Genomic DNA, 173,643 nt, shown 5'->3' with positions numbered 1-173,643 from the left:
GTTTCGCTTTCCAGTTCTTCGCTTTCGCGTTTCCCTTTCCGGCGAGTCCGACTTTACCAGACTCTTTTCCGTTCCGTTTCCGGTCCGAATCTGAAATCCAGCAGCCTGCGGAGGGCCTTTGCCTTTCGGCTGACTCGACTTTATCAGAAGCAATTCGGCCGAAGCGAATCCGGCTTGACTGCGTGAAAGAGAAGAATCGATCGGCTCTGCGGAGATCACGTCCCCTGCACGAGCAAGATGAACTTTAGTTGGTCCCGACGAAGCCTGTCCAGCTCGTCGCAACCGTTAAAATCTACCTCCCCACGCGGACCGTGTCAACGGTTTTTGTGGGCGAAGAGGAGACTAGCAGGTCAGCGGAGCCGAACGCACATCGGCTCTCACGCCGCGGAGGGCAGCTCCGCACTCCGCTCCGCCCTTTCGAGGTCTCCCGTCTCCCCGGCACGCGCGGCTCGGCCTCCCAGGACATAGACGTAGAGGAGAAAGGCCAGCTCAGCGGCGATGCCGATGGTGATGCGGGCCCAGGTGGGAAGGCCCGAGGGAGTGACGAAGCCTTCGATCAGACCGGAGACGAAGAGGACCAGCGCCAACCCGATGGCCATGCCGATAGCGGCTCGGCCCTGCTGGGCCAGGGCAGAGCGTCGGGAGCGCGGGCCCGGCTCGATGACCGTCCAGCCGAGGCGCAGGCCTGTGCCCGCCGCGACGAAGACGGCCGTGAGCTCCAGAAGGCCGTGCGGCAGGACGAGTCCGAGGAAGGTGTCCAGACGGCCTGCGGAGGACATGAGGCCGATGCCTACGGCGAGGTTGAGCACGTTGACGAACAGGATCCAGATCACCGGGATGCCGAGGAAGGCACCCAGCACCAGGCACATGGCCGCCGCCTGAGCGTTGTTCGTCCACACCTGGGCCGCGAAGGAGGCAGCCGGGTGGCTGGAGTAGTAGGTCTCGTACTCGCCCCCCGGACGTGTCAGCGCGCGCAGGTCGTCCGGGGCGGCGATCGACGCCTGGACCTCCGGGTGCGTGCCGATCCACCAGCCGATCACGGCGGCCAGGAGTACGGAGAGCACGGCCGTGGGTATCCACCAGTGCCGGGAGCGGTAGACGGCCGCGGGAAAGCCGGCGGTCAGGAATCGCGCGGCATCGCGCCACGAGGCGCGGCGGGTCCCCGTCACCGTCGAACGCGCGCGGGCCACGAGCTGGGTGAGGCGGGCGGTCAGCAGCGGGTCCGGCGCGCTGGACTGGATCAGCGACAGATGGGTGGCGGTGCGCTGGTACAAGGAGACGAGTTCGTCCGCCTCCTCCCCTGTCAGGCTGCGTCCTCGGTGCAGAAGATGGTCCAGGCGGTCCCACTCGATGCGGTGGGTGGTCACGAAGACGTCGAGATCCATGGTCGGCTGCTGCTCCAGGCAAGGTGCGTACGGGTCCGTACTACGGCGGTGCGCTGCGGGCCAGCTTGGCAGACTGTGAACCCGAGGGGCAGACATGGGCGGCGAGGGGTGGGGTGGCGATGAATGAGCTCGTGACGGGGGACGCGGTCGTACTGGGGTTGCGGCCGGCGAGGCTGCCGAGCCGCGCGTTGGCGATCGCCATCGATCTCGCGGTTCTCCTGACCGTCTTCGTGCTGGTGTCCGTCGGCCTGGCCGTGGCGACGGTGACCCTCGACGACGCGGCCGTCGCCGCGATCGCCGTGGCCACGTTCCTTCTCGTACTGGTCGGCGGACCTGTGGCGGTCGAGACGCTGAGCCATGGTCGTTCGCTCGGGAAGCTCGCCTGCGGGCTCCGGGTCGTGCGGGACGACGGCGGTCCGATCCGGTTCCGGCACGCGCTCGTGCGTGGGGCGATGGGCGTGGTCGAGATTCTTGGGACCTTCGGCGTGGTGGGCTGCATCGCCTCGCTGGTGTCCGCCCGTGGCCGCCGGCTCGGCGACGTGTTCGCCGGGACCCTGGTCGTGCGTGAGCGGGTGCCGGCCGGACGGGGCCGCTCCGTGCCGCCGCCACCGCCCTGGCTCGTGGGCCGCTTCACGCAGCTGGATCTCTCGGGCGTCCCGGACGGCCTCTGGCTGGCGATACGTCAGTACCTGACACGGATGAACCAGCTCGACGCCACGGTGGGCGGGGCGCTGGCCGAACGGCTCTCCTCCGACCTCGCCGTGCGTACGGGAGTGCCCGTACCTCAGGGAGTCCCGGCTGCCGCCTATCTCGCGGCAGTGGTGAACGAGCGGCAGGCACGCGACGTGCGGCGGGTGGCAGCGGCTGCCGGCCGGGAAGCCGGCCGTCCACCGACGGCCGCAGCGATACCCGTATCCATGCCCATGCCCATGCACATGCCCATGCCCATGCACATGCCCATGTCCATGCCCGCACCTGCGCCGGTGCCCGCGGACGGAGGGGGCTTCGGCTCCCTCCCCACGCGTGCCCGTTCGGATGACGGCGGCCGGCCCCTCGATGCTCCCGCGGACGGGAACGGCGCCGAGGGGCCCGCCCCGACGGGATTCGCCCCTCCGGCCTGACCTCTGCCTGCCTGCCCCGGCCTCCCCAGGTCGGGAACGGCCTCTCCGGCGGCTCCGTCCTCAGCCCTTGCCCACCCGCGGCTCCGACGTCACCTCTCGCCCACCCCGGCGGCTCCGCCCTCAGCCCTCGCCCGCCCGGCGGGGCATGGGCGAGGGCGGGGATTCGAGGTGTTCGAGCTCGATCCCCGGTGCCGCCAGCACCACGTCCCCCGCGATGTGGACGGTGTGCTGATCACCGGTGTCCAGTGCATTGACCTGGTACGCGTCCACGATCAGAGGCCCGTTGTCAGTGGCGTGCGCTTCACTGTTCAGCAGCGACCAGGACTGGTCGACGGTACGAGGGGCGAGAACCGGGTCCGTGAAGGTGACCAGACGGACGCGGGTCGCGGGGGAATCGGGGGTGAGGCGCAGGAGCCGGGCCGTGGCGACGAGGAACGCGGGGGAGGTGCCGGAGAAGCAGTGGGCACGGACGTTGCCTTCGGTGGCGTGGGAACCGGTGGGGTCGGTCCGTACCCAGGTGACTCCGTCGAGGGCGGCGCCGCGGATCTGCCAGCTCGCGGCATGCAGTTCGAGGCGGATGGGGCGGCCGAGTTCGTCCAGCGCCAGATCGACGGAGCCCAGATGGGCGCCTGAGGGGGCCGTGGTCTGGGAGACGTAGCGCCAGCCGGAAGGACCGGGCGCGCAGTGGAAGTGTTCTTCGCCGAGGGGGGTGTGGTCGTGCGGATCGTGGAGCGAATAACGGCCGCGGGGCATGGGGTCCTTCGGGTTCCTCGGGCTGTGCGGGTGCGGTACGGGGCAGGCCCCCGACACGGGGGTGCGGGGGCCTGCACTCGGACCTGCTGCTAGAGCTGAGCCGGCCGTCGGCCGACGGCCGGCTCAGTAGCGGTAGAGGTCGGACTTGAACGGTCCTTCGACCGGGACGCCGATGTAGTCGGCCTGCTCCTGGCGCAGGGTCGTGAGCTTCACGCCCAGCGCGTCGAGGTGGAGACGGGCGACCTTCTCGTCCAGGTGCTTCGGCAGCACGTAGACATCGGTGGGGTACGCCTCGGGCTTGGTGAACAGCTCGATCTGGGCCAGGGTCTGGTCCGCGAACGAGTTGGACATGACGAACGAGGGGTGACCGGTCGCGTTGCCGAGGTTCAGCAGGCGGCCCTCGGACAGCACGATCAGGACCTTGCCGTCGGCGAACGTCCAGGTGTGGACCTGCGGCTTGACCTCGTCCTTGACGACACCGTCGATCTTGGCCAGGCCGGCCATGTCGATCTCGTTGTCGAAATGGCCGATGTTGCCGACGATGGCCTGGTGCTTCATCCGGGCCATGTCCGAGGCCATGATGATGTCCTTGTTGCCCGTGGTCGTGACGAAGATGTCCGCGGTCTCCACCACGTCGTCCAGCGTCGTGACCTGGTAACCGTCCATCGCCGCCTGCAGCGCGCAGATCGGGTCGATCTCCGTGATGATCACCCGGGCACCCTGGCCGCGCAGCGACTCCGCGCAGCCCTTGCCCACGTCGCCGTAGCCGCAGACGACGGCGGTCTTGCCGCCGATCAGGACGTCGGTGGCGCGGTTGATGCCATCAATCAGCGAGTGACGGCAGCCGTACTTGTTGTCGAACTTGGACTTGGTGACCGCGTCGTTGACGTTGATCGCCGGGAACAGGAGGGTGCCGTCACGGTGCATCTCGTAGAGACGGTGCACACCGGTCGTGGTCTCCTCGGTCACGCCGCGGATCTCCGACGCCAGCTGCGTCCACTTCTGGGGGGACTCACCCAGGGTGCGGTTCAGCAGCGTGAGGATGTACGCGTACTCCTCGCTGTCCGCGGTCGACGGGTCCGGGGCTTCGCCCGCCTTCTCGAACTCGACACCCTTGTGGACCAGGAGGGTGGCGTCACCACCGTCGTCCAGGATCATGTTCGGGCCGCCGGTGGGGGTGTTGGGCCACGTCAGGGCCTGCTCCGTGCACCACCAGTACTCCTCCAGGCTCTCGCCCTTCCAGGCGAAGACCGGGACGCCGGCGGGGGCCTCCGGGGTGCCGTTCGGGCCGACCGCGATGGCGGCGGCGGCGTGGTCCTGGGTGGAGAAGATGTTGCAGGAGGCCCAGCGGACCTCGGCGCCCAGGGCGACGAGGGTCTCGATGAGCACCGCGGTCTGCACGGTCATGTGCAGCGAGCCGGTGATCCGGGCGCCGGCCAGCGGCTGCGCGGCGGCGTACTCCTTGCGGATCGACATCAGGCCGGGCATCTCGTGCTCGGCGAGGGTGATCTCCTTGCGCCCGAAGGCGGCGAGGGAGAGGTCGGCGACCTTGAAGTCCTGGCGGTTTGCGGCCGTCGTCATAACGGGCTGCTCCTCGTAGTGGGTCGAGGGTGGACTGGCTGGCTCTGCGGCAGTCACGGGCACACGAATGCCCGGGCGATCCGCAGTGCAGTCCGTCGGAGGCCCTCTCTCCCTCGGCCGGTCCGCCGGGGCGGACCGATCGACCGCCATCAGCAGCGACGTCTGGTACTCCCCCGAATCTACACCGAACGGCCCAGTGAGCCCCAGTCCGCCCGGGGGGCGAATCGGGTCACCGGGCCGTTCGGGGCCGGTACAGGGCAGGTCAGTGGCCGGATTCCGTCGGCGCGTCGTCGGAGGGCGTGGGGCCGCCCGGGGCCTTGCCGGGGTTGATGCCTGCCGCGGCGGCCGACTCGTCGTAGATGTCGGGCTCGAGGTAGATGACCCGGGCGATCGGCACGGCTTCGCGGATCCGGTGCTCCGCGGCGTTGATCGCCTCCGCGACCTCGGCGGCGGTCTCCTCCGCCCGTACGGCGATCTTGGCGGCCACCAGCAGTTCCTCCGGACCCAGGTGGAGCGTGCGCATGTGGATGACGCGGGTGACGGTGTCGCCGTCGACCACGGAGGCGTGGATCTTCTCGACGTCCTCGACACCGGCCGCCTCACCGAGCAGCAGCGACTTCGTCTCGGCGGCGAGGACGATCGCGATGGCGATCAGCAGGATGCCGATGCAGAGGGTGCCGATGCCGTCCCAGACGCCGTCACCGGTGGCCAGCGCCAGGCCGACACCGCCGAGGGCCAGGACGAGGCCGACGAGCGCGCCGAAGTCCTCGAGGAGGACGACCGGAAGCTCGGGCGCCTTGGCCCGGCGGACGAACTGCGTCCACGAGAGCTTGCCGCGGGTCTGGTTGGACTCCGCGATGGCCGTACGGAAGGAGAAGCCCTCGGCGATGATCGCGAAGACCAGCACACCGACCGGCCAGTACCAGGCCTCGATCTCGTGGGGGTGCTTGATCTTCTCGTAGCCCTCGTAGATCGCGAACATGCCACCGACCGAGAACAGCACGATCGACACGAGGAAGGCGTAGATGTAGCGCTCGCGCCCGTAGCCGAAGGGGTGTTGGGGAGTCGCCTCGCGCTGGGCCTTCTTGCCGCCGAGCAGCAGGAGTCCCTGGTTGCCCGAGTCCGCGAGCGAGTGGACGCTCTCCGCCAGCATCGACGACGAGCCACTGAAGAGGAACGCCACGAATTTGGCCACTGCGATCGCGAGGTTGGCGGCGAGTGCCGCCACGATCGCCTTGGTTCCGCCTGACGCGCTCATGGGTGCGTGGTGTCCCTTCCTCGGTGCTGCGGCACGGGCGCCGCGGTACGGCCGGACATTGTTGCAGCCGCTCGTGCGGACGGTACGTCAGACCATCACGGTCGCGCGGAAGAGTGTTCCCGTACCGGTCGCTTCGACCGTTTCGTCCGCCGGGACGAACACGGATTCGCCGGGTGCGAGGGTGATGTCGCCGGCCGTCGGGGCGCCCGCGGTGCAGAGCAGGATCTGCGGGGTGGGGGCCGTGAGGTCGACGGGGGCACCGCCGGAGGACAGGACGTAGCGCGAGAGCCGGAACTCGTCGACGGGTGTCTGGTACAGCTCCTCGCCGGTGGGCGACGCCTCAGGGCGCAGGATGCCGGGCTCGGTGGCTTCGAAGCGGACGATGCGCAGGAGTTCGGGGACGTCGACGTGCTTGGGGGTCAGACCGCAGCGCAGCACGTTGTCGGAGTTGGCCATGATCTCGACGCCGAGGCCGCCGAGGTAGGCGTGCGGCACGCCCGCACCGAGGAACATGGCCTCGCCGGGCTGGAGTTGTACGTAGTTCAGCAGCATCGCCGCGATGACGCCCGGGTCGCCGGGGTAGTGGTGGGCGATCTGGGCGTACGGGGCGTGGGCGCCGCCGAGCCGTTCCGCGGCCTCGGCCGCCTCGGCGACCGTGTGCGCCATCTCTGCGGGGTCGGCCGTGAGGATCGCCGTGAGGACCTCGCGCAGGGCCCCGTCCTCCGGGTGGGCGAGGAGCAGGTCCGCATAGGGCTTGAGGGAGTCGACGCCGAGGGCCGCTATCAGTTCGGCGGCCTCGGCGGGCCTGCGGAAGCCGCACAGCCCGTCGAAGGGCGTGAGCGCGCAGATCAGTTCGGGCTTGTGGTTGGCGTCCTTGTACGTGCGGTGGGGGGCGTCGACGGGGACGCCCCGGCGCTCCTCGTCCGCGTACCCCTGCTGTGCCTGTGCGAGGTCGGGGTGGACCTGGAGCGACAGCGGGGCGCCTGCCGCGAGCAGCTTGAGCAGGAAGGGGAGGCGGGGGCCGAAGGCACGTACGGCGGCGGCACCGAGTTCGCGTGCGGGGTCCTCGGCGATCACGTCCGTGAGGGACCGCTCGCCCGTTCCGGAGCCGGCGCCGTCCGGTCCCGGGGAACGGCGGAGGCGCGACGGGGCTCCCGGGTGGGCGCCCATCCACATCTCGGCCTGGGGTTCGCCGGTCGGGGCTGTGCCCAGCAGCTCGGGGATGGCCGTGGTGGACCCCCAGGCGTAGGGGCGCACGGTGTTGGAGAGCCGGTCCATGGAGATTCGTCCTCGTGGATGCGCGGGGGCGTGGGTGCCCGGGGAGTGAGGGCCGTCAGGCCCGGTTGTCGGAGGCCAGGGAGGCGTAGACGGCGGCGAAGTCGGTGACCGCGAGGAGCTCGGCGAGGGCTTCGAGTTCGCTGCCCTCCTCCGGTTCCAGTTCGCTGATGGCCGTGTCGTGGCTCAGGGCCAGCTCGCGGGCGGCCGGGCTCGCGGTCAGACCGCCGGCGGGCCGGTCGCGGAGGAGTACGACCCGGGCCCGCATCGCCTCGGGCTCGTCGACCCGGTCGCGGAAGAAGTCGTCGGGGTCGCCCCCCGCGGCGAAGGCTCCGGCGAGCAGGCCCCCGTGGGAGGGCAGCGCCTGCGGCAGCTCGGCGACGAGCGCCGGGCGTCCGGCGAGCTCGGCCAGGACGGCGGCGAAGCGGCGCCCGACCGGGCCGGCGGCCTCGCCCTCCGTCCAGACGAGGGGGAGGCTGTCGGCGAGCTCCGAGGCGAGGGTCTTGGCCGGGTTGCTGTACGTGGCGATGGCCGGACCGCAGCGCTCGGCTGTGCGGTCGAGGCGGTCGGCGACCTTCTGGAGGGTCTCCGGGGGCGCGTCGATCAGTCCGACCCGGTCCAGCAGGGCGAGCAGCGGGGTGAGGAGGGCCCAGAGCGTGCCGGGGCCCGCCGCCGAGGTCTCGGCGTCGTACTCCCCGTGCGGGGCGGCCGCCATCGGCACGACGAGCCCGTGGACCCCGTCGACCGCTTCGCGCAGCGGGGACCGGACGGGGGCGACGGCGACGACCGTGCAGCCGCGGCGGTACGCCTGCTCGGCGAGCAGGGCGAGGCCGGGTTCCGATCCGTCGGCCGTGGCGATGAGCAGCAGGTCGACCGACCCGGCCCAGCCCGGCAGGGTCCAGCGCAGCGCACCGGCGGCTGCCGCGACCCCGGTGGGCCGGATCGCCGTGACGGGCGCCGAGGCTCCGGCGAGGGCGCCGATCAGGTCGGCGACTCCTGTGGCGGCGGTGCCGGGGCCCGCGACGAGGACGGCGCGGGGCCGGCCCTCGGGCGCCAGTGTGCCGATGCCCGCCTCGGCGGCGTGCCGGGCGGCGGTGCGGACGCGGGCTCCGGCCTCGGCGGCACCGCGGAGCAGACCTCGCCGGTCGGCTCGTGCCAGGGCTTCCGGTGCGTCGAGCAGCGACTCGTCGAGCATGTGGTGTGGCCTCCGAATCACCGTGCTGATCAGGGTGCGGGTTACGCGGGGCGGCGGGCCTCGTCGACGAGGAGCACGGGGATGTCGTCGCGGACCGGATAGGCGAGACCGCAGTCCGTGCCGGTGCAGACCAGCTCGGGGCTCTCGGCCGCGGAGCGGTCGTCGAGCCCGGCGTGGCAGGCCGGGCAGGCGAGGATCTCCAGGAGGCCGGCTTCGAGCGGCATGGGGTGGGTCCCTTCAGACATGCGGTGCGGAACCGGTCGGCCCGGGTCGGGGCCGGCGGAGCTTCGGGCGTGGTCAGCCTACCGCCGGGCCGGGAGCGTCGCGGCCCGGCGGGCCTCCCCCGTCAGGGCATGCGTCGGCGGCGTGCCCGGGAGGAGCGGTCGGGGGCCCATCGGCACCCCATGGACCGCGGCCGGCACGGGCGCACGGCCCACGGTCGACACGCGGAACGGGTACCCCACGGACCACGGTCGGTTCAGGAGTCACGGTCGGCATCGTCACCTCACGGCTCTCTCGGCCGGCGCCTCACGGCTCGTGCGGCGCCTCCCGGCTCATGGGCACCCCGTGTCCGGCGTGCCCACGGTGCGTCTGCCCCGATGCCTACCGGTCACGCCCGGACGAGGGCGAGGACCTCGTCGCGTACGGCTGCCATCGTCCGCCCGTCGCGTGCCTCGACGTTCAGGCGCAGCAGCGGCTCGGTGTTGGAGGCGCGGAGGTTGAACCACCAGTCGGCACCGGTCACCGTGAGCCCGTCGAGCTCGTCGAACCCGACGCCCTCGCGGCCTTCGTACGCCGCCCTGATCGCCTTCAGCCGGCCCGCCTGGTCGTCGACGGTGGAGTTGATCTCGCCGGAGCCGGTGTAGCGGTCGTAGCTGTCGAGGAGGCCGGAGAGCGGGCCCTCCTGGCTTCCGAGTGCTGCCAGGACGTGCAGGGCGGCGAGCATGCCCGTGTCGGCGTTCCAGAAGTCACGGAAGTAGTAGTGCGCGGAGTGCTCGCCACCGAAGATCGCGCCGTGCTCGGCCATCTCGGCCTTGATGAAGGAGTGGCCGACGCGGGTACGGACGGGGGTCCCGCCGTTCTCCCGGACGACCTCGGGGACCGACCACGAGGTGATCAGGTTGTGGATGACGGTGCCCTCGCCGCCGTTGCGGGCCAGCTCGCGGGCGGCGACCAGGGCCGTGATCGCGGACGGGGAGACGCCTTCGCCGCGCTCGTCGACGACGAAGCAGCGGTCGGCGTCGCCGTCGAAGGCCAGACCGAGGTCGGCGCCCTCCGCGAGGACGCGGGCGCGGAGGTCGAGGATGTTCTTCGGGTCGAGGGGGTTGGCCTCGTGGTTGGGGAACGTACCGTCGAGCTCGAAGTACATGGGTACGAGGTCGAGGGGGAGCCCCGCGAAGACGGTCGGGACGGTGTGGCCGCCCATGCCGTTGCCGGCGTCCACGACGACCTTGAGCGGCCGGATTCCCTCCAGGGCGACGAGGCCCAGCAGGTGCGCGGCGTAGTCGGAGAGGGTGTCGCGCTCGGTGACCGTGCCCGGGGTGACGGCGGCCGCGGCGGGCATGCCGCTCTCCGACCACTGCTCGACCAGCGTGCGGATCTCGGTCAGTCCGGTGTCCTGGCCCACCGGCGCGGCCCCGGCACGGCACAGCTTGATGCCGTTGTACCGCGCCGGGTTGTGCGAGGCCGTGAACATCGCTCCGGGCAGGTCCAGCGCCCCGGACGCGTAGTAGAGCTGGTCCGTCGAGCAGAGCCCGATGAGGGTCACGTCGGCGCCGAGGGCAGTGGCGCCGCGGGCGAAGGCGGCGGCCAGCCCGGGGGAGGACGGCCTCATGTCGTGGCCGATCACGATCGCGTCCGCGTCGGTGACCCGGACGAAGGCGGCGCCGAACAGTTCGGCGAGGCCCTCGTCCCACTGGTCGGGCACGACTCCGCGCACGTCGTACGCCTTCACGAGCTGCGACAGGTCAGCAACCACGGCCGGTCCTCCTGGGGGGTCTCTGCGGACCGCCCAAACTACCCGGCGGCCCCGGGCCCCGGTTCAGGGGAGCATCCAGCCCAGCACCGCCGTGCTCTGCGCCATCACGATCAGGCACATCACCAGCAGCAGGCCGAGGCTCCAGGGCAGGACCTTGCGCAGCAGGTCGCCCTCCCGTCCGGCGAGGCCGACGGCCGCGCAGGCGATGGTCAGGTTCTGCGGGGAGATCATCTTGCCGAGCACTCCCCCGGAGCTGTTGGCGGCGGCGAGGAGCTCCGGCGAGAGACCCGACTCCCGTGCGGCGGACACCTGGAGCGCGCCGAAGAGGGCGTTGGCCGAGGTGTCGGAGCCGGAGACGGCGACGCCGAACCAGCCGAGCACCGGAGAGAGGAAGGCGAGTCCGGCACCGGCCGCGGCGACGGACTGACCGATGGTGGCCGCCTGTCCGGAGAGGTTCATGACGTAGGCGAGGGCGAGCACGGACGTCACCGTGAGGATCGCGTACCGCAGTTCGTGCACGGTGGCCGCCCACTCCCGCGCCGCGGCGCCGGCCCGTACGCCGAGCACGGCGGCGGTGACCAGTCCGGCGAGCAGGACGAGGGTGCCGCCCGTGCCGAGGAGCGGGAGGGTGAACACGTTGGCGCCCACCGGTTCGCCGTCGGGTCCCGCGACGTCGAGGAACGGCCAGTCGAAGACACGCGTCGCCTCGGCCAGCAGCTCCTTGACCGGAGGGATCTGGGCGAGGGAGAACACCGCGACGATCAGTGCGTACGGGGCGTAGGCCCGCAGCACCTCCCGGCGCGGGTCCTCCTGGTCCAGGTCCTCGCTGCGCGCGCCCGTCAGCACGGCGGCGCGTACGGGTTCGTCGGCGGGCCTGCGCGCTCCGGGTACGGCGATCAGCGCGGCCGCGCCCACCAGAGCCGCCGCGATGTCGGCGAGTTGGGCCGACACGAAGTTGGACGCGGCGAACTGCGCGACGGCGAAGGCCACTCCGCAGACGAACGCCGGCACCCAGGTCTCGCGCAGTCCGCGCCTTCCGTCGACCAGGAAGACCAGGATCAGCGGGACGACGAGCGCGAGCAGGGGTGTCTGCCGCCCGACGACCGTCGCGACGTCGTCCAGCGGAAGGCCGGTGACCTGGGCCAGCGTCACCACGGGTGTCCCCATGGCACCGAAGGCGACGGGGGCGGTGTTGGCGACCAGGGACACGACGGCGGCCTTCACCGGGTCGAAGCCGAGCGCGACGAGCATGACCGAGCAGATCGCGACGGGCGCGCCGAACCCGGCCAGCGCCTCCAGGAGCGCGCCGAAGCAGAAGGCGATGACGAGGGCCTGGATGCGGGGGTCGTCGGAGACCCTGCCGAAGGAGCGCCGCAGGATGTCGAAGTGCTGGGTGCGGACGGTCATCCGGTACACCCAGAGGGCGTTGACGACGATCCACATGATGGGGAAGAGCCCGAAGAGGACGCCCTGCGCCCCTGCGGACAGGGTCTGCCCCACGGGCATGCCGAACGCCAGCCATCCGACGAGCACGGCGACGGCGAGACCGATGAGCCCGGCGCGGTGGGCCTTCATGCGTACGGCACCGAGCAGGACCAGGACGGTCACCAGCGGCAAGGAAGCGACAAGAGCGGACAGACCGAGCGAATCGGCTACGGGTTCGAGTTGCTGGACAAACACACAGACCTCCCCGGATTCCGTGATGCGGAAGCGATCTCTCACGGGTGGGGGAATGGTCGTGTCCGCGCCAAGTCGGCGTCAATGCTCCGTACCGGAAAACTTCGTGCGGCCTCAGACGTGACGGACGGGACTCATGGGGCGGGAGGTGTACCAGGGGTCCGGAAACGGGGCCGGGGGAACCGGAGAGCGTGCCGGAAGGCCCGGACCCGAAGGAGCCCGAAGGAGCCCGAACGAATCGGGAGAAGCCGGAAGGGGCGGGAATCGAGCCGGAGAGGAGCCGGAGAGGCGTCAGGAGTCCGGGGAGCGCAGCACCCGGAGATGCCCCCGGCGCGCGACCTCGACCGGGTCGGCCGCTCGCGGCCCCCTGCCGCCCTGCTGCCTGTCCTGGGGCCGGGCCGCCTCGCGGACGGCGTTGGCGAGCGCTTCGAGGTCGTCACCACTGGGGCGGGTGGGGGCCGATGGGTCGGAGAGCCGGACCACTTCCCAGCCGCGCGGCGCGGTGAGCCGCTCGCCGTGCTCGGCACAGAGGTCGTAGCAGTGGGGCTCGGCATAGGTGGCGAGCGGGCCGAGGACCGCGGTCGAGTCGGCATAGACGTACGTCAGTGTCGCGACGGCGGGACGGCCGCACGCGGTTCGCGAACAGCGACGTACAGGGCTCACGATGTTGGACGGTACCGCACTCTTGAGCGGGCTGCGACGACTCTCCCTCAGCTCACCCCCTCGTGTCGCCCTGTGGACAGGGCCGCGCGCGGCTCCGGAGCAACCTGTCCCACCTGCGCGGCAACTGCTGCGCGCGGGACCGGTCCGGTTCGCCGGGGGAACAGGAGCGGTCGTACGACGGAGGGGCCGCGATCGGAGCAAGGACCAGAACCGCACGCAACCGTGGCCGGAATGTTCATCTCGGGACATCCACCGGGCCCGCCCGGGAAGGAGTGATCGCGCCCCGCCCGGGGAGGGTTACGCTGCGTCGGTGATGGACAGTTCCGTACCGCCCCAGCCGTCCGAGCCGCGGCCCCGCCGCCGCGACCGCCACGGCCGTGGCATGCGCGGACCGGTCGCGCCGCCCCAGGTACCGCTCTCCGTCAGCAGGGCCGAGAGTTTCCGGGACCTGGTGCAGGATTCGGTGGAGCGGCTGGAGCGGCGTTGGCCGCAGCTGACCGATGTCGACTTCCAGGTCCTCGACGTGCCCGGTTCGCTCGAGGACACCGTGCCGCTGGGGCGCGCGGTGTCCGCCGCGAAGGGCCGGCCCGCGCAGATCGTCGTCTACCGCCGCCCCGTGGAGATCCGCACCAAGAGCCGCGACGAGCGCGCCCTGCTGGTGCACGAGGTCGTCGTGGAGCAGGTCGCCGAACTGCTGGGCCTCTCGCCCGAATCGGTCGACCCGCGCTACGGGCAGGACTGAAGCCCGCCCGCAGCACACGCCTCAGTCGTCCAGGACCGACAGGTCCTGCTCCGCCGCGGGCACCTCGACCGTGCCCCCGTCGTCCGGCAGCGTCTGCACGGTGAACATGTCGACGCCGCCCTCCGGGATCGTGAGCGTGCGGGCCGCGTGGACCGGGCCGCCGGACTCCGTCTCCACGGTCAGGGCGTAGCCGCCCTTGAGGCCGGCCGGTGCTTCGGGGGTCACCTCCAGCGTCGTACCGCCCTTGACCGTGTACGTCTTGACGGTCGCCTCACCGCCCTCGCTGCCCGCGGAGGCCGTGACCTTGACCTTGGCCGTGGCTCCCGGGGCCGTCAGGGAGAGCACCGAGCCCTTCGCACGGTTGTCGGCGACGCTCGCCCGCTCGCCCACCGCCCCGGTCGCCGGGATGAAGGCGATCTCCTGCTTGGCGCCGGTGCCGCGCACCACGCGCAGCGCGGCGACCACCGGGGTCGTGCTGCCGTCGGCCGGGGACAGCCGGAGCGAGCCGGGCTCCCCCCGCGTGACGTCCTTGAGGTCGACGCTCGCGGTCATCCGCGACTTGATGTGCAGGGTGGCGTTCCCCGCCGGTGAGAACGCCGCGTTCTTGCCGAGGAGCTGGATCTTCACATCGGCGTCGTCCTCCCCCGGCGCGAAGGCCACCAGGCGCACGGAGGTGGCGTCGGCGGGGATGCCCGGCAGGACCTGGGTGCCCGCGGGGTCGGCGGAGGCGGTCAGCCAGTCGCTGCCCACCTCGTCCTCGGCCGCGCTCACGACCGCGCCGACACGTCCGGTCCTGGTGGTGACGTGGACGGTCACGTTCTCGGCGGCCTCGCTCGTGAGGGTCGAGATCAGCATCGGGACGCTCGACCTCGCCGGGACGGTGATGCCCTCCCCCACGTCGGACTTGAGGGGCCCGTCCGCTCCGTACAGCTCGATGTCGGCGACGGCGGCGGTGTCGTCGGGGTTCGTCAGGTGGACGTAGTCCTGGCGGCTCGCCCCGGTGCTCGCTCCCGGGAACCAGAAGTCCGTGTCCGGGGCGGTGCAGCTGACGCCCAGCAGGCCGCGGGCGCCGCCCGCGGCGGTCGTGGTGGTCTGCTGCGCGGTCCAGCCGGGGGCGAACTTCCCGGTCGCGGTGCCGACCAGGGCGGGGGCGTCGGACTTGGCGGTCTCGGCGGTGCCCGGCTTGCCGAGGTCCTTCAGGGAGATGACGGGCTTGCTCGCGGCGGCCTTCTTCTTGTCCGCGTCCTTGTCGGCCGCGTCCTTGTCGGCCGGGGCGTCCTCGTCCGCCGGAAGGGGATCGGCCGGCTCCAGCTCGGCGGCACCGGCCTCACCGCCGTCCTCCCCTGCCGGGGTGAAGGAGGAGTACGTCGTCTCCGCCAGGTCGGACATGCTCGGCGCCGGGCACAGCAGGCTGGAGCGCTCGACGGGCAGCCGGGCGGCGGACCCGGCCTCCGCCGTGCCCTCGTCGCCCGGCGCGGTGAGCGCGGCGAAACCGGTGACGGCGGCGAGGGCGACGACGCCCGCGATCAGGGACAGGGAGGTGGACTTCACTCGGACTCGCCTCGCGATGCGTTGCCGTTGCCGGTCTGCCAGGGGCCGTGGCCCGGGGCTGTGTTCTGGTCGTGCCGGTCGTGCCGGTCGTGCCGGTCGTGCCCGTCGTGCCCGTCGTGCCCCTCAGACCCGTCAGGCCCGTCGTACGGGACGGACTCACCCGTCCCCGGGGCGTACGGCTGCTGCTGGGCGTAGCCGTACGGGTCGTAGGCACCCTGCTGCTGGTACGGATCCTGCTGGTAGGGGTCGGCCTGGTAGTACTGGCCGGCGTCCTGCCCGCCCTGGTACTGGCTGTAGTCGGCGCCCTGGTACTGCTGGGCGTCCCACTCCCCGTACCCCTGCTGCGGCACGGCCGCGTACGTGCCGGTCCCGTCCTGGTCCGCGGGTACAGCCGCGTACGTGCCCGTGCCGTCCTGGTCCGCGGGTACCGCCGCGTACGTGCCCGTGCCGTCCTGGTCCGGAACCGCCGCGTACGTGCCCGTGCCGTCCTGGTCCGGAACCGCCGCGTACGGATCGGCGTTCTGCTGCGCCGGGATGTACTCGTCCGGGACCTGCTCCGGCATGCCCGGAGCGGACTCGCCGTATCCGGGCTCCCCACCGTCCTCCGTGTACGCCGCCGCACCGACGGCGTCGTCGCCCGCCGCCGCTTCCGCCTGGGCGGCCGCGCGCAGCCTGCGGGCCCGGCGTCCCTCCCCGGCGACCGGCTCGGCGGGGACGGTCTCGGTCTCCTCGGGCAGGTCGTCGTCGACCTCCCGGCGGCGGCCCGGCAGAGCCATGACCACCAGGACGACGCCGAGCGCCACCTGCGTCCAGACCCAGACGGTGTGCGTGAAGGGGGCGTCGTACGTGAGGTCGAGCCTGCCGCCCTCGGTGGGCAGCTCGAAGCCCTGGGCCCAGCCGTCCACGGTCTTCGGGGTGAGGGCCCGGCCGTTCAGGGTGGCCTGCCAGCCCGGATCGGCCGCGTCGGCGATCCGCAGCACACGGCCGGAGTCACCTTCGGGAATCGTGGAGTGCGCCTCGACGGACAGCGAACCGACGGGCACGGGCTCGCTGTCCGCGCCGGCGGGGACGATCGCGAGCCTGGAGACCTGGCGGTCGACGCGCCACAGGGCACTGCCGTCCAGCTGGCTGAGCCGGCTCAGGCCGGGCGTCGAGTCCAGCACCCGGCTCATCTGCCGCGGCGCCCCGTCCCGTACGAGGACGTAGCGGACGGCGAAGCCGCTGAGCTGGCTCCCCTGGTCCGCTCCGGAGCCCGCGACCAGGTTGGCGACGACCTTGTCGAGGTGGGTGTTGCTGCCGCCCGCCTCGGTGAGCTCGCCGTCGCCGAGCCGGGCACCCGAACCGCGGACCAGGCTGTAGGAGACGGTGTCCGTCGACGAGCCCCCGAGCACCAGGGTGCGTGCCTGGTCGCGCGTGGTGCTCTCCTCCGCGACGAAGGCGGGCACCTGCACGGGGTCGCGGCGTTCCACCGGACCGGCCGCGCCTCCGATCATCCAGCCCACCGCGGCGAGGACCGGGGCGAGCCCGGCCGCCAGGGCGATCAGTGCGGCGGCCGGCTGGCGCCAGCCGAAGCTCAGCGCGGCGACGCGGACCCGGGCGCCGTCCGCGCCGAGCAGGGCGGCGGCGAGCAGGGCGATGCCGTAGACGAGGGTGGCCGGACCGGCCCAGGTGGAGCCGTTCGAGAGAGCGGCGAAGACCAGGGCGACGAGCACGACGGCCCAGGCGGTGCGGATCGCGAACTGCCGCTCCCCGCGCATCAGGGCGGCCAGCGCGGCAAGCACGATGCCCAGCAGCAGGACGCCGCCCGCGGCCTTGGGGCCGCCGGGGCTGATGCCGAGCAGGTCGAGGGCGGACGCGGTGCCCGTACCGATGTCGAGCCCGGCCTCCTTCAGGAATCCGGACGGGCCGGCCAGCAGCGAGAGCGACCAGGGCGCGAGGACCAGCATCGGGGTGCCGGCCATGGCCAGGAAGCGCAGGCCGTACGCCACGATGTCGTTCCGCCGCAGCACCAGCACCCCGATGCCGAGGACCACCGCGAGCGGCCAGACGATCGGGGTGAACGCCGTCGTGAAGGTGAGCAGCAGGGTGTACGCCCAGGTGGCGCGCCAGCTGCCGCGGGTGGTGGAACCGTCGCCGCGCAGCCCGTGCGCGGCGACGGCCGCCCGTGCGATCAGCGGGAGGAGGACCGCCAGTACGGCGGTACCGAGCCGGCCGGTGGCCAGCGCCCCGGTCGCGGCGGGCAGGAAGGCGTACGCGACGCTCGCCCAGGCACGCAGGAGCCGGGACTCGATCAGCGGCCGGGAGGCGAAGTACGCGGTGAGCCCGGCGAGCGGGACCGAGCAGACGAGCAGCAGGGTGAGGGCGAATCCCGTGGAGCCGAGGAAGAGCGCCGACAGGGCCGCGATCAGAGCGAGGTAGGGCGGTGCGGACTGCGTTCCGCCGGTGCCGACCGGATGCCAGCCGTCGGCGTAGCGCGCCCAGAGGTCGGAGACGTCGGCCGGGGCGGGCAGCAGTGCGCCACCCGCGAGGGCGCCGCTGCCGAGCAGGCCCCGGCAGGCCACGAGCGAGACCAGGAGGAGGATCAGGAAGAGCACGGGGCCGGGCTTGCGGCCGACCTTCTTGAGCCGGGCGAACTGCTCGATCTCCAGGAAGTCGGCGTCGTCGCCGCCGGGGCCGGACTCGACCACACCGTGCCGTGAGCCGCCGGAGTCGGAGTCGGTGCGGTTGCCGAAGTTGCCCGCGATCTGTTCGACGGTGGCACGGACCGTGGCGCCGGGCGGCGGGAACAGGGACCGCAGTTCGGCCGCGTCCACCGCTCCCCGTCCGCGGGCGCGCCGCGCGGCGAGGATGCGCCCGGGGCGCAGGAGGGTGCCGAAGAGCCCGGCGACCTCGTCGAGAGCCTGTCCCGGCACCTTGCCGACGAGGTAGGCGAGGGTACGGAGCAGGGTGCCGACGACGAGGCGGAGCAGGGCCCACGGCAGCTGCTTGCCGCGGGCGTTGACCAGCATCGTGTAGACGGCGCCCGCCTTGTCGACGCGGTGCGGGCTGGAGACGGAGCGCCCGGCGCAGTCGATGGGGCGGCGTTCCCTGGCCGAGGCCTCGGCGTGCCGCAGTACGGCGTCGGGGGCCACGAGGACCCGGTGGCCGGCCATGTGGGCGCGCCAGCAGAGGTCGACGTCGTCGCGCATCAGCGGGAGCCTGCGGTCGAAGCCGCCGAGCTCCTCCCAGACGTCGCGGCGCACGAGCATGCCGGCGGAGGAGACGGAGAGCACCGTACGGACCTGGTCGTGCTGGCCCTGGTCCTGCTCGCGGCGGTCCAGCCCGGTCCAGCGGCGTCCGCTGTTGGCGATGGAGACGCCGACCTCGAGGAGCTGCTTGCGGTCGTACCAGCCACGGAGCTTCGGTCCGACGATCGCGGCGTGCGGGTCGTTGTCGACGACGCGGAGCATCTCGGCGAGCGCGTCCGGCTCGGGCGCGCTGTCGTCGTGCAGGAGCCAGAGCCACTGGACGGGTTCGCCGTGCGGGAGCTCCGGGAGGTCGTAGGCGTCGTCGCGCCAGCTCCGGGTGACCGGGTCCCAGCCGCTGGGGCGCTTCAGGTAGGGCAGGTCGTCGGGGGTGAGGACGCCGGCCGTGCGGGTCGCCTCGTCGACGGCGGTGCCAAAGCTCGTACGCCGCGCCAGGTGGAGCACGCGCTCGCCGCCGAGCGCCTCGGTGACCAGGCGGGCGGAGTCGTCGGCGCTGCCGGTGTCGGCGGCGACGACGTTCTGTACGGGGCGTTCCTGCCCGAGCAGTCCGCCGAGCACGCGGGGCAGCCAGCGCTCACCGTCGTGCGAGACGAGCACGGCGGTGACGACGTGGCGGGGGAACTCTGGGGCGGCGGCGGCCGCGTTCGGCGCCGCCGAGTGGCTGTGCACGGACATCGGGGTACGGGCCCTCCGGCCGGGTCCGGAGGGGGTCCCCCCCGGGGGCTGCATCGGTGTACACGCGCGCCCCGGCGGGGCGTTGGCGCGTCTCTCGGACGGGGCCCCACACTAACGGTACGGCCGTGCGCCCCGCGCCGAGCGGTTGACCGGCGGGAACGCGGGACGGCCGGAGATGCCGGAGATGGCCGGACATGGCGATGGCCTGGGGGCCGCACCCGCGTGCGGGGTGCGGCCCCCAGGCCACCGGCGTTCCTGCGGCTGTGCGCGCCGTGTCAGATGGCGGCCTTCTTCAGGCGCCGGCGCTCACGCTCCGAGAGGCCGCCCCAGATACCGAACCGTTCGTCGTTGTTGAGGGCGTACTCAAGGCATTCGGAACGGACTTCACAGGCGAGGCAGACCTTCTTGGCCTCGCGGGTGGATCCGCCCTTCTCGGGAAAGAAGGACTCGGGGTCGGTCTGGGCGCACAGTGCGCGCTCCTGCCAGCCGAGTTCCTCGTCCGCGTCCTCGACCAGCAGTTGCTGGAACAGCTCGGTCATGTGCGCCCCTCGTCTGTCTCTTGCGTCCCCGTGATGCGGCCGTTATCGATGCGGCCGAACGACACGAGTGAAATTACAAGTGTGTAGCTTCGGGCCAGTCAAGCGAGGATCTGCTATTGGCCTCGGTATTCACTCTGCGGAACCAAGCGTATGCGGAAAGTGTTCAAATCACCAAAAACCTGACATATGCCACCAGCGCCGATCCGCTGCGCTTCTCACCGGGTGAGACGAGCGGGGTCGCCCTGATGTTTCGATTTGATCACCGAAGCGACCAGGATCACAGGAGGGTCACGGCGCATCAGCCGTGTTCGAGGACACGGCTGTTGCGCCACCTTGCCTCTCCGGCGGGTGCCAAAACCTTTCTCCATCCCTCACAACCGGATGGGGTGAAACATTGCCGCCAAATCGGTCATTGAGTTGACAGAAGACAGACCCAGCCGGTCTCCTTGACTGCATGCCAGCGACCGCAGCGATGTACACGACCCACGTCCGTGGGTTCCGTACCGCTGTCCAGGCCCGCTGTTGCTGTTCCAGCTGTCACAGCTGTTGAAGCCGTAGCGCTCCAGCTCTGATCCAGCTTCACCTCACCGCATTCCGGTCTCCGCGACACCCCCCGCACGCGCCTCCCCATGCCGAGGAACCACCGCACCCATGAACAGCGACAGCGACCTTTCGATCGCCGGCGACATCCTCGAGGTCCAGCACCTCCTCCGCCCGGCCGGCCCCCACCCCTCCACCGTGGCCGGGTTCGCCGGCCTGGCCCGGTCCATCGCGGCCGACCGTGACCGGTGGGCCCCGCTCGTCCGGTACGACACGGCCACCCGCTGGTACCACCGGCTGCAGCAGGGCCCCGGTTACGAGGTGTGGCTGCTGAGCTGGGTCCCCGGCCAGGGCAGCGGCCGCCACGACCACGGTCCCTCCTCCGGCGTACTCACCGTCCTGGAAGGGGAGTTGACCGAGCACACGGCGCGCGGGGCACACTCCCTGGGCTCCGGCGCGCAGCGCGTCTTCGCCCCCGGCTACGTCCACGAGGTCGTCAACGACGCCCTGGAGCCGGCCGTCAGCCTCCACGTGTACTTCCCGGGCCTGACCGAGATGCCGATGCACGCGGCTCGCTGCGCCGCCGCGTCCGAGGACACCGTCCCCGCCTGACGGGCCGCCCGGTGTCCCGCAGGGCGGGCGGCCGGCACCTGCCCGCCCGTCTCCCACCACCCCCACATCGATCAGGCTCCGCCTGACAGTCCCACCCGCCGCCCGCCACCACCCCCACAACGATCAGGCTCCGCCTGACAGACTGCTCTTCATGCGCATTGTGGTTCTGGCCGGCGGTATCGGTGGTGCTCGTTTCCTGCGTGGCCTCAGACAGGCCGCGCCCGACGCGGACATCACGGTGATCGGCAACACCGGCGACGACATCCATCTGTTCGGGCTGAAGGTCTGCCCCGACCTCGACACCGTGATGTACACCCTGGGCGGTGGCATCGACGAGGAGCAGGGCTGGGGGCGTACCGACGAGAGTTTCCGCGTCAAGGACGAGCTCGCGGCGTACGGGGTGGGACCCGAGTGGTTCGGCCTCGGCGACCGCGACTTCGCGACCCACATCGTCCGTACGCAGATGCTCGGCGCGGGCTACCCCCTGAGCGCGGTCACCGAGGCGCTCTGCGCACGGTGGAAGCCGGGCGTGCGGCTCATCCCGATGACCGACGACCGCGTCGAGACGCACGTGGCGGTGGACGTCGACGGCGAGAGCCGGGCCGTCCACTTCCAGGAGTACTGGGTGAAGATGCGCGCCTCCGTACCCGCGCAGGCCGTCGTGCCCGTCGGCGCGGACCAGGCGAAGCCCGCGCCGGGCGTCCTGGAGGCCGTCGCCGAGGCCGACGTCATCCTGTTCCCCCCGTCGAACCCGGTCGTGTCGGTGGGCACCATCCTCGCCGTGCCCGGGATCCGGGAGGCGATCGCCGAGGCCGGGGTCCCCGTCGTGGGGCTCTCCCCGATCGTCGGTGACGCACCCGTGCGCGGCATGGCCGACAAGGTGCTGGCCGCCGTGGGCGTCGAGTCCACCGCCGCGGCCGTCGCCCAGCACTACGGCTCGGGGCTGCTCGACGGCTGGCTCGTCGACAGCGTGGACGCCGGAGCCGTCGGCGAGGTCGAGGCGGCCGGGATCCGCTGCCGCGCCGTCCCGCTGATGATGACGGACGTGGACGCCACCGCCGAGATGGCCCGGCAGGCCCTGGCGCTGGCCGAGGAGGTACGGGCATGAGCGGCGCAGCTGCGGACGGTACGCCCTCGTACCGGGTGTGGGCGCTGCCCGGGATGCCCGAGGTGCGGGAGGGGGACGACCTCGCGAAGCTGATCGCCACGACGGAGCCCGGCCTGGTGGACGGCGACGTCCTGCTCGTCACCTCGAAGATCGTCTCCAAGGCCGAGGGCAGGATCGTGGAGGCGACGGACCGGGAGGCGGCGATCGACGCCGAGACGGTCCGGGTGGTCGCCAGGCGCGGGACGCTCAGGATCGTGGAGAACCGGCAGGGCCTCGTCATGGCCGCCGCAGGGGTCGACGCCTCGAACACCCCGGCCGGGACGGTACTGCTGCTGCCCGAGGACCCGGACGCCTCGGCCCGGCTGATCCGGGACGGCCTGCGGGACGCGCTCGGTGTCGAGGTCGGGGTCGTCGTCACGGACACCTTCGGCCGGCCCTGGCGGAACGGCCTGACGGACGTGGCGATCGGGGCGGCGGGCGTCAGGGTGCTCGACGATCTCAGGGGCGGCACCGACGGACACGGCAACCCGCTGAGCGCCACCGTCGTGGCCACGGCCGACGAACTGGCCTCGGCGGGCGATCTGGTGAAGGGCAAGGCGTCCGGGCTGCCGGTGGCGGTGGTGCGCGGGCTGCCCCACGTCGTCGCGGGCCCGGACGCACCCGACGAGGGTGCCCGTGCGATGGTGCGGGTCGCGGCCGACGACATGTTCCGGCTGGGGACGTCCGAGGCGGTGCGGGAGGCGCTGAACCTGCGGCGCACGGTGCGTGAGTTCACCGACGAGCCGGTCGACCCCGGGGCCGTACGACGCGCGGTGGCGGCGGCGGTGACGGCTCCGGCGCCCCACCACACGACGCCCTGGCGGTTCGTCCTGCTGGAGTCGGAGGAATCGCGTCACCGGCTGCTGGACGCCATGCGGGACGCGTGGATCGCGGACCTGCGGCGTGACGGGCGCAGCGAGGAGTCGGTCGCGAAGCGGGTGCGCCGGGGCGATGTCCTGCGCAACGCGCCGTATCTGGCGGTGCCGTGCCTCGTTGCGGACGGGTCGCACCACTACGGGGACGAGCGCCGGGACACCGCGGAACGCGAGATGTTCGTGGTCGCCGCCGGCGCGGGCGTGCAGAACTTCCTGGTGGCGCTCGCCGGTGAGCGGCTCGGTTCTGCGTGGGTGTCCTCGACGATGTTCTGCCGGGACGTGGTGCGTGAGGTTCTGGACCTGCCGGACTCGTGGGACCCGCTGGGCGCGGTGGCCGTGGGTCACGCGAAGGGGACACCGCCCGTGCGGGCGGCCCGGGACGTGGAGGCGTTCGTCACGGTGCGCTGAGGCGCCGGTGTGCCAGGGCGTTCCCGGGGCTGCGTTCGTCGCGGTGCGCCGGGCGCCGCGCCGCCGATGCGGGGCCGGCTAGAGCCGGGCGATGTCGCGCGGCGTCATCTTGGGAGCCCGTCGGGCCGGGGTGCGGCCGGAGAGCATGATCAGCCGCGTCGCGCGGTGGCGCTGCCCCTCGTACGGGGCGAGGAGGGCCAGCATCTCCTCGTCGTCGGCGTCCCTGTGGTCCGCGAGCGCGTGGCCGACGATGCCCGGCAGATGGAGATCACCGACCGTCACCGCGTCGGCCGCGCCGTTCGAGCGCTGCAGGGTCTCCGCCGCGGTCCAGGGGCCGATGCCCGGGATCAGCTGCAGCCGGGCCATGGCCTCGGGGAGGTCCATCGCGGCCGCCTCCTCCATCCGCCGCGCCACCCGGACGGCGCGCAGGATCGTGGCGGAGCGTTTGGCGTCCACGCCCGCGCGGTGCCACTCCCAGGACGGGATCAGCGACCAGGTCCGCGCGTCCGGCATGACGTACAGGCCGTGGGTGCCGAACGTCGTGCCGGCCGGGCCGGGGGCCGGGGTGCCGTAGGTGCGGAGCAGCAGCCGCCAGGCGCGGTAGGCCTCGTCGGTGGTGACCTTCTGTTCCAGGACCGACGGGATCAGGGACTCCATGACCAGCCCGGTGCGCAGCAGGCGCAGGCCCGGCCGGCGGTGCTGCGTCAGCGCGAGCAGCCGGTGGCGCGGGCGGAAGTCCTCCGGGGTGTCGTGCGCGCCGAGCAGGGCCGGGAGCCCGTCCAGGAGCCACTGCGCGCCCGGTCCCCAGGCCGCCGCGGCGATCCGGCCGTCGTGGGAGGCCGAGACGCGCAGGGTGCCGGGACCGGCCGGGGTGCGCGTCGCACGCCAGAAGGTCCCGTCGGGCAGGGCCCGGTAGGCGGGGTCCGCCGGGCCGCGCCGCAGCGGGCTCAGGACCAGCCGCAGGTCGAGCGGGCCAGCCGGCGTCCAGCTCCTGGTCAGCGGCGGGGCGGACGCGTCACCGGGCCCTGGCTCCGGCTCCTGCCGGGGCACGGCGGTGGTGCGGGGTACGAAGCGTCCTGCCACGGGTGAGGTCCTAGGTCGTCGGGGGTACCTGTCGAGGGTACGGCCGACGGGGAGTGTTCACTGGTCGGACGAGAAGCGGAGCGAGGCGTCCGGGAGGACCGCGCCGCACCAGACGCGGACCCCGTCACGCAGTTCGTTGTCGGCGCCGACCTGGGCGCCGTCACCGATCACCGCCCCCGTGAGGACCGTACGGCTGCCGATCCGGGCGCCGGCCCCGACCAGCGAGTCGGTCACCACCGCGCCGGGTTCGACGACGGCGCCGTCCAGCACGGTGGAGCCGGTGATCCTGGCGCCCGCGCCGATCAGGGCGCCCTCCCCGATGACCGTGCCGCCGGTGAGCTTGGCGTCGGGGGCCACGGAGGCGGTGGGCAGGACGAGCCGGTCGCCGCAGCGGCCGGGGACCGCCGGGGAGGGGGCGCGGCCCATGACCAGGTCGGCCGAGCCGCGTACGAACGCCTGCGGGGTGCCGAGGTCCAGCCAGTAGGTGGAGTCGACCATGCCCTGGAGGTGGGCGCCGGAGTCCAGCAGCCCGGGGAAGGTCTCGCGCTCCACGGAGACCGGCCGGCCCACCGGGATCGTGTCGATGACCGACCGGCGGAAGACGTACGCCCCCGCGTTGATCTGGTCGGTGACTATCTCCTCGGGGGTCTGCGGCTTCTCCAGGAAGGCCGTCACCCTGCCGGTGGGGTCCGTCGGCACGAGGCCGAAGGCGCGCGGGTCCTCCACCCTGGTCAGGTGCAGGGAGACGTCCGCCCCGGAGGTGGAGTGCGCGGCGACGAGGGCCCGGATGTCGAGGCCGGTGAGGATGTCCCCGTTGAACACGATGACGGGCTCGTCCGGGCCCCCGGTCAGCCGCGACGCCACGTTCCGGATGGCTCCGCCGGTGCCGAGGGGTTCGTCCTCGGTGACGTACTCGATCGAGAGGCCGAGCGACGAACCGTCACCGAAGTACGGCTCGAACACCTCCGCCAGGTAGGACGTCGCGAGCACGATGTGCTCCACGCCGGCCGCCCTGGCACGCGCCAGCTGGTGCGTGAGGAAGGGCACACCCGCCGCCGGGACCATCGGCTTCGGGGTGTGCACCGTGAGCGGACGCAGCCGGGTGCCCTTGCCACCGACCAGGAGGATCGCTTCTCTTGCCTCTGTCACAGCACCGTCTCTGCTTCCTGCTGGGGCCGGGCCTCGTTTCGGCTGGCCAGTGTATGCAGACTGTCCGGAGCCTTCCGGTCAGCGGCCCTGCAGCTTCGCGGAACTGGTCCGTGCCGTGCCGAGCTTCTTGTAGAGACGGATTCCGGGGCATTCGGTTGCGAAGCCGTCGCGGTGCCCGGAGATGACGTTGAGTGTGGCCTTGGCACCCTTCTTGTACTTGCCGCTTCCGCCGGAGACGAGTGTCACCTTGCCCTTGGGGTTGCGGCCGAACAGACCGAGCTTCCAGGCCGTGAGCTTGGCGATCGCGGTGACGGCGGCGGCGGGCGGGTTCTTCGAGCTGTACGTCCCGAGTACCGCGATGCCCATGCTGTTCGTGTTGAAACCGAGGGTGTGGGCGCCGAGGACCGCCTTGGTCACGCCGCCGGCGCGTCCCTCGTAGATGTTCCCGCACTTGTCGACGGCGAAGTTGTAGCCGATGTCGCGCCAGCCGCTGCTCTTGACGTGGTACCGGTAGATGCCGCGCAGGACGGACGGCGCCTGGGCGCAGGTGTAGTTGTTGCCGGTGGCGCTGTGGTGGATGAAGGCGGCCTTCACGGTCGAGGTGTACGCGAAGGTGCGCTCCCGCAGGCTCTCGTCGGCGCCCCAGCCCTTACGGGTGACGATGCGCGGGCGCGGCCCGACGAACGGCTTGGCGCCCGCCCCGACGACCGCCTGCTCCTCCGACTGGGCCTTGCTCAGGGCGGAGATCTCGGTGGCCCCCAGCGGGGCGAGGTCGGCGTTGACCGCGGAACTCTCCGCCGCGGCCATGGAGAGGGCCACCGACGCGGGGAGCACGCCGGGCTGGGCAGCCGTGGCCGGCTGACCCGCAGTGGCCGGCTGACCCGCAGTGGCAGGCTGGGCGGCCGTGGCGGGCGTCGCGGTGCCCGCCGAGGGGGTGCCTGCTGACGGGGTGCCTGCCGACGGGGTGACGGTGTCGTCGGCGCGCGGCTCCTCCGTGTCGTCGCCGGGGTCGACGAGTTCGACCCGCAGGCCGGCGGGGAGGGGTGCGGCGTCAGCGGCGCCGCTCCGCGGTCCGGCGCTCTCGGAACGGACGCGCACCTCGACCCCGTCCGAGTCGCCGACCCAGAGGGGGGCGGTCGAGCCCCGCACCGTGCCCGATTCGCGTTCGGGGCTGCCCGAGTCGGCGGCGTGGTCGGTGTTGTGGGTCTCCAGGGACTGCCAGCCGGACCACCTGGTGGTGCCGGTCGCGCGGGTACGGACCTGGACGTTGCCGTGCAGCTCGGCGTCGGCGTCGTCCCAGACCACTCCGACGAGCGAGAAGCGGTGGGCGTCGCGCCGGAGCAGTCCCCGCGCGGCCTCCGGGTTGAGGGATTCGGTGGGTTCACCGGTGGTCCGCGGGACCGCGCCGGTGAGCGGTCGCAGCGGCAGTGACTGGGTCGAGCCCGCGGGTTCGGCGGGGGCGGCGGGCGCCTGTGCGACCGGGGTCCGGACAGGGGCGGCGGGTGCCGGCGCGGCGAGCGGAAGGGTGAGTGCCGTCGCGCAGGTGACGCCGATCGAGGTTGCAAGAAGTGCACGCATACAGGAAATTCTTGACGGAATCCGTCATTTCCGGCTACTGGAGTGCCGTCGCGCTCACTTGACACACCGTCTGCCGAACCGGTGTACGGGGCACCCGTCACGCACGGTCGGGCCCGCGCCCGCCGCGTACCCTTGCGCGGATGAACGCCAGTGATCGCACCCCCGCCGACCTGCTGCGATCCGCGCTCGCCGCGGACCCGGCCCGCCCCCTCGTCACCTTCTACGACGACGCAACCGGAGAGCGCGTCGAACTGTCGGTGGCCACCTTCGCCAATTGGGTGGCCAAGACCGCCAACCTGCTCCAGGGCGACCTGGCCGCCGAGCCTGGCGACCGGCTCGCCCTGCTGCTCCCCGCGCACTGGCAGTCGGCCGTCTGGCTGCTCGCCTGCTCGTCGGTGGGCGTGGTCGCCGAGGTCCAGGGCGACCCGGCCTCCGCCGACCTGGTCGTCAGCGGACCCGACTCACTCGACCGGGCCCGCGCCTGCCGGGGCGAGCGCGTCGCGCTGGCCCTGCGCCCGCTGGGCGGCCGGTTCCCGCAGACGCCCGAGGGGTTCGCCGACTACGCGGTGGAGGTGCCGGGCCAGGGCGACCGCTTCGCCCCGTTCGCCCCGGTGGACCCGGCAGCCCCCGCACTGACCGTGGGCGGCGTGGGCCTGACGGCGGACCAGCTGGTGGCCCGGGCCCGTGAGGACGCGGCGGAGCTGGGGCTCGGCCCGGGTGCGAGGCTCCTGACGGGGCGCTCGTACGACACGTGGGAGGGACTCTCCGCCGGACTCTTCGCACCGTTGGCCGCGGGGGGCTCCGTGGTCCTGTGCCGCCACCTCGGGCAGCTGGACGCCGGTGCGCTGGCCCAGCGCACCGAAAGCGAGCGGATCACCAACACTGCGGTATGACAAGCGCCCTGAAGGCCACTCGTCCGGCCCAGGGCGGGCCGAGCCCCCGGGACTGAGCACCGACGGCAGTACATGATCAGGCGGTACGTGGCACCGCCAGGGAACGCCCCCTGCATGCACAACCAAGCGTGAGGTTCAGCCGTCTACTTCTGCGACCGGCGGCTCATCGCGCCGCCGAACATGAAGGATGGACGCAGACGTGAGCGACAGCCCCGGTACCCCGGCCGAACCGGACCGCCCGGACGACCCGGCCGGGGGCGGGCCGGCCGGCGAGTCGCCGGACGCGTCCGGGGCCGCCCCCCAGAAGGACGCCCCCGCCGAGGACAAGCAGGGGCGGACCCCCGGCGGGGACGGACCGGCGGAGGACACCGGAGACGCCGGCGGGCCCGGGGACACCGCGGGCGCGGACGGCACCTGGTCCGAGCGCCCCGCGCGGGAAGGCAGGAGCCACTGGCTCCGCTGGACCGCTCTCGCCGCCTCCTTCCTCGTCCTGGTCGCCGCCGGGGTCGGCTGGTGGCTGTACCGGAAGCTCGACGGCAACATCACGACCGACACCAGCGCGGCCGCCGAGCTCAAGGCGTACGAGAAGGACCGCCCGCTGCCCATCGCGCGGAACGCCCAGAACATCCTGCTCATCGGCTCGGACACCCGCTCCGGCGAGAACAGCGCCTACGGACGGGACGACGGCGGCAGTCAGCGCTCGGACACGACGATCCTGCTGCACCTCGCGGCCGACCGCAGGAGCGCGACCGCGGTGTCGATCCCTCGTGACCTGATGACCGAGATCCCCAGCTGCCACACGACGGGCGGCAAGGCCACGAAGGCGCAGTTCGCCCAGTTCAACTGGGCCTTCGAGCTGGGTGGCACGGCTTGCACGATCCGCACGGTCGAGAAGATGACGGGCATTCGCGTCGACCACCACATGGTCATCGACTTCAACGGCTTCAAGGACATGGTCGACGCGGTCGACGGTGTCGAGGTCTGCCTCAAGGAGCCCGTCGACGACGACGACGCCCATCTCAAGCTCCCCGCGGGGCGCCAGGAACTCGACGGCGAGGCGGCCCTGGGATACGTACGGGCCCGCAAGTCCATCGGCAACGGCAGCGACACCGAGCGCATGGACCGTCAGCAGAAGTTCCTGGGTGCCCTCGTCAACAAGATGCAGAGCAACGGCGTCCTGCTGAACCCGACGCGGCTCTACCCGGTGCTGGACGCGGCGACCAAGTCACTCACCACGGACCCCGGCCTCGACTCCCTGAGGGACCTGTACGACCTGGTGCGCGGGATGCGGAACGTGCCGACGGAGAAGGTGCAGTTCCTGACCGTGCCCCGGCGGGAGTACCGGGCCGACCGGAATCGCGACGAGCTCGTACAGCCGGACGCGGACCGGCTGTTCACCCAGCTGCGCAAGGACGAACCCGTGGCCGTGGTCCCCGCCGAAAAGGCCGATTCCGGGGATTCACAGGCGGATCACAGCTCCGAGAACGACCCGTCCGGAGAAAAGCCCGCCGATACGGACGGGAGCCCGACGCCTGCTCCCACCTATTCGGGGTCGAATGCGGCGGACGACCCATGCGGCGCGTAAAGCAATTCTCAAACGATGGGCGCCAATCGGAGGGGAATAGGCGGAATGCCCGGTTATAAGGAGCGTGGAATGTGTCACGCGCGTCCCCTGTGGCTGATTCCGCCGGATAGTGTGACGCGATCCGGTACTCGTGGTCATCAGACCGCGCACGGCCGGAGCGAGCGACCGGGCGCCCTGTCGGGGGAAGCGTCCCGCGTGGCACCGACGGAGGATTCAGGCAACCGTGGATGCGCATAGCCGTGGGCGGGCGGAGGATGTCGACCCCGCAGACCAGTGGGTGCTCGACCCGCACACCGGCACTTACGAACTGCGACCGGACAACTCCGGAAGAGAGCCGTCCGGCCCCCACGGCCGTTCCCGTACGCCGGACCGGTCCGGCGTACGGCGTGAACCGACGGCTTCCCGCGGCGAGGTGCCCTCCCAGCGGAGCCGGCGTGCGGCGGAGGGCGCCCGTGGCCGGGAGACCGGCCGCGGCACCCGCAGGCCTCCGAAGTCGCGGCGGAGGAAGGCCCTGTTGTGGACCGGCGGGGTCATGGCCTTCGTCGTCGTCGCCGGATCGGCCGGGGCGTACGCCCTCTACCAGAAGTTCAACGGCAACCTCGACACCGTCGACATCGGTGACGCGGGCAGCAAGAACGTCGCCGGCGACGGGCCGCTCGACATCCTGGTCATCGGCACGGACAAGCGGACCGGCAAGGGGAACGAGGGGTACGGCGACAAGGGCAGCGAGGGCCACGCCGACACGAACATCCTCTTCCATGTCTCCGCGGACCGCACCAACGCGACGGCGATGAGCATCCCCCGGGACCTGATCACGGACGTCCCCGACTGCACCACCAAGCAGGCGGACGGTTCGGAGAAGGTCATACCCGGCTCGCAGGGCGTGCGCTTCAACGTCAGCCTCGGCCAGGACGGGCGCGATCCCGGCTGCACGATGCGCACCGTCAAGGAGATCACGGGCCTGTCGGTCGACCACTTCATGATGGTCGACTTCAACGCGGTCAAGACGCTCTCCACCGCGGTCGGCGGGGTGAAGGTCTGCGTCGCCCAAGCCGTCAAGGACCCCGACTCGCACCTCGACCTCCCGAAGGGCGAGTCCACGATCGAGGGCGAGGACGCCCTGGCCTTCGTCCGCACCCGGCACGCCTTCCAGAACCAGAGCGACCTCGACAGGATCAAGGCCCAGCAGCAGTTCATCGGCTCCATGATCCGGCAGATGAAGTCCGACGACACCCTCACCGACCCGGGCAAGCTCTACACGCTCGCGGACGCGGCGACCAAGGCGCTCACCGTCGACTCCGGGATCGGATCGATCAAGAAGCTGACCTCGCTCGCCCGGGAGCTCGGCGCGATCGACACGAAGAACATCACCTTCGTCACGATGCCGGTGAAGGACAACCCGGCCGAGCCGAAGCCCGTCACCGTGGTCGTGGAGCCGGAGAAGACCGAGCAGCTCTTCGCGATGTTGCGCTCCGACACCTCCCTGACCGAGGTGAAGAAGAAGGAGAAGGCGGCCAGGACCAAGCAGGAAGCGGTCCTCCAGGGCAGCAGGGCCGAGCCGGCCGACATCCGGGTCGACGTCCTCAACGGCGGCCACATCCCCGGCGCGGCGGGGGCGACCGTCACCTGGCTCCAGAACGAACAGGGCGTACCGAAGTCCACGAACAAGGCGAACGCCCCGGCGAAGATCGCCAGGACGACGCTGGCGTACGCGCCGAACCAGGCGGACCAGGCCCGCGCGCTCGCGGACATGATGGGCCTGCCCGCCACCGCGCTCAAGCAGGGCACGGCGGACGCCGAGGGTCTCCAGGCAATGGTGCTGACCCTCGGGGCCGACTTCAAGGGCGCGGGCATCCCCGTCGCCGGTCCGGCAAAGGCGCCGGAAGACATCCAGCGGGCCAGTGCCGACACGGCGGAATGCGCGAAGTGACGGGAGTCGTCGCGCATCAGCGGAATTCTGAGGAGCAGGGGGGTCCTGGTGGGACGGAGCAGCGTACGCGGGGAGGGGACACGGCCGCGCGGCCGGCACGACGGGCAGGCCGCGTCCGGCGGTCCGGACGCCCCTGCCGGACGGAGCGGTCGCGGGCGGCGGAGCCGGTCCGGCCCGCCGCAGCAGGGCCGGACCGACCGCCGGGCCCCCAAGGGGGGTAAGCGGCGCATACTCCGCTGGGTGGCCGCCGTTCTCTCACTGCTGATACTCGGCACCGGCGGTGCCGGTTACCTGTACTACAAGCACCTCAACGGGAACATCCGCAAAGAGGACCTGACGCTCGGTGACAAGGAGATGGCCGACCACAAGGCCAACTCGGCCGGACAGACGCCCCTGAACGTCCTGCTCATCGGATCGGACGCCCGGGACTCCAAGGCCAACCAGAAGCTGGGCGGCGCGAAGGAGACCTTCGGCGGCACGCCGCTCGCCGACGTGCAGATGCTGCTCCACCTCTCCGCGGACCGGAGCAACATCTCCGTGCTCAGCATGCCGCGCGACACCATGCTGAAGATGCCCAAGTGCACCGATCCCGAATCGGGCAAGGTGTACGCGGCCGGCACGGTCGACGTACAGACCAACGAGAGCCTGGGCCGCGGTGGCCCCGGGTGCACCGTGGCCGCCTGGTACGAGCTCACCGGCATCACCATCGACCACTTCATGATGATCGACTTCGCGGGTGTGGTCTCCATGGCCGACGCGGTCGGCGGCGTCCCGGTCTGCGTCGACGCCAACATCCTGTCGAGGAGCGGCGGGAAGGGGTCGGGGCTGAAGCTGAAGGAGGGCACGACCTCCGTCCAGGGCGAGCAGGCGCTCCAGTGGCTGCGCACGCGGTACGGCTTCGAGGACAACACGGACCTCGGCCGGACCAAGGCGCAGCACCAGTACCTGAACTCGATGGTCCGTGAGCTGCGCAAGGGCACCAAGCTCACCGACCCCGGAAAGCTGATGAACCTCGCCGAGGCTGCCACCAGCGCGCTGACGGTCGACAAGGGGCTCGACACGGTCAAGAAGCTGTACGACCTGGCGGAGGAGCTCAAGAAGGCCCCGACGGACCGGATCACGATGACGACCATGCCCAACGTCTACGGCACGGGGGTCAACTCCGGTCGCGTGTACCCGAAGGCGGAAGAGGCCGAGCAGGTGTTCCGGATGATCCGTGAGGACATCCCGCTGGACGGAAAGGCGTCCAAGCGCAAGACGCCGGTCACCAAGGACGCCGCGGCCCCCGCCGACGAGATCGCCGTCAGTGTGCGCAACGCCTCCGCCACGGACGTCCTCGGCCCCGCCCAGGGCCGTGCGACCACGGTCAAGGACCTGCTCACGGAAGCGGGCTTCGCCAAGGCGTCCGTCGACTCCTCGAACGTCGAGCCGGCCGCCACGACCGGCATCCTCTACCCCAGCGCGGACATGGAGGGTGACGCCCAGGCGGTCGCCAAGGCGCTCGGCATCCCGGTGTCCCAGGTGAAGAAGTCGACCGACGTCTCGGGCGTCGTGCTGGCGGTGGGAGCGGACTGGCGCGAGGACGAGGCCTACCCGGCGAAGGCGGCCGAGGAGAAGACCCCGGAGTCGGCGAACCCGCTCAACGGCGCGGACGAGAAGGCGTGCATGCACGTCAACCCGAACTACACCTGGTAGCGGCGCCGCGGACGCGTGAAGGGCCCCGCCGGCGCCGGCGGGGCCCTTCGCCGCTGTCTCCCGCGGTCAGACCGTCTGCTCGCGTACGGCCGGACGACGGCTGGCGATGACCTTCTTCGCCAGCGAGCGGGGGCTGGTCAGGAAGCCGTATCCCCAGGACATGTGCATGGTGGCCAGCGCCACGGGGATCTGTGCCCGCGCCTTCAGCGGCAGGCCCTTCCCGGCGGGCAGCGACCCGGCGACGATCGCCGCGACGTACCCGGCCGGCACGACGAACGCCCACGGGGTGACGGCGGCGCCCACGACGACACCCGCCGCGATGGCGCAGACGGCGGCCGGCGGGGCCAGGTAGCGCAGGTTGATCGAACCGGAGTGGTAGCGGGCCACGACGTGGCGCCAGCGGCCGTAGTCCTTGTACTGCTTGGCGAGCGCACGCACGCTGGGCCTCGGGCGGTACTGCACCTTCAGCTCGGGCGAAAACCAGATCAGGCCGCCCGCCTCGCGGATGCGGAAGTTCAGCTCCCAGTCCTGGGCGCGGATGAACTCCACGTTGTAGCCGTCGGCCCGCTCCAGCGCCTCCCGGCGGAAGACCCCGAGGAACACGGTCTCGGCCGGGCCGGCCTCGCCGCCGGTGTGGAACGCCGCGTTGCCGACGCCGATCCTCGACGTCATCGCTGCGGCGACGGCGTCCTCCCAGGCGTTCTCGCCCTCGGCGTTCATGATGCCGCCGACGTTCTGCGCGCCGGTCTCCTCCAGGAGCCGGACCGCCGTCGCGATGTAGTTCGGCGAGAGCATGCCGTGGCCGTCCACCCGTACCACGATCGGGTGACGCGACGCCTTGATCGCGGCATTGAGCGCGGCCGGGGTGCGGCCGGTCGGATTGAGGACGGTGTGGACCCGGGAGTCCTCCCGGACCAGCTCGGCGGCGATCTCGTCCGTCCGGTCGGTCGAGGGGCCGAGTGCGATCACCACCTCCATCTCACCGGCGTACTCCTGCTCCAGGATGTGCCGGACCGAGTTCCTGAGATGGCGTTCCTCGTTGAGCACCGGCATGATCACGGAGACGGCGGGGTACTGCGCGGCAGACATGTGGTCCTCGGGGGGTCCTCGGGGGTGCCAGGGTTCCGGGGGTTTCGCACCCCAGGAGGCGGCGTGATTCGGCCGCCACGTTACCGCGAACGGGGGACAGCGGCGCGCGCCGCCGGGTCTCCTCCCGGTCTGCAGATCGTATGGGCCTACCGTGCGAAAGTCCCACTCGCACCGCGGAGGTGTCCCTCGTGCCCACGCCGCACCGATCGCCCCGTCCACCGCACCCCCGCACCGCTCCCCCGCACCGCAGGGCCCCAGGGCAGCCGGGCGCCGGCACCGGCGGCCGCTCGGCGACCCGGAACCGGGCGGGCGGCCGGAAGCCGCCACCCCGGTGGGGGATGCGGGTCGCCACCGGGCTGTCCGTGCTGGTGCTGGGCGCCGGCGGGATCGGCCACGCCGTGGTGAGCGGTCTGGAGACGGGGATCGACCGGGTCGACCCGTTCAAGGACATGAAGAACCGCCCCCAGGGGGGCCACGGCATGAACTTCCTGCTCGTCGGCACGGACGGCCGCGACAAGATCACCGCGGCGGAGAAGAAGAAGTACAAGCTGGGCGGTGCGCCCTGTCACTGCACCGACACCCTCATGCTCGTCCACGTCTCGGCCGACAAGCAGCGCGCCAGCGTCGTCAGCCTTCCGCGCGACAGCTACGCCGAGCTCCCGGCGCACACCGACGGCACCACGGGCAAGGAGCACTCCCCCCATCCGGTGAAGCTGAACGCCGCCTACGCCGAGGGCGGACCGCACCTCACGGTGCGGACCGTCGAGCAGATGACGGGTGTCAAGATCGACCACTACCTGGAGGTCGACTTCACCAGCTTCATGAAGACGGTCGACACCCTGGGCGGGGTGGAGATCTGCACCGCCAAGCCGCTCAAGGACCCCTACACCGGCCTGGACCTGACGGCGGGCACCCACGAGCTCGACGGCGGGCAGGCGCTCCAGTACGTGCGCTCCCGCCATCTCGACGGGGCGGCCGACCTGGGCCGGATGCAGCGCCAGCAGAAGTTCATGGCCGCGCTGATCAAGCGGACGACGAGCAGCGGTGTGCTGATGAACCCGGTGAAGTTCCAGCAGGTCGCCGGCTCGATGCTCGAATCGGTCCGCGCCGACAAGGGCTTCGGTACGGAGCAGATGCTGGAGCTCGGCAAGGCCATGCGGAGCTTCACCCCGGCCTCGTCGGAATTCGCCTCCGTCCCCCTGGAGGAGAAGGGCTTCCCGGTCAAGGGGATCGGCTCCACGGTGAAGTGGGACGCCGCGAAGTCGAAGAAGATGTTCCAGGCCCTGCGTGAGGACCGGCCGCTCGCCCCGCACCTGCCGAAGCAGCCCAGGGCGACGCTCGTCGACGTCGCCCCGGAACAGATCCGGGTGCAGGTCTACAACGGGACCCCCAAGGACGGGCTCGGCCAGGAGGTCGACGCAGGGCTGCGCGCCACCGGCTTCAACACCACCCGTGCCCCGCTGAACGGCGGCCCGAGCAATCTGACCCGCACCCAGGTCACCTACGACCCGAGGTGGGACCGGTCGGCGAAGTCCCTGGCCACGGCGCTGCCCGGCTGCGAGCTGAGGGCGGTGAAGGGGCAGGGCGCGACGATGGAGGTCACGGCGGGCTCGGACTTCACCAAGGTAAAGCGGGTGAAGGCGGAGGACCCGGGGCGCGGTGAGTTCGGCACGGTCACGGGCGACCAGGTGGTCTGCCCCTGACCGTGCCGGGCCCTCGGGGCACGGACACCGACCGCAGCACCGTACGAACCCGGACACCCACCGGGGCGCAGTACCGACCCGGACCGCCACGGGAGCACCGTACGAACCCGGACACCCTCGGGGGCGCCGTACGCGTCGGGTCAGCCCTCGCGGCGCCGAGCGAACGCGGTCGCCGCGAGGGCGACGACCGCTGCGGCGGAGGCGGCCAGCCAGAGAACCGTGTAGCCGCCCTCGCCCGGTTCGCCGGTGGAGTCCGAGTGGAACGCTCCGAGCAGGGTGGCGAAGACACCGCCCGCCACGGCTCCGCCCAGCGTCTTCACGTTGTTGTAGAGCGCGGCGGCGATGCCTGTCCTGGCCGGGTCGGACGCCTCGACGATCACCGTCGGCATCGCTCCGAGGGCCAGTCCGATGCCCAGACCGGTGAACGCCGACCCTGCCGCCATCTGCCAGATCTCCTCGTGCACGAAGGCGAACTGCAGGAAGGTCAGGGCCACCAGCCCGAACGCCGCCATCAGCGTGGGCCGGTAGCCGATCCGCCGGGCGAGGGCCGCCGTGCCCAGCGAGCCGACGACGCTGCCCACGGCACCTGGCAGCAGGACGAGCGAGATGGAGAGCGCGCTCAGCCCGAACCCGTACCCGGTGGTCTCCGGGTCCGCCGCGTAGAAGGTCGAGTTGGGCGCCTGACTCCCGAAGTAGAAGACACCGAACAGGAAGGCCGCGCAGTAGAACGGGGCCGTGGTCCTGTCCGCCAGCGCCCGTACGTCGACCAGGGGATCCGGGCAGCGCAGTTCCACCAGCACCCAGACGGCCAGCAGGCCGAGACCGAGCGCCACGGGCCCCAGGACCCGCAGGGAGACCCAGGAGCCGCCCTCCGCCCCGGACACCCCGCCGAGCAGGGCCACCATGGCGCCGCCGAGAAGCACCACCCCGGCCCGGTCCACCCGGCCGCCCGCCCTGTTCCGCGACTCCGGCACCGCGACGAAGGAGACGGGCACACAGATCACGGCGAGCGCGGCCGGTACCAGCAGGGTCAGCCGCAGACTGCCGAAGGCGGAGTCCACGAGGCCCATCACGACACCGCCGGCCATCGCACCCACCGTCAGCGCACCCACCAGCCGGGCGATCGCCCGCCGCGCGTCGGCGACCGGGAGCCGGTCGCGCACGAGGGCGATCTCCAGGGGCAGCAGGGCGGCGATCGGCCCCTGGAGCACACGGCCGGCGAGGAGCGTCGCGTAGTCCGGGGCGAGCGCGACCACGACGGTGCCCACCGCGATCAGGGCCAGGGCGATACGGAGCATCCGCCGGTGACCGTGCAGGTCGCCGAGCCGGCCGAAGAGCGGGACGCACACGGCCGCCGCCAGCAGCTGCACGGAGACGACCCAGTTCAGGGCGGCCGAGCCGATGCCGAGGTGGCCGGCCAGGTCCGGCAGCAGCGGGGCGAGGCCGACCTGCAGGAATCCGCTGGTCACCTCGAAGAGGACGAGGAGCCCGACGACGGCGGTGACGGACGCGGGCAGTGGCTGCTCGGCAGGAGCTTCCGGCGGCGGGGTGGCGGTGGCGGTCATGCGGCTACTCCTGCGGGGAGGCGGGGGCGGACGCGGTCCCGGTGGAGACCCCGCTCACCCGCGCGAGCGGGGTGCCGAGCCGGCGCAGCGCCAGACCGGCGAGGAGGGCGGCGGCGTGCGGCAGCGCGTCGTCGTCGTAGACGGCCTGCGGCGAGTGGTTCATGGGGGCGGTGGCCGGGTCGGTGCCGGGCGGGCAGGCGCCGAGGCCGACGAAGGCGCCGGGCACGTTCCGCAGGACGAAGGAGAAGTCCTCCGCTCCCGCCATCGGCTTGGGCGCCTCGAAGACGTGTCCCTCGCCCAGGACCTGCCGGGCGGTCTCCAGGGCGAAGGCCGCCTCGTCCGCGTCGTTGACGGTCGGCGGGTACTGCTCGACGTAGTCGATGTCGGCGGTCACACCGTGGGCGGCGGCCACGCCCCGCACGGTCCTCTCGAAGGCGGCGCGGACCCGGGCGTGGGAGGCGTCGGAGAAGGTCCGCACCGTGGCGGCGAAGCGTGCGGTCTCCGGGATGACGTTGGCGGCGGTGCCCGCCTCGATCCTCCCGACGGTGACGACGGCCGGGTCGAAGACGTCGATCTCCCGCGTGACGGCCGTCTGGAGTGCCGTCACCATCGCGCACAGCGCGGGCACCGGGTCGGCCGCGGAGTGCGGCGAGGAGCCGTGGCCGCCCCGGCCGCGCACCGTGACCTCGACGGCGTCGGAGGCGGCGAGCATGGGCCCCGGGCGGGTCGCCGCGAAGCCGGTGGGCGCGCCGGTGGAGATGACGTGGAGCGCGTAGGCGGCGACGACCCGGTCCCCGGCGGCGTCGAGGACACCCTCGTCGATCATGATCTGCGCGCCGCCCTGGCCCTCCTCGCCGGGCTGGAACATGAGGACGACGTCCCCGGCGAGCTCCTCGCGCCGGGCGGCCAGCAGCCGGGCGGCACCGACGAGCCCGGTGACGTGCAGGTCGTGGCCGCAGGCGTGCATCCGGCCGTCGAGGACCGAGGCGTACGGAAGCCCCGTGTCCTCCTGGACGGGGAGGGCGTCCATGTCACCGCGGAGCAGCACGGCGGGGCCCGGCCGGCCGCCGCGCAGCACGGCGGTGACCGAGCTCAGCGCCGTGCCGGTACGTATCTCCAGGCCCAGGCCGTCCAGCGCGGCGAGGATCTTCGCCTGGGTCAGCGGCAGGTCGAGGCCGAGTTCCGGTTCGCGGTGCAGGGCGTGACGCAGGGCGGTCAGGGCGGGGGCGAGGTCACGGGCCTCGTGGAGCAAGGACATGCGCGTATCGTGCGGAACGGAACCCCTTGTCCATGATCATCCGCAGGAAAGCGCTGTTCATGAGCCGACCGACGCATGAATCCACCGGCCTCGCAGCCACCGCGTTCCCCGAGCGCCTGCTGCGCACGGAGCAGCCGGAGCCGCTGGACGAGCTGGACTACCTCCTCATCACCGCGCTCCAGACCTCCCCGCGGGCCGAGTGGGCGCAGATCGGGAAGGTGCTCGGGGTGGACGCCTCGACAGCGGCGCGCCGCTGGAACCGGCTCACGGAGGCCGGACACGCCTGGCTCAGCTGTTACACGGTGGCGGTCGGGCCGACGGTGCCGATCATCGCGTTCATCGAGGTCGACTGCGCCGCCGGAGCCCTGCACGACGTGGCGGCCGAGATCGCCGACGACCCGCACCTGATCACCATCGAGCACGTCACCGGGGCCCGGGACCTGGTGCTCACCGCGGCCTTCCCGGACCTGGCGGTGCTCGCCCGGTACGTCGGCTTCCGGCTCGGCCGGCTGCCCGGGGTGTCGGCCACCCGGTCCCAGACGGCGACGGCCGTCCACACCGAGGGCAGCCGATGGCGGCTGGACCGGCTGGACCCCGACAGCCAGGACCTGCTGGCGAAGGACCGGGGACCGGCCATGCCCCGGCGCGGGCTGCCCGCCCCCGACGCGCTGGACACCAGGCTCTACCTGCTGCTGAGCGAGGACTTCCGGCAGCCCGCCGCCCGCCTCGCCGAACGCCTGGGCGTCAGCCCCTCCACCGTGCGCCGCAGGCTGGACCGCATGCACCGGCAGGACGCGCTCGTCTACCGCTGCGAGGTGGCCCGCTACCTCTCCGGCTGGCCGATCTCCGTCACCCTCTGGGGCATCGCCCCGGCCGGCGAGACCGCACGCATCGCCTCCCAGCTCATCCGGATGCGTGAGACCCGGCTCTGCGCCTCCCTGACGGGCCCGCACAACCTGATGCTCACGGTGTGGCTGCGTTCCGCCGAGGACATCGGGGCCTTCGAGGCCCGGCTGGCGGACCGCTTTCCCGAGCTCGACGTCGTGGACCGGGCGGTGGCCCTGTGGCAGCTCAAGATCGCCGGCCACCTCCTGGACCCCCGGGGCCGGCACATCCGGGGCGTGCCCGTCACGTTCTGGGAGGAGCCCGGGGCGGAGCAGGCCGAGGACGCCCTGCTGGAACGGCTGCGCGTGCCCCGCTGAGAGCGCGGTGGCACCGGTCCACCGCACCCGGGCGGGCGTCGCCCGCACCTCGTCCGCACCCTCGTCCGGGGCAGGTCGCAGCCCGCGAGGACGCGAGGACCGCGACCGGCTCGTCAGTCGTCGATGCCCTCGGCGGCCCGCTGCTCCCGCAGCTCCTTGATCGCGCGGCGGCGGGCGAGGCGGTGCGTGCGCCTGATCTGCGCCTCCTGGTAGCGCCGCTTGTCGCGCTCCGTCTCGGGGGCCACCTGCGGTACGCGGCGCGGCTTGCCCTCCTCGTCCACCGCGGCGAACACCAGGTAGGCGCTGCCGACCTGCTGGGCGGGGGTCGACTCGTTCCACCGCTCGGCCATGACGCGGACGCCGACCTCCATCGAGGAGCGGCCGGTCCAGTTCACCTGGGCACGGACGTGGACGAGGTCACCCACGCGCACCGGCTCCAGGAAGACCATCTCGTCCATCGAGGCCGTCACCGCCGGACCACCGGAGTGCCGGCCCGCGACCGCCCCGGCCGCGTCGTCGACCAGCTTCATGATCACCCCGCCGTGCACCGTACCCAGGAGGTTGGTGTCGTTGCCGGTCATGATGTGGCTGAGGGTGGTCCGGGAGGCCGAGGTCGGCTTGACCGGAATATCGCCCTCCGGTGGCTGGGACTGATCTGTCATGCCCTCCACCTTATGCGGGGGCTTGCGTCCGGTTGCATTGCATCAGCTTCGCAACAGCCGTGACCCGATCCTCCGTACACCCTGTAAGAGGCACAGGGCGAGGCGGCACACTGGTCCGCATGAGCGATTGGCCCGAAGGACGGAACGGCGGACCCGGCGAGCGCTACGGGCGGGGCAGCGGAAGCCCGCAGCCCGAGGGTGCCCGTGCCATGCCGCACGTCCGGCGGCGCCCCGCACCCCCGCAGTCCCCGCCCCGGATCCCCCCGCAGCAGGGACAGGGGTACGACGGCTACGGCGAGACCCCCGGTTACGACAGCGGCTACAACACGGGCCAGGTCTACGGCGGCGGCCAGGGCGGCGGCGGCCGCGGCGGGGACGCCGGCTACGTCCGGACCCGCCCCGCCCCGGACTGGGGCCGGCGCATCAAGGTGGGCGTGCTCACCCTGGTGGTCGTCGTGCTCGCCGTCTCCGTCGGCACGTACTTCTGGGCCGACGGCAAGCTCAAGCGCGAGGTCGATCTCTCCAAGGTCATCGAACGCCCCTCCGAGGGCGACGGCACGAACTACCTCATCGTCGGCTCCGACAGCCGTGAGGGCATGACGGACGAGGACAAGAAGAAGCTGCACACCGGTTCAGCCGAGGGCAAGCGGACCGACTCGATGATGATCCTGCACGACGGCTCCAACGGCCCGACGCTGGTCTCGCTCCCGCGCGACTCGAACGTCGAGATCCCCTCGTTCATCGGCTCCGAGTCCGGCAAGAAGTTCGCGGGCACGGGCCGCACGACGAAGCTGAACGCCGCATACGCCGAGGACGGCCCGGAGCTCCTCGTCCGCACGGTCGAGTTCAACACCGGCCTGCACATCGACCACTACGTCGAGATCGGCTTCGGCGGCTTCGCCAACATCGTGGACGCCATCGGCGGCGTCGAGATGGACATCCCCAAGGCCTTCAAGGACAAGAAGTCCGGCGCCGACTTCCAGGCCGGCAAGCAGACGCTGAACGGCGAGCAGTCCCTCGCCTTCGTCCGCACCCGGTACGCCTTCGCGGGCAGCGACCTGGACCGCACGAAGAACCAGCAGAAGTTCCTCGCGGCGCTGGCCTCCCAGACGGCGACCCCGTCGACGATCCTCAACCCGTTCAAGCTCTACCCGACGATGGGCGCGGGCCTGGACACCCTGGTCGTGGACAAGGACATGTCGCTCTGGTCGCTCGGCAACATGTTCTTCGCGATGAAGGGCGTCACGGGCGGCGAGGGCACGTCGATGAACATCCCGCTCACGGGCCAGAGCGTGAACGGCAACCTGGTCTGGGACAAGGACAAGGTCAAGCAGCTCGTGGAGCAGCTGAAGAACGACGAGAAGGTCACGGTCAAGGGCAGCTGACCGCCGGCGTCACAGGGCGAAGGGCGGGCCGGGTATCTCCCCGGCCCGCCCTTCGCCCTGTGGTGCCGGAGGCCGCACGACCGGCGCCGGCCCGGCACACCCGCTGAACCTCGAACTCCGCTTGAACATGAGGTGTTCTCGGCCGCCGTCCCCGGCGGACGCCGATCCTCCACCCCCTCGCGGGTGGCGGGCAGGGGCTCGATCCGGTCGGACCGCGCACCCCCTCCCCGCCGGTACATGCAGACCACAAGGATCACGCCCCGGAGGTTGCACCGACTTTGCGCCGCGTTCAGCTCCCGGTAACCCGGTGACTGATATGCACCTGTCACAGCATCCACTCCAGCCCCTAGCGTCACGTCCTGTCCGAAACCGGAGGCCGCAAACAGGCGGCCGATCCATGAACGGGGAACACGATGAGACGCAAGATGTGGACCGCCCTCGCCCTGCCCCTCCTGGCCGCCTCGGCCACCCTCGTCTCCGCTCCGACCGCGGGCGCCGCGGTCGCCGGCGCCGACGCGTGCACGCACCCGTCGTGGTCCAACAACGACGCCGGCTCCGGCTACGTGTCGGGCAGCTCCGCGCCGCTGCGCACCGGCCCGAACGAGGGCTGCCCCACGACGGCCACCGTCTACAGCGCGAAGCTCTGGTACCACTGCTACGTGGTCAACTCCTCGGGCAACACGTGGACCCACGCGCGCATCGACGGCACCCAGATCAACGGCTGGATCTACGACGGCAACCTGAGCGACAACGGGGCGACCAAGCCCTGCTGACCCTCGCTTCCGACGGGCCGCACCATCGCGCGGGGACGCCCGCGCGATGACGCCGCACCGCACCGAGGCCCCCCGGCATGACGCCGGGGGGCCTCGGTACGCCGCGTGGACGCCGTTACGGCAGGTTGCGGGCCATGACGATCCGCTGGACCTGGTTGGTGCCCTCGTAGATCTGCGTGATCTTGGCGTCGCGCATCATGCGCTCGACCGGGTAGTCACGGGTGTAGCCGTAGCCGCCGAGGAGCTGCACGGCGTCCGTGGTGACCTCCATGGCGACGTCGGAGGCGAAGCACTTGGCCGCGGCACCGAAGAAGGTCAGGTCGCCGTCGAGGCGCTCGGACTTGGCGGCGGCGCTGTAGGTGAGCTGGCGGGCCGCCTCCAGCTTCATGGCCATGTCGGCGAGCATGAACTGGATGCCCTGGAAGTCGGCGATCGGCTTGCCGAACTGCTTGCGCTCCTGGACGTAGCCCTTGGCGTAGTCGAGGGCGCCCTGGGCGATGCCGAGCGCCTGGGCCGCGATCGTGATGCGGGTGTGGTCCAGGGTCTTCATCGCGGTGGCGAAGCCGGTGCCCTCCTCGCCGATCATGCGGTCGGCGGGGATGCGGACGTTGTCGAGGTAGACCTCGCGCGTCGGGGAGCCCTTGATGCCGAGCTTCTTCTCCGGGGCGCCGAAGGAGACGCCCTCGTCGGACTTCTCGACGACGAACGCCGAGATGCCCTTGGAGCGCTTCGTCGGGTCGGTGACGGCCATCACCGTGTAGTACTCGGACTCGCCCGCGTTGGTGATCCAGCGCTTCACGCCGTTGAGGACCCAGAAGTCCCCGTCGCGCACGGCCTTGGTCTTCATGCCCGCCGCGTCGGAGCCGGCGTCCGGCTCCGAGAGGGCGTACGAGAACATCGCGTCGCCCTTGGCGAGCGGGCCCAGGTACTTCTTCTTGAGGTCCTCGGAGCCGGAGAGGATCACCGGGAGCGAACCCAGCTTGTTCACGGCCGGGATCAGGGAGGACGACGCGCAGACGCGGGCCACCTCCTCGATCACGATGACCGTGGCGAGCGCGTCGGCGCCCGCGCCGCCGTACTCCTCCGGGACGTGGACCGCGTGCAGGTCCGAGGCGACCAGCGCGTCCAGCGCCTCACGCGGGAAGCGCCCCTCCTCGTCCACCGCGGCGGCGTGCGGGGCGATCTTCGCCTCGGCGAGCGAACGGATCGTCTCGCGGAGCATGTCGTGCTCCTCGGCCGGACGGTACAGGTCGAAATCGGTCGAACCCGCCAAGATGTTCACTCCCCAAGGATGCTAACTACCGTTAAGTAACCCAATTTTAGTGGCCCGGCCGAGCGGAGGCATACGGGCGGGGCACGTGAGCTATCCGACAGACCGGCGACGGTCGGGAAGACGGCCGGAAAACAGCGTTCCGCACGCACGGTTATGCTCGGCTCCGCACGTCTGTCCGCATCGTTCAGGAGCACCCATGGCCCTCAGGATCACCGTGATCGGCACCGGCTACCTCGGCGCCACCCATGCCGCGGCCATGGCGGAGCTGGGCTTCGAAGTCCTCGGGCTCGACGTCGTGCCCGAGAAGATCGAGATGCTCTCGGCGGGCAGGGTGCCCATGTACGAGCCGGGGCTCGAGGAGATCCTGCGGAAGCACGTGGCGGGCATCGAGGGATCCACCGGGCGGCTGCGGTTCACCACCTCCTGGGAGGAGATCGGCGCGTTCGGCGATGTGCACTTCGTCTGCGTGAACACTCCCCAGAAGCACGGCGAGTACGCCTGCGACATGAGCTACGTGGACAGCGCCTTCGAATCGCTGGCCCCCCAGCTGACCCGGCCCGCCCTGGTCGTCGGCAAGTCCACCGTCCCGGTGGGCTCCGCGGCCCGGCTGGCGGCACGGCTGGCCGAGCTGGCGCCGGCGGGCACGGGCGCGGAGCTGGCCTGGAACCCGGAGTTCCTGCGCGAGGGCTTCGCGGTGAAGGACACGCTGCACCCGGACCGCGTCGTGATCGGGGTCGAGAGCGAGCGGGCCGAGAAGCTGCTGCGCGAGGTGTACGCGGGACCGATCGCCGAGGGCTCCCCCTTCGTGGTGACGGACTTCCCGACCGCCGAGCTCGTGAAGACCTCCGCCAACTCCTTCCTCGCCACCAAGATCTCCTTCATCAACGCGATGGCCGAGGTCTGCGAGGCCGCCGACGGCGACGTGGTGAAGCTCGCCGAGGCGATCGGCCACGACGAGCGCATCGGAAGCAAGTTCCTGCGGGCCGGGATCGGCTTCGGCGGGGGCTGCCTGCCCAAGGACATCCGGGCCTTCATGGCACGCGCCGGTGAGCTGGGCGCCGACCAGGCGCTGACCTTCCTGCGGGAGGTCGACTCCATCAACATGCGCCGGCGCGGCCACATGGTGGAGCTGGCCCGAGAGGCGGTGGGCGGGGGCTCGTTCCTCGGCACGCGCGTCGCGGTGCTGGGCGCCACCTTCAAGCCGGACTCCGACGACGTACGCGACTCGCCCGCGCTGAACGTGGCCGGGCAGATCCACCTGCAGGGCGGTCAGGTCACCGTCTTCGACCCGAAGGGCATGGACAACGCCCGCAGGCTCTTCCCGACCCTCGGCTACGCGGACACGGCACTGGACGCGGTGCGGGGCGCGGACGTCGTGCTCCACCTGACGGAGTGGCGTGAGTTCCGGGAGCTGGACGTGGCGGCGCTGGGCGAGGTGGCCGGGCGGCGGATCATCCTGGACGGCCGCAACGCGCTGGACCCCGCGGTGTGGCGCGAGGCCGGCTGGACGTACCGGGCGATGGGCCGCCCGAAGGCCTGACCCGGAGCCTGAAGCACGGAGGAGGCGGCGGCCCGGTGGGCCGCCGCCTCCTCGCATCGGTCGCACGCCGTCAGCGGGCGGGACCGTCCAGCTCGTCGATCGTCGCGTGCGACGGGCCGGTCCGGGCGCTCAGGTCACGGGAGACCGCCTCCGCGTCGCGCAGGACCCGGACCGCGTTCTGCCACGTCAGCTTGGCGATGTCGCGCTCCGACCAGCCGCGCGTGAGCAGCTCGGCGATCAGGTACGGATAGCCGGAGACGTCCTCCAGGTCCAGCGGGAGGAAGGCCGTGCCGTCGTAGTCGCCGCCGATGCCGATGTGGTCGACCCCGGCGATCTCGCGCATGTGGTCGAGGTGGTCGGCGATCGTGCCCGGAGTGGCCATCGGGCGGGGGTTCTGCGCCTCGAAGTCGGCGTGGATCCGCATGGCGGCCTGCGTGGTGTCCAGGTGGTGCAGACCGTGTTCCCGCATGTTTCGGTCGGCGGCCAGCGTCCACTCCACGGCCGCCGGCAGGACGAACTTCGGTACGAAGGTCGCCATCGCCACCCCGCCGTTGGCCGCGAGCATCCGCAGCACGTCGTCGGGGATGTTGCGCGGGTGGTCGCAGACCGCCCGCGCGGAGGAGTGCGAGAAGATCACCGGTGCCACCGAGGTGGCGAGCGCGTCCCGCATCGTGGTGGCCGCCACGTGGGAGAGGTCGACCAGCATCCCGACGCGGTTCATCTCGCGTACGACCTCACGCCCGAACTCCGACAGGCCGCCGACGCGCGGGGAGTCGGTCGCCGAGTCCGCCCAGTCGGTGTTGTCGTTGTGCGTGAGCGTCATGTAGCGGACGCCGAGGGTGTGCAGGGCGCGCAGGGTGCCCAGCGAGTTGTTGATGGAGTGGCCGCCCTCGGCCCCCATCAGGGAGGCGATACGGCCCTCGGCGCGGGCCTTCTCCATGTCGTCGGCGGTCAGGGCGCGCCGCAGGTCGTCCGGGTAGCGCGCGAGCATCTCGGCGACCACGTCGATCTGCTCCAGCGTGGCGCTGACCGCGTCGTCCCCGGCCCGGCTCGGCGGGACGTAGACGGACCAGAACTGCGCGCCGACGCCGCCGGCCCGCAGCCGGGGGATGTCGGTGTGCAGGATGCCGGTCTGGTCGCGGGAGATGTCCCGGGCGTCGAGGTCGTAGCCGGCCTGCTCGCGCAGGGCCCAGGGGAGGTCGTTGTGGCCGTCGACGACGGGGTTGCCGTCGAGCAGGGCACGGGCCCGGGCCAGGTTGTCGGAGGTGCTCATACGGGCCTACTTCCCGAAGCCGAAGGAGTCCGCGCCCTGGGTCTTGGCCCGCAGCCGCTTGCCCTTCTCCGTCGCCTGGTCCTTGAGCTCCTGCTGGAAGTCCTTCATCCGTGCCAGCAACTCGCCGTCATGGGCGGCGAGGATGCGGGCCGCGAGCAGACCCGCGTTGCGGGCGCCGCCGACGGAGACGGTGGCGACGGGGACGCCGGCCGGCATCTGGACGATGGAGAGCAGGCTGTCCATGCCGTCGAGGTACTTCAGCGGGACCGGGACGCCGATCACCGGCAGCGGGGTGACGGAGGCCAGCATGCCGGGCAGGTGGGCCGCGCCGCCCGCCCCCGCGATGATCGCCTTGAGGCCGCGGTCCGCGGCCTTCTCGCCGTACGCGATCATCTCGTGCGGCATCCGGTGGGCGGAGACGACGTCGACCTCGTAGGGGATCTCGAACTCGTCGAGGGCCTTGGCGGCCGCCTCCATCACGGGCCAGTCGGAGTCCGATCCCATGACGATGCCGACGACGGGTGCGGAGCCTGGTGCGGTCATTCGGTGATCGTTCCTCGCAGGTAGTCGGCCGCGTGCCGGGCGCGCTCCCGCACGTCCGCCAGATCGTCGCCGTAGGTGTTGACGTGCCCCACCTTGCGGCCGGGCTTCACGTCCTTGCCGTACATGTGGATCTTGAGCCCCGGGTCGCGGGCCATGCAGTGCAGGTACGCCTGGTACATGTCCGGGTAGTCGCCGCCGAGGACGTTGCACATGACCGTCCAGGTGGCACGGGGCCTGGGGTCGCCCAGCGGGAGGTCGAGGACGGCCCGCACGTGGTTGGCGAACTGCGAGGTGACCGCACCGTCCTGGGTCCAGTGCCCCGAGTTGTGCGGACGCATCGCGAGCTCGTTCACCAGGATGCCGGGCTTCCCGTCGGGTCCGCGGGTCTCGAAGAGCTCCACCGCGAGGTGTCCCACCACGCCGAGCTCGGCGGCGATCCGCAGCGCGAGCTGCTGGGCCTCGCCGGCCAGCCGCTCGTCCAGGTCGGGCGCCGGGGCGATGACCGTGTCGCAGACGCCGTCCACCTGGACGGACTCCACGACGGGGTAGGCGACGGCCTGGCCGTGCGGCGAGCGGACGATGTTGGCCGCCAGCTCCCGCGTGAAGTCGACCTTCTCCTCGGCGAGGACGGGGACACCGGCCCGGAAGGGCTCGGCGGCGTCCGCCTCGGAGCGGACCACCCACACGCCCTTGCCGTCGTAGCCGCCGCGGACCGTCTTGAGGATGACGGGGAAGCCGCCCACCTCGTCCGCGAAAGCCGCGGCGTCCGCCGGGTCCGCCACGATCCGGTTGCGGGGGCACGGCGCTCCGATCTCCGCGAGTCTGGCGCGCATCACCCCCTTGTCCTGAGCGTGCACCAGGGCGTCGGGGCCGGGGCGCACGGGGATGCCGTCCGCCTCCAGGGCCCGCAGGTGCTCGGTCGGCACATGCTCGTGATCGAAGGTGATCACGTCGCAGCCGCGCGCGAAGGCCCGCAGTGTCTCCAGGTCGCGGTAGTCGCCTACGACGACTTCGCCGACCACCTGGGCGGCCGAATCCTGGGGGGTGTCACTCAGGAGCTTGAATTTCAGGCCGAGGGGGATGCCCGCCTCGTGGGTCATTCGGGCGAGCTGGCCGCCGCCGACCATGCCGACTACAGGGAACGTCACCTCTCCAGGGTATCGGGCGCGCGGGAGCGCCCCTGACCCTCTCCGTCCGGGCCCCCGCCCCCGTGGACCGGAGGGCCCCGTCGCACGGGCCCGGCGGCTCACCGGCACCGCGCAGGAGGGCTGGTTAGCATGGCCGGGTCGACGAAACCGAACGGACGGGGCTGAACGATCACCATGAGCGAACGGGGCGCACTGCGGGCCCGGCTTGAGCTGCTGGCCCGGGAGGTCGCCAAGTTCGGCGCGGTCGGCGCACTCGGGCTGGTCGTCAACATCGCCGTCTCCAACCTGATCTGGCGCACGACGGACATTCCGGTGGTGCGGGCCGGGCTGATGGGGACGGTCGTCGCCATCCTCTTCAACTACGTCGGCTTCCGCTACTGGACCTACCGGGACCGCGACAAGACCGGCCGGACCCGCGAGCTCATGCTCTTCCTGCTGTTCAGCGCCGTGGGCGCGGTGATCGAGACGGGCGTGCTCTACGCGGCGACGTACGGCTTCGGGTGGAACAGCCCGGTCCAGAGCAACGTCTTCAAGATCCTCGGCATCGGGATCGCCACGCTGTTCCGCTTCTGGTCCTACCGCACCTGGGTGTTCAGGGCGCTGCCCGCCGAGGAGGCCGTGCTCGACACGGAGCGATTTCTGGAACAGCGACGGCCCTCCGACGAGGTAGCGCCCGGCCCGGTGCCCCACTGAGACCGTCCGTGCCGCTCAGCGCACCGGGCGGACCGATTCCTTGCGGCTCGGCGCGACCCTGCTGAGGAAGAGCGCGAAGACCGGCGGCTGCTGCTGGAGCAGTTCGAGCCGGCCGCCGTCGGCCTCGGCGAGGTCCCGGGCCACGGCGAGACCGATTCCGGTGGAGTTGCGGCCGCTGATGGTGCGCTCGAAGATCCGCGCCCCGAGGTCGGCGGGGACACCGGGCCCCTCGTCCGTGACCTCGACGACGACCTGGTTCCCGGTGACGCGGGTCCGCAGGGCGACGGTGCCGCCCCCGTGCATCAGTGAGTTCTCGATCAGCGCGGCGAGGACCTGGGCGACGGCGCCGGGGGTGCCGACGGCCTCCAGTCCGTGCTTGCCCGAGCAGACGACGGCACGGCCGGCACTGCGGTAGGCCGGGCGCCACTCCTCGATCTGCTGCTTGACGATCTCGTCGAGGTCGAAGACGACGGCGGAGCCGGTCCGCGGGTCACGCGCGTTGGTCAGCAGCCGCTGCACCACGTCGGTGAGCCGCTCGACCTGGGTGAGCGCGATGTTCGCCTCCTCCTTCACCGTGTCCGGGTCGTCGGTGACGGAGATCTCCTCGATCCTCATGGAGAGGGCCGTCAGCGGGGTACGGAGCTGGTGGGAGGCGTCCGCGGCGAGGCGCCGCTCGGCCGTCAGCATCCGGGCGATGCGTTCGGCGGAGGAGTCCAGGACGTCGGCGACCCGGTCGAGCTCCGTCACCCCGTACCGCTTGTGCCGCGGGCGCGGGTCGCCCGACCCGAGGCGCTCGGCGGTCTCCGCGAGGTCGGTGAGGGGGGAGGTCAGCCGGTCGGCCTGGCGTACGGCGAGGAGCACGGCGGAGATGATCGCGAGCAGTGCCACCGCCCCGATGATCAGCAGGGTCCGCCCCACCTCGCGGGTCACGGCGGAGCGGGACTCCTCGACGGTGACCTTCTCGCCCTGCTCCCCCGTCTCCGTGGAGCGGATGACACCGCCGTCCGTGGAGCGCTCGCCGACCTCGATCGGCGCCCTCCCGGGGATCTCGACGCGGGCGTAGCGGCTGGGGTCCACCTGCTCGGCGAGGACGCCGGGGGTGATCCGTTCGGCTCCGAGCAGTCTGCTCTCGACCACGCTGATCAGGCGGAACGCCTCGGAGTCGACGCTCTCCTGGGCACTGTTGCTGATCGTCCGGGTCTCGACGATGACGAGGGACACGCCGAAGACGGCGATCACGACGAGCACCACGGCGAGCGTGGAGTTGATCAGTCGGCGGCGCATGACTGTTCTGTACGTCAGCTCTTCTCGAACCGGAAGCCGACGCCCCGGACGGTGGCGATGTAGCGCGGATTGGCCGCGTCGTCGCCGAGCTTCTTGCGGAGCCAGGAGATGTGCATGTCGAGGGTCTTGGTGGAGGACCACCAGGTGGTGTCCCAGACCTCGCGCATCAGCTGGTCGCGGGTGACGACCCGGCCGGCGTCCCGCACGAGCACCCGGAGGAGGTCGAACTCCTTGGCGGTGAGCTGGAGTTCCTCGTCACCCATCCAGGCCCGGTGCGACTCGACGTCGATCCTGACGCCGTGCGTGGCGGGCTGCGGGGCGGGCTCGGTGGCACCGCGGCGCAGCAGGGCGCGGACGCGGGCGAGGAGCTCGGCGAGGCGGAAGGGCTTGGTGACGTAGTCGTCGGCGCCGGCGTCGAGGCCGACGACGGTGTCCACCTCGTCCGCCCGGGCGGTCAGCACCAGGATCGGCACGGCGTGACCGTCCGCCCGCAGCCGCCTGGCGACCTCGAGCCCGTCCATCCCGGGGAGCCCGAGGTCGAGCACGACCAGGTCGACGCCTCCCTGGAGTCCGGCGTCGAGCGCGGTCGGACCGTCCTCGCGGACCTCGACCTCGTAACCCTCACGACGCAGGGCGCGGGCCAGTGGCTCCGAGATGGATGCGTCGTCCTCGGCGAGCAGTACACGGGTCATGCAGTGATGGTAGTCCGCAGGAGGCCGCTGAGGTGAGGCGCTCCGCAGGCCCTGCGGGTCAGGGCCACGAATCGGTCATCCACCTTTGAATATGGGACCGTGGTTCCATCGAAACCTGTGATCCATGTCTCAAGTCCTTCCATATCGCCGTGTGTCGTGTCGTATGGTGGCTCGACGCCTGTTGCACCACCGATGACCTTTGGGCAGCGTTTCGCGCCAAAGGTCGTTTTTGTGTACGGGCCGGTTCTCACCGGCCCCGACCAGTGAATGACCTGTGGGCCGGGCCCGGAGCGCGAGGAAGCGTGCCGGGCGTGGATCCCGGAGCGGTCGGTCCCACGGTCCCGCCCCCGCACTCCTCCTGGAGAGGGTGGCCGGACCGAATCCCCTCGAGGCGTCGGGGGTGGGCACATCCGTCCCGGTGCCGGCTACCCCCCACCGGGCGCGTACCGCTCACGAGGCGACGCGTCCCGACCAGCAAGGATCGACCATGGCGTCCAGCCTGACGAAGGACTCCGCCGGCACCGCCGGCTCGGAGAAGACCTTCTTCGGCCACCCCCGCGGCCTGGCCACTCTCTTCATGACGGAGATGTGGGAGCGCTTCAGCTATTACGGCATGCGCGCCCTCCTCCCGCTGTACCTGATCGCCCCCAACGGGCTTCACATGAACCCCGCCACGGCCACCGCGATCTACTCGGTCTACCTGTCGCTGGTGTACCTGCTCGCCATGCCCGGCGGCTGGTTCGGCGACCGTGTCTGGGGACCGCGCAAGACCGTCGCCATCGCGGGCGGCGTCATCATGCTCGGCCACCTGACCCTGGCCCTGCCCTCCGAGGGCACCTTCTTCGCAGGGCTCGGCCTGGTCGCCATCGGTTCCGGCCTGCTGAAGTCCAACATCTCCACGATGGTCGGCCACCTCTACGACGGCCCGGACGACCCGCGCCGTGACGGTGGCTTCACGATCTTCTACATCGGCATCAACCTGGGCTCCTTCGCCGCCCCGCTCGTGATCGGCACGGTCGGCGAGAACGTCAACTGGCACCTGGGCTTCGCCCTGGCCGCGGTCGGCATGGGCCTCGGCGTCGGCCAGTTCCTGCTGGGCACCCGCCACCTGGACGCGCGCAGCCACATCGTGCCGAAGCCGCTCTCCGCCGACGAGCGCGCCTCTACCCTGCGCAAGTCGATGATCTGGCTGGGCGTCGCCGCCGTCTTCTACATCGGCACGGTCGTCACCGGCGTCTACACGCTGAACTGGCTGCTGGTCCCGATCACGATCGCCGGTCTGGTCATCCCCGTGATGGTCCTGGCCCGCATCAAGCGGGACAAGGAGCTGAGCCAGGCCGAGCAGGGCAAGGTGTCCGGCTACATCTGGTTCTTCGTGGCCGCCGCCATCTTCTGGATGATCTATGACCAGGGTGGCTCCACCATGGCCATCTTCGCCGACTCCTCGGCGGAGAACTCCGTCCTCGGATGGGCCTTCCCGGTCTCCTGGTACCAGTCGGTCAACCCGGTCCTGATCATGGCCCTGGCCCCGGTCTTCGCGGCCTTCTGGCTGGCGCTGAACCGGCGGGGCAAGGAGCCCAGCACGATCGTGAAGTTCAGCTCCGGCCTGGTGCTGATCGGCGCGTCGTTCTTCCTCTTCCTGGCTCCCCTGGCCATCGCCGGCGACGGCCACAAGGCCGCGGCGATGTGGCTGGTCGCGATCTACTTCGTGCAGACCGTCGCGGAGCTGACCCTCTCCCCGGTGGGCCTCTCCGTCACCACCAAGATGGCTCCGGCGAAGTACGCCAGCCAGATGATGGGTGTCTGGTTCCTGGCCGTGACCGCCGGTGACTGCGTCACGGGTCTGCTGTCCATCGCGGGCGTCGACCTCAACGGCAACGGCGTGGTCGCGCTCCAGGCCGCGCTCGCGGTGGCCGCCGGTGTCGCGATCTTCATGTACCGCGGCAAGGTCAAGGCGCAGATGGGCGACGTCCGCTGACACGGACCCGCCGTACGACGCAGGCCCCGCACCGATATCGGTGCGGGGCCTGCGTCGTCAGGGCGCCGTCGCGGAAGCGGCGGGGCGGATCACGCCGGAGCGGCGAGCTCCGCCCATACGGTCTTGCCCGGCTGGTCCGGTGTACGCGTCACGCCCCAGTCGAGGCAGAGCCGCTGCACGATGAACATGCCGTGTCCGCCGGGACGCCCCGCGCGGTGCGGGGTGCGGGGCGCGGGCTGCCCCGCGCCGCCGTCGGCGACCTCGACGCGCAGGCTCTTGGCCGAGCAGCCGATCCGGAGCTCGTCAGGGCCCTCTGCGTGCAGGCACGCGTTCGTGACGAGCTCGGAGACGACCAGCAGGACGTCCTCGGCGGCCGCCCGCCGGTCGGCGCTCGACGCGGGCAGCCAGCCCCAGTCGTGGAGCGCCTGCCGGGCGAAGTCGCGTGCCATCGGCACGATGCCGGTGGCGTCTCTCAGCGAGAGCGCGCGCCACTGCCGGTCAGCGGGCACGGCAGGGGGCGTGCCCGTGCCGTCCGGCTCGCGGCCGAGGCCGCCCGGCGGATGCTGCCGGGTGGTGCTCATCAGCGCTTCACCTCACCGATTCACCGTGTGTTGCCATCGAACAGATACTGATCAGGTACAGAGTGTGCGGGCTTCATGACCCCGACGGGATGTCTCCTGCCCGGCCGAATGGTGACGACACCCACTTCGCCTACGCCATGAGCGTGACTCGCGCGATAGTCGGGACTCCCGGGGCCGGGGATACGCATGGAGGGCGCCGCTGTCAGCTGCTCAGAGCGTCTTCGAGCGAGGCGTGGACGGTGAAGACCGCCTCCGCCCCCGTGATCTCGAAGACGCGAGCCACCACGGGCTGCATTCCGGCCAGGTGAACCCCTCCCCCGGCCGCTTCGGCCTTCAGGCGCGCGCCGAGCAGCACGTTGAGCCCGGTGGAGTCACAGAAGTCGAGGCGTGAGCAGTCGACCACCAGACGTGTCCGCCCTTCCTCGACCGCGCTCTCCAGAGGCTCCCGCAGCAGGTCGGCGGTGTGGTGATCCAGCTCACCCACCGGCGTCACGACTTCACTGCGGCCCTCGGTCCGGACGTCGACCTCAAGCCGACCCCGGTTCGCGCTGCCGACCGTCCCGCGGTCCATGCCCGTCCCTCTTCGCCGTCCGTCACTACCCGTGCCCCTGTGGACGCGGCTTCATCGTGGCTGCCCCCGACGTGCGTGAAACATTACGCGTTTCCCTCGCCACACGGTAGTCGAAGAACTCCACAAACCGGACATACAGGCGTATTTGGCGCTTGTAACTCACAGCTGGAAGCGGGTAAGGGTAGGAGGGACATCTGCACGAGCAATCTCGATCGGCTTCGGAGGCGCCGCTTCACCGCAGGAAGACGTATGGGCATCGGCAGCCATATGCCGAGAACGATGGAGGAGAACCATGTCACCCCGGCTCGACGTACCGCGTACCCACATCGCGGCGTCGGCATGTCCTCAGGGACCGACCGATTCCGACTCCGCTGCCGCGAACGCCGTACCCGGCCCGCGCGTCAGCACCGGCACCACCGACCCGAACGCCGACGACCACCTTCCGGTCGAGGGGTTCGAAGGACTCGAGGGACTCCCCGAGATCCCGCCGTACGCCGAAGTGGGCGCGCTGGACGCCAGGGCACTCTCGAAGACGCTCTTCGCGCGGCTCGAAGCCCTCGAGGAGGGCACCCACGAGTACGCGTACGTCCGCAACACACTCGTCGAACTCAATCTGGCCCTGGTCAAGTTCGCCGCCTCGCGGTTCCGCTCCCGCAGCGAACCCATGGAGGACATCGTCCAGGTCGGCACGATCGGCCTGATCAAGGCGATCGACCGGTTCGAGCTCAGCCGCGGCGTCGAGTTCCCGACGTTCGCGATGCCGACCATCGTCGGCGAGATCAAGCGCTTCTTCCGTGACACCAGCTGGTCCGTGCGCGTCCCGCGCCGACTGCAGGAGCTGCGGCTGGACCTGGCCAAGGCGGGCGACGAGCTGGCCCAGAAGCTGGACCGCGCGCCCACCGTCGTCGAGCTGGCGGAACGCCTCGGCCTCAGCAGGGACGAGGTCGTCGAGGGCATGGCCGCGAGCAACGCGTACACCGCGAGCTCGCTCGACGCCAAGCCCGACGACGGCGGCGACGGCAACGAGGCCGCACTCGCGGACCGCCTGGGCTACGAGGACCACGGCATCGAGGGCATCGAGTACGTCGAGTCCCTCAAGCCGCTCATCGCCTCGCTGCCGCTGCGCGACCGCACCATCCTCTCCATGCGGTTCGTCTCCAACATGACGCAGTCCGAGATCGGCGAGGAGCTCGGCATCTCGCAGATGCACGTCTCGCGGCTGCTCTCCCGGACCCTGGTCAAGCTCAGGAAGGGCCTGACCGTCGAGGAGTGAGCCGCCCGCCCGACCGGCATGACATGAACGGCCTTGCGGAAGGACCCGCCCCCAGGGGCGGGTCCTTCCGTATGAGGCGCCCCGCCCGTCGGGCGGGACGGTCCGTGCGCGGGGCGTCACACGACCCTCTCGCCGCCCTTCCACACCGCTCCGGCCAGCGGGACTCCCGGCCGGTAGGCGAGGTGGACATGGCTCGGCGCGTCGAGGATCACGAGGTCGGCGCGGGCGCCGGGGGTGATGCGGCCGATGTCGGTCCGGCGCAGTGCGGCGGCTCCGCCGGCGGTGGCGGACCAGACCGCCTCGTCAGGGGTCATGCCCATGTCCCGTACGGCGAGGGCGATGCAGAAGGGCATGGACGAGGTGAAGGAGGAGCCCGGGTTGCAGTCCGTGGACAGCGCGACGGTGGCGCCCGCGCCGAGGATGCGGCGGGCGTCGGGCCAGGCCGCCCGGGTGGAGAACTCGGCGCCGGGGAGCAGCGTGGCGACGGTGTCGCCCTGGCCGAGCGCGTCGAGGTCGGCGTCGTCGAGGTGGGTGCAGTGGTCGGCGGAGGCGGCGCCCAGCTCGACGGCGAGGCGGACCCCGGGGCCGTGGCCGAGTTGGTTGGCGTGGACGCGGGGGTGCAGGCCCGCGGCCGTGCCCGCGGTGAGGACGGCGCGCGCCTGGTCCTCGTCGAAGGCGCCGCGCTCGCAGAAGACGTCGATCCAGCGGGCGTACGGGGCACAGGCCTCCAGCATCGGCCCGGTGACGAGGTCCACGTAGCCGGCGGGGTCGTCGGCGAAGTCGGGCGACACGATGTGGGCGCCGAGGAAGGTGACCTCGTCGGTGTGACGCGCGGCGATGCGCAGGGACCGTGCCTCGTCCTCGACGGTCAGGCCGTAGCCGGACTTGGTCTCGAAGGTGGTGGTGCCCTGCCGGAGGGCCTCGGCCACGTAGCGCCCGACGTTGGCGGACAGTTCGTCGTCGGAGGCGGCGCGGGTGGCGGCCACGGTCGTGCGGATGCCGCCGGCGGAGTAGGCCCGGCCGGACATGCGGGCGTTGAACTCGGCGGTGCGGTCCCCGCCGAACACGAGGTGCGAGTGGGAGTCCACGAAGCCGGGGATCACCGCCCGGCCGCCGGCGTCGACGGCGGTGTCGGCGGCGGGTGCCGCGCCGGACTCGCCGGCCCAGACGACGCGGTCGCCGTCGATGACGACTGCCGCGTCGCGGATCAGGCCCAGCGGGGTGCCGTCGCCGAGGGAGGGGTCGTTGGTGACCAGGTTCGCGATGTGGGTGAGGGCGGTCGTCGTCATCCGCGCACAGCTTTCGTCGGGTCGGTCGGGCCGGGGGTGCGGGTGCTCACCCGTGCAGGGCGGCGACGGCCGAGGCGAGCGCTCCGGGCACGTCCTCGATCCGGGTGTGCCGGCCGTCCTTGACGATGTGCCGCCCCGCCACCACGGTGTGCCGCACATCGGCGGCGGTGGCGGCGAACACGGCGGTCTCGGCGGCCAGTCGGGGCACCGGTCCCGCCGTTCTGACGGAGTCCAGGGCCACGGTGGTGAGATCGGCGGGCGCGCCCGGTTCGAGCGTGCCCGCGTCCGGTCGGCCGAGCGCGGCGTGCCCGTCGGCCGAGGCGGCCCTCAGCAGCGCGGCCGCCGTCCAGTGCCCCCGCACATGCGTGCGCAGGCGTTCGTCGAGCTCCATCGCCCGCGCCTCCTCGAAGAGGTCGATCACGGCGTGGCTGTCGCTGCCCAGCGAGAGGGGGGAACCCGCGCGCTGGAGGGCCGTGGCGGGGCCGATGCCGTCCGCGAGGTCGCGTTCGGTGGTGGGGCACATGCAGGTGCCCGTCCGGGAGGTGCCCAGCAGCTCGATGTCCTCGGCGGTGAGGTGGGTGTTGTGGATGCCGGTGGTGTGCGGCCCGAGGACCCCGTGGTCGGCGAGGAGCCGCGCGGGGGTGCGGCCGTGGGCGGCGAGGCAGGCGTCGTTCTCGGCGGTCTGCTCGGAGAGGTGGACGTGCAGCGGGGCGGACCGCTCCCGGGCCCACTCGGCGACGGTGGACAGCTGGCCCGCCGGCACGGCCCGTACGGAGTGGATCGCGGCCCCGATCACCACCAGGTCGTCGTCGCCCTTGAGGAGGGAGGCGCGCTCGGCCCAGGCGTCGGCGGTGGTGTCGGAGAAGCGCAGCTGGTGCCGGCTGGGCTTCTCGCCGAATCCGGCGGCGAGGTAGGCGGTGTCGAGCAGGGTGATGCGGATGCCCGCCTCGGCCGCCGCGGCGATGAGCGCCTCGCCCATGGCGTTCGGGTCGTCGTACGGGGTGCCGCCGGGCGCGTGGTGCAGGTAGTGGAACTCCCCCACGGCCGTGATCCCGGCCAGCGCCATCTCCGCGTACGTGGCGCGGGCCAGGTCGTAGTAGGTGTCGGGGGTGAGCCGGGCGGCCGTCCGGTACATCGTCTCGCGCCAGGTCCAGAAGGTGCCGGAGCCCACCTGGACGGTGGAGCGCAGGGCTCGGTGGAAGGCGTGCGAGTGGGTGTTGGCCAGCCCCGGGAGGGTCAGGCCGTCCAGCACGGTGGCCCCGGGCGGTGGTGTGCCGATGCCCGTCCGGACACCGGCGATGCGCCCTCCGGCCACGTCCAGCACGACGCCCGGCTCGACGTGGGTGCCGAGCCAGGCGTGCGCCGTCCAGTACGTCGCGGTGACCGGTGTGCCCGTCGGTTGCGTTGTCAGCTGCACGCGAGACCTTCCAGTACGTCGGCGAGTGCTTCCACCCCGGCCACGCAGTCGTCCTCCGAGGCGTGTTCGGCGGGCGAGTGCGAGATCCCGGTGGGGTTCCGTACGAACAGCATGGCGGTCGGCACGGAAGCGGACAAAATACCCGCGTCGTGTCCCGCTCCCGTGCCGAGCACGGGCACGGGGCGCCCTCCGCCCCCGGCGCCGCCCGCCTCCCGCTTCTCCAGCACCCGGCGCATCTCGTCGCGCAGCGCGTGCTGGAACTCCACGACCGGCGTGAACGACTCGCGTACGACGGCGAGATCGATCCCCGCGCGCTCGGCGTGCTCCCGCGCGGCCCGCTCGACACCGGCGACGACGGCGTCGAGGGTGGCCTGGTCGGCGGCCCGCGAGTCGAGCCAGCCCCGGACGAGGGAGGGGATCGCGTTGACCCCGTTCGGCTCCACCGCGACCTTGCCGAAGGTCGCGAGGCCGCCGGCGAGCTCCGCCTCGCGGCGTGCCGCGAGCACGGTCTCCGCGTACGTGAGCATCGGGTCGCGCCGGTCGGCGAGCCGTGTGGTGCCCGCGTGGTTGGCCTCCCCGCGGAAGTCGAACCGCCAGCGGCCGTGCGGCCAGATGGCCGAGGCGACCCCGACCGGGTCTCCGGTCAGGTCGAGGGCGCGCCCCTGCTCCACGTGGAGTTCGACGAACGCGCCGATCCGGGCGAGGCGTTCGGGGTCGGCCCCGAGGGTGTCGGGGTCCTGGCCCGCGGCCTCCATGGCCTGCGGCAGCGAGACGCCGTCCCCGTCGCGCAGCCGGTGCGCGTCCTCGACGCTCAGCTGCCCTGCCGCGAGCCGGGAGCCGACGCAGGCGAGGCCGAAGCGCGCACCCTCCTCGTCACCGAAGTTGGTGATGGCGAAGGGCTTGGCGAACACCGCTCCCCTGCGGCGGAGTTCGTCCAGGGCGGCGAAGGCGGACACCACGCCGAGCGGGCCGTCGAAGGCGCCGCCGTCGGGTACGGAGTCGAGGTGGGACCCGGTGACCACGGCGTCGCCGGCGAGCGGATCACCGAGCCAGGCCCACTGGTTGCCATTGCGGTCGGTCTCGGTGACGAGGCCGCGCGCCTCGGCCTGCGCCCGGAACCACAGGCGGCACTCGGCGTCCGCCCCGGTCCAGGCGTAGCGGCGGTAGCCGCCGGAGGCGTCGCTGCGGCCGATGGGCAGCAGCGAACGCCACATGGCGTGGAAGGTGTCGCTCACGCGGTGCCTTCCTCCCGCATCGGGATGCGCACGCCGCGCTCGTCCGCCACCGTCTCCGCGATGTCGTAGCCGGCGTCCACGTGCCGGATCACGCCCATGCCGGGGTCGTTGGTGAGAACGCGGCGGATCTTCTCGCCGGCCAGCTTCGTGCCGTCGGCGACCGAGACCTGGCCGGCGTGGAGGGAGCGGCCCATGCCGACGCCTCCGCCGTGGTGGATGGAGACCCAGGAGGCGCCCGAGGCGACGTTCACCATGGCGTTCAGCAGCGGCCAGTCGGCGATCGCGTCGGAGCCGTCGAGCATGGCCTCCGTCTCGCGGTACGGGGAGGCCACCGAACCGCAGTCCAGGTGGTCGCGGCCGATCGCGAGCGGGGCGGCGAGGGTGCCGTCGCCGACCATGTCGTTGAACATGTCGCCCGCCTTGTCGCGCTCGCCCTGGCCGAGCCAGCAGATCCGGGCCGGCAGCCCCTGGAAGTGGACGCGCTCCCCGGCCATCCTGATCCAGCGGTGCAGCGACTCGTTCTCCGGGAAGAGGTCGAGCAGCGCCTTGTCCGTCTTGTGGATGTCCGACGCCTCGCCCGACAGGGCCGCCCACCGGAAGGGGCCCTTGCCCTCGCAGAAGAGCGGCCGGATGTACGCGGGCACGAAGCCGGGGAAGTCGAACGCCCGGGCGTATCCGGCGAGCTGGGCCTCCCCCCTGATCGAGTTGCCGTAGTCGAAGACCTCGGCCCCCGCGTCCATGAAGCCGACCATGGCCTCGACGTGGGCGGCCATCGACTCCCGGGCGCGCTGGGTGAAGTCGGCGGGCTTCTCGGCGGCGTAGGAGGCCATGTCGTCGAAGTCGACGCCGACGGGCAGGTAGGCGAGCGGGTCGTGCGCGCTGGTCTGGTCGGTGACGATGTCCACCGGCGCTCCCTCGGCAAGCATCCGGGGCAGCAGCTCCGCCGCGTTGCCGAGCAGGCCGATGGAGAGCGGACGCCGCGCGTCGCGGGCCTCGACGGCCAGCTGGAGCGCGTGCTCCAGGGAGTCGGCCCGTACGTCCAGGAAGCGGTGCTCGATGCGGCGCTCGATGGCGCGCGGGTCGACGTCGATGCAGATCGCGACGCCGTCGTTCATCGTGACGGCCAGCGGCTGGGCCCCGCCCATGCCGCCGAGTCCGGCCGTCAGCGTGATCGTCCCGGCGAGCGTCCCGCCGAACCGCTTGGCGGCGACGGCGGCGAAGGTCTCGTACGTGCCCTGGAGGATGCCCTGCGTCCCGATGTAGATCCAGGAACCGGCGGTCATCTGCCCGTACATGGTGAGTCCGAGGGACTCCAGCCGGCGGAACTCCTCCCAGTTGGCCCAGTCGCCCACCAGGTTGGAGTTGGCGATGAGGACACGCGGCGCCCACTCGTGGGTCTGCATGACACCGACCGGCCGCCCGGACTGGACGAGCATCGTCTCGTCCTGCTTGAGCGTCCGCAGCGTCCGGACCATGGCGTCGAAGGACCGCCAGTCGCGGGCCGCCTTGCCGGTGCCGCCGTAGACGACGAGCTTGTCCGGGTGTTCGGCGACCTCGGGGTCGAGGTTGTTCTGCAGCATGCGCAGAGCGGCTTCCTGCTGCCATCCCAGGGCGCTCAGTTCCGTACCGCGCGGTGCCCGTACGGGGCGGGGTCCTGACATGGCGATGCCTCCTCGCGAATGTGATTCTTCTATTCACATCCTGACTTCCTGAATACTCCTAGTCAACAGGTGGGGTTCCCCGTCCTTCACGGCAAGTCCCCGGACGGGCTTCACGTGACGTGACCGGAGATCCTGAAGGGTCGCGAACAGGACAGCAGCGATCAGTCTCGGCCAAGGAAGCGACAGCCCGACGGACACGTTCCGACAGCCGCCCACCCGCCCACCTGGTGCCCTTTACACGGCCCGGCGCATGTACCTGTGGAAAATGCCAGAACTCCCACCAGCCGTGCACACGTTGCGTAGCCTCTCCATTACATCCGTACACCACGTCGGGAGGGGAGTTCGCGTTGCCCGGAATCGACGAGTGCCTGATCGAGGTCATGAGGCTGCCCGGTGCCCGTGGTGCCGCCGTGGTCGACTGGACCAGTGGTCTGGCGCTCGGCACCATCGGCGAGTCGCCCAACGGCGACCACGAGGCCACGGCCGCCGAGACGGCGGAGGTGGCGAGAATGGCCGCCGAACAACCGGTCTTCGCAGGGACGGACGTGCCCTCCGGGCAGTCGGCCCCGGCCGTCGAGGACGTCATCGTCACCACGGCACCCGGCTACCACATACTCCGTTTCGTCGAGACCGCCTTCGACAGCAGCGTCTTCCTCCACCTCTGGCTGGACCGCGCGGAAGGCAATCTCGCCCTCGCCCGCATGCGGCTCGGCGAGATAGCACAGCGGCTGGTCCTGGCATGAGCCCCACCGTCACCGACCGTCCCGACGTCCCCGAACGCGCCTCGCCCTCCCCGATGCTGCAGCGGCTCGCGGCGGAGCGCGCAACCGGCGCACTGATGCGCGACCGGGGAACCCTGTATCTCGCCGACGGCGAGGTCGTCCACGCCGAGAGCCCCGCGACGCCCGGGATCGACGTCCTGCTCACCACGGGCGGGGCCCTGCGCTCCGAGGGCTGGTGGGACGCGGTCGCCCAGGCCGGCGCCGGACAGCGGGTCGGGCGCTACCTCGTGGACAGCGGCCGGGTGCCCGGCGGAGCGCTGGAGCTCTGCCACCTGGGGGCGCTGTACGACGCCGCCTTCTTCGCCCTGGCCCCCACGAACACCCCGGCCCGCTTCCGTTACGGGGTCTCCCACTGGATCGGTCCCGTCCGGCCCGTGCCCGTGCACGCCGTGCAGCGCGAGACGCTCCGGCGCCGGGAACTCCTGGACAGGATCTGGCCGGACGCGCTGACCGACAGCGCCCCGCTCACCCCCTCGCCCCACCCGGTCGACGCCCCGGTGCCCCCGCGCCAGCGCCGCGTCCTGGCCCTGGTGAACGGCGAACGCACGGCCACGGACATCGCCCAGGAGCTGGGCCGCTCCGCCTTCCACGTCCTGGTCGACCTGCGCCGCCTCGCCGCCGCCGGACTGGTGGAGGCGGTCCGCCCTGCCGCACCCGGGTCCGCAGCGCCGTCCGGACCCAGCCGCATCTCACTGCCCGAGGTCACGACCGACCCCGACGTCGCCCTGTTGCGCCGGCTCAGAGACGCATTGGAGGCCCTGTGATTCGCGCGCTCAGACAGCGTGCCGGGAGGAGACAGCTGATGGTGCCCGAGGCCGAAGTGAAGGATGTCCTCGACGAGCTCCAGCGGTTACGCGCCCGGGTCCCGCTCCTGACCGGCGCACTGGCCGCCAGCACCGACGGCCTGATCGTCGCCCAGGACACCCCCGGCATCGAGGCCGAGGGCGTCGCCGCGCTGACCGCCGCCGCGCTCGGCGTCTCGATCCGGATGACCGACGCCACCGGGCGCGGCGGCTTCCGCGAGCTCCTGATCCGCGGCGAGAACGGCTACATCGCCACCTACGCGGCGGGGGCCTCCGCCGTACTGACCCTGCTGGCCGAGGACCGCATCAACGTCGGCCGGCTCCACCTGGAAGGCCGCCGCGCCGGTGCGCGCATCGGTGAGGTCGTCGACGCCGCACAGGACCGCGTGGACCGCCCGCTGCCGCCCCCGCGCCCGCCGCAGTCCAGGGCGCTCCCCCGGCGCGGTACCGCGCCGGACTCCCCGTGACACCCGCATCAGTCGGAAACCGGACCGGCCAACGGGCCGGCCAGGGAAAGGAAACGAGCACTATGGCCAACACCGAAACGGCACTGAAGGACGCGATGGCGTCGATCGAGGGGGCCACCGGTGTCGCTCTCGTCGACTACACCAGCGGCATGGCCCTGGGCACCCTGGGCGGTGGCAAGGACTTCAACCTCGACGTCGCCGCCGCCGGCAACACGGACGTCGTCCGGGCGAAGCTCAGGACCATGGAACACCTGGGCATCAAGGACGAGATCGAGGACATCCTGATCACCCTCGGCACCCAGTACCACCTGATCCGGCTGCTCAAGGCCCGTGGGGGGAACGGCCTGTTCCTCTACCTGGTCCTGGACGGGGCCCGGGCCAACCTGGCGATGGCCCGTCACCAGCTGAAGAAGATCGAAGCCGAACTGGAGGTCTGACCCGGCGTCCTCACCGGCGGCGACGCCGCGCCCCACCGGGCGCGGCGTCCCCCGCCACCGGACCGGTCGTGCGATAGGCCCCCACCTGCTTGCCCGCGGGCCGTCCGCGCGTCACCCAGTCGGTACGCACCCAGTACAGGACGTCGTCCCGCCGTTCCCGCCGCCCGAACCGGGCGGCCTTCAGCCAGAGCCCTGCGCCCGCTCCGGCCAGCGCCATCCCGCCGGCTCCCGGCAGCAGGTACGCGCTCGCGACCGCCACCAGGAACGCTCCGGCCAGCCACCAGCGGTGGGCGCGCCGCCAGGTCCGTACGGTCACGTCCCGGTCCTGGAGGAAGTCGCTCCGCCCCGCGCGTGAGGCAGCCCTCGCGAGCTCCGCGTAGCGGCCCGTGCGGGTGAACGCCACGGCGGCCATGACCACCAGGAAGAGTGCCGCTCCTGCCAGCAGCCCGATCCGGCGGCCGGTGAGCCCCGGGACGAACGCCCCGACGGCCGCAGCCAGCAGCCCGGGCCACCACAACGGCGCGGCCCCGGCCCGAACGATCACGGCCACCCTCGCCAACGACTGCGCTCCGCGCCCCACGTCCGTCTCCCTCTCCCACGGTTCCCTGTGGACCCTCTGGGCGCGGAGATTAACGGGCACACATGAGCGACGTCTGAGAATCGGCGGAAGTCGGCCGGACGGACGGCCCCGCAGCGTCGGCTACTCGACGAAGAGCCCCCGGGAGGCGGCCCTCGCGTCGAACTCCTCCAGCCGCGCCTGGGCCTCGGGCAGCCCGTCGCACATGGCCTCCAGCAGTACCCGTCCCAACAGCATGGGCGCGCAGGCGGTGTCGAACGCCAGCCCCGTGCCCACGGCGCCCGGAATCAGCAGGTCGCTGTGGGCGGCCACCGGCGCGAACGCCGAATCGGCCACGGTGACGACGGTCAGCCCCTGCTCCCGGGCGTACGCCAGCGCGTCCACGACCTCCCTCGGGTGCCGCGGCAGCGCGAAGCACATCAGCGCGCTCGCACCCGCCCGCCGGGCGGCGTCGACGCGGTCGTGGAGCATGCTTCCGCCCTCGTCGAGCACCCGGACGTCCGGGTGCACCTTGGAGGCGAAGTAACCGAACCCCCGCGCCTGGGAGGAGGCGGCCCGCAGCCCGAGCACGAGCAGCGGCCTCGATCCGGCGAGCAGCCGCCCCGCCCGTTCGACCGGAGCAGGATCGGCGAGCAGGGCGGAGAGCTGCCGCAGATTCTCGATCTCGGCGAGCACCGCCTGCTGGTACTCGTTGAAGCGCTCCTCCACGCCCCCCTCGCCGGCCGGACCGTCGGGCGTGACGTCCCTCAGGTGCTTGCGCAGCGCGGGGTACCCGTCGAACCCGAGCGCCACGGCGAAGCGGGTGACGGACGGCTGGCTGACCCCGGCCAGTTCGGCCAGCTCCACGCTCGACAGGAAGGGGGCGTCGGCGGCCCGCCGCACCATGGAGTGCGCGATCCGCCGCTGGGTGGGGGTGAGCCGCTGCCCCTCGAAGAGCCGCTGCAACCGCGCAGCCGGGCTGCTCCCGCTCATGCTGTCCCCTCCAGGGTTCCGTCGCACCGCTCAGGCGCCGAGGAATCCATTCAGCCAGCAAGCGCTCTGCATGTCCATATACAGCCCGGGTCCGGGCGCTCGCATTGCGGGACGGCCCTGCCCTGCCGACCCTGGGATCATGATTCCAGCCAATACGAGAGGGCCCGGCGGCCACGTCGTGCGCTACGGCGACGCCGACGCCGCACACGTGCTGAGCGTCTACGCCGATCTCCGCTGCCCCTACTGCAAGCGCATGGAGCTGGACCTCGGGGCGGTGATGGAGCGGGCCGCGGACGAGGGCAGATTCGCGATCGACCACCATTTCGCCACGTTCATCGACGACTCGGCGGGTGGCAGCGGGTCCCTCGAAGCGCTGGCCGCACTGGGAGCCGCGGCGGACGAGGGCCAGAAGCCGTTCATGCAGTACCTGCGGGCGCTGTACGCCGATCAGCCCAGCGAGGAGGTGGACGCCTTCTCCGACCGGGCGACCCTGTTGCGGCTGGCCGACGAGGTGCAGGCGCTGCACAGCGACGCCTTCCGGCAGAAGGTCATGGAGCGCACCTATCTGCCCTGGGCGGCACAGGTCTCGGCGGCCTTCGAGACGAGCGGTGTCCGGTCGACCCCCACGGTCCTGATCGACCGCACCCCCGTCCCCGTCATCAACTCCCAGGGGTACGCCGTCACGCCCGAGGCCTTCCTCGCCGAGGTCACGCCCCCGTGACGCCCGCCCCGCGACACCCGCACGCCCCGTGACGCCGGCGACGTGACGCCCGCCCGGTGGCGCCCGCCCCGGGCCGACGACGTGACACCGTCCCCGTACCCCTGAGCCGTGCACGCCCGCGGCCCGGAGCATGCGTGGGCACCGGGCCTCAGAACACGACGCGGGCCGCCCTCAGAGCCGCCCGCGCCCCGGGGGCGCCCTCGACCTCCAGCCGGCCCCGCAGCGGGCGCCCCGACACGTGCCGGGCGAAGTCGAGCGCTTCCGCGGCAAGCGTGGCCGCCGGGACGCCGATGCCCAGCAGGTGACTGCCTCCGGCGGGGCCGCGGAGGTCGATCTGCACGGCGGGGCCCGTCCAGGCCAGAGCCAGGTCCAGCACGACCTGGTCCACGATCTCCCGGTCGTGCCCGTCGAGGACCGGCTCGGCCCCGACGGCGTCGGCGAGGTCCACCCGGTGCATCCAGGTGTCGCGGGCGATCAGCACGTTGCCCAGGTAGTCCATCGAGTCGTCGGGCAGGGCCTTCGCCTCCGGGTAGAGCAGACTCGGGCGGATCCGTCGGCGCACGGGCACCGGGACGCGGCGCAGGGCGATGAGCGCCTGGGGGGCGAAGTGGGCGAGGGCGCCGATCAGCTCGCGCCCCGGCACGGCCCGCCGGTCCTCGATCTGGACCTCGTTGTGCCCGTCCAGCCGGCCGAGGTGGGGATGGGTCCGGGCCGCCTGCCGGATCCGGCGCACCGCCACCCAGGGGCGCGGCAGCTCCTCGTACTGGCCGACGGTGTGGGAGAGCATGTCCCGGACCGTCCAGCCCTCACAGACCGTGGGGCGCCGCCAGTCCTCGTCGGAGAGCTCACGGAACGTGGAGAGCGTCGCCCGCAGCTCGGCCTCGTTGACCAGGCGGGCCCGCGTCCCTGAGGTACGGGGGATGGCACGTGCGGACGATGTGTTGGTGGCCATGGGCGCGCCTCCCGTCTCGCTGGGTCACACGCTACGCCGACGCGGCACCCCCCGCCCTGTGCGGACGGCGCCGAAACAGGGGGGCTAACCCCACTGACCGGGGCGGCCCGGCTCCGTACCGTGAGGCGCATGGAAGCCCGTGACCCTGAGCTCAGGCGAGAGCTCGATGCCACCCTGCAGGCCCGCGGCGAGCTGGGGCCGGAGTACGAGTCCGTGCTGATCGACTCGTTCCTGGAGAAAGTGGAGCAGCGGTTCGGCGGCGCGCACGACCAGCAGGCACGGCGGCAGCTCGCCGAGCAGCGGATGGCCGCGGCCCGGAGCGTCACGCATCCCGCCAGGCCGCTCGGGACCTTCGGCGAGCGGTTCGGCCTCGGGGTCGTCTCGCTGGTCCTGGCCGTGCCGCTCTCCGCGATCGGCGTCGCCAACGCGGGGATCAAGGGGCTGATCGTGGCCTGGCTGGGGATCTTCGGCGTGAACGCCGTCCATGCCGCCCGCGCGTGGCCGTGGACCAGGGAGAAGCGGCGGACCGCTTCCGAGTGGGACGTCTGAGGCCTCGGGCTCCGCGCGGGGTCCACGCGCGTGGATAGTCGCGGGGACCGCCGCACCCCCGTTGCCGGGGGGCGGGACGACGGCGGTCCCCGCGAGGGACGCGGTCCCGGGTCAGGGCCGGGTGCCGCGTCCTGGCGACGGTGGAGGTCCGGGAGCCGCTCCGTAGTCCGTGTCGCCGTAGGTGGGCCGGCGGGTTTCCCTGCCGACACCCCTTACTGTGCAGGAGCCGTGTTAAGCCGGTGCTGCGCGGACGTGTCGCGCTCGTACCGATTTCGCGAACCCCGGAAACCTGCCCGCTACGGCTTGGGCGCGGCGTCCTTCGCGAGGAAGGCCAGCAGGTCCTGCCTGCTCACGACCCCTGTGGGCTTGCCCTCGACGAGGACGATCGCCGCATCCGCACCGTCCGCCCCACCGAGCACGGCCATCAGGTCCTCGACCGGTTCCCCGGAACCGACCTGCGGCAGCGGGGCCGACATGTGCTTCTCCAGCGGGTCCGACAGCGTCGCCCGCTGGGTGAACAGCGCGTCCAGGAGCTGGCGCTCCACGACGGAGCCGATGACCTCGGCGGCCATCACGTCCGGGTGTCCCGCGCCCGGCTTCACGATCGGCATCTGCGAGACGCCGTACTCGCGGAGGACGTCGATGGCCTCGCCGACCGTCTCCTCGGGGTGCATGTGCACGAGCGAGGGGAGCGGGCCGTCCTTGAAGTCGAGCACCGCGCCGACCCTGGCCGAGGGACCGGTGTCCTCCAGGAAGCCGTAGTCGGCCATCCACTCGTCGTTGAAGATCTTGCTCATGTAGCCGCGGCCGCTGTCGGGCAGCAGGACGACCACCACGTCCTCGGGACCGAGACGCTTGGCCACCTCCAGGGCCGCGACGACCGCCATGCCGCAGGAGCCGCCGACGAGCAGCCCCTCCTCCTTGGCGAGGCGACGGGTCATCTGGAAGGAGTCCTTGTCCGAGACCGCGACGATCTCGTCCGTGACCGTACGGTCGTAGGCGCTCGGCCAGAAGTCCTCACCGACCCCCTCCACCAGGTAGGGGCGCCCGGAACCGCCGGAGTAGACGGAGCCCTCCGGGTCCGCGCCGACGACCTGCACCCGGTTCTCGCTGATCTCCTTGAGATAGCGGCCCGTGCCGGTGATCGTGCCGCCTGTGCCGACTCCCGCGACGAAGTGGGTGATCCTCCCCTCCGTCTGCTCCCAGAGCTCGGGGCCCGTCGTCTCGTAGTGCGAGCGCGGGTTGTTGGGGTTGGAGTACTGGTCGGGCTTCCAGGCTCCGGGCGTCTCACGGACCAGGCGGTCGGAGACGTTGTAGTAGGAGTCCGGGTGCTCGGGGTCGACGGCCGTCGGGCAGACGACGACCTCGGCGCCGTACGCGCGCAGGACGTTGATCTTGTCCGTGGACACCTTGTCCGGGCAGACGAAGATGCACTTGTAGCCCTTCTGCTGGGCGACGATGGCCAGGCCGACACCCGTGTTGCCACTGGTCGGCTCGACGATCGTGCCGCCGGGCTTCAGCTCACCGCTCGCCTCGGCCGCCTCGATCATGCGCAGCGCGATGCGGTCCTTCACCGACCCGCCGGGGTTGAAGTACTCGACCTTGGCCAGGACCGTCGCCTGCATGCCTGCCGACACATTGCGCAGTCTGACGAGCGGGGTGTTGCCGACAAGACTGATCATCGAATCGTGGAATTGCACCGTGTACTCCGGGATCTCCGTGATGGTCCGCCAAGAGTATGCGTACGGGCAGGAGATTGGACGAAGCGATTGAGCAACGCCCTCCACGGGGCAGGTAGTGCTGTGTACGGCTGTACGGCACGGAGGAGGTGGACCGGACTGTGTCGAGAGCGAGGGTGGCACGGCGGATCGCAGCGGGTGCGGCCTACGGGGGCGGCAGCGTCGGGCTGATCGGTGCGGCGACGGTGGGCCTGGTACTGGCCGAGGTGCAGCTGGCGAAGAGGGCCGTGGGCGGGGGCAAGGCACCGGTCCCGCCGAGTGCGGACGGGCGGTACGGGGTGGCGTTCGCCGGACCCACCGACCCGTTGCGTTTCGTCATGCTGGGCGACTCGACGGCGGCGGGGCAGGGCGTGCGCAGGGCGGGGCAGACCCCGGGGGCACTGCTGGCGTCCGGGCTCGCGGCCGTGGCCGAACGACCGGTGGACCTTCGGAACGTGGCCCTGCCGGGGGCCCGGTCGGACGACCTGGAGCGCCAGGTCTCGCTGGTGCTGGCGGACCCCTCGGGGGTGCCGGACGTCTGCGCGATCATGATCGGTGCGAACGACGTGACCCACCGGATGCCCGCGACGCAGTCGGTGCGCTGCCTCGGCACGGCGGTGCGGAGGCTGCGGACGGCCGGCGCGGAGGTGGTCGTGGGCACCTGCCCGGACCTGGGCACGATCGAGCCGGTCTACCAGCCGCTGCGCTGGCTGGCCCGGCGGGTGAGCCGGCAGCTGGCGGCGGCCCAGACGATCGGCGCGGTGGAGCAGGGCGGCCGCACGGTCTCGCTGGGCGACCTGCTCGGGCCGGAGTTCGAGGCGAACCCCCGGGAGCTCTTCGGCCCCGACAACTACCACCCCTCGGCCGAGGGGTACGCGACCGCCGCGATGGCGATGCTGCCGACCCTCTGTGCCGTCCTGGGACTGTGGCCGGAATCCGACCATCTGGACGGCTCGCGCCGCGAGGGCATGCTGCCGGTCGCCAAGGCCGCCTCCCGCGCCGCACGGGAGGCGGGCACGGAGGTGACGGGGGCCAGGGCGCCCTGGGCCCTGCTCAAGCACCGCAGGCGCCGGCGTCTGCCCGCCCACACGGAGCCGGTGCGCCACGACGAGGCCGCCGAGGGCACGGGCGCGGGCACGGACGGCGGGCGGATGCCCGGACACGGGTCGGGAGCGACGTGGCGGCGGGCCTGAGCGCGGCGCCCCCGCCCGTGGGGAACATTGCGGGCGACTGAGCGGTTGCTTAGAAAAGAGGTCCGCATCACATCGCCTGCCGGGTGACCTCAGCTATACGTCCGGGTAACTTCCAAGGCAGCCCAGCCTTCCTGCCTTCCAGCCCTCATGGAGCCGCGTGATGCCCGAAGCCGTGATCGTCTCTGCTGCCCGTTCCCCGATCGGCCGGGCCTTCAAGGGGTCCCTCAAGGATCTGCGCGCCGACGACCTGACCGCGACCATCATCCGGACCGCGCTGGCCAAGGTCCCCGAGCTGGACCCGAGGGACATCGACGACCTGATGCTCGGCTGCGGCCTCCCCGGCGGCGAGCAGGGCAACAACCTGGGCCGCATCATCGCCGTGCAGATGGGGATGGACCACCTCCCCGGCTGCACGGTCACCCGTTACTGCTCGTCGTCCCTCCAGACCAGCCGGATGGCGCTGCACGCCATCAAGGCCGGCGAGGGCGACGTCTTCATCTCCGCCGGCGTCGAGATGGTGTCCCGCTTCGCGAAGGGCAACTCCGACAGCCTTCCGGACACGCGCAACCCGTTCTTCGCCGAGGCCGAGGCCCGCACCGCCGCCCGTGCCGAGCAGGAGGGCACGAGCTGGAGCGACCCGCGCGAGGAGGGTCTCGTCCCGGACGCGTACATCGCCATGGGGCAGACCGCGGAGAACCTGGCCCGGATCAAGGGCGTCACCCGCCAGGACATGGACGAGTTCGGCGTCCGCTCGCAGAACCTCGCCGAGGAAGCCATCAAGAACGGCTTCTGGGAGCGCGAGATCACCCCCGTGACCACCCCGGACGGCACGGTCGTCTCGAAGGACGACGGCCCCCGCGCCGGCGTCACCCTGGAGGGCGTGCAGGGGCTCAAGCCCGTGTTCCGCCCCGACGGACTCGTCACCGCGGCCAACTGCTGCCCGCTCAACGACGGCGCCGCCGCGCTCGTGATCATGTCCGACACCAAGGCGCGCGAGCTGGGCCTGACCCCGCTGGCCCGCATCGTGTCGACCGGCGTCTCCGGCCTCTCCCCCGAGATCATGGGCTACGGCCCGGTCGAGGCCAGCAAGCAGGCGCTCAAGCGCGCCGGGCTCACCATCGACGACATCGACCTCGCCGAGATCAACGAGGCGTTCGCCGCCCAGGTCATCCCCTCCTACCGTGACCTCGGCCTGCCGCTGGACAAGGTCAACGTCAACGGTGGCGCGATCGCCGTCGGCCACCCCTTCGGCATGACCGGCGCGCGCATCACCGGCACGCTGATCAACAGCCTGCAGTTCCACGACAAGCAGTTCGGCCTGGAGACGATGTGCGTGGGCGGCGGCCAGGGCATGGCGATGGTCATCGAGCGGCTGAGCTGAGTCGCAGCGGAGGCGCAGCCCAGCGCGACCACGAACACGGAGCGGCTGAGCTGAGTCGCAGCGGAGGGTCGGGGTCGTCCCCGGCGGGCGCCGGAGGGCCGTCGATCCGGGCATTCGGGCCCCGGCCCCTCCCGCGCGGGGGCCGGTCCGAATCGGGCCGAGCCCCGATCGTGACCGAATCTCCCCCAGGATGTGATCTGCGTCCCGGGGGAGAGTCGTTTCCCCAGGTCACACCAGCCACAGGGTTAAACACCGGGCACAAAGACCTGTCCAATTCGTGACGTAATGCACTGACAGCAGGCACCAGTACAGGACAAGCTGATGTAGGAAGTCGGGGGTGTCGATTGAAACCGGGAGTATGTCAGTGAGCGCCATGCCGTTTGCCCTGTTGCTGACCACCGCCGCTGCCACGGCTGTCGGCGCCGCCGCTCTGCACGCTGCTCACGGGCTGCGCAAGCAGGTCACAGCCCTGCGCACGGAGCTGGCGGAGGGGCGGCGCGCCCACGCGTCCGTGCCCGAGCAGCAGAACCGGAGCACCAGCACCCCCGTCGAGGAGATACGCGCGGCGGTCGCCGACGCCCTCGCCGAGGAGCGCGAGCGCGAACTCGCCGAGGCCCGTGCCTTCTGGGCCGCCCAGGAGGCACGAGACGCCGCCGACGCCCCGTCCCTGCTGGGCGGATTCGGCGACGACGCCCCGTTCTTCATGCCGCGGCAGAGCGACTTCGTGGGCCTGGAGGCCATGGACCTCGAGGCCGGAGACGCCATGGACGAGCTGGTGGGGCTGGCGGAGCTCACCGACCTGCCCGAGGCCGCCGAGTACGCGGAGTTCCCCGAGGACTCCCCCGAGCTGGCGGCGGCCCGCCGCCGTCACCCGTCGCACCCGGACTTCGTCCCGGTGCAGACACCGGTGGTCACGGATCACGAGCGCACCGTGAACAGGCTGGAGCGGCTCGCGGACATGGCCACGGAGCTCACCGACGTGCGCCCCGGGCCTCTGGGGACGCTCGACGTGTACGTCTTCGCCGACGGCACCACGCTCTGTATGACCCCGGGCCACCGGGAGACCGCGGAGCGGCTCGCCGCCTCGCTGCGCTCCGGTGAGCAGCCGGTGCTGCTGGGTGGTTCCGGTGTCTCCGGCGCCTACGCGCTGACGTTCTCGTGCGGCAAGGAGAACGTCTACATCCTCGCCGACCGCGTCATCGCCTCGTTCTAGCGCGGGCCGGGCGCGAAGGCTCGCGCCGCCGCCTCCTCGACACCCCGCACGGCCTCGTCCAGCTCCTGGGACGAGGCCGTTTCCAGTGCCACGGCCAGGTCCCGGCCCGCGACCGCGAGCTGGTCGCCGACGGCGAATATCCCGGCGTCCGGCATCGTCCGCGGCTCCCGGCCCGGCGCCTCGGCCCGCTGGGCCCGCGCGGACAGCTCCCTGGCCGTCGCCAGGGCCTCCGCGGCCACGCCCTGCTGGAGCCGGCTCTGCGGAGCGCTCCGCAGCCGGTCGGCGAATCGGTCCACGGCAGTGATCAAAGGGGTCGTATCGAGCACGCCGTGACCCTACGCGCCCCCGCAGGATGGTTGCCAACGCGCCGGCGCTCGGGCACGGTGTCGGGAAGGAACAGCACCGCGTACTGCGTCGGAGGCGCCGATGTCCCAAGTCTTCTCCGAAGAAACCCATCGCAACCTGCTCTCCCGGATCCCGCACTGCACCGGTCGCGACATCGCCGACTGGCTCCGCACCGTCGACGAGGGCCCCTCCCTCTTCCGCTTCGAGGAGAAGGTCAGCTGGCTGCGGAGCGAGCACGACCTCACCTACGGCCACGCCAAGGCGATCATCCACGAGTACGACCTGCGCAGAGCCGCGCGCAAGCTCCGCTGACGCACCCGCGACTCCCCGCGGACGACGGAACGGCCCGCAGGCGGTGCCTGCGGGCCGTTCCGTCGTCGTCGCGCCTACGGGGTCAGTCGTCCCCGTTGAGGATGGAGAGCAGACGCAGCATCTCCAGGTAGATCCACACCAGGGTCAGGGTGAGGCCGAAGGCCGCCAGCCAGGACTCCTCACGCGGTGCGCCGTAGTTGATGCCGTCCTCGACCTGCTTGAAGTCCAGGGCGAGGAAGCACGCACCGAGGATGATGCCGATGACTCCGAAGAGGATGCCCAGGCCACCGCTGCGGAAGCCGAGGCCGTCACCGCCGCCGAAGACGCTGAACAGCAGGTTGACCATCATCAGGAGCACGAAGCCCATGGCCGCGGCCATCACGAAGCCGTAGAAACGGCGGGTGACGCGGATCCAGCGCATCTTGTACGCGATGAGGACACCGGCGAAGACACACATGGTGCCCATCACCGCCTGCATCACCGTGCCGGGGCTGATGTAGGTGCTGACCGCGCTGGAGATCACCCCGAGGAAGACACCCTCGAAGGCCGCGTAGGCCAGGATCAGCGCGGGCGAGGCCTTGCGCTTGAAGGACTGGACCATCGCAAGGACGAACGCCACCAGGGCCGCGCCGATGGCGATGCCGTACGACTTGCCGAGGTTGGCCTCGTCGACGGGGAGCAGGGCCCAGGAGAGCGCGGCGGTGAGCACCACGGTGCCCAGCGTCATGGCCGTACGCGTGACGACGTCGTCGATCGTCATCGCGCCGGAGCGCGCCGGCGCCTGCGGGGCGCCGTACTGGGTGTCCTGCTGGGCGTAGGGGTTCGTGGCGTACGGGTTGGCGGCGGTGCCCTGCGCGTACGGGTTGGCACCCGCTGCGGGGGCCCCGGCCTGCGGCGCCGCGTTGAAGCCCGCGTAGCCGTTGTCGCGGCTGAACCCCCGTCGCGAGAAGACCGGGTTGCTGCTCCTCATTTCACTCCTCCATGGCCACCGTGCGCAGCCTTGCGTCAAGAGTAATGGGTAGGCAAAACAATCACCCTAGTGCCAGAGGAGGATCTTTGAGAGAAGTCGCACCGGGGGCACGGCTCCGGTGTGCGCATGACCTGCCGGGATCCGGGCACCAGTGGCGAGAGTGTGTCCGCGCGGCCCCGCGCCGGGCCGGCCTCCGGCAATCACACACGCAGGGTGACCGGGTGCCTTCGTAGCGCGCCCTCCGCACGGAAGGCGGTCCGTCGCGCCGTACGGCCGGTCCGCCGGCACCCACGCCTCGGCGAGCGAGTGCCCGGAGCCGGACTCGAACCGGCACGCCCCCGAGGAGGCAGCGAGGTTTAAGCTCGCCGTGTCTGCATTCCACCACCCGGGCGTGGGCGCGCGACTCCGCGTTTGGCAAAGACCCTATCCGGGGGCATCCCTCGAACAGCGGAACATGCGCTCGATGTTGTCTTATTTTATTGATCGTGTGAGGGCCCGTCAGACACCCCGCACGGCATCAGCACACGCCCGGACCGGCCGATGGGGACGAACCCCGGCAAACGGGAATGACGGAAACTCGCCGCACCCGTACGGCCCATACGCCATGGGCCGCGCCACCGTTCGCCAGGGCCCCGCCACGTCAGCCGTCGACCGTGTCGTTGACGCACCGGAGGACCGGCCTCGCCCCCAGGGCCGCGGGGTCCTTCAGCACGGCGCCCGTGACGTGGAAGACGGCGCTCTCGCCGGGCAGCAGGGTGACCAGCATGGTGTCGACCTCGGCCGCCGGATCCAGCCGGTCGGGGAAGAGCGCGAGGTCCCGCAGCAGCGTCCTGGCCGTCACCGTGACCCGGTGGCCGATGCCTGATTCGTCACCCTGGGTGACGTCGACGTCGTAGCGGGCCGGCGGCAGTGCGACACGGGTGTCCTCCTCGTAGAACTCGACCGTCCGCATCCCGCCCAGCTCGGCCACCAGCAGCTCGCGGGCGGCGTCGCACGGTACGGCGACCGAGTCCGGAAGGTGCACCCGGGTGACGCCGCGGGCCGCCGTGCCCACCACGACCGTCTCCTCGGCCAGGACGGTGCCGTCCAGGGAGCGACGGGTCAGCCGCAGCGTGCCCTCCCAGAGGCGGGCGGAGTCGTTGACGAGGTGCAGGGCCCCGTCGCGTACGGCCATGAGCCGGTCCGCGTACACCTCGCGCAGGGCGTACCAGAGGGGCTTGCGGCGGCCGTCGCCGTCCACAGCGGCCCAGGACACGACCGGCCAGCAGTCGTTGAGCTGCCACACGATCGAGCCCATGCAGTACGGGCTGTGCGAGCGGAAGTGCCGGATGCCGAAGGCCACCGCGCGGGCCTGGTTCAGCTGGGTCAGCCAGTGCCAGTCGTCGAAGGAGGCGGGCTGCGGGAGGTGGTCACCCAGGCCGCGCAGCAGCTTGGCCCGGCCGTCCTCCGCCTTCTGGTGGTGGGCGACGAGCGGGGCGTCCGTCGCGAGGGGGCCGCCGACCGCGCGGCGCAGGGTGGCGTACGCGGGCGGCCCCTGGAAGCCGAACTCCGCGACGAAGCGGTGGGCCGTGTCGGCGTAGTGGCGGTAGTCGACGCGGTTCCAGACGTCCCAGAGGTGGACCGTGCCCCGGGCGGGGTCCTGCGGGGGCAGCTCCGGGGCACCGGAATAGGGCGAGCCCGGCCAGTACGGGCGGGAGGGGTCGGTCTCGGCACACAGCGCGGGCAGCAGCTCGTGGTAGTAGCCGTGACCCCAGGTGCGGCCCTCCAGCTCCTCCTGCCAGCCCCAGTCCGCGTGGCCCTCCAGGTTCTCGTTGTTGCCGCACCACAGGACCAGCGAGGGGTGCGGGGCCAGCCGGACGAGGTTCTCGCGGACCTCCGCGGCCACCTCGTCGTACAGCGGCTGCTCCTCCGGGTAGGCGGCGCAGGCGAACGGGAAGTCCTGCCAGACAAGCAGCCCCTTCTCGTCGCACAGTTCGTAGAAGTCGTCGCTCTCGTAGAGGCCGCCGCCCCAGACCCGGATCAGGTTGACGTGCGCGGCGACCGCCTGGTCGAGCCGGTCCGAGACGCGCTGCCGGGTGAGACGGGACGGGAAGCAGTCGTCGGGGATCCAGTTCACCCCGCGGACGAAGACGGGCTCGTCGTTCACCGAGATCCGGAACGCCTCCCGTTCCAGGCCGACGCCCCGGAAGCCGGTCCTGCCGGTCCACGCGTCCTCGCCGAGGCGGACGGTGACGTCGTACAGCGGCTGCTCGCCGTGGCTGTGCGGCCACCAGCGGGCGGCCCCGGGGACGGCGAGGGTGGCGCCGGCGCGGTCCTCCCCGTCCGGGACGGTGAACACGGCCCGCTCGCCGGCCACCTCCACCGACGCCTGGAGGGGGCCGCCGCCGTCCCGGTCGACGTCGAGGGTGAGGGCCAGGCGGGGCACCCCGTCCCCGTCGAGGTCGGCGAGGACCTTCACCCCGGCGATCCTCGGGCCGGTCCAGGACTCCAGGGCGACGGGCCGCCAGATGCCGGAGGTGACCAGGGTCGGGCCCCAGTCCCAGCCGAAGTTGCAGGCCATCTTCCGGATGAAGGCGTACGGCTCGGTGTAGGCGCCCGGCCTGTCGCCGAGCTTGTCGCGCAGTGCCTCGGCGTAGGCGTACGGCGCGGTGAAGCGTACGGCGAGGGTGTTGGAGCCCTCGCGCAGCAGTTCCCTGACGGGGAAGCGGTAGGCGCGGTGCTGGTTGGCTGTGCTGCCCACCTCGGTGCCGTTGAGCAGGACCGTGGCGACGGTGTCGAGGCCGTCGAAGCGGAGCGCGGCGGACTCGTGCCCGTCGTCGGACCAGTCGAAGGCGGTGCTGTACGTCCAGTCGGTGCGGCCGATCCAGCCGAGCCGGTTCTCGTTGTCGTCCAGATACGGGTCGTCGATCAGCCCGGCGGCCAGCAGGTCCGTGTGCACGCATCCGGGGACGGCCGCGGGGACGCCGCCCGTGGGGAGCCCCACCGGTACGGGGCCGTCGGCGGTGAGCGTCCAGCCGTCGTGCAGGGGCAGGTGGCGAGAGGTCACGCGGAGGTCCTTCCGCAGTCGGGGAGTTGGGCGCAGGCGACGAAGTGGTCCGGTTCGGTCTCGTGCAGATCGGAGTCCTGTGCGCCCCCCTCGTGGTAGGCGCAGGACTCGACGGGTTCGGCTGACGTCCAGGGCTGGTTCAGCCGCGGCACCGCGGCCAGGAGGGTGCGGGTGTAGGGGTGGAGGGGGGTGCCGAAGACCTTCTGCGTGTCGCCGCGTTCGACGACACGGCCGTTCCTCAGCACCACCGTCCGCTCGGCGAGGTAGGTGCCGAGGGAGAGGTCGTGGGTGATGTAGAGGACGCCGAGGCCGCGTTCCTTGAGCCCGGCGAGGAGGTTGAGCACATCGATGCGGGTGGACGCGTCGAGCATGCTGGTGATCTCGTCGGCGACCAGGAACCGCAGGTCCAGGAGGAGGGCCCGGGCGATCAGCAGGCGCTGGAGCTGGCCGCCGCTGAGCTGGTGCGGGTAGCGGCCGAGCACCTGCCCGGGGTCCAGGCGTACGTCCCGTACGGCCTTCTCCACACGGTCGGCCCACTCCTTGTCGGAGACACCGGGGTGGTAGGCGTGGCGGACGAGGGCGAAGACGCGGTCCGCCTTGAAGACCGGGTTGTAGCAGCTGAAGGGGTCCTGGAAGACGCCCTGCACGCGACGGTAGAAGTCCTTGCCGGGACGGACCTGTTCGCCGTCCAGGGTGAGGCGGCCCGCGCTGACGGGGGTGAGGCCCAGGACCATGCGTCCGATGGTGGACTTGCCGCTGCCGCTCTCGCCGATGAGCGAGACGAGTTCGCCGGGCGCCGCCTCGAAGGAGACCCGGTCCACGGCGGTGACGGAGCCGCCGCCGAAGGCACCGGCCCGGAAGGTCTTGGTGACACGGTCGAGGGTCAGCATCAGGCCGCCTTCCAGCATGCGACGGTGTGGCGGGGGGCCACCTCGACGACGGGCGGATCCTCGGCACACCCGCTGTCGGCGAGCGGGCAGCGGTCGCGGAAGCGGCATCCGGCCGGCGGGTTCAGCAGCGAGGGAGGGGCGCCCTCGATGCCGCTGAGCGGCTTGTCCTTGTAGCGGGCGCCCACCTGGGGCAGCGAGCCGATCAGCATCTTCGTGTACGGGTGGCGCGGCTCGGTCGTCAGCACCCTCGTGGGTGCCTTCTCCGCGAGCTTGCCCGCGTACATCACCATGATCGAGTCGGCGATGTGCGAGGTCAGCCCGAGATCGTGGGTCACGAAGATCATGCTGGTGACCAGCCCCTTGTCACGGAGGCCGGTGAGGGCGCCCACGACGGCCTGCTGGTTGGAGACGTCCAGCGCCGAGGTGACCTCGTCGGCGACGAGGACGGACGGGTCGAGCAGCGTGGAGATCACCATGACGGCGCGCTGCTTCATGCCCCCCGACAGCTCGATGGGATAGCGGTCCAGGACCCCGGGTTCCAGGCCCACGAGGGCGAGGCGGCGGTGTAGTTCGCCGGTGTCCACGGTGACGCCGCGCGAGGCGAGGAGCTCGCGGATCATGCGGCCGATGCGCCGGGTCGGGTTGAGCGCGCTCATCGAGTACTGGGGGACGAGCGAGATCCTGTGGAAGCGGTAGGCGTTCATGGCCCGGTCGTCGGAGAGCGGCAGTTCGTCGCCGTCCAGCGTCACGGTGCCGCCCACGTGCTTCATCCGGCCGTCGAGCCGGATGAGCGACTTGCCCAGGGTGGTCTTGCCGCAGCCGGACTCGCCGGCCAGGCCCAGGATCTCGCCGTCCGCCAGGTCGAAGCCGACGCCGTCCAGGGCCCGGACCTCGCCGCGCAGCGTGCGGTAGTGGACCCGCAGGTCGTTGACGGTCAGGGTCATGTGCTCAGGACTCCCTCAGCTTCGGGTTGAAGACCTCGTCGAGGCCCACGTTGGCGACGTAGAGCGCGCCGACGATCGCGGTGATCCCGGCGCCCGGCGGGATGAACCACCACCACATGCCGAGCTGGAGCGCGCTCCACTGCTGGGCGCTCTGGAGCATCAGGCCGAGCGAGACCCCTTCGGTCGGGCCGAGCCCGATGAAGTCGAGGGAGGAGGCGATGAGGACGGACCCGCCGAAGAGCAGGATGAACATCATGAAGAGGTACGAGCTCATGTTGGGCGCGATCTCGCGGAAGACGATCCGCCAGGTGCCGCTGCCGCTGAGCCGGGCCAGGTCCACGAACTCCCGGGTGCGCAGCGAGAACGTCTGCGCCCGGATGGCGCGCGCCGCCCAGGGCCACGAGGTCAGGCCGATGAACAGGCCCTGCACGGCGACGCTGCGCACGCCCATGTAGGCGTTGATGATCAGCAGGACGGCGAGGGCGGGGATCACCAGGACGACGTTGGTGAGCATGTTGAGGATCTCGTCGGTGACTCCGCCCCGGTAGCCGGCGAGGAAGCCGACGAGCATGGCGATGACGGCGGCGATGGCGCCGCCCACGACGCCCACCAGGAAGGTGGCGCGCAGGCCGTGCACGAACTGCGCGTAGACGTCCTGGCCGAACGTGGTGGTGCCCATCCAGTACGTGCCGTCGGGTGCGGACGCCTGCGGGCCCACGTATTCGTTGGGGTCGGCGTTGCCGAGCAGCAGGGGGCCGACGAGGCCGGCGGCGAGCAGGACGGCGACGAGCGTCACGCCGATGATCAGCTTGGGGTTGCGGACCGCGTAGTGCAGCGATTCGCGGCCCGGCTCGGCGACGGGCGGGTCGGCGGACGGGGCCTCGGGCGCCGGGTCGGGCAGTGTGCTCATGACGTGCCTCCTGCCATGCCCGTACGGGTACGGGGGTCGACGACGACGTACACGATGTCGATGAGGAAGTTGGCGATGAGGACGCCGATGACGATGAAGAGGAACGCGCCCTGGAGCAGGAAGAAGTCCTGGTTCTGGATCGCGGCCAGGATCAGCGAGCCGAGCCCGGGATAGGCGAAGACGATCTCGGTGACGAGAGCTCCGGCGACCAGCACGCCCAGCTGGAGCGCCAGGCCGGTGACCTGGGGCAGGACCGCGTTGCGGAAGGCGTAGCGGCGGATGAGCCGCTGGGGTGCGCCGAGGGCCGCCAGATAGGACGAGTAGTCGGACTCCAGCTCGTAGATGATCATGTTGCGCATGCCGATGGCCCAGCCGCCGAGCGCGACGAGGAACAGCGAGAGGAACGGCAGCACCCAGTGGTGCAGCGCGTCCAGCGCGAAGTCGGCGCTCGGGCCCGGCTGGATGTCCAGGCTGTACCCCCCGGACAGGGGGAACCAGCCCGCCTTGGCTCCCAGCGCCCAGGCGAGGATCACCGCGATCCACATGTAGGGCATGGCCGTCAGCAGATAGCCGGCCGGCAGCACGGTGTTGTCGAGGACCTTGCGGCGGGCGGACAGCGCGCCGATCCAGTTGCCCGCGAACCAGCTGAGCAGGACGGCCGGGATCATCAGGCCGAGCGTGTACGGGAGCGCGTCGAGCAGGACGTCGCCGACGGGCGTGGGGAAGACGAAGATCGAGATCCCGAAGTCGCCCTGGAGCAGCGCGCCCCAGAAGTGCAGGTACTGCTGCCAGAGGGGTTCGTCGAAGCCGAAGAGATTGTTGTAGTAGGTGCGCATCGCCTCGGCGGCCTCGGGCTGTGAGACGCGGGCGCGGGCGATCATGGCGGAGACGGGGTCGCCGGGCATGAAGCGCGGGATCATCCAGTTGACGGTGACGGCGACGACGAACGTCAGCGCGTAGATCAGAAGTTTGCGGGCGAAATAGCGGCGCAAGGGTGCTCCCCGGTGGAGAGCCCCGCCGTGCGCGGGCGGTCAGGTGCGCGCGCACGGCGGGGCGGTCATGGAGTCGGCGACGGCCGTGCTACTTGGCGGGCTTCAGCTGCGTGAGCGTCTCGAAGCCGCCCATCTCCAGCCAGTTGCGCCACAGGGCCGGTGCCGTCCTGGGAGCCCCCTCCGAGTCCGACGGCCAGTTCGTCCAGGAACCGGTGGTGGACTGCGACCAGAGGCCGTTGTACCAGAGCGGAATGATGGGCATCTCGGTCAGCTGGATGTCCTGGATCTTCGAGACGGCGGCCTTCATGCCCGCGGCGTCGTCGGTCCTGACGCCTCCCAGCTCCTGCACCAGCTTCCACGCCTCCTCGTTCTCGTAGCGCCCGAAGTTGACCGTGTTCTGCTGCTTCTGGACGGGCAGCTGGAACACGTAGTCGTAGTACGTCCAGGGGGTGTTCGACAGCTGGCGCTCGTTGTTGATGACGAGGTCGAAGTCGCCCTTGCCCCGCTGCTCGTTCAGGGCGTTCTGGTCGGGGAACTCGGTGCTGATCCTGATGCCCGCCTCCTTGGCCCCGGCGGCGATGACCTTGGCGGCCTCCATCCAGTCGGTCCATCCGGAGGGCACGGCCAGCTTCAGGGCGAGGGTGGAGCCGTCCTTGTTCTCGACGAAGCCGTCACCGTCCTCGTCCTTGTAACCGGCTTCGGCGAGCTCCTTCTTCGCCGCCGCGGCGTCGTGCGTGAAGCCCTTCTCCGCGATGAGGGCCTTGTCCTCGTACTGCTCCCACTGCGGCAGCAGTCCGGTCGGCGAGGCCGGCTTGACCAGGTCGCCGTAGACACCCTTGACGATCTTCCCGGTGTCGACGGACGCGGCGAGCGCCCGGCGGAAGGCGGCGTCGTCCATCGGCTTCCTGGTGGTGTTGGGCACCAGCCAGGCGGTGTTGGCCGAGAGCATGTAGGGGGCCTCGTCGTAGTACGAGACGACCTTCTTGCTCTTGATCAGCGAGGAGGCCCCGGGCAGGAAGTTGTTGCTGAGGTCCAGCTGGCCCTGGCCCAGCTGGCCGATGACCACTTCGTTGCTCGGGTTGGAGACGTCGACGATGTAGCGCGGGGCCGGCGTCATGCTGAGCGCCTTCGAACCCCACCAGTCGTCGCGCCGCTCCCAGACGACCCGGTCCTGGGTCTTGCTCCTGAGCTTGTACGCCCCGGTGCCGACCGGCTTGTCGTTGACGCCGTTGAGGACGTCCTCGTCGGAGCGGGTGCTCCAGAGGTGCTCGGGGACGATCGGCTGGCCGTAGAGCGTGTAGTCCCACTCCTGGTAGCGGGCCTCCTTGAAGGTGAAGCGGACCGTGCGGCCGTCCACCGCCTTCGCGTCGGACAGCCAGCTCCACAGCGAGTGGAAGGAGGAGGCCTCGATCTTGCCCAGGCCGTAGGAGTACGCCACGTCCTTCGCGGTCAGCGGCTTGCCGTCGGCCCAGGTGATGCCGGAGCGCAGCTTCACCTCGTAGGTCTTGTCGTCGGTCCAGCTGCCCGACTCCGCGAGCCAGGGCGTCAGCTTGCCCTCGTTGGGGTCGAAGTGGAACAGGGTCTCGTAGACCAGGCCCTTGGTGCCGGTCGCGTGGTCCCAGTTGCGGAGCGGGTTGTAGTTGGCCGGAGGCCCCCACTGGGTGCCGGTCGTGTAGAGCGTCTCGTTGCGCGGCAGCGAGCCGCCCTTGCCGACCGGGCCGCCGGTGCCGCCCGCCCCGGAGCCGCCTCCCGTGCACGCGGTCGCGGCGAGTGTGAACACGGCGAGCGCAGTGGTGACCCGCAGCCGGGTACGCGAACCCATAGCCCCTCCTTTTCCCCCGCCGTCCCTGCCGAGCGGAGTTACTGAACCGGGTAAGTGCCCGTGAAGGTAGGGGTGCCCCGAAGCCGTGTCAAGGGAACGGGAGCGCTCCCATTCCAGTTTTCTCACCGGAAATCCGGAGAGGTCCGGACCGAAGAGAGGAAGGCGGAGGTCAGGGACCTGCGGCTAGGATGTGCTCTGAACACGAACCGGTTAAGTGAGGTCCCATGCCCAAGCACCGCCCCACGATCGCCGACATCGCGCGCCGCGCCGGGGTCTCGAAGGTCGCGGTGTCGTACGCCTTGAACGACCGCCCGGGTGTCTCCCCGGCGACCCGCGCCTCCATCAAGGCCATCGCCGAGGAGATCGGCTGGCGCCCCAACAGCGCGGCCCGCGCCCTGACCCGCGCCCGGGCCGACACCGTGGGCCTCGCGCTGTCCCGGCCGGCCAGGATGCTCGGGGTGGAGCCCTTCTTCATGGAGCTGATCAGCGGCATCGAGACCGAGCTCTCCGCCCGCGGCTGCGCCCTGCTCCTCCAGGTCGTCGCCGACCCGGTGCAGGAGCTGGAGATGTACCGGCGCTGGTGGGGTGAGGGCCGGGTGGACGGGGTCTTCCTCGCCGACGTGCGCTCCCCCGACCCGCGCATCGAGGGCGTGGCCGAGCTGGGCATGCCCGCCGTCGTGATCGGCGACCCGGCCGCCGCGGGGCCGCTCACGCCCGTGTGGTCCGACGAACGTACGGCGCTGCGGGACACCCTGACGTATCTCAGGGCGCTCGGGCACCGCTCCGTCGCCCGGGTCGCCGGGCTGCCCGAGCTGACCCACACCCGGCTGCGCGACCGCGCCCAGCGCGAGATCAGTGCGGTGCTCGGGCTGGACGAGCCGGTGGTGGTGCACACCGACTACTCCGGCGAGGAGGGCGCGCACGCCACCCGGCGGCTGATCGGCTCGGCCCCGCGGCCGACGGCCGTCGTCTACGACAACGACATCATGGCCGTGGCGGGGCTCTCGGTCGCCCAGGAGATGGGGCTGGACGTGCCCGCCGACCTCTCGCTCGTCGCCTGGGACGACTCCCAGCTCGCCCGTGTCGTCCGGCCCCCGCTGACCGCGCTGAGCAGGGACATCCCCGCGTACGGGACCCACGCGGCCCGCACCCTGCTGACGATGGTCGCCGACGGATCGGCCCCGGGGTTCGAGGACGCCGCCGCCCGCCTGGTGCCGCGCGGTTCCACCGCGCCGCCCCGCTGAGCGCGGGCCGGGGATCTCGGGGTCCCTCTCCTACCTCAGGACTACGCCGCCGCCCTGCGGGTGCGACTCAAGAGGGTTCCGGGAACGGGCACGGGGGCTGACGCCCCGGCGCGGTACGGCGGTGACGATGGAGGGGTCCCCGACGAGCCGTCCGAACCAGGAGTACCCCTGTGACCACCACCACCGCCCACCGCACCACCGCGGTCGCCGCCCGAGCCACGGAGCTGTCGAAGGTCTACGGCCAGGGTGAGACCCAGGTGGTCGCCCTGGACCGGGTGACCGTGGACTTCCCGCAGGGTGAATTCACCGCCATCATGGGCCCCTCGGGCTCCGGCAAGTCCACGCTGATGCACTGCGTGGCCGGCCTCGACAGCTTCAGCAGCGGCTCCGTGCGCATCGGTGAGACCGAGCTGGGGACGCTGAAGGACAAGCAGCTCACCCAGCTGCGCCGGGACAAGATCGGCTTCATCTTCCAGGCGTTCAACCTGCTGCCCACCCTGACCGCCCTGGAGAACATCACCCTGCCGATGGACATCGCCGGCCGTAAGCCCGATGCCGCCTGGCTGCAGAAGGTCATCGACATGGTGGGGCTCTCGGAGCGGCTGAAGCACCGGCCCACCGAGCTCTCCGGCGGTCAGCAGCAGCGCGTGGCGGTCGCCCGCGCCCTGGCCTCGCAGCCGGAGATCATCTTCGGCGACGAGCCGACCGGCAACCTCGACTCCCGCTCCGGCGCCGAGGTCCTCGGCTTCCTGCGCAACTCGGTGCGCGAGCTCGGCCAGACCGTGGTGATGGTGACCCACGACCCGGTGGCCGCCTCCTACGCGGACCGTGTGGTCTTCCTCGCGGACGGCGCGGTCGTCGACCAGATGATGCACCCCACCGCCGACGGGGTCCTGGACCGCATGAAGGCGTTCGACGCGAAGGGCCGCACCAGCTGACGCGACGGCTGCTGCCCCCCTCCCCTCCGTACACCGAACTCCCCCAGGAACTGACGACATGCTCCGTACCGCCGTGCGCAACGTGCTTGCGCACAAGGCCAGGCTGCTGATGACCGTACTCGCCGTGATGCTCGGCGTGGCCTTCGTCTCCGGCACCCTGGTCTTCACCGACACCCTCGGCAACGCCTTCCGCAACCAGTCCGCCAAGAGCTACGACGACGTCGCGGTCGCCGTCACGACCCGGGCCGAACGCGGCGACGAGGAGAGTGCGGCCGTCGACGAGGAGACGCTCGAGAAGATCCGGCACCTCGACGGCGTGGCGGAGGCCACCGGCCGGGTCTCCGGCTTCGCCGGGGTCGCCGACCCGGACGGCAAGCTCATCGGCAACGGCTGGTCCAACACCGGCTCCAACTTCTCCCCCGGCGCCGGCGGCAAGGACGCGCAGTACACGTTCACCGAGGGCACGGGCCCGGTGAAGGCCGGCCAGATCGCCCTCGACAAGGAGACCGCCAGGAAGGGCGAGTACCGCGTGGGCTCCCCGGTACGGGTCGCCACGAACGGGCCGGTGAAGGAGTACACCCTCTCCGGCGTCTTCACCACCGAGGACGGCGCCGTGAACGCGGGTGGCAGCCTCGTGCTCTTCGACACCGCCGTGGCCCAGCAGCTCTACCTGCGGCCCGGCGAGTTCAAGGACGTCGACGTCGTCGCCGGGCCCGGCGCGTCCGACACCGCGCTGCTGGCAGCGGTGAAGCCCCTCCTTCCCGAGGACGCCGAGGCCAAGACCGGCGCGGCCCTCGCGGACGAGGAGGCCGAGATGACCGAGTCGGGCCTCAAGAGCCTGAACTCGATGCTGCTGGCCTTCGCCGCCATCGCGCTCTTCGTCGGCGTGTTCCTGATCGCCAACACCTTCACCATGCTCATCGCCCAGCGCACCAAGGAACTCGCCCTGATGCGCGCCGTCGGCGCCTCCCGCAGGCAGGTCAAGCGGGCCGTCCTGCTGGAGGCCGGTGTCGTCGGTCTCGTCGCCTCGGTGGCCGGCTTCCTGCTCGGCCTCGGGCTCGCCACCGGCCTCCGCTCCGCGATGGGCGCGTTCGGCGGGAAGATCCCGGCCGGACCCCTGGTCGTCTCCCCGACGGCGGTGGCCTCCGCCTTCGCGGTCGGCGTGCTGATCACCGTGTTCGCCGCCTGGCTGCCCGCCCGCCGCGCCGCCAAGATCCCGCCGGTCGCCGCGATGAGCAGCGTGCACGCGGTCGCCACCACCAAGTCCCTGGTCGTGCGGAACTCGATCGGCGGGGTGCTCACCCTCCTCGGGTCGGCCGCCATCATCGCCGGTGCCGCCCAGGGCGGCGAGGACGGCCGCTGGATCCTGGGCGCCGGGGCCTTCCTGGCCCTGATCGGCGTCATCGTGCTCATCCCGCTGCTCTCGCGGCCGGTGATCGCCCTGGCCCGCCCGCTGCTGGCGAAGCTGTTCGGGGTGTCCGGCAAGCTGGCCGCGCAGAACGCGGTCCGCAATCCGCGCCGCACCGGAGCCACCGCGTCCGCCCTCGCGATCGGGCTCACCCTGGTCACCGGCATCTCGGTGCTCGGTGTCACGCTCGGCCAGGCCATCGACAAGATGACGACGGACAACATCCGGGCCGACTACATGGTCTCGATGGCCAGCGGGGACTCGCTCGACGAGTCGGCCGTCACCGCCCTGCGGAAGGCCGACGGGGTCGCCGCGGCCACCCCCCAGCGCGCCGTCTGGCTGACCGTCGGGAAGGAGGAGGAGGGCATCTCGGCGTCCGGAATCACTCCCGGGGACATCGAGAAGACCTTCGCCCTGAAGACGGTCTCGGGCTCCCTCTCCTCGCTGGAGGACGGCCAGATCGCGGTCGACCGCAAGACCGCGGCGTCGCACGGCTGGAAGACGGGTGACAGCGTGCCCGTGACCTACCAGGACGACAAGAAGCAGACCCTGAAGGTCGGCGCGCTCTACGAAGGCAACGAGTTCCTCTCCCCGGTCCTGATCCCCGAGGACCTCGTCGCCCCGCACGAGAGCCTCTCCGACATCCGTGAGGTCTGGCTGACCATGGACGGCGGCCAGAGCGACGCCAACGAGAAGGCCGTGGTCGACGCGCTCGGCGACAACCCGGCGATGAGCGTCATGGACCGCCAGGGCATCCGCGACATGTTCGGCGGGTTCATCAACACGGCGCTGAACATCATGTACGGGCTGCTCGCGATGGCCTTGGTCATCGCGGTCCTCGGCGTCGTCAACACGCTGGCCATGTCGGTCTTCGAGCGTCAGCAGGAGATCGGCATGCTGCGGGCGATCGGCCTGGACCGGCGCAGGGTCAAGCGCATGATCCGGCTGGAGGCCGTCGTCATCTCGCTCTTCGGAGCGGTGGTCGGTGTGGGCCTCGGGACGTTCCTCGGCTGGGCCATCGGGAAGAGCCTGTCCGCCTCCATCCCCGGCTACGCCCTGGTCGTCCCGTGGGACCGGCTGGCCGTCTTCCTGGTCCTCGCCGGCCTGGTGGGTGTCCTCGCCTCCCTGTGGCCGGCCCGCAGCGGCGCCAGGCTGAACATGCTGACGGCGATCAAGACGGAGTAGTCACGCATGACGGAGGGGCGGTACCCGCGGTGCGGGTACCGCCCCTCCGCGCTTCCCGGTCGGGGCCGCCTCCGGCCCTCCCGGATCAGCTCTCCGCCGACGCCGTCCAGTCACGGGCCCGCAGCGGCATGCCGGACGGACCGCCCTCCTGCGGACGCACCGCGAGGATCTGGTTGACGCCGATCTTGTTGTGCTCGAAGGAGAGCGCGCTGGCGGCCATGTAGAGCCGCCACACCCTGGCCCGGCCGGGCGAGGTGACCCGTTGGGCCTCTCTCCAGTTCTCCTCCAGGTTCGTCACCCACCGGCGCAGGGTCAGCGCGTAGTGCTCGCGGATCGCCTCGACGTCACGGGCCTCGAATCCGGCCTCCTCCAGGGTGGCGACGGTGCGGCCGACCGGGGCGAGCTCGCCGTCGGGGAAGACGTAGGCGTCGATGAACTCGTCGACGTGGTACGCCGCTTCGTTCCGCTCCGGGCGACGGGCGATCTGGTGGTTGAGCAGCCGGCCGCCGGGCTTGAGCAGGGCGTAGAGGTCGTCGGCGTACTCACGGAAGCGGACCGAGCCGACGTGCTCGGCCATGCCGATCGAGGAGATGGCGTCGTACGGGCCGTCCCTGACGTCACGGTAGTCCTGGACCCGGATCTCGATCCGGTCGGTGAGCCCCTCCTCGGCGATGCGCTTGCGGGCGAAGGCGGCCTGTTCGGTGGAGAGGGTCACCCCGGTGACCCGGGCGCCGTACTCACGGGCCGCGTGGACGGCCATGGAGCCCCATCCGCATCCGACGTCGAGGAGGCGGTCGCCCTCCCGGAGGGCGAGCTTGCGGCAGACGAGGTCGAGCTTGTCGCGCTGGGCCTCTTCGAGGGTGGCGCCGTCCTGCCAGTAGGCGCAGGAGTACACCATGGACGGGCCGAGGACCATGGCGTAGAAGTCGTTGCCCACGTCGTAGTGGTGGCTGATGGCTTCCTTGTCGCGGCGCCGGGTGTGCAGCGCGCCGGTGCGGCGGCGGATCTCCTCCGGCGGCGGGGGCGGCGGGGGCCACGGCCCGGCGATCTCCACGAGGCCGCGGGCGAAGGCCCGTACCTTCGGGTCGCGGACGGGGTGGACGGTGTCCTTGGCATCCGCGCCACGCTCCCAGAGCAGCCCGGCCAGGGCGTCCAGAGCGGCGTACAGGTCCCCTTCGACGTCGATCTCGCCGGCGACCCAGGCGCGGGCCAGTCCCAGCTCGCCGGGCTTCCAGAGCAGCCGGCGCAGGGCGCGGCGGTGGCGCAGCACGAGGGTGGGGGCACCCGGCGGCCCGGATTCGCTGCCGTCCCAGGCCCGGATCCGGACCGGCAGGGGTTCTCCCAGCAACTCTTCGGCGAGAGCGGTCAGCCGCGATGCGGCGTCGGCCATGGTGCACACCTCCGTGGTGGTGTTTCCGAACGTGCCTAAATTCGCATATACGCACCCGAACCGGGCCGCGACACCTCGGGGCCGCGGCGAGGTACACCGACGTCAACGCCGCCCGGCAGCCGGGCCATCCCGCCCCCGGGCAAGGGAACGGCAAAATACCTGCACTGACCATCTAGTTGGCGTCGCCCAGGAACACCGAAGCCCGCCCGGGAACGCCGAAGGGGCCGTCCGCACCACGGATGGCGGACGACCCCTTCGGTGACGTACTGGCGCTAGGAGGCCTTGGCCTTCTCGCCGGCCTTGCTCTTGTCGTCGCCGGCCTTGGCCGCGACCGGAGCCGGGCTCGGCTTGGCGGCCTCGTAGAACTCCTCGCGCGGAGTCTCCATGGCGCCGAGCGAGACGACCTCGCGCTTCAGGAACATCGCCAGCGTCCAGTCGGCGAAGATCCGGATCTTGCGGTTCCAGGTCGGCATGGCCATGCCGTGGTAGCCGCGGTGCATGTACCAGGCGAGACGGCCCTTGACCTTGATCTTCACCTTGCCCATGACGATCATCGCGACGCCCTTGTGCAGGCCGAGACCGGCGACCGCACCCTTGTTGGCGTGGCTGTACTCCTTCTGCGGGAAGCCCCGCATGCCGGAGATGACGTTGTCACCGAGGACCTTCGCCTGGCGCAGCGCGTGCTGGGCGTTCGGCGGGCACCAGGCGTTCGGGTTGCCCGCGCGGCGGCCGACCATGTCCGGGACCTGGGCGTTGTCGCCCGCGGCCCAGATGTAGTCGGTGCCCTGCACCTGGAGCTTCTCGGAGGTGTCCACGTGGCCGCGGGGGCCGAGCGGCAGGCCGAAGCGGGCCAGCGCCGGGTTCGGCTTCACACCGGCGGTCCACACGATCGTGCTGGAGTCGACCTCCAGGCCGTTCTTCAGGACGACGTGGCCGTCGACGCAGGAGTCCATGGACGTCGAGAGGTAGACCTCGACACCGCGGCTCTCCAGGTGCTCCTTGCCGTACGCGCCCAGCTTCGGGCCGACCTCGGGAAGGATCTTGTCGGCGGCGTCGACCAGGATGAAGCGCATGTCCTCGCGCTTCACGCTGGTGTAGTACTTCGCCGCATCGCGGGCCATGTCCTCGACCTCGCCGATGGTCTCCGCGCCGGCGAAGCCGCCGCCCACGAAGACGAACGTCAGCGCCTTGCGGCGGACGTCCTCATCGGTCGTCGAGTCGGCCTTGTCCAGCTGCTCGAGGACGTGGTTGCGCAGACCGATGGACTCCTCGATGCCCTTCATGCCGATGCCCTGCTCGGCGAGGCCGGGGATCGGGAAGGTGCGGGAGACCGCGCCCATCGCGATGACCAGGTAGTCGAAGGGCAGCTCGTAGGCCTCGCCGACGAGCGGCGCGACCGTGGCGACCTTGCGGTCCTGATCGATGGTCGTGACACGGCCGGTGAGAACCTCTGCCTTGGGCAGCACGCGTCGCAGCGGGACGACGACATGCCGAGGCGAGATGCTGCCGGCAGCAGCTTCGGGGAGGAAGGGCTGGTACGTCATGTACGAGCGCGGGTCGACGACCGTGACGGTCGCCTCTCCATACCGCATCTTCTTCAGAATGCGACGAGCTGCGTACAGGCCTACGTACCCACCGCCTACAACGAGGATCCTGGGACGCTCCGTGGTGCTCATGCCATCGAGTATCCACCCCCCTCGGAGGGCATGCTCGTGAGCCCCTTCACAAGGTATGCGCGACCCTCTGCTACACTTCGCCGCCCACGTGACCCAGGTCATGGTGCGGACGGGGAACCACGACGCCCCGGCGAACGTTGTTCACCACTTGTGAGCTGGCTCTTGAGCCTTGGCCCGGGGTGAACCACCTGCCCGGGACACCCCGTGGCCACACCCCCGAAACACTCCCGCATCACCGCCGCACGGAGCTGTGGACCGCCCGCACGGCCCCTCGGGCGAAGAACTTCGCCCAGAGGGACCGAATTCCTTGTGAAGAAGTTCACGAAGTTTCCCGCGGCGCCTCGCGGAAGACCCCTCCGGACGGGTCCGAAGGGGCCTCTCCCAGCTCAAAGGTGCAGGCCGGAATGCGTTTGAGCAGCATCTCACCGCGCCCGCGCCCGCCCTGTGGTCAGGCGGCGGACCAGGCGATTCCGTCCAGGATGTCGTGCTCGCTGACGACGACCTCCCGGGCTCCGCACCGCTCCATCACCGCGAGCAGGACGAGCGCCCCGGAAGCGATGACGTCGACCCGGCCCGGGTGCATCGCGGGGATCGCCGCGCGCTCCTCGTGCGTCGAGGCCAGCAGCCGCCCGGTGATCTCCCTGACCCGCTCCAGGGAGACCCGGGAGTGGTGGATCGCCTCGGAGTCGTACTCCTCCAGCCCGAGAGCGATCGCGGCGACGGTGGTGACCGTCCCTGCCAGGCCGACGAGCGTCGCCGCCGAGGAGAGCGGCACGGTCTCCTCGGCCAGATCCAGCGCGGAGCCGATGTCCGCACGGATCGCGGCGATCCGGTCGGGCGTGGGCGGGTCCACGGCGGCCCCGTCCGCGACGAGATGACGCTCCGTCATGCGGACGCAGCCGATGTCCACGGAACGGGCCGCGCGGACACGGTCGTCACCGACGACGAACTCCGTGGAGCCGCCGCCGATGTCCACCACCAGGTACGGCTTCTCCAGGTGGTCGCCGCCCACCAGTTCCTTGGTGGCGCCGTCGAACGAGAGCTGCGCCTCCTGGGCGCCCGTGACGACCTCGGGCTCGACGCCCAGGATGTCCAGGACGCCGCGGACGAAGGTGCCGCTGTTCTCCGCGTCGCGCGAGGCGGACGTGGCGACGAACCGGACCCGCTCGGCGCCCAGCTCCTTGATCACCGCCGCGTACGTACGACAGGCGGCGAAGGTCCGCTCCAGCGCCTCGGGGGCCAGCCGGCCGGTCCGGTCGACCCCTTGGCCGAGCCGGACGATCTCCATCCGGCGGTCGAGCTCGGTGAAGTCACCGGTGGCGGGGTCCACGTCCGCGACGAGCAGGCGGATGGAGTTGGTACCGCAGTCGATGGCGGCAACGCGGGTCATGGGGCTCCTGTGGTTGTACGACGGGTACCGCGGGGTCAGGACGCGTCGGATCCGGCGTCGGGGCCGCACGGCGTGACGCACGGGCCCTTGGCCCACCACTCCGGCAGCATCGCGATCGCCTCGTCGCCCAGCGGGTTCACACCCGGACCCGCGGCCAGCGAGTGGCCGACCAGGACGTGCAGGCACTTCACCCGGTCCGGCATGCCGCCCGCGCTCGGGAAGCCCTCCAGGACCTCGATGGCGTCGCGCCGGGCGAGGTAGTCCTCGTGCGCGGCGCGGTAGGCGGCGGCCAGCTCCGGGTCCGTCGTGAGCCGCTCGGTCATCTCCTTCATGACCCCGTTGGCCTCCAGCGTGCCGATCGCGGACGCGGCACGCGGGCAGGTCAGGTAGTACGTCGTCGGGAACGGCGTGCCGTCCTCCAGACGGGGCTGCGTCTCGACCACGTCCGGGTTGCCGCACGGGCAGCGGTGCGCGATGGCGCGCAGCCCGCGCGGCGGCCGGCCGAGCTGGAGCCCGAACGCGGCGATGTCCGTGTCGGTGGGCGTGGTGGATTCGGTCTGCGGAGGGGGCGTGTCCATGCCTGCCTTGAATGTCATCGGTCGGACTGTATGAATCGGTGCGGGGCGGGGGCCCCGCGCGGACGCGAGATCACTCGCGGTCCGCGCTGTCGACGCCGTCCCAGAGGTTCGAGTGCCAGGGCCGTCCCGTCGCCCCCGGCTCGCCCCGGCGCACCTCCGCCGCGTCCGGGTCGACCACCGTGTAGGCGGTCTCGCCGGGCATGACGTAGTGGAGGTGCTGGCGCGCGAGACGGCGGATGTACGCGTCGTCCTTGAGCCGCGCCTTCTCGTCGCGCAGCTCCTCGGTCCGCTGGTGGGCCTCCCGGGAGAGCCTCTCCTGGTCGGCGATCTGGTCGCGCTGGGAGACGTACTGGCGCATGGGGTACGCGAGCGCGACCACCAGCGAGCAGACGATCAGCGCGAGGAACGCGGCACGGCCCGTGAGCCGCGAGCGGCGGGCCTGGCGGCGGTTCTGGGACCGGTAGACGCGGGCCGCGGTCTGCTCCCCGAGCAGCCGCAGCCTGGTCGCGGTGGAGAACCGGTCGCGGTCCTTCCCGGCCATGTCTCACGCCTCCCCGTTACGCACGTCCGTCCCCGCACACGGTACGGGACCGGATGCGGGGACGGACGGAGGCTGGTGCTCCGGACTCGGGCTGTCAGCCGTCGAAGCGGAAGCGCGGGAACGCCGAACGTCCGGCGTACACCGCGGCGTCGTCGAGGATCTCCTCGATGCGCAGCAGCTGGTTGTACTTGGCGACACGGTCCGAGCGGGCCGGGGCGCCGGTCTTGATCTGGCCGCAGTTCACGGCGACGGCGAGGTCGGCGATGGTGACGTCCTCGGTCTCACCGGAACGGTGCGACATCATGCACTTGAAGCCGTTGCGCTGGGCCAGCTCGACGGCGTCCAGGGTCTCGGTCAGCGAACCGATCTGGTTGACCTTGACGAGCAGGGCGTTGGCCGAGCCCTCCTCGATGCCGCGGGCGAGGCGCTCAGGGTTGGTGACGAACAGGTCGTCACCGACGATCTGCACCTTGGAGCCGAGCTTGTCGGTGATGACCTTCCAGCCCGCCCAGTCGTCCTCGTACAGCGGGTCCTCGATGGAGACGAGCGGGTACGCGGAGACGAGCTCCTCGTAGTACTCCGTCATCTCGGCGGCCGAGCGGGACTTGCCCTCGAACTCGTAGACGCCGTCCTTGTAGAACTCGGACGCGGCGACGTCGAGCGCGAGCGCGATGTCACGGCCGGGGACGTAGCCGGCCTCCTTGATGGCCTCGAGGATGAGGTCGAGGGCGGCGCGGTTGGACTCGAGGTTGGGGGCGAAGCCGCCCTCGTCACCGAGACCGGTCGACAGGCCCTTGGTCTTCAGGACCTTCTTCAGCGTGTGGTAGATCTCCGCGCCCCAGCGCAGGGCCTCGGAGAAGGACTCGGCGCCGATCGGCGCGATCATGAACTCCTGGATGTCCACGTTGGAGTCGGCGTGCGAGCCGCCGTTCAGGATGTTCATCATCGGAACGGGCAGCAGGTGCGCGTTCGGGCCGCCGAGGTAGCGGAACAGCGGGAGGTCGGAGGCCTCGGACGCGGCGTGCGCCACGGCCAGCGAGACACCGAGGATGGCGTTGGCGCCGAGGGAGCCCTTGTTCTCGGTCGCGTCCAGGTCGAACATCGCCTGGTCGATGAGGCGCTGCTCGGTGGCGTCGTAGCCGACGAGCTCCGGGCCGATCTGCTCGATCACGGCGAGGACGGCCTTCTCGACGCCCTTGCCCTGGTAGCGGTTGGGGTCACCGTCGCGAAGCTCGATGGCCTCGAACGCGCCGGTGGAGGCTCCGGACGGAACAGCAGCACGTCCCGTGCTGCCGTCGTCGAGGCCAACCTCGACCTCGACCGTGGGGTTGCCCCGGGAGTCGAGGATTTCCCTGGCTACGACGACGTCGATGGACGGCACGAGGCATCTCCTTCTGGGATCTGACACTGGTTGTGCAGGGTCACTGTGGCCTTGCGCCACGAGCCTAACCGGCTCGGCCCGCTCCGTCGGCCGTCCGCCCGTCCCCTGGGACGAAAAAGGACCCAAGGGCCCGCATTACGGGCAAAGCTCCAGAATTCTACTGGCCAGTAACCACAACTGTTGAACGCTCGCCGCTGAGGCGGGCACACGCCGGCACCCTGACGACGGGTGCCGGACACGGCCGCGGCCCGGCGCGCGGGGGGTCTGCGCGCCGGGCCGGGCCACCGGGGCAGGAGGGGGACCCCGGGCCGTTTCCGACTACTTCAGGTGGAGCTGCTGACCCGGGAAGATCATGTCGGCGTCGTCGACGATGTCGTCGTTCAGCTTGAACAGCTTCTGCCAGCCGCCCTTGACCTTCTTCGCGTCGGCGATCGTGCTGAGGGTGTCGCCGGTCTTCACCTTGTACTCGCCGTCACCCTTCTCGACCTTCTTGCCGGTCGGGGTGGTGACGGTCTTCTCGGGGGCCGTGCGCTTCTCGCTGCGCGTGGTGGGCTGCTCGGCCTTGCGCTCCGGCTGGGCCTTCGTCTCGGCCTTGTCGGTGCTCTGGCCGGAGCCGGTGTCGACACCCGGGTCCACACCGTCGTTCGTCAGGCCGCCGGCACCGGCGCAGGACCAGGCACCCGGGCCCTGGAGGGCGAGGAGCTTCTCGGCGGCGGCTATCTGCTGGCCCTTGGTGGCCAGGTCGGCGCGGGCGGCGTACTGCGTGCCACCGGCGGCGGCCCAGCTGGACTGCGAGAACTGCAGACCGCCGTAGTAGCCGTTGCCGGTGTTGATGGACCAGTTGCCACCGGACTCGCACTGGGCGACGGCGTCCCAGGTGTCGACGGAGGCGGCGGAGGCACCGGTCGCGCCCATGAGCGGGACGGCGACGGCCGCACCGGTGACGCCGGCCAGGGTCGCGATACGGACGGCCTTGGACGGGCGACGGTGCTTGCCCTTGCTGGAAAGCAGCATGGTTCTCCTCACCGACGCCTACGAGGTGAGCTGTCGGGTTCGGGCCTGTGAGTTGCCCGGCCGCCCGCTTCCGCGGGCGGCTCCACCCCTAGCCGTTCCCTGCGCCCGTCTTCCGACGGCCGGGTCCGGCGCCTACCTGGTTCCCCCGCTCCTGCCTACGGCGCTTTACGCGTCGGTACCCCTCGGCCGACGGCAGGATTCGGCGTGACGGTCGAGGGTGCCCGCGGTGCGAGCGGCTCCGACCGTAGACACACGCAACCCCCACATTCAAAGATGGACATAACGACCAATCAGCCCGAATCGGTTCGCCTGCGAGAAGCGTTTTCGCAGGTCGGACGCAATATGGACGGACCGGACGGACGGGGCGCGGCAGTTGACGCAAAGAGACCCATGTCTCACTTACACATAAGTGGACATAGGTCTCTTAACTACCCCTGTTTTCGGGGTGTTTTCCCGCTTTCGATCAGTTGGCGGCGGGCGTCTCCGCCGGGGCGCTCTGCGTCTCCGCCGGGGCGTCCTGCGCGTCCGCCCCGAGGCCGAGGTCCAGGTTCTGGCCGGGAAGAATCAGGTCCGGGTCGGAGCCGAGCTCGTCCTTGTTGGCCTCGTAGAGCGCGGTCCACCCACCGGTCAGGTCCTGCGCGTCGGCGATCGCCCAGAGGTTGTCGCCCTCGCGGACGGTGTACGTGCCCTCCGCGCCCTGTCGTGCGCCGGAGTCGCCGCGGGAGGCGTGGCGGCCGGACTCGCGCGCGTCGGTCCCCGACTCCGCGCCGGCCTCGGGAGCCGGCGTGCCGCGGTGCTTCCCGCCCTTGGCCGCGTCACCCTTCGAGGCGCCGGACGTCCCGGACGCCTCGGAGGAGGGGGTCTTGGACGGAGTGGCGGCGTCCGAGGGCTCGCCGGCCTTGTCGCTCTCGTCCGCCGCGTCGTCGGACGCGTTCCCGCTCTCCTGGCCCTTCGCGTCCGCGTCGGCCTTCTCGTCGGCCGCGTCCGCCGGGTCCTCCGTCTCGGAGGAGGGGGTGCCGGACGGCGTCGCGGTGTCCGAGGGCTCGGCGGACGGCTCGCCGCCCGGGTCGACGCCCGGAAGCGTCCCGTCCAGGGCGAGGCCGGAGATCACGGCACAGCTGGGCCACGCCTGCGGGCCCTTGTCGTCCAGCACCTTCTCCGCCACCGCTATCTGCTGGGAGCGGCTCGCCAGGTCGGCGCGGGGCGCGTACGACGTGCCGCCGTAGGCCGACCAGGTGTCCTGCGAGAACTGCAGACCGCCGTAGTAGCCGTTGCCGAGGTCGGCACTCCACATGCCGCCGCTCTCACATTCGGCGACCCTGTCCCAGGTCGTCGCGTCGGCCGCCTGCGCGCCGCCCGCACCGAGCAGCGGAATGGCGATGGCCGATCCTGTGACGCCTGCGGCGACGACGATGGCGGGTGCCTGACGAGGGCGACGGTGTCTGCCGGTCGCGGAGCCCATGGGATTGCCTTCCGTGTGACTGACATGTGACGGGTGGGTCGAGGGGTGAACCTAGCCCTACTCGAACGTGTGTCACAAGTCGATGCAGCGGAGATCACGTGAAAGTCACAGAGTTGACAGGCTGTCACTTTTTTCGGCGGAGCGCCCGGCTCCGAACTCCACCGGAAGCGTGCGCAGTCCACGCATGATGAGCCCGCCGCGCCAGCGCAAATCGGCAGGATCTGCGGCAAGTCGCAGGTCGGGGAGGCGGCGCAGCAGTGTCGCCAGTGCCACCTGCCCCTCCAGCCGGGCCAGCGGGGCCCCCAGGCAGTAGTGGATTCCGTGCCCGTATCCGAGGTGCTGATTGTCACTGCGTGCGAGATCCAGGGTGTCCGCATGCTGGAATCGCTCCGGATCGCGGTCGGCCGCCGCCAGCACCACGAGGACGGGGTCCCCCGGGGCGATGTCCTGCCCTCCCAGCGTCACGGGCTCGGTGGCGTAGCGCCAGGTGGCGAGCTCCACGGGGCCGTCGTAGCGCAGGAGCTCCTCGAGGCCCGTGGCGAGCAGGTCCGTCTCACCGGCGGCCAGCGAGCGCTCCAGGCGGGCGCGCTGGACCGGGTCGCGCAGCAGGGCGTAGGTGCCGTTGCCGATGAGGTTGACCGTGGTCTCGAACCCGGCGAACAGGAGGATGAAGGCCATCGCCGCGGCCTCGTTCTCGCTGAGGTGCTCACCGTGGTCGCTGGCCCGGATCAGCCCGGAGATCAGGTCGTCGCCGGGGTTCTCCCGCTTCCGGTGGATGAGTTCGGCGAGATAGCCGCGCATCTTCTTGACCGACCTGGCCACCCCGCCGCGCGGCCCGCCGCCGTGCCGGATCATCATGCCCGCCCAGTCACGGAAGTCGTCCTGGTCCTCGCGGGGCACGCCCAGCAGGTCGCAGATCGCGTAGATGGGGAGGGGGAAGGCGAAGTCGTGGATGAGGTCCGCCTTCCCCTCCTCCACGAACGCGTCGATGAGGCGGTCCGTCAGTTCCTGTACGCGCGGCGCGAACTCCGCGACCCGGCGCGGGGTGAACGCCTTGGAGACGAGCCGGCGCAGCCGCGTGTGGTCGGGCGGGTCGATGTTCAGCAGGTGCGTCATCAGCTCCGCCTTGCGCTCCCCCGGGATGCCCGTCCTGCCCTTGGCGGTCGCCGACCCCGAGTGGTGGGCCGGGTTCTTGGAGAGCCGGGTGTCGGCGAGGGCCTGCCGGGCGTCCGCGTACCGCGTCACGAGCCACGCCTCGACACCGCTGGGCAGCGCCGTGCGGTGCACGGGGCTGTGCTCCCGGAGCCAGGCGTAGGCGGGGTACGGGTCGGTGGCGAACTCCCAGGTGAAGAGTTCGGGTGCTGCGTCGGGCACGGAGGCCGTGCCGGAGCTGTCGTTCACTCCTCGACGCCGTCCGGCGTGGAGCCGAGCCCCTCGGCCGCCCGGACGGCGTCCCGGTAGGCGCGGGCGGCGGCCCGCAGGGCGGCCTCCGGGTCGACGCCGTCCTGTTCGGCCCGCACGGCGAGGGCGAGCAGCCGGTGGCCGATGCCGTCGCCCGCGGGGAGCTCCACGCCCAGACCGGCGGTACGGACCCTGCTGCCGAGTTTGGCCGCGAGCGCCAGAGCCGGCTGCCCGAGCGGGACCCCGTCGGTGACGGACTCGCGCTGCTTCTCGATCGCCTTCGTGCGCAGCCAGTGGGCGCGGACGTCCTCCGGGGTCTCGGCGGTCTCGTCACCGAAGACGTGCGGATGACGGTGGATCAGCTTCTCCACGAGGGTGGCCGCGACGTCGTCGACGCCGAACGGCTCCTCCTGGTCGTCCTCGGCGATGCGCGCGTGGAGGACGACCTGGAGCAGGACGTCGCCGAGTTCCTCGCGCAGCTCCTCGCGGTCGCCGTCCTCGATGGCCTCGACGAGTTCGTAGGCCTCCTCGATGGCGTACTTCGCGAGACCCTCGTGCGTCTTCTGCGAGGTCCACGGGCACTCCAGCCGGATCCGGTCCATGACCTGGACCAGATCGAGGAGGCGGGCGCCGGGCAGGTCGTACGAACCGGGCAGCAGCTCCAGGTCGGGCATCTGCACCCGGCCGGACCCGCCGAGCCTGGCCAGGCCGTCGGTGAGCCGCTGGTCGCCCTCGCCTCCCACCAGGACCACCACGGTCCGGCCGCCCGCGCAGGCGTCCACGAGCTCCTCGGCCGAGGGCGCGGCGTGCTCCACGGCGACCTCCGCCTCCCGCAGATACGGCAGCTGCGGGTGGTCCCGCCCGGCGCACAGCACCCGGTCGGCGGCCCGCAGCGTCTGCCAGGCGGGCCAGGACAGCAGACCGGGGGCGACCCGGTGGCTGGCGGTGAGCAGGACGATACGGCCGGGGTCTTCAGCGTTCACGCCCCGAACCTACCCCCGGCCGTACGGGGTCAGGCGCCCGCCTCGGGCTCCTGGCCCTGCGCGCGGGTGACCTGGTTGATCCACGGGGCGTCGTAGGTGCTGAGCTGGACCTTCTGGTCGTCCCAGCTGCCGTAGCGCGGGTTGACGTCGATGTGCAGCGACTTCGACGCCTTGGTGAGGGCCTCCTGGACTGCCTGCTGGCCGGCCGGGGACTGCAGGTCCGCGCCGAGTGCCTGCGCGAGCTTCGGGAGCTGGACCTCCTGGCGCAGGTCGGCCTCGATCTGGCCCGGGGCGACCCAGCGCTGCTCCAGCATGACCGTCCGCAGGCCCTTGTCGCCCCCGGACTGCGCGGCGGCCGCCGCACGGATCTGCTGGATCTCCTTGCGGCTGACGCTCACCCCTGCGTCCTTCGCCGCCCGGTCGAGGACCCGGCCGAAGATCAGGCCGTGCAGCTTGGCGCGGTTCAGCTGTCCGGACTTCTTCACCAGCTCCTCGGACTTCCCCGGGGCCTGCTGCGCGTCCCGCACGTCGGCCGCCTGCGCCTGGACCGTGGCCACGTCGATCCGGTCGCCGCCGACGACGGCCGCGGCACCGGGATGGGCCTCGCTGCCGCAGGCGGTCAGGAGCGGCGCCGCGACGAGCGTGGCGGCGGACAGGGCGAGCGCGGTGCGACGACGGCGGTGCAAAGGAGCCTCCCGGGGAGAGTTTGTGCATCAGTGCACAAAGCCTTGCGGTGATCGATGTTAGGCAGTGGACGTGATTCGGGCCACTGCTTCGACCAACGATTTCCGGACCGGTCTGTGTGGGGTCACGGACGAAATCCCGTCCGTCTCACCCTTTTCGGCCGTCCTCGGCTCACATCGAGCCGCGTACGTCCCGGTGGTGGGTCAGCTGTCGGCGCAGCTCCGTGGGGAGTGCGTGGTGGGGGCCGTAGGCGCGCTCCGTGTCGTACAGGAGGGCCTGCAGCTGGGCGCGGCCCGCCGTGTGGTCGCCCACCCCGAGCAGGAGGTGGCCGATCCGGTGCCGGATGTCGAACGCCCGGCCGGGGCCCAGGGAGGTGGCGTGGCCGTTCTCGTAGTACGGGAGGACCGCCCGGTACTCGGCGAGCGCGGAGGCCGCCTCGCCGAGCTGCTCCAGGCACTGGGCGGCGTCGTAACGGAACTGCAGGGTCTGCGGGTCGGCCGGACCCGCTTCCGCGGCGCGGTCGTCGGCGAGGCGGCGGAGCTCGGGGAGGGCCCGGCGGTACTGGCCGTCGTCCATCAGCGTGGCGGCGTACTGCTTGCGCAGGATCCGCACCACCGGTGAGTGCTCGCCGTGCTCCGCGGCGGCGGCCGGAAGGATCCCCCCGAGGATGTCGACGGCCTGGGTGATGCGGCCCTCGCCGAGCAGCCGCTTCACGTCGTCGACGGCCCGCGCCACGTCGGGACGGGCGGGCGGCTCCCGGGGCACGGGGGGAACGGGCGGGGCCGCCACGGGCGGCGGGGCTGCCGCCCGGTCGGGCCAGGGGGCGTGCGGGCGGAGGAAGGGACGGGTCGGGTCGAGGGGCCCGGACGGAGCGCCGCCGGCGGGCAGCAGGGGACGCAGGGACTCGTAGACCTCCTGGGCGGAGGCGGGGCGGTGCTGCGGGTCCTTGGAGAGCAGCCGCAGGACGAGCGCCTCCAGCGCCTCGGGGACCTCGGGCCTGAGGTGGCGGACGGGGAGGGGCGGCTCGTAGAGGTGTCGGTGCAGGACGCCCAGGGCCGTGGACCCGGCGAACGGCACGTCGCCGCTGAGGAGTTCGTGCAGGAGCACCCCGAGGGCGTACAGGTCGGTGTACGGGCCCACGGCGCCGCCCATCGCCTGCTCGGGGGCCATGTAGGCCGGGGAGCCGATCGGTGAGCCCGTGTGCGTCAGCCGGGTCGTGTCGGTGTCCATGACGGAGGCGATGCCCAGGTCGAGCACTGTGACGGTGCCGTCGGGCCGCACCATGGCGTTGCGGGGCTTGAGGTCCCGGTGGACGATCGGCACGGCGTGCACGGCGGAGAGCACCGCGCACAGCTGGGCGGCGACGGCCACGGCCCAGGGCCACGGGTAGGGGTCGTGCTCGGCGAGGTGGTCGGCGAGGTCGGCGCCCTCGACGTACTGCATGACGAGGAAGAGGTCCTCGCCGTCACTCCCCGCGTCATGGACGGTGACCAGGCCGGGGTGGTCGACCTGTGCGGTGACCCGGCACTCGCGGACGAACCGGCGGCGCAGGTCGTCGGCGGCCTCGCTGCCGGAGGGGCCCGCGACCCGGTCGGGGCGCAGGAGCTTCACCGCGACCCTGCGGTCGAGGCGCTGGTCGTACGCCGTCCAGACCTGGCCCATGCCGCCCTGGCCGAGGATGGTCGCCAGCTCGTAACGCCCGGCGATGACACGCCCGTTCACCGGCCGTCGCCCTCCTTGCGGAGGTAGTCGCTCAGCTCGTCGAGCTCGGCGCGCACCTGGTCGAGACGCTGGGGCGGGGTGGCCCTCGGCGCGTCGGGCGGCGGCGCGGGTACGGGGCCCCGCCCGGGCGCGGGCGGGTAGCCGTAGGACGGGGCGGGCGCGGGCGGGGCGGGCGCGGTCTGCCGCGAGGCGTACCCGCCGGACGCGGACACCCCCGGGTGTCCGCCGTACGGGCCGCCGTAGGGTCCGGCACCGGCGTAGGGGCCCGCCTGCAGGCGCGCCTGCGCGACGCCGTACGGCCCGAAGTGCCGTATCTCCGTGTACAGGTAGTAGGTGACCGTGCCGGCGAAGACGACGAGCATCCAGGACAGGGTGACGACCGCCTGTCCGTCCGTCATCACCTCTTCCTCCTCGGGCAGCGAGCCCAGGTAGGCGATGAGCCCGATGTTCAGAGCCAGCACGAGGCCGAACAGCCACCAGTCGCGCGCCTTGCGGGTGACGACGGCCAGGCGCAGCATGGCCGCCCAGGCGAGGAGGCCGCAGCTCAGCAGGGCGAGCGCCACGAAGACCACGCGCAGGGTGACCAGCGTGGCCGAGGACGGACGACGTGTCGGCCGCTGCTCCGGCGGATAGCCGTAGCCGTGCATGTGCTGCTCCCGGAGGGCGTGGATCGGACGTGTGCAGTGAGCGTATACACCGACACGGACAACCGGTCCCGGGTTGTGCACAACCGTTGTGCTTCACCTCACTTCGGGGCGACCGTGCCGTCCGTGAGCCCGTCGTACATCCCCTGCACCAGCTGTCCGCCGAGCCGGCCCGCCGTGCGCAGGGCCTCCTCGAACGCGGCGAGGGCGCTGAACTGCTCTCCGTACCGCCGCTGTTCGGCGAGGGGCAGCCGCGGCACCTGGAGACGGCGGGCGTCGAGCCGCGTCGCGGTGGAGGCGTAGCTGCTGGCCTGGCGGTTGTTGGCGGTACCGCGCAGGAACCCGGCGAGGAACCAGGAGTCCAGGGCGGCCGGATCGGGGCGCAGCAGCTGGAGGTTGCGTCCGAGCACGGCGCCCGCGGTGGCCTCGTCGACGACTCTGGCGACCGAACCGCCCCCCAGGACGGGCACGATGACGTCGCCGGCCTCCAGCAGGAGCGGCTCGCCCTCCGTGGGCGCGGCGGGCGGGGAGGGCGTACCGCTGGGTGCCGTCCCGGCGAGGACGTCGTGCTCGGTGAGGACGGGGCCGGTGCCGGATCCGGTGCCCGCGCGCAGGTGCAGGGCACCGGCGCGGGCCAGTTCACCGACCGTGGTGAAGGGGCGCCGTGCGGGTTCGCCGGGGGCGGCGGGGGGCGGGGCGAGCCGGGCTGCCAGTTTCAGGGTGTCGTCCAGCCGCTCGCGGACACGCACCAGCTCGGCCGCGCCGCCTCCGGCGGCCGGGGGCGGGAGGTGACGGGCGGGGGCCAGGTCCACGTCGTCGTCGAGGAGTTCGATGACGGGTACGACGCGGCTGGTCCCGGGCCGCTCCTCGACGGGCTCGCGGCGCCCCGGTGCGTCGAAGGGGGCCCAGGCGTCGAGCACCGCGCGCCGCACCGCCGGCCAGTCCAGCCGGTCGCGGCCCGACGAGGCGCCGGCGGCCTCGGGGTCGGCCGTGTCGACGAGGAGCAGTTCGGGCACCGGGGGCTGCTCGGCGTCCGGCTTGCGCAGCACCCAGATGTGGAGCGGGATGCCGTACGGGGGCGCGGCGCCGGCCGGGAGCGCGACGACGGCGCGGAGGGCGCCGCGACGCAGCAGGTCGGCGCGGATCCGCCGGCCGGAGCGGCGGGAGGCGGCGGCCGGGGGCATGAGGACGACGGCGGTGCCGCCGTCGCGGAGATGGGCGAGGGCGTGCTGGACCCAGGCGAGCTCGGATTCCGTACGGGCGGGGAAGCCGTACTCCCAGCGCGGGTCGTAGGCCAGTTCACCGTGGCCCCAGTTGCGCTCGTTGAACGGCGGGTGGCAGAGCACCGTGTCCACGGTGAGCCCGGGGAACGCGTCGGCACGCAGGGTGTCGCCGGTCCTGACGGCGAGCGCGGGCCGGTCCGTTCCGCTGCCCGTGGGGTGCAGGGCGAGGCGGAGGGCGGAGAGCGCCGCCAGGTCGGGGTCGGCCTCCTGCGCGTACAGGGCGGTGGGGCGGCCGACGGCGCACAGCAGGGCGCCGGTCCCCGCGGCGGGGTCGAGGACCGTGCGTGAACCGCGTCGGCCGCTCTTGCCGGCGGCGTCCCTCGCCGGCTCCGCGAGGTCGGCCATCAGCTCGGCGAGGCCGGGAGGCGTGAGCGTGTACTGACGCGGATTGGCGTCCAGCTGTCGGCCGAAGAGGAAGTCGAAGGCCTGCCGGGCGCCGGTCTCCGCCGCCAGGTCGGCGGCGGCGCGCAGCAGGGGGACCGACGGCAGGAGCGCGGACGCCGTGGGGGTGGGGACCGCCCGCCCCGGCCCGAAGCGGTCGTCGAGCACGTGGTCGAGGGCCGCCGGCAGGACACCGGCCATCCGGGCGTCCGACACCGCGGTGATCTCCAGCCAGGCGGTGGGCCTGTCCCGGACGAGCAGCAGGGCGCATCCCGCGTGGACCAGCGCGGTGACCGTGCCGTCGGGGTGGCCGGCCAGCTGCTGCCAGACCCGCTCCCGCAACGGCACCTCGGCGAGCTTGCCCTGGCCGCGCAGCCACTGCTCGACCTCGGGGAGCGCGAAGGAGGGGCTGGCCTCGGTGCCCCCGACGGGTTTCGGAAAATCCGCGTGCCGGCGACGCCAGTTGCTGACCGCCGCGCGGCCCACGCCCGCGAGCCTGGCGATTCCGGCCGCGGTCACCTCTGTCGAGTCGTCCGGCACTGGCCTGTCTCCCGTTCCGCGCACGTCGGTGTCGCCGTCGCCTGCTGTGTGGGGGTGAGCATACCGACCCCACACCACAATCGGTTCACACGGATTATCGTGTTGACTCGGTTCACACCGAGTGTTCTTATTGACCCACCGCACACCGGCCCGGCGGATTCTCCCGCTCACAGCCTTCGTCTTCATCGGAAGGGCACAGCCATGTCCCAGTACACGCAGCCGCACCAGCCCCAGCAGCCGTACGTCCCGGCGCAGTCGCCGGGTACGCGGCCCGCCCGCAACGGCCTGGGCATCGCCGCCCTCGTGCTCGGCATCATCGGGACGGTGTCGGGGCTCGTCCCGCTGCTCTTCTGGCTCGCGGGCATCCTCGGGCTCATCGCGCTGATCCTCGGCCTGGCGGGGCGGGGCCGCGCGAAGCGCGGTGAGGCCACGAACAAGGGGGTGACGACCTTCGGGGCGGTGCTCGGTCTGGTCGCGCTGATCCTGTCGGTGGTCGGAGCCGTCCTGACGTACAAGGCCGTGGACGACGCGGTGAGCGACATCGACAAGGCGCTGACGGACAGTTCGGCCTCGGCGAAGCCGGCCGCCGGCGGAGGCGAGGGCGCGGCCGGGGGCACCGAGGGCAAGGACGACGTCCTGAGAGGCGGCGACTCCGCCGCGTACGACGACGGCCTGGAGATCACGGTCGGCGCCCCGTCCGCGTACACCGCCGGTGAGTTCGCGGTCGGTCACACCAAGGGCAACAGTGCCTACACGGTGTCGGTCGTCATCGAGAACAAGGGCAAGGAGAAGTTCGACGCGGCGCTCGTCACCGTGGACGCCCGCGCCGGCGAGGACGGTGTGAACGCCGAGCAGATCTACGACGACAAGACCGGCGAGGGCTTCAGCGGCACGGTCCTGCCGGGCAAGAAGGTCACGGCGAAGTACGCCTTCGACGCCCCGGCCGACGCCAAGAACCTCACGGTCGAGGTCGCCCCGGGCTTCGAGTGGGACGCGAGCCAGTGGGAGCTGAAGCTCTGACGGGCCCCGGCCCCTCCCACGCCTCGGACACCCGCGGACACCCGCGGGCGCCCCGCCGCCGGTCCGCGGCCACTCCCGCCGACGCACCGCGGGCACCCGCCGCCGGTCCGCACAGGGCCTCCTCCCCGGACCATCGCACGGTCCGGGCGGAGGCCCTGTCCGCATGCCCCCGCGCGGTGGCCCCGTATGCGCGGACCGGCGCGCACAGGCGTGCGGACGCCGCCTCACGCGCGGTGGCGCACCCACACGTTCGGCTCGACGTACACCGCGTAGCCGTGCCGCACCGAGCACTGCACCGGCACCAGTGCGCCGGGCACCTCCACCGGGCCCTCGGCGTCGAAGGGCAGCCCCGTCCAGGACCGCCACCGGTCGAGCGGCGCGCTCACGGTCATCGACGTCGGCGCCACCGAGTCGATCACCCCGCCCGCCCGCACATGGACGCGCAGCCACGGGTCGGCCGGCAGACCGTCCTCCTCCCGGGTGCGGCGGGCGTACTCCTCCATGGGGGACGCCGCGTCCGTGTGCTTCGCGCTCGGCCGCACCGGGGCGACGAGCTCGCCGAAGCCGAGGCGCCGCGCGTTCTCCCGCATCGCGGCGAGCATCCGGCCGGAGACACCCTGCCCCTGCAGCCCGGTGGCCACGGCGATCTCGATGGCGCTGACCGTGTCCGGGGTGCGCCCGTGGCGCAGGTCGGAGAACGCCCACAGCAGCACCTGGTCCCACCCGCCCGCGGGCAGGGAGCCGCGCCCGTGGGCGTGGAGGGCGAAGGGCACGCTGTACCCCCGGGCCGCCACCGCTCCGTCCGGGCCGGTGGCGACGAGGACGTACTCGGGGAAGTCCACGGCGATGCGGGGGAAGTTCGCCCAGCCGATGAGGTCCTCCAGCACGAATCCGGGCCAGGTGACGGGCATCCCGTCGAGCGCACCGGCCAGCTCGGGCCGCTCCGCGAGCGTGGTGATCTTCAGGTCCATGCGCGTCACCGTAGGTGCTGCCGCCGGACGCACCAACAGAATTCCGCGGCACACGCTCCCGCCTCCGGCGACGGCGACGGGGCCGGACCTCACACGTAGGTCTGCGCGAGCAGCGCCGCCGTCGGCACGAGCGTCAGCAGCCCGCCGGCCGTCCAGTACAGGCGCGGGTCCACCGCAGCCCTACGGGACACGGAGTCGTTGGCGAGCCACCACAGGAGACCGAAGACCGCGACCACCGGCACGACGATGACCAGCCACAGCATCATGCCGTCGTTCTCCGTCGGCTCCCGCTGCGTCCAACCGCCCTCCGCGAGCGGACCGTTCGCGAGGACGTACCAGATCAGCCAGACCGGGACGATCCCGGGCACGCCGAGCGCCAGGTTGATGCCGACGGCCGTCAGCCACCATCCCCAGGGGCGTGCCGCGTCCGTTCCGCCCGTCGCGGCCGCTCCCGGCGCGTCGGCGCTCACCCGGTCGGGGCTTCCGTCGGGTTGCCGCCGGCGAGGACCTTCTGCCTGGGGCAGGTGGTCAGCACCTCCTTCATGGCGTCCTGTTCCGCCTGCGTCACCCACAGCCCGTACTTCTTCTTCACCGAGACCTGCCCCGCGACGTAGGCACAGCGGTAGTCCTTGTTGGGAGGCAGCCAGGTCGCGGTGTCACCGTCCCCCTTGCGGCGGTTGGTGGACGAGTCGGCGGCCACCAGGTTCAGCGGGTCGTTGGCGAACGCCCGCCTCTTGCCGTCGCTCCACTTCTGGGCGCCCTTCTGCCAGGCGTCGGAGAGGGCGACGAGGTGGTCTATGTCCACCTTGCTGCGTCCGCGTTCGAACGCGATGCGGGTCCCGGTGTACGGGTCGGGGTCCAGCACCCCGCTGAGGACCTTGCAGCCGTCGGCGTCCCGGGACACGTCGTCGAGCTGGTCGGCGAGGATGTCGTCGCGGGTACCGCATCCGTTGCGGTCGGTGTCGGCCCAGGCCGATCCGAACGCGTCGCGCTCGTAACCGGTCTTCGGGGCACGGCCCTTGACGGTCAGCCCCTCGGCGGCCTGCAGCGCGCTGCCGCCGGGCGCCGGTGCCGCCTCGGAACGCGCGGGGTCCGGCAGTTCGTCGAGGGAGTCGCACCCGGCGAGGGCCAGGGCCCCCGTCAGGGCCACGGTCACCAGGGCGAGGAAACGGGTTCGGGGGATCGCTGCGTCAGATGGCTTCACAGCGAACCAGATTAGGCGTCAGGCCGGGCTCCCGGCACGGGGCAGGCACCTCCGGCCTCACCCACCACCGCCCCGGGCACCCACCTGCGGCCTCACCCACCACCGGCACGACTCGCCGACGGCCGCCCGCACCGCCCCGGCGTCCACGGGGCGCCGCCCGCTCAGACCTTCCCGATCCCCAGTGTCGTCTCGGACGGGAGGAGCCCCGAGCCGATGGCCTCCACCCACAGCGGCCCCAGCAGTTCCACGAGCCGCTCCCGCTCCCCGGGGCCGAGGGCCGCCCAGGGCCCCGACGCCTCCTCGTCCGTGCGCCGTTCCACCTCCGCGCGCAGCGCCCGCCCGGCCGCCGTGGCCGTCCCGTCCTCCGCCAGCAGTCCCCGGGCGGCCAGACGGCCGCGCGCCGCCCCCCACTCGGCCGGCGTCCACCCCCGGCTCGCGAAGACCTCCGGCCGCGCGGCTCCGACGGCCGCGAAGGAGACCAGCGACTCCACGGGGTCGAGGCCCGCCCCGACGAGAGCCGCGACATGGCCGTCACCGCGGTGCTCCCGCAGGATCGTGGCGGCCTGCCAGAGCACGGGAAGGGGGTCGTCGGGCCAGGGGAGGGCGGCGTTGGCCGCCGCGAGCGGGCGGCCGGTGACGTCCGCCGCCTCGGCGGCCCTCCGCGCCAGGGCGGCGGCAGCGGCGAGATCGGGGCCGTCGGCCAGGTCGCCGAACAGCACCCGGTAGGCGCGGTCGACCGCCCGCGTACGGGCCGCGAGCACCTTCTCCGGGTCCGCCACGTCCCACCCCGACGGGACATGGCGGGCGACCGTCACCGGGCTGAAGCTGTGGAACACGGCGGTGACGCGCTCCGCGCCGGCCGCACCCAGCGGCGCCGCCCGCCACGCGAAGTAGCTGGGCCAGCGCTCCTGAGTGGAGTAGCCGAGCGCGGCGGCCTCCTCGAACACCTCGGGCGCGTAGTAGAAAACGGCGTGCAACGGCTCCAGCAGATGCCAGACGCGGCGTGCGAATCCCCGATCCACGGACATGTCCCGACCTCCCGTACCACCATCTTGTCAGTGACCAGATACCCAGCGTGCGACGGAACGGCAAACTTGTCAATGCCTAGATTCGGCGTACCGTACGTCCTGTGACCAGTGACCGCACCTACCACCACGGCGACCTGCGCCGCGCCGTCCTCACCGCCGCGCTCGACGTCATCGGGACCGACGGCCCCGACGCCCTGTCCCTGCGCGACCTGGCCCGCCGCGCGGGTGTCTCGCACGCCGCACCGGCCCACCACTTCAAGGACCGCACCGGGCTGCTCACGGCCGTCGCGGCCGAGGGCTACGCGCTCTTCGCCGACGCCCTCGCGGACGCACCGGACCTGCGGGAGCGCGGCGTGGCCTACGTGCGCTTCGCGACCGGGCACCCCGCGCACTTCCAGGTGATGTTCCGCCCCGAGCTCCACCGCACCGGCGATCCGGAGCTGCTCGCCGCGAAGGCACGCGCCACCGAGGCCCTGCGCGCCGGGATCGACGGGCTCTCCGACGCCGACCGCGGCGGGGACCCCCGGCTCGCGGGCGTCGCCGCCTGGTCCCTCGCCCACGGCTTCGCCACCCTGCTGCTCAGCGGCAACCTGGAAGGACCCGTCGACGGCCGGGACCCCGCCGAGGTGTTCCGCACCCTCGCCGGGCTCCTCTTCGGCAGCCCTACGAACCCAGGATCGTCGTGAGGAACTCCCCGGTCCACGACAGGAGTTCGCGGCCCATCACCGGCTTCCCGCCGATCCGGCCCGCCGTCGGGCGCGGCACCAGGATCTGACGCGTGGCCGGCTTGAAGATCGTCTTCGGGTGCAGCCGCTTCAGCCGCAGCTCCTGCGACTCCCGCAGCTCCACCGGGGCGAAGCGGATGTTCGGCCCCTGGAGCACGATCTCGCCGACCCCGCAGGCCCGGGCCAGCATCCGCAGCCCCGCGACCAGCAGGAGGTTCTCCACCGGCTCCGGCAGCTTGCCGTAGCGGTCGGTGAGCTCCTCGCGCACCGCCCTGATGTCCTCCTCCGAATTCGCGGAGGCGATCGCACGGTACGCCTGGAGACGCAGCCGCTCGCCCGGGGCGTAGTCGTGCGGGACGTGCGCGTCGACCGGGAGCTCGATCTTGACCTCCAGCGGCGGCTCCTCCTCCACGGAACCGTCCACCGCCGCCCGGTAGTCCGCCACCGCCTCGCCGACCATCCGGATGTACAGGTCGAAGCCGACACCCGCGATGTGGCCGGACTGCTCGCCGCCGAGCAGGTTCCCGGCGCCGCGGATCTCCAGGTCCTTCATCGCCACGTACATGCCCGCGCCCATCTCGGTGTGCTGGGCGATCGTGGCCAGCCGCTCGTGCGCCGTCTCGGTCAGCGGCTTCTCCGGCGGATACAGGAAGTAGGAGTAGCCCCGGTCCCGGCCGCGTCCGACACGGCCGCGCAGCTGGTGCAGCTGGGAGAGGCCGAAGTTGTCGCCGCGCTCCACGATCAGGGTGTTGGCGTTGGAGATGTCGATGCCGGACTCGACGATCGTCGTCGAGACCAGCACGTCGAACCTCTTCTCCCAGAAGTCGACGACCACCTGTTCCAGCTGGCTCTCGCCCATCTGGCCGTGCGCCGTGGCGATCCGCGCCTCGGGCACGATCTCACGCAGCCGCGCCGCCGCCCGGTCGATGGACTCCACCCGGTTGTGGATGTAGAAGACCTGGCCCTCGCGCAGGAGTTCACGGCGCACGGCGGCACCGATCTGCTTCTCCTCGTACGGCCCGACGAACGTCAGGACCGGGTGCCGCTCCTCCGGGGGCGTGGTGATCGTCGACATCTCGCGGATGCCGGTGACGGCCATCTCGAGCGTACGGGGGATGGGCGTCGCCGACATGGTGAGCACGTCCACGTTGGCCCGGAGCTTCTTCAGCTGCTCCTTGTGCTCGACGCCGAAGCGCTGCTCCTCGTCGACGATGACCAGGCCCAGGTCCTTGAACTTCGTCTCCGACGAGAACAGCCGGTGCGTGCCGATGACCAGGTCGACCGAGCCGTCCTTGAGCCCCTCCAGCGTCGCCTTCGACTCGGTGTCCGACTGGAAGCGGCTCAGCGCCCGCACATTGACGGGGAACTGGGCGTACCGCTCGGTGAACGTGCCGAAGTGCTGCTGGACCAGGAGCGTCGTGGGCACCAGGACCGCGACCTGCTTGCCGTCCTGGACCGCCTTGAAGGCGGCGCGCACCGCGATCTCCGTCTTGCCGTAGCCGACGTCGCCGCAGATCAGCCGGTCCATCGGGACGGACTTCTCCATGTCCTCCTTGACCTCGGCGATCGTGGACAGCTGGTCGGGCGTCTCCGCGTACGGGAACGCGTCCTCCAGCTCGCGCTGCCAAGGTGTGTCCGGGCCGAAGGCGTGGCCGGGGGCGGCCATCCGCGCCGAGTACAGCTTGATCAGGTCGGCGGCGATCTCCTTGACGGCCTTCTTGGCCCGCTGCTTCGTCTTCGTCCAGTCGGCGCCGCCGAGCCGGTGCAGGGTCGGGGCCTCGCCGCCGACGTACTTGGTGACCTGCTCCAGCTGGTCGGTGGGGATGTAGAGGCGGTCCCCCGGCTGGCCGCGCTTGGCGGGGGCGTACTCGACGAGGAGGTACTCGCGGGTCGCGCCCTGCACGGCGCGCTGCACCATCTCGATGTAGCGGCCCACGCCGTGCTGCTCGTGGACGATGTAGTCCCCCGCCTGAAGGGTCAGCGGGTCGATGGACTTGCGGCGCCGGGCCGGCATCCGCCCCAGGTCCTTGCTGGCGGTGCGCTGGCCGGTCAGATCCGTCTCGGTCAGCACCGCCAGCTTCAGGGCCGGGTCGACGAAGCCGTTGTCGACGGCGCCGCAGGAGACGTGCACGAGCGACGGCGTGATCTCGGTCAGGTCCTGGTCGAGGCGGGCGGCGATGCCTTCGCCGCCGAGCACCTCCACGGTGCGGGAGGCGGGCCCCTGGCCCTCGGTGACGTACACCGTGCGCCAGCCGTCGGCCAGCCAGCCCTTGGTGTCGGCGAGCGCCCTCGCGGTGTCCCCGCGGTACGTCTCCGGGGCGCGCATCCCCAGCTTCAGGGTGTCGTCGTCGGCGTGCTCGTCGTCGGCCGCGGCGGCGAAGGGGGCCACCGACCACCACATCATGCCCAGCTCACGGGCCCGGTCCCGGACGTCGGCGATGCCCCACAGGGACGCCGCGCCGACGTCGATCGGGGCCTCCCCGCCGCCCGCCGTGGCCGCCCAGGACGCCTGGAGGAACTCCTGGCTGGTCGCGACGAGGTCGGCCGCCCGGGTCCGCACCCGCTCCGGGTCGCAGACCAGCGCCATCGAGCCCTGCGGCAGGACGTCGAGCAGCAGCTCCATCTCGTCGACGAGCACCGGGGCCAGGGATTCCATGCCCTCGACCGCGATGCCCTCGGCGATCTTCCCGAGCAGCTCGCCCAGCTCGGGGTGGGCCTCCGCGAGGGCCGCCGCCCTCGACCGCACGTCCTCGGTGAGCAGCAGTTCACGGCAGGGCGGGGCCCACAGCCCGTGCTCGGCGACCTCCAGGGACCGCTGGTCGGCGATCTTGAAGTAGCGGATCTCCTCGACGTCGTCGCCCCAGAACTCCACCCGCAGGGGGTGCTCCTCGGTGGGCGGGAAGACGTCCAGGATGCCGCCGCGCACGGCGAACTCGCCGCGCTTCTCGACCAGCTCCACCCGGGCGTACGCCGCTGCCGCGAGCGCGTCCACGACCTCACCCAGATCCGCGGTCTGCCCGCTGCTCAGCGCGACGGGCTCCAGGTCGCCGAGGCCCTTGACCTGCGGCTGGAGCACGGAGCGGACGGGCGCGACGACCACGCTGACCGGACCGGTCTCCGGGTCGTCCGGCCGGGGGTGCGCGAGCCGGCGCAGCACCGCGAGACGGCGGCCCACGGTGTCCGAGCGGGGCGAGAGGCGCTCGTGGGGCAGCGTCTCCCAGGAGGGGAACTCCGCCACGGTGTCCGGGGGCAGCAGGGTCCGCAGCGCGGCCGCCAGGTCCTCGGCCTCCCGGCCGGTCGCGGTGACGGCGAGCACGGTCCGCCCGGCGTCACGGGCCAGGGCGGCCACGGCGAAGGGGCGGGCGGCGGGCGGGCCGACCAGCTCGACATGGGCCCGGTGGCCGTCGGAGGCGGCCTTCACCGCTTCGGAGAGCGCCGGGTCGGTGACGACGACATCCAGCAGACCGTGCAGGCTCATGAAGGTTCCGTCCGGTGTGGCGAGTGAGCAACGCGAAGGGCCCGACACGTGGCACGGGCCGGGGTGTCCAGCGTACGACGCCGGTGTGTCACCCGCGCGAGGGAACGCCGTTGTCCGTACGGCGGCAGCGGGGCTAGCCTTAGTCTGGCAGCTAGTCCACCTGTGGCCCCTGCGAGGCAGTCATGGAACCAGCTCGGCAGTACAACGTGCACGAGGCGAAAACCCACTTCTCGCGCATCCTGCAACAGGTCGAGACCGGCGAGGAAGTAGTGATCAGCCGGGCCGGAGAGCCCATCGCGAAGGTCGTGCCCCTCCGGTCCAAGGTCAACCGGACCGACTACGGCGCACTCCGGGGAAAGATCCGTATCCCCGAGGACTTCGACGAGCTCCCTGACGACATCGCCGAGGCGTTCGGGATGCGTGGATGAGGCTCCTGCTCGACACCCACGTCGTCCTGTGGTGGCTCGATGCCTCACCGGAGCTCGCCGAGGACACGAGGGAACTCCTGCGCACCGAGTCCGATGTCTACGTCAGCGCCGCCACGCCGTGGGAGATCGCGATCAAGCAAGGCCTCGGCAAGCTGGAGGGCGCCCCGGACCTTGCCGAGCGCGCAAGAGACATGCAGTTCCGGCCCTTCCCGATCACCGCCGAGCACGGCGTGCGCGCCGGCCGCCTCCCCCCGATCCACCGTGACCCCTTCGACCGCATCATCGTCGCCCAGGCCCAGACCGAAGGGCTGACGATCGTCACCCGCGACAAGTGGATCCCCCAGTACGACGTACCGGTCATGCACGCCTGAGAGCGGTGGACGGACGCGGACCGGCCCCGGAGCGTTTGGAGGAACGCCCCGGGGCCGGATCAGTCATCCTACGTCCGGCACGATCACCCGTCCGTGGCGATCGCGTTCAGGACGTTCATCCGGCCGGCCCGGAAGGCCGGGACCAGGGCGGCGAACAGTCCGACGAACGCCGAGGCGACGAAGACGGTGACGATCGTCGGCCAGGGGATCTCCAGGACCTCGAGCCCCTCCAGCGCCAGCAGCTTCTGGGCGGAGGTGCCCCAGCCCATCCCCAGGCCGAGTCCGAGCAGCGCGCCGAACAGGGCGATGACGACGGACTCCAGCCGGATCATGCGCCGCAGCTGGCGGCGGGAGAGGCCGATCGCCCGCATCAGGCCGATCTCACGGGTCCGCTCGACCACCGACAGGGCGAGGGTGTTCACCACACCGAGCACCGCGACGATGATCGCCAGGGCGAGCAGGCCGTACACGATGTTCAGCAGCTGGCCGATCTGGTCCTTCAGGTCCTCCTTGAAGTCGGCCTGGTTCTGCACCTTGTACTGCGGGTACGCGGCGAGCGCGCTCTTGAGGGCGGCATAGGCCTCCTTCTCCTTGCCGTCCTGCGCCGAGGCGAACATGATCATGTTTCCGGGCATCCGGTCGGCGGTGACGTGACGCTCGGCGGTGGTGACGTTGATGTACTTCGCGCCCCGGTCGACGTTCGTCTCGTCGGAGGTGATCGCGGCGACCTTCAGCTTCGCGGTGTCGCCGGCCTTGAAGGCGACGGTCAGCTCGTCCCCGACCTCGATCTTGTGCAGGGTGGCGTAGTCCGAACCGACCGACATGGCGTTCTCCCCGTACGCCTTCGCCAGGTCGCCGGCGACGGTCGTGCGCCGCAGGTCCTGGGGGTACGTCGGGTCGGCGGCGGTGACCTCCTCGTCGGCGGTCGAGCCGTCGGGGTTGGTGAGCTTCGCCGCCAGGACCTTGTAGTCCGTGACGTGCTCGATGCCGGGCACCTTCCCGATGGCCTCGGCGGCCTGCGGCACGAGGAGCTGGCCGGTGTTCGACTGGACGATGAAGTCCGTACCGACCGACTTGTCGAGCTCCTCGGTGGCCGAGGCGACCATGGAGGAGCCGACGACCGAGAGGCACGCCACCAGCGCGAGGCCGATCATCAGCGCCGCACCGGTTGCTCCCGTACGCCGGGGGTTGCGGAGCGCGTTGCGCTCCGCCAGCCGCCCGACCGGGCCGAACAGCCGCAGGACGACGAGGCCGAGGACCCGCACGACCGCGCCGGCCAGCAGCGGGCCGATCACGATGAAGCCGATGAGGGTGAGCACCACGCCCAGGCCGAGGTAGAGCGAGCCCTCGCTCGCCTCGTCCACCCGGGTCGTCGCCCACAGGCCCGCGACGCCGGCACCGGTGAGGACCAGGCCGATACCGGCCCTGATCCAGCCGGACCTGGCGTCAGCCGGGGTCCCCGCGTCCCGCAGGGCGGCCATCGGGGAGACCTTGCCGGCCCGGCGGGCCGGGACGTACGCGGCGAGGACGGTGACGACGATGCCGAGCACCAGCCCCGTCACCGGCGTCGTCCAGGCCACGGTGAGGTCCTTGGTGGACAGCTCCATGCCCACGGCGCCCATGAGCTTCATCAGCCCGACGGCGAGTCCGATGCCGGCGCCGACCCCCAGGACCGATCCGACGACACCCAGGAGCACCGCCTCGACCAGCACGGACCGGTTGACCTGCTTGCGGCTGGAGCCGATGGCCCGCATCAGGCCGATCTCACGGGTGCGCTGGGCGACCAGCATCGAGAAGGTGTTGACGATCAGGAAGATGCCGACGAGGAAGGCGATCCCCGCGAAGCCGAGCATCGCGTACTTCATGACGTCCAGGAAGGACCCCATGGAGTCCTTGCCGGCGGCCGCGGCCTCCTTCTGGGTCTGCAGCTTGTACGCGGCCGTGTCGCCCAGGGCGGTGGCGACGTTCTTCTTCAACTGAGTGTCGCTGATCCCGGGTTCGGCGGTGACCGAGACGTGGGTGAAGACACCGGAGGCGCCCAGCAGCTTCTGCTGCGCGGTGGCGGTGTCGAGGTAGACGACGGCCGCGCCGGGGTTGGTCACGGTGAACGAGGCGATGCCGCTGATGCGCGCCTCGATGTCGCCGGTGACGGAGATGGTGCGCACCTCGTCGCCGAGCGTCAGGTGGTGCTTCTCCGCGGTGTCGGCGTCGATCATCGCCTCGGTCGGGCCGCGCGGGGCGTGGCCGGAGGTGATCTCCATGGAACGCAGGTCGTTGGTGGTCCAGTTGCCCGCGATGGTGGGGGCTCCGGTGTCCGACCCGAGGTTCTTGTCGTGGCCGTCGACGAGGGTGACGGCCATGCTGGTGACCGCGCCCTCGGCCTTCTCGACCCCGTCGGCGCCCGCGACCTCGGTCACGACGGACGCGGGGAGCGCTTCGGGCTTGCCGTTCTCCGGGAGGTCGTCGGCGCCGGCCGCCTTCTTCGGGCTGACCGTGACGTCGGCGGACGTCGCCGCGAAGAGCTTGTCGAAGGTGGTGTTCATGGTGTCGGTGAAGACGAGCGTGCCGCAGACGAACGCCACCGACAGCAGGACGGCGACGGCGGAGAGCGCCATCCGCCCCTTGTGCGCGAGGAAGTTGCGCATCGAGGTCTTCCAGACGGTCATGAGGTCCGCCCGCGCGCGTCGAAGTCCTTCATCCGGTCCAGAACCTGCTCGGCCGTGGGGTTCTTCATCTCGTCGACGATGGATCCGTCCGCGAGGTAGAGGACCCGGTCCGCGTAGGAGGCGGCCACCGGGTCGTGGGTGACCATCACGATGGTCTGCCCGAGCTCGTCGACGGACCTGCGCAGGAAGGACAGCACCTCGGCGCCGGCACGCGAGTCCAGGTTCCCGGTGGGCTCGTCGCCGAAGATGATCTCGGGGCGCGCGGCGAGCGCCCGGGCGACCGCGACACGCTGCTGCTGACCGCCGGAGAGCTGCGTGGGCCGGTGCTTCAGACGCTCGGCGAGACCGACGGTCTCCACGACCTGCCGCAGCCAGTCGGCGTCGGGCCTGCGGCCCGCGATGTCCATCGGCAGCGTGATGTTCTCGATCGCGTTGAGCGTCGGAAGCAGGTTGAACGCCTGGAAGATGAAGCCGATCCGGTCACGGCGCAGCTGTGTGAGCTTCTTGTCCTTGAGGCCGGTGATCTCGGTGTCGGCGAGGTGGATGGTGCCCGAGGTCACCGTGTCCAGACCCGCCAGGCAGTGCATCAGCGTCGACTTGCCGGAGCCGGACGGTCCCATGATCGCCGTGAACTGCCCGCGGACGATGTCCACGTCGACGTGGTCGAGCGCCACGACCCGGGTCTCGCCCGCCCCGTACGCCTTGACGACCTGCCGCGCCCGCGCAGCGACGGCCGTACGCCCTCCAGTGTCCCCGTGCCTGGGAATGGTTACAGCCGTTGTCACGGTTTTTCTCCTATGTCGGTCGATGCACGGACGTCTCTGTGTACGTTCCGAGTCTCGGTGGCGGAGGGGGTCGAGCGCAGTGGTGCCCGGCGCAGTCTTCACGGGGGGTTTTCCCCACCCCGTCCCCTGCGGCCGACCGCATCCCCCGGTGCAGGACCACCGTAGGGAACGGGGCACCGCCGCCTCGTCCTCCGCCGGGAGGAACGCGCCCCGGGCCCTGGTACGGAGCTCCCCCTAGGGGTCCGGGCCACCGGAGCAGGACCTGGGTAGGGGTCTCACCCTTCGGCCTGCGACTCCCGCCCGGCGGTGGACGGTGGGACAGTGTCGCCAGGGAGAACAGATGCATAGGGAAGGGACCCCTGTGGGCGGCACGGACGGCACCGGCGGTACGGACAGCCCGGAAGCGGCGCTCGGGGAGGCCGCCCCGGCCGCTTCCCAGGACACCGCACGCGACCGCCGCCCGGTCGCCGCGGCCCTCATGCTCGGCATGGGCCTCGCCGCGATCGACGGCACGATCGTCGCGACCGCCGTCCCGCAGATCGTCGGCGACCTCGGCGGATTCGCCGTCTTCTCCTGGCTGTTCTCCGGCTACCTGCTCGCCGTGACCGTCACCCTGCCGGTCTACGGGAAGCTCTCCGACACCTTCGGCCGCAAGCCCGTCCTGGTCGCGGGCATCATCCTCTTCCTCGCGGGCTCGGTCCTGTGCGCCGCCGCCTGGAACATGGCCGCCCTCATCGCCTTCCGCGTCGTCCAGGGCCTCGGCGGCGGCGCCCTCCAGGGCACGGTGCAGACCATCGCCGCCGACCTGTACCCGCTCAAGGAACGCCCGAAGATCCAGGCCAAGCTCTCCACGGTCTGGGCGACTTCGGCGGTGGCGGGCCCGGCGGTCGGCGGGCTGCTCGCCGCGTACGCCGACTGGCGCTGGATCTTCCTGATCAACCTGCCCGTCGGCGCCGTCGCCCTGTGGCTGGTCGTCCGCCACCTCCACGAACCCGCCAGGCCGCGCCCCTCGGCCCGTCCCCGCATCGACTGGGCGGGCGCCCTCGGGGTGTTCGCCACGGGCGCGCTCCTGCTGACCGCGCTCGTCCAGGGCGGCGTGGCCTGGCCCTGGCTCTCCGCCCCCTCGCTCGGGCTGCTCGGGGCGAGCGCGGCGCTGGCCGGCCTCACGGTCCTGATCGAGCGGCGGGCCGCGGAGCCCGTCATCCCGGGCTGGGTCTGGAGGCGCCGCACGATCGCCTCGGTCAATCTGGCCCTCGGCGCCATGGGCCTGCTCATGGTCGCGCCGACGGTCTTCCTGCCGACGTACGCCCAGTCCGTCCTCGGACTGGGCCCGATCGCCGCCGGGTTCGTCCTGTCGGTGATGACCCTGAGCTGGCCCGTCTCCGCCGCGCTCTCCGACCGGGTCTACACCCGCATCGGCTTCCGCCGCACCGCGATCACCGGCATGACCGGCTCCCTGCTGGTCCTGCTCTGCTTCCCGCTGCTGCCCTACCCCGGCGCCGCCTGGCAGCCCGCCCTGCTCATGCTGCTGCTCGGCGCGACGCTCGGCCTCTTCCAGCTCCCGCTGATCGTCGGAGTCCAGTCGACGGTGGGATGGGCCGAGCGGGGCACGACGACGGCGTCCGTCCTCTTCTGCCGCCAGGTCGGCCAGAGCCTGGGCGCCGCGGTCTTCGGCGCCGTCGCCAACGGGGTGCTCACCTCCCGGCTCACCGCCTCCCCCGTCCCGGGGCTGCCCGGCGACCTGGACGCCGTCTCGCACGCCCTGGAGGACCCGGCCGCCCTCTCCGCCGCGGCGACGGACCAGTTGCGGCGGGCCGTCGACACGGCAGTCGACCACGTGTTCACCGGAGCCGCGGCCGCCGCAGCTCTCGCCCTGCTGGTCCTCATCGCCCTGGCGCCGCGCCGCTTCCCGGTCCTGGACGAGCACGAGAGCGCTTCCCGTACGCCGAAGGACTAGACAACTGGCGTGTTACCTGAGGTAGTTCGTCCGTAACCCTCCCCCTCCGCGATACCCGCGAGTAACGTACGCGCTCCCGACAGCGCACCCGCGCACCTGCCTTGCAGTCCGCCCCGGACCCGAGCCATGCAAGGAGCACTGCCATGCCGCACCCCTCACCGCCCCCTCCCCCGCCCCGGCAGGCACCCCACCGCCCCGCCCCGCCCCCGTACCCCGGCGACTACCTCATGCCCTGGCAGAGCTCCCCGCCCCCGCCACCACCCCGCCCACCGGCACCCGCGGCACGCCCCGCTCCCGCACCCGGACACCACAGCGACCTGCGACGGCTCCGCACCGCCTACCGCCTGCTGCGCCGCGTCTCGACCCTCACCGCACTCGGCTACTTCACCCTGTTCCTCCTGCTGTCCGGCTACGCACCCGCCCTCATGACCCGCCCCGTCGGCGACAGCGGACTCACCACCGGCCTCCTCCTCGGCCTGTGCCAGCTCCCCGTCACCCTCGCCGCGGTCGCCGTCTACGAACGGACCGCCCGCCGCGCCGTCGACCCGCTCAGCGCCGGGCTCCGCGAACGGGCCGGCCACCCCCGCCACACCACCACCCGCACCCCGGGCGGGGACCGCAGGACGGGAACCGGCCGATGAACGGATTCGACGAGTCCGCCCAGACGATGTCCCTCACCGCGTTCATCGCCGTCGCCAGCATCACCCTGCTGCTCTGCGTCATGACCGGCCCCGACCGCGACGACCTCGACGCGTTCTACACCGGCTACCGCTCACTCCCACCCGTGCGGAACGGCCTCGCCGTCGCCGGCGACTACGTCTCCGCAGCCACCGTCCTCGGCACCACCGGAGTCATCGCCCTCACCGGCCACGACGGTCTCGTCCTCGCCCTCAGCACGGCCCTCTCCCTGGTCCTGCTGATGTTCCTGCTCGCCGAACCCCTGCACAACGCGGGCCGGTTCACCATGGGCGACATGCTCACCCGCCGCACCCCCGGCCGGGCCGCCCGCATCGCCTCCTGCGCCGTCACCCTCGCCGCACTGCTCCCGCTGATGGTCGTGCAGCTCGCCGGCAGCGGCGACCTGCTCGCCTTCATCCTCGGCTTCGACAGCTCCGGATTCCGCACCGGATCCATCATCACCCTCGGCGTCGTCATGATCGGCTACGCGGCGGTCGGCGGCATGAAGGGCACCGCCCTCATCCAGATCATCAAGACCCCCGCGCTCCTCGGCGCTGGGCTCCTCGTCTCCGTACGCGTCCTCGACCGCTTCGACTGGGACACCGGCGCCCTCCTCCACGCCGCCGCGAACGGCAGCGGCGCCGGCACCGCCTACCTGCACTCCGGACTCCAGTTCGGCGGGAGCGGCCTCGACATGATCAGCTCCGAACTGACCGTCGTACTCGGCGCCGCCTGCCTGCCCCACATCACCATGCGCATGACCGGCGTGCGCGACGCCCGGGCGGTCCGCCGCTCCCTGTCCTGGGCCGTCCTCGCCGTCGTCGGCCTCTGCCTCCTCCTCACCGTCATCGGCTTCGGAGCCTCCGCACTCGTCGGACACGCCCGCATCACCGCCGCCGGAGCCCAGGGCAACAGCGCGATCCTCCAGGTCACCGGTGCCGTCGCCGGCAGCGGCGGGACCGGGGCGCTCGTCGTCACCACCATGACCACCGCGATCTTCCTGACCCTGCTCGCCTCCGTCGCCGGAATGATCCTCGCCTGCGCCAACTCCCTCGCCCACGACCTCTTCGCCCACGGCCTGCGGACCGGCGCACCGATGAGGGAACGCGCCGAGACGGCCACCGCCCGGGGCGCGGCCGTCGGCGTCGGAGCACTCGCCGTCACCCTCGCCGTGCTCGCCCGCCACTGGAACGTCCAGGCCCTGGTGACCCTGTCCTTCTGCATCGGCGCGTCCGCCATCGCACCGGCACTCGTCTACAGCATGTTCTGGCGCCGCTTCACCCGCACCGGCCTGCTCTGCACCCTCGTCGGCGGCACCGCCTGCGTCCTCGTCCTCATCACCGGCACCAACCTCGTCTCCGGATCCCCCGGATCCGTCTTCCCCCACCGCGACTTCAACTGGTTCCCGCTCACCACCACCGGCCTCGTCTCCATCCCCTTCGGCTTCCTGGCCGGCTGGCTCGGCACCCTGTACGGCCGGGACACCGACACCACCGGACAACGCCGCAGGTACGAGGCGGCCGAACCCTGGATCCTCGCCGGAGCCCCGCCCGCGGGACGGCACTGAACCCGCCCCGCCGGCGCCACCCTCAGTCCCCCGCGGGCCCCGCCACCGCACGCCCCGTCAGCGCCGCCAGCGAATTACGCACGTGCGTCATGTGGGCCTGCACCTCTTCACGGCCCTCCTCGTGCTCCCGCAGGACCCGCTCCGTCTCCCGCACCACACGCTCCTCCGCCGCCGCGGCCCCCGACAGCAGCTCCGCCGCGCGCGCGTCCGCGTCCTCCTGCCGGTGCCGGGCCGCCTCCTCCGCCTCCGCGAGCTCCCGACGGGCCCCCGCCAGCAACGCCTCCCCACGGGCCGTCAGCTCCGACTCACGCTCCGACGCCGCCGCCTCGGCCCCCGCGATCTCCACGTCCGCCGCCTTCCCCCGCTCGGCATGCTCCTGGTCCTGATGCGCCAGCACGCCCGCCGTACGGCGACGCGTCTCCGCCATCTGCGCCTCCGCGGCGGACCGCACCTCACCGGCGTCCCGGCGCGCCTCCTCCGCCAGCGCCCCCGCGGCGTCCCGCGCCTCGGCCAGGATCTCCTCCGCACGGGCGTCCGCCGCGTCCCGCACCGCTCCCGCCGCCTCACGGGCCGCCTCACGCGCCTCCCGGCCGGCCGCGTCCGCCGCGTCCCGCAGCGCCTGCGCCTCGTCCTGCGCGGCACTCCCCGCCGCCTCCGCCTCGGCCTCCGCCAGCGCCAGGATCTGCTGCGCCCGCTCCCCCAGCGACTGGTACGTCTGCGGCGCGAGCGAGGCCACCACCTCACCCAGCCGCGCCGACTCCGCGGCCAGCTCCTCCGCCAGCGCCGTCAGCCGGGACAGCCGGTCCAGGGCACCGTCCCGCTCGGCGGAGAGCGAGGCCACCGCGCGGTCCACCTGTTCAGGACGGTAACCACGCCCCCGTCCACCGACGAAACCGTGCGCGGACACCGGTCCACCACTCATCCCTGAAGCCTCTTTCCCGCTCTCCGACGCCCCGACCGTTCAGCAATACGTCAAGGATGCGGTAATTGGCCCGGAAGTCGGAATCGATCAGCTGCATTCAGGACGGAAGCGACCCGCATCACAGCGCCCCGCACAAAAGGCGCCCGCCCCCACCAGGGGACGAGCGCCTCACACCACACCACCGATCAGAACCGACCGGAACGGATCACAGCAGCCCGTCCCACATCTGCTCCAGCAGGACCGACCACCAGCCCTCCGGCGACGCCAGCGCCGCCGGGTCGACCGCCACCAGCTGCGCCTGGAAATCGACCGTCCAACGGCCCGCCTGCTCCGGATTCAGCCCGTACCGCAGCCGCCACATCCGGCCCAGCAACGCCATCGACCGCACGAACTCCGGCAGCCCCGTGTTCACGAACTGCGGCGGCACCGGCTGACCACCCGGCCCCGCCTCCACCGGCACGGCCACGATGTTCGCCGTGCCGTACTGCACACAGATCGCCCGGCCGAAGTCCGAACCCATCACCAGGTACGACCCCGCGTCCGACGCCGGCTGCACCTGGCGCTGCGCCGCCAGCTCCGCCAGCGTCGGCACCACGGGATGCCCCGGCTGCGCCCAGAAGAACGGCCCGAAATCAGCGGGCAGCCCCGCCCACACCAGCGTCCGCGCCACCACCTCGGGCACACCCTGACGGGACACCGCCCGCTGGTCGAAGCGCAGCACACCCGGACCGAACGCGCCGTGCAGCTCCTCCGCCAGCGCCTCCGGAGGCACCGCCGCGGCGGGCGGCATCTGCGGCAGCGGCGCCCGCACCGGAGCGGGCCGCGCCGGACCGTCGGCCACCTGGTGCAGCTCACCCTGATGCGTCAGCAGATGCTGCATCCCCTGCTGTCGGCTCGCGTGATCCGTCCCGTACGGCGCCACACTCGTGATACGGACCTGCGGCCAGGTCTCCCGGATCATCCGCGCGCAGTAACCACCCGGGAGCTCGCACGACTCCAGCTCCGTGTGCAGCTCGATGACCTGCTGCGGGGGCACGCCCATCGCACGCAGCTCGTGCAGCATCTGCCACTCCGGATGCGGCGTACCCGGCGCCGAACGCCGGATCAGCTGCTGCTCGCTGCCGTCGGCCGCACGGAAGCGCAGCACGGCCTGATAGCCCGGACCGACCGTCGGCTGCCCCGCCGGCTGCTGCGGATAGCCGTACGCGCCCGGAGGCGGCGGCGGAGTGTGCGGACCCGGCACCCCGGGAGGACCGGGCGGTCCCGGAGGCTGCGGCGCGCCCGGACCGGCCTGGCCCGGACCCGCCAGCATCGTCGCGGCGTGGTGGACCCCGCCACCCGGCGGAGGCCCGGGAGGCCCGGGGGGCCCGGGGGGCCCCGGCGGCGGCGTGGAACCGGGCGGAGGAGGCGGCACCGCACCAGGAGCGCCCGGAGCGCCGGGCGGACCCGGAGGCCCCGGGGGGCGCGGCGCGTTCGGCCCGCCGATGCTCGCGTCGGCGAACATCGTCGCCGCGTGATGCACCCCGCCGCCCGGAGGCGGCGTCGCACCCGGCGGCGGACCGGGAGGACCAGGAGGACCAGGAGGACCGGGAGGGGCAGGCGGCTGCGGCGCACCGGGAGGGGGCGTCGCACCGGGAGCCGGAGCCCCCGGAGGACCGAGCTGGGAGACCATCTGCGTGGGCACGTAGCCCCCCGCCGGCGCACCCGGTGCACCCGGCCCCGACTGCGGCGGCGCAGGAGGCCCCGGCCGGGCGCCCGGCGTACCGGGGGCACCCGGAGGCGGCGGAGTCGTCGGACCCGACCCACGCGCCCCCCGCGGCGGGACGACGGCCTTGCTCGTCGCCGCGTCGGCGATGTCACCCGCACCGGGCGCCGCCCGGCCGGGAGGAACGGGAGCCCCTGGAGCCGGAGCGGCGGGAGCCGCGGCACCCGGAGGCGACGCATGCGGATCGAGACCCGGAACGACCGCGGTCGACGGCAGCTGACTGCCACCCGACATCAACGCCGTAGGAGCCTCCGCGGAAACGACCGGCGGCGGAGTCCCGTCGTCGTCCGAACCCGAGAGCGGCGGCGCGAACACCGTCGCGGGCAACGGCACGGCTCCCCCGTCCCCGTCCGCGTTCGTGTCCGTACCCGCCCAGGGAGTCGCCCCGGCCGGCACCCCGTCGTTCGCCGTCGGCTCGTGATCCTGCTGCCCACCGGCAGCAGGCCACGCCGCCCCCGCACCGGAAGGAGCGGAGAGGGAGGAAGGAGGGGAAGGAGCGGGCGCGGGAACCGACGCAGAGGACGCGTCCGGAACCCGGGCGGACGAAGAGGACGGCACCGCATCGGCAGACGACCCGCCCGCCTCCCCGCGCCGGTCCGGGATTCCCAGCTTGTCCGCCGCCTCCTGCAACCACTCCGGCGGAGTCAGCAGGAACGACGTCTGATTCAGATCGATGCGCTGCGGCGGCTCCGGAGCGGACCGCACCTCGGCCGACGCCCCGTAGTCCTCCTCGTAACGCCGTATCACCTCGCCCACCGGCAGCCCCGGCCACAACGTGGCCTCACCGCTGTCCCGGGCGATCACCAGCCGCTGACGGCCACCGTCCGAGACAGGGCCCTCCGCCCGGTCCTCGGCCCACACCACGAAACCCAGCTCGAACTCACGGACCCGGACCTCACGGTGCTGATACGCGGGCACGTCACCGTTGACCCACTCGTCCGCCCGCTCCTGCGCCTGCGCGAAGGTCACCACCGCGCTCACCCCTCCACCGGGACGGCCCGCGCGAAGCCACCGTCCACCATCAGGTTCGCCACCGTCTCCAGCTCCGGCGGATTACCCGCGAGCCGCTGGAGGAAAGCATCGAAATCCTCACCGCACGGCAGCAGGAGCCGGTCCACCCGCTCCTGCACACCCCAGCCGTCCTGATCCCGCGCGTCGTCGTACGCGCAGAACCACACCGACCCCACGGCGTCCCCCCGCACCTTCACCGCCAGGATGCCGCCCTGGACGAAACCCACACCCAGGAAATCCTTCGTGAAGTGATCCCGCAGACACTTGTTCACATACACCAGGTCGTTCATCGCCGCTTCCTCACGCACCGTGAAGAACGGCTGGTCCACCAGCAGACCGAGCTCCGCGTCCAACGCCGCACCCACCGGAGCCGAACCGCCCGCCGCCTTCAGGAACGACCGGTACGCGCCCGGAAGCCGGTAGCCCAGATCCTCCTCGACACCCAGGACCTGCTGCTCACCCACCGCCACAGAACCCTTCGGCAGCCGGAAATGCGCCGGCCGGGTCTCCTGCAACGGCCGCGTCCCCCGGCGGTTCTGGTCCACCGCCGTCGTCGCCAGGCCACCGTGATGACGGAGCAGGGCCTTCACCTCGACCGGCACCAGCTCCATACGCCGGCCACCCGCCACGTGATGCCACGTCCAGCCGTGCGGGGTCGCCACCGAGGGAATCGTGTCCCACAGCTCATGACCGCTCGCCGCCAGCGCCGCGTTCGCCGACACGTAGTCCGTCAGCCGCAACTCGTCGACACCGAACCCCGGAGGCGGATCCGCGATCTCCGCCGCCGCGCGCGCGTACGGCGAAAGAACCGGATAGCCGTTCCCGTCCACGCGCACACCTCTAGGGTGGCGGGACGCCCGGACAGGATCCGGGAAATGAACGACCTGCCCGGCATAGGCCGCGTTCGGTGGCGCGGCTTGCTGCCCGAGCCGACCTGTCGTCATGGCGGTTGCCCCCTGCTGCGTCCGGTGTTCCGCACAGCCTATGCCGTGGCGCAACAACGCCCCCCGCCCCCCGCACCCACTCACCGAACGTCACCGGCGCGTGACGGACACGCGACAACCCGGCCACCGAGCCGCGACACGCAGACACGTTTCACCGACCCAGCTTCCGCAGCACCCTGCATATTTGGCAGGCTGTCCCCCGCAACTCGGGGGATTGCAGGGAGGGAAACCAGCACCATGCGCTCAGCACAAACAGTCACATCCGGAGATCCGCGACTCAGTTGGAGCACCACCGAGCCCCACCGCGCGCCCCGGCTCCACCACCGCCGCGACGGCATCCTGCCCGCGGTGGCCGCAGCGCTGTCCGTACGCGGGGAAACACTCACCTGCACCGCCGGCAAGGGCGACCAGCCACCGGTCCTCCACCCGCTCGTACAGGACTTCCTCGACACCCTCCCCAGCAACCAGCGCGAACGCTTCACCGGACGCTGCCCCGAAGCCATACTCCTGTCCCGGCAGCTCACCGCCGCCGACGACAGCCGCTCCAAACGGGCCCAGCGCAAACCCCTCACCAGCGGTGAGGCCCGCCGCGCACTCAAACACGCCCGCCTCACCGCCCGCCGCATCCGCGAGGACGGCGACCCCCTCCACGGCAGCTACGCACCCCCCTGCCGTTCCTGCACGGTGATGCTCGCCCACTTCGGCGTACGCCCCGTCGACCTCACCACAGGTGCGTCGACCACCGCCGAGAAGGGCTGAGCACACCACCATGCACGACCGGAACGACGTACCCGCCCAGCAGAGCCGCACCTCCACCACCCGCTTCCCCGTCGCCGTGGACGCCGCCCTCCGCGACGCCGGATGGCAGCCCGGACGCTGGGACATCCGCCAGGCCGAGGAATGGGCCGACGCCCTCCGCTCCCACGCCTCCCCCGCCGGACACCAGCACGCCGTCTTCCCCGCCGCCGTCGAGGCCTGGGCCGAATTCGGCGGACTGAGCCTCACCTCGTCCGCACCCGGCCGCCAGATCGCCACCACCACCGTGCGCATCGACCCGCTCAGCGGACTCCACCTGGCCCGCACGCTCGGCGACCTCGGACGCGCCCTGGAGACCGAGGTCGCCCCCCTCGGCGAAGAAGGCGACGGACAGGCCGTCCTCGCCATCGACAGCGAAGGACGCGTCTACTCCATCGACCACACCGGCGACTGGTACCTCGGCTCCGACATCGACCGCGCCCTCGAAACCCTCATGACCGGAGCCCAGCCCGCGCGCCTCACCTCCGGCTGAGCCGACCGACCGAGCGGACGTCACACCGGCGGAGCACACCGGGAGAGACCGCGCCGGAGAGGACCGCGCCGGAAGAGACCGTGCCGGAGAACCACACCGGAGAGGACCCGCCGGAAGGCAGCCCTACGCCGCCCCGCCGTCCGGCAGCACCGCCGACACCCGGAAACCCCCCGCGTCCGTCGGCCCCGACACGAACACACCCCCGAGCCCCAGCACCCGCTCCCGCATCCCCACCAGACCGTTGCCGCCACTCGGCAGCCCCGCGTCCGCCGTCACCCCGTCCGTCGGACCGTTCTCCACCTGCATCGCCACCTCCGCCCCACGATGCGCGAGCCGCACCCACGTCCTCGCACCCGCCGCATGCTTGTGGACGTTCGTCAACGCCTCCTGCACCACCCGGTACGCCGTCTGCTCCACCTCCGGGGCGTACGGACGCAACTCCCCCTCCACCGACAGCTCCACCGTCATCCCCGCCTCACGGGACTGCGCCACCAGCGCCTCCACCTCGCACAACCGCGGCCCGTCCTCCACCGCCGCGGCCACGACGACGGCCGCCACCCGCCCCACCGACGCGAGCGGCACCCGCCCCGTCCGCGGCGCCACCAGCGCGTCCCCGCTCCGCAGCACCCCGAGCATCTCCCGCAGCTCCGTCAGCGCCTGCCGGCCCATGTCCCCCACCAGCGCCGCGTTGCGCACCGCCTTCGCCGGGTCCTTCGGGGCCACCGCCTGCAACGCCGCCGCGTGCACCACCATCAGACTCACCCGGTGGGCCACCACGTCGTGCATCTCCCGGGCGATCCGGGTCCGCTCCTCCGTACGCGCCCACTCGGCACGCTCCTCCGCACGGTCCGCCAGCAGCGACAGCTCCCGCTCCAGCGAATCCGCACGCTCCCGCAGGCTCTCCATCAGCCTGCGCCTCGCACCGATGTAGAGACCGAAGATCGCCGAGGGCGCCGTCAGCCCCAGCGACATGAACAGGGACACCACCGGGACGTACCAGACCCCCGGCCCGAAATCGGCGTGGGCGTCCACGCTCTGCCGGAGCCGCACGTACGACACGATGAAGGTGCCGACCAGGGTCATCCCCGTCAGCACCACCGTGATCCTGCGCGGCACCTCGGAGGCCGCCAGGGTGTACAGCCCCACGATCCCCATCAGGAAGCCCATCTCGGCCGGGGTCGTCGCGATCGACACCAGCACCACGGCGATCGGCCACCGCCTGCGCAGCACCAGGACCGAACCCGCGAGCAACCCGAAGAGCACCCCGAGCGGCACCGGCAGCCCGGTGTCCCCGGCGAACTCCACCCCCTCCAGCGCACACTCCAGCGCCGAGACCAGCGCCAGCCCCACGTCCAGAACGACACTGCGCCGCCGCTCCCACCACCAGTAGCCGCGGGTGGTCGGTCCCGCCGCTTCCCGGTCTGCCCCCGTTGCGGTCATGGCATCCAGCCTACGGGCGGCCGCATCTCTTTTTCGGGAGACTCCGTCAGCACGGAAAGCGACCCGTCGCGCCGCAAAGGCAGGCAGACCGCACGATCCGGTGAACCGAGCACTCTTTCGACCCGGACGTCCGCATTCCGGACGACGCTGTCCGTATGACACATGCCACAGGCAAGTACGCGGACTTCGAAGGGCTGCGCGAGAAGGCGATCTCACTGCGCAGGGAGGGGTTGAGCCGTCGCCAGATCCGCGACCGCCTGCGCGTCGGCAACAACGACATCCTCAATCGCCTCCTAGAGGGCGAGCCGGCCCCGGAGTGGACGAAGCGCCCGAACGCCAAGGACGACCTGAGCACGAAGGCCCGGGAGCTGCGGCTCCAGGGCATGACCTACGACCAGATCCAGCTGGAGCTGGGGTGCTCCAAGGGCTCGATCTCGCTATGGGTACGGGACCTGCCGAAGCCCGAGCGCAAACGCATCGCCGAACAGGCCTCCGAGATCGCTCGCCGCGGCTGGGAAGCGACTCTCCAACGGCGCGATGATGAACGGTTGCGGACGAAGAAGGCGGCGGCGGCCGAGATCAGCTCACTCAGCCCGCGCGAACTGTTCCTGGTAGGCGTGGGCCTCTATTGGGCGGAGGGAAGCAAGTCGAAGCCCTACCGTTCACAGGAGAGGGTCACCTTCACCAACAGCGACCCCGACATGATCTCCGTCTACCTCGCATGGCTACGCCTCCTGGGCGTCTCTCCGCAACACCTCCGGTTCCACGTCCACATCCACGAGACGGCCGACGTCAGAGCGGCGGAGCGCTACTGGGCCGACCTCACAGGCGCTACCGCCTCCGCATTCGGCAAGACCACGCTCAAAAGGCACACCCCGAAGACGAACCGGAAGAACACAGGTGAGGGGTACCGCGGTTGCCTTGTGGTCCGAGTTCTGAAAAGTGCGGACCTCTACCGTCGCATCGAGGGCTGGTGGTGCGGCATAGTAGGGGCTGCGAAATGCACCGATCAAGAGAATCGGACATAACGCCATAGACCATCCCGGGTCGTCTAATGGCAGGACAAATGGTTTTGGTCCATTGAATGAGGGTTCGATTCCTTCCCCGGGAGCTCCGCGCGCGGGCCCCGACCTCACCGGTCGGGGCCCGCGCTCGTTTCGGGCGTAAACGCCCCCGGTATCCTGCGGGTGTCCACCACCCGAAGCCGAAGGGCACATCCGTGAGCGCCATCAGCCCGGCAGCCGTCGTCGTCCTCGCAGCGGGTGAGGGCACCCGCATGAAGTCGAAGACCCCCAAGGTCCTGCACGAGATCTCCGGGCGCTCGCTCGTCGGACATGTCGTCGCCGCCTCCCGTGAGCTCGGTCCCCAGCACCTCGTCGTGGTCGTCGGCCATGCCGCCGAGCAGGTCACCGCGCACCTCTCCGCCGGGGACACCCCCGTGCGCACCGCCTACCAGGCCGAGCAGAACGGCACCGGTCACGCCGTACGGATGGCGCTCGGGGAGCTCGGCGGCGCCGTGGACGGCACCGTCATCGTGGTCTGCGGCGACACCCCGCTGCTCTCCGGCGAGACCCTCTCGGCGCTGGCCTCCACCCACGTCGCCGACGCGAACGCCGTCACCGTCCTGACCGCGGAGGTCCCGGACTCCACCGGCTACGGCCGGATCGTCCGCGACGCGGGCACCGGGGCGGTCACCGAGATCGTCGAGCACAAGGACGCCACCGAGACGCAGCGTGCGATCCGTGAGATCAACTCCGGGGTGTTCGCCTTCGACGGGCGGCTGCTCGGCGAGGCCCTCGGCAAGCTGCGTACGGACAACAGCCAGGGCGAGGAGTACCTCACCGACGTGCTGTCGATCCTGCGCGGGGAGGGGCACCGCGTCGGCGCCTCGGTCGCGGGTGACCACCGGGAGATCCTGGGGATCAACAACCGCCTCCAGCTGGCGGAGGCGCGGCGCCTGCTCAACGAGCGGCTGCTGGAGCGCGCCATGCTCGCCGGCGTGACGGTCGTGGACCCGGCGTCGACGCTGATCGACGCGACGGTGACGTACGAGCGCGACGCCATCGTGCACCCGGGGACGCAGCTGCTGGGCACGACGCACCTGGCGGAGGACGCCGAGGTGGGCCCGAACTCCCGCCTGAAGGACACGGTGGTCCACGCGGGCGCCCGGCTGGACAACTCGGTCGCGGACGGCGCCGAGGTGGGCCCCGGGGCGACCGTGGGGCCGTTCGCCTATCTGCGTCCGGGTACGCGGCTGGGGGCGAAGGCCAAGGCGGGTACGTACGTCGAGATGAAGAACGCGACGATCGGCGAGGGCACGAAGGTGCCGCACCTGAGCTATGTCGGGGACGCGACGATCGGTGACCACACCAACATCGGTGCGGCGAGCGTGTTCGTGAACTACGACGGGGTGGCCAAGCACCACACCACGATCGGGTCGCACTGCAGGACCGGGTCGGACAATATGTTTGTGGCGCCTGTCACGGTCGGGGACGGCGTTTACACGGCCGCGGGTTCGGTCATCACCAAGGACGTACCGTCCGGCTCGCTGGCCGTCGCCCGGGGCCAGCAGCGGAATATCGAGGGTTGGGTCGCCCGCAAGCGTCCCGGGAGCGCTGCGGCGCAGGCCGCTCAGGCCGCCGCCCAGGAGTCCGACGGCGAAAGCTGACCGGAAACAGGTACGCCGAAGGCGGCGTACCGTGATAGATGCTCACCCATTTCGGCTGGCTCGTCGCACATCGGGACACATGCGCGCGGCGCCAGATACACGTCTGAGGAGACTGTGCTGTGACCGGGATCAAGACGACCGGCGAGAAGAAACTGATGCTCTTCTCCGGCCGCGCCCACCCCGAGCTGGCCGAGGAGGTCGCGCACCAGCTGGGTGTCGGCCTCGTGCCGACGAAGGCCTTCGATTTCGCCAACGGTGAGATCTATGTGCGTTTCCAGGAGTCCGCACGCGGTGCCGACTGCTTCCTGATCCAGAGCCACACGGCTCCGATCAACAAGTGGATCATGGAGCAGCTGATCATGCTGGACGCGCTGAAGCGCGCGTCGGCACGGTCCATCACGGTGATCGTGCCGTTCTACGGGTACGCCCGTCAGGACAAGAAGCACCGCGGCCGTGAGCCGATCTCGGCGCGTCTGGTCGCGGACCTGATGAAGACGGCGGGTGCGGACCGGATCCTCACCGTCGATCTGCACACGGACCAGATCCAGGGCTTCTTCGACGGCCCGGTGGACCACCTGTTCGCGCTGCCGATCCTGGCGGACTACGTGGGTGCGAAGGTGGACCGGTCGAAGCTGACGATCGTGTCGCCGGACGCCGGCCGTGTGCGTGTCGCCGACCGCTGGTGCGACCGTCTGGACGCGCCGCTGGCGATCGTGCACAAGCGCCGTGACAAGGACGTTCCGAACCAGGTCAGCGTGCACGAGGTCGTCGGTAACGTCGAGGGCCGGGTGTGTGTGCTGGTCGACGACATGATCGACACGGGTGGCACGATCTGCGCGGCCGCGGACGCGCTGTTCGCGCACGGCGCCGAGGACGTCATAGTGACGGCGACGCACGGGGTGCTCTCCGGCCCCGCCGCGGACCGTCTGAAGAACTCCAAGGTCAGTGAGTTCGTGTTCACGGACACGCTTCCGACGCCTGGTGAGCTGGAGATCGACAAGATCACGGTGCTGTCCATCGCGCCGACGATCGCGCGTGCGGTCCGCGAGGTCTTCGAGGACGGTTCGGTGACGAGCCTCTTCGAGGAGCAGGAGTGACCGCCTGCGGGTGATCGACTTTGGGTGCGGCCTCCCCGCCGGGTAGACTCAGTGAGTTGCTCGGCGAGGGAGGCCGTTCTCATGCGTGGTCATGGGGATCGGTGGTCCGTTATCGACGCGCTCTTCGTAGCAGGCCTGTCGTGGGCCGGGTGACCATCGGTTTTTCGTCACCTTACGAGGAGTGCAGCATGGCTGAGATCAAGCTCGAAGCATCGGTCCGTTCGGAGTTCGGCAAGGGCGCTGCCCGTCGCACCCGTCGCGCCAACCTGGTTCCCGGGGTCGTCTACGGCCACGGTGCTGAGCCGGTTCACATCAACCTGCCGGGCCACGAGCTGCAGCTCGCGCTCCGTACGGCCAACGTCCTCATCGGTCTCGAGATCGACGGCAAGGACGCCCTGGTCATCCCGAAGGCCGTGCAGCGCAACGCCCTCAAGGGCAACATCGAGCACGTCGACCTGCTGACCGTGAAGCGCGGCGAGAAGGTCAACGTCGAGATCGCGGTGCACGCCGAGGGCGACCTGGCGCCGGGTGCCAACCTGCTGGAGTACGTGCAGAACACCCTGCTCGTCGAGGCCGAGGCCACGCACATCCCCGAGTCGGTCACGGTCTCCGTCGCCGGTCTGGACGCGGGTGACTCGATCGCCGCCAAGGACATCGAGCTGCCCAAGGGTGCCGTGCTCGCCGGTGACGAGGACGCCATCGTGCTGCAGGTCGTCGCCGCGCAGGCCGAGGAGGCCCCGGCCGAGGGCACCGAGGCCGAGGGCGCCGAGGCCTGAGCCTCGCTCCACCTGCTTCACTGACGGGGTGGCGGTTCCCTTTCGGGGGTTCCGCCGCCCCGTTTCCCTGTGTCCACAGCCCTGTGGACAGCCGTTCGCCCGTATCCGAGGAGACTCCGCGCGATGTCCGACGTCAACGACCCCTGGCTGATCGTGGGCCTCGGCAATCCCGGTCCCGACTATGCGGCGAACCGGCACAACGTGGGTTTCATGGTGGCGGATCTGCTGGCGGAGCGGATCGGCGGGAAGTTCAAGCGGGCGCAGAAGGCGCAGGCGCAGGTGGTGGAGGGGCGGATCGGTCCGCCGGGTCCGCTGAGCCGTCGGGTGGTGCTGGCGAAGCCGATGTCGTACATGAATCTGTCGGGTGGTCCGGTGACGGCGCTGCGTGATTTCTACAAGGTGCCGCTGGATCATGTGGTGGCGGTGCATGACGAGCTGGACATCGATTTCGGCATGCTGCGGCTGAAGCTCGGTGGCGGGGACAACGGGCACAACGGGCTGAAGTCGATGACGAAGGCGATGGGTCCGGAGTATCACCGGGTGCGGTTCGGAATCGGCCGGCCGCCGGGGCGGATGCAGGTCGCCGACTTCGTGCTGAAGGATTTCTCGGGTACGGAGCGCAAGGAGCTCGGGTATCTGGTGGACCGGTCGGCGGATGCGGTGGAGTCGTTGCTGGCGGAGGGGCTGGAGCGGGCTCAGTCCGCGTACAACTCCTGACATTCCTGCTGGTTCCTGGGTGTTTTTCGGCCACAGGTTGACCGGTGGCAGGGCTCTGCCCAAGGATCTGCCCCCATGAAACGGAGTTCCTCCCACCGGCTGCTGGCTCATGGCCGTACGTTCGCCGCCGGCTGTGTCGTCGTGTTGCTGCTGGTAGCGGGCGTGTGGTCGTCGTGGGACACGGCGCACCACATCGTCCTGGCCAAGGGGCGTGAGCACGGCACGATGGCGGTGACGGCGTGCGGTGAGGACGCGTGCACGGGGTCGTTCGCTCCGGGCGCGGATGCGCAGGAGCGGGCCGCGGTGACGATCGAGCGGTCCGTGGCGGTGAAGAAGGGTGAGCGTTTCCCCGTCGTGGTGAAGCCCGGGACCGGGGACGTGGTGCGTACCGGGACGCCGGGCTTCCTGCATGCCTGGGTGCCGTTGGGTGGTGCTCTGCTGCTGGCCGCCCTGGTGATCGGCGGCGGGATGCGGCTGACGCGCACGGCGTGGGGGACGGGGATCGCGGGTGCGGTCCTGTTGACGGCGACGTTCGTCGCCCTCTGACAGGGCCGCACCCGCTCGGTCGTCCCGGGTGGGTCTCAGCCCGTGGTGCGGGACCCGCAGGGCGTCAGCCCGTGTTGCGGAGGCCCGCTGCGACACCGTTGACGGTGAGCAGGAGGGCCCGTGCGAGCAGCGGGTCGGGCTCCTCGCCGCGTTCGGCTGCCTGTCGCTGGCGGGCGAGCAGGGAGACCTGGAGGTAGCTGATCGGGTCCAGGTAGGCGTCGCGGATGGCGAAGGTCTGCTGGAGCACCGGGCTGGTGCCGAGGAGTTCCTTGCCGCCGGTGACCTTGAGGACTTCCTGCACGGTGAGTTCGTGCTCGGCGACGATGTCGTCGAAGACGTGCTTGAGCTCGTCGGGGACGAGGGTGTCGACGTAGTGCCGGGCGATGCGCAGGTCGGTCTTGGCCAGGGTCATCTCGACGTTGGAGATGAAGTTCCGGAAGAAGTGCCACTGCTCGTGCATTTCTTCGAGGACGGTGCCGAGGCCGGCTTCGCGGAGGGCCTTGAGGCCGGATCCGACGCCGAACCAGCCGGGCACGATCTGCCGTGACTGGGTCCAGCCGAAGACCCACGGGATGGCGCGGAGGCCGTCGAGCGAGACGCCCGAGCCGGGGCGGCGGGAGGGCCGGGATCCCAGGTGCAGGTCGGCGAGCTGGTCCACCGGGGTGGAGGCGAGGAAGTACGTCGGCAGGTCGGGGTCCTCGACCAGCTTGCGGTACGCCGCGTGGGCGGCGTCCGAGACGGTGTCCATGGCCGCGTCCCAGCGGGCGAGCGCTTCGTCGGACTGGCGGGGTGCGGTGTGGAGTGCGGAGGCCTGGAGGGTGGCCGCGACGGTCAGTTCCAGGTTCTCGCGGGCGAGGGCGGGGATGAGGTACTTGTCGGAGATGACCTCGCCCTGTTCGGTCACCTTGATCTCGCCCTCGAGGGTGCCCCAGGGCTGCGCGAGGATCGCGTCGTGGGAGGGGCCGCCGCCGCGGCCGACGGTGCCGCCGCGGCCGTGGAAGAGGCGCAGGCGTACGCCGTAGCGGTGGGCCACGTCGCGGAGCCGGCGCTGGGCGCGGTGGATCTCCCACTGGGAGGTGGTGATGCCGCCGAACTTGGAGGAGTCGGAGTAGCCGAGCATGACCTCCTGGACGTCGCCGCGGAGCGAGACGAGGCGGCGGTAGGAGGGGTCGGCGAGCATCTCGTCGAGGATGACGTCGGCGGCCTTGAGCTCGTCGGTGGTCTCCAGGAGCGGCACGATGCCGATCTTGGCCCAGCCGCCGTGGAGGTCGAGGAGGCCGGCCTCGCGGGCGAGGACGGCTGCGGCGAAGACGTCGTCGGCGCCCTGGCACATCGAGATGATGTAGGACTCGATGACTTCGGGGCCGAAGCGTTCGAAGGCCTGGCTGATGGTGTGGAAGACGCCGAGGGTCTTCTCGCCCGCGGCGTCCAGGGGGGCCGGGGTGGGGGCGAGGGGGCGGCGGGAGCGCAGTTCCTTGGCGAGGAGCTTCTGCCGGTAGTCGCGCGGCATGTCGGTGTAGCGCCAGGACTCCTCGCCGAGGCGGTCGAAGAGCTGGCCGAGCGCGTGGTGGTGGGCGTCGGCGTGTTCGCGGACGTCCATGGTGGCGAGCTGGAGGCCGAACGCGGTGAGCGTGCGGATGGTGCGGTCCATGCGGCCGTCGGCGAAGAGTCCGCCGCGGTGCGCGCGCAGGGAGGTCTGGATGAGGACCAGGTCGGCGATGAGCTCGGCGGTGCCGAGGTAGTCGCAGCCGGGGCGGTGGGGGGTGCCGGAGGCGAGGCGCTCGCGGGTGTTGACGAGCTTCTGGCGGACGCAGGTGGCCTTGAGCCGGTAGGGCTCCTCGGCGTTCAGCCGCTTGTAGCGGGGGCTGATCTCGGGGAGCAGCTCCAGGTCGGTCTGGAGCGAGGTGAGGAGCTCGTCGGTGGCTCCGGTGTAGCGGATGGAGTTGGAGAGCAGTCCGCGCAGCTGGTCGACGAGTTCGAGGGCGTCGGTGATGCCGTGCTCGTGCTGGAGGATGAGCACGTCCCAGGTGACGGTGGGCGTGACGTTGGGGTTGCCGTCGCGGTCGCCGCCGATCCAGGTGCCGAAGGTGAGGGGGCGGGTGCCGGCGGGCAGTTCGACGCCGACGCGCTCCAGTTCCGCGGCCAGGTCCTCCAGGACGTCGCCCACCGCGTTGGCGTGGAGTTCGTCGAGGTAGTAGATGGCGTTGCGGGCCTCGTCGGCGGGCTCCGGGCGTACGACGCGGAGTTCGTCGGTCTGCCAGATGAGGTCGATGTTCTCGGCCAGGCGGATGTCCTGGCGTCGGCGGTCGGCCTCGATGACGGGGGTTTCGAGGAGTTCGGCGATGCGGCGGAGCTTGTTGAGCACGGAGCGCCGTGCGGCCTCGGTGGGGTGTGCGGTGAAGACGGGCCGGACGTTGAGGTTCTTGACCGTCTCGCGCAGGTGTTCGGGGTCGGCGTCCTTGAGGCGGTCGGCGGTGCGGGCGAGGAGCCCGCCTTCGGCGGCCCGTCGGTCGCGCATCTCGTGGGCGCGGTGGACCTGCTCGGTGACGTTGGCGAGGTGGAAGTAGGTGGAGAAGGCGCGCACGAGCTGTGCGGCGGTCTCCAGGTCGGTGTCGCCGAGGAGCTCGGCAGCTGCCTCGCCGTCCTCGCGGGTCAGGGCGCGGACGCGTTCGACGAGGTCGAGGAGGTCCTGGCCTTCCTGGCGTACGAGGGTCTCGCCCAGGAGGTCGCCTAGGCGGCGGATGTCGGCCCGCAGTTCGGTGGTGGCGGCGGGGGTCTGGTCGGCACTGCTCACAGTGTGCGGCTCCTTGCAGTGGTTGAGCACGTCTGTCAGGGGGGCCGGGGCGCTCGCGGTGCTGACGGGTCACCCCGGATATGCAGAGTGCGGACCGCGCTGTCCGACGCCCCCAGGATAGGTGTCCTGACGACGGGCGTGCTCGTTGCCCTGCGGGGGTGGGACCGATCCGGGGTAGACGAGGGCTGGAGGGCCGCTCGCACAAGGGTTGCCCCGTCGGTGTTCACGTGTCGCGGGCCTTTTCGCTGCCATACTTACGTTGCCGTAGGTTACGGAAGCGTAGCCCGCTCATTCCGTCATATTTCCTCACCTCACAGGGGACTCCCCAATGCCCACCAGCCCCGACGTGATCGACGACGGCCTGCCGACGGCGGCAGGCGACTCCACAGCCGCCTCCGCCACGCTCGGCGGCGACAAGAAACGTTCGATCGAACAGATCGCCCTGCTGCTGTTCATCGTGGTGCCGTTCGCCGCCCTGGTCGCGGCGGTGCCGCTGGCCTGGGGCCGCGGTGTCAGCTGGCTCGATCTGGGCCTGCTGGTCTTCATGTACTACTGGGGCTGCCACGGCGTGACGATCGGTTTCCACCGCTACTTCACGCACGGCTCGTTCAAGGCGAAGCGTCCGCTCCGTATCGCCCTGGCGGTCGCCGGTTCGATGGCGGTGGAGGGCCCTCTCGTGCGGTGGGTCGCCGACCACCGCAAGCACCACCGGTTCTCGGACGCCGAGGGCGATCCTCATTCGCCGTGGCGGTTCGGTGAGAACCTGCCTGCGCTGGTGAAGGGCCTGTGGTGGGCCCACATCGGCTGGATGTTCAACGAGGAGCAGACGCCGCAGCAGAAGTACGCCCCGGACCTGGTCAGGGACCCGGCGATCCGCGGGATCTCGCGTCACTTCCTCAGCTTCACGATCCTGTCGCTGGCGATTCCGCCGCTGGTCGGCGGTCTGGTGACGTGGTCGTGGTGGGGTGCGTTCACCGGGTTCTTCTGGGGTTCGCTGGTCCGGGTCGCGCTCCTGCACCACGTGACGTGGTCGATCAACTCGATCTGCCACGCGGTCGGCAAGCGGCCGTTCAAGTCGCGTGACCGCTCCGGGAACGTGTGGTGGCTGGCGGTCCTCTCGTGCGGCGAGTCCTGGCACAACCTGCACCACGCGGACCCGACGAGCGCGCGGCACGGGGTGCTGAAGGGCCAGATCGATTCGAGTGCCCGGCTGATCCGCTGGTTCGAGAAGCTGGGCTGGGCGCACGACGTGCGGTGGCCCGACGCGTCGCGTATCGCTGCCCGGCGCAAGGCCGCGGCCGCCGACCCGGCATGATTGACGACGTGGCGACCGACGGAAGCACCAGCGGCGAGAAGAGCATGCCTGCCCCCACGCGAAGGGCCCGGCGGGTCCGCATGACGGGCAAGGAGCGCCGCGAGCAGCTCCTGGACATCGGCCGCACCTTGTTCGCCGACAAGGGCTTCGAGGGCACCTCGGTGGAGGAGATCGCGGCGCGCGCCGGGGTCTCCAAGCCGGTGGTGTACGAGCACTTCGGCGGCAAGGAGGGTCTGTACGCCGTCGTGGTGGACCGTGAGATGCGCCAGCTGCTGGATCTGGTGACGGGGGCGCTCACCGCGGGGCACCCCCGTGAGCTGCTGGAGCAGGCGGCGTTCGCGCTGCTCGACTACATCGAGACGTACACGGACGGTTTCCGGATCCTGGTGCGTGATTCCCCGGTCGCGCAGTCCACGGGCACGTTCGCCTCACTGATCAGTGACATCGCCACGCAGGTCGAGGACATCCTGGGCCTGGAGTTCAAGGCGAGGGGCTTCGACCCGAAGCTGGCGCCGCTGTACGCGCAGGCGCTGGTCGGGATGGTGGCGCTGACGGGTCAGTGGTGGCTGGACGTGCGGAAGCCGAGGAAGGCGGAGGTCGCCGCCCATCTGGTGAATCTGGCGTGGCACGGGCTGGAGAACCTGGAGTCGAAGCCGCGGCTGATAGGGCACCGGAAGAACTGAGCCGCCCCGGCCGGTGCGTGATCACTCGGCGCGGTGGCGTGTGCTCCTGTCACCGGCGGCCCTGGACAGCCCGCGAGCCCGGCGCGGGCGTTCAGCCCGCCGTGCGCGCCACGGCGAAGATCCGGCGGAACGGGAAGACCGTGCCGTGCGGGCCGGCCGGGTAGGCGGTGCGCAGCAGGTCGCGGTAGGCGCCGAGGAAGGCGTCGTGGGCCCGGGGGTCGTCGGCGAGGGCGGTGAGGACGGGGCGCAGGCCGGTGCCCTTGACCCAGTCGAGGACGGCGTCCTCCCCCTGGAGCAGGTGCAGGTAGGTGGTCTCCCAGACGTCGACGGTGCGTCCGGGTGCGGTGAGGTGTTCCAGGTAGCCGGTGGGGGTGTCGACGGCGTCGCCGTGGCGCAGGAGACCGCCGAGGCGTGTCCGCCAGCGGGGGGATTCGGCGAGTTCGCGCATGAGGGTGTGGCTGGGGGCGTCGAAGTTGCCGGGCACCTGGAAGGCGAGGGTGCCGCCGGGGGTGAGGGCGTCGAGCCAGCGGGGGAGGCGGGCCGTGTGTCCGGGGACCCACTGGAGCAGGGCGTTGGAGACGATGAGGTCGTACGTCTCGGTGGGTTCCCAGGTGGCGGCGTCCGCCTCGGCGAAGTCGAGGAGGGGCCCGGCGTGGGTGCGGGCGCGCTCCAGCATCCGGGGGGAGTTGTCGTAGCCGGTGATGCGGGCGGCGGGCCAGCGGTCGGCGAGGACGGTGGTGACGTTTCCGGCGCCGCAGCCGAGGTCGGCGATCCGGGGTGCGGGTTCGTGCGGGAGGGGTCCGATGCGGGCCAGGAGGTCGTGGAAGGGGCGGGTGCGGTGGCCGGCGTGACGGAGGTACTGGCCGGGGTCCCAGACGGGTGCTGTCATGCTGTCCAGGATCACCAGGCGAGTCTCTTGATGTCAAGACACTTGAATTCAAGAGACTTCATGTCGAGGGACCCTCTACACTGATCGACATGGAGGACGAGGTCGACCGGCTGGTCGCTGCGTGGCGCCGCGAGCGCCCTGACCTCGACGTGGAACCACTCGAGGTCCTGAGCCGCGTCTCCCGCCTGGCCAGGCATCTCGACCGGGCCCGCAGGATCGCCTTCGCGGAGCACCAGCTGGAGCCGTGGGAGTTCGACGTGCTGACGTCGCTGCGACGCGCGGGCGCCCCGTACCAGCTCTCCCCCGGCCAGCTCCTCACGCAGACACTGGTCACCTCGGGCACCATGACGAACCGCATCGACCGGCTGACCAAGAAGAACCTGGTGGAGCGGCTCCCCGATCCGAGCGACCGGCGCGGTGTCCTCGTGCGGCTGACCGACCTGGGCCGCGACAAGGCCGACCAGTCGCTGGCCGGCCTGCTCGACCAGGAGCGGGCCATCCTCGGCGAGCTCTCACGCCAGCAGCGCTCCGAACTCGCCGGACTGCTACGCCAGTTGACCGCCCCGTTCGACAACATCCCCGGATAGCGGGGCCGGGCCCACCCCGGCCCGCCGGGCCAGCGCCACGGCTGCCAGCGTCGAGTGCACGCCCAGCTTCCCCAGCACGTTCTGCATGTGCGTCCGCACCGTGTGCGGGGACAGGAAGAGACGCTCCGCGACCGCCTTGCGGCCCAGGCCCGCCACCATGCAGCGCAGCACCTCACGCTCGCGCGGCGTCAGCGACTCCACGAGCTGCTCGCTCTCGGTGCGGTGCTTGCGGGCCGCTGTCAGCTCCCGGAGCACACCGGTGAGCAGGGCGGGCGGCAGGTGCGTCTCGTCCCTCAGCACCCCCCGGATGACGGTCAGCAGCCGTTGCAGGGAACAGTCCTTGGCGACCCAGCCCGAGGCGCCGGCCTGGAGCGCCATCGCCGCGCGGCGCGGGTCGTCCTTCTCTGCGAGCACCACCGTGCGGATGTGCGGGCGCCCCGAACGGACGCCGGCCACCAGCGAGATGCCGTCCACCGGACCGCCCCCGCCGCCGTCGTCCGGTGCACCGCGCGGCGCGGGGACCGGCCGGGCGCCGCCCGTGGCGAGGACGCCCAGCTCGGCGTCGACCAGCATCACGTCGTAACGGCGCCCCTCGGCGGCCGCGCGTTCCAGACAGCGCAGCGCGGCCGGGCCGCTGCCCGCCGCGGACACGTCGACGTCCGGTTCGGCCGCGAGGGCCGCGGCGAGGGACTCGGCAAAGATGCGGTGGTCGTCGACCACCAGAACCCGGATACGAGCCACAGACACCCCCATGCTGTGTGAACCCCTGGGGCGCCCGTTCACGACCGGCCCCGACGGGGACGGATCCTGCGGACACGACGCCCGGAGCACTCCGGTGAACCGCCGGCGCACGGCCGCCGCCGTGTGCCGGCCGTCACCCGCTCCGGGCGTCGTGTCCGACCTGTCTCGTCCCCTGAAACGGCACCGGCCCCCACCGGTGCTGAGCATCAGCGTACGGGGGGTGGTGGGCGCCGGAAGGCGATTCGCAGAACTGACCGGTCGAGGTGTTCAGGGTGTTGTTCATGTTCCGTCTTGAGACAGAAGTGGACAAGGAACGTCGTCTTCTGCTGGGCCGTCGGCTGCACGACGACAACCGGGACGGATCACCGGAGCTGCGCGCCCTGCATTCGACCTCCGCCGCGCACGAAGTGCCGCTGGAGGTCCGGCTCCTGGACGGCCGGGGAACGCCGGCCGGCGGACTGAGCGGGCGGACCTGGGCCCACTGGCTCCATGTGGACCTGCTCCGGGTCGACGCCCGGCACCGCGGCCTCGGTCTCGGCGCGCGGCTCCTCACCGAGGCGGAGCGCCTCGCCCGCGACGACCGGGCGTGCACCCGCTCCCGGCTGGAGACCTGCGACTTCCAGGCCCCGGAGTTCTACCGGAAGCAGGGGTACGAGGTGGTCGGCGCGGTCGAGGACTGCCCGCCCGGTGTCGCGGAACTGACCTTGGTCAAGCAGCTGGAGCGAGCCGGCGTGCCCCCGCCGAAGGAACCGCGGGAAAGACCCCTGGGGCGGCGTACCCGGCCGAGGTGAACGCCTCCGAGACGGCCTTGGCGACGGTGTCCGCCATCGCCTCCTCCACCAGGACGATCGCGGAGCCGCCGAAGCCGCCGCCGGTCATCCTCGCCCCGAGCGCCCCGGCGGTGTGCGCGGCCGAGACCACGAGGTCCAGCTCCGGGCACGAGACCCGCAGGTCGTCGCGGAGCGAGCGGTGCCCCTCGTCGAGCACCGGGCCCGCCGCGCGCACGTCGCCCGCGTCGAGCAGCGCGATGACCTGCTCCACCCGGTGGTTGTCGCTCACGACATGGCGGACGTAGCGCACGACCGACTCGTCCTCGCCCGCCGCCGCGAGGGTCTCCAGGGCGGCGTCCAGGCCCTCGTACGGGAGGTCGCGGAGGGTGCCGATGCCGAGGGCCCGGGCTCCGGCCTCGCAGCCGGCCCGGCGCTCCGCGTACGCGCCGTCGCCCAGGGCGTGCTTGACCCGGGTGTCGACGACGAGCAGCTGCAGTCCGTGCGAGGCCAGGTCGAAGGGGACCTGGCGCACGGTGAGGTCGCGGGTGTCGAGGTGCAGGGCGTGCCCCTCGGTGGCGCAGGCGGAGGCCATCTGGTCCATGACGCCGCAGGGGACACCGACGAAGGCGTTCTCGGCACGCTGGCCGAGCACCGCGATCTCCGGTGCGCCGAGGCCCAGTTCGAAGAGGTCGTTGAGCGCGAGGGCGGTGACGACTTCGAGCGCGGCGGACGAGGAGAGCCCGGCGCCGACGGGGACGGTGGAGGTGAGCTGGATGTCGGCGCCCGTGACGGGATGCCCGGCCTCGCGGAGCGCCCAGACGACCCCGGCCGGGTAGGCGGCCCAGCCGTGGCCGGAGTGCGGGGTCAGCTCGTCGACGCGCAGCGAGACGACGCCGCCCGGTACGTCGGTGGAGTGCAGGCGGAGCTGCCCGTCGGTGCGGCGGGCGACGGCGGCGCGGGCGTGGTGCGGGAGGGCGAGCGGCATGACGAAGCCGTCGTTGAAGTCGGTGTACTCACCGATGAGGTTCACCCGTCCGGGTGCTGCCCAGATCCCTTCGGGCGCGCTCCCGTAGAGCTCGGTGAACGAGGCGGTGAGCTCGGCGTTGTCGGTCATGGTGCGGTGGGCTCCTCTCGGCGGGCGAACGTCCAGGCGTCGGCGACGATGGCGGCCAGGTCGGCGCGGGACGGCTTCCAGCCCAGCCGCTCCCTGGCGGTGGCGGCGGAGGCGACGAGGACGGCCGGGTCGCCGCCGCGCCGGGGGGCCGCGGTCTCGGGGACCGGGTGGCCGGTGACCCGGCGGACGGTCTCGATGACCTCGCGCACCGAGAAGCCGTTGCCGTTGCCGAGGTTGCAGATGAGGTGCTCGCCCGCGGTGGCCGTCTCCAGGGCCAGCAGGTGGGCCTCGGCGAGGTCGGCGACGTGGATGTAGTCGCGTACGCAGGTGCCGTCGGGGGTCGGGTAGTCGTCGCCGTACACGGAGATCGACTCGCGCTGCCCGAGGGCGACCTGGAGGACCAGCGGGATGAGGTGGGACTCGGGGCTGTGGCGCTCGCCGCAGCTGCCGTACGCGCCGGCGACGTTGAAGTAGCGCAGGGAGACGGCGGCCAGGCCGTGGGCGGCCGCCTCACCGGTGATCATGTGGTCGACGGCGAGCTTGGAGGCGCCGTACGGGCTGGTGGGCGCGGTGGGGTCGGACTCCGTGATGGGGCTGGAGACCGGCTCGCCGTAGGTCGCCGCGGTGGAGGAGAAGACGAGGGTGCGCACGCCCGCGTCACGCATGGCGGCGAGGAGGGCGGTGGTGCCGCCGACGTTGTTCACCCAGTACTTCTCGGGGTCGACGACGGACTCGCCGACCTGGGAGAACGCCGCGAAGTGCAGCACCCCGTCGTAGGAGGGGTCCAGCCAGGTGGCGGCGTCCTGGATGCGGCCCTCGATGAACTCGGCGCCCTGGGGGACGCCTTCGCGGAAGCCGGTCGACAGGTCGTCGAGGACGGTCACGGTGTGACCGGCCTCCAGCAGGTGTGCCGCGACGACGCTGCCGACGTATCCCGCGCCGCCCGTCACCAGGTACTTCTTGCCGGTGTTGCTCACTCGCTCGCTACCTCTCGCAGTCGCTGGGCCGCGGCCTCCGGCGGCACGTCGTTGATGAAGACGCCCATGCCGGACTCGGAGCCCGCGAGGAACTTCAGCTTGCCGGTGGTCCGCCTGATGGTGAAGAGCTCCAGGTGCAGTCCGAACTCCTCCCGCCCGGCGACCCGGAAGGGGGCCTGGTGCCAGGCGGAGATGTACGGCGTGGGCGGCTCGCCGGGGCCGAAGATCCGGTCGAATCGCCTCAAGAGTTCCAGATAGATCTGTGGGAACTCTGTCCGCGCGCCCGCGTCGAGTTCCCGGAGGTCGGGGACGCGGCGGCGCGGGTGGAGGTGGACCTCGTAGGGCCAGTGCGCGGCGTACGGCACGAAGGCGACCCAGTGCTCGCCCTCCAGGACGATCCGGTCGCCGTCGGCCAGCTCGCGCGCGACGACGTCGTCGAAGAGGTTGCGGCCGGTCTCCGCGCGGTGGGTCTCCAGGGAGCGGAGCATCTGCTCGGTGCGCGGGGTGACGAAGGGGTAGCCGTAGATCTGTCCGTGCGGATGGCCGAGGGTGACGCCGATCTCGGCGCCCCGGTTCTCGAAGCAGAACACCTGGGTGACCTGCGGGAGCTCGGCGAGGTCGGCGGTGCGGTCGGTCCATGCCTCCAGGACCAGGGCGGCCTGGTCCTCGGTGAGGCCGGCGAAGGACACGTCGTGGTCGGAGGTGAAGCAGACGACCTCGCAGCGGCCGGAGTCACCGGCGAGGGAGGGGAAGCGGTTCTCGAAGACGGCGACGTCGTAGCCGGTGTCGGGGATCTCGCTGAGGCGGCCCTCCTGCGAGGGGCAGAGCGGGCACTCGTCGGCCGGCGGGTGGTAGGTGCGCCCCTGCCGGTGCGAGGCGATGGCCACCGAGTCGCCGAGCAGCGGGTCGTGGCGGATCTCCGAGGACGTCGACACGGCGTCCAGCGGCCGGGTGTCGACGGCGTCGCGGACGGTGTCGTCCGCGGAGTCGTAGTAGATCAGCTCACGGCCGTCGGCGAGGGTCGTAACCGTCTTCTTCACCAGGCTCCTCCATGTGACGCCCTCCCAAACATAACCGCACATAACAAATCACAACTCAACACGCCAGTCAATGCCACTGAATCCTGTGGCCACCCTGTGACCGAGGGTCGCCAGAACCGGACATTCCGCCCCGCGCGATCACGATCAAACAAAGAACGCCATTCAAGCTGTTCATTTTCTGAACACAAAGGCGTAGGTTCCGACAGGTTCAGTTCGCGCAACGAAGCGAGTACCCCCCATGCAATATCTGGCCGAAGGGCTCCGGCTCCCCACGAACGGGCTCGATTACACAATCCTGGCGATCTACTTCGTCGTGGTGCTCGGCATCGGCTTCGCCGCCCGGGCCAGTGTGAAGACGAGTCTCGACTTCTTCCTCTCCGGACGGTCACTGCCCGCATGGGTGACCGGTCTGGCCTTCGTCGCGGCGAATCTCGGCGCGACCGAGATCCTCGGCATGGCGGCGACCGGCGCGCAGTACGGCGTCGCGGTCGTCCACTGGTACTGGATCGGCGCCATCCCCGCCATGGTCTTCCTCGGCCTGGTGATGATGCCCTTCTACTACCGGTCGAAGGTCCGCTCCGTGCCGGAGTTCCTGCTGCACCGCTTCGACAAGTCGGCACACCTGCTGAGCTCCATACTCTTCGCCTTCTCGGCGATCCTGATCGCGGGCGTGAACCTCTACGCCCTCGCGATCGTCGTGGAGGCGCTGCTGGGCTGGCCGCAGTGGGTCGCGATCGTGGTCGCCGGCCTCTTCGTGCTGGTCTACATCACCATCGGCGGCCTCTCCTCCGCCATCTACAACGAGGTGCTGCAGTTCTTCGTCATCCTCGCCGCGCTGATCCCGCTGACCCTGCTGGGCCTCAAGCGCGTCGGTGGCTGGGACGGGCTGAGCGGCTCCCTGGAGAAGCAGCACGGTGCGGACTTCATGACCGCCTGGGGCGGCACGGGCATCGGTGACGCCAACCCGCTGGGCGCCAACTGGCTGACGATCATCCTCGGCCTGGGCTTCGTCCTCTCCTTCGGCTACTGGACGACGAACTTCGCCGAGGTGCAGCGCGCCCTGTCCGCGAAGAACCTCTCGGCCGCCCAGCGCACCCCGCTGATCGCCGCCTTCCCGAAGATCTTCATCGTCTTCGTCGTGATGATCCCGGGCCTGGTCGCGGCCGTGCTGGTGCCGAAGATCGGGACGCCCGGCTCCGACCTCACGTACAACGACGCCATCCCGCTGCTGATGCAGGAGCTGCTGCCCAACGGTGTGCTCGGCATCGCGGTGACCGGTCTGCTGGCCGCGTTCATGGCCGGTATGGCCGCCAACGTCTCGTCGTTCAACACGGTGTTCACCACGGACATCTGGCAGCGGTACGTGAAGAAGGACCAGCCCGACGCGTACTACCTGCGCTTCGGCCGGCTGATCACCGCCGTGGGTGTGCTGGCCTCGATCGGCACCGCGTTCATCGCCGCCAGCTTCTCCAACATCATGACGTACCTCCAGACGCTGTTCTCGTTCTTCAACGTCCCGCTGTTCGTCGTCTTCATCATCGGCATGTTCTGGAAGCGCGCCTCGATGAAGTCGGGCGTCTGGGGCCTGCTGGCGGGCACCACGGCCGCGATGGTGAACTACTTCGTCATCTACAAGCAGGGCATCATCGACATCCCGTCCGACCAGGGCGCCAACTTCGTCTCCGCGATCGTCGGATTCGTCGCCGGCGCGGTCGTCATGGTCGCCGTCACCCTCTTCACCGCTCCCAAGCCGGAGGCCGAACTGGCCGGTCTGGTCTACGGGACGGAGGCACCGGACTCCGAGGAGGTGCCGGACGAGGGCGACAGCGCGTGGTACCGCAAGCCCGCCCTGCTCGGCTGGGGCGCGATCGTCCTCGCCACCCTGTGCTACCTGCCCTACTCGCTCTGATCGGAGGCACTCACCATGTCCGACGCACACGAAGCACACAAGGAAGTCTCCGAGCTGGAGCGCACGTCCGCGACCGCGGCCCGGCTCTTCGACATCCGGCGGATCATCGGCGGTCTCTTCGTGGTCTACGGAGTGATCGTCACCATCGCCGGCATCAACCCGTCCGACGCCGACCTGAAGAAGGCCGAGGGCGTCCACATCAACCTCTGGACCGGCCTGGCCATGCTGGCGCTCGGGCTGTTCTTCCTCATCTGGATGAAGCTGCGCCCGGCGCAGGTGCCGGACACGGCGCCCGGTACGCCGGAGAGCTGACCGGTACCCCGCGGGGGCCGGACGATCACGCGTTCACGCGGGACCGTCCGGCCCCCGCGGCGTTCCCGCCCGGTCCAGGAGCCCGGTCCGGGCGGCGAGCGCGGCGGCCTCCAGCCGGGAGCCGACGCCGAGCTTCATCAGCACCCGCTGCACATGCGTGCGCGCGGTGCTCGGCGCGATCCCCATGCCGGCCGCGATCAGCCGGGTGTCCTCGCCCTCGGCGACCCGCACCAGCACCTCGACCTCACGCGGGGTCAGCATGCGCAGCAGCCGCTGCCCCTCGTCGTCCGGCTGGGCCGCCGGATGCAGCAGTTCGGCGAAGGCGCCCCGCAGCAGCTGCGGGGCTATCGCCGCCTCCCCCGCGCGCGCCTTGATCATCGCGCGCTCGACGCCCTCGATGCGTTCGTCGTGCCGGACGTAGCCGGCCGCTCCCGCGGCGAAGGCCGCCGCGATGCCGCGCGGGCTCGGCACCGGGCCGAGCACCACCACGGCCACCTGCGGACGCTCGCGCCCGATCCGGACGATCGGGTCGAACACGCCGGGCTCGGCGGGTGCCGCCGTGCCGAACAGGCAGACCTCGGGCGCCCTGCTGACGACCAGTTCCGCAGCACCGGACGTCGGCGCGGCCGCCGCGAGCACGCGGTGCCCCCGCAGTTTCAGTGCCGAGGCGAGTGCCTCGGCGAGCAGACGGTGGTCATCGACCACCATGAGCCGCACGCCCATCGGAAATGCCCCCATGTGTACAGCGCTGTGTCGCTGCGTAACCCTGAAATGGCCCCCCGGCCCCTCTGACCCGGCAAGTTACACGCTTGTTCGACGCTGCGCGCCCTCTCCCGGGCAGAAGCCCCCCAGAGTGCCGAATTCTGAGTCATTCAGGGCTACTTGCCTACGTGCCCGTCAGAAAACGACCGGCCCTGCCGGTCTGATGATCAACCGGCAGGGCCGTCACTGTTCGCCCGGGCACGGGCCGGGGGTCAGCCCGTACGGAAGGAGACGACGAGGTACTGCTTGTCGTCCAGCGAGGAGGACTTGCTCGGCTCACTGATCATCTGCTCGGAGATGAACAGCCGGCCCTTCTCGTAGATGAACTCGGCGTAGTCGATGGAGAAGCTGGTCTCCGCCTCGCGCACCGCCTCGTCGTCCGGGTTGACCATCAGCACCGTCTCCTTGAAGGTCGAGCCGTCGATGGAGACGATCTGGCCGCCCTTGTCGTACGGGGGCCGCTTGTACGCGATGAGGTTGGAGCCGTCCATGCGCAGCGGGGTCAGCGTGTAGCGGTCGCCCGCGTCCGCCCTGCCGCCGACGAGCTTGCCGGTGGTGAGGTCGAAGGCGACGATCTCGTTGGTGTCGCCGTACTCGCCGCCGCCCTCGTGCTCCTCGGTCGGCACGTAGATCTTGTTGTTGCCGACCGCCAGGGAGGTGCACTTCTCGACCTCGGTGGAGCCGCAGTCCGCGGCGTACTTGTCCGCGTCGGCCGAGATCCTGACGATGAGCTTGCCGGTGGCCGCGTCGATGGAGAAGAAGTCCGAGATGCTGCTGCCGTCGCCGGCGGTGTCGCCGACGTCGGCCGCGACGACGAGCGGCTTGGTGGACACGATGCTCGCGTACTCGACGCCGGCGGGCATGGTGAACGAGGAGAGCGGTGCACCCGTGGTCGGGTTCAGCGCCTGGACAGTGAGCTGCGGATCGTCGTAGCTGCCGCACTTGCGGACCACCGCGAGGGCGTCGCCGCCGCCGTAGCCCATGTCGTAGCAGTTGTTGGTGTCCGTCTTCGGCTTCCAGAGCTCGGCGCCGTTCGCCAGGTTGAAGGCGGCCCCGCCGCTGGTGCCGCCCGCGGCGACCGTGGAGCCGCTGAGGGTGACCTCGTTGAACCGGACGGGCTCGTCACCGCTGGACGCCGAGGTGACGGACTTGCTCCACATCAGCTTGCCGGTGGCCAGGTCGAGCGCGCCGACCTGGTTGCAGGACGGGTACTTGTCCGCGGCGCTGGGCTTGCCCTCCTGGAAGGCGATGGCCGTCTTGTAGTCCTTGCTCATGTGCCGGGACGCGGCGCAGACCTGGCCCTCGAGCGGGATCGACCAGAGCTTGGTGCCCTTGTCGAGGTCGTAGCCGACGATCTCGTAGACGCCGGTCTTCACGTACGCCTTGTCGGTGACCCAGGATCCGTCGACGACGGTGGTGTCGGTGACCTTCGGGTGGGGGAGCTGGAAGCCGACCTTGGACTTGGTGTCGGACGGCGCCTTCTCGGCGCCTCCGGCCAGGCCGCCGCCCTCTCCGCCCTTGCCCTCGCCGCCCTCGGTTCCGGCCGAGGCGACGTCGTCCTGCTTGCCGCCGTCGTCACCACTGCTGGAGGAGTAGACGATCCCGCCGCCGACGATCAGCAGCACGGCGACCACCGCGGCGACGATGATCTGCATCCGGGTGTCGAACTTCTTGCCGCCGCCCGGCCCGGGTGCGGCGTACTGCGGGTGCATCGGGGCGGTCGGGTAGCCGTATCCCTGCTGCGGAGGCATGCCGGGCTGTCCGGGCGGCCCCTGCGGGAAGCCGTATCCGGGCTGGGCCGGCGGCTGCCCGGGGGGCGGCGCCTGCGGGTAGCCGTACGCGGGGTTGTGCGGCGGCTGTCCGGGCGGGGGCCCCTGCGGGGCGCCGTACCCACCGGGGGGCGGAGGCGGCGGGCTGCCGTAGCCGCCGGCCGGGGGGATGGGCGGGCTGCCGTAGCCGCCGGCCGGCGGGGTCGGCGGTGCTGCGGGGGGCTGCTTCCCGAAGGGGTCGGCGGGCGGCGGGGTGGGCGCGCCGAATCCGCCGGGCGGCGGGTCCTGCGGGGCGCCGAATCCGCCCTGGGGCGGTTCGTTGGGCGGCTGCGGCGGCTGGGGCGGCTGGCTCATGGCGTACGTACCTCTGCGGAGTCCGAGGGGGGGGGAAGGGGGGAGCTGCTCTGGCCGTCGTCGGCCGTTACTTGCCGAAGGCCATCATGGTCGTCTGCTCCTTCTCCTCCTCGTCGTTGCTCGCGGAGACGCGGTCGCTGACGACGAAGGAGCGGCCCCCCGCGTAGAGGGTCCTGGACGAGAAGAAGTTCTCGATCCCGCTTGTCGAGGCCGGGTGCTGGAGCAGCACCTTGGGCGCTCCTCCGGTGGCCGCGATCGTCGCGACCGCCCCGCCCTTGTCGTACGTGGGCTCCAGGTAGACCAGGACGTCGCCGCCCTCCATCCGCAGCGGCTTCATGGTGCGCTCGGCGGGGGCCGCGGACTTCCACTTGGTCTTGCCGGTGTTCAGGTCGAACGCCAGGACCTTGTTGGTGCGGGAGGTGCCGCTGGTGTCGTCCGCGGTCATCATGTAGAGGGTGTTGGCGTCGGCGGCGACGCCGGTGCATCCTTCGAGCTTCTCGCCGAAGATGCCGAAGTCGTTGCCGCAGTCGACGGCGGGGTTGTCCCCCTTGTCACTGATCAGCTGGGAGCGGAGCGTCCCGTTCTCCTTGAGCGCGATGATGCCCCACTTCTTCTCCTCGCGCTGGGTCAGCGAGACGACGAGCGGGCTCACCGAGTAGACCTTCTCGACCTCCCAGCCGCGCTTGGGCTGGTAGGTCCACTTGGCCTTCCCCGTGGTCGGGTCGATCTCCTGGATCTGGTGCTGCGGGTTGTCGACGTCGTCGGTGCGGCAGGCGGCCGCGGCGATCAGCTTGGGTCCGCCCGCGAAGGCGAAGGGCTGGCAGTTGCCCGACGGCTTGCCGAACAGGTCCTTGCCGTCGCTGACCCGGTAGGCGTTGGAGTTGCCGGTGCGGCCGACGGTGACGGTGTCGCCGCTGATCGCGAGACCGATGTCCGTCATCATGTCCCAGGTGCCGTTCTTCTTGACCGACTTCTTCCAGCCGGCCTTGCCGGTGTTGAGGTCGATCATCTGGAGGTCGGAGCAGTCGGCACGGTCGGTGGTGCCGTTCTTCACACCGATGACGATCTTGCCGTCGGCGGTGGGCGTCCCGGGTGCCGAGCAGATGTCCGCGGGCAGGGGCAGGTCCCACTTCTTCTTGCCGTCGGCCACCGAATAGCCGGTCACCGAGCGGTACATGCCCTTGACGAGGGTGTCGCCGACGATCCACGGGCCGTGCACCCCTGCGCCGTTGCGCGGCAGGTCGATGTCGTTCTTCGTCAGCCAGAGGACCTTCGCCTCGCCCGCCTTGCGCCCGGCGTTGAGGTCGTCGTCGGCCTCGCGGCCGTCCCCCTTGCCGTCGCCCTGGTCGACGCTGGGAGAGGCGCTCGGGTCGACGGCGCCGCTGCTGGACTTCGCGACGGGCTTCTTTTCGCCGTCGTCGCCGCCGCTCGTCAGGAGGAAGATGCCTCCGCCGACGACGAGGAGACCGGCGAGCGCCGCACCGATGATGACGGCGGGCTTGCCCTTGAAGGGGCCGCCGCCGGAGCCGCCGGGCACGGGCGCACCCGGGTACTGCTGCTGCGGGTAGCCGTAACCGGGCTGCTGTCCGTACGGGCCCGGCTGGCCGTAGGGGCCGGGCTGCTGCGCGTACGGGCCGGGCTGCTGGGCGTACGGGCCGGCCGTTGCGCCGTAGGGGCCGGGCTGCTGGGCGTACGGGCCGGGGGCCTGCTGTCCGGGGGCCTGGGGGTAGCCGTAGCCGGGCTGCGTCCCGGGTGCCTGCGGGTAGCCGTAGCCGGGCTGCGCCGGGGGCGTCTGCGGAGCACCGGCGGGAGGCGTCTGCGGAGGCGCGGGCGGCGTCTGCGGAGCACCGGCGGGAGGCGTCTGCGGAGGCGCGGGCGGCGTCTGCGGAGCCGGCGGCGGTGACTGCGGCTGGGGCGGCGGCTGAGGAGTGCCCTGCGGTTCCTGCGGAGCCCCGAAGCCCCCCTGCGGCGGTTGCTGGCTGGGCGGCTGGGTCATCAGCACGTCCCCCTTCGTGCGGGCCGGTGCCCGTTCCGGTCTCCCCCGCGATTCCGCTGGGCTCAGAGGATCAGGTGCAGGAGATCTCTGAATTCCCCCCGGAAAGGAGCGAATCGGGCATGGCTTCCGCGGTGTTGCGACAGTCGAGCGGGGCTTCTTTGTACCACCCGCACCACGCCGGGTACCGGATCGGTCCACCCCCTGTTCCCAAGGGAGAACCGGGCTGTGATGCCTCCGTTATGCGCCGGTCGGGGCCCGTGCGGAGCCCGTTTCCCGATGCTGCGTCAACTCGTTCCGCAAGGGGCTGATTTCACGGGATCCCCGCAGGCCGGGCCCTACCCGCCGTAGACCAGCACGGCCGTCGCCGCCTTCTCCTCCTCGTCCTCCTCCGCGCTGATTCGCTGCGGGAGGAGGAAGGAACGCCCGTCGCGGTAGGTGACCTTCGGAAGGAAGAGGGAGTTCTCGGTGTCCTCCGCCGACTCCGGATGTTTCAGCAGGGTCGTGTACGCCCCGGTCGAAGGGTCCAGCGCGCCGATCTCACCGCTCTTGCGGTACGCGGCCTGCACATGCACCACCACCTTCCCGCCCTCCATGCGCAGCGGCATCATGAAACGCCCGCCCGGCGAGGGCGTCTTCCATACCGGCTTGCCGGTGGCCAGGGCGAAGGCGACGACCTTGTTCGTCTTCACCTCCGCCGTGGAATCGGGCTGCGTCGAGAAGTAGAACCTGCTCGCGTCCGCCGTGACCCCTGCGCAGCCGTCCAGGTTGCCGCCCTCCTGCACGGAGTCCTCGCCGCACCGGAAGCCGTAGTCCTCGTCACCGCCCGCCATCCGGGAGCGGTAGGCGCCGTTCCCGTCGAGGACGAGGACGGCCCACTCGTCGTCCTTGGCGATCGAGAGGACGGGCGGGCTCACGGTGAAGATGTGTGTCACCGACCAGCCCGGCTCCACGGCGTAGGTCCATTTCGGCGTCCCGGTGACCGGGTCGACCTCCTGGACCTGCTGGCGGACGGGATCTGCGGGCTCCGGCTGGCAGCTGACGGCCGCCAGCATGCGGGTGCCGCCGGTGAACGCGAAGGGCTGGCACACGCCTTCCTTCCGCCTGCCGAACAGTTCCTTGCCGTCACTGACCCGGAAGGCGTCCGAGGAGCTGGTCCGCCCGAACGTCACGGTGTCCCCGCTGATCGACATGGCCACGTGCGACAGGCCGTCCTGCATCCCGGACCTGTCGACCGTCTTCTTCCAGCCCGCCTTGCCGGTGCGCAGGTCGATCATCTGCAGGACGGAGCAGGTGGCCTCGGTCTCCATGACGTCGTCCTCCAGACCGACGACGACCTTTCCGTCGGCGGTGGGGGCGGAGGGTGCGGCGCACAGGTCGGTGGGCAGTCGCAGGCTCCACCTCTCGGCCCCGTCGGCGACCGCGTAGCCGGTCACCGTGCGGTACATGCCCTTGGCGACGATGTCCCCGGCGAACCAGGGGCCGTGGGTCTCCTCCCCGTACGGCGGGAGGTCTGCCCCGTTCTCCGTCAGCCACTCCACCTTCGCCTCGCCCGGCTCGCGCCCGGCGTTGAGTTCGGCCGCGGTCGGCCCGGCGACGCTCGTGCCGTCCTGGCCGCTCGTGGGCGAGGGGGACGGCTGCCCGTTGTCGTGTGCGGGGCCGACGACGGGCTTCTTCTGCCCACCCCCTTCGCCGCCCGTGGCGAGCCAGATCCCTCCGCCGGTCAGCAGTACCAGCGCGAGCACCGCCCCTACGGCCACACGCGTCCTGCGCTGGGAGCGGCCGCTGCCCGGCCCGCCCGGCGCGGTGACGGTCGGCGGCTGCCCGTGCGGGCCGGGCTGCGGCGGCTGCCCGTACGGCCCCGCGTGCGGCGGGTACGGGCCGGGTTGCGGCGGAAATCCGTAACCGCCCTGCGGGGGCTGCCCGTACGGACCGGGCTGCTGGGCGTACGGTCCCGGAGCGGTGACCGGCGGGGGGTCGTACGGAGCCCCGAAGCCTTCCTGCGGTGGCCGGCCGGAAGGCTGAGTCATCGGTGATCCCCCTCGTGCGGACATGGCTCCGCGGGTCACACCTGCGGAGCGGCCCTACTTTCTACCACCCGCTCCGTGACAGTCCCTCAGGCGTCCTCGGCCAGCTCAAGCCAGCGCATCTCCAGCACGTCCCGCTCCGCGACCAGTTCGCGCAGCTCGGCGTCGAGCTTGGCGACCTTCTCGAAGTCGGTGGCGTTGTCGGCGATCTGGGCGTGCAGCGTGGTCTCCCGGGTCGACATCTTGTCGAGCTGGCGCTCGACCTTCTGCAGCTCCTTCTTCGCGGCGCGCGTCGCCTGCGGCGAGGCGGTCTCGGCCGCCGCGGCCCGGGGCGCGGCGGCAGCGGCGGAGGCGGGCGTGGCCGTCTCCTCCATGCGCTTCCGGCGCTCGATGTACTCGTCGATGCCACGCGGCAGCATCCGCAGCGCCCGGTCGCCCAGGAGCGCCATGACCTTGTCGGTGGTCCGCTCGATGAAGAACCGGTCGTGGGAGATCACGATCATCGATCCGGGCCAGCCGTCGAGGAGGTCCTCCAGCTGGGTCAGGGTCTCGATGTCCAGGTCGTTGGTGGGCTCGTCGAGGAAGAGGACGTTGGGCTCGTCCATCAGCAGGCGCAGGATCTGGAGCCGCCTGCGCTCACCACCGGAGAGGTCGCCGACCGGGGTCCACTGCTTCTCCTTGGCGAAGCCGAACTGCTCGCAGAGCTGCCCGGCCGTCATCTCCCGGCCCTTGCCCAGGTCGACGCGGTCGCGCACCTGCTGGACGGCTTCGAGTACGCGCAGGTTCTTGTCGAGCTCCGCGACCTCCTGGGAGAGGTAGGCGAGCTTGACCGTCTTGCCGACGACGATCTTCCCGTCGGCGGGCTGTACGTCGCCCTGGCTGCGGGACGCCTCCGCGAGGGCCCGCAGCAGCGAGGTCTTGCCGGCGCCGTTGACACCGACGAGGCCGATGCGGTCGCCCGGACCGAGCTGCCAGGTGAGGTGGGTGAGCAGGGTCTTGGGCCCGGCCTGGACGGTCACGTCCTCCAGGTCGAAGACGGTCTTGCCGAGGCGGGCGTTGGCGAACTTCATCAGCTCGCTGGTGTCGCGCGGGGGCGGCACGTCGGCGATCAGCTCGTTGGCCGCCTCGATGCGGTAGCGCGGCTTGGACGTACGGGCGGGAGCACCGCGCCGCAGCCAGGCCAGCTCCTTGCGCATCAGGTTCTGCCGCTTGGACTCCTCGGTCGCGGCGATCCGCTCCCGCTCGGCCCGCGCGAAGACGTAGTCGCTGTAGCCGCCCTCGTACTCGTGGACGGTGCCCCGCTGGACGTCCCACATGCGGGTGCAGACCTGGTCCAGGAACCACCGGTCGTGGGTGACGCAGACCAGCGCGGAGCGCCGGGTCCGCAGGTGTCCGGCGAGCCAGGAGATGCCCTCGACGTCGAGGTGGTTGGTCGGCTCGTCGAGCACGATCAGGTCCTGCTCGGCGATGAGCAGCTTCGCCAGGGCGATCCGGCGGCGCTCGCCACCGGAGAGCGGGGCGATGACGGTGTCGAGGCCGTGTTCGAAGCCGGGGAGGGCGAGGCCGCCGAAGAGCCCGGTCAGCACGTCGCGGATCTTGGCGCTGCCGGCCCACTCGTGGTCGGCGAGGTCGCCGATCACCTCGTGCCGGATGGTGGCCTGCGGGTCCAGCGAGTCGTGCTGGGTGAGGACACCGAGGCGCAGCCCGCCGTTGTGGGTGACGCGGCCGCTGTCCGCCTCCTCCAGCTTGGCGAGCATCCGGATGAGCGTCGTCTTGCCGTCGCCGTTACGGCCGACGACGCCGATCCGGTCGCCCTCGGACACCCCGAGGGATACACCGTCGAGCAGGGCACGGGTGCCGTACACCTTGCTGACCTGCTCGACATTGACCAGATTGACGGCCATTTCACTCCTGCCTCGGGGATCCCTGCGTCGGGGACCGCTCGACGTCCCAGAGTAGTCGCCGCGCGGGGTGCGATAGCGTGCGGCGATCGATCATGGGGAGTAACCCCAGGTCGGAGCGGTTCGGAACATCTCTGGGGTGGGGACTTCATGATGCGTGGCGCGATACGGGCACTGGTTCCGGCGGTCCTGGCGACGGCGGTGCTGTCCGGCTGCTCGTCGTCCGCCGGCACGGACGCCGACGCGGGGAAGAACGGGGACACCGACCCCGTGGCCGCCGCGGAGAGCACCGCTGCGGAGAAGGGCGCCCCGCTCGGTGGCGCCGGGTCGGCCTGCGAGCTGCCGGTGACCTTCGACCTGGCCGCGGACTGGAAGCCGGAGTCCGTGGAGGTGGAGCCGGGTTCCGAGTTCGCCGCCCTGGGACAGCAGGGCTCGGCCACGATGGTCTGCGAGATCGACGCCAAACCGGCCGGGAACATCGGCTACATCCGGGTCTGGCAGGGCAAGGGCGCCTCGACCACCCCGAGGGCGGCGCTGGAGGACTTCGTGGCGGGCGACCGGAACGCGTCGGAGGCCGCGTACGAGGAGACCGAGGCGGGGCGGGTGCCGGCCGCCGAGGTGACCTACACGGTGAGCGGCGAGCTGCTGGACGAACCCAAGAAGGAGCGTGCCTTCGCGGTCGCCACCCCGAAGGGTCCGGTCGTGGTGCATCTGGGCGGGCTGGACTCGCAGGAGCACGAGGAGATGCTCCCGGCGTACGAGCTGGCGAAGAAGTCGCTCGAACTGGGCTGAGGGTGCGGGGGTGGCCGACCGCCCGGCGGTCCTCGGGGGCCGCACGCCCGGCGAGGTCCGCCGCTCCGGCCGGCCGCCCCCGCGCGAGCCGCCCCACCGGCTCACCGGCCCGCGCGCTCGACGAGCAGCCAGCCGCCCAGTGCCATCGCCACGGCCGTCGGGGCGCTGACGTGGAAGGCGACCAGCAGCGCGGTGTGCCCGTCCAGCAGGCCGGCGTAGCCGACCATGGACAGGCCGAGCACGCCCAGCAGGGCGAGGGCCACGCCGGTCGCCGAGAGGGCTCCCGCGCCGCTCGCGCCGCGGCCGGGGGCGAGGCGGACGGGGCGTTCGAACGTACGGAAGGCCGCGACGAGCACCGCGGTGACCGCGACGGCAGCGGCGATCCGCGGCGGGACCTGCGCCCACCAGGCGGCGGTGGCCGGTTCGGGCAGCGGGAGGCCCAGGCCCAGCATCGCCCCGTACACGCCGAGCATCGCCGTGAGGTGCCACAGGAACGCGGTCATCGCGACGCCGTTGGCGGCCACGACGGCGCGCCAGACGCGGGGCCTGACGGCCAGCCGGGCTCCGGGTGCGCGCAGCAGCTCGACGGCTCCGACCAGCCAGAGTCCATGGCCGAGCAGGGCGAGCGTGGGCGGCGCCATGTTGCTGATCCTCTCGCCGGGCATGCCGACCATGGAGAGCGGATACGGGCCGAGGGCCACCAGCGCCACGGCTGAGGCGAGCCCGGCGCCGGCGAGGAGTGCGGGGCGGCGGATGCGTCCGTCGGCGCGCAGGAAGCCGAGCTGGTGCACCGCGAGCCAGACGAAGGCGAAGTTGAGGAACTCGACGTGGGGGACGCCCGCCGCGAACCGCAGGAGGTCCACCGCCGCGGCGGCGCCGACGAGCGCGGCGAAAGCGCCCCAGCCGTGGCGGTCGTGGAGCTTCAGCAGGGCGGGCGTGAAGGCGACCATCGCCAGGTAGATCCCTATGAACCAGAGGGGCTGGGTCACCAGCCTCAGCGTCACACCGGTCAGTCCGCCGCCACCGCCCAGCAGTTGCACGGCGAGCGCGGCGGCTCCCCAGACGAGGACGAAGACCATGGTCGGCCTCAGGAGCCGCTGGAGCCGCGCCCGCAGGAAGGACGGGTAGACGGACGCCGTGGAGCCCTCCGGCCGTCCGCGGAGCAGGGACCGGTAGGACAGGGCGTGGGAGAAGCCGCCGACGAAGAAGAACACCGGCATGACCTGGAGGACCCAGGTGAGCAGCTGGAGCCCGGGCACGACGGCGAGGAGGTTGCCCACCCCGTCGGTGGTGACGGCGGCCATCAGCCAGTGGCCGAGGACGACGGTGCCCAGCGAGGCGACCCGCAGCAGGTCGATGTAGCGGTCCCGGGTGGCGGGTGTGGCCTCGGCCAGGTCGCGCAGGTGTGATCCCATGCGCCCACGGTCGCGCCGGGCACCGGGGGTGCGGCAGCGCGACCGTACTCAATTCCCGTCTGAGTAGCGGCAGTCAGACGACGGTGGCACCGGGGGCGGGGGCGAGTGCCACGCGTGCGCTGCGGCAGGTGCCCGACGCGAGCAGGGCGTCGGCCACCTTGTGCGCCGACTCCTCGTCGGCGGTCAGGAACGCCGTGGTCGGCCCGGATCCGGAGACGAGCGCGGCCAGGGCGCCCGCGGCGGTGCCCGCCGCGAGGGTGTCGGCGAGGGACGGGCGCAGGGAGAGCGCGGCGGCCTGGAGGTCGTTGCCGAGGGCGTCCGCGAGCGCGGTGGCGTCGCCCTTGCCCAGGGCGGTCAGGAGCGCGGGGGACGCGGCCGGCTCGGGGACGTCGGTGCCGGCGGTCAGGCGGTCGAACTCGCCGTAGACGGCCGGGGTGGAGAGCCCGCCGTCGGCGACGGCGAAGACCCAGTGGAAGGTGCCGCCGACCTCGACGGGGGTGAGACGCTCACCGCGCCCGACCCCGAGCGCCGCCCCGCCGACCAGGCTGAACGGTACGTCGCTGCCCAGCTCGGCGCAGATCTCCAGGAGTTCCTCCCGGCTCGCACCGGTGGACCACAGGGTGTCGCAGGCCAGCAGGGCGGCAGCGCCGTCGGCGCTGCCGCCGGCCATGCCGCCGGCGACGGGGATGTCCTTGGCGATGTGGATGTGCACGTCGGGCGCGATGCCGTGGCGGGCGGCCAGGGCGATCGCAGCGCGGGCCGCGAGGTTGGTGGCGTCCAGCGGGACCTGACCGGCGTCCGGTCCGGAGCAGGTGACGCGCAGGGCGTCGGCGGGGGTGACGGTGACCTCGTCGTACAGGCCGACGGCGAGGAAGACGTTGGCCAGGTCGTGGAAGCCGTCGGGGCGGGGTGCGCCGACCGCGAGCTGCGCGTTGACCTTGGCGGGGACGCGGACGGTGACGCTGCGGGTCATGCGGAGGGCTCCGGCTTGTTCTCGGCGACGGCGGCGAACTCCTCGACGGTCAGGGCCTCGCCCCGCGCCTGCGGTGAGATCCCCGCGGCGGTCAGGGCGGCCTCGGCGGCCGGCGCGGAACCCGCCCAGCCGGCGAGGGCCGCGCGCAGCGTCTTGCGGCGCTGGGCGAAGGCCGCGTCGACGACGGCGAAGACCTCGGCCCTGCTCGCGGTGGTCCGGACCGGCTCCGCACGCCGCACCAGGGACACCAGGCCCGAGTCGACGTTGGGCGCGGGCCAGAACACGGTACGGCCGATCGATCCGGCGCGCTTGACGTCGGCGTACCAGTTGGCCTTGACCGACGGCACGCCGTACACCTTGTTGCCGGGCCGGGCGGCCAGCCGGTCGGCGACCTCGGACTGCACCATCACGAGCGTCCGCTCGATGGTGGGGAAGCGCTCCAGCATGGTGAGCAGGACCGGCACGGCGACGTTGTACGGAAGGTTGGCGACGAGCGCGGTCGGCGCCGGGCCGGGCAGCTCGGTGACCAGCATCGCGTCCGAGTGGACCAGGGCGAAGCGGTCCGCGCGGCCGGGGAGCCGGGCGGCGACCGTGGCCGGCAGGGCTCCGGCGAGCACGTCGTCGATCTCGACGGCGACGACCCGGTCGGCCGCCTCCAGCAGGGCCAGGGTCAGCGACCCGAGACCGGGCCCCACCTCGACCACCACGTCGTCGGGCCGCACCTCGGCGGTCCGTACGATCCTGCGGACCGTGTTGGCGTCGATGACGAAGTTCTGGCCGCGCTGCTTGGTGGGGCGTACGCCCAGCGCTGCGGCCAGCTCGCGGATGTCTGCGGGGCCCAGGAGGGCGTCGGGCTCTGTGGTGCTCACCCGTTAAGCCTACGGCCGCCGCGGGGCCCCGGGCCGCCCCCGCCCGGCACGGGCCCGGGGCCGCGCGTCTCCCGGCGTACGACGACCTCGTCCCCGTCGTCCAGCCCCGTGGCGGGGGCGGGGGCGACGCTGTCACGGGCACCGACCGTGACGCCCTCCGTGTCCAGGAGCTCGCCGACGTCGTCGGCGAAGGTGTGCAGCGTGTGCGAGGTCCCGTCCACGCTGACCTGGACGGTCTTGTCCTGGGCGAGGAAGGCGGCGGTGCCGCCCGCCAGGACGGCCAGGACCAGTGCGCGGGGGACGAGCCGCCGCAGCCCCTCCGGCGCGCCCCGGTGCCGGCGGACCGCGCGGTGGCCGGCGGGCCGCACGCGCACCGCCGCCGGCGCGGGCACCAGCGGGGTGTCCAGGACGGTCGGGTCGTGGACCGGGAACGGGCCGGCCCGGAGCGCCGCGACGATCGTCCGCTCCTCGTGGAGGGAGCGCGGCGGAGCCGGGGCGGGCACCCGCACCGGGGCCCGGCCGGTCCACCCTCCGCCGCGCGGTGCGCGGTGACTGCCCTGCCTATGGCCCACGACGCTCCAGGAGATCCGGCTGCCGACCCTGATGCGCGGGCACGATAGCCGAATTCCGTCACCGTCCAAAGTCATGCGATCACCCCATGTGTCGGGGTGGGCCGGGCCGGGAGGTCAGAAGTCGAACGCCCTGGCGGTGTTGTCGTAGACGGCCGCGGCGAGCGTGTCCTCGTCGACGCCCCGCACCTCGGCCATCGCACGGAGCGTGACCGGGACGAGGTAGGGCGCGTTGGGCCGTCCGCGGTACGGGGCGGGGGTGAGGAAGGGCGCGTCCGTCTCGACGAGCACCAGCTCGGCGGGGGCGACGGCCAGGGCGTCGCGCAGCGGTTGCGCGTTCTTGAACGTGACGTTGCCCGCGAAGGACATGAAGTAGCCGGCGGCCGCGCAGAGCCGGGCCATCTCGGCGTCGCCGGAGTAGCAGTGGAAGACGGTCCGCTCCGGGGCGCCCGCGTCGGCGAGGACGCGCAGCACGTCCTCGTGGGCCTCGCGGTCGTGGATGACCAGGGCCTTGCCGTGCCGCTTGGCGATCTCGATGTGCGCCCGGAAGGACTCCTCCTGGGCGGCGACGCCCTCGGGGCCCGTACGGAAGAAGTCGAGGCCTGTCTCGCCTACCGCGCGTACGTGGGGGAGGGCGGCCAGCGCGTCGATCTCGGCGAGTGCCTCGTCGAGCGCCGCCCTGCCGCCCGGCTCACGGGCCTCCTGGCGGGACCAGCCGTCCGGGTCCCCGTGCACGATGCGCGGCGCCTCGTTGGGGTGCAGCGCCACGGCGGCGTGCACGGACGGGTGGGCGGCCGCGGTCTCGGCGGCCCAGCGCGAGCCCTTCACGTCGCAGCCCACCTGGACGACGGCGGTCACGTTGACCGCCGCGGCGCGGGCCAGGCCCTCCTCGACGGTTCCGTCCTGCATGTCCAGGTGGGTGTGCGAATCGGCGACCGGAACCCTGAGGGGTTCGGGGAGCGGAGGGGCGTCGGTACGGCTCATGCCCACGACTCTACGAGGGCGTGGGCCCTCGCTCAGCGCGGGTGGGCGGGCTCACCGCCGGGGGTGGGTTCACCGCCGGTGGCCGGGTTCACCGCCGGGGGTGGGTTCACCGCCGGTGGAAGGGGCGCAGCAGATCGGACAGCTGCCAGTGGTGTGTGCCGGAGCCCGCGGGCGCCACGGCGGTCGCGGCGATCCTGTCCGCCCCGGCCTCCGGGGGCGTGCCCTTCTGCGGCTGGAGCAGTCGCTGGACGGTGGAGACGCGGCCGGCGCGCATGATCCGGACCACATGGCCGCCGCAGTTGGTGCAGGTCGGGGTGGACAGCGGTGAGGGGACGCGTTCCCCGTCCGCCTTGTACACGACGAAGGCGTTGCCCGAGCCGTCGACGTGGTGCTCTATCTCGTAGGCCTGTTCCCAGCCGTGTCCGCACCGCATGCAGGCGAAGGCGTATGCCTCGTGCACGGTGGTTGCTGCGATGTCACTCATGCCTGCTCCTCTTGTCCGATGGACAAGCACTCCGGACAAGCACTCCGGATGATGCGTTCCACCTCAAGTGGACGCCTTCACCCGGGGGCGGCGCACCAGGCCTGCCGAGTGTTGGAACGGTTTTGGCCGATCCGTGGGCAATGGGCCCGGTACGCGGCCGGAGCTTTACGTTTCAGGCTAGTCCTTTGCCTTGTTCCTGGCCGGTCCGAGCCGCGTTCTTTGCCGCGACCACCGCATCGAAGACCTCGCGCTTGGGCAGCCCGGCCTCGGCGGCGACCGCCGCGATCGCCTCCTTGCGCCGCTCCCCCGCCTCCTCGCGCACCTGCACCCTGCGCACCAGCTCCTCGGCGTCCAGTTCCTCGCCGGAATCGGTGGCGCCCTCGACCACGACGGTGATCTCCCCGCGCACGCCTTCTGCCGCCCAGACCGCCAGGTCTCCCAGCGGGCCGCGCTTCACTTCCTCGTACGTCTTGGTCAGCTCGCGGCACACGGCGGCCCTGCGGCCGGACCCGAACACCTCGGCCATCGCGGCCAGGGTGTCGTCCAGCCGGTGCGGGGCCTCGAAGAAGACCATCGTGCGGCGCTCGTCGGCGACCTCGCGGAGCTTCCCGAGCCGCTCGCCCGCCTTGCGCGGCAAGAAGCCCTCGAAGCAGAAGCGGTCCACGGGCAGCGCGGACAGCGCGAGCGCGGTGAGCACGGCCGACGGTCCCGGTACTGCGGTGACCTTGATGTCCTGCTCCACGGCGGCTGCGACGAGCCGGTATCCGGGGTCGGAGACGGACGGCATCCCGGCGTCCGTGACGAGCAGGACGCGCGCCCCGCCGGCCAGCGCCTCGACGAGCTCGGGCGTGCGCGCCGACTCGTTGCCCTCGAAGTAGGAGACGACACGCCCCGTCGTGTGGATGCCCAGCGCCTGGGTGAGCCGGCGCAGCCGCCGGGTGTCCTCGGCGGCCACGACGTCGGCCGTCTCCAGCTCGGCGGCGAGCCGTGGCGGGGCGTCCGCCACGTCGCCGATGGGGGTCCCTGCGAGTACGAGCGTTCCAGTCGTTCCAGTCACATGGGCCATCCTCCCAGCACGGGCGGCACCACTCGCACAGATGCGTTCCCTACGATGGCGCGGTGACGAGTACTGCGCCCGAAGCCCAGCAGGGCAACGACGCCGGGGACCACGCCGGTGACCAGCCGCCTTCCTGGCAGCAGCGGCTGCGCCGCTTCGGCCATGCCCCACGGCCGGAGACGGGGCTGCGCGAGCGCCTGGTCCCGCCCTACACCCGCCCCGGCCGCCAGTTCTGGAACGTGCTCGCCGTGCCGCCGGGCCTCGCCGGCCACCTGGTGCGCTGGTCCGCCTGGGGCGGCCCGCTGCTGGTCGCCCTGATCGCCGGGGTGCTGCGGTTCTGGAACCTGGGCAGCCCGAAGGCGGTGATATTCGACGAGACGTACTACGCCAAGGACGCCTGGGCGCTGATCAACCAGGGGTACGAGGGTTCCTGGCCCAAGGACATCGACAAGCAGATCCTCTCGGACCCGTCGTCGGTGGACATCCCGGTGGACCCGGGCTACGTCGTCCATCCTCCGGTCGGCAAGTGGATCATCGGGATCGGTGAGCAGCTCTTCGGGTTCACCCCGTTCGGCTGGCGCTTCATGGTGGCGCTGCTCGGCACCGTCTCGGTCCTGATGCTCTGCCGGATCGGCCGGCGGCTGTTCCGCTCGACGTTCCTGGGCTGCCTGGCGGGCACCCTGCTGGCCGTGGACGGGCTGCACTTCGTGATGAGCCGCACCGCGCTGCTCGACCTGGTGCTGATGTTCTTCGTGCTCGCGGCCTTCGGCTGCCTCCTCGTCGACCGCGACCGGTCCCGCCGCAGGCTGGCCGCGGCGCTCCCCGTCGACGAGGAGGGACTGCTGCGCCCGGACGCGCACGTCGCCGAGACGCTCCGCCTGGGGTGGCGTCCGTGGCGGATCGCGGCCGGGCTGATGCTCGGCCTGGCCTTCGCCACGAAGTGGAACGGGCTCTACATCCTGGCCGCGTTCGGCGTGATGGCGGTGCTCTGGGACGTCGGCGCACGCCGCACGGCGGGCGCCGTGCAGCCCTACCGGGCCGTGGTCCTGCGCGACCTGCTGCCGGCCTTCGTCTCCACGGTGCCGGTCGCGATCGGCACGTACCTCGTCTCGTGGACCGGCTGGATCGTCACGGACAAGGGCTACTACCGCAACTGGGCGGCCACCGAGGGCAAGGGCGGCAGCTGGACCTGGCTCCCGGACTGGCTGCGGAGCCTGTGGCACTACGAGTACCAGGTGTACGAGTTCCACGTCGGCCTGACCTCCGGCCACACCTACCAGTCCAATCCGTGGAGCTGGATCGTCCTGGGCCGGCCCGTCTCGTACTTCTACGAGGAGCAGACCGGCTGCCTCACGTCAGGGACGGGAAAGTGCGCCCGCGAGGTCCTGGCCCTGGGCACCCCACTGCTGTGGTGGGCGGCGTGCGTGGCACTGCTGTACGTGCTGTGGCGCTGGTTCTTCCGCCGCGACTGGCGTGCGGGCGCGATCGCCTGCGGGGTGGCGGCGGGCTGGGTGCCCTGGTTCTTCTACCAGGAGCGGACGATCTTCCTCTTCTACGCGGTCGTGTTCGTGCCGTTCCTCTGCCTGGCGGTCACGATGATGATCGGCGCCCTCCTGGGCCCGGCCGCCGGCACGAGCACCAGACACCGCCTCGGCCTGGAGAAGGCCGACCCCACGGGCGAACGCAGACGCACCCTGGGCGCGATCGCGGCGGGGGTGCTGGTGCTGCTGATCGTCTGGAACTTCGTGTACTTCTGGCCGCTCTACACGGGCCAGTCGATCCCGGACACCTCCTGGCGCGACCGGATGTGGCTGGACACCTGGGTGTAGCAGGCGGTACGGCGGCGGGGCGCGTCCTGAGGGCGCGCCCCGCCGCCGTACCCGAGCGTCCGTGGGTGCGTGCGAGCGGTCGTGGAGGTGCGCGAACCTCCCCTCCGGGAACGGCGGAACGCCTACGGTGGTGTCCATGGACGGGCAGTGGGCCGTGGTGGTCGGGGCAGGGCTCGGGGCCGGTGGTGCCGCGGTCGGGGCACTGACCGGCTGGGTGAGCACGCGGCTCCAGACCCGCACACAACTGAGCGTGGCTCAGTTGCAGTACGCGGCGCAGGAGCGCGCGGAGGCGGTGACCCGCAGGCGTGCCGCCTACGAGGACCTGGTGCTTCGTGTGGACACGGTCCGGCGTCAGATGCGGATCGTCCGGCAGCGCGTGCGGGAGGGTGCCGACGAGGATGTGCTGACGGCGGATCGTGCGGCCGTGCACGACCGGATACGGGACATGCAGGCCGCCGAGTGGGTCCTGCGACTGATGCTGGCCGACGAGGAGCAGGCAGCGGTGTCCGAACTGACGGACGCCGTCTACGCCAGCCACGATGCGCTCGGCGAGGACGTCGACGCGTGGCTGACGACTGCCGAGCCGGGCAGCCCGAGGAGGCCGGGGGATGCTCCGCGCTTCGGGCGCACGACGGCCGCGCTCCAGTCGCAGATGATGAGCTTCGCGAGCGGCGCCCACAGCCGTCTCTACGCCCACGGCCCGGACGGCGCCGGGCAGATGCCTTCCGGGCGATAGCGGGACCTGTCGCGGCGGCCCGTACGTCGTATCTGCTCGCAGGTTGGCCAGAAAGCGCTCTCCCGCAAGCGTCGCGGTCCGGTAACAACCTCCTCGGAAGCCCCCGTCGTCCCGTACAGTGCCGAACGGCAAGACTTCTTGAACGTGTTCAAGAAGGTCCACGGGGAGGGGGAAGGCGCAGATGCGCAGTGGAGCGAAGGTCGCGGTGGTCGGCGGGGTGTTCGTACTGGTGGCCGGAGGGCTCGGCTACGGCGTGTACGACGTGCTGCTGGGGGGCGGTGACGGCGGAGGGACGGAGACCGCCGCCGCGTCGTCGGAGGTGAGGACCGGACCGCCCGACAAGAAGGAGATCGAGGAGACCGCCAGGAGTTTCCTCGCGGCCTGGGCGTCCGGAGACGCACCGACCGCGGCCCGGTTCACGAACAACGACGCCGTCGCCGAGCCCCTGCTGGCCGGCTACGGCGCGGAGGCCCACGTCACCAAGGCGGTGATCACGCCGGGTCCCGCCGTCGGCGCGAAGGTGCCGTACACGGTGAAGGCGACGGTGTCGTACGAGGGAAGGACCAAGCCCTGGTCCTATTCCTCCGAACTGACCGTGGTGCGCGGCCTGACGACCGGGAAGGCCCTCGTCGACTGGGAGCCCACGGTGATCCACCCGGAGCTGACCGAGGGCGCCACACTGAAGACGGGCGAGTCCTCGACGGCGGCGATCGAGGCCGTCGACCACAACGGCAAGGTGCTGGACAAGGAGACCTACCCGTCGCTCGGGCCGATCCTCGACGGCCTGCGGGACAAGTACGGCGACACCACCGGCGGCTCCCCCGGGATCGAGACGTGGATCGAGCCCGCGGACGAACAGCTGCCGGACACCACACTGCTGACGCTCGCGAAGGGGAAGCCGGGCAAGCTCCGGACCACACTCGACGCGGACGCGCAGGCCGCCGCCGAGAAGGCGGTCAAGCAGTTCAGCGCGGCGTCGGTGGTCGCGGTGCGGCCGTCGACCGGGTCGATCCGCGCGGTCGCCAACAACCCGGCGACCGGCTTCAACGCGGCGATGCTGGGCAAGCAGGCACCCGGCTCCACCCTGAAGATCATGACCGCGGCGATGCTGATGGACAAGGGACTCGTCTCGGCGAACAGCCCGGTCGAGTGCCCGAAGGAAGCGACCTGGCAGGGCCGGACGTTCCACAACCTCAAGTACTTCGAGCTCCCGCCCACCGACACGTTCAGCACGAGCTTCGCCCGCTCGTGCAACACCGCCTTCATCAAGCTGATCGACGACACGAAGGACGACTCCGCGCTCGCCAAGGAGGCCCGGGACGTCTTCGGGATCGGTCTGCAGTGGAAGACCGGCATCCCCTCGTTCGACGGGAGCGTGCCCGAGGAGAGCGGCGGTGAGGCGGCCGCCCAGTACATAGGCCAGGGCACCGTGCAGATGAATGCCCTCAACATCGCGTCCATCACGGCGACCGCCCGCAACGGCACGTTCCGTCAGCCCGTGATCGTCCCGCAGTCCCTGGACGACCGTCCGATCGCCACCGCCTCGCGCTCGCTGTCCCCGAGCGTCACCGGGCAGCTGAACGACATGATGCGGGCCACGGCCTCCTGGGGCACCGGCCAGGCCGCCATGGCCCCGGTCCACGGCGACAAGGGTGCCAAGACCGGATCGGCCGAGGTCGACGGACAGGGCACGTCCAACAGCTGGTTCACCGGCTTCAACAACGACCTCGCGGCGGCGGCGGTCGTCCAGTCCGGCGGCCACGGCGGCGACGCGGCCGGTCCCGTGGTGGCGGCGGTGCTGAGCGCCGGGTCCTGAACGGGCCCCGGACGGGCACGTCCTGAACGGGCGCGGACGGACACGTCCTGAACGGGCCCGGACGGACACTCGGGCACGACCGGCCGGGCCGGAGGCGGATCACGCCTCCGGCCCGGCCTGCTTTCCCGCGTCGCCCCGGCCTCGCCGCCGGCGCGCGGCGACGGCCTCGGGGTCGATGTCCGGCCGCGACCACCGCTCCGCCAGCGCGAGGCTGGCCGCGCGGCCGTCCGCGACGTGCTCGTGCGCCAGGCGTGCCGCGAGGTCGGCGTCACGGGCCGCGATGGCCTCGTACATCCGCTCGTGCTCCGCGCACTGCTGATCCGGGTCCCGCCGCGCGGTCAGCCGGAAGAGCCAGTGCATGCGCGCCTCCAGCGGCCGCATCACCCCGCTGAGCAGCGCGTTGGACGCGAGTTCGACGATGTCGGTGTGGAACGCCGCGTTGGCCGCGGCGATCGCGGCGCGGTCGTGGGCGCGGGTCGCCTCCCGGGCGGCGTCGAGTCCGGCCGCGAGACGGGCCAGCCCGTCCTCGTCGGCCCGCTCCGCCGCCAGCCGGGCCGCGAGCGACTCCAGCGACTCTCGTACGTCGAAGAGGTCGCGCACATCGCCGGGGGTGAAGGGTGCGACCAGGGCGCCCCGGTGCGGCACGAGCACCACGAGCCCCTCGGCCGCCAGGAGGCGCAGGGCCTCACGCAGGGGGATGCGTGAGACCTCCAGCTCGGTGGCGAGGTCGCGCTCCACGAGCCGTTCGCCCGGCTGGAGTTCGACCTCGATGATGCGACGCCGCAGGGTCTCGTACGCAAGGTCGCGCAGCGAGGGACGCCCTGCTTCGGACGGTCGGGCTGCTGTCACCAAGGCTTTTCCTCCGGATCGGGACGGTCCCACCGTATGCGGATCGCGCGGCCGGTCCGCCACTGCTAACCGCTCGGTGACACGACGGCAACAAATGCCCCGGACACTGGTGCGCCATAGCGGTATACCACTAACTGGCTCGCGGGCCCCGTCTCCTGGAGGCATCCCAGTGGCACCATCCCGAACGCTCCTCCCTCCCGTCGCCGTCGCCGCGTCCGTCCTGTCGGGGCTCCTCCTCCTGACCGCCTGCGGAGGGTCCTCGGCGGCCGAGGACGACGACGGCACGCTCAAGGTCGGCGTCCTCTTCCCCGGTTCGCTCTCCGACGACGGCTTCATGGGCTCGGCGTACCTCGGCTACCAGCGGGCGGCGAAGAAACACGCCGGCGCGGTGGAGTTCAGCAAGGTCGAGCAGGTGGCGACGGCCGACTACGAGAAGGCGCTGGTCCGTTTCGCCACCGGCTCCGACCTCGTCATCTCCCTCGGCGGGCAGACCGACGCCGACGTGCGCAACGTGGCCGCGCGCTTCCCGGACGTGAAGTTCGCCGAGATCGGCGGGCCTGCCGACGGCAAGCCCACGGCGAACCTCTCGCTGTACGACCCGCAGCAGGCCGAGGCCGCGTTCCTCGCGGGGGCCGCCGCCGCGCTGCTCACCGAGAGCGGGAAGATCGGCTTCGTCGGCGGCGCGGAGCTCCCGGCCATCGTGAACGCAGCCGGGGAGTTCGGCAACGGCGCCGCCGCGGCCGACCCGGCGGTGAAGGTCCTCCCCCCGCAGTACGTCGGCGACTTCAACGACGTCGCCAAGGCCAAGCAGTCCGCCCTCGCCGACTTCGGCGCCGGCGCGGACGTCCTGGGCCAGGTCCTCAACCTCGGCCACAAGGGGGTCGCCCAGGCGGCCGGCCGGCGCGGCGGGTCGCTCATCGGCGGCCCGATCGCCCACGAGTGCGGCAGCGACCCCGCGTACGCCGGGTACGTGGAGACGGACACCGGCGCGGAGATCGAGTACGCGGTGGACCACCTGGTCGCCGGGGACTGGAAGGCCGAGGCCGTCCACTTCGGACTGACCTTCGAGGATCCGCACAACGACATCGTGCTCTGCGATACCGGCGACCCGGCGGTCGCCGGGAAGCTCGACGAGCTGAAGCGGAAGATCACGGCCGGGGAGATCACCACCCGATGAGCACGGCCGCTCCCGCGCTGGAGATCTCCGGACTCACCAAGTCCTTCGGCACGACGAGGGCCCTGGACGCGGTGGACGTCGTCGTCGAGGCCGGCACCGTGCACTGCGTGCTCGGGGAGAACGGCGCCGGCAAATCGACCCTCTGCCACGTCGTGGGCGGCTCCCTGACCCCGGACGAGGGCGGTCTGCGCCTCTACGGCTCGCCCTACGCCCCCCGCCGGCCCGCCGACGCGCTGGCTGCCGGGATCGCCATGGTCCACCAGCACTTCAGCCTCGTACCGACCCTGACCGTCGGCGAGAACCTGCGCCTGCTGCGGCTGCGGGACCTGCCGCGGCGGGTAGCGCGGGTGCGCGAGGAGTACGGGCTCGAACTGGACCTGGAGGCACGGGTGGGCGAGCTGCCCGTCGGCGTGCGCCAGCGTGCCGAGATCGTCAAGGCGTTGCTGCGGGAGCCCCGCCTCCTCGTCCTGGACGAACCCACAGGGGTGCTGGGCCCGGCGGAGACGGACGCCCTGCTCGCAACCTGCCGCCGGATCGCCGGGGCGGGGCACGCGGTGGTCCTGGTGACGCACAAGCTCGGCGAGGTGGCGCGGGCCGGTGACGCGGCCACCGTCCTGCGCGGCGGGCGGGTGTCGGGCGGCGGGCCGCTGTCCGGACTGCCGCCGGAGCGGCTCGTCCCGCTGATGATCGGACGCCCCGCCGACGCGCTGGACGCCGGGCTCGCCGGGACGATCGGGCTGGCCTCCGAGCCGGCCCCGCAGACCGGGGGACCGCCGCAAGGGCGTGCCGTCACCGCTCGGCGCCGCACGGGGACGGCGCTGCGCCTGCGCGAGGTCGGCGTACGGCGTCCCGACGGTACCTCCGCGCTCGACGGGGTCGACCTGGACGTCGGGTTCGGGGAGATCGTCGGGATCGCGGGGGTCGAGGGCAACGGCCAGAGCGAGCTCATGGCGCTGCTCGGCGGCTCGCTCGCCCCCGGCCGGGGCGGAGTGGAGCTCGACGGGCGGGACGTCAGCCGTGCCGGGCCGCGCGAGCGGAGCCTGGCAGGGCTGGGCGTGGTGCCCGAGGACCGGCTCCACGAGGGGTGCGTGCCGCACCTGACGGTCACCGACAACCTGTTCCTCGGCCGGCTCGACCGGTTCCGCCGGTACGGGTTCCTCCTCGACCGGCGTGCCATGGCCCGGGCCGCGGAGGCGGTGCTCACGGAGCACGGCGTCCGGGCCGGCGGCCCGGGAGCGCTCATGTCGTCGCTGTCCGGCGGCAACCAGCAGAAGGTCGTCCTGGCACGGGAGTTGGCGCTCGATCCGCTGATCTGCCTGGCGGCCGCCCAGCCCACCCGCGGCCTGGACGTCGGAGCGGTGGCCGCCGTGCACGCGCGCATCCGTGACGCGGCCGCCGCCGGGACGGGCGTCCTGGTGGTCTCCAGCGAGCTGTCCGAGCTGCTCGTCCTGTGCGACCGGATCGTCGTGGCCTACCGGGGCGAACTGCTGGGCCCCGTCGACCCTTCGGAGCCCGGCGCCCGGGAGCGCATCGGCGCCCTGATGCTCGGCGCACCCGTCCCACAGCCCCACTGACGCCGCCCCGACGCACGACGTCCCACAGCCCCACTGCCCCCCCGACGTACGACGACCCCCGACGCCCCACGACCCCCGCCGACGCACGACGCCCCCCAGCCTCCGATGCCCGACACGCCCACCGGCGAGGACGGCGCCCGCCCGGCCGTCCGGGGCCGCGGCGCAGACCGTCCCCCGCACCACCCGCCTCCCGGTCGCCCCCACCCGGCCCGGACGCGTGCACACCCGCCACCCCGAGGAGCCGCCATGTCGCCCCCACCGCTTCCCCTATCCACCCCCGCCCCGGTTCCCGCGCTCCGCACGGCGCGGGCCCGCATCGCTCCGGCCCTGAGGCACCCGGTCGCCGTCGGCCTCCTCGCGGTCGTGCTCGCGGGCGCGGCGGGGCTCGGACTCGTGCAGGGCGCCGGGACGGACCCCGCGGTCGCCTGGGACGCCCTCGTCGAGGGCATGTTCGGGTCGCCGTACGCCGTCGGGAGTTCGCTCAACTCGGCCGCTGTGCTGGCCCTCATCGCCACCGGGTTCACCGTCGCCCACCGCGCGGGGCTGGTGAACGTGGGCGGCGAGGGGCAGCTCTGTGCGGGCGGACTGGCCGCCGCCGCGGTGGGGACGGCGCTGCCCGCGGGCGTCCCGGCCGCGCTCGGTGTGCCGCTGGTCCTCGTCGCGGGGTGCGTGGCGGGCGGCGCCTGGGCGGGGATCGCCGGCTGGCTGCGGGCGAAGCGGGGCACCAGCGAGGTCATCACCACGCTCCTGCTCAACTTCGTCGGCGTGGGACTCGTCTCGGTGGCCGTCCACGAGGAGGCACTGCTGCGCCAGCCGGTGACCTCGTCGGAGACGCTGCCGCAGTCCGCGCCGCTCCCCGAGGGTGCCCGGCTTCCGCTGATCGGTTCCGTCGAGTCGCCCGCGACCGCGATCGTCGTCGTCGCGGCCGTCGCCGCCCTGGTCACCGGTGTGGTGCTGCGCCACACGGCCGTCGGACTGCGGCTGCGCTCCGTCGGCCACTCGCCGGCGGCCTCGGCCCGGCTGGGACTCCCCGTGGCCCGTCTGGAGTCGGGCGGTCTGGCCTTCGCCGGGGCCGCTGCGGGTCTCGCCGGCGCGGCGCTCGTCGCGGTCGCGCCGTACGTGCTGGCCGAACACTTCTCCTCCGGCTACGGCTTCTCCGGGCTCGTGGTGGGCCTGCTCGCGCGCGGCTCGCTGACAGCCGTGGCAGCCGTGTCGCTCCTCTTCGGCTTCCTCACCAACGGCGGCATCAACCTCCAGCTCGCGGCCGGGGTTCCCGCCTCCTCCGTACAGATCGTGCAGAGCCTGCTCGTCCTGTTCGTCGCCGCGGCCATGTTCGGGACCACACGCAACGGGAGGGCCTCATGAGCGCGGTCGTGGAGGAACTCGCCTCCGGTGGGGTGCGCCTCGCGGTGCCGCTCCTGCTCGCCTCCTCGGGTGAGCTGCTGAGCGAACGCGCCGGCGTCCTCAA

General features: G+C 71.7%; 146 protein-coding genes, 2 tRNA genes, 1 pseudogene and 1 riboswitch (1 of these 150 only partly in view). Of the genes and pseudogenes, 60 read left to right on the top strand and 89 right to left on the bottom strand.

All coding sequences use genetic code 11. The annotated features are described in order from the left end of the window. Nucleotides 1-377: 377 nt before the first annotated feature. A complete protein-coding gene (locus ACFC51_RS24070) occupies nt 378-1,385 on the bottom strand; it encodes a stage II sporulation protein M (protein WP_376379740.1) in 1,008 nt (335 codons plus the stop codon). A gap of 119 nt (nt 1,386-1,504) precedes the next feature. Here ACFC51_RS24070 and ACFC51_RS24065 point away from each other — a divergent pair, with 119 nt between their 5' ends. Then, complete coding sequence (locus tag ACFC51_RS24065; RefSeq protein WP_376530690.1) at nt 1,505-2,506, top strand: RDD family protein; 1,002 nt, start codon at nt 1,505-1,507, stop codon at nt 2,504-2,506. Between the two features lie 120 nt (nt 2,507-2,626). Here the strand turns inward: ACFC51_RS24065 and ACFC51_RS24060 are convergent, their stop codons facing one another. The 9 genes from ACFC51_RS24060 to ACFC51_RS24020 form a co-directional block, all read right to left on the bottom strand. After that, nucleotides 2,627-3,259: a hypothetical protein gene (locus tag ACFC51_RS24060; protein WP_376379745.1), complete on the bottom strand. Its 633-nt coding sequence runs from the start codon at nt 3,257-3,259 to the stop codon at nt 2,627-2,629. A 123-nt stretch (nt 3,260-3,382) separates the two neighbouring features. Next, nucleotides 3,383-4,840, bottom strand: a complete 1,458-nt coding sequence (gene ahcY / locus ACFC51_RS24055) for an adenosylhomocysteinase (RefSeq protein WP_376379747.1) — start codon at nt 4,838-4,840, stop codon at nt 3,383-3,385. A gap of 262 nt (nt 4,841-5,102) precedes the next feature. Beyond that, entirely contained in the window at nt 5,103-6,098 is a 996-nt protein-coding gene (locus ACFC51_RS24050) for a cation diffusion facilitator family transporter (RefSeq protein ID WP_376530688.1), read from the bottom strand. An 87-nt stretch (nt 6,099-6,185) separates the two neighbouring features. Beyond that, nucleotides 6,186-7,376, bottom strand: coding sequence for a mannose-6-phosphate isomerase, class I (manA, locus tag ACFC51_RS24045; RefSeq protein ID WP_376530686.1), 1,191 nt, complete (start codon nt 7,374-7,376; stop codon nt 6,186-6,188). A 55-nt stretch (nt 7,377-7,431) separates the two neighbouring features. Next, nucleotides 7,432-8,568, bottom strand: coding sequence for an SIS domain-containing protein (locus ACFC51_RS24040; RefSeq protein ID WP_376530684.1), 1,137 nt, complete (start codon nt 8,566-8,568; stop codon nt 7,432-7,434). Nucleotides 8,569-8,609: 41 nt separating this feature from the next. Further along, the gene (locus ACFC51_RS24035) at nt 8,610-8,792 is read right to left on the bottom strand and encodes a Trm112 family protein (RefSeq protein WP_376379757.1); all 183 of its coding nucleotides are present in this window, start codon (nt 8,790-8,792) and stop codon (nt 8,610-8,612) included. Between the two features lie 386 nt (nt 8,793-9,178). After that, entirely contained in the window at nt 9,179-10,546 is a 1,368-nt protein-coding gene (locus ACFC51_RS24030; RefSeq protein WP_376379759.1) for a phosphomannomutase/phosphoglucomutase, read from the bottom strand. Between the two features lie 63 nt (nt 10,547-10,609). After that, entirely contained in the window at nt 10,610-12,226 is a 1,617-nt protein-coding gene (locus tag ACFC51_RS24025) for an L-lactate permease (RefSeq protein WP_376379762.1), read from the bottom strand. Between the two features lie 288 nt (nt 12,227-12,514). Further along, a complete protein-coding gene (locus ACFC51_RS24020) occupies nt 12,515-12,886 on the bottom strand; it encodes a DUF3499 domain-containing protein (protein WP_053929176.1) in 372 nt (123 codons plus the stop codon). A gap of 313 nt (nt 12,887-13,199) precedes the next feature. On the opposite strand from ACFC51_RS24020, the gene ACFC51_RS24015 reads away from it, so the two are divergent. Continuing rightward, a complete protein-coding gene (locus ACFC51_RS24015) occupies nt 13,200-13,628 on the top strand; it encodes a metallopeptidase family protein (RefSeq protein WP_376379764.1) in 429 nt (142 codons plus the stop codon). A gap of 21 nt (nt 13,629-13,649) precedes the next feature. Here the strand turns inward: ACFC51_RS24015 and ACFC51_RS24010 are convergent, their stop codons facing one another. The 3 genes from ACFC51_RS24010 to ACFC51_RS24000 all read right to left on the bottom strand — a co-directional run bounded on the left by ACFC51_RS24010 (nt 13,650) and on the right by ACFC51_RS24000 (nt 19,638). After that, on the bottom strand, nt 13,650-15,179 hold the full coding sequence (locus ACFC51_RS24010) for a DUF5719 family protein (RefSeq protein ID WP_376379767.1): 1,530 nt from the start codon (nt 15,177-15,179) through the stop codon (nt 13,650-13,652). Next, nucleotides 15,176-19,099, bottom strand: a complete 3,924-nt coding sequence (locus ACFC51_RS24005) for a glycosyltransferase (RefSeq protein WP_376530682.1) — start codon at nt 19,097-19,099, stop codon at nt 15,176-15,178. Before ACFC51_RS24005 ends, ACFC51_RS24010 begins: the two co-directional genes overlap by 4 nt. A 275-nt stretch (nt 19,100-19,374) precedes the next feature. Further along, nucleotides 19,375-19,638, bottom strand: a complete 264-nt coding sequence (locus tag ACFC51_RS24000) for a WhiB family transcriptional regulator (protein WP_031093859.1) — start codon at nt 19,636-19,638, stop codon at nt 19,375-19,377. A gap of 651 nt (nt 19,639-20,289) precedes the next feature. On the opposite strand from ACFC51_RS24000, the gene ACFC51_RS23995 reads away from it, so the two are divergent. The 3 genes from ACFC51_RS23995 to ACFC51_RS23985 all read left to right on the top strand — a co-directional run bounded on the left by ACFC51_RS23995 (nt 20,290) and on the right by ACFC51_RS23985 (nt 23,220). Then, complete coding sequence (locus ACFC51_RS23995; RefSeq protein WP_376379375.1) at nt 20,290-20,790, top strand: cysteine dioxygenase family protein; 501 nt, start codon at nt 20,290-20,292, stop codon at nt 20,788-20,790. Nucleotides 20,791-20,941: 151 nt separating this feature from the next. Next, complete coding sequence (gene cofD / locus ACFC51_RS23990; protein WP_376379373.1) at nt 20,942-21,898, top strand: 2-phospho-L-lactate transferase; 957 nt, start codon at nt 20,942-20,944, stop codon at nt 21,896-21,898. Next, entirely contained in the window at nt 21,895-23,220 is a 1,326-nt protein-coding gene (locus ACFC51_RS23985; RefSeq protein WP_376379370.1) for a coenzyme F420-0:L-glutamate ligase, read from the top strand. Before cofD ends, ACFC51_RS23985 begins: the two co-directional genes overlap by 4 nt. A 78-nt stretch (nt 23,221-23,298) precedes the next feature. Here ACFC51_RS23985 and ACFC51_RS23980 read toward each other — a convergent pair whose 3' ends face one another. From ACFC51_RS23980 to ACFC51_RS23970, 3 genes are all read right to left on the bottom strand, one after another. After that, on the bottom strand, nt 23,299-24,303 hold the full coding sequence (locus tag ACFC51_RS23980; protein ID WP_376379367.1) for a DNA-3-methyladenine glycosylase family protein: 1,005 nt from the start codon (nt 24,301-24,303) through the stop codon (nt 23,299-23,301). Nucleotides 24,304-24,360: 57 nt separating this feature from the next. Next, the gene (locus ACFC51_RS23975) at nt 24,361-25,452 is read right to left on the bottom strand and encodes a sugar phosphate nucleotidyltransferase (protein WP_376379364.1); all 1,092 of its coding nucleotides are present in this window, start codon (nt 25,450-25,452) and stop codon (nt 24,361-24,363) included. 78 nt (nt 25,453-25,530) lie between these two features. Further along, entirely contained in the window at nt 25,531-27,030 is a 1,500-nt protein-coding gene (locus ACFC51_RS23970) for a peptidoglycan recognition protein (RefSeq protein WP_376379361.1), read from the bottom strand. Between the two features lie 140 nt (nt 27,031-27,170). Here ACFC51_RS23970 and ACFC51_RS23965 point away from each other — a divergent pair, with 140 nt between their 5' ends. The 4 genes from ACFC51_RS23965 to ACFC51_RS23950 all read left to right on the top strand — a co-directional run bounded on the left by ACFC51_RS23965 (nt 27,171) and on the right by ACFC51_RS23950 (nt 33,133). Then, entirely contained in the window at nt 27,171-27,923 is a 753-nt protein-coding gene (locus ACFC51_RS23965) for a TIGR03089 family protein (RefSeq protein WP_376379358.1), read from the top strand. A 187-nt stretch (nt 27,924-28,110) separates the two neighbouring features. Beyond that, on the top strand, nt 28,111-29,508 hold the full coding sequence (locus ACFC51_RS23960; protein WP_376379355.1) for an LCP family protein: 1,398 nt from the start codon (nt 28,111-28,113) through the stop codon (nt 29,506-29,508). Nucleotides 29,509-29,731: 223 nt separating this feature from the next. Further along, a complete protein-coding gene (locus ACFC51_RS23955) occupies nt 29,732-31,438 on the top strand; it encodes an LCP family protein (protein ID WP_376530680.1) in 1,707 nt (568 codons plus the stop codon). 48 nt (nt 31,439-31,486) lie between these two features. Further along, the gene (locus tag ACFC51_RS23950; protein WP_376530678.1) at nt 31,487-33,133 is read left to right on the top strand and encodes an LCP family protein; all 1,647 of its coding nucleotides are present in this window, start codon (nt 31,487-31,489) and stop codon (nt 33,131-33,133) included. Nucleotides 33,134-33,199: 66 nt separating this feature from the next. Here ACFC51_RS23950 and ACFC51_RS23945 read toward each other — a convergent pair whose 3' ends face one another. Continuing rightward, nucleotides 33,200-34,222, bottom strand: coding sequence for a glycosyltransferase family 2 protein (locus ACFC51_RS23945; protein WP_376379346.1), 1,023 nt, complete (start codon nt 34,220-34,222; stop codon nt 33,200-33,202). A 338-nt stretch (nt 34,223-34,560) separates the two neighbouring features. On the opposite strand from ACFC51_RS23945, the gene ACFC51_RS23940 reads away from it, so the two are divergent. Continuing rightward, nucleotides 34,561-35,925: an LCP family protein gene (locus tag ACFC51_RS23940; RefSeq protein WP_376379343.1), complete on the top strand. Its 1,365-nt coding sequence runs from the start codon at nt 34,561-34,563 to the stop codon at nt 35,923-35,925. A 140-nt stretch (nt 35,926-36,065) separates the two neighbouring features. Here ACFC51_RS23940 and ACFC51_RS23935 read toward each other — a convergent pair whose 3' ends face one another. Both ACFC51_RS23935 and ACFC51_RS23930 read right to left on the bottom strand, forming a co-directional pair. Further along, complete coding sequence (locus tag ACFC51_RS23935) at nt 36,066-37,490, bottom strand: MFS transporter (RefSeq protein ID WP_376530676.1); 1,425 nt, start codon at nt 37,488-37,490, stop codon at nt 36,066-36,068. A 4-nt stretch (nt 37,491-37,494) separates the two neighbouring features. Beyond that, nucleotides 37,495-38,748 (bottom strand): M20 family metallopeptidase, encoded by a 1,254-nt coding sequence (locus tag ACFC51_RS23930; protein ID WP_376379338.1) that lies wholly within the window; start codon nt 38,746-38,748, stop codon nt 37,495-37,497. A gap of 59 nt (nt 38,749-38,807) precedes the next feature. Here ACFC51_RS23930 and ACFC51_RS23925 point away from each other — a divergent pair, with 59 nt between their 5' ends. Next, nucleotides 38,808-39,950 (top strand): Lrp/AsnC family transcriptional regulator, encoded by a 1,143-nt coding sequence (locus tag ACFC51_RS23925; RefSeq protein WP_376530674.1) that lies wholly within the window; start codon nt 38,808-38,810, stop codon nt 39,948-39,950. Between the two features lie 113 nt (nt 39,951-40,063). Here the strand turns inward: ACFC51_RS23925 and ACFC51_RS23920 are convergent, their stop codons facing one another. After that, nucleotides 40,064-40,612, bottom strand: coding sequence for an acyl-CoA thioesterase (locus ACFC51_RS23920; protein ID WP_376379332.1), 549 nt, complete (start codon nt 40,610-40,612; stop codon nt 40,064-40,066). Nucleotides 40,613-40,731: 119 nt separating this feature from the next. On the opposite strand from ACFC51_RS23920, the gene ACFC51_RS23915 reads away from it, so the two are divergent. Then, the gene (locus ACFC51_RS23915; RefSeq protein ID WP_376379330.1) at nt 40,732-41,997 is read left to right on the top strand and encodes an LCP family protein; all 1,266 of its coding nucleotides are present in this window, start codon (nt 40,732-40,734) and stop codon (nt 41,995-41,997) included. 413 nt (nt 41,998-42,410) lie between these two features. Next, the gene (locus ACFC51_RS23910) at nt 42,411-42,770 is read left to right on the top strand and encodes an SH3 domain-containing protein (protein WP_376380669.1); all 360 of its coding nucleotides are present in this window, start codon (nt 42,411-42,413) and stop codon (nt 42,768-42,770) included. 115 nt (nt 42,771-42,885) lie between these two features. Here ACFC51_RS23910 and ACFC51_RS23905 read toward each other — a convergent pair whose 3' ends face one another. Next, the gene (locus ACFC51_RS23905; RefSeq protein WP_376380672.1) at nt 42,886-44,043 is read right to left on the bottom strand and encodes an acyl-CoA dehydrogenase; all 1,158 of its coding nucleotides are present in this window, start codon (nt 44,041-44,043) and stop codon (nt 42,886-42,888) included. Nucleotides 44,044-44,239: 196 nt separating this feature from the next. Between ACFC51_RS23905 and ACFC51_RS23900 the strand changes: the two genes are divergently transcribed. Next, on the top strand, nt 44,240-45,583 hold the full coding sequence (locus ACFC51_RS23900) for a UDP-glucose dehydrogenase family protein (protein WP_376380666.1): 1,344 nt from the start codon (nt 44,240-44,242) through the stop codon (nt 45,581-45,583). A gap of 70 nt (nt 45,584-45,653) precedes the next feature. On the opposite strand, the gene ACFC51_RS23895 is transcribed toward ACFC51_RS23900, so the two are convergent. The 3 genes from ACFC51_RS23895 to ACFC51_RS23885 are packed head-to-tail and all read right to left on the bottom strand — an operon-like array spanning nt 45,654 to nt 48,547. After that, on the bottom strand, nt 45,654-46,856 hold the full coding sequence (locus ACFC51_RS23895; protein ID WP_376380663.1) for a dipeptidase: 1,203 nt from the start codon (nt 46,854-46,856) through the stop codon (nt 45,654-45,656). 6 nt (nt 46,857-46,862) lie between these two features. After that, complete coding sequence (gene purE, locus ACFC51_RS23890) at nt 46,863-47,399, bottom strand: 5-(carboxyamino)imidazole ribonucleotide mutase (RefSeq protein ID WP_376380660.1); 537 nt, start codon at nt 47,397-47,399, stop codon at nt 46,863-46,865. Then, nucleotides 47,396-48,547 (bottom strand): 5-(carboxyamino)imidazole ribonucleotide synthase, encoded by a 1,152-nt coding sequence (locus ACFC51_RS23885; RefSeq protein ID WP_376380657.1) that lies wholly within the window; start codon nt 48,545-48,547, stop codon nt 47,396-47,398. The genes purE and ACFC51_RS23885 overlap by 4 nt, the downstream gene beginning before the upstream one ends. Nucleotides 48,548-48,721: 174 nt before the next feature. On the opposite strand from ACFC51_RS23885, the gene ACFC51_RS23880 reads away from it, so the two are divergent. Next, nucleotides 48,722-49,240 carry a GtrA family protein gene (locus ACFC51_RS23880; protein WP_376380654.1) on the top strand — a complete coding sequence of 173 codons (519 nt, stop codon included), beginning with the start codon at nt 48,722-48,724 and terminating at the stop codon, nt 49,238-49,240. 15 nt (nt 49,241-49,255) lie between these two features. On the opposite strand, the gene ACFC51_RS23875 is transcribed toward ACFC51_RS23880, so the two are convergent. After that, complete coding sequence (locus ACFC51_RS23875; protein ID WP_376380651.1) at nt 49,256-50,524, bottom strand: ATP-binding protein; 1,269 nt, start codon at nt 50,522-50,524, stop codon at nt 49,256-49,258. A 14-nt stretch (nt 50,525-50,538) separates the two neighbouring features. After that, entirely contained in the window at nt 50,539-51,216 is a 678-nt protein-coding gene (locus ACFC51_RS23870) for a response regulator transcription factor (RefSeq protein ID WP_031098784.1), read from the bottom strand. Between the two features lie 487 nt (nt 51,217-51,703). Here ACFC51_RS23870 and ACFC51_RS23865 point away from each other — a divergent pair, with 487 nt between their 5' ends. Then, complete coding sequence (locus tag ACFC51_RS23865) at nt 51,704-53,194, top strand: oligopeptide:H+ symporter (protein WP_376380648.1); 1,491 nt, start codon at nt 51,704-51,706, stop codon at nt 53,192-53,194. A gap of 89 nt (nt 53,195-53,283) precedes the next feature. Here the strand turns inward: ACFC51_RS23865 and ACFC51_RS23860 are convergent, their stop codons facing one another. Next, nucleotides 53,284-53,775 carry an ATP-binding protein gene (locus tag ACFC51_RS23860; protein ID WP_376414699.1) on the bottom strand — a complete coding sequence of 164 codons (492 nt, stop codon included), beginning with the start codon at nt 53,773-53,775 and terminating at the stop codon, nt 53,284-53,286. Between the two features lie 202 nt (nt 53,776-53,977). After that, nucleotides 53,978-54,346 carry an STAS domain-containing protein gene (locus tag ACFC51_RS23855; protein ID WP_376379649.1) on the bottom strand — a complete coding sequence of 123 codons (369 nt, stop codon included), beginning with the start codon at nt 54,344-54,346 and terminating at the stop codon, nt 53,978-53,980. A gap of 292 nt (nt 54,347-54,638) precedes the next feature. On the opposite strand from ACFC51_RS23855, the gene ACFC51_RS23850 reads away from it, so the two are divergent. Continuing rightward, complete coding sequence (locus ACFC51_RS23850; protein ID WP_376530672.1) at nt 54,639-55,619, top strand: RNA polymerase sigma factor SigF; 981 nt, start codon at nt 54,639-54,641, stop codon at nt 55,617-55,619. Nucleotides 55,620-55,735: 116 nt separating this feature from the next. Here the strand turns inward: ACFC51_RS23850 and hutI are convergent, their stop codons facing one another. The 4 genes from hutI to hutU are packed head-to-tail and all read right to left on the bottom strand — an operon-like array spanning nt 55,736 to nt 61,221. After that, nucleotides 55,736-56,908, bottom strand: coding sequence for an imidazolonepropionase (gene hutI / locus ACFC51_RS23845; protein ID WP_376379643.1), 1,173 nt, complete (start codon nt 56,906-56,908; stop codon nt 55,736-55,738). Nucleotides 56,909-56,954: 46 nt separating this feature from the next. After that, entirely contained in the window at nt 56,955-58,325 is a 1,371-nt protein-coding gene (locus ACFC51_RS23840; protein ID WP_376379640.1) for a formimidoylglutamate deiminase, read from the bottom strand. Beyond that, a complete protein-coding gene (locus tag ACFC51_RS23835; protein WP_376379658.1) occupies nt 58,316-59,539 on the bottom strand; it encodes an allantoate amidohydrolase in 1,224 nt (407 codons plus the stop codon). Before ACFC51_RS23835 ends, ACFC51_RS23840 begins: the two co-directional genes overlap by 10 nt. 17 nt (nt 59,540-59,556) lie before the next feature. Beyond that, nucleotides 59,557-61,221 (bottom strand): urocanate hydratase, encoded by a 1,665-nt coding sequence (hutU, locus tag ACFC51_RS23830; RefSeq protein ID WP_376530670.1) that lies wholly within the window; start codon nt 61,219-61,221, stop codon nt 59,557-59,559. A gap of 347 nt (nt 61,222-61,568) precedes the next feature. Between hutU and ACFC51_RS23825 the strand changes: the two genes are divergently transcribed. The 4 genes from ACFC51_RS23825 to ACFC51_RS23810 all read left to right on the top strand — a co-directional run bounded on the left by ACFC51_RS23825 (nt 61,569) and on the right by ACFC51_RS23810 (nt 63,710). Then, nucleotides 61,569-61,964 carry a hypothetical protein gene (locus tag ACFC51_RS23825; RefSeq protein WP_376379634.1) on the top strand — a complete coding sequence of 132 codons (396 nt, stop codon included), beginning with the start codon at nt 61,569-61,571 and terminating at the stop codon, nt 61,962-61,964. Continuing rightward, complete coding sequence (locus ACFC51_RS23820) at nt 61,961-62,767, top strand: winged helix-turn-helix domain-containing protein (RefSeq protein ID WP_376379632.1); 807 nt, start codon at nt 61,961-61,963, stop codon at nt 62,765-62,767. The genes ACFC51_RS23825 and ACFC51_RS23820 overlap by 4 nt, the downstream gene beginning before the upstream one ends. Before the next feature lie 38 nt (nt 62,768-62,805). Continuing rightward, nucleotides 62,806-63,273, top strand: a complete 468-nt coding sequence (locus tag ACFC51_RS23815) for a roadblock/LC7 domain-containing protein (RefSeq protein ID WP_376379630.1) — start codon at nt 62,806-62,808, stop codon at nt 63,271-63,273. Nucleotides 63,274-63,335: 62 nt separating this feature from the next. After that, a complete protein-coding gene (locus ACFC51_RS23810) occupies nt 63,336-63,710 on the top strand; it encodes a hypothetical protein (protein ID WP_376379628.1) in 375 nt (124 codons plus the stop codon). Nucleotides 63,711-63,720: 10 nt separating this feature from the next. Here the strand turns inward: ACFC51_RS23810 and ACFC51_RS23805 are convergent, their stop codons facing one another. After that, entirely contained in the window at nt 63,721-64,260 is a 540-nt protein-coding gene (locus ACFC51_RS23805; protein WP_376379626.1) for a hypothetical protein, read from the bottom strand. A 150-nt stretch (nt 64,261-64,410) separates the two neighbouring features. Further along, nucleotides 64,411-65,259, bottom strand: a complete 849-nt coding sequence (locus tag ACFC51_RS23800; protein WP_376379624.1) for a MurR/RpiR family transcriptional regulator — start codon at nt 65,257-65,259, stop codon at nt 64,411-64,413. 139 nt (nt 65,260-65,398) lie between these two features. Between ACFC51_RS23800 and ACFC51_RS23795 the strand changes: the two genes are divergently transcribed. Continuing rightward, the gene (locus ACFC51_RS23795; RefSeq protein WP_376379621.1) at nt 65,399-65,980 is read left to right on the top strand and encodes a DsbA family protein; all 582 of its coding nucleotides are present in this window, start codon (nt 65,399-65,401) and stop codon (nt 65,978-65,980) included. 148 nt (nt 65,981-66,128) lie between these two features. Here the strand turns inward: ACFC51_RS23795 and ACFC51_RS23790 are convergent, their stop codons facing one another. Further along, nucleotides 66,129-66,932 carry a maleylpyruvate isomerase family mycothiol-dependent enzyme gene (locus ACFC51_RS23790; RefSeq protein WP_376379618.1) on the bottom strand — a complete coding sequence of 268 codons (804 nt, stop codon included), beginning with the start codon at nt 66,930-66,932 and terminating at the stop codon, nt 66,129-66,131. A gap of 129 nt (nt 66,933-67,061) precedes the next feature. On the opposite strand from ACFC51_RS23790, the gene ACFC51_RS23785 reads away from it, so the two are divergent. Continuing rightward, a complete protein-coding gene (locus ACFC51_RS23785) occupies nt 67,062-67,481 on the top strand; it encodes a hypothetical protein (protein WP_376379615.1) in 420 nt (139 codons plus the stop codon). Nucleotides 67,482-67,777: 296 nt separating this feature from the next. On the opposite strand, the gene ACFC51_RS23780 is transcribed toward ACFC51_RS23785, so the two are convergent. Beyond that, nucleotides 67,778-69,181 (bottom strand): cystathionine beta-synthase, encoded by a 1,404-nt coding sequence (locus tag ACFC51_RS23780; protein WP_376379613.1) that lies wholly within the window; start codon nt 69,179-69,181, stop codon nt 67,778-67,780. A 155-nt stretch (nt 69,182-69,336) separates the two neighbouring features. On the opposite strand from ACFC51_RS23780, the gene ACFC51_RS23775 reads away from it, so the two are divergent. From ACFC51_RS23775 to ACFC51_RS23765, 3 genes are all read left to right on the top strand, one after another. Beyond that, nucleotides 69,337-70,392, top strand: coding sequence for an SGNH/GDSL hydrolase family protein (locus tag ACFC51_RS23775; protein ID WP_376379655.1), 1,056 nt, complete (start codon nt 69,337-69,339; stop codon nt 70,390-70,392). Between the two features lie 160 nt (nt 70,393-70,552). Further along, nucleotides 70,553-71,773: an acetyl-CoA C-acetyltransferase gene (locus ACFC51_RS23770; protein WP_376379610.1), complete on the top strand. Its 1,221-nt coding sequence runs from the start codon at nt 70,553-70,555 to the stop codon at nt 71,771-71,773. A 373-nt stretch (nt 71,774-72,146) separates the two neighbouring features. After that, nucleotides 72,147-72,986 (top strand): hypothetical protein, encoded by an 840-nt coding sequence (locus ACFC51_RS23765; protein WP_376379607.1) that lies wholly within the window; start codon nt 72,147-72,149, stop codon nt 72,984-72,986. Here the strand turns inward: ACFC51_RS23765 and ACFC51_RS23760 are convergent. Beyond that, a complete protein-coding gene (locus ACFC51_RS23760; protein WP_376379605.1) occupies nt 72,983-73,312 on the bottom strand; it encodes a hypothetical protein in 330 nt (109 codons plus the stop codon). The two genes, ACFC51_RS23765 and ACFC51_RS23760, sit on opposite strands and share 4 nt — an antisense overlap. 100 nt (nt 73,313-73,412) lie before the next feature. On the opposite strand from ACFC51_RS23760, the gene ACFC51_RS23755 reads away from it, so the two are divergent. Continuing rightward, the gene (locus tag ACFC51_RS23755) at nt 73,413-73,643 is read left to right on the top strand and encodes a DUF4287 domain-containing protein (RefSeq protein ID WP_099177272.1); all 231 of its coding nucleotides are present in this window, start codon (nt 73,413-73,415) and stop codon (nt 73,641-73,643) included. A gap of 82 nt (nt 73,644-73,725) precedes the next feature. Here the strand turns inward: ACFC51_RS23755 and ACFC51_RS23750 are convergent, their stop codons facing one another. The 8 genes from ACFC51_RS23750 to ACFC51_RS23715 form a co-directional block, all read right to left on the bottom strand. Next, nucleotides 73,726-74,613, bottom strand: coding sequence for a Bax inhibitor-1/YccA family protein (locus ACFC51_RS23750; RefSeq protein ID WP_376379548.1), 888 nt, complete (start codon nt 74,611-74,613; stop codon nt 73,726-73,728). A 307-nt stretch (nt 74,614-74,920) separates the two neighbouring features. Continuing rightward, a tRNA-Leu gene (locus ACFC51_RS23745) sits at nt 74,921-75,004 on the bottom strand. Between the two features lie 249 nt (nt 75,005-75,253). Next, nucleotides 75,254-77,659, bottom strand: a complete 2,406-nt coding sequence (locus tag ACFC51_RS23740) for a glycoside hydrolase family 2 protein (RefSeq protein WP_376379545.1) — start codon at nt 77,657-77,659, stop codon at nt 75,254-75,256. Further along, nucleotides 77,656-78,549: an ATP-binding cassette domain-containing protein gene (locus ACFC51_RS23735; RefSeq protein WP_376530667.1), complete on the bottom strand. Its 894-nt coding sequence runs from the start codon at nt 78,547-78,549 to the stop codon at nt 77,656-77,658. The genes ACFC51_RS23740 and ACFC51_RS23735 overlap by 4 nt, the downstream gene beginning before the upstream one ends. Continuing rightward, nucleotides 78,549-79,493 carry an ABC transporter ATP-binding protein gene (locus ACFC51_RS23730; protein ID WP_376379539.1) on the bottom strand — a complete coding sequence of 315 codons (945 nt, stop codon included), beginning with the start codon at nt 79,491-79,493 and terminating at the stop codon, nt 78,549-78,551. Before ACFC51_RS23730 ends, ACFC51_RS23735 begins: the two co-directional genes overlap by 1 nt. A gap of 4 nt (nt 79,494-79,497) precedes the next feature. Beyond that, on the bottom strand, nt 79,498-80,403 hold the full coding sequence (locus ACFC51_RS23725; protein WP_376379536.1) for an ABC transporter permease: 906 nt from the start codon (nt 80,401-80,403) through the stop codon (nt 79,498-79,500). Beyond that, nucleotides 80,400-81,395 carry an ABC transporter permease gene (locus tag ACFC51_RS23720; protein WP_376379533.1) on the bottom strand — a complete coding sequence of 332 codons (996 nt, stop codon included), beginning with the start codon at nt 81,393-81,395 and terminating at the stop codon, nt 80,400-80,402. The genes ACFC51_RS23725 and ACFC51_RS23720 overlap by 4 nt, the downstream gene beginning before the upstream one ends. 88 nt (nt 81,396-81,483) lie before the next feature. Next, nucleotides 81,484-83,217, bottom strand: coding sequence for an ABC transporter substrate-binding protein (locus ACFC51_RS23715; protein ID WP_376530664.1), 1,734 nt, complete (start codon nt 83,215-83,217; stop codon nt 81,484-81,486). A 224-nt stretch (nt 83,218-83,441) separates the two neighbouring features. Here ACFC51_RS23715 and ACFC51_RS23710 point away from each other — a divergent pair, with 224 nt between their 5' ends. The 3 genes from ACFC51_RS23710 to ACFC51_RS23700 all read left to right on the top strand — a co-directional run bounded on the left by ACFC51_RS23710 (nt 83,442) and on the right by ACFC51_RS23700 (nt 87,992). Then, nucleotides 83,442-84,461 carry a LacI family DNA-binding transcriptional regulator gene (locus tag ACFC51_RS23710; protein ID WP_376530662.1) on the top strand — a complete coding sequence of 340 codons (1,020 nt, stop codon included), beginning with the start codon at nt 83,442-83,444 and terminating at the stop codon, nt 84,459-84,461. Between the two features lie 170 nt (nt 84,462-84,631). Further along, on the top strand, nt 84,632-85,399 hold the full coding sequence (locus ACFC51_RS23705; protein WP_376379525.1) for an ABC transporter ATP-binding protein: 768 nt from the start codon (nt 84,632-84,634) through the stop codon (nt 85,397-85,399). Between the two features lie 58 nt (nt 85,400-85,457). Beyond that, a complete protein-coding gene (locus ACFC51_RS23700; RefSeq protein WP_376530659.1) occupies nt 85,458-87,992 on the top strand; it encodes an ABC transporter permease in 2,535 nt (844 codons plus the stop codon). An 85-nt stretch (nt 87,993-88,077) separates the two neighbouring features. Here the strand turns inward: ACFC51_RS23700 and ACFC51_RS23695 are convergent, their stop codons facing one another. From ACFC51_RS23695 to ACFC51_RS23630, 14 genes are all read right to left on the bottom strand, one after another. Next, nucleotides 88,078-89,382 carry a class I SAM-dependent methyltransferase gene (locus ACFC51_RS23695; RefSeq protein WP_376379519.1) on the bottom strand — a complete coding sequence of 435 codons (1,305 nt, stop codon included), beginning with the start codon at nt 89,380-89,382 and terminating at the stop codon, nt 88,078-88,080. Between the two features lie 272 nt (nt 89,383-89,654). After that, nucleotides 89,655-91,058 (bottom strand): NAD(P)/FAD-dependent oxidoreductase, encoded by a 1,404-nt coding sequence (locus ACFC51_RS23690; protein ID WP_376379517.1) that lies wholly within the window; start codon nt 91,056-91,058, stop codon nt 89,655-89,657. A 448-nt stretch (nt 91,059-91,506) separates the two neighbouring features. Beyond that, a complete protein-coding gene (locus tag ACFC51_RS23685) occupies nt 91,507-92,448 on the bottom strand; it encodes an exopolyphosphatase (protein WP_376379514.1) in 942 nt (313 codons plus the stop codon). A 35-nt stretch (nt 92,449-92,483) separates the two neighbouring features. Beyond that, the gene (locus tag ACFC51_RS23680) at nt 92,484-93,026 is read right to left on the bottom strand and encodes a DUF501 domain-containing protein (protein ID WP_376379551.1); all 543 of its coding nucleotides are present in this window, start codon (nt 93,024-93,026) and stop codon (nt 92,484-92,486) included. Nucleotides 93,027-93,096: 70 nt separating this feature from the next. Further along, nucleotides 93,097-93,567 carry a septum formation initiator family protein gene (locus ACFC51_RS23675; protein WP_329229678.1) on the bottom strand — a complete coding sequence of 157 codons (471 nt, stop codon included), beginning with the start codon at nt 93,565-93,567 and terminating at the stop codon, nt 93,097-93,099. Nucleotides 93,568-93,661: 94 nt separating this feature from the next. Next, complete coding sequence (gene eno, locus ACFC51_RS23670) at nt 93,662-94,948, bottom strand: phosphopyruvate hydratase (RefSeq protein WP_376379511.1); 1,287 nt, start codon at nt 94,946-94,948, stop codon at nt 93,662-93,664. 318 nt (nt 94,949-95,266) lie between these two features. Further along, entirely contained in the window at nt 95,267-95,962 is a 696-nt protein-coding gene (locus ACFC51_RS23665) for a transglycosylase family protein (RefSeq protein ID WP_376374004.1), read from the bottom strand. Beyond that, nucleotides 95,963-96,135, bottom strand: a riboswitch (cyclic di-AMP (ydaO/yuaA leader). 290 nt (nt 96,136-96,425) lie between these two features. Continuing rightward, nucleotides 96,426-97,424: a transglycosylase family protein gene (locus tag ACFC51_RS23660; protein WP_376530656.1), complete on the bottom strand. Its 999-nt coding sequence runs from the start codon at nt 97,422-97,424 to the stop codon at nt 96,426-96,428. A 105-nt stretch (nt 97,425-97,529) separates the two neighbouring features. Continuing rightward, nucleotides 97,530-98,825: a cytochrome P450 gene (locus ACFC51_RS23655; RefSeq protein ID WP_376530654.1), complete on the bottom strand. Its 1,296-nt coding sequence runs from the start codon at nt 98,823-98,825 to the stop codon at nt 97,530-97,532. Beyond that, nucleotides 98,822-99,808, bottom strand: a complete 987-nt coding sequence (locus tag ACFC51_RS23650) for a nucleoside triphosphate pyrophosphohydrolase (RefSeq protein WP_376374011.1) — start codon at nt 99,806-99,808, stop codon at nt 98,822-98,824. The genes ACFC51_RS23655 and ACFC51_RS23650 overlap by 4 nt, the downstream gene beginning before the upstream one ends. 29 nt (nt 99,809-99,837) lie before the next feature. After that, nucleotides 99,838-100,494, bottom strand: a complete 657-nt coding sequence (locus ACFC51_RS23645; protein ID WP_376374013.1) for a SurA N-terminal domain-containing protein — start codon at nt 100,492-100,494, stop codon at nt 99,838-99,840. Between the two features lie 169 nt (nt 100,495-100,663). Next, nucleotides 100,664-102,214: a serine/threonine-protein kinase gene (locus ACFC51_RS23640; protein WP_376530652.1), complete on the bottom strand. Its 1,551-nt coding sequence runs from the start codon at nt 102,212-102,214 to the stop codon at nt 100,664-100,666. Then, the gene (locus ACFC51_RS23635; protein ID WP_376530650.1) at nt 102,211-102,861 is read right to left on the bottom strand and encodes a hypothetical protein; all 651 of its coding nucleotides are present in this window, start codon (nt 102,859-102,861) and stop codon (nt 102,211-102,213) included. The genes ACFC51_RS23640 and ACFC51_RS23635 overlap by 4 nt, the downstream gene beginning before the upstream one ends. Before the next feature lie 98 nt (nt 102,862-102,959). Further along, nucleotides 102,960-105,062: an N-6 DNA methylase gene (locus ACFC51_RS23630; RefSeq protein ID WP_376374019.1), complete on the bottom strand. Its 2,103-nt coding sequence runs from the start codon at nt 105,060-105,062 to the stop codon at nt 102,960-102,962. 201 nt (nt 105,063-105,263) lie between these two features. Between ACFC51_RS23630 and ACFC51_RS23625 the strand changes: the two genes are divergently transcribed. Continuing rightward, nucleotides 105,264-106,082 carry a DUF4352 domain-containing protein gene (locus ACFC51_RS23625; RefSeq protein ID WP_376374022.1) on the top strand — a complete coding sequence of 273 codons (819 nt, stop codon included), beginning with the start codon at nt 105,264-105,266 and terminating at the stop codon, nt 106,080-106,082. Nucleotides 106,083-106,306: 224 nt separating this feature from the next. On the opposite strand, the gene ACFC51_RS23620 is transcribed toward ACFC51_RS23625, so the two are convergent. The 4 genes from ACFC51_RS23620 to ACFC51_RS23605 all read right to left on the bottom strand — a co-directional run bounded on the left by ACFC51_RS23620 (nt 106,307) and on the right by ACFC51_RS23605 (nt 109,285). Then, nucleotides 106,307-107,053: an N-acetyltransferase gene (locus tag ACFC51_RS23620; protein ID WP_376374025.1), complete on the bottom strand. Its 747-nt coding sequence runs from the start codon at nt 107,051-107,053 to the stop codon at nt 106,307-106,309. A gap of 89 nt (nt 107,054-107,142) precedes the next feature. Further along, entirely contained in the window at nt 107,143-107,523 is a 381-nt protein-coding gene (locus tag ACFC51_RS23615) for a hypothetical protein (RefSeq protein ID WP_376374027.1), read from the bottom strand. Next, nucleotides 107,520-108,257: an HNH endonuclease family protein gene (locus ACFC51_RS23610; RefSeq protein WP_376374030.1), complete on the bottom strand. Its 738-nt coding sequence runs from the start codon at nt 108,255-108,257 to the stop codon at nt 107,520-107,522. The genes ACFC51_RS23615 and ACFC51_RS23610 overlap by 4 nt, the downstream gene beginning before the upstream one ends. Before the next feature lie 161 nt (nt 108,258-108,418). Beyond that, nucleotides 108,419-109,285 (bottom strand): hypothetical protein, encoded by an 867-nt coding sequence (locus tag ACFC51_RS23605; protein WP_376530647.1) that lies wholly within the window; start codon nt 109,283-109,285, stop codon nt 108,419-108,421. Nucleotides 109,286-109,386: 101 nt separating this feature from the next. Between ACFC51_RS23605 and ACFC51_RS23600 the strand changes: the two genes are divergently transcribed. Then, nucleotides 109,387-109,971, top strand: a complete 585-nt coding sequence (locus tag ACFC51_RS23600; protein WP_376530644.1) for a TetR/AcrR family transcriptional regulator — start codon at nt 109,387-109,389, stop codon at nt 109,969-109,971. On the opposite strand, the gene mfd is transcribed toward ACFC51_RS23600, so the two are convergent. Further along, nucleotides 109,949-113,488 (bottom strand): transcription-repair coupling factor, encoded by a 3,540-nt coding sequence (gene mfd / locus ACFC51_RS23595; protein ID WP_376374039.1) that lies wholly within the window; start codon nt 113,486-113,488, stop codon nt 109,949-109,951. The two genes, ACFC51_RS23600 and mfd, sit on opposite strands and share 23 nt — an antisense overlap. Nucleotides 113,489-113,670: 182 nt before the next feature. Here mfd and ACFC51_RS23590 point away from each other — a divergent pair, with 182 nt between their 5' ends. Both ACFC51_RS23590 and ACFC51_RS23585 read left to right on the top strand, forming a co-directional pair. Further along, nucleotides 113,671-113,916, top strand: coding sequence for a type II toxin-antitoxin system Phd/YefM family antitoxin (locus ACFC51_RS23590; protein ID WP_376374041.1), 246 nt, complete (start codon nt 113,671-113,673; stop codon nt 113,914-113,916). Further along, the gene (locus ACFC51_RS23585) at nt 113,913-114,287 is read left to right on the top strand and encodes a type II toxin-antitoxin system VapC family toxin (RefSeq protein WP_376374043.1); all 375 of its coding nucleotides are present in this window, start codon (nt 113,913-113,915) and stop codon (nt 114,285-114,287) included. The genes ACFC51_RS23590 and ACFC51_RS23585 overlap by 4 nt, the downstream gene beginning before the upstream one ends. An 83-nt stretch (nt 114,288-114,370) precedes the next feature. Here the strand turns inward: ACFC51_RS23585 and ACFC51_RS23580 are convergent, their stop codons facing one another. Both ACFC51_RS23580 and ACFC51_RS23575 read right to left on the bottom strand, forming a co-directional pair. Next, nucleotides 114,371-116,953, bottom strand: coding sequence for an ABC transporter permease (locus ACFC51_RS23580; protein WP_376374046.1), 2,583 nt, complete (start codon nt 116,951-116,953; stop codon nt 114,371-114,373). Beyond that, entirely contained in the window at nt 116,950-117,738 is a 789-nt protein-coding gene (locus ACFC51_RS23575; RefSeq protein ID WP_376374049.1) for an ABC transporter ATP-binding protein, read from the bottom strand. The genes ACFC51_RS23580 and ACFC51_RS23575 overlap by 4 nt, the downstream gene beginning before the upstream one ends. A 340-nt stretch (nt 117,739-118,078) precedes the next feature. Between ACFC51_RS23575 and ACFC51_RS23570 the strand changes: the two genes are divergently transcribed. From ACFC51_RS23570 to ACFC51_RS23560, 3 genes are all read left to right on the top strand, one after another. Further along, a complete protein-coding gene (locus ACFC51_RS23570; RefSeq protein WP_376374052.1) occupies nt 118,079-119,695 on the top strand; it encodes an MFS transporter in 1,617 nt (538 codons plus the stop codon). Nucleotides 119,696-119,838: 143 nt separating this feature from the next. Beyond that, complete coding sequence (locus ACFC51_RS23565) at nt 119,839-120,336, top strand: DUF485 domain-containing protein (protein ID WP_376530642.1); 498 nt, start codon at nt 119,839-119,841, stop codon at nt 120,334-120,336. Next, a complete protein-coding gene (locus tag ACFC51_RS23560) occupies nt 120,333-121,940 on the top strand; it encodes a cation acetate symporter (RefSeq protein WP_376530639.1) in 1,608 nt (535 codons plus the stop codon). The genes ACFC51_RS23565 and ACFC51_RS23560 overlap by 4 nt, the downstream gene beginning before the upstream one ends. Nucleotides 121,941-121,962: 22 nt before the next feature. On the opposite strand, the gene ACFC51_RS23555 is transcribed toward ACFC51_RS23560, so the two are convergent. The 3 genes from ACFC51_RS23555 to ACFC51_RS23545 all read right to left on the bottom strand — a co-directional run bounded on the left by ACFC51_RS23555 (nt 121,963) and on the right by ACFC51_RS23545 (nt 126,582). Then, nucleotides 121,963-122,862: a cellulose-binding protein gene (locus tag ACFC51_RS23555; RefSeq protein ID WP_376530636.1), complete on the bottom strand. Its 900-nt coding sequence runs from the start codon at nt 122,860-122,862 to the stop codon at nt 121,963-121,965. Between the two features lie 205 nt (nt 122,863-123,067). Then, on the bottom strand, nt 123,068-125,599 hold the full coding sequence (locus ACFC51_RS23550; protein ID WP_376530699.1) for an SUKH-4 family immunity protein: 2,532 nt from the start codon (nt 125,597-125,599) through the stop codon (nt 123,068-123,070). Nucleotides 125,600-125,604: 5 nt separating this feature from the next. Beyond that, complete coding sequence (locus ACFC51_RS23545) at nt 125,605-126,582, bottom strand: SMI1/KNR4 family protein (protein WP_376530633.1); 978 nt, start codon at nt 126,580-126,582, stop codon at nt 125,605-125,607. A 237-nt stretch (nt 126,583-126,819) separates the two neighbouring features. On the opposite strand from ACFC51_RS23545, the gene ACFC51_RS23540 reads away from it, so the two are divergent. Together ACFC51_RS23540 and ACFC51_RS23535 are read left to right on the top strand one after the other, a co-directional pair. Then, nucleotides 126,820-127,341: a YwqJ-related putative deaminase gene (locus ACFC51_RS23540; RefSeq protein ID WP_376374064.1), complete on the top strand. Its 522-nt coding sequence runs from the start codon at nt 126,820-126,822 to the stop codon at nt 127,339-127,341. A gap of 10 nt (nt 127,342-127,351) precedes the next feature. Next, entirely contained in the window at nt 127,352-127,870 is a 519-nt protein-coding gene (locus tag ACFC51_RS23535; protein ID WP_376374066.1) for an SUKH-3 domain-containing protein, read from the top strand. Between the two features lie 123 nt (nt 127,871-127,993). Here the strand turns inward: ACFC51_RS23535 and ACFC51_RS23530 are convergent, their stop codons facing one another. Next, nucleotides 127,994-129,310, bottom strand: coding sequence for a sensor histidine kinase (locus ACFC51_RS23530; RefSeq protein ID WP_376374068.1), 1,317 nt, complete (start codon nt 129,308-129,310; stop codon nt 127,994-127,996). A gap of 155 nt (nt 129,311-129,465) precedes the next feature. Between ACFC51_RS23530 and ACFC51_RS23525 the strand changes: the two genes are divergently transcribed. The 7 genes from ACFC51_RS23525 to ACFC51_RS23495 all read left to right on the top strand — a co-directional run bounded on the left by ACFC51_RS23525 (nt 129,466) and on the right by ACFC51_RS23495 (nt 135,114). Further along, a complete protein-coding gene (locus ACFC51_RS23525) occupies nt 129,466-130,338 on the top strand; it encodes a hypothetical protein (protein WP_376530630.1) in 873 nt (290 codons plus the stop codon). A 12-nt stretch (nt 130,339-130,350) separates the two neighbouring features. After that, a tRNA-Gln gene (locus ACFC51_RS23520) sits at nt 130,351-130,421 on the top strand. A 108-nt stretch (nt 130,422-130,529) separates the two neighbouring features. After that, nucleotides 130,530-131,978, top strand: coding sequence for a bifunctional UDP-N-acetylglucosamine diphosphorylase/glucosamine-1-phosphate N-acetyltransferase GlmU (gene glmU, locus ACFC51_RS23515; RefSeq protein ID WP_376374073.1), 1,449 nt, complete (start codon nt 130,530-130,532; stop codon nt 131,976-131,978). A 119-nt stretch (nt 131,979-132,097) separates the two neighbouring features. Beyond that, nucleotides 132,098-133,075: a ribose-phosphate diphosphokinase gene (locus tag ACFC51_RS23510; protein ID WP_376374075.1), complete on the top strand. Its 978-nt coding sequence runs from the start codon at nt 132,098-132,100 to the stop codon at nt 133,073-133,075. A gap of 188 nt (nt 133,076-133,263) precedes the next feature. Beyond that, on the top strand, nt 133,264-133,851 hold the full coding sequence (locus ACFC51_RS23505) for a 50S ribosomal protein L25/general stress protein Ctc (RefSeq protein ID WP_376374077.1): 588 nt from the start codon (nt 133,264-133,266) through the stop codon (nt 133,849-133,851). Nucleotides 133,852-133,974: 123 nt separating this feature from the next. Beyond that, nucleotides 133,975-134,568 carry an aminoacyl-tRNA hydrolase gene (pth, locus tag ACFC51_RS23500; RefSeq protein ID WP_376374079.1) on the top strand — a complete coding sequence of 198 codons (594 nt, stop codon included), beginning with the start codon at nt 133,975-133,977 and terminating at the stop codon, nt 134,566-134,568. Nucleotides 134,569-134,643: 75 nt separating this feature from the next. Further along, a complete protein-coding gene (locus ACFC51_RS23495) occupies nt 134,644-135,114 on the top strand; it encodes a hypothetical protein (RefSeq protein WP_376374082.1) in 471 nt (156 codons plus the stop codon). A gap of 64 nt (nt 135,115-135,178) precedes the next feature. Here the strand turns inward: ACFC51_RS23495 and ppc are convergent, their stop codons facing one another. Then, nucleotides 135,179-137,908: a phosphoenolpyruvate carboxylase gene (gene ppc, locus ACFC51_RS23490; RefSeq protein WP_376374084.1), complete on the bottom strand. Its 2,730-nt coding sequence runs from the start codon at nt 137,906-137,908 to the stop codon at nt 135,179-135,181. Nucleotides 137,909-138,236: 328 nt separating this feature from the next. On the opposite strand from ppc, the gene ACFC51_RS23485 reads away from it, so the two are divergent. Further along, nucleotides 138,237-139,223 (top strand): acyl-CoA desaturase, encoded by a 987-nt coding sequence (locus ACFC51_RS23485; protein ID WP_376374087.1) that lies wholly within the window; start codon nt 138,237-138,239, stop codon nt 139,221-139,223. Then, nucleotides 139,220-139,906 carry a TetR family transcriptional regulator gene (locus ACFC51_RS23480; RefSeq protein ID WP_376374089.1) on the top strand — a complete coding sequence of 229 codons (687 nt, stop codon included), beginning with the start codon at nt 139,220-139,222 and terminating at the stop codon, nt 139,904-139,906. The genes ACFC51_RS23485 and ACFC51_RS23480 overlap by 4 nt, the downstream gene beginning before the upstream one ends. A gap of 91 nt (nt 139,907-139,997) precedes the next feature. Here the strand turns inward: ACFC51_RS23480 and ACFC51_RS23475 are convergent, their stop codons facing one another. Next, nucleotides 139,998-140,795, bottom strand: a complete 798-nt coding sequence (locus ACFC51_RS23475) for a trans-aconitate 2-methyltransferase (protein ID WP_376530627.1) — start codon at nt 140,793-140,795, stop codon at nt 139,998-140,000. Between the two features lie 89 nt (nt 140,796-140,884). On the opposite strand from ACFC51_RS23475, the gene ACFC51_RS23470 reads away from it, so the two are divergent. Then, nucleotides 140,885-141,382, top strand: coding sequence for a MarR family winged helix-turn-helix transcriptional regulator (locus ACFC51_RS23470; protein WP_376374095.1), 498 nt, complete (start codon nt 140,885-140,887; stop codon nt 141,380-141,382). On the opposite strand, the gene ACFC51_RS23465 is transcribed toward ACFC51_RS23470, so the two are convergent. Next, complete coding sequence (locus ACFC51_RS23465) at nt 141,341-142,135, bottom strand: LuxR C-terminal-related transcriptional regulator (protein WP_376374098.1); 795 nt, start codon at nt 142,133-142,135, stop codon at nt 141,341-141,343. The two genes, ACFC51_RS23470 and ACFC51_RS23465, sit on opposite strands and share 42 nt — an antisense overlap. A gap of 269 nt (nt 142,136-142,404) precedes the next feature. Between ACFC51_RS23465 and ACFC51_RS23460 the strand changes: the two are divergent. Then, nucleotides 142,405-142,842 (top strand): annotated as a pseudogene (locus ACFC51_RS23460) (GNAT family N-acetyltransferase); the annotation flags it as partial. Here ACFC51_RS23460 and galK read toward each other — a convergent pair. From galK to galT, 3 genes are read right to left on the bottom strand one after another with little or no spacing between them, the layout of a single operon-like run. Then, nucleotides 142,832-144,007, bottom strand: a complete 1,176-nt coding sequence (galK, locus tag ACFC51_RS23455) for a galactokinase (RefSeq protein WP_376530625.1) — start codon at nt 144,005-144,007, stop codon at nt 142,832-142,834. The pseudogene ACFC51_RS23460 and the gene galK sit on opposite strands and share 11 nt — an antisense overlap. Continuing rightward, nucleotides 144,004-144,984 carry a UDP-glucose 4-epimerase GalE gene (gene galE, locus ACFC51_RS23450; RefSeq protein WP_376374103.1) on the bottom strand — a complete coding sequence of 327 codons (981 nt, stop codon included), beginning with the start codon at nt 144,982-144,984 and terminating at the stop codon, nt 144,004-144,006. The genes galK and galE overlap by 4 nt, the downstream gene beginning before the upstream one ends. After that, nucleotides 144,981-146,024: a galactose-1-phosphate uridylyltransferase gene (galT, locus tag ACFC51_RS23445; protein ID WP_376374106.1), complete on the bottom strand. Its 1,044-nt coding sequence runs from the start codon at nt 146,022-146,024 to the stop codon at nt 144,981-144,983. Before galT ends, galE begins: the two co-directional genes overlap by 4 nt. Before the next feature lie 238 nt (nt 146,025-146,262). Between galT and ACFC51_RS23440 the strand changes: the two genes are divergently transcribed. Then, a complete protein-coding gene (locus ACFC51_RS23440; RefSeq protein ID WP_376530622.1) occupies nt 146,263-147,933 on the top strand; it encodes a sodium:solute symporter family protein in 1,671 nt (556 codons plus the stop codon). A gap of 15 nt (nt 147,934-147,948) precedes the next feature. Then, entirely contained in the window at nt 147,949-148,245 is a 297-nt protein-coding gene (locus ACFC51_RS23435; protein ID WP_376374111.1) for a hypothetical protein, read from the top strand. A 33-nt stretch (nt 148,246-148,278) separates the two neighbouring features. Here ACFC51_RS23435 and ACFC51_RS23430 read toward each other — a convergent pair whose 3' ends face one another. From ACFC51_RS23430 to ACFC51_RS23410, 5 genes are all read right to left on the bottom strand, one after another. Beyond that, on the bottom strand, nt 148,279-148,968 hold the full coding sequence (locus ACFC51_RS23430) for a LuxR C-terminal-related transcriptional regulator (protein WP_376374147.1): 690 nt from the start codon (nt 148,966-148,968) through the stop codon (nt 148,279-148,281). 251 nt (nt 148,969-149,219) lie between these two features. Next, nucleotides 149,220-151,130 (bottom strand): PQQ-binding-like beta-propeller repeat protein, encoded by a 1,911-nt coding sequence (locus ACFC51_RS23425; protein ID WP_376374114.1) that lies wholly within the window; start codon nt 151,128-151,130, stop codon nt 149,220-149,222. Between the two features lie 67 nt (nt 151,131-151,197). Continuing rightward, nucleotides 151,198-153,126 carry a PQQ-binding-like beta-propeller repeat protein gene (locus ACFC51_RS23420; protein ID WP_376530620.1) on the bottom strand — a complete coding sequence of 643 codons (1,929 nt, stop codon included), beginning with the start codon at nt 153,124-153,126 and terminating at the stop codon, nt 151,198-151,200. Nucleotides 153,127-153,461: 335 nt separating this feature from the next. Then, entirely contained in the window at nt 153,462-155,153 is a 1,692-nt protein-coding gene (locus ACFC51_RS23415; RefSeq protein ID WP_376530618.1) for a PQQ-binding-like beta-propeller repeat protein, read from the bottom strand. Between the two features lie 86 nt (nt 155,154-155,239). Beyond that, on the bottom strand, nt 155,240-157,054 hold the full coding sequence (locus ACFC51_RS23410) for an ABC-F family ATP-binding cassette domain-containing protein (protein ID WP_376530616.1): 1,815 nt from the start codon (nt 157,052-157,054) through the stop codon (nt 155,240-155,242). A gap of 150 nt (nt 157,055-157,204) precedes the next feature. On the opposite strand from ACFC51_RS23410, the gene ACFC51_RS23405 reads away from it, so the two are divergent. Beyond that, nucleotides 157,205-157,843 carry a lipoprotein gene (locus ACFC51_RS23405; RefSeq protein WP_376374149.1) on the top strand — a complete coding sequence of 213 codons (639 nt, stop codon included), beginning with the start codon at nt 157,205-157,207 and terminating at the stop codon, nt 157,841-157,843. A gap of 101 nt (nt 157,844-157,944) precedes the next feature. On the opposite strand, the gene ACFC51_RS23400 is transcribed toward ACFC51_RS23405, so the two are convergent. The 7 genes from ACFC51_RS23400 to rsmI all read right to left on the bottom strand — a co-directional run bounded on the left by ACFC51_RS23400 (nt 157,945) and on the right by rsmI (nt 164,203). After that, nucleotides 157,945-159,258, bottom strand: coding sequence for an acyltransferase (locus tag ACFC51_RS23400; protein WP_376530614.1), 1,314 nt, complete (start codon nt 159,256-159,258; stop codon nt 157,945-157,947). Nucleotides 159,259-159,331: 73 nt separating this feature from the next. Then, nucleotides 159,332-160,231: a 4-(cytidine 5'-diphospho)-2-C-methyl-D-erythritol kinase gene (locus tag ACFC51_RS23395; RefSeq protein WP_376374128.1), complete on the bottom strand. Its 900-nt coding sequence runs from the start codon at nt 160,229-160,231 to the stop codon at nt 159,332-159,334. After that, nucleotides 160,228-161,100, bottom strand: a complete 873-nt coding sequence (gene rsmA, locus ACFC51_RS23390) for a 16S rRNA (adenine(1518)-N(6)/adenine(1519)-N(6))-dimethyltransferase RsmA (RefSeq protein WP_329229764.1) — start codon at nt 161,098-161,100, stop codon at nt 160,228-160,230. The genes ACFC51_RS23395 and rsmA overlap by 4 nt, the downstream gene beginning before the upstream one ends. After that, a complete protein-coding gene (locus ACFC51_RS23385) occupies nt 161,097-161,672 on the bottom strand; it encodes a ubiquitin-like domain-containing protein (RefSeq protein ID WP_376530611.1) in 576 nt (191 codons plus the stop codon). Before ACFC51_RS23385 ends, rsmA begins: the two co-directional genes overlap by 4 nt. A 114-nt stretch (nt 161,673-161,786) precedes the next feature. Continuing rightward, on the bottom strand, nt 161,787-162,653 hold the full coding sequence (locus ACFC51_RS23380; protein ID WP_376374134.1) for a TatD family hydrolase: 867 nt from the start codon (nt 162,651-162,653) through the stop codon (nt 161,787-161,789). Between the two features lie 106 nt (nt 162,654-162,759). Then, nucleotides 162,760-163,137 (bottom strand): hypothetical protein, encoded by a 378-nt coding sequence (locus ACFC51_RS23375; RefSeq protein ID WP_376374136.1) that lies wholly within the window; start codon nt 163,135-163,137, stop codon nt 162,760-162,762. Nucleotides 163,138-163,309: 172 nt separating this feature from the next. Then, nucleotides 163,310-164,203 (bottom strand): 16S rRNA (cytidine(1402)-2'-O)-methyltransferase, encoded by an 894-nt coding sequence (gene rsmI, locus ACFC51_RS23370; RefSeq protein WP_376374139.1) that lies wholly within the window; start codon nt 164,201-164,203, stop codon nt 163,310-163,312. 53 nt (nt 164,204-164,256) lie between these two features. Here rsmI and ACFC51_RS23365 point away from each other — a divergent pair, with 53 nt between their 5' ends. The 3 genes from ACFC51_RS23365 to ACFC51_RS23355 all read left to right on the top strand — a co-directional run bounded on the left by ACFC51_RS23365 (nt 164,257) and on the right by ACFC51_RS23355 (nt 168,575). After that, on the top strand, nt 164,257-166,023 hold the full coding sequence (locus tag ACFC51_RS23365) for a dolichyl-phosphate-mannose--protein mannosyltransferase (protein ID WP_376374141.1): 1,767 nt from the start codon (nt 164,257-164,259) through the stop codon (nt 166,021-166,023). A 136-nt stretch (nt 166,024-166,159) separates the two neighbouring features. Continuing rightward, nucleotides 166,160-166,759, top strand: coding sequence for a hypothetical protein (locus ACFC51_RS23360; protein WP_376530609.1), 600 nt, complete (start codon nt 166,160-166,162; stop codon nt 166,757-166,759). Nucleotides 166,760-166,940: 181 nt separating this feature from the next. Next, nucleotides 166,941-168,575 carry a penicillin-binding transpeptidase domain-containing protein gene (locus ACFC51_RS23355; RefSeq protein ID WP_376530607.1) on the top strand — a complete coding sequence of 545 codons (1,635 nt, stop codon included), beginning with the start codon at nt 166,941-166,943 and terminating at the stop codon, nt 168,573-168,575. Between the two features lie 99 nt (nt 168,576-168,674). Here the strand turns inward: ACFC51_RS23355 and ACFC51_RS23350 are convergent, their stop codons facing one another. Beyond that, entirely contained in the window at nt 168,675-169,424 is a 750-nt protein-coding gene (locus ACFC51_RS23350; RefSeq protein WP_376380929.1) for a GntR family transcriptional regulator, read from the bottom strand. 169 nt (nt 169,425-169,593) lie between these two features. Between ACFC51_RS23350 and ACFC51_RS23345 the strand changes: the two genes are divergently transcribed. The 4 genes from ACFC51_RS23345 to ACFC51_RS23330 all read left to right on the top strand — a co-directional run. Next, nucleotides 169,594-170,601 carry a BMP family ABC transporter substrate-binding protein gene (locus ACFC51_RS23345; RefSeq protein ID WP_376530605.1) on the top strand — a complete coding sequence of 336 codons (1,008 nt, stop codon included), beginning with the start codon at nt 169,594-169,596 and terminating at the stop codon, nt 170,599-170,601. Beyond that, nucleotides 170,598-172,175 (top strand): ABC transporter ATP-binding protein, encoded by a 1,578-nt coding sequence (locus ACFC51_RS23340; RefSeq protein ID WP_376530603.1) that lies wholly within the window; start codon nt 170,598-170,600, stop codon nt 172,173-172,175. The genes ACFC51_RS23345 and ACFC51_RS23340 overlap by 4 nt, the downstream gene beginning before the upstream one ends. 246 nt (nt 172,176-172,421) lie before the next feature. After that, nucleotides 172,422-173,540: an ABC transporter permease gene (locus ACFC51_RS23335; RefSeq protein ID WP_376380938.1), complete on the top strand. Its 1,119-nt coding sequence runs from the start codon at nt 172,422-172,424 to the stop codon at nt 173,538-173,540. After that, nucleotides 173,537-173,643: the 5' end (the start) of an ABC transporter permease gene (locus ACFC51_RS23330; RefSeq protein ID WP_376530600.1), read on the top strand. Its footprint extends 817 nt past the window's final position; 107 of the gene's 924 nt are visible here — the first part of the coding sequence; the start codon lies at nt 173,537-173,539; the stop codon falls past the right edge of the window. The genes ACFC51_RS23335 and ACFC51_RS23330 overlap by 4 nt, the downstream gene beginning before the upstream one ends.

Origin of the sequence: Streptomyces sp. NPDC055962 (assembly GCF_042270185.1) — a bacterium.
In the GTDB taxonomy this organism is placed as follows: Bacteria; Actinomycetota; Actinomycetes; order Streptomycetales; family Streptomycetaceae; genus Streptomyces.
The sequence above is the reverse complement of the archived record's forward strand: the minus strand, read 5'-3'. Positions and strand labels throughout refer to the sequence as shown.

What these genes read in the sequence shown, in the direction of transcription:
- ACFC51_RS24070 (WP_376379740.1), bottom strand. Translation starts at nt 1,385, where the DNA reads ATGGATCTCGACGTCTTCGTGACCACCCACCGCATCGAGTGGGACCGC.
- ACFC51_RS24065 (WP_376530690.1), top strand. Translation starts at nt 1,505, where the DNA reads ATGAATGAGCTCGTGACGGGGGACGCGGTCGTACTGGGGTTGCGGCCG.
- ACFC51_RS24060 (WP_376379745.1), bottom strand. Translation starts at nt 3,259, where the DNA reads ATGCCCCGCGGCCGTTATTCGCTCCACGATCCGCACGACCACACCCCC.
- ahcY (WP_376379747.1), bottom strand. Translation starts at nt 4,840, where the DNA reads ATGACGACGGCCGCAAACCGCCAGGACTTCAAGGTCGCCGACCTCTCC.
- ACFC51_RS24050 (WP_376530688.1), bottom strand. Translation starts at nt 6,098, where the DNA reads ATGAGCGCGTCAGGCGGAACCAAGGCGATCGTGGCGGCACTCGCCGCC.
- manA (WP_376530686.1), bottom strand. Translation starts at nt 7,376, where the DNA reads ATGGACCGGCTCTCCAACACCGTGCGCCCCTACGCCTGGGGGTCCACC.
- ACFC51_RS24040 (WP_376530684.1), bottom strand. Translation starts at nt 8,568, where the DNA reads ATGCTCGACGAGTCGCTGCTCGACGCACCGGAAGCCCTGGCACGAGCC.
- ACFC51_RS24035 (WP_376379757.1), bottom strand. Translation starts at nt 8,792, where the DNA reads ATGCCGCTCGAAGCCGGCCTCCTGGAGATCCTCGCCTGCCCGGCCTGC.
- ACFC51_RS24015 (WP_376379764.1), top strand. Translation starts at nt 13,200, where the DNA reads ATGGACAGTTCCGTACCGCCCCAGCCGTCCGAGCCGCGGCCCCGCCGC.
- ACFC51_RS24005 (WP_376530682.1), bottom strand. Translation starts at nt 19,099, where the DNA reads ATGTCCGTGCACAGCCACTCGGCGGCGCCGAACGCGGCCGCCGCCGCC.
- ACFC51_RS24000 (WP_031093859.1), bottom strand. Translation starts at nt 19,638, where the DNA reads ATGACCGAGCTGTTCCAGCAACTGCTGGTCGAGGACGCGGACGAGGAA.
- ACFC51_RS23995 (WP_376379375.1), top strand. Translation starts at nt 20,290, where the DNA reads ATGAACAGCGACAGCGACCTTTCGATCGCCGGCGACATCCTCGAGGTC.
- cofD (WP_376379373.1), top strand. Translation starts at nt 20,942, where the DNA reads ATGCGCATTGTGGTTCTGGCCGGCGGTATCGGTGGTGCTCGTTTCCTG.
- ACFC51_RS23985 (WP_376379370.1), top strand. Translation starts at nt 21,895, where the DNA reads ATGAGCGGCGCAGCTGCGGACGGTACGCCCTCGTACCGGGTGTGGGCG.
- ACFC51_RS23970 (WP_376379361.1), bottom strand. Translation starts at nt 27,030, where the DNA reads ATGCGTGCACTTCTTGCAACCTCGATCGGCGTCACCTGCGCGACGGCA.
- ACFC51_RS23965 (WP_376379358.1), top strand. Translation starts at nt 27,171, where the DNA reads ATGAACGCCAGTGATCGCACCCCCGCCGACCTGCTGCGATCCGCGCTC.
- ACFC51_RS23960 (WP_376379355.1), top strand. Translation starts at nt 28,111, where the DNA reads ATGGACGCAGACGTGAGCGACAGCCCCGGTACCCCGGCCGAACCGGAC.
- ACFC51_RS23945 (WP_376379346.1), bottom strand. Translation starts at nt 34,222, where the DNA reads ATGTCTGCCGCGCAGTACCCCGCCGTCTCCGTGATCATGCCGGTGCTC.
- ACFC51_RS23940 (WP_376379343.1), top strand. Translation starts at nt 34,561, where the DNA reads ATGCGGGTCGCCACCGGGCTGTCCGTGCTGGTGCTGGGCGCCGGCGGG.
- ACFC51_RS23935 (WP_376530676.1), bottom strand. Translation starts at nt 37,490, where the DNA reads ATGACCGCCACCGCCACCCCGCCGCCGGAAGCTCCTGCCGAGCAGCCA.
- ACFC51_RS23930 (WP_376379338.1), bottom strand. Translation starts at nt 38,748, where the DNA reads ATGTCCTTGCTCCACGAGGCCCGTGACCTCGCCCCCGCCCTGACCGCC.
- ACFC51_RS23925 (WP_376530674.1), top strand. Translation starts at nt 38,808, where the DNA reads ATGAGCCGACCGACGCATGAATCCACCGGCCTCGCAGCCACCGCGTTC.
- ACFC51_RS23920 (WP_376379332.1), bottom strand. Translation starts at nt 40,612, where the DNA reads ATGACAGATCAGTCCCAGCCACCGGAGGGCGATATTCCGGTCAAGCCG.
- ACFC51_RS23915 (WP_376379330.1), top strand. Translation starts at nt 40,732, where the DNA reads ATGAGCGATTGGCCCGAAGGACGGAACGGCGGACCCGGCGAGCGCTAC.
- ACFC51_RS23910 (WP_376380669.1), top strand. Translation starts at nt 42,411, where the DNA reads ATGAGACGCAAGATGTGGACCGCCCTCGCCCTGCCCCTCCTGGCCGCC.
- ACFC51_RS23900 (WP_376380666.1), top strand. Translation starts at nt 44,240, where the DNA reads ATGGCCCTCAGGATCACCGTGATCGGCACCGGCTACCTCGGCGCCACC.
- ACFC51_RS23895 (WP_376380663.1), bottom strand. Translation starts at nt 46,856, where the DNA reads ATGAGCACCTCCGACAACCTGGCCCGGGCCCGTGCCCTGCTCGACGGC.
- purE (WP_376380660.1), bottom strand. Translation starts at nt 47,399, where the DNA reads ATGACCGCACCAGGCTCCGCACCCGTCGTCGGCATCGTCATGGGATCG.
- ACFC51_RS23880 (WP_376380654.1), top strand. Translation starts at nt 48,722, where the DNA reads ATGAGCGAACGGGGCGCACTGCGGGCCCGGCTTGAGCTGCTGGCCCGG.
- ACFC51_RS23875 (WP_376380651.1), bottom strand. Translation starts at nt 50,524, where the DNA reads ATGCGCCGCCGACTGATCAACTCCACGCTCGCCGTGGTGCTCGTCGTG.
- ACFC51_RS23870 (WP_031098784.1), bottom strand. Translation starts at nt 51,216, where the DNA reads ATGACCCGTGTACTGCTCGCCGAGGACGACGCATCCATCTCGGAGCCA.
- ACFC51_RS23865 (WP_376380648.1), top strand. Translation starts at nt 51,704, where the DNA reads ATGGCGTCCAGCCTGACGAAGGACTCCGCCGGCACCGCCGGCTCGGAG.
- ACFC51_RS23860 (WP_376414699.1), bottom strand. Translation starts at nt 53,775, where the DNA reads ATGAGCACCACCCGGCAGCATCCGCCGGGCGGCCTCGGCCGCGAGCCG.
- ACFC51_RS23855 (WP_376379649.1), bottom strand. Translation starts at nt 54,346, where the DNA reads ATGGACCGCGGGACGGTCGGCAGCGCGAACCGGGGTCGGCTTGAGGTC.
- ACFC51_RS23850 (WP_376530672.1), top strand. Translation starts at nt 54,639, where the DNA reads ATGTCACCCCGGCTCGACGTACCGCGTACCCACATCGCGGCGTCGGCA.
- hutI (WP_376379643.1), bottom strand. Translation starts at nt 56,908, where the DNA reads ATGACGACGACCGCCCTCACCCACATCGCGAACCTGGTCACCAACGAC.
- ACFC51_RS23835 (WP_376379658.1), bottom strand. Translation starts at nt 59,539, where the DNA reads ATGTGGCGTTCGCTGCTGCCCATCGGCCGCAGCGACGCCTCCGGCGGC.
- hutU (WP_376530670.1), bottom strand. Translation starts at nt 61,221, where the DNA reads ATGTCAGGACCCCGCCCCGTACGGGCACCGCGCGGTACGGAACTGAGC.
- ACFC51_RS23820 (WP_376379632.1), top strand. Translation starts at nt 61,961, where the DNA reads ATGAGCCCCACCGTCACCGACCGTCCCGACGTCCCCGAACGCGCCTCG.
- ACFC51_RS23815 (WP_376379630.1), top strand. Translation starts at nt 62,806, where the DNA reads ATGGTGCCCGAGGCCGAAGTGAAGGATGTCCTCGACGAGCTCCAGCGG.
- ACFC51_RS23810 (WP_376379628.1), top strand. Translation starts at nt 63,336, where the DNA reads ATGGCCAACACCGAAACGGCACTGAAGGACGCGATGGCGTCGATCGAG.
- ACFC51_RS23800 (WP_376379624.1), bottom strand. Translation starts at nt 65,259, where the DNA reads ATGAGCGGGAGCAGCCCGGCTGCGCGGTTGCAGCGGCTCTTCGAGGGG.
- ACFC51_RS23795 (WP_376379621.1), top strand. Translation starts at nt 65,399, where the DNA reads ATGATTCCAGCCAATACGAGAGGGCCCGGCGGCCACGTCGTGCGCTAC.
- ACFC51_RS23790 (WP_376379618.1), bottom strand. Translation starts at nt 66,932, where the DNA reads ATGGCCACCAACACATCGTCCGCACGTGCCATCCCCCGTACCTCAGGG.
- ACFC51_RS23785 (WP_376379615.1), top strand. Translation starts at nt 67,062, where the DNA reads ATGGAAGCCCGTGACCCTGAGCTCAGGCGAGAGCTCGATGCCACCCTG.
- ACFC51_RS23770 (WP_376379610.1), top strand. Translation starts at nt 70,553, where the DNA reads ATGCCCGAAGCCGTGATCGTCTCTGCTGCCCGTTCCCCGATCGGCCGG.
- ACFC51_RS23765 (WP_376379607.1), top strand. Translation starts at nt 72,147, where the DNA reads ATGCCGTTTGCCCTGTTGCTGACCACCGCCGCTGCCACGGCTGTCGGC.
- ACFC51_RS23755 (WP_099177272.1), top strand. Translation starts at nt 73,413, where the DNA reads ATGTCCCAAGTCTTCTCCGAAGAAACCCATCGCAACCTGCTCTCCCGG.
- ACFC51_RS23750 (WP_376379548.1), bottom strand. Translation starts at nt 74,613, where the DNA reads ATGAGGAGCAGCAACCCGGTCTTCTCGCGACGGGGGTTCAGCCGCGAC.
- ACFC51_RS23735 (WP_376530667.1), bottom strand. Translation starts at nt 78,549, where the DNA reads ATGCTGACCCTCGACCGTGTCACCAAGACCTTCCGGGCCGGTGCCTTC.
- ACFC51_RS23730 (WP_376379539.1), bottom strand. Translation starts at nt 79,493, where the DNA reads ATGACCCTGACCGTCAACGACCTGCGGGTCCACTACCGCACGCTGCGC.
- ACFC51_RS23725 (WP_376379536.1), bottom strand. Translation starts at nt 80,403, where the DNA reads ATGAGCACACTGCCCGACCCGGCGCCCGAGGCCCCGTCCGCCGACCCG.
- ACFC51_RS23715 (WP_376530664.1), bottom strand. Translation starts at nt 83,217, where the DNA reads ATGGGTTCGCGTACCCGGCTGCGGGTCACCACTGCGCTCGCCGTGTTC.
- ACFC51_RS23710 (WP_376530662.1), top strand. Translation starts at nt 83,442, where the DNA reads ATGCCCAAGCACCGCCCCACGATCGCCGACATCGCGCGCCGCGCCGGG.
- ACFC51_RS23700 (WP_376530659.1), top strand. Translation starts at nt 85,458, where the DNA reads ATGCTCCGTACCGCCGTGCGCAACGTGCTTGCGCACAAGGCCAGGCTG.
- ACFC51_RS23695 (WP_376379519.1), bottom strand. Translation starts at nt 89,382, where the DNA reads ATGGCCGACGCCGCATCGCGGCTGACCGCTCTCGCCGAAGAGTTGCTG.
- ACFC51_RS23690 (WP_376379517.1), bottom strand. Translation starts at nt 91,058, where the DNA reads ATGAGCACCACGGAGCGTCCCAGGATCCTCGTTGTAGGCGGTGGGTAC.
- ACFC51_RS23685 (WP_376379514.1), bottom strand. Translation starts at nt 92,448, where the DNA reads ATGACCCGCGTTGCCGCCATCGACTGCGGTACCAACTCCATCCGCCTG.
- ACFC51_RS23680 (WP_376379551.1), bottom strand. Translation starts at nt 93,026, where the DNA reads ATGGACACGCCCCCTCCGCAGACCGAATCCACCACGCCCACCGACACG.
- ACFC51_RS23675 (WP_329229678.1), bottom strand. Translation starts at nt 93,567, where the DNA reads ATGGCCGGGAAGGACCGCGACCGGTTCTCCACCGCGACCAGGCTGCGG.
- ACFC51_RS23665 (WP_376374004.1), bottom strand. Translation starts at nt 95,962, where the DNA reads ATGCTGCTTTCCAGCAAGGGCAAGCACCGTCGCCCGTCCAAGGCCGTC.
- ACFC51_RS23660 (WP_376530656.1), bottom strand. Translation starts at nt 97,424, where the DNA reads ATGGGCTCCGCGACCGGCAGACACCGTCGCCCTCGTCAGGCACCCGCC.
- ACFC51_RS23635 (WP_376530650.1), bottom strand. Translation starts at nt 102,861, where the DNA reads ATGCACGGCTACGGCTATCCGCCGGAGCAGCGGCCGACACGTCGTCCG.
- ACFC51_RS23625 (WP_376374022.1), top strand. Translation starts at nt 105,264, where the DNA reads ATGTCCCAGTACACGCAGCCGCACCAGCCCCAGCAGCCGTACGTCCCG.
- ACFC51_RS23620 (WP_376374025.1), bottom strand. Translation starts at nt 107,053, where the DNA reads ATGGACCTGAAGATCACCACGCTCGCGGAGCGGCCCGAGCTGGCCGGT.
- ACFC51_RS23605 (WP_376530647.1), bottom strand. Translation starts at nt 109,285, where the DNA reads ATGTCCGTGGATCGGGGATTCGCACGCCGCGTCTGGCATCTGCTGGAG.
- mfd (WP_376374039.1), bottom strand. Translation starts at nt 113,488, where the DNA reads ATGAGCCTGCACGGTCTGCTGGATGTCGTCGTCACCGACCCGGCGCTC.
- ACFC51_RS23590 (WP_376374041.1), top strand. Translation starts at nt 113,671, where the DNA reads ATGGAACCAGCTCGGCAGTACAACGTGCACGAGGCGAAAACCCACTTC.
- ACFC51_RS23585 (WP_376374043.1), top strand. Translation starts at nt 113,913, where the DNA reads ATGAGGCTCCTGCTCGACACCCACGTCGTCCTGTGGTGGCTCGATGCC.
- ACFC51_RS23580 (WP_376374046.1), bottom strand. Translation starts at nt 116,953, where the DNA reads ATGACCGTCTGGAAGACCTCGATGCGCAACTTCCTCGCGCACAAGGGG.
- ACFC51_RS23570 (WP_376374052.1), top strand. Translation starts at nt 118,079, where the DNA reads ATGCATAGGGAAGGGACCCCTGTGGGCGGCACGGACGGCACCGGCGGT.
- ACFC51_RS23565 (WP_376530642.1), top strand. Translation starts at nt 119,839, where the DNA reads ATGCCGCACCCCTCACCGCCCCCTCCCCCGCCCCGGCAGGCACCCCAC.
- ACFC51_RS23560 (WP_376530639.1), top strand. Translation starts at nt 120,333, where the DNA reads ATGAACGGATTCGACGAGTCCGCCCAGACGATGTCCCTCACCGCGTTC.
- ACFC51_RS23555 (WP_376530636.1), bottom strand. Translation starts at nt 122,862, where the DNA reads ATGAGTGGTGGACCGGTGTCCGCGCACGGTTTCGTCGGTGGACGGGGG.
- ACFC51_RS23545 (WP_376530633.1), bottom strand. Translation starts at nt 126,582, where the DNA reads ATGACGACAGGTCGGCTCGGGCAGCAAGCCGCGCCACCGAACGCGGCC.
- ACFC51_RS23540 (WP_376374064.1), top strand. Translation starts at nt 126,820, where the DNA reads ATGCGCTCAGCACAAACAGTCACATCCGGAGATCCGCGACTCAGTTGG.
- ACFC51_RS23535 (WP_376374066.1), top strand. Translation starts at nt 127,352, where the DNA reads ATGCACGACCGGAACGACGTACCCGCCCAGCAGAGCCGCACCTCCACC.
- ACFC51_RS23530 (WP_376374068.1), bottom strand. Translation starts at nt 129,310, where the DNA reads ATGACCGCAACGGGGGCAGACCGGGAAGCGGCGGGACCGACCACCCGC.
- ACFC51_RS23525 (WP_376530630.1), top strand. Translation starts at nt 129,466, where the DNA reads ATGACACATGCCACAGGCAAGTACGCGGACTTCGAAGGGCTGCGCGAG.
- ACFC51_RS23505 (WP_376374077.1), top strand. Translation starts at nt 133,264, where the DNA reads ATGGCTGAGATCAAGCTCGAAGCATCGGTCCGTTCGGAGTTCGGCAAG.
- pth (WP_376374079.1), top strand. Translation starts at nt 133,975, where the DNA reads ATGTCCGACGTCAACGACCCCTGGCTGATCGTGGGCCTCGGCAATCCC.
- ACFC51_RS23495 (WP_376374082.1), top strand. Translation starts at nt 134,644, where the DNA reads ATGAAACGGAGTTCCTCCCACCGGCTGCTGGCTCATGGCCGTACGTTC.
- ACFC51_RS23485 (WP_376374087.1), top strand. Translation starts at nt 138,237, where the DNA reads ATGCCCACCAGCCCCGACGTGATCGACGACGGCCTGCCGACGGCGGCA.
- ACFC51_RS23480 (WP_376374089.1), top strand. Translation starts at nt 139,220, where the DNA reads ATGATTGACGACGTGGCGACCGACGGAAGCACCAGCGGCGAGAAGAGC.
- ACFC51_RS23475 (WP_376530627.1), bottom strand. Translation starts at nt 140,795, where the DNA reads ATGACAGCACCCGTCTGGGACCCCGGCCAGTACCTCCGTCACGCCGGC.
- ACFC51_RS23470 (WP_376374095.1), top strand. Translation starts at nt 140,885, where the DNA reads ATGGAGGACGAGGTCGACCGGCTGGTCGCTGCGTGGCGCCGCGAGCGC.
- ACFC51_RS23465 (WP_376374098.1), bottom strand. Translation starts at nt 142,135, where the DNA reads ATGGGGGTGTCTGTGGCTCGTATCCGGGTTCTGGTGGTCGACGACCAC.
- galK (WP_376530625.1), bottom strand. Translation starts at nt 144,007, where the DNA reads ATGACCGACAACGCCGAGCTCACCGCCTCGTTCACCGAGCTCTACGGG.
- ACFC51_RS23440 (WP_376530622.1), top strand. Translation starts at nt 146,263, where the DNA reads ATGCAATATCTGGCCGAAGGGCTCCGGCTCCCCACGAACGGGCTCGAT.
- ACFC51_RS23435 (WP_376374111.1), top strand. Translation starts at nt 147,949, where the DNA reads ATGTCCGACGCACACGAAGCACACAAGGAAGTCTCCGAGCTGGAGCGC.
- ACFC51_RS23430 (WP_376374147.1), bottom strand. Translation starts at nt 148,968, where the DNA reads ATGGGCGTGCGGCTCATGGTGGTCGATGACCACCGTCTGCTCGCCGAG.
- ACFC51_RS23425 (WP_376374114.1), bottom strand. Translation starts at nt 151,130, where the DNA reads ATGAGCCAGCCGCCCCAGCCGCCGCAGCCGCCCAACGAACCGCCCCAG.
- ACFC51_RS23420 (WP_376530620.1), bottom strand. Translation starts at nt 153,126, where the DNA reads ATGACCCAGCCGCCCAGCCAGCAACCGCCGCAGGGGGGCTTCGGGGCT.
- ACFC51_RS23415 (WP_376530618.1), bottom strand. Translation starts at nt 155,153, where the DNA reads ATGACTCAGCCTTCCGGCCGGCCACCGCAGGAAGGCTTCGGGGCTCCG.
- ACFC51_RS23410 (WP_376530616.1), bottom strand. Translation starts at nt 157,054, where the DNA reads ATGGCCGTCAATCTGGTCAATGTCGAGCAGGTCAGCAAGGTGTACGGC.
- ACFC51_RS23405 (WP_376374149.1), top strand. Translation starts at nt 157,205, where the DNA reads ATGCGTGGCGCGATACGGGCACTGGTTCCGGCGGTCCTGGCGACGGCG.
- ACFC51_RS23400 (WP_376530614.1), bottom strand. Translation starts at nt 159,258, where the DNA reads ATGGGATCACACCTGCGCGACCTGGCCGAGGCCACACCCGCCACCCGG.
- ACFC51_RS23395 (WP_376374128.1), bottom strand. Translation starts at nt 160,231, where the DNA reads ATGACCCGCAGCGTCACCGTCCGCGTCCCCGCCAAGGTCAACGCGCAG.
- ACFC51_RS23380 (WP_376374134.1), bottom strand. Translation starts at nt 162,653, where the DNA reads ATGAGCCGTACCGACGCCCCTCCGCTCCCCGAACCCCTCAGGGTTCCG.
- ACFC51_RS23375 (WP_376374136.1), bottom strand. Translation starts at nt 163,137, where the DNA reads ATGAGTGACATCGCAGCAACCACCGTGCACGAGGCATACGCCTTCGCC.
- rsmI (WP_376374139.1), bottom strand. Translation starts at nt 164,203, where the DNA reads ATGGCCCATGTGACTGGAACGACTGGAACGCTCGTACTCGCAGGGACC.
- ACFC51_RS23360 (WP_376530609.1), top strand. Translation starts at nt 166,160, where the DNA reads ATGGACGGGCAGTGGGCCGTGGTGGTCGGGGCAGGGCTCGGGGCCGGT.
- ACFC51_RS23355 (WP_376530607.1), top strand. Translation starts at nt 166,941, where the DNA reads ATGCGCAGTGGAGCGAAGGTCGCGGTGGTCGGCGGGGTGTTCGTACTG.
- ACFC51_RS23340 (WP_376530603.1), top strand. Translation starts at nt 170,598, where the DNA reads ATGAGCACGGCCGCTCCCGCGCTGGAGATCTCCGGACTCACCAAGTCC.
- ACFC51_RS23335 (WP_376380938.1), top strand. Translation starts at nt 172,422, where the DNA reads ATGTCGCCCCCACCGCTTCCCCTATCCACCCCCGCCCCGGTTCCCGCG.